The organism is Ruegeria sp. CDSC054, assembly GCF_059610645.1.
Window position 1 is genome coordinate 56,572 of the sequence record NZ_JBXWOA010000005.1, and the last position, 229,416, is coordinate 285,987.

Genomic DNA, 229,416 nt, shown 5'->3' on the forward strand with positions numbered 1-229,416 from the left:
AATGGTTGCGCACCTTATTGAAGGCTGAAATCAGGCCGGGTGCGCCGATGGCATAGCCAACACGCGCGCCCGCCATGCCGTACACCTTGGAAAAAGTTCGCATCCGGATCACCCGCGGATCGTCTGCTGCCACTGGGGCGGCGGTGCCTTCAGGCGCACATTCCACATAGGCCTCGTCCAATACAAGCAAGCACCCGTCAGGCAGATCGTCCAGCGCCGCCACGATATCCGCTCCGGAATGCCAGCTACCCATCGGGTTGTCAGGATTAGCCAGATACACCAGCTTGGCATCCACTTCACCCGCCTTGGCAAACAGCGCCGCCGGGTCCTCGTGGTCGTCGCGATATGGCACCTTGTGGAGTGTCCCCCCGAAACCAGCCACATGGTAGTTGAAGGTCGGGTATGCCCCATCTGAGGTGACAACCGCGTCTCCGGATCCGACCAGTAGCCGCACCAGGTAACACAACAGTCCGTCAATGCCTTCGCCAACCACGATGTTTTCCGACCCGACCCCATGGTGATCCGCCAATGCGGCACGCAGATCGTGGTTTTCCGGATCGCCATACATCCAGATCCCCGTTTCTGTCATTGCCGCTATGGCGCGCGGAGAGGGCCCAAACACGCTTTCATTTGCGCCCAGCCGCGCCACAAATGGCGCGCCACGCTGGCGTTCCTGCGTTTCGGGGCCAACAAACGGCACAGTTGCAGGCAGGGATTGGGCAAGCGGGGTATAGCGTGGCTCTGTCATGGGGGCAGATAAACGTAAGGTCATACGACAGGCAAGCTTGCGTTGCAGGATGCTGCTCCGCATTGTTCGCGTAACGATTAAAGGGAGGAGCGCGCATGCGCATTGTTTTGGGCTTGTTGATTGTCGGCCTCGCCTATCTGGTTTTCTGGCCGGTCCCGGTTCAACCGGTGGCATGGACCCCACCCGAAGCACCGGGTTTCACTGGTGACTTTGCGGAGAACAATGCGTTGGACCAGCTGGAGCTGATCTCGTTGCCTGACGGTGAGAAAGGCCCCGAAGACATTGCCATCATGCCCGACGGGTCCGTCTACACGACCAGCCTGTCCGGGGCTCTATACCAGATAGACGGCGAGGTCCCGGTGAAAGTTGACGACCTCGGTGGTCGGCCCTTGGGCCTGACGGTCGGTCCGGATGGGGTGCTTTACATCGCCGACAGCTTCCGCGGCATCATGCGATGGACCGGCCCCGGAACGCTGCAGCCAGTCGTGTCCGAGATAGACGGCGCGCCAGTGATCTATGCCAATCAATTGGACGTGGCGCAGGACGGGGCGATCTATTTCTCAAACTCGTCTGATCGGTTCGATCCAGAAACGATGGGTGGAACCAAACCGACCTCGGTTCTGACCATCTGGGAGCAATCGGACACAGGTTACGTTGCCCGCCACGCGCCCGATGGCACGACCGAGAAACTGGCCGAAGGCTTTGTCTATACGAACGGCGTCGCATTGTCGCCGAGTGAGGATTTTCTGCTGATCGCCGAAACCGGGCGCGCCAGAGTGCACAAGCTTTGGCTGACAGGCCCGAAGGTCGGGCAGCAAGAGGTCCTGATGGACAATCTCCCAGGCTATCCCGACAACATCGAGGCACAGGGCGATGGTACGTATTGGATGGCATTTGCCAGCCCGCGCGTGCCGAGCGAGGCACTGATGCCATACCCGTTCTTGCGCAAGGTGATCTGGCGACTGGGGCCGACGGTGCGGCCTGCGCCGATCCATCGCGGGATGATGGTGCAGTTTGACGGCGACGGGAACATCCTGCAGACCTTGCAAGACCCCGGGGGTCGGCTGGGCATCACCACGGGTGGCAAGTTGGCCGGGGGACATTTCTACGTCATGACATTGGATTCGCCCTGGTTCGGGCGCATGCCTGCGTCAAATCTGCCCTAACGTTGAGGTGGAACTGCCTGATCCATCGGGGCATTGTACCCCTAACCGGAATTGAGAGGCCTGAGATGTCACGAGTATCCGTCGAATACAAAAATCACATCGCGCACGTAACTCTGACGCGCGGCGACAAGATGAATGCGCTGGATGATGCGATGATAAAGGCCATCATTTCTGCGGGGCAGGAGGTCGCTGCCTCGGATGCCCGTGCGGTGGTGCTATCGGGTGAAGGCAAAAGCTTTTGCGCGGGTCTGGACATGGCCAGCTTTGCGAGCATGGCGCAAACGGACCCGACCGAATGGTTGATGACCCGCAGCCACAAGGACGCCAATGAAGTGCAGGAAGTTGCCTTGGTTTGGCAACGCGTGCCCGTTCCCGTCATTTGTGCCATTCAGGGTGTTGCTTATGGCGGCGGTTTGCAACTTGCGCTGGGCGCTGACATCCGGATAGCACATCCCGAGGCTAAATTCGCCGTGATGGAGATGAAGTGGGGTCTGATCCCCGACATGGGCGGGATGGTTCTGCTGCCCAAGCTGGTCCGGTCGGATGTTTTACGCCTGTTGACCTATTCGGCCCGCCCCATCGGTGCCGCGCAGGCGGCGGACTGGGGGCTGGTTACCAAACTGTCGGATGACCCACTGACCGAGGCATTGGCCTTGGCCGAAGACATCGCTGGTCAAAGCCCTTCGGCCATCCGCGCGGCCAAGCGCCTGATAGAGGTTGCGGAAGCCAAGCCTCGCACAGAGGTGCTGCTGGAGGAGTCATCAGAGCAGGCGGAGCTGATCGGCAAACCGGATCAGATGGAGGTCATTGCGGCGAATTTGCAAGGTCGCAAGCCAGAGTTCAAATGATCTCGGCGCCTGTCACACGATTGATCCTGTACACCAAGGATATCGACAAGATGGTGCATTTCTATGAGACGCATTTTGGTTATGCTGCCCGCCAACTCGAAGGGGACCGGATTGTAGAGCTTGTGCCGGACGAAAACGGCTTGCGCTTGTTGTTGCATCCGGCCAGCAAGGCCGCCCGGCAGGGGCAAGCAGCGGTCAAAATTGTTTTTGATGTCGTGGACGTTGCTGGGTTTTGCAGACAAGCCGCGCAGCACGGGCTGAAATTTGGTTCGATCCACACGGCGGACGGCTACAGTTTCGCGAATGCCAAGGATCCGTCGGGAAACTCGATTTCCGTGTCAAGCAAGGCATTTACGCCCGGCAATTAACGCATAAAAGCCCGTCGTGCATCGCGGGCCATATTGTATCTCATCTCAAGCTCGGCGATCTTAGCCATAGTCACCTTACGCTCGTCAGCGTCGGACTGCGACGCATAGGTTTTGCGCGCGGCATCCAACTCTTTCTTGATGCTGAACTCTTCGGGAAGAACGCCTGCTTGCGCCATGATCCGATGACCGGCGGCGACGGCCGGATCGGTCTGTGCCTCGGACGAACGGTCAGGCAGCGGCTGGCCTTCGCCCTCCAGCCCCTCTAACTGACCTTCGGCTCGCGCCTTTTTGATCTGGCGTTCGACCAGTTTTCCGAGCGATCCAAACATAGGTTCATACTACTCGACCAGCACAGCGGGGGAAAGCTGTCATCTGGATCGGTTGGTAACCAGATAGGCGATACCACCTGCGGCCAAACCCCAGACTGCAGCGCCCAGGCCGAAGACGGTGATTCCTGATGCGGTTATGGCGAATGTCAGAATCGCCGCTTCGCGTTCGGCGGGAACTTCTAATGCAGCAAAGGTCGCATTTGCCATCACACCAATCAGGGCAATGCCGGTCAGAGTGCCCATGAGCAATGGGTCGGCGTGGGCCGCGAACCCGGTGATCGCCACGGCAAAGACGCCAAAGACGCAGTAAAATAGGCCTGCCATAACCGCTGACCAGTAACGCTGGTTCGGGTCCGGGTAGCTGTCTTCGTTTGAACACATCGCAGCGGTAATCGCGGCAAGGCACGTGGCCGGAGCGCCAAAGGGGGCAGACAGAATACTGGCTCCTCCGACGGCTGAGAACAACTTGCCAGCAATTGGCGCATACCCAAAGCTGCGCATGACGGCGATGCCGGGTATGTTTTGCGTAGCCATGGTGACGATGAACAGCGGGATGCTGATCCCGATCGCCGATGCGACCGAGAATGTTGGAATGGTCCAGACAGGGGCGGCGACCAGATGTTCGGGCTGGACCGAACCGTCACCGGCGTTCAATACAACGACGATTGCCGCGGTAACCACTGCGGCAGGAACTGCGATCAACCGATTGATCCGCCCGGCGATAAACCACGTCAGAATGACCGGCAGCGCTTGCCAGGGCAGCTCAACTGCCGCCTTGAAGGGAATGATGCACAAGGGCAGCAAAACCCCGCCCAGCATGGCCTGCGCAAGTGTTGTCGGGATAGCGGCCGCAAGCCGTCCAAGCGGACGCCACATTCCGGCAACAACAGTCAGGGCTCCGGCGCAAAGAAATGCACCAACTGCGTCAGAAAACCCGACCAATGGGGTCGCTGAGACCGCCAGTAGAGCCGCGCCGGGTGTTGACCATGCCACGCTGATCGGCTGCCGGTACCAAAGGCTGACCACAATCGCCGTCACCCCCATTGCAACCGCGGCCATCATCAAACCCGAGGCTGCCTCAGCCTCCGAGGCACCCATTGCAATAAGGCCCTGCAGCACAATCGGGAAAGAGCTGAAAAACCCTACGACCGCCACCACAAGCCCGGTCGAAATTGTCTGCACAGGAGGGAAAGGGCGCGCCATGAAGTCCTCGGAGCTGTCTGCAGAACTTGCTAACAATTGGAAGCGGATGAAAACAAGTTGAAATGCGTCACCGCATAACAAAAACCCGCCGAGCAAACGGCGGGTTTGGGGAATTCGAGAACCTACAAAAAGAGGAAAATCAGGCGATCTCGGCCAGACGGGCCAGCGCCTCGTCCAGTTTCGCCTCTTCCTCTTCGCGGGCGGCAAGGTTGGCTTTGGCTTCCGCGACAACCTCTTCCGGCGCCGACGCCACGAATTTCGGGTTGTTCAGACGCCCGCGCAGACCGCCCAGTTCCTTGGCCAGTTTGCCCTTGGCTTTCTCCAGCCGTTCCTTTTCCGCGCCAATGTCGATGATATCCGCCAATGGTAGGCCGAAAGATGCGCCGGGGGCGGCAATCGAGATCGTACCTTTAGGCAGCTCATCCGCTTTGGTCAGGCTGTCGATCCGCGCCAGACGTTTAATCAGCGCCTCGTTGCGGTCCCACGCGGCTTGGCCATTGGCGTTGATCTCGGTCACTAGCATCGGCACATAGAGGCCGGCTGGAACCCGCATCTGTGCACGGGCCGAGCGGGTGTTTTCGATCACCGAGATCACCCAGTTCATCTCACGATCCGCTTCAGCGTCGATCAAATCGCCGGCTGTGTAAGTCGGCCAGTCAGCATGGACAACCATTTTAGCGCGGTCGCCGGTCAGGCCCCAAAGCTCTTCGGTGATGAACGGCATGATCGGGTGCAGCAGGACAATGCACTGATCCAGAACCCAGCGCATGGTGGCGCGGGTCTCGGCCTGTGCCTCGGCATCGTCGCCTTGCAGCAGGGGTTTGGATAACTCCACATACCAATCGCAGACCTTGCCCCAGACAAAGGCGTAAAGCCCGTTGGCGGCATCATTGAAACGATAGCTTTCCAATGCAGCGTCGGCTTCTTCGCGCACGCGGGCGGTTTCGCCGATGATCCAGCGGTTTACGGCGGCTTTAGGCTGCAGGTGGGTGACGTCCAGTTGCGGGACCGCGTCAGTGAAGACCTCGTTCATCTCGGCAAAACGGACGGCGTTCCACAGTTTGGTGCCGAAGTTTCGGTAGCCGGTGATGCGTTCACGGGACAGCTTCAGCACACCGCCAATTGCCGCCATCGAAGCGTTGGTAAAGCGCAGCGCGTCGGCGCCGAATTCGTCGACGATTTCCAGCGGGTCGATGACGTTGCCGGTGGTCTTGGACATCTTCTTGCCCTTCTCGTCACGGACGAGCTGGTGCAGGTAGACAGTGTGGAACGGGATCTCGTTCATCACGGCCAGTTGCATCATCATCATCCGGGCGACCCAGAAGAACAGGATGTCCGCGCCAGTGATCAGAACGTCCGTAGGGAAGTAGCGTTCCAGCTCATCTGTCTGCTCGGGCCAGCCCAGCGTGCCGATTGGCCAGAGGCCGGAGGAGAACCATGTGTCGAGGACGTCGGGGTCGCGCCAGACCGGATAGATCAGTTTGGTTGGGTCTTGTTCGACGGCATACTGAGCGAGACTTTCAGCAAACCGATGGATCGCCTCGTGTTTGTCTGAAACTTCAACAACAGTTGCGTGGCTCAGCGGGCTGGGAATGTCGGCATTGTCATTGAGGAATTTTTCGGTGACCGCCTCAAAAGTAGGCGCACATTCCATGACGCTGCCACGGTGTAACATGCCACCTTCATTGAGCAACCGGCCCAGTTCGACCAGATCCAGGTCACCATCATTTTCGTCATCGATGAATTTCTCTGCAGACAAATCCAGACCATACCAAACCGGTATCTGGTGCCCCCACCACAACTGGCGCGAGATGCACCAGGGCTCGATGTTTTCCAGCCAGTGGTAATAGGTCTTCTCACCCGACTCGGGAATGATCTTGACCGTGCCGTCTTTGACCGCATCCAGCGCGGGGCCGACGATCTTTTCGGCATCCACGAACCACTGATCGGTGAACATTGGCTCGATCACAACTTTCGAGCGGTCGCCGAAGGGCTGCATGATCGGTTTGCTCTCGACCAGCGGCACCAGTGCGGCAGGATCTTCATCCTCGCCCAGCTTGGTGCCCAGAACCGGGTCATCTGCACGGGTCATCACAGCCAGACCGTCGGCGTTGATCTCTTCGACCACTTTCGCGCGCGCCTCGAACCGGTCGAGACCTCGCAGATGGTCGGGAACGAGGTTAATCGCGTCGATCTCGTTCTCGGTGAACGCGCGACCACGTGCGTATTCCTGCGCCTTGCCCGCCTCTTCGGCGTAAGGCGCACCATCTGCCCGCATCGCGCCTTTGGTGTCCATCAGGCGGTACATCGGAATGCCGCCGCGCTTGGCGACCATGTTGTCGTTGAAGTCATGTGCACCAGTGATCTTCACCGCACCCGAGCCGAAATCAGGATCGGGGTAGTCATCGGTGATGATCGGGACCTGACGGCGATGCTCTTTCGGACCAACCGGGATTTCGCAAAGTTTCCCAACGATTGGCGCATACCGTTCATCCGACGGATGAACCGCAACCGCGCCGTCACCCAGCATGGTTTCGGGGCGGGTCGTGGCAATCGAAATGTAATCGCGTTCTTCTTCGAAAACGACGTTCCCGTCCTCATCCTTTTCGATATAGGTGTAGGTTTCACCACCTGCCAGCGGGTATTTGAAGTTCCACATGTGGCCGGCGACTTCGATATTCTCGACTTCCAGATCCGAGATCGCGGTCTCGAAATGCGGGTCCCAATTGACCAACCGCTTGCCGCGATAGATCAGGCCCTTTTCATACATGTCGACGAAGACCTTAATGACCGCGTCGTGGAAGTTGGCCGAGTTTTCATGCCCGGTGCGCGGATCGCGTGGTGCGCCCGCCATGGTGAAGGCGTTGCGCGACCAGTCACAGGAGGAGCCAAGACGTTTCAGCTGCTCGATGATCGTGCCGCCGTATTCGCCCTTCCATTCCCAAACCTTGTCCAGAAACGCCTCGCGACCCAGCTCGTTTCGGCTGGGCTGTTGGGTGGCGGCCAGCATCTTTTCGACCTGCATCTGGGTGGCGATACCGGCATGGTCCTGACCGGGCTGCCAAAGCGTGTCGAAGCCGCGCATCCGGTGCCAGCGGGTCAGGATATCCTGCAAGGTGTTGTTGAACGCGTGGCCCACATGCAATGCGCCCGTCACGTTGGGAGGCGGGATCATGATGGTAAAGCTTTCGTCGCGCGATCTGTTCGCGCCTGCCTTGAAGGCCCCGGCCTGTTCCCAGGCCTCATAAATGCGGGCCTCAGCCTCGGCCGCGTTGAATGTCTTTTCCATCGCCATAGGATGCGTCCTGCGTCAACAAATTCGGGTCAGCGCCTGCAATAGCGAATGCGTAAGGGAAGGGGAAGGGTTGTATGCTATTCGGCTTGGGCAAAGCGCGCGCGAAAATAGTCCTGAACACACTGGTAGGCCGGTTCATGGAAATCCAAAGTCAGCAATGAGTGGTCGTTGCCGTCAAGTTCCACCGTCTCAAGATGATCACCGAAAGCATCCTTCAGGACGCCCATATGCCTTTCTGAGGCAAGTTTGTCATCGGCGTAGCGCATGACGAGGCCGGGGCCGTTCCGTACCATGCCCGCGCGGGCGTCGGCACAGACATACACGTCGTGGGTGGCTTCGCCGCCGCTGGTCAGCGGGGCAGTGAATGGAAAAACGCTGTCATGTGCCCATGTCATGGCCTGTAGGTTAACCGAAAAAAGACTGGCAAGACACGAGGAAGCTGCCTGTTCGACTGGACATCGCCTTGGGCTGGGCTACGGTCGCCAACGCAGGAGGATCATCGCATGGAAAAGTTCGGCAAAAGCCAGCCCGTCAAACGGACAGAAGATCAGCGGTTTCTGACCGGGCACGGACGATACATGGACGATGATGTGCCCGAAGGCGCTCTGTTCGCTGCCTTTTTTCGCAGCCCGGTTGCCCATGGTCGGATCACGGCGCTGGATCTGGATGCCGCGCGTGAGGCGGAAGGGGTGCGCCTTGTCATGACGCTGGATGATCTCTCGACGGCGGGGATCGACACTGTGATGAACGCAGCAACTGTGCAGAACCGCGATGGCTCTCAGACCCTTGCGCCCGACAGGCATATACTGGCCCAAGACCGCGTCCGGTTTGTTGGCGAACCTGTGGCTGTCGTGATCGCAGACACGCTGTTGCAGGCGAGAGATGCGGTTGAGATGATCTGGATGGACACGGATGATCTGCCTGCAAAACTGGATGTCGAAGCCGGTGGCGAACCACTGCATGATCAGGTCGCCGACAATCGTGCTTTTGATTGGGGGTTGGGCGATGAAGCAGCGACCGATGCCGCCTTTCAGGCTGCCGCGCATACCGTTTCGCTGGATGTGGCCGACAACCGCGTGATCATCACCTCAATCGAGCCGCGGGGATGTCAGGCCAATTGGGTCGATGGACGTTTGCACTTTGCCTATGGTGGGCAAGGCGTCTGGGCGATGCGGGGGCAGTTGGCGCAAAAGCTAAAACTGGAACCCGAGGCGATCCGTGTTACCACCCCCGATGTGGGCGGCGGGTTCGGCATGAAAGTCATGCCATATCCTGAGTATTTTTGCGTCTCAGTTGCTGCGATGAAACTCGGGCAGCCTGTTCATTGGATGTCTGACCGATCCGAGGCGATGCTGTCGGATCATCACGGTCGCGACCTGACCTCATTGGCTGAGCTTGCCTTTGACGAGGACCTGAAAATCACGGCCTACCGTGTGCACAGCAAGGTAAACCTGGGTGCGTATAGCAGTCATTTCGGGCAAGCGATCCAGACCAGTCTTTTCAGCAAGGTGTTGATGGGGGTTTACGACGTTCAAACGACGTATCTGCGGGTTGAGGGCTTCTATACCAACACCACGCAAGTCGACGCCTATCGGGGGGCAGGGCGCCCCGAGGCGATCTATGTTCTGGAACGTGTCATGGATCGCGCCGCGCGCCAACTGGGCGTCGATCCTTGGGAGTTGCGCCGCAGGAATTTCATCCTGCCGGAAAACTTCCCCTACAAAACCGCGACCGGCGAAATCTATGACGTAGGTGATTTCGATATGGTCCTGTCCCGTGCTTATGCCCAGACCCATGGATTCGCGACGCGAAAAACTGCAGATGCGGAACGTGGCCTGATCCGGGGGCGGGGCTTGTGTTACTATATCGAAAGCATTTTGGGTGACCCTTCGGAAAACGCGAAAGTCGAGTTCTGCGAGGATGGCACGGTGAACCTTTATGTCGGCACCCAATCGAACGGGCAGGGGCATGAGACGGTCTATGCGCAATTCCTGTCAGACCAGACCGGAGTTCCGATGGATCAGATCAATGTGGTCCAGGGTGACAGCGATCAGTTGCCACATGGTGGCGGGACTGGCGGGTCACGTTCAGTCACGGTGCAAAGTACGGCCACGCTGGCGACAATTGACGTCATGATCGCCGCATTCACGCCGTATCTGGCGGATAAGATGGGGGTGGAGGAAAGTGATGTGCGTTTCGACCATGAAACCTTCCGCGCACCGGGATCAAACCTGACGCCGACGCTCACCGAGGCTGCGGAGATGGCCCGCGCGGATGGGCGCGCCGACCTGCTGAGTCACGAGGCCCGCGCCAATCTGGATGCGCGGAGTTATCCCAATGGCGCGCATGTTGCCGAAGTCGTGATCGATTCTTACACCGGTGAAACCTGGGTGGATCGTTATACTATCGTTGATGATTTCGGTAACCTTATCAACCCGATGCTGGCCGAGGGGCAAGTGCATGGCGGGGTGGTGCAGGGCATTGGTCAGGCGCTGACGGAACACGTTGTGCATGATGCGCAGGGGCAACTGCTCACGGCTTCGTTGATGGATTACGCCTTGCCCCGCGCGGCCGAGATACCCATGATTAAGTTTACCTCGGCGCCGGTTCCGTCAACTTCCAACCCGATGGGGATGAAAGGATGCGGAGAGGCCGGCACCGTCGGCGCGCTGGCCGCGGTGGCAAACGCGGTTCAGGATGCGCTCTGGGATTACGGGGTGCGGCAGGCCGATATGCCTTTCACACCTCATAAAGTATGGGAATTGCTGAACGATGGTTCTGACGCGGCTGAGTAAAAAGGTTCTGGGATGGCTCGGGCGGCCTCTGCGTTCCGAGCACTCCGCCGAGGCGCTTCACCGCGAACCCGTCAGCCATGTGATTATCCTGGACGGCACAATGTCGACGCTTGAGCCGGGCTACGAAACCCATGCGGGCCAGACCCTGCGACTGTGCCGCGAAATGGGCAGCAAAGTGTCCGTCTTCTACGAATCCGGTGTGCAATGGGAAAGCTGGAAATCCTCGCTGGACGTGATGATGGGTCGCGGGATCAACCGCCAGATCCGCCGCGCATATGGCTATCTCGCCTCACGCTACAAACCCGGCGACCGTATCTATTTCATCGGCTATTCGCGCGGCGCTTACGGTGTGCGCAGCCTTGCTGGCGTGATCGATATGATCGGTCTGCTCAAGGCTGAACATGCGACCGTTCGCAACATCAAGCAGGCCTACCGCCACTATGAATGCAACGCCAGCGGGTCGGCTGCGGCCGAGTTCCGGAGGCAATTCTGTCACGAAGATGTGGCGATTGAGATGGTTGGCGCCTGGGATACGGTCAAAGCGCTGGGCATGCGTCTGCCGCTACTGTGGCGCTGGGCCGAAGAGCGTCACGCCTTTCACACCCACCAGCTTGGACCGGCGACGCGCCACGGGTACCACGCAATGGCACTGGACGAGACTCGCGAAGTGTTTGAGCCGGTCTTGTGGAAATGTACGCCCGAATTCAAAGGCCATGTCGAACAAGTTTGGTTCCGTGGCACTCACGGTGATGTGGGTGGCCAGTTGAACGGCTTTGAAGAGGCCCGTCCCCTCAGCAACATTTCTCTGGTCTGGATGCTGGATAAGGCAGAACTGCATGGTCTTCCGCTACCTGAGGGTTGGCGTGATCGGTTCCCGACGGATACCTCCGCCCGTTCTGTCGGAACCTGGCGTGGCTGGGGCAAGATTTTCCTACTGCGCAAGCACCGCAAGGTGGGCCGCGACCGGTCAGAGAAGCTCCATGTCTCAGTCTCGCCGGATGAATTGCCACGCTGGGTGCCAATGCCGGATTTGCCGTCGCATCCGGCGCAGTAGAACTTACTTTGCGACGCAGGCGTTTCTGACCGGTTCGATCAGTGCATCCGGGCGTTCTACAAGATCGAAACGCCAATGTCTTGGAGACCAATTGTAAACCCTTTGGTCGTCCGGATGATCTACGATCATCAAACCGTGAAAGTACCATTCAGACGTCGATTTGTACCCGGTTTTTGTTGTGTAGAATGAGAATCCACGTAGCTCGTGCAGGGTTTCGATCGGAGAATTCTCTGAATGCTCGGGATGCAAGAGGGTGAACCGTCCGCGATCAACCGTGCTTGAAACAAGAGCATCGGAATCGTCAGCAGGGACCAGAGCGCGATCAGACTCGAGATCGATATCCCGATTTTCGCAGTCCGTGATGGATTTGGCTTCCCATCACGACCCGACCAAATGAGAAAGCTCGATGCAATCGCGATCGTTAAGCTGATCCCATGCAATAGCTGAGTGTCCGAAAATAAGGCGAGCACGCCGGATGCCAGTGTCAGCAGTAGTCCAATCACAACTGACGAGATCGCCAGAAATACTGCTAGAAGACGCGGGATTGGACACATTCCCAGCAAGCCAAGTCCACCAATGCATATGGGTGCGGCTGGGATGAGCCAAACGAGCAGAAACAAGCATTGAATGAACAATAAGAGGGCTTTTCTGTCCGTGTTTGGTTCGAACAATTGCGGATCTAACGGCTGCATGTAGGCAATAAAGATCAGCACAGCATAGGCGAAGAATAGGACTTTGTATCTCAATCTTGGTGGAATGGCAGAATCTCTCTGGTCAAAAAATGACTGACCACCCGCCTTTCGATGGGTGGTCAGTTAAGAAAACAAGTCGCCCGTGTCACACCAAGAGACCAGCGCGCACGCCTAAGAGTTTACCGCCGCCGGTCGCGACGCGAGCTCATTGGCTGGAAGGCTACGCCAACATGCGCTTCGCAATAAGGTTTACCCGCTTCAACCGGCAGGCCGCAGAACCAGAAATCCTCGGTCGCGGGGTCGCCAACGGGCCATTTGCAGGTCTTCTCGGTCAGTTCCATCAGCGTCAGCTTCTTGGCCTTCTTCTCGATCTCGTTGACCTTGGCCAGCGCCTCGGGGCTGATTTCGTTGGCCGAAGGCTGCGGCGGCAGTGGCTGACCCGCCGGTATGATCTGGCGGCGCGCTGGAACGGCCGGTTTTGTCTCGGCTGCAGGTGCCGGCGTTGGGCGCGCCGGTTCGGTCTTAGGCGCGGGCCTTGGCTTGGCCTCGGCCTTGGGCGCGGGTGCCGGTTTGTCTTTAAGTTCGGATTTAGCCGGCGAGGCACCGGTTGCGCGGTTCGACAGGCCCAGACGGTGCACCTTGCCGATCACCGCATTGCGGGTTACGCCGCCCAGTTCCTTGGCGATCTGGCTGGCCGACTGGCCCTCGCCCCACATTTTTTTCAGCAGTTCTACACGCTCGTCAGTCCAGGACATCATTTGCCTTTCAAAAGCGGAAAGCGGCCCCGGATTCGGGCCGCCTTGGGAATTCGTCTCAGCCCCCTATTTTAATCACTGCGGGCCGAGTTACAAGCGGTTCTCGAATCAGGATGAGGGCAGGTGATGCAGATTTCCGCAGATCAGAGCGAACGGCGTTTCGGAACAGTTAACTGGATGGGGCTTTACACGTTGGCCCAGCGTGAAACTCTGCGGTTTCTGGCGGTCTGGACACAAACCCTGTTGGCGCCGCTTGTGACGGCCGGGCTGTTCCTGTTGATCTTCAATATCGCCATCGGTCCGGGGCGTCCGGATGTGATGGGGGTGCCGTTCCTGACCTTTCTGGCGCCGGGCATCATGATGATGACCGTGATCCAGAATGCGTTCGCCAACACCTCATCCTCGATGGTGATCGCCAAAGTGCAGGGAAACATCGTCGATACGTTGATGCCGCCTTTGTCCCCGCTTGAGATACTGCTGGGCTATCTGGCAGGTGGGGTCGCGCGTGGTGTTCTGATCGCATGTGTGGTTGCGGTCGCACTTGCGCTGGTTTTGGGAATTTACCCGCAGAATCTGTTGTTTGCCCTGATCTTCGTAGTGCTGGGCGGCGCTTTCATGGGGGCCTTGGGGCTGTTCGCCGGGATTTTTGCCAACAAGTTTGATCAGATGGCGGCCATCACGAACTTCATCGTGACACCATTGGCTTTCCTGTCGGGTACGTTTTATTCGGTCCAGGCGCTGCCTCCGGTTTTGAACCGCCTAAGTCACGTGAATCCGGTTTTCTATCTTATTGACGGCCTGCGGTACGGGATGATCGGTGTGTCCGACAGCTCACCTTGGTTGGGTATGGCAGTATGCACCGGTGCCACTCTGCTGGTCGGTGCGCTGACTTGGCAGATGCTGCGAACGGGGTATCGCCTTAAGGCTTAACTTGTCTCGGCCAGTGAACCGGGTCGAAAAGTCAATCTGGGCTTTCCCAATCGGGGGTGCAAGTTTGCGGCCACGGCCCAGGCCCCGAACAAGGCCAAGCCTCCGACTGCGAATACCCCGGCGACCGGTGAGATCAGAAGGACCAGTGATGCAACTCCGGGTGTCAGAATGCCGGAAACGTCGCGGTAACTGGAGTAGATCGCCGACATCTCGGTGCGTTCGGAGGGTTTCACTGCCATGAGGAAAGGCAAACCGGCGCAAATGTCCAGAACGATCAGCCAGATGGACCCAAGAACCAACGCCGCAACCGCCGCGACCGGCCAACCTGCGATTGCCCCGGCGGTGACAAAGCAGGTTCCGCAGGCAGCAAAGCCAACGCGGACCGCCGTGCGAATCGAACGCCCCTGCACCCAGCGCAGAATAAGCGGAGCCGCTAACAGCATCGCATTGGTTGTGGACAGAAGGATACCGCCCAGTTGCTCACCCAGCCCGTTTTGAATGGCAAAGATGGGTAGGTACACCACGTAGATCCACCAGCCGCAGGATCGGATCATGGCGAAAAGATATCCCGCGACCAGACGGGGTTGCGCAAAGAAGCGCGGCAGAAAAGCCAGCGGGTTTTTCGCGGCGCCCCGCGCCTTGGTGATCAACTTTCCATTACCCAACCGCATGCGCCAGAACTGGATCAGCATGACCGCGCCTGCCACCGCACTGATGACAAAGGGGGCAGGGGCCCAGACCTCTAGCAGTAAGACGCCGGCCATCGGTCCGCCTGCCCAGCCCAGCGCGCTATAAAACATGCGGCTGGTCTCGCATTTGCCCAACTCGATTTTGCTGATGTAATCCAGAACGTAGGCGTTGAAACAAATGAATGTTACAACTGTCGCGACTGTGTTCAGGGCCAAGGCGCCAACCACCGCCACGGGGCTGCCCTCAATTGCAAGTAGGGCGCTGCCGATGAACATGAGGCAACCCACTGTATATGCCCATCTGCGCGGTATGAAGCGGATCAGGAACGGCACCATCAGCCCCGCAATCAACGAGATAACGCCGACCAGAAAATACAGGAACGATACCGAAGACGCATCACCCAGCGCGCGATACATGGCCAGTGGAAAGACCGATATCAGAATGCCGCGGACAATCGCCTCGAACCCGGCAAGGATACCAAAGTCGCGGACTGACGGTGCTGGGGCATGGCGCACCCATTCGGGGATACGGCGTTCGTGCATGGGTAAACTCTCAAATCAACTGAGACCACATTGCGCCGGATAAATCCGCATTCTTCGGGGTTTGCGACATGCAGGTCGCCCCCGGGCCATGTCAGGAAAACTTTTTAGAGCTTCAGGCCTGCCGCGCCCGCGCTTCACGCCAGACAAGAATAAGTCCGCCAGTCAGAATTATGGCCGAGCCGATCATGCTGATCCCGTCCGGAATCACGCCGAATATCGCGAAATCGTAGAAAGCGGCAAAAATCAGCGTCGCATAGCTGATCGGGGCAACAAATGAGGCATCCGCACGGGCCATACCGTTCACAAAACACGCCTGCGCGCAGGCCATCAATGCGCCAATACCCGCCAGCGCCGCCCATTGTTCTAAAGTAGGCATCTGAAAAACAAAGCTCACCGCGACAGAGGCAATCGTCAGGCCCATTGCGTTGTTGATCAGCAGGATCTGGATCGGGATTTCTCGACCCGAAAGTTTCTTGATGAATATCAGCTCCATCCCGATGACTGCGGCTGCGGTCAGTGCCAACAGGGCAGCTGGCTGAAAGCTATCGGGTGTCGGGCGCAACAGTATCAGTGCCCCAGCCAGCGCCACAGCTGCCGCCAGCCAGCGCCAAGGGCCGACGCCTTCTTTCAGCAGCGGGATTGCCAACACCATTGCAAAGACCGGGTTCAGAAAGGAAATCGCCGTCGCATCCGCGATCGGGATGAATGCGACCGAGGCGAACATCAGCGTAATGCCGACCCAGCCGAAACTTGTACGCCCAATATGCAGGCCCCAATGCGGACGCTGCAGGCGCGGCCGCATCACGCCGACGGCGGTGACGATCACGATAAAGGCAAACAGAAACCGCCCATGGCTGATCTGCATTGGGTGCAGCGCGGGACCCAACTTGTCCGTCCCCAAGGCTTTGGCCAGCAGGGTGGTCCCGGCCAGCAATGCACTGGCGGCAGTGATCAGCACGGCCGCTAGAGGCGGATTGTGGGCTTTGGCGACAAACATATGTCAGCGGTGCGTCAGCGCATGTCAAATGGCAAGCGGCAAATGCGTCGCGCCAAGTATTTTCGCTGGTTGCCAATTTCAGGGTTTTCAGATGCTTCGGGCAGCGCTATACGGCGGCTTATGATCAAAAACGCACATATCCTGCGACTCCGACGCCGACGCTTCGCCGCGTAACCGGCCTCTTTGATCTATTTGCGCTGTTCAAATCGGCGCAATTTCCACCAAATCAGTTGACGAACACAGCCCGAGTGTATCACTCACAAGGCTCAAACTACCTGAAAAGGATGATCCCATGATCCCGTCCGTTCTGCCGACCTATAACCGCGCGCCCCTGACTTTCGTGAAGGGTGAAGGCGCCTGGCTGACCGAGGCAGATGGCCGACGTTTTCTGGACCTTGGCGCTGGGATCGCCGTGAATGCGCTGGGCCATGCCCATCCCGCACTGATCAATGCCCTGACCGAGCAGGCGCACGCGCTGTGGCATGTTTCAAACCTCTACCACATCCCGCAGCAGCAGGCGCTGGCCGACAAACTGGTCGAGCACACCTTTGCTGATACAGTTTTCTTCACAAATTCGGGCACTGAGTCTTGCGAACTGGCCGTGAAAATGGCCCGCAAGTACTTCTATGACAAGGATCAGCCTGAACGGGTCGAGATCATCACCTTTGATGGCTCGTTCCACGGCCGGTCGTCGGCTGGTATTGCCGCTGCCGGGTCTGAGAAGATGACCAAGGGCTTCGGCCCACTGCTGCCGGGCTTTGTTCATGTCACGTTTGGCGACCTCGATGGCGTCACCAATGCGATCACCGATAAAACCGCCGCGATCATGATCGAACCCGTGCAGGGCGAGGGCGGCATCCGTCCCGTCCCAGACGCGGAACTCAAAGCCTTGCGCCAGATTTGCGATGACAACGGCCTGCTTTTGATCCTCGATGAGGTGCAATGTGGAGTAGGTCGTACCGGCAAGCTGTTCGCCCATGAATGGGCTGGAATTACACCGGACATCATGATGGTCGCCAAAGGCATCGGCGGCGGCTTCCCTCTGGGTGCTGTTCTGGCCACGGAAGACGCCGCCAGCGGTATGACGGCAGGCACGCATGGCTCTACCTATGGCGGCAACCCGCTGGGCTGTGCCGTGGGCTGCGCCGTTATTGATCAGGTGGCAACGCCTGCATTCCTAGAGGGCGTCAACCGCAAGGCCGGGATGCTGCGCCAGAAGCTCGAAGGGCTAATCGCCGAGCACCCGGAGGTTTTCGAAGAAGTGCGCGGAACAGGACTGATGCTAGGCCTGAAGTGCAAAGCGCCCAATATCGACATGGTCAACGCCGGCTATGATAATGAGGTCATTACCGTCCCCGCAGCCGATAACGTGATCCGCCTGCTTCCGCCGCTGACATTGACAGAGGATGACATCGCCCAAGCCGTGATCCGCCTCGACAAAGCCGCTGCGCAGGTCGAAGAGTCAATGACCTCGGCCTAAGACACACCCGAATGAAAAGTGAACTGAAATGAACCATTTCCTCGATATCCATAAAACCGACGCGGGCGATCTGCGGACCATGATTGATCAGGCGGGCGCTATGAAACAGGCGCGCCTGGGCCGCCCAAAGGCAGCACTTGATGACGAACAGCCTCTGAAAGACCGCATGGTCGCGCTGATCTTCGAAAAACCATCCACCAGAACGCGGGTGTCATTTGACGTGGGCGTGCGCCAGATGGGCGGGCAGACCATGGTGCTGTCGGGCAAAGACATGCAGTTGGGCCACGGCGAAACCATCGCTGACACCGCCCGCGTCCTGTCGCGCTATGTCGACATGATCATGATCCGGACCTTCGATGAGACCATTCTGACCGAGATGTCTGAATACTCGGACGTGCCAGTCATTAACGGCCTGACTGACCGCACCCATCCCTGCCAGATCATGGCGGATGTGCTGACGTTTGAGGAACACCGCGGTCCGATTGCGGGCAAGAAAGTAGTCTGGACCGGCGACGGCAACAATGTTTGCGCCTCGTTCCTACATGCTGCGGGTCAGTTCGGGTTTGATTTCACCTTCACCGGCCCGGCCCAGCTTGATCCGGAAGAAGAGTTCATGGGGCTTGCCCGTCAAAAGGGCTCGAAAATCGTGGTCGAACGAGACCCGTATAAAGCGGTTGAGGGTGCCGATCTGGTGGTCGCTGATACCTGGGTTTCAATGCACGATTCCCAGTCCGCCAAGGAACGTCGCCACAACATGCTGCGCCCTTATCAGGTCAACGCCGAGCTGATGTCACATGCAAAACCGGACGCGCTGTTCATGCACTGCTTGCCTGCCCACCGCGAAGAAGAAGCGACATCCGAAGTGATGGACGGCCCCAACTCGGTCATCTTCGATGAGGCCGAAAACCGCCTGCACGCGCAAAAGGCCGTGATGCGCTGGTGTCTGGGCGTCTGAACGGAGCCCACCATGCCTCATGTCACACTGGAGTTTTCGAAAGGCATAGAGCAGGTCCATGATGTTCAGGCAATTTGCGATCAGCTATTTGCCTTGCTGGCTGAACATCGTGAACTCGACGCTGAAACGATAAAAATCCGCGCCATTCCGGTAGAATACTACCGTATCGGCACTGATCCCCAGAGCTTTGTCCACGCCACGCTTCTGCTGATGCAGGGTCGTGACGAGGCGACGCGCTCTGAGCTTACCGTAGCCATATTAGAGGTTCTGTCGGCGGCCTTGCCCGAGGTTGGCAGCATCACAGTGCAAGACGTTCAGATGAACCGCGCTTCCTACGCGAAACGGTTGGCCGGGCCATAGCCAGTGTCCGGTTGTCATCGATCCTGTGTTTTCAGGTGGGTCGCCTGATATCCCAAATCCGCAATTTGGCGAGCGTCGCGACGCTCGCCAACACGACCAGACCGCACAATACCCACTTGGTCATGACCTCCATGGTACCTTCAATCATCAGGGCATGTACGACGCTGCCAATAATGGTGATGATCGCAAGGCTCGCATGCCCCAACCTCCAGACGCGAAACCTTAAGCCAAGGCGCTTGCGAAAAAGACCCAGAAACGCGGCTCCGAACGCGACCCACATCGCAATCACACCCCAAGCCGAAAACGGTGTCGGTGAAACAAATAACAGAGCGTCAATAACGTCGGGCGGGCTGGTGACCCACAAACCACCGACATGGATCAGAATGGCTGTAACTAATGCCAGCCCACACCACCTATGCCAATGGCGGCTGGCAACCGGGGTCAGCCCTGGCAACAAACGGCCCGCAAGTAGCGGCTGCATCAACAGCAGGCACATTGAAATAACACCGGCAAATCCGGCCGTGATGTAGATCGGTTCACGCCATGCCAGCTGAGGGCTCGCCGCAGCCGCGATAATCGGCACGGTCATGGCAAGGATCACAAAAGTCCAGATTACTAGGCTTCGACGCACTGTCGTTAGGCAGGCTGCAGAACGAAATGAGCGGCCAAGGTTTTGTCCTTGGAGCTGCCCATAATTGGGCGTAGGAAAACCGTTTCGAATTCACCACTGTCATAAGCTAGATGGCCGTGTGGCTGGCCAAAGGCGGGTACGATCTGCGGCATCTCCAGTCGGAACTCGCCATTGGCATCGGTCAGAGTTGCGCCGTGGCTCTGCGGATCGCGTTCATGGCCTTCTGTCGTATGCGCCCAGATCTGGATGCGCTGACCGGGCAGGGGGGCACCGTCCCCGGCGCGTCGCACTGTTCCGGTCATCCAGAACCCGCCGCCGCCAATCCGGTCAACGATGGGCGCGCCGGGACGGTAATTGTTGGACCCTCCGCGCATGGATGCGGTGGGGGCCACGCCACTTGCGCGCGCGGGCACCAAAAAGCCTGTCGCACCCGTTGCCAGAACAGCCCCAGACGCCAAAACCAAAGAACGACGAGAGAACGTAAGACCAGGCATGCAAACCTCTCTTTTCAAGTGTTTCACCACGCCTCGACAATGCCGGGCATCCTTTCAGCCGAAAGATAGCACGATTGTTTCAGTTTCCGAGGGGTCGCGCGGCGGGGGTGACAAATTGTGAATTCCTTTGACCGTGCCCCCGCGCAGGTGCCATCCTGAAATCCGTCAGTTCGGGGAGTCCTGCACTATGATTGTCGAAGACGGTGTCTCAGACGAAGAAATCAAGGCGTTCAAGCGCGACGGTGCGGTTGTGCTGCGCTCCAGGTTCTCAGAGGATTGGCTGGCACTTTTGCGAGACGGTATCAACGCGGATTTGGCCCGCCCAACCGATAATTTCACCCGCCATACCAAGGACCCTCGCGCACCTGCCTATTTCGAGGACTACTGGGCTTGGAATAAAATCCCGCAATTCACGCAATTCGTTCACAACTCACCTTGTGCCCCGCTTGCCGCACAGTTGCTGGGTGCACCATCGATCAATCTTGTCATGGACAACTGGTTCCTGCGCGAGGCTGGATCAACTTCGCGTCCACCGTTTCATCAGGACCTGTCCTATTTCGACTTCGAAGGCACGATGTGCGTCCTGTGGTTGCCGCTTGAGCCGGTTACCAAAGAAAACGGTATCGCCTTCGTCAAAGGCTCGCATCTGTGGGACAAACTGTTCATGCGGGTCAGGTTCGCCGACGGGCATCCCAGCTACGAACCCACCGAGGTTGCAGGGTTGACCTATCACCCGCCGCCTGACGTCAATGCCGATCCGGGTGCATTCGATCTTTTACAATGGGATATGAATCTGGGCGACTGCATCTTCTTCGACATGCGCACCTTGCACGGTGGGCTGTCATCAGTCACCCCAACGGAAACGGTACGCCGGTTTACGCTGCGGATGACCGCTCCGGATGGCAGGATCCGGTATCGGGGGGATTGGGCCAAAGATGAACGGGCGCAGTTCGAAGCCGAAGGATATCGCGAAGGTGATCGAATTGATGGGGCGTTTTTCCCGCAGCTTTGGCCGCGCCGTGCTTGATGTATGGTCCGGGTCCGCACCCGTTCTGTGCGTTTCTGCAAATTGAAAGGCGAGTATGCCAAGCATAACCTACATCAGTGAACCAAATGAACTGATCGCGGGAGAGCAGGCATGAGTTGGAATCCTACCCAAAACCCCGAGAATTCGCCTCTGGAGACACTGATCATCCCTCGTGCCCGCGATCTGGGCGGTTTCGAAGTGCGGCGCGCGTTGCCCTCGCTCAAACGGCAACTGGTCGGCCCGTTCATCTTTTTGAAGTCTATTCGAAATGACCCTACTGATTACACATGCTGAGGTTGCTTGGTGTGTGCATGAGTTGGTTCGGGTTGTTCCCTCGTTCATGTCCTTTCCAGTGTCCTCGGTCAACGACGGAAACAAAGGGTAACACCGCAGGTACACTTGACCATGATAGGCCTCATCTCCAATAGAACACACGGAGATATCGGGCCGATCACCCAGGGTAAACCTGCCGGTACAAACGGAGAGACAAGGACATGGATGCCAGCAGCGCCACCGAGGGTAAACCCCTAGCTTTCAGCTACAGAAGGTTCTCCTCGGCTCAACAAAAGGACGGTAACAGCATCAAGCGCCAGACCGATGCGGCTCAAGCGTGGTGCGATGCGAACGGCTACGAACTGTCATCGAGCAACTTCGAGGACCTCGGGGTGTCTGCCTTCAAGGGGGCCAACGCTGAGGTAGGGGCCTTACGGGGCTTTCTTGAAGCCGTAGAAGAGGGTTCCGTACCTCAAGGCTCAACCCTCCTCGTGGAGTCGTTGGACCGCCTGTCACGTCAACACTGGCAGAGGGGACTTGCCCTGCTTCAAGACATCGTTGAGAGCGGAGTTAACCTCGTGACGCTGTTCGATGGGAAGATGTTCAAGGCGAATGAGCTTATCGACTTTGCAGACGGCATCATGCTGCTGGTTGGGTTCCAGAGGGCGAATGAGGAGAGCGAGGTCAAGTCTAAGCGCCTGACCGCAGCATGGGGAGCCAACACCGATGAAACACTCGCAGGTAACCGTGTGCGCTCCTCTCAGACACCTGCATGGATCGAGGTAGTTGGTGACCCCAAGTCATCCAGAGAGTTCGAGGTCATCAGAGACAAGGCTGATCTGGTCCGCGATGTGTTTGAGAGGTTTGCCAACGGTGAACGCCCTGTCGGTATTGCCCGTGATCTGGCGGCTCAGGGTGTCCCTGCGTTGGTCCGGGGGCAGTGGCGGGGTCAGACTGTCAGCCAGTTGGTGCGCTCAGAGGCCGCGTATGGGACGCTTGAGGTAGGCCGCAAGATCAAGCCCGAGGAAAAGGACGGGTCACTACCGATTGCCAATGGGTTCTACCGTAAGGGTGACCGTGTGATCATCGACAGGGTGAACGATTACTTTCCAAGGATCGTGGACGAGGACACCGAGCGCCGTGTGAGGTTCCGCCTTGAGCAACGTGAGGCTGCTGGTGGTGCTGAGGTCAAGACGACATCACCAGTTGAGCCGATGCGTCGGCAAACAAAGGCTGCACTGACGGGTGTACTCAAGGTTCCCGGTACAGACCGGAATGCCAAGCGGAAGGCCTATGCTCGAACTGCAGCCTACATTGATCCGGTCTTGAACACGTACATCGGAGCAGTGTCACACATCGACGAGGCGTTGATTGACTACTGGCCTGAGATCAGGAAGGCCAACGCGGTTGAAACCACACCGGAGACAGAGGGCCTCGAGGCGGCACTGTTGGATGCCCAAGGTACACTCGAGTTCCTCCAATCGAAACCCGCAGTAACCCCGCGTCTACTGATGGCCGCTCAAGCTGAGGTCGAGGAACTCGAGGCTGAACTGAAACGGATAACCCAAAGTGCTGGTCTTGGTATGGTCGATCTTCCCCGCGATGTGAGTGACCTCGAGCCGCACGAGTTGAACGCACTAGTGCGTCGGGTTGTTGCCCGTGTTGATGTCCATAAGGGCGAGGAGATGCGCCTCTCAAAGACACCCCGAAAGCGGGCGAAAGGCATCCGAGTGCCACACCCTGTCTATGACCTCAGCGTCACCATGCGAAATGGAATAAAACTGACCATCGGGAAGGGATTGAGCGGTCTCAAACCAAGGAGGCCATCAGACGAAGTGATCCACTAGGCGGCTGGAAGAACTATCTTTTGAGTGGGTCGGATAGGCCCATCATATCGCCCCGAATACCCACTATATCGCAAGGATTACTTTATCGTAACTATATGAAAATAAACAATTAATCAGTTGACTTCGATGAGTCGCTCGGCCTATCCCGTTGTTACCGACATGCAGTGGAAGGATAACGATATGAAGCTCAATCACTTCGCGAACACCCAAGAAGCCCTCAAGTTCGCCCTCGATGAGAAGATCGCCGACTTGCGAGAAGAACGAGCGGCGGCAATGGTCGATGATGCAACTACAGACGCAGAGTATTACGCTTTGGAGGACAAGTTTGACGACCTGCGAGCCGTTGGTCGCTCGATGGGTCTTCGGGTTTAGGCGGGTTGAGAGCATCCTCCCTCCCCCCTGAATGAACCCAAAACATCTCGGCTGGTGTCCATCTGGCCGAGGCCCCGCAATGCAGAACCAACTGACCAACTTCGACTTCAATACCAACACCATCCGCGTCGTGGAGATCGACGGGAACCCGTGGTTCGTCGCCAAGGACGTCCTCGAAGTCCTCACCATCGGTAGTGTGACGAAGGCCACGTCCAACCTTACCGAAAGTGAAGTTAGAAATTTCAAACTCACTCAAGGTCGCTCCCGGCCCAACAAGCTGATCTCCGAGAGCGGCCTCTACAAGCTCATCATGCGTTCCAACAAACCCGAGGCCCGTGCGTTCCAAGATTGGGTCACTCAGGTTGTCCTACCGGCTATTCGCAAGGACGGTGGGTACATCGCTGGTGAGGAGAAGTTCGGGAAGCGGATCGCCTCATCCAACTTGGATAACACGGCGAGTTCATCCCGTGGGTCGAGCAGAACTGTGCGTTCAGCCGTGACATGGCGAACAAGTACATGAAGGTGGCCGACGCCAAATGTCGAACGCGTTCTGCATTTGATGCCTGCTCATCCATCCGTGAAGTCCTCGCCATCGGGAAAACCCCGAAGACCCCCAAGATCACCCCTCCGACACACCCCGAGTTAACCATGATGCGCAAGCTCAAGGTTCTCGTCGATCACCCAACGACCGATGAGGGAACTCGAGGCACCAGTAAGCCATATAAACAAGGGGTTTTGAATTACTGCACCCTTATGAGACAGAGAAGAACGAAAAGTTATTACCTATAGTGTACACATCAGGTATCACCTCAAGTTAACTCCCGGTATCTCCTCAGTGTGATTGATCGATGATGATCACCACCTTCAATAACACCCAACGTCTACCTCGAGTTCACATCAGGTGATCGCCTGATGAACATGGTCGAGGAACGCACCCCGGTATCTCCTCTGTGATGATGATCAATGATGGTCATTCACCGGTCGATGACACGCTAGGTACACCTCGTTGTAAATCAATGGGTTGGAATCACTGCACCCTTATGAGTGACAGATACCAACAGTTATACCTATAGTTACACGATCAGGTTCCTCTCAAGGCTTCACGGTTCCCCGTCAGTGTACCTCAGGTGCAGTGACCATCAATGATTAACCAACTACTGTGACCATCATTCCTAATCCCTATACCGTTTCGATCTTGGTCCTTGGTCGAACCGGTTCAGGTCTCACGCGCATCCCTGTCTTACCTGACGGGTCGATGTAGTGAGACCTTTTACCGTTTCACTCCGCCCGTGTTGTCTTTGTGAGCTTGACACATGGGCGGGTTGATGAGGACGCCCTCGGCTGTTGTGGTGACTGGCTTCGGGGGCGTCCTCAGTAATCCCAGCGTAAGCGTCCAAGGAGGCCATCATGACCGTCTGTGCCTCAGCTACATGCGACAACCCATTGCCTGCCTATGAGTACACTGAAAGGTTGCCCACAAGGTGGGGCTTGTGTACCCGCTGTCGGACGGTCGTCCAGAACCGAGGGGTGCCACTAGGTGGTTACATCCCCGGTGGTGCTATCAACGCAGTTGCCCGGTCGGTGAAGAAGAAGACCAAACCGACACCACAAGAGATCGCTGAGGCCGTTCGGTTAGCCCGAGGTACACGCCATCGCGTCGGTGATTGGGATCATCGCCCAGCATATCGAATGGCGGTGTTGAGACATGGCAGGGCGAGGGAAAGGTTGCCGCATCTCCTTATCGGTAGACGACATGAGCCAAACGCATCAGCCATCGTCAGAGCATTCACCCACTACGTCTTGGCTCGAGAGTTCCTCGGCACTGGTCATCGCTACAGCGTCTACCTCGTTGGTGGGACTTACATGGGTCGCCAAGGCCTGTGTGTTCCTCCTGGTCGTAAGGCCGAGGTGTTGACCGGCGATGTCCGATACTCGAAGTACCGCCTTAGTTACGCCGACTTCGCCATTGTCGGCACACACACGCTGAAGGCCGCTGAGAGGCTCGGTCTTCGTCGATCTGACCGAGACCTAACCGCACTGATTGTGACCTCCTATGGTCGCCTCCTCGCCTCTGGTGATGCGTTCCCGCCGGTCTCCGTTCCCATTCGATCTATGAAGACGGACATGCTCGGGGATAGCTTGTTCGATCACATCCTCCCGAGGTCCCCAGCGATCCCCGCGAGATACCACAAGGTAATTCGTCGCTCATCCGGACTGGTCAAAGGTGAGTGGCCCGAAGGCATCGAGCCGGTGTCCGATCTCACACCCCGACCGACACCCCCGGCCAAACCCAACGCAGCAATGCAAGCACCACCGATGCCGTCCACGGATTGGCTGTTTGACACGTAAGGACCGTCACCATGCCCAGATTGAAACCCAAGAAGTCATCCCCGCAGATGTACCTCAAGACCTGCAACGCATGTGGTGAAGAACATGAAACCCACAAGCCCAAAGCCTCGAGGTGCGAGACCTGCATCGATGAGAACCGCAGGATTACCTACAAGACCTGCATCTCGTGCGACGCAAAGTTTCCCGCCCCGTTCGGCGATGAGTACAGCTGCCCATCCTGTGCCGAGGCTCATGGGATCGGCCAAGCAGAACTCACCCCCGAACAACGCGAGATCATCAAGGCAGAAGAGACACTCGCTCGATGGAAGAACAAGGTCGAGGCACTCGAGGCAACGCTCGATGAACGCGGCAACGCAAAACCCAAAGGGACCCGCAAGATGACCAATAAGGTTAAGGAAAGCGCCATTGGCGTGGCATGGCTCAACCTTTGTGCATTTGATGGGCAGGTCTCAGCACTGTCACAGATACATAAAAGCGACTTGGACGACGATACGAAACTCCGTCTTATTCTTACGTATTCCCGCATTCGACTTCGCGGATACTCGGTCGAGGCAATCTCAAGGCTCTGCCCGGTACACCTGATGAGCCTTGATGAAGGCAAGGCAATCGACGGCCTGCCTTTTGTAGAAACCCAAAACCCACCAACGCCACAACAAATGGCCGAGATCGAACTCGGTCTCCACTAACCAACCCCAACTAAAGGACATAAGAAAACATGGTTGAAAGAGTAACCCTAGGTGGCGGCGATGCCACCTCACAATCGATGCCATCTTCCAAATCATACGCCTCAAGTGCAGACTACGTGAGCGGGGGCGTCACCGTCCGCGACACCAAGAACACGCAGCGCGATGTTCACTCGCAGGGCGATCTAAAAGACAGCGACGTGATCAACGTACAGGGCATGTCGATGAAGGTAGCCCAGGCTAAAGAACTTGGATTGCTCAACACCGTCTTTGATGAAGGGCTGTCGATTGGTGCGGCACAAAGGGCAGCGCAGGAACACGGATCGGCCACAGAGGAGACGCCCGAGGAACCCAAAGGCAGCGACACGGGGCATGCTGAGTTCGACAAAGTGATCGACGGCCTCAACACCTCGCTTGATGACAGCATCATGACGATGGAAGAAGCCCAGACTTACGAAACAGCGTTCGGTCAGATTGCGATGGCTGGAATTGGCATCGATCAAGCTGCTGAAACGATGCGCGGTCTGGCTGATGGGTCGATATCGGAGATCGATGTTGATGGTGACACCCGTGCAATGCTTGCGAATGTCCAAAGCGTAGTCACCGAGGCAGCAACGCAGAGCGCAATGCAGGAACTTGGACAAGATGGCTTCGATTTCCTGAAACAGGCATCAGACACCCACCCAGGCGTTGACCGTGTAGTTCGTCAGTTCGCCGTGGACCGGGCAGCGGGTCGCGCCGATGGCATCACGTGGACTGAGTTCGCTCAGCATATCCGCGAGCAGCTTGGTCACTGACGTTGGTCACCCATGAATGACGACTTAGCCGACATGGTTTGGGACACAGACATTGATCTGGTCCTGAACCGTATCCAACCCCGCACCTGCGCCGACCCGGATTACTTCTATGCAACCGTCGATCTGATCGAGGAAGGTCGTTCACCCACCGGGACCGGGCAGTTGACGTTCAGTGAACTCGAAGCTTGGGCAGAACGAGTGAAGAAAGGAACCAAGGCCGATGCTAAAGATCAAGAGAGCCGACACCTACCTGCGGACAACTATGTTCGCTACGTTGCCCCGCGAGAAGACCACGGGCCTATTCGTCAGGTACACCCATCATCCAGCCGATCCACGCATCGACGCGGCAATCATCGATGTCGAACACGCCAAGATTGGCCGCTTCGGCATTGGCTGGCACTACTTGGTGCTGGTCGATGGGACGGTCGAACTCTGTAGACACCCCCTGACGCGTGGCGCAGTCGGTCGCGACAATTTCACCCGAAGCCATATCCAGATCGGCGTAGTGGGGGGCCGAGACCGGGAGACCGGCAAGTTCTCTGAGACTCTCACGACTGCCCAGCGTGACGCACTCGAGGCTCTCTATCAGAAACTCGCGGATACACTCGGTGTCCCCCTCGAGATCAATGAGGACCTCGAGACATATGCCCACAAACAACACGAACAAGATGAAGCCGCCGAAGCTGAACTCGAAGAACGCCTCGACCGCAACGAGGCGCTTTCAATAAGCCCTCATTAAATCCCGCGTTTCCCGGCGAAACGTACAATCACCCATTCCCACGGAAAATCAGAAAATTGTGGTTGAGAAAACCTGTTCCCTCAAGGGGTTACAGGAGGCGTTCTCATGTCCTCAGCTTTCGCACCATCCCTGCAATCAAGGAGCCTAGCAAATGTCCTTAGAGACACTCCCTGCATCCGCCAAGAAGGCGACCCAATACTTCATCGACAATAGCAAGCTCCGCAAAGGTAAACGCCGAGATGCGTTGATCGACCAGATCGCACAAGCCAAGCGACCCATGGTTCATGCCCAGAAACTCCTAGACACCTTCGGTAAACCCAAGCCCGCATCGCTTACCACCAAAGAGTTCGAGCGGTTGTTCGTTGAACACGTTGCAAAGTCAGGCTTACCCGATCCAACCATCTTGCCGATGATCAAGAAGGCAAAGCTCCGCGCTTACCGCCAAGACCTTACGCTCGATCAGGCCAAGCACATCCTCAAGATCGCTGGTCGTGTTTTCAATGGCCGCTGCCAAGATGAGATCGACCAGAGCCGCGATGCCGCGCGTCTCGCTCTGGGATTAGACCCCTACGTCAAACCCGAGATCACCGCGAAGAAACCAGAGGTCAGCCCTAGCATGCCCGAAGACAAGGTTGCTGACGCTATTGGCTACGTCGAGACCACAGCGTCGGACACGGCTGGACGGTTCTACGCCAAGGCTATCGCTGAGAATGCTCGAGGTGAACTCACGGCCCACCGGGCAGACCAGATCGCCAGACTTATCAATGTTCGATGAACCGTCATCACTACCAACAACAACGACACAAGGACCCAGAAACCATGACATCCAAAACCAACCCCACACCGGGACCGCTTACCGATGACACCGAAAGCTGGAAGCGCACTCTGTCTATCCTCGCGGGTATCCGTCAGGTGCGCCAAGAGTTGCGTGAAGAAGCTGACCAGATCACAGCCGCAAATCCTAACAAAATGATTGCTCCCGGTCGCGGTGAACGGGCCGACATCGTTTCTGTTCTGGATGAGGGCTACGCAGCAATGGTCAATGACATTCGCAGGATTGCCCGCAGTTGCGGTCTGACAATGCCGGATGAGCTTCGGTGATGGTGATCACATCGACGGGACACACTGCAAGTGACTTCGTGTGGCTCGGAGATAGGCTCTGGGCTGCATGATATGCCGCCAAGCAAGCTAAGGCCGCATCCGGTGTGACTCATGTCTTCCAACAATCATCAGGTGCTGTCTAAACCGACGGACCCGTTGCATGGACTTACGACTTATCACAAGCCCGCATGTTCCTTCCTGAGGCCGCGCCCATCCTTGGTGGTTCGGTGGTGCCCTTGGAACGGGCGCGTGAAGCAATAGCCCAAATCTACGAAACAAACATGAGGGAACTGGAAGATGCCCTCGGGCAAGATAGGCACGGCAGCTATGGCTGATTATGAACTCATCCCTCATGCGGCGAGCGATAAATTGGTCGCCAATCCTACAGCGGTCGCAGCGTTTAACTCGGTGTTCGGCGTAGGTCGCGCTGAGAGATTCTAGCGCCTCACGCTATGAGTTCCAAGGCGAAGAATTGCCGGTTATTCGGCAAGGGCGATTATGCCAGTCACATCTTCTAGTGCACCGCGTTCGGAAAGGTTGCCATCACATCCCATGACCCTACCTTGGAACGCTAATACCCAAGTGGAAGGGAGTTCTGATAGAATAAGTTGATCGTCTATTGCTGCACCAAGCTCTTCTGCTTCGTTCAGCCACGACTTTGCCGTTACTTCATCTTTATCCACGATGTCACCAATTAGGTAAAGATAGGCAAGCCAAAGTGCTGCTTCCGCTGACCCCAACTTGACTGAGTCTTCAAGTACCCTGAGACCGTCCCCCGGGTTGCGGCGTTCAAAAATGTCTCCGGTATTCAGACGGCCATAGTTGTACTTACCAGAGAGTGACCCAAGAGTGGCTGATACTTCGTACCAACGATTGGCTTCAGCTAAGTCAATGCTCTCTAGAAGCTCACCTTTTTCATATCGCTTGCCAAGCACGTTGGCAGTGCAGGCAGAATGCAGTGCTTTAGATTTAAGCCTTTCCAAACCTTCGTCCCGTATCTGATAAAGGCGGTCACGTGTAAGATCGTGTCCATTCTCAGTTTCCAGTATTTCGAATAAGTGCTTCAACGGGGGAACGAGGCCCTCTCTCGCAGCGGCTTCAAGGTAGGGGATAGCAGCCGCAACATCTTTTTCAGTACCGTTTCCCTTGAGCAAACAATAGCCTGCGTTGCAAGACGCGACAGGTAGACCGTGGTCAGCCGAAATCTTAAAATGCTCGTACGCGAGTTCTTGGTTGCGTCGAATTCCTGGTAGTTCTAGCTCGTAGAGCCATGCCAAATGTAGGTGTGCAAAAGCATGATTTGGCATTTGCTCAATCGCATTGAGAAGAACAGTAAGCCTCTCTTGATTTGCGTTTTTGTCGTTCACTCCTGCGCGGGACTTGATGGCATTGCTTAGTGTTACTGCACCAATCACGCCGCCTGCTTCATACTCTTCGCGAGCAAGAGCCTCTGCTTTACCAATGTCTTTTGGCACCCCGAGCCCCTCCAAATTGAGCCAGGCTAAAAGCGCTTTGCAGCCCATTGAAAAACTGGAAGAACTGTCAATGCACTTTTGTGCATGCTCAGCGGCCAACGCAAAGTCAACGGTGGTACTTGAATGCATCCCTGAATAGATTTCTGCCAAGAAAACGTGTGCATTGTTTGAGGTCGGCAACGAACGTTCGAAGTAAGTTGCAGCAAGTTTAGGATCGCGCTCGATGTCAAACGTTTGTTTGGAGTTGGTAAGGTAACCATTAAGCCAAACATGACCGAGCCAGAAATTCGCTTCCGAAATTTCCTGATCAGCAAACTTACCAAGTTTCGTAAGTATGACTTCTGATGGCTCATCAGTTAGACCCAAATCGAACTTAATGGTTTCAGCATAAACGGAGCTTAAAGCATCTCCCATCGACCCCGCCACTTCGAAAATACCCACAGAAGCACTGAGGCCACCTTCACCTATCAAACCTTCAGCGACCATTTCTCCGATCTTTCGCTGACTTGTGGATGAGCCAGCTGCTGAGGCGCGTTCATACCACTGTCGGGCACTCGAAGGTGAGGGGTCGGTGCCTATTCCATTCCGAAAGGCGTCCCCAATCGCTTCCATTGCGAACACATGCTCTGCTTCTGCCGCTACCAGCATGTTATCAAAGAAACGATCACGACTGACCTTGACAGCGCCGCCATTAAAATATTGCACAGCTACTTCATAGCTGGCGTGAGAAAAACCGCGTGACGCAGCTTCTCTTAACTTAATAAAGCTCTCGAGGCGCAGTTCCTGATCACGATCCACAAAGTGTTCAATCATCGCCTGCAGAAAAAGCCTCTGCCCGTTTTCCGGCTCTCCAGTCGCGAGCTCATTTCTTACGCTCTTTGCAATCTCTCTTGCAGCGCCCAAATCGCGCTCTGTTCCAGAAAAGCCAGTTCCTTTGATAAACGCAACCATCCCAATTGCGATGGGGTGATCGTCTTCTGAAAGCTGCTGGAAAAGAGCAAGTGCCTCATTTCCACGGCCCTGCTCAAACAGGAGTTTATTGGCCTTTCGAAGCTTCTCCTCGTTTGCCCGAACTATGCATGGCCCATAATTTTCAAAGATGCCAGCCCATTTGCATACGGAGTCGAGTGTGCTCTTGTAGAATGTAGGGAAATAAGACACCGCATAACCGGCAAAAAAACTCACTACAATACTAACAGTAATTAGATCGGAGAGGTGACTCGCAAAGCGACGTAAAAAACCGTAACACTTGAGTAGAAAAGATCGCATTTGAAATCCTACGGTTAATTGTTTTTTGTCTTTTTCCACACTTTCCCTTTTTCCGCTGAGGTTATGTTCGTCCGGTCAATTATAGATAGCAAAGGCACTTAAAAAGTCAAAAGGCTCGTTCCTTACCGGAAGGCTGCTCAGGGCGAGAACTAAAAGCCACATAAGTCGTTGGGTCGAGAAGATTGGGCAGGGTGAACTCTTGAAGGCTCAGGTCAGGCGTAACCGTGAGTTGTTCCTGGTGAAGTCTGGCGGGGGAACTGTGCGGGTGAAGCGCAGGAGCTTCGAGGATTTGCTGAAAGAGTGACGGATGAAGAACTTGGAGGGAGCCGCAGTGGCTCCTTCATTTTTTACAGGCAATTAACCATTACATCTGGGACAGAGTTTAGCCGAAACCCTGACCCCAGCAACATGCAGCCGTGGCCCTTTATTGACTTGCAGGCGGTGAGTCGATGATAACTGTAGTGTTACGCTTGTGTTGTAGATCGAATGATTGAAATTTTTTTTAAAGCCTTGGACGCCGGCCTTAAACTTCTGGGTTTCAGAAGGGAAAGCAGACTCACAAATGCGATTGACCGCAAACTTGTACAGATGCTGTGCGACCCGCGATACAAGAGGCGATCCTTTAAGGAACTGAACCGCAAAATAGGTGGCTTCGATAGTGAGCCGGACGATTTACGTAAACACCTGACGGCACTCGGCGCTGAGCGCTCAGGCGAAATTGGACCAAACGAGCTTTGGTTTTTGCCAGAAGTACATCGACCGGCAAACTCGAAGGTCCCACGCTTAGCTATTGGCGCTTCAATCATTGTGTTCGTGATTTTAATCACCTTAGTTGGAGTTTATTTTTATGATTCGATTTTCTGCTATTTTGCCCTTGACGGCCTGTGCTAGCGCCGTTTGTTTAACTCTCATCGTGAGCGCAATATCAGTTTCTGCGCAAGACCACGATGAAGCCTGCGAGATTGAGGAGTTAATTCTGAGGGACCGCAAGAATGTAGAGCGAAGCAATTTGAACTTCGAATGCTTATTGAAGAAGATAGAGAGCCTCGACCCCTTTCCGCGAGGGACTGTCGCTTTTTTCAAGCTTGAAACGTGTCCATCTGGGTGGTCGTCCCTTAAAGAACTTCGTGGGCGCTATGTTGTTGGGCTTCCGGAACAGGGTGAATTGGCCGCTCGGGTCGGACAGCCGCTCACCAACCGCGAAAACCGTTCAGTGGGTCTTCACAACCATGTTTTGTCGGATGTTGAAGCGCATTCCCACACTCTCTCTGACGGAGGTAAACACGATCATCGCTACACTTCCACCAACAACGGGCCACTACTTGATAACGATCATAACTTCGTAGGTGGGGCGGGGCGATTTGGTAAGGTCGGTGCCAAAAATACGACAGCAGAAGAGGCACATAATCATAATCTTCACGAAGCAGGGGCTCATGGTCACCAACTAGCTTCTGCTGGCGAAGTCTCTGGAACCCCAGCTCCTTTTCTCCAACTGCTGGCCTGCGAAAAAGAGTAGTTTTATTAGTGGGATCAGCCCCAAGCCTGCTTCCATTGAGGCTATCGGTTATCTAGAAGGCAACGGGATGAACTCCTGATCATCACCGAGCGGCAAGTGGAACCTTGGGTTGCTATCCCAAGCCTCGGCCCGCCAAGCCTCTTTGGCTTCCTCGATGCGCTCTTTGGAAGACGCCACGAAGTTCCACCAGATATGCCGGGGTCCCTCGAGCGTTTCGCCGCCCAGCATCATTACTCGTGCGCCTCTATCACCAGCTTTCATCGACACCCGGTCTCCAGGGCGGAACACCATCATTTGACCCGCTTCGAAGGTATCCCCGGAGACCGTTACCGACCCATTAACGACGTACACTCCGCGATCCTCGTGGTCATCTGGCAGTGGAATGCTGGCACCGGCTTGAAGCACAGCATCGGTGTAGAATATCTCTGCGGGCGTCTTGACTGGCGCACGTTCCCCGTAGGCGTTGCCAAGGATCAGACGCACCTCCTTGCCTTCACCTTCCATGACGGGCAGAGCATCAGCAGGGGCATGTTCGAAGGTAGGGTCTAGGTCCTCGTGGTCCTTTGGCAGAGCTACCCAAGTCTGGATACCAAAGAACGGCATAGGGTCCACTTGGGTTTCATCGTCGGTTCTCTCTGAGTGCGTGATGCCCCGACCAGCAACCATCCAATTCACCGCACCCGGCTCAATCCATGAGTCTGTCCCGAGGCTGTCCCGGTGGTGCATCCGACCGCGATACAGGTAGCTGATCGTTGCCAAGCCGATATGAGGGTGAGGGCGTACGTCCATGCCCTTGGTTGGCAAGAACTCTGCGGGTCCCATTTGATCGAAAAAGATAAAACTTCCGACCATCTGGCGCTTCGGCGCGGGTAGGGCGCGGCGTACCTCGAAGCCGCCCAGATCGCGGGCGCGAGGGATTATGACGGTCTCAATGGTGTCCACGGCGTCACCCGTGGGGCAGTGAGGGTCTAGCGCAGGGTTCCAAGACATTGGGCGTACTCCTTTGGCTCTGCTGATAACATGTAGCATTGGAGCATGAAGGGAACCCCCAAGGTGCGCTCAGGGTTTGCGCGGGTTTGCACAATGAGTTTGGACCTAGTTATCACTGATGAACGAGATGTTTGCGCACCAGGATCACTCACAGCAACGATTGAGCAATGCGGTCCAACGCTCCAACAGTTGTTGGTCAGTATGGCGGTCAGGGTTTGCTAGTAGTTTTTCTTTTACCCCGAGCGATAGTCTTACTTTCCAGTCTTTGGTGAGGTCAAAGCCTTCGTCTTTGGCCCAATTTTTGATCTGCGGTACTATCGGTTTCGCGGGGTCATGAACATCTTCAAAATCTTGGTTAGCGCGGCGCTCCATACGGTCGAGAACTTGAACGACCAAGCTGTGCGGCATGAGGTCCTCGATCTCGGTCTCAGTCATATCCTCGAAGAACTCGTCAGTGATCAAAACTCGTTCTGGTTTCGCCGCATATAATTCCGCTTTCAGACTCTTTGCTGCTTGTTGTCCAGCGGTGTCGCCATCAAGTAACACTAAAGGCAGCGCGTCGTCTCGTCCCAGAAGTATCGCCGCTATCAGTTTAGCAGTTTTGGCCCCGCCAGACGGTGGGAATACTAGCTCAGCCCTTGGGGAAATTAACCCCTTGCCGATCAAAATGGTTTTGATAGCCGAAAGGTAGTGCTGGTCAGAAGGGCCTTCCACAATTACCGGTCTACATCCAAGTAGTAAGCTCTCCGCAACTGTCAGGTTCAACGCTGAGTGAACGGCGTAGGTGGCCCCCGCTTCTCTTGAACCGTCTTTGCCCCGAGCTTGTCCAAGGTCGCTGGACGCTACTGTTCCGCCGTTCTCAGCGATGAAGACCTTGCGTACCCTGTCCAACCTATCTGCATCAATCAGGAAAGGTGAGTGCGTCGTGAACACGAGTTGGTTGGTTTGAGACAAGCTATCAAAGAAACTGGACAAGTCGCGCTGAGCAAGGGGGTGTAGTGAGTGTCCTGGTTCGTCGAGTAGTACAATTGCATTCTCATGGGTGTCTTCGCTTTCATAGGTGAAGACCAAAAAGAAACTGAGGAACCATTGCAGACCCGCACTACGGTTCTCAAGTTCAACCTCCTCAGGTCGGCGAGCGTCAGCTACGAAAATGCGGAAATAGTTGCCATCAGCAACGAGGCGAAACCTGTAGTCACCTTGTTTCCACCACTCGCGGAAACTCTTTGTCAGTTTGGTCGACGCTGATTGCAAGAGAGCTTGGCGCTCTCTGAGCTTCTCGTCGTCGTTCGCGACATCTTCCTCAGATTTAGGGTCTACAGAGACTCGGCGACCACTTTGATCAATCCGTTCCCGAACACCGGTTGCACGTGCTAACTCCAAGACTTCCTCAGGGCTGAGGCTGACCAGATCAAAAAGCACTTTCAAGGTTCGCGCCTTTGCAGCCTCTTTTTGACCAAGATCGGTGCGCTTTAAGTTTTCGACCACATGCGGCAGATAGATTTGAGCGTCTAGGTTTCCGTAGTTCGAATAGTAAACAAAAGCCGGAAGGCGTTCTTCGAATATTTCACTCAAGCTAGGTCCGGGGTCCGGCGTTACCTCCTCGTCTTCTTCATCCTCATCCTCAATCGTGACAGGTTCCGGGAAAGGCGAGGCGTAGGCAAAGCGGACATCAAAATCTCTGTCTGATGGAAAAGCCCAAGCGTAGCGACCGGCGAAGTCTCGAACGACTTCAAGAGTCTCGGTGATATCACTGTCTGCGCCGTGTTTGTTGGCAATCTCACGTTCAGCCTCATCCAACTCAAATATGCACGTGATGAAATCGTAAGCGCCGGGGTCCTGCCGCATCTCAGCGTAGGACGAGCGGGGCATGTCGTCCAGTAGATTGATCTCCCCACCGCCAGTTGGGTTCAGCTTCCAAAGGGGAAGCAAGAGATTGGTCTTTCCCGCCTCATTTTCGCCGATCAGAGACGTAACATCTGAGACATCAATCCATCCGCTATCATCTACCGACCGGAATTTGGTTACTCGAAATTTCTTAAGTTTCATTGCTACTCGCCGTACTCATTGGGCAAAATGCGCCTGATTTTCTTTATTCAATTCCAATCACTAGCGGATGTCAGTTTGCTTAGCAATCAAGGCGATACTTCGTCGATTGGACGTGGGGTTTCTTCCGGATTGAATTTGTGAGAAAAATCTGAGCGAGTTACATCTACGCGATCCTTCCGGCGTCCCCCCCGTACCCCCCGAGATACCCCCCGGTTGATCATACGGTACGCCCGACGGGTAGACTGGATGTTCCGGTACAGCTTCGAAATCCACCGATTTCCTGCAATTTGATAGGCCCTAATAGTTATTTCGAATAAAACTATTCGATCAGGTGGGCCCCGCCGAGTTCATCACCGACGGTGGCATCGACGTGCGGCCGCACCCTCATATCGGTTTGGGTACAGTGACCTACCTGTATCAGGGCGAGTTTGAGCATCGCGACAGCCTTGGCACCCATCAGATGATCTATCCAGGTGAAGTGAACTGGATGGTGGCTGGCCGCGGCGTGACCCATTCGGAACGTACCAGTGAAGAAACGCGGGCTAAGCGGCACAGCCTGTTCGGTGTTCAGACCTGGATTGCACTGCCTGAGGTGTACGAGGACATGGCCCCGGATTTTGAGCACCACAAGCAGGGCGCGCTGCCGCATATCAAGGACAATGGCGTCAGTGCCCGGCTAATCCTTGGTTCGGCTTATGGCGAAACCAGCCCGGTGACGATGCTGTCGGAAACCTTCTATCTGGACGTGCAACTTGAACCCGGCGCCGCCTTTCCATTGCCCGACGACCACGAAGATCGCGGGGTTTATGTCATTCAGGGATCGGTTGAGATTGCGGGCGACACGTTCGAGGAAGGTCGCATGATGGTGTTCCGCCCGGGCGATCGCCTTTCGGTCAAGGCGGGTCCGTTTGGCGCGCGGTTGATGCTGCTGGGCGGAGCCACATTGAATGAGGATCGCTATATCTGGTGGAATTTCGTGTCCTCTTCGAAGGAAAAAATCGAAAACGCCACCCGCGAATGGAAAGCCGCCGATTGGGCCAACGGTGCCTTCCACCTGCCCCCCGGCGATGATCAGGAGTTCATTCCGATTTCAGACGAGTTGGAGCGCACCAGCCCAAGACGGGCGCGTTAACCAGACGTCAGGGGGCCTTGTCCGAACTTGCGATACCGGCAATCCTCGCCTCAACGGGAGGGTCGCCATGAAGATCATAATCGCAGGCGCGGGCAGCATTGGATGTTATTGCGGAGCCTTTTTGGCTGATGCCGGTCACTCGGTCACGCTGTTGGGTCGCCCACGCATTCTGGACCCAATCCGTGAGGAGGGCCTGACCGTCACTGATTTTTCCGGCCTGCACCTTCATGTGGCGGCCGAGACGCTGACGATGTCCGAAACCCCCGATTGCCTGAAAGACGCAGAGTTGGTGATCGTGGCCGTCAAGGCCGCGGCCATGGCGGATATGGCAGAACAGATCGCGCGGTTCGCCCCGGTCTCTGCGCCGGTGTTGTCCTGGCAGAACGGGATGGAAAACGCCCGGGTGCTGCGGGCGGCGCTTCCGGATCATGACGTTCGCGCGGGAATGGTGCCCTTCAACGTCGTGCCGCCCCAGCCCGCGAGCTTTCACCGCGCGACTTCCGGCGATATCGTGATCCAGTCCGGCCCCGGCAATCTGGGGAAAGTGCTCAGCTCGCCCAACCTGCCGGTGATCGAAAGCGACGACATCGAATCTGTGCAATGGGGTAAGCTGATCATCAACCTGAACAACGCACTGAACGCGTTGTCGGGGCTGACGTTGAAGGATCAATTGCTGGATCGCAGGTGGCGTCGCCTGATGGCCGACCAGATGGCCGAGGCTTTGAGGGTAATTCAGGCCGCAGGCCACCCTGTCGCATCAACCACGCCTTTGCCCGCTTGGATGACGCCGCATATCCTACGCCTTCCTACGCCATTGTTCACTCGGATCGCCGCGCGCATGCTGACCATCGACCCAAGCGCGCGCACGTCGATGGCCTATGATCTCATGGCGGGGCGCGTGACGGAAATCGACAGTCTGCAAGGTGAGATTGTCCGACTGGGCAAGCAACATAGGCGGCCTGCGCCGATTTGCGCTAGGGTACAGGCTCTGATCGAACAGAAGCCGGATGTAAGTCTATCACCGGATCAGATCTTCCCGTGACCTGACCACATTCAGGTGAACGCAGTCAAAATCCAGAAGATAACGGCTGACATTGTAGCCGCCGCTGGGACGGTAATCACCCAGGCGGCAATAATGGTCATGAAATGCGACCGCCGCACCAGCTTGCGCCGCCGCTGCTCTTCACGGGCCAGCCGCAACTCGGGCGGACGGCTATCATTACTTTTCTTCCGCCGGCGATCTTGATTCCATTCACGATAGAACCCAACGCCGAACACCGCACCCACCGCGATGTGGGTCGAACTGACCGGCAAACCCAGCCAGCTTGCGACAATCACTGTGATCGCTGCCGAGAGGGCGACGCAGAATGCCCGCATCGGGTTCAGCTTGGTGATCTGGCTGCCCACCATTCGGATCAGCTTGGGGCCAAACAGGAACAGACCGAACGAAATCCCAAAGGCCCCGATCACCATCACCCATGTCGGGATCGTGACCTTCGAGGCAAAATCGCCAAATTCAGCGGCGTGCACAATCGCGGCCAACGGGCCGACCGCGTTGGCCACGTCGTTGGCACCATGTGCAAAGCTCAGAAACCCGGCCGAGATGACCAGAGGCAACCCAAACAGAACTTTCAGAGATTTGGTGCGGTTTTCCAGCCCTTCGGATTTACGTCGAACCCAAGGCACAGTCACGGCCCAAGCCAGAATGCCCGAGGTCAGACCGATCAGTAGCGCGATTTCCAGATCGATCTTCACGATCCGCTTCAGGCCTTTGACAGAGAGATAGGTGGCAAATGCACCGGCCATCACGGCCACCAGAATAGGAACCCAGCGACGGGCCGCCGCGATCTTGTCGTCCTGATACTGGATTTTCGCCTTGATCAGCGCCAGAAATCCGGCAGCAATCGCGCCGCCCAGAACCGGAGAGATCACCCAACTGGCGGCAATCGCGCTCATCGTGCCCCAGCTGACCGCGCTAAGGCCTGCTGCAGCGATACCAGCCCCCATCACCCCGCCCACGACCGAATGCGTTGTGGAAACGGGTGCGCCGACCCATGTTGCCAGGTTGACCCACATCGCCGATGATATCAGCGCCGCCATCATCGCCCAGATAAAGACCGAGCTATTTTGGACTGAGGCAGGGTCGATGATGCCCTTGGAGATGGTCGAGACCACGTCTCCGCCCGCCAGCAGGGCCCCCGCGCTTTCCGCGACTGCGGCGATGGCAATTGCCCCACCCATGGTCAGGGCGTTAGCACCGACCGCAGGGCCCATGTTGTTGGCAACGTCGTTGGCGCCGATGTTGATTGCCATATAGGCACCAAAACCGGCAGCCGCGATGACGATCAGCCCGCCGTCTGCCCGACCGAATAGTATCGCAGCAATCAATCCGGCAATGACTATGAAGGCCAGCGCGATGCCCGGCGCAAGCAGCGGCCGCGCCACGTGCACGTTCGCATGCTCAAGGCGGGAAATTCGGTGCAGATCGCTGTCCAGGGCTTGCCAGCGGTTTTTATTGTTCGTGTTCGACATCGGTTTTCTGTGGGTGATACGGTTTAACCGGCGCGGTTAACGGTTACCCGGTCTTGTGGCAACCGGCCTCACAGAAGTTTGTTGCGAAAGCGTTACATTTGCCGCAGCATTTCGCGCAGTTCCGGCTCTTGCACCAGCTCTGCGGCCTCTTTCGGCGAGAACCAGCGCCGTTCACGCTCGCTGACCTCGGGGAATTCCTCGGCCAGATCTTTGACATCTATGCGATACACATTGGTGCGCACGGGTTGGGCCGTTCCGTCATCCAGGATCTTGTCATAGGTGAAATGGCCCACCGCCTTGCGGCCCAGGTGTTTCACTTTCACACCGGCTTCTTCCCAAGCTTCTTCTTTGGCAGTCTCGGCCCCGTCCATGCCGTCAATTGGCCATCCCTTTGGGATGACCCATCGGCCTGTGCCACGGCTGGTGATCAACAGAACTTTTTTGTCGTCGCCGGTTCCGCGCACGCACAAGGCTGCAAACTGTACCCTGTGTGGGCGTTGAAAGAAGGGTTTGCCAACTTCTTCCCAGATATTGTTCAGCCAAGATGCCATCGATTAAGTGCCAGTACTTTTCTTAGGTTCAAGGAAAAGTGACATAACAACTATAAACCGGGGCTTCAATGCATCTATTGAACGAACGCATTTTCTGAAGCAAACGAACGTCAGGTCCGCCGCTTGGCCCGCAAGGTTGGATCGGCCTGCGTCGGATCCTCGGGCCAGGGGTGTTTGGGATATTGCGCGCGCATGTCCTTGCGCACATCCGCGTAAGATCCGGCCCAAAATCCTGGCAGATCGCGCGTGATCTGGATTGGTCGCCGCGCAGGGGACAGCAGAGTGATCTTGAGCGCCTCGCCCCCGATAGCCGGATGCCGGGTGACACCGAACAGTTCCTGCAGGCGGACTGATATCTCGGGCACCGCGCCGCCATAATCAATTGGCACCTTGCGGCCCAGTGGTGTTTCAAACGATCCCGGCGCGCGACGGTCCAATTCCTGCGTTTGGGCCCAGTCCAGCCGGGCACGCAGGGCAGGCAGCAGGTCAAACTTTTTCCAGTCGTCTGCACTGCGCTGACCTGACAGCATGGGTAGCAGCCAGTCGTCCAGAGCGGCCATCAACCCGTCCATTGAAAAGTCCGGCAGGTCGATCCCTTCGGCGCGCACCAATTCCACCCGCGCGGCCAATCGCGCAGAGGCGCCTTCCAGTCGTAACCCCAGATCACGCACACCATCCAGCATGGCGCGGGCGATGGCCTCATCCGGCGCGTCCTTCCAAATACGGTCATCCAGAGTGATCGCGCCAAGGCGTTCCTGCGTGCGCGCAATGACCCGGCGTTCCCGTTTCGACCACGCGCAGTTGTCGACCCATTCGATCTGATCCGCGAACAGATCCCGGATTTCACGCTCTGAGATTTGTGCGGCCATGCGCACCTTGGCCTCGCGCGGGTTTCCGTCCGTATCTGTCACCACAAGATAAGGCGCGGCCGCCAATGTGTCACCGCTGTCCAGCACGACGCCCTTGCCGCCGGACAGAACGTAACGCGGCACATCGCCTTTGCGGCGTTGCCCAATGCGATCGGGATAGGCCAAGGCGGCCATCGCGGCTGGGCTTAGGTCTGTCTTGCTGCTTCGTGTTTTCAGCCGCTTGCTCTCGGCTTTGATCCGTTCCAACGCGCCCATGTTGATCTGCCACACCCGGTTGCGTTGAAAGGCGCGGGCATCGCGCAACGCATCAAGCCGCAGCAGCAGATCTACCGGAGCGCCCTTTAGCGGATCACGTTCCGCCATCAGCGCAGCCAACGAAGCGGCGTTGGTCCCGGCCGTCACCAGCATGTGCCCCAGCCGAGGATGCAGGGGTAGCGCAGCCAGGGCCCGTCCGTGGTCGGTGATCCGCCCTTTGACATCCAACGCACCCAGCATGTTCAGCAATGTACGGGCCTCGGCCATCGTTCCTTCGGGTGGTGGTGTCAAAAAGGCGAGGTCATCCGGTTCGGCCCCCCAAAGCGCCAGTTCCAGCGCAAGGCCCGTCAGGTCGGCGGCTTCGATTTCGGCAGGGGGGTAGGCGGCCAGCGCACCTTCTTCACCTTTGGACCAAATCCGGTAACACACGCCCTCGGCCACGCGCCCTGCACGACCTGCGCGTTGGGTTGCTTCGGCCCGCGTCACCCGTTCCGTGACCAGCCGCGACATGCCAGAACCCGGATCGAACCGCGCCCGGCGCGCCTGACCCATATCCACAACCACGCGGATGTCGGGAATGGTCAGCGAGGTCTCGGCGATTGAAGTGGCAAGCACGACCTTGCGCTCTTTCGCGGCTGGCGAGATCGCTGCGCGCTGGGCGGCAAAGGGCATTGCTCCGAACAGTGGTTTAACTGCGCAATTGCCGGGCAACCGTTTGGATAGCGCGGCCTCGGCTCTGCGGATTTCGCCCTCGCCGGGCAGAAACACGAGCATGCCGCCTTCGGTTTCACGCTCGGCCTTGGCGACCAGATCTATCAGTGCATCCAGTCGTCGTGCTTGCGCACCCAGTGGCTGGTCCAGCCACTGGGTTTCAACCGGATAACTGCGCCCTTCGGACGTCACAAGCGGTGCGTCCATCAATTGGCCGACCGGTTCGGCGTCGAGTGTGGCAGACATCGCCAGCAGGATCAGGTCGTCGCGTAGTGCGCCCGTAACCTCAAGGCACAGGGCAAGCCCGAGGTCCGCGTTCAAAGATCGTTCGTGAAACTCGTCAAAAATCACCGCGCCTACGCCTGGCAGATCCGGTTCAGATTGTAGCATTCGGGTCAGAATGCCTTCGGTCACCACTTCGATGCGGGTTGTTTTTGAGGTTTTCGCATCGCCCCGCACGCGGTAACCGACGGTTTCACCCGCACGTTGCCCCAAAGTTTCCGCCATCCGCTCTGCCGCGGCACGCGCGGCAAGCCTGCGGGGTTCGAGCATGATGATCTTGCCATTGCACAACCCGGCCTCGAGCATCGCCAGAGGTACCCGCGTTGTCTTGCCCGCGCCCGGAGGGGCTTGCAAAACGGCCCGGCCATTGGCCTTTAGGGCGTTAAGCAATTCGGGGATGGCGTCATCGATGGGCAGGCGTGTTGTCATTGGCGCTTTATCAGCCAACCACGGCGCAACGTCCAGTTCCGCTGTTTCCCAATGACGATGATCGCGCCGCTGCGGCCTAGAGCCAGCGGCGGTCCGGTCAAAGAGGATCAACAGCAACACATAGGTGCGAAATGCAGGTATCGGGCAGGTTTCCTGCGCGGTCCGGTCTGGACAAACCACCCGTCGGGGCGGCAAGTAGTCGTGCCGCAAAAGATCGGGGTCGGAATGGATATGGACAGCCTAGGTGATAAGATTTTGAACGGAGACCGGCGTGCGCTGGCCCGGGCAATCACTCTGGTCGAAAGTGGTCGCGCCGATCATCGGGCACAGGCGTCTGAATTGCTGGCGCATTTGGCCAAAGCCGGGCGGCAATCCCTGCGCGTTGGGTTGTCCGGTACTCCGGGGGTGGGCAAATCCACCTTTATCGAAAGCTTTGGCATGATGCTGATCGAGCAGGGCCTGCGCGTTGCGGTCTTGGCTGTCGACCCCAGCTCGACCCGTTCAGGTGGTTCTATTCTGGGCGACAAAACCCGGATGGAGCGGCTGAGTCGTGAGAAGAACGCCTTTATCCGTCCGTCTCCCAGCCAATCCCATTTGGGCGGCGTGGCCCGCCGCACCCGCGAGGCGATTGCCCTGTGCGAGGCGGCAGGGTTCGACGTGGTGCTGATTGAAACTGTAGGAGTCGGGCAGTCCGAGACCGTCGTTTCCGAAATGTCGGATCTGTTCCTTCTGTTGCTTGCGCCTGCGGGCGGGGATGAGTTGCAGGGGGTTAAACGCGGAATCATGGAAATGGCCGACATGATCCTTGTGAACAAGGCGGATGGAGATCTGAAAGCCACGGCCACCCGCACCTGTGCTGACTACGCGGGGGCTTTGCGCCTGCTGCGAAAACGCCCGCAGGACCCCGAGGGTTTTCCCAAGGCGATGACTGTTTCCGCGGTCGAGGAACATGGGCTTGACCAAGCCTGGGACGAAATGACCACTCTGTCAGGCTGGCGGCGTGAAAACGGCCATTGGGATGGCAACCGCGCGGCGCAGGCGCGGTTCTGGTTCGATCAAGAAGTGCGATACGCGCTGCTATCTCGGTTGGATACGCCGACCGCCCGCGCAGAAATGGATCGCCTTGGATCCGATGTTGGCGCAGGCAATCTTAGCCCGACGGCGGCTGCGGAACGAATGCTTAGTGTCCTAGCAACACACTAGACGCCTTTTAGCGTCAGAGGTGGAGGGTGCGCCAAAATCATGTATTATGGGCAAAGATACAATTTCTGATTGTGCTGCTTCGAGGGGAAGTCGATAGTCTCGATGGTGCGCAAGTCAACAAATGAACGCGTCGGAGATAGCCGTGCATGCCCAATATTCGTGGGACAAATGGTGACGACGATATCGAAGTCACCGGCGACGAAGGTACGCTGAACGGTACGCCCCAGGGCACGCCCATTGATGATATTCGCGCCCGTGGCGGTGACGATGAGATTACGATTGTAAGCAGTACTATTTCCGGGAGTGTACGCGGCAACGCCGGAAACGATGAAATCACCGTGTTCAACGCCCAGATCGATGGGCAGATCAATGCGGGTCGCGATGCGGATACCGTCACGGTTTTTGACGTAGGCGTCGGCAATATCCGTTTGGGGCAGGGCAATGACACCCTGAACTTTATCCGAACCCAAGTCACCGGGGATGTTCAGGGCGGCGGCGGGCAGGACGCGCTGAACCTTCCGGTGGGCACAGTTGTAACCGACGCAAATTTCGGAACGTTCACCGTTGTTGTCGGGCAATCCTATTCGCTTTCCAGCGGCAGCTTCGAATTGCCCTCAGGGATCGTGGTCAACTATAGCGGGTTTGAATCCGGCACAGGGTTTTTGTGCTTTACCCGCGATACAGTAATTCAGGCACAACGTGGTCCGGTTCTTATTCAGGATCTCCGACAGGGGGATATGATCCCAACGCAGGGCAACGGGATGCAACCGATCCGCTGGATCGGGCGCCGTAAATTTGACTCGGTGGCATTGGCGGGCGACGCGAAACGTCGCCCCGTCCGAATATTGGCAGGCGCGATGGGCAATGGGTTGCCCAAACGGGATCTGTTGGTGTCACGGCAGCACAGAATGCTGGTGCAGTCGCAAATCGCAGAACGGATGTTTGGCGAGCCCGAAGTTCTGATTCCGGCGATAAAACTGACCGCGCTGCCAGGGATATTCGTTGATGCTACGGTGGACAGTGTCGAATATTACCACCTGCTTTTTGACCGGCACGAGGTTATCTTTGCCGAAAACGCCCCAAGCGAAAGCCTGTTTACCGGGCCTGAGGCGCTTAAGACCCTTAGCCCGGAAGCGCGGCGTGAGATATTCGATATCTTTCCGGAATTGGCGGATGTGAACCACAATCCCAACCCGGCCCGGTACATCCCCAAAGGCCCCCAACAAGCGCGCCTCGTGGCTCGGCACCTGAAGAATGAAAAGCCACCGCTGCAGGGCTATGACGTATAGGGGAACGCCACTCGGATGTTTTAATCCCCAAAAAGCAGTCATGTTGAACCCCGCACTGAATGCATGACTGAATGAAATAACCCGGTCAGGCAGGCGATTCTGGTCAAAAAAGGGCAGTTGAAGATTGCAGCAATGTCGGATTTTTGATGGAAATCGACTGCGTGCCACGCTTTTCAATCCAGGTCAGGCTCGCTTGTATGTCACCTTTCGCCACCGGGTGTCTGATCCGGGACAGTTTTCGGAACCGCGACCGGCGGCAACTTTAATACAGGCGGGATATGCGCATTTGCATGTGCAGGCTCGGCTGAATGATTGGTATATAAACTCTGAAACACCCGAACTTGAGGCCTGCCTGTCGCGGCTGACCCAGGGAATGGAACATGTCGCGGCGATGGGCTTTTCAATGGGTGGTTACGCCGGTCTTCGCTTGGCGCGAGCGCTAAACTTGAAATCTCTTCTTGCTGTTTCACCGCAGTTCTCAATTTCTGAAGAACACGTGCCATTTGACCCGCGTTTCAAAAAATGGGCGACAGACTTCGATCCTGATCTTGGGGCGCTGCCGAGTCGCTTTTATCCTGTACGCGGCCTCATTCTGGTTGATCCGTTCAACCGCGCCGATTTTCTGAATGCCCGCATGACCCAGGAGGCCTTTCCCGCAATGAAAATCGTAAGGCTTTGCTTCACTGGTCATCCTGCGACCAAAGTTATAAGGCAAACCGGTGGATATGGCAGGCTACAGAATATGTTGCTTCGTCAGCGGTTGTCACCGGAAAGAATGGTCCGTGTGCATCGTACTGCGCGACTAAAAAGCCGCCGGTACTGGGCGCGTCTGGCGGCCGCAGCGGCAAAAACAGGTCGCCCAGAGTTGGAAAATCGCGCCCTGAAACGGCCGGGAGAATTAAATGAAAACTTGGTGCTGTGAATCATTGGCATATGGCTTGACCCCGTCTGTGATTCCCACTACACGCATCCAACCAGTTTTCGGGCGCGACTTCGGGTTGTGCCCCTTGTGATTTGGCCGAGGGTGTAATGCCTGGCCTCCAGAAACAAAGGAAGAAACCATGTCGCGCCGTTGCGAACTGACCGGAAAAGGCCCGATGACTGGCAACAATGTCAGCCATGCCAAAAACAGAACTCGTCGTCGTTTTCTGCCCAACCTGAACGACGTTACGCTGCAGTCGGAAACGCTGGGCCGTGGCGTCAAGCTGCGCATCTCGGCGGCTGCCCTGCGTTCGGTGGACCACCGTGGTGGTCTGGACGCGTTCCTGGCGAAAGCCAAGGACGATGAGCTGTCCAACAACGCATTGAAAGTGAAAAAGGAAATCGCCAAGGCGCAAGCTTCGGCCTAAGACCTTTTTCCTGCGAGAATTCAGGCCCTGTACCTTTTGGTGCAGGGTTTTTTCGTTTTGTGCAGAGTGCTGTTCTCAATTTGGAATTAAATTTCCGCGTTGGGTGAAATTGTTCACATACCGTTTGCTCTACCCGTATTATGTTTAGGCATATTCATCTGGCGGAGTTCAACCTCATGTCGTTCAAATCATTACCTTCTTTCTCCCTACTGGCCGACTTTTTCGGCAAAACGTTTGGGGCATGTCTGCGGATGCAGCGTCGGGTGAATCGGCTGCATACGAGCCTGACAAAAGGGTCCGTCAAGCGCCCGGAACCGGATCGCTGACATTGTCCTCCCGGCCCTGGGCTTTAAGCGTGTCTGATTGCGCTTGAAGCCCGTTTTGTCTCTGGCCTATATCGGGGACAGGATGAAACCCGTTCTGAACAAAGTTCTGCCGTTTGTGCTGTCGCTGCTGGTCGTTTTGACCGGGCAGGGCGTTGCTGCATCGCGCGGTGTGGACCGGGCGGTGGGGCATATGGTGCTGTGTACCGGATCTGGTCCGGTCGTGGTCTATATGGATGCCGAAGGGCAGCCGACAAAGGCCCCGCACTTCTGTCCGGATTATGCGTTGAACCTGTTGGGCGCGGTGAGCATTGACGAACCGTCCTTGCCGGTTGCGCCGGACACCGATCGACCCATGCCATCGCGTATCGCGGAGAATCTGATCGCTCTGCCTATACCGTCACAGCCAGCCCGGGCACCTCCTGCAAGTGTTTGATTCATTATCAATTCTTATCAAACACCAAACTACAGGAGAGGCGCTATGTCACTCACATCCAGACTGCTGACCACCCTTGCCGCCGCAACTATTGCTACGGCTGCTTTTGCGCAGGACACGATCACCGTCGATGACGCTTATGCCCGATCATCGGGTAAAACAGCCAAAGCTGGCGCAGCCTTCATGATGATCCAGAACACCGGCGCGACCGATGATCGTTTGATCGGCGTGGAATCCGACGCTGCGGCTCGGGTCGAGTTGCACACCCATATTGTCGACGAAAACGGCGTTGCCAAGATGACCCATGTCGAAGAAGGCTTTGTCATACCCGCCGGTGAAATGCACATGCTGAAGCGTGGTGGCGATCACGTGATGTTCATGGGCCTGACAGCCCCGTTTGAACAGGATGCAATGGTTCCCGTTACGTTGATCTTCGAGACAGCAGGCGAGGTCGAGATCAAGATTCCGGTGGATTTGGTGCGTAAGGACACCGGCGGTCACGGTTCGCATTCGAACTAGGGCTACGCCTGAACTCGGGCCGCGCTGCGGCCGTCATCCATGCGTCAGGCCGGGAAATTCCCGGCCTTTTGTCGTTGTAGAAAAGGTTCAGCGGTTGACCACCCGCATCGCTACGCGGTCATGGGCGCGTTTGAAGCGCATGGCCAGCCAGAGCATTACTGCGGCAAAGGCCAGCGCCGAGAAAGCAATCGCCCAGCCGAGCGCCACCATGCCGCTGCCCGGCCAGAACATCAAAACAAGGCCGATCAACAGCGCGACAATGCCGGAGTTGCGCATGGTGGATGCGTCCGGATGTGCATCGGGCAATTGCCGCCACACCATCAGCGAGCCTATCCCGACAATCAAAGCCCAGGCTCCCAGCAGGAAGAACGCGAGGCGCGCGACGCCTTCCGGCCAGATCAGCAGGATCAGTCCGATCAGAAGCGCCCCGATGCCGAAACCGCCAATCAGGCCACGTCGACCAAACCCCAGCAGCGTCAGGCCACCATCGAGGACCAGCAGCAGGCCCACCAGACGGATCAGCAAAGAGATGCTGCCCGTCGGCCAGAATAACGCTGCGATCCCGAGCGCACCGGCCAGGATTCCGCGCAGCAAGAATGTCCACCACAGGTCCGTTAGCTGATCACCGAGGGCGCCACGTGTGTCGAGGCTGTCATCATCAAGGATTTCACCTTGTTGGTTTTTTGGGTCTGTCATGGGGACCTCTCGGGTTGTTAGGGCACTAGTATAGCAAGGAAATTCGCCTCTTGTCTGCGGGTTTCGCCCTATTGCGATTTTAGGATCTGATCGACCCAGCGCGGAATGGTTTCTGTTGCGGGGCCAAGTATGACTTCGTCGAAACTGGATGCGCCGGTCGACGGCTCGAGGTTCAGTTCGACAGTTCTTGCACCGGACATCATGGCCTCGTGCACGAAAGCCGCGGCGGGATAGACCTGACCCGAAGTGCCAATGGCGGCAAAGATGCTTGTGCCTGCCAGATGATCATAGATGGCGTCCATGTGATAAGGCATCTCACCAAACCACACCACATCCGGACGCGCAGTGGGGGCTACGCAGGCAGGGCAGGGCTCGCCCACGGCCATCTCGGGCGGCGCCGTCCAGCGGTGGCCGCAGGCCGCGCAAAGCGCGCCCGCCAGCGTTCCATGCATGTGGATCACGTTTTGCGCGCCACCGGCCTCGTGCAGGCTGTCGACGTTTTGTGTGACGATCACAACCTCGCCGGGCCAGTCCTGCTGTAGTCGGGCAAGTGCATCGTGGGCCGCGTTAGGTTGCGCCTCGGCGGCCTGTACGCGGCGGGCATTGTAAAACCCGTGCACCAGCGCGGGATCACGCGCGAACCCTTCGGGCGTGGCAACGTCTTCGATCCGGTGTTGGGCCCACAAACCGCCCTCGTCGCGGAACGTGCCCAACCCGCTTTCGGCGGAAATCCCGGCCCCTGTCAGAATGACGATCTTTTCCATCTTGGCCCTTCGCGTTACACCGTGGTTCATGACCCACCGTATCTTGTTCGTCTGTCTGGGCAATATCTGCCGTTCTCCCGCCGCCGAGGGCGCCTTTCGCGCCCGTGCGCCGCATCACGCTACCGATAGTGCCGGGACTTCTGGCTGGCACATTGGTGACCCACCTTATGGGCCGATGCAAATGGCAGCTCTGTCGCGTGGCATAAAACTGGATGATTTGCGGGCGCGCCAATTTGTGCCCGCGGATTTCGACAGGTTCGATTTGATTATCGGGATGGATGCCGACAACCTCGCGGATATTGAGGCATTGAGGCCAGCTGGGAACGAAACCCCAGTGCGTCTGCTGACGGATTTTGCGCCTCATATCGGCACAGACCACGTCCCGGACCCATACTATACCCGTGACTTCGATGGAGCATTGGATCTAATCGAGGCAGCGGTCGAAGGTCTCGACACGCATCTACGCGGCTAGTTCATCAACTTTAGGCGGTTGTTCAGCCATGGCAATTGCGCAAGGGCCGGGTCAACAATCTGGCTGCCCATTAGGCGGCGCATCATGCCTGCGACTTCTTGCGGAACCTGACCTGACCAGTCGGTGCGGGTGAACAAGGAAATCGTCCGCGACACATCTCCGATCGGGGCAGGGTGCGCCTCAAGCCCGTCATGGAATCGCGCCGCCCGCATGTAGCCCAGCGGCGTCGTGATCGCCCAGCCGAGGCCGCGCGCGACCATTGCCATCAACGCCAGATGAGAACCGATTTCGAACCGTTCTTCAAATTCCAGCTGCTGGCGCGCCAGATGGGCCTCAATCTGGCGGCTGATCAACTGCTCGCGGGCATAGCGTAGGAAGGGCAGATCCTGCATGGCGTTTTCGGCCCCTTTGGGCGTCACCAGAATGAAGGGATCGCGCACCAGCGGGTACTCGACCACGCCTTCCAGCACCTCGCCGCTATGGGCTGACACCACAAGCTGAAGGCGCTGCGCCTCAAGTTCTTCGAACAGGTCAAGACTGGGCAGTGTGATCAGTTTGAACTTTGACCGCGTCAGACTTTCGGCCAACAGAGTGGCCAGTCGCGGGGTCAGGTCATTGTCGAAATCGTCAATCAGGCCGACAGACAGGGTTGCAAGGTGCCCCAGGTCCATCACAGTCAGCTCGCTTTGGGCCATCTGCAGTTCGGCCAGAACAGCCTGCGCGCGGGCCAGAAAGCTGCGCCCAGCCTGGGTCAGGCGCATCGGGCGCCGTGCGTGATCCACCAAATCGGTGCCCACTGCCTTTTCCAGATTGCGTAACTGCTGGGACACTGACGGCTGGCTAAGCCCTGTGATCTCGGCGGCTTGCGCTACCGATCCGGTCCGCGCCAACGCCTCGAACACTTCGAGGCCGCGCAGGGTCAGCCCTTTCATAACCATCAGATATCCCTTTCGCTGCGCCTTTCTGGGGCGCAGTTCGGGTCAGGTCAAGGATTGATCAGCCTAGTTGCAGATCGCCTGCGCCATCTGACCAAAGTTCCGATACCGGTCCCACAGCGCATCGTCGCGCGCCGTCTGTGACATCTTGAGCTCTTGGGCCTGATGCGGGTCGCGGAACCACTTGGCAACGGTCTTCTGATCACTGCGGGTCAACGCCTGATTGGCCACCCGCTGAATGCAACTACACCGATCCCGCGTCGCCGCCGACCGGTCAGACGCCAGACACGCCCGTTTGATCTGCGCCGCCTCTGCGACCGGAGCCACCGCCGTCAGCGACGTGGCACAGAATGCGATTAAGAGGAACTTTTTCATGCTCATGCCTCATGTTTGCCTGCCCGGAGGGGTCTTATGCCCCTCTCGGTCTTCGCAGGAGTATGAATCAAACGGGGAAAGGGATCAATCAAACGTTGAGAAAAAGTGATTGCACGGTTTGCGAATGTCGCGTTGTCTAACCCGACTTTGCTTAGAAACCCCTCATGAGACCACTATGCTTAAGAAATACGGACGCACATTTCACTTGCCGCAATCTCCTGGCGCCACGAGTGATGACAAAATCATGTCTAGCGTTGCCGTGTTAGAGATGGCTGACGAAGTGGTGTTCACTGAAAAGATGGACGGTGAGAATACCACGATCCACAGCCTAGGCTGTCACCCCCGCAGCCTCGACGCGAGATATCATCCGTCGCGAGATTGGATGAAGGCATTTGCAGCCGGTATAGCGCCTCTACTTGCCGAGGATGAACGAATTGTGGGCGAGTATTTGTTCGCGCGTCATTCCATCACTTATTCAGAGCTGCCGACATATTTTCTGGGATTTGCTTGGATCAAGGCTGAGGAAGTTCAACCTTGGGACGCGACGCTTTCGCGCTTTGTCGAACTTGGGGTCACAGCGGTTCCTGAACTTTATCGCGGGCGGTTTTCGGCACAGATCGCAAAGGATGTAATTGCGGGTCTCGATCTCGAAAAACAAGAGGGGTTTGTCGTTCGCACCACTGGGGCCTTCAAGGAAGAAGACATGCCCATACACCTTGCTAAATACGTACGTGAGGGCCATGTGCAAAGCGAGACGCATTGGATGAATGCAGCGCTGGTCAAAAACGGTTTGGTCTGACTGGGCCGAGAGCTTGGGAACAAAGGGTTTCGCAGCATGTTGACCCACCTTGACCACAGCCCAATTCCGACGCATATCCCCAACCCATGACAGACCTCGCTCATATCCGCAATTTCTCCATCGTCGCGCATATCGACCATGGCAAATCCACCCTTGCTGACCGGCTCATCCAAGAGACCGGAACGGTCAAGGATCGCGACATGAAGGAACAGCTGCTCGACAGCATGGATATCGAGCGCGAGCGCGGCATCACAATCAAGGCCAACACGGTCCGCATCGACTATACCGCCGACAATGGCGAGCAATACGTGCTAAACCTGATCGACACACCCGGCCACGTGGACTTTGCCTATGAGGTCTCGCGCTCCATGCGCGCGGTCGAAGGCTCACTGCTGGTTGTGGACTCGACCCAAGGTGTCGAGGCGCAGACTCTGGCGAACGTCTATCAGGCCATTGATGCGGATCATGAGATCGTGCCGGTACTAAACAAGATCGACCTGCCGGCGTCCGACTGTGACCGCGTGGCCGAACAGATCGAGGATGTGATCGGCATCGACGCGTCTGAGGCCATTCAGGTCAGCGCCAAAACCGGGCAGGGCATCCACGAAACGCTGGAATCTATCGTCACCCACTTGCCTGCGCCGCAGGGCAATCTCGACGCGCCGCTCAAAGCGATGCTGGTCGACAGTTGGTACGACGCCTATCTCGGCGTCATCGTTCTGGTCCGCATTATGGACGGCACGCTGAAAAAGGGCATGCGGGTCAAGTTCATGTCGAACAACACCCTGCACCATGTGGACCGCGTTGGCGTGTTCCGCCCTGAGATGGAGATGGTCGACAGCCTCGGCCCCGGTGAGATCGGCTTTCTCACCGCATCAATCAAACAGGTCCGCGACACTCGCGTTGGCGACACCATCACCAATGACCGCAACGGGACCGAAGAGGCTCTGACAGGCTTCAAACCCGCGCAGCCGGTGGTCTTCTGTGGCCTCTTCCCCGTGGACAGTTCCGAATTCGAGGACCTGCGTGATGCGATCGACAAGCTGGCCCTCAACGACGCCAGCTTCAGCTTTGAAATGGAAACCTCGGCAGCACTTGGCTTTGGCTTCCGCTGTGGCTTCCTCGGCCTGCTGCACCTTGAGGTCATCCGAGACCGCATCGAACGCGAATATGATATCGAGCTCATCACCACCGCGCCGTCGGTGATCTATCACGTCTACATGAAAGACGGCGAGATGATCGAGCTGCACAACCCCGCCGACATGCCCGATCCCTCCAAGGTCGATCATATCGAGGAGCCGCGCATCAAGGCGACCATCCTTGTGCCGGACGAATTCCTCGGTGACGTGCTGAAACTCTGTCAGGACCGTCGCGGCATTCAGCTGGACCTGACCTATGCGGGCAGCCGCGCGATGGTCGTCTATGATCTGCCGCTGAACGAGGTTGTCTTCGACTTTTACGACCGCCTGAAATCGGTGACCAAGGGCTATGCCTCGTTCGACTATCAGATGACCGGCTATACCGAGGATAATCTGGTCAAGATGTCGGTGCTGGTGAATGACGAACCGGTCGATGCGCTGTCGACCATGGTTCACCGCGACCGGGCCGAGATGCGGGGCCGGGCGATGTGCGAAAAGCTCAAGGACCTGATCCCGCGCCACATGTTCAAAATCCCGATTCAGGCCGCCATCGGAGGCAAGGTCATCGCCCGCGAGACCCTCTCGGCGCTGCGCAAGGACGTGACTGCGAAGTGTTACGGAGGCGACGCCACGCGGAAACGCAAACTGCTGGACAAGCAGAAGGCGGGTAAGAAGAAGATGCGCCAGTTCGGGAAGGTCGATATCCCGCAGGAGGCGTTTATTTCGGCGTTGAAGATGGATGGGTGACGCGATGCCTGAATTTCGTTGCCCTATTTGGGGAACAAAAGCGGAGCCTCGCATAAGCCACGGCGACTATAGTGAACTTGTGTCTTTCCGAGCCGGGGGCCATTACAAGATAACTGGCACCGCTCTTGCGATGATACGAAGCTGGGGTAACGATAAGGATCAAGAAAGAGCCGCGTTGTCTCAGGCAATCTTGGAAGCAAACATCAATGGTGGTGTTTTTCCTATCACTTCTGATGATCTTCAGGAGGGTTCTAGCGTCCTTAAGGCACGGACTCACCGAGAGAACCTGAATCTATTTTTAAAAGCAGCAGCACATCGGGCTCCGATCTTAGGCGAGTCTATATTCACTCACGGCATTAACCACTACGATCCAAATTGGGACTACATTGTTGCTTTAGCTTGGCAGGAAATTCGGCCCGATGAGAGGTTTGAACCCTTTGTTTTGGAATACCTTGATTATGCCGCAAGGCGTGGCTTAGCTCGCATCGAAAAAGATGAATGCTACCTGACCCTCGAAGGCTATGAATTCATCGAAGGCTTGGGAATAAGTAGTAATTCCGGGGACTCAATTTTCGTTGCGATGTGGTTCGGAAGCGCTGAGGTAAATTCATTCTATGAGAATGCGGTGAAACCCGCGATCGAAGGTGCTGGCTATAATTGTGTCAGGATTGATCAAACTCATCATAATGAGCGGATCGATGAGATGATTCTGGCTGAAATACGCAAGTCAAAAGCCGTACTAGTTGATGTGACTTGTGGTCTTGCTAAGCCGTTAGACTGGTCGAACTCAGATACGGTCGGAGCACCAAGAGGCGGCGTCTATTTTGAAGCTGGTTTCGCTGTGGGATTGGAGCGTCCAATAATCTGGTGTGTGCAACAAGAAGTTGCTGACACAGAAAACGTCGTTCATTTCGATGTCAGGCAATACAACCAAATTCGATGGAAGAAAGATCACGAAAGCAACAGAGAATTGATCAAAGCAAGAATAGAAGCCACACTTGGACGCGGGAACGCATTTCCACATTCTAGCTAAGGACTAGTTGTTTAAGCTGTACTTGGTCCTCAAACCACATATCAATCCTCCTGCCCGGCGGCACCGCCGGGTCGCGCCGACCCGCCCCTGTTAAACCGAAGGTTTGCCTCCGGCAAAACGGGCTGCGCGCTTGCGCCACCCCTCGGGTCAGTCGCGGCCCTTAGGACTTAGATATCTGTGACTAGCCGCTGACAAATCACCTCATTAGGTTGTCGCTATGACAATGAACTATCGAACTATCTTGGAGCGTTGGCCCGTCGCGACGATTGGCCTGACATTTCTTTCCTACTTTGTTTTGCAAAGCATTGCGGACCACACTTTCCGCGCCTTTGATCAGCAGGAATTTAACCCCGGTTGGGTACTGTTTCTCATTGTTGGTGGCTGGGGATTCTACAGCATGTTTCACATAGTCTTTTATCTAATTCGAACGTTTAAGTAGCATCGTATCAGTGGTTTATCAGTCGTCCATCTAACACCTGTGACCAACCTCACAGCTTCAACTTCGCCCACCTGCTAATGTTGACGCGACGGCAACCTCGGCAGGAGGCCCACATGTCCACATCGCTCATCCCTCTCATCGCCCTCGGGTCGGCGGGTCTCTATTCCGTTGCCATGATCTCGATGAAGTTCTGGTGGAAACTCCCCGGAGTGGGTCTTGGCCTGCTGATCGTCGCGACCTTGCTGGCCGGGGCCACGCTGGAACTTGCCGCGCTGCGCGAAGAACGGCTGGGCATCATCTATACCGGCATTCTGGGGGCCGAGGTTGTTCTGATCGCCATCGCCTCATTCTTTCTGTTCGGCGAAAACTTTTCATATCGCGAGGCGGCAGGCATCGGTCTGGTGATCCTTGGCACCGCGCTGGCCTGGGCATAAGGCAAACATTACCGGATTGTGAAGTTTCCCTCAGGTAAGTTGCAACCCGCGCATTCCCTTCCAATCTGTTCAACAGGCCAGCAACGGCCCTGAACTTTGGAGGAGAGCCCATGACCAGATATATGACTGCCGGAGCAGCCGCTCTGGCCACGAGCCTTACCCTTGCCACGGCCTCGATGGCCGAGACCACACCTGATCTGCGCGGTGCCTGGACAGGCACCTATACCAAGGTTTCGCCGTCTCGGGTGACCACCGGCGATGCGCCGCGCTTTCATCAGGGAGAGTGGCTGCTGGATATCCAGCAGCAGCAGGACAACTTGTTCTGGGGGCCCAGCATGTGGCGACCAGATGCTGGAACAGATTGGCGCGTGTTTGACGCCACCGGCACCATCAGTCTGGATGGGTCAGGCACCATCGGCATCGTCGAAAGCTCGGCCGATCCGCAGGTGGGTGTGAACGCGCTGGTGGATGCGCGTTATCAGGACGGCAAGATTTACGCGGATTTCCGTAGCCTGCGTCGCGGGACAACGTACAGCGTTGTACTCGAACGTCAGGTGAACTGAAGCGTCTCCGGCCCGATCGGCTTTAGGGGGTACAGGGAGCACTGAGGTGCCGCGCGTATTAGGTAAACTCGGTTGGGTCGGAACGTTTCTCAAATACGGATACAGCGTCTCCTCAGGGGGGACGGGTCGGGCGGCATCTTGGTTGCAAGCGACAGGGTCCTGAACACACGGTGCCGGATTGCGGCGTTCCCCGGCATATGTGGTTTAGGGTCTCGCGAACCTTCAGCGCGGCTTAGCTTGTGGTCTGAGAGCCGTCCGGCCCCAGTTTCTCTGAACATCTCTGGCCAGGCAATGGTAAGCGCGGATCCGTCTGATTCGATGCTCTGCGGCTGTGAATACCCGCAATCGGCAACGAAATGGCCTTTGCGGGTGCAGAAAGTCAGGAAAATCGAGTCATTTCGTCGAATTCAGCGTTTTCCATTGCCAAGACCGCACGGCGTTTCGATTTCCGGAGTTATCCACAATTTTCTCCCGGCGGATATCAACACTTTATCCCCGTCTAATTCTCATGCTGCAGTGCTATTTTCTTGTCGGAACATGACCCGGATGTAACAGTTCTATTACCGCAACGGTTCTTAGGAACCAGGGTGGGACGCAAAGACCAAAGGGGGTCGAGGCAATAAGGGCAAGTCTTAGGATTAGCTTTTATATGCAGAGGCTTACCGGTGGATGGTCAGTTGAATTGGGTGTCAGACCCGGGTCAGATGATCAGACTCTCAGAAGGTCGATGCGTGCTGCAAAGCATCTTAGGATGCCGAGCAGCGGCCGTGGCCTGTAACAGGGTCTGGGCAACTGGATCGTGGCGTCCCTCGGATGCATCGACCCGGCAAGGCGTCAGGAGTATCCGCAAGGGTACATGCATGGACCGCGTCTGCGCACCTGACGCCTTTTCTTTTTCTCTGGTTTTTCCAGGCTGCCACTCTGCCCCTGCAAAACGGGAACGGGGTTCTTGTGGATGCACAAGAACCCCGAAGTGTCAGATATGCAATGCCGCGTCTATGCACCTGTGCCAAGGAGTGTAACTTGGTTGGCTGCAATCTTCAACCATATCTTGTATGTAGAAGTTGTGCTTTCACAATATCCTGAACCGCGTCAGATATTTTGCTGAACGTCAGTTGCCGCGCCTTGAATGGCATCACCTGCTTTTTCGATATCTTTGCCAGCACCTTTGGCAGTCTCGCACGCGGCGAGAGAAAACAGTGCCAACCCTACCAGAATTGCTCGGATCATCAGTACCTCCATTTGATGTTCTAAGCATGGCCTAGCAGTTTTTATTTGCTGGAACCAGTATTTTACCGCGCTGACACGGGGCATAGAAACACGAAGCTGCAGACCAAATAGACCGCATGGATTGCGAAGGCAGGGTGTGGCCGCACCAACGTTAGAATGTTCGGGTCGGAAAGACTGGAACAACGCGTCTGGTGCGGTGGAAAGATAAACGAAATCAGTCCTTTTGGTCGCCGCAGAACAACTCGTACACCACTTCAAGCATACGGCGCGGTCTGTCGTCAGCAAGTCGGTAGTAAATAGCCTTGCCTTCGCGTCGCGGAATCACAAGGCCTTCCAGACGAAGGCGGGACAGCTGCTGCGAGACAGCCGCCTGCCGCGCGGAAAGTAGGTCCTCAAGCTCGGTCACGGATTTTTCGCCAGAGACCAGATGGCACAAGATCATCAATCGGCCTTCGTGACTGATCGCCTTGAGGAAATTCGATGCGCGGGTCGCATTTCCCGCCATCCGATCGAAATCGTCAGACGTCATATTCTGTGAAATCTGAGGCAATGCCATTGGTGTTTTCCTTTTGAGCCCTGGTGTCGGGGAACTTTTGTGAGTGTTTCGCTAAAGCGGTTCGCATTGCTACACGTTCTGCGCATGAATTTCCATATGCATGGATCAAAATGACGTGATGCGAAAAGGGGAACTTACAAACAAGCGCGTCAAACCAGGCCTTGACCGCTGTTGTTTCTGTGCGTTCGACATCAGACTATCCCCCTATTGTGGGCGGTTGGAGCGCGATCTGTTGTGCCCCCCTTGCAGCCCCCCCGTGGCGACACTAAGACTCGGGTAACGTTTCTTCGGGTAATGTCCCGATCCATAGCAAAACAGGCAGGTTCTCATGTTCGATCCCGTTGACACCTATATGAATACGCTCGTTCCCATGGTCGTCGAGCAGACCAGCCGGGGTGAACGCGCGTATGATATTTTCTCGCGCCTTCTGAAAGAGCGGATCATTTTCATCAACGGTCCGATCCACGACGGGATGAGCCACCTGATCGTCGCGCAATTGCTGCATCTTGAGGCGGAAAATCCGAACAAAGAAATCTCGATCTATATCAACTCGCCCGGTGGCGTCGTCACCAGCGGTTTGTCGATTTACGATACAATGCAGTATATCAAGCCGAAATGTTCCACATTGGTGATCGGTCAGGCGGCCTCGATGGGGTCGGTTTTGTTGGCCGGGGGCGAGAAGGGAATGCGTTTCTCGCTGCCCAACAGCCGGATCATGGTGCACCAGCCCAGCGGCGGCTATCAGGGTCAGGCCAGCGACATCATGATTCACGCGGCCGAGACGCAAAAACTGAAGGATCGCCTTTATGACATATACGTGCGTCATACCGGCCAGACCAAAAAGGCGGTTGAAAAAGCGCTGGATCGTGACAATTTCATGAGCCCGGAAGAGGCGAAGGACTGGGGTCACATCGACGAAATCGTCGAAAATCGCGCCAAAATGGATGGTGACGAGGCCTAAGAATATCTCCCCACGTCTTGGGCGTGGGGACCATTTTTGAGATTGTAGCCGCCCCGGTGGTGGCCTAAGCTGCACCAACATGTGGCATGCGCGGTTCCACACAGACCGCAGGGACGAAGCCCGAAAGGTAGAACATGGCGACGAATTCAGGCGGTGACGGCAAAAACACGCTCTACTGCAGCTTCTGCGGCAAGAGCCAGCATGAGGTGCGCAAGCTGATTGCCGGCCCGACCGTTTTCATCTGCGATGAATGCGTCGAGCTGTGTATGGACATCATCCGCGAAGAGACGAAGGCCAGCGGCCTGAAATCCAGCGATGGCGTTCCAACACCCAAAGACATTTGTGAAGTGCTGGACGATTACGTAATCGGTCAGGCCACCGCCAAACGGGTTCTGTCGGTTGCGGTGCACAACCACTACAAACGTCTGAACCATGCCCAAAAGGCAGGCAGCGATATTGAGCTGGCCAAGTCCAACATTCTGCTGATCGGTCCGACCGGCTGCGGTAAGACGCTGCTGGCGCAGACGCTGGCGCGTATTCTGGATGTGCCGTTCACCATGGCAGACGCAACCACACTGACCGAAGCCGGGTATGTGGGTGAGGATGTTGAAAACATCATCCTCAAGCTGCTGCAGTCCAGCGAATACAATGTCGAACGCGCGCAGCGCGGCATCGTCTATATCGACGAGGTCGACAAGATCACCCGCAAATCCGAAAACCCGTCCATTACGCGTGACGTGTCGGGCGAGGGTGTACAGCAGGCGCTGCTGAAGCTGATGGAAGGCACCGTGGCCAGTGTACCGCCGCAGGGCGGGCGCAAGCATCCGCAGCAGGAATTCTTGCAAGTGGATACCACGAACATCCTTTTCATCTGCGGTGGTGCTTTTGCAGGTCTGGATAAGATCATCGCGCAACGCGGCAAAGGCTCGGCCATGGGCTTTGGTGCCGACGTGCGGGACAATGATGAACGTGGCGTGGGTGAGATTTTCAAGGATCTCGAGCCCGAGGATCTGCTGCGGTTCGGCCTGATTCCGGAATTCGTTGGTCGTCTGCCGGTTCTGGCAACGCTGGAGGATCTGGACGAAGATGCACTGGTCACAATCCTGACCAAACCCAAGAACGCTCTGGTCAAGCAGTACCAGCGCCTGTTCGAATTAGAAGACGCCGAGCTGGCATTTACTGATGATGCGCTGAAGTCGATCGCCAAGAAGGCCATCGAACGCAAAACCGGCGCGCGCGGGCTGCGCTCGATCCTCGAGGATATCCTTCTGGACACCATGTTCGAACTTCCGGGCATGAAGAACGTAACCGAAGTGGTGGTGAACGAAGAAGCGGTGTCGTCTGACAAGCAACCACTGATCATCTATGCGGATGCCGCGGAATCAGCTTCGGCAGGGTAAGGCACAACAAGAATTACCAAGACGGCGCGGGATTGACCGCGCCGTTTTCTTTTGGAGGGAAGCATGAAAATCAGGCGCATTTCATCTGGCGGAGAATTCGAGGCCAAAATCGGCTATTGTCGTGCTGTGGTTGCAAATGGTTTCGTCTTTGTCGCCGGGACTTGCGCCCAAGGTGACAACGTGCCGGAGGACATTGTAGGGCAGTGCAAGTCGTCCTTGGAGGCGATTGGAAAAGCGCTGGCCGAGGCTGGAGTCGGTTTTGCGGACGTAGTTCGGGTCAATTACTATTTGCCGGACATGAATGAGTTCGAACTTTGCTGGCCGTTGTTGGTAGAATCTTTTGGTGACAACCCACCGGCAGCGACGGTGATCGAATGCAATCTCATAACACCCGAGGACCGCATCGAAATCGAAGTGACCGCGGCTCTGCCGCAATAGAGGGTGCGGTTTTTGTGACACTGGACCTTAGCCCGCCTTTGGTCCATATCTGCGGGTACAGAAATGCCGGAGGCAGCTGATGGGAATCCTAAACAGTCTTTTGCGGGCCGTGACCTGGTGGAACGGATCCACATTGAACACGCAGATTTACACATCGCGTAAGGGTATCAAGGTCGGTGAAGACGACGAAGGCAACGTGTTCTATCACAATGCAGACGACAGCAGACGCTGGGTTATTTTCAATGGTGAGGCCGAGGCAAGCCGAGTTGACCCCGATTGGCATGGCTGGCTGCACCGCACCTGGGATGAGCCGCCGACGGACAAACCGCTGAAACACAAATCCTGGGAAAAACCGCATCAGGAAAACCTGACAGGCTCTGCTTTGGCTTATGCGCCGGCAGGTTCTTTGCGCCGCCCGGACCCGGTCGAGCGTAAGGACTACGAAGCCTGGAGCCCGGAATAACACGAGGCGAGCAATGTCGAGTTATAACGCAACCGAAGTTCTGGTCGGTGGGGCCGTTTTGGCCTGTGCCGTCGCCTTTGGCGTATATGCCAGTCAGTCCACCGGTCTGTCGCAAAGCAGTGGCGGCTATGAACTAGGCGCCTCTTTTCGTTCCTTAGAAGGGGTAGGCGTCGGCACCGACGTACGCCTTGCGGGTGTCAAGATCGGCACTGTAACCGGTGTGGACCTTAATCCCGAAACCTATCGCGCCGATACCACCTTCTCGATCTCTGACGGGATTCTGGTGCCGGACGACAGCGCGATTGTCATCTCATCCGAAGGGCTGCTGGGCGGCAACTTTGTCGAGGTCATGCCGGGTGGTTCGCCGTTCTACCTTGAAGCGGGCGATCAAGTCGAAGATACGCAAGGTGCCGTCAGTCTGATTTCCCTGCTGGTCAAGTTTGTGGCCGGGGACGGAAGCGAATGAAGCGATTTGCCCTGATTGCAGCGTTGCTGGCCGCGACGGGGGCCACGGCCCAGCAAAAAGCCCAATCCGGTCCTGGCGCAATGCTGCGTGGTCTGGACAAGGTCAGCGGTCAGACCGTCGATGTTGAAATGCGGAATGGTCAGACACTGCCGGTTTTTGGGTTGGATGTGGCCTTGGGCGATTGCCGCTATCCAGCGGACAACCCGACCGGTGATGCGTTTGCCTACCTGACGATCTGGGAAAAAGGCAGGACAGATCAACTGTTTGACGGCTGGATGATTGCCACGTCTCCCGCGCTGAACGCGCTGGACCATGCGCGTTATGACGTCTGGGTGATGCGCTGTATCACTGCGTCGGGTGACTGAGGCACTGCTGCCTCGAAATCCGCACTGGCATTGATCGCCTCTTCAAGCGCGTTCCGATATTGCGTGCGCGGAATTTCGATCGCCCCCAGAGACGCCAGATGAGCGGTCAGAAATTGCGTATCAAACAGCCGAAATCCGGTTTGGCGCAAGCGGTCCACAAGATAGGCCAGCGCTATTTTCGAGGCATCCTTTCGACGGGAAAACATGCTTTCGCCGAAAAACGCCGCACCCAGCGTAACGCCATAAACGCCGCCGACCAGTGCGTCCTCATCCCAGACCTCCAGCGAATGGGCCCGGCCCGCGAGGTGGAGTTGCTGATAAAGGTGGCGCAATTCTGCATTGATCCAGGTGTCTGCCCGATCAGCGCAGCCATCGACCACTCCGGCAAAATCGCGGTTGATGCTGATGGAAAAGCCGGACTTTCGAATGCGGCGTGCGAGGCTGCGCGAGATATGAAAGCCATCTAACGGAAAAACGCCACGAAATTTGGGATCGACCCAAAACAGTTCCGGGTCATCGCGGTGTTCGGCCATCGGGAAAATTCCAATGGAATAGCCGTGTAGCAAAAGTTCAGGGGTCAGGCTCATGCGCGATACCCGGGGACCAGAGCGCAAGTGCCCTCTGGTCCCTTGGTTTTATTGGGCCATATTCGCCGCAAGCCAGTGTTCCAGCCAATGAATGTTGTAATCACCGTTGTGGATTTCCGGCTCTTGCAGCAATGCATGGAACAGCGGCACGGTTGTATCGATACCGTCCACGATCAGTTCGCCCAATGCGCGATCTAGTCGTGCCAGCGCCTCGGCCCGGTCGCGGCCATGTACGATCAGCTTGGCAATCAGCGAGTCGTAATAGGGTGGAATCGAATACCCATCATACAGCGCCGAATCCATCCGCACACCCAGACCGCCGGGGGCATGAAAGGCCGATATTCTGCCCGGGCAGGGTGAGAAGTTCGGCAGCTTTTCTGCATTGATCCGGACCTCGATGGCGTGGCCGTTGATCACAAGATCATCCTGACCAAACGACATCGCTTCTCCAGCTGCGACGAGAATTTGTTCGCGCACCAGATCGACGCCAAAGATGCCTTCGGTCACCGGGTGTTCCACCTGCAGGCGGGTGTTCATCTCGATGAAGTAGAACTCGCCGTTCTCATACAAGAACTCGATGGTTCCGGCGCCGATATAGTTGATCTTGGCCACGGCGTCCGCGCAGATTTTACCGATCTTGGCGCGCTCTTCCGGGGTGATGCTGGGGCCGGGTGCCTCTTCAAACACCTTCTGGTGGCGGCGCTGTAGTGAGCAGTCGCGTTCGCCCAGATGTACAGCCTTGCCCTTGCCGTCGCCAAAGACCTGGATCTCAATATGGCGGGGAGTGGTCAGGTATTTCTCGATATAGACCTCGTCATTGCCAAAGGCGGCTTTGCCCTCGGCGCGCGCGGTCATAAATGCGCTTTCCATCTCATCCGCGCTCATCGCGACTTTCATGCCGCGACCGCCGCCGCCAGCGGTGGCTTTGATGATGACGGGATAACCAAATTCCTCGCCGATTTTCTTGGCCGCCTCCAGATCGGGCACGCCGCCGTCGGAACCTGGAACGCAAGGCACACCCAGTGCTTTCATCGTGTCCTTGGCGGTGATCTTGTCGCCCATGACACGGATGTGCTCGGCGGTGGGGCCGATAAAGGTGATGCCGTGATCTTCGACGATCTGCACGAATTCGGCATTCTCGGACAGGAAGCCATAGCCGGGGTGGATCGCTTGTGCCCCAGTGATTTCACAAGCCGAGATGATCGCGGGCACCGACAAGTAGCTTTGCGGGCTGGGCGGAGGGCCGATGCAGACCGATTCGTCCGCCATGCGCACATGCATCGCGTCGCTATCGGCGGTGGAATGGACGGCGACCGTCTTAATCCCCATCTCGCGGGCAGCGCGGATGACCCGCAGGGCGATCTCGCCTCGGTTGGCAATCAGGATCTTGTCGAACATGGGACCGCCTTACTCAACGATGACCAGAGGGGTGCCGAATTCCACCGCATCACCGTCACCGACCAGAATGCGTTTGATGGTTCCGGATTTGGGCGCGTGAATGTGGTTCATGGTTTTCATCGCTTCGACAATCAGCAGAGTGTCGCCTTCGGACACCGATGCGCCGACGCTGATGAAGGACGGTGCGCCCGGTTCGGGCTGCATATAAACGGTTCCTACCATGGGCGAGGTGACAGCGCCCGGGTGGCTGGCCGGATCTTCCTGTGCCGCCGGAGCTTCGACAGGTGCAGCGGCCGCTGCTACGGGTGCTGGTGCCGCTGCCGGTACGGCCATCTGAACAGGGGCGGGCGCGACCTGCGACATGCGGCTGACGCGGACATTCAAACTGTCGTCGTCACCATATTCGCGCATGACTTCCAGTTCGGTCAGGTCATTTTCGCGCAGCAGTTCGGCCAGTGCCTTGATGAATGCCACATCCGCTTCGTGTTTGGTATCTGTCATGAGTGTCCTCGACGGTTCCCCTTTGGCCCGTCTGTTCTCGCGGGCTTTGGTCTGATTACGCAGCGTTATAAGCTATGCGCACGGTCATGAAAAGCGCAGTCTCGGCATGTCAGATGGGGGTTTTGCCCAATATTTCGAGGGGGAAACGGATTAAAGGGGCATGCCTGAGAGTTTTGCCACAAGTTCCGGTAGTTTGCGTGCGCCGAACTTCTCTAGCAAACGGGCCCGGTAAGCCTCGATCGTGCGATAACTCAGCCCCAGCTCGACGCCGATTTCCTTGGCGGACAGACCGCGGCAGGACATGATCGCAACTTCGCGTTCGCGGGTTGTCAATTCGACCAGCGGGCGGTCTTCTGAGATGTCGGAAAAGCTCCAGATGCCATGGCGAAACGGGTCGTCCGGCGTCAGGGATCGTCCGCGTGCACGGCACCAGAACAAGTCCCCGTCGCGTCGGCGCATGACCCGTTCGTCTGTGTAATATCCTGTGTCCTGCATCGCTTTAAGGCCTCGCTGTCCGATCCTCTCCCAATCCGCGACCGACGGGTAGAGGTGCAGCAGAGGCATATTGCGATACTCTGCCTCCTCGCCGCCAAAGGTGCGGGCGAATTGCAGATTGCAGCGTCGGATGATGCGGTTTTCCAACTCGACCAATCCGATGGGGGCATATTCGAAAGCTGGATCGCTCATCCGGCTATCGTGCAAGGAATTCGGGAAAATTAGAAGAGGGTGGATGCAGATTTGGCACCGATTGCCGGGGTGGAAGGTAAGGGCCATCCGTAATCACAGCTGTGAATGCTGTAAACGGACTATGAAAATTGGCCTTTAAGCTGTAGAAATTTAATGGGAGTTTTGAAAAGGCTGGAGCAAACTGGGTGATGGAACATGCGCGACACGCTGACAGGTAGCCGCATTCGCGAGCGACGCCAAATCTCAGGTTTGCGGCAGGCCGAGCTTGCGCGGCAGGTTGGGATCTCGGCGTCTTACTTGAATCTGATCGAACACAATCGCCGTCGGATCGGGGGCAAGCTGCTGGTGGATATCGCCAATGCGCTGTCTGTTGAGCCTTCGCTGCTCACCCAAGGGATTGAGGCTACGCTGATTTCGGCGCTGCGCGAGGCTGGTGCAGATGCGGTTGGACAGCAGGCCGAAGTGGATGCGCTGGAAGAGTTCGCAGGCCGGTTTCCCGGATGGGCCGGAGTTCTGGCGCAGATGCATCGCCGGGTCGTCTCGCTTGAGCGCACGGTCGAAACCCTGTCCGATCGGCTGACACATGACCCACATCTTGCCGCGTCGATGCACGAGGTGCTGTCCACGGCCGCCGCGATCCGATCAACGGCCGCGATTCTGGCCGACACGCAGGAAATCGAGCCCGAGTGGCGTGATCGGTTCCACCGTAACCTGCACCAGGACGCCGAACGGCTGGCCGACAGTTCCAAGTCTCTGGTGGCGTATCTGGATGATTCTGACGCGGCCGACGACCGTCGTGGTGTGCCCTCGGAGGATGCTGAAGCGTTTTTTCAGGCCAACAGCCACCATTTCCCGCAAATCGAAGCAGGTGGAAGCGGTGCGGACATTGACCTGAGCGCGATTGAATCGGCAGCAGCGCGAACTGTGACCAAGGGATATCTGGATACCTACGCCGCAGATGTCAGAGCCATGCCCCTGGACGACGTGCAGCAGGCTCTGACCGAGGCTGAACCGGACCCGCTGGCTCTGGCCGCACGGTTTTCAGTAGATATCCCGACAGTCCTGCGGCGGCTGGCGACATTGCCCGAAGGATATCTGGGGCGGCCCACCGGGCTGGTGGTCTGTGACGCGTCGGGCAGTATCCTGTTCAGCAAATCCGTGCCTGGCTTCGCCATGCCCCGCTTTGGCGAAGCCTGCCCGTTCTGGCCCATCTTTCAGGCTCTGAACAGACCATTGGTTCCGATCCGCAAACGCGTTGTGCAATTGGGGCGAACGGCGGCCGAGTTCGACTGCTATGCCTACGCGTGGCCGCAGGCGGTTTCAGGATATGACGATGCGCCCGCCTATCATTCAGTCATGCTTGTCCGAGCGGTGGAAGAGGGGGCTCCGAGCGCGCAATCCGTGACCCGGGTCGGCCCAAGCTGCCGGGTTTGCCCGAATGACGCCTGTGCATCGCGCCGCGAGCCGTCGATTTTAAGCGAAGGTTTTTGACAGTTTCCTGACAGAGGGCTTAAGCTGATGCCGACAGGTTCACAGACGGAATCTGTCACGGGGAGGGATGAAACATATGAGCCGTAAGGTTCTGTTAATTGAGGATGAGCCTAACATCGCTGAGGCCATTCGATTTTTGCTGACCCGCGAGGGATGGCATGTTGAAACGCACGCAGAAGGGGCGGATGCGATAGAAGTCATCCAGGGCGCAAATCCTGATCTGGTCATACTGGACGTTATGCTGCCCGGCAAAAGCGGGATGGAGATTTTGCGCAACCTGCGCCAGCTTGAGGGCATGCAGCATTTGCCCGTTTTGATGCTGACCGCGCGCGGGCAATCGCGCGACCGGGAAATGGCCGAAAATGCCGGGGTCAGCCGCTTTATGACCAAGCCGTTTTCCAACGCCGAAGTGCTGACAGCGGTGCGAGACCTGCACGCGCAGGCAACACGGTCATGAACTCGGGCGAAGATCGTACGCCCAAAGGGGTCCGGCCTTCGCTATTTCTCGAGCGTCAGAGCTATCGCCGCCGCAGGTTGATGGATGCCGCGCGCTTACTGCCTATTCTGGGGGCCGCTCTTGTTGCCATTCCCCTGCTGTGGCCAAGCCAAGGCTCATCTGAAGACGGTGTGCCGCTGTCTTCAGCAATTCTGTATATCTTCACGTGCTGGGCATTGCTGCTCCTAATCAGTCTGATCTTTGGATTTGCAGCCAGACGAATGATTGTAAGTGACGATGCCGAGGCAGAGTCGGATTGATGGCCACACTAAACGTTCTGATCCTGGTTTGCCTCGGCTATGTCGTGCTGTTGTTCGGGGTGGCTTTTGTCGCTGACCGGATGGCGGCCGCCGGCCGAGGGGCGTGGTTGCGGTCTCCGCTGATCTATACATTGTCACTGTCGATCTATTGCACGGCGTGGACCTTTTATGGCGCGGTCGGAAACGCTGCGCGGTCCGGGTTAGAGTTCGTCACGATTTACCTTGGGCCGACGCTGGTGATGCTCAGCTGGTGGTGGGGGTTGCGCAAGCTCGTGCGGGTAGGCCGCACCCAGCGGGTAACCTCCATCGCGGACCTGATTTCGTCGCGATACGGAAAATCCAACACGCTGGCCATTTGCGTGACCATTCTGGCCGTTTTGGGTGGAACGCCTTACATCGCGTTGCAGCTGCAATCCATTACCCTATCTTTTTCCATCTTTGCCGAGGCCGATCCCTCGGGCCTCTACCGAGAAGGTTCCAGTGTGTTTTGGGTAGCTGCGGGCCTGGCGGTGTTTGCAATCCTGTTTGGTACTCGAAACCTGGATGCGAATGAGCGTCACCACGGCGTGGTCACCGCCATTGCGTTGGAATCGGTCGTCAAACTGTTTGCCTTGCTTGCGGTTGGTGTCTTCGTGGTTTGGGGCGTTGCGGGTGGGATTGGCCCGATGATGGATCGCATCGATGCCTCGGAAATCGGGCAATGGAACGTGGATGCCGGACGTTGGACGACCTTCATTTTCCTCTCGGCCGCCGCATTCATCTGTTTACCGCGGATGTTTCAGGTGATGGTGGTAGAGAACGCGGATGAGGGGCACCTCAGAACCGCTGCCTGGGCTTTCCCGTTATATCTGCTGTTGATGAGCCTGTTTGTGGTGCCCATCGCCGTCGTGGGGCTGGATTTGATGCCCGAAGGCTCGAACCCTGACCTGTTTGTGCTGACGGTGCCCTTGTCGCAGGGGAACGACTGGCTGGCGATGCTGTCGTTTATCGGCGGGTTTTCCTCGGCCACGTCCATGGTCATCGTGACGGCAATGGCGCTGTCGACCATGGTGTCGAACCATCTGGTCATGCCGATCTGGCTAAGCACGCAAGGGGGCGCGGGTTCAGTCTCGGGGGACGTGCGCAACGTGGTGCTGATGGCGCGGCGCGTGTCCATCGCGGTCATCATGGCGCTAGGTTACTATTATTACCGCTTGTCGGGCGGTGGGGCGGCGCTGGCGTCGATCGGGCTGGTGGCCTTTGCGGGCATTTCCCAGATCCTGCCAGCGCTGGTTGGTGGGTTGTTCTGGCGCGGGGCCACGCGCACCGGAGCGCTCGTTGGGCTGACGGTTGGATTCGTGCTGTGGATCTACACCTTGTTACTGCCGGGGATGGGGGGCGCGATAATGCCCGACTCGGTACTGCAAAACGGCCCCTTCGGGTGGGGCTGGTTGCGGCCGAGGGCCCTGTTCGGGATCGAAGGAATGGACCCCATGGTCCACTCGGTCATGTGGTCATTGGCGTTGAACACGGCTGCGTTCTGCGCTGCGTCCTTGCTGAGTTTCCCAAGCCCGTTGGAGCGTCTGCAGGGCGCGCAGTTCGTCAATGTTTTTGACCACTCGGTCTCACCTGCTGGCTGGACCGGGTCGGTGGCGCAAAGCGAAGACCTGATGATCATGACACAGCGCATTCTGGGCTCTGGCCCGGCGCAGGAGTTCTTTCAGCACGAGGCCGAAGCACAGGGTGGACGGACAAGCCTGCCGGAGCCCACGCCGGGATTTTTGGAAAGACTGGAACGTGAACTCAGCGGCTCGGTCGGCGCGGCCACGGCCCATGCGATGATCGGGCAAATTGTCGGTGGATCGTCCGTTTCGGTTGAGGACTTGCTTGCGGTGGCTGACGAGTCGGCGGAACTGTTGGAGTATTCCAGCCAGCTTGAGGCCAAATCCGCCGAGCTCAGCCGTACCGCGCGCCAATTGCGGGAGGCGAATACCAAGCTGACACAGATCTCGGAACAAAAAGACGGGTTCCTCAGTCAGGTCAGCCATGAACTTCGGACGCCGATGACCTCAATCCGAGCCTTTTCCGAGATCATGCGCGATACGGACGGTCTGAGCGCCGAAGAGCAAACGCGCTATGCCGCGATTATCCATGATGAGGCGCTACGGCTGACTCGCCTGCTGGACGATTTGCTGGACCTGAGCGTTCTGGAAAGTGGTCGTGTGAGCCTGAATATGGGTGGGGATACCCTTGGTTCGATCCTGGATCGGGCGGTCTCAAGCGCATTGGCGGGGTCACATCCAAAACTCAGGATTCGCCGCTCGCGACCGTCCGAGCGTATTCCGCTGAACACTGATCTTGATCGGTTGGGGCAGGTCTTTATCAATCTGATTTCGAACGCGCAGAAATATTGCGACGCGGATGAACCCGTTCTGACCATTTCGGCCCATGATGTCGGGGGGCAGCTCGTCATTGATTTCACCGATAACGGCAGTGGCATCCCACCCGAAGCGCAATCGATGGTGTTCGAAAAGTTTGCCCGAGTCGGTGGGGACAAGGCGGGTGGCGCTGGTCTGGGGCTGGCGATCTGCCGCGAGATCATGCAGCGTCTGGGCGGCGAGATCAGTTATCTTCCCGGGCAGGGCGGCGCGGCCTTTCGCGTCCGCCTTCCGTTGGCGCACCGGCAAGCTGCGCAATAATGCGAACATAAAGACATTGGTAACCCGCCTCGGGTTAGACCGGATACCAGGTTTAGAAACTCAAATCGGTATCGGGCATGACGCAGTCTGTCAGCACAGCTTTGGCGCGCAAACTTTCGGCAGGACAAGAGGAACAAGGTGAAAAGCCGCGTTCCGTTCTTCGTGCCCTTCGACTGGCCTTTGCGCGAACGGCAGGGGATCAGTTCCAGCTGCCGTTATCGGTGATCGGTGCAAGGCAGTCTCTCAAAGCTCAGGACACGCTGGCTGAGGTGGTTGATGCGAACTGGATGCTGTTACGCCTTGGCAACGCGGATGGGATGTCCGCTGCGATCTGCGTGGATATGGGGGTCGTGTCAGCGGTCGTGCAGGTTCAGACAATTGGTGAAGTTGTGCCGAGCCCGCCAACAGCACGGGAGTACACAGATACGGATGCAGCAATGGTGGCCCCGCTGGTCGAAGACGCTTTGACCAGGGCCGTCGCGCTGGTCGATACAGCCGCCGATCAATCCAGTCTTGCCGGTTATGAATTCCGGGCACGGCTGGCAGATCTGTGTTCTTTGTCGCTGGCTATGGTCGAAGACGCATATCGCGTGTTTGAACTGACGGTAGAACTTGGCGGTGGGCTGCGACAGGGGCAGATCACAGTCGTGTTGCCCGATACACCGGCAGAGCAGAGGGCCGATGATGAAATCCAAGTTGCTGCCGGCCCGAAGCTTGAGCAAGCGTCGGGGGTTGTCCGGGCCGAATTGAATACGGTGATCGGCAGGATGTCAGTTCCATTGGCAACCCTGTCCAGGCTGTCAGTTGGGGACGTTCTACCGTTGACCGGATCACGGCTGGATCGTGCGGAAATCCTGACAATTGGTCGAACGCGGGCTGCAATTGGGCGTTTGGGACAATGCGGAGGGATGCGCGCAGTACGGTTGAACGAATGTGCTTCGGCTGCAGCGTTGGAGCAAGCTGAAATGCCTGAGTTTCTGGAAGCGCGAAGCAACGCGCCTGTGCCGGACGCTCTGAAAGATCCGATGCCACCCAACCCGTCACATGAAGTCGTGCCAATAGATTCAGTGGTATTGAACGAATTGGAGGGCGATCTGGGCTTTGGCAGCCCGGATCAGATGGCGGCTGAAATTTCGCAACTGGCAGGTCTGACGGGATTGGACGACGTTCCCGACCCAACCTAACCTGAGTGCCAAAGGTCCTTAGCCGTCAGAACCGCGCATATGCTCCAGCGCGGGGCGCAGGTTGTCCAGCATATAACCCGCCTTGGTTGTGGCCTCGAGGATCTCATCCGCGCTCATGTGGTCGCACTGGCCCAAAGCCCAAACCACCGAACAGCGGGTGCCCGACGCGCAATAGGCTAAAACGGGGCCAGAGCAGCTTTCGGCCAATTCTCGTTGCAGGGCGACATTGCCAGGCGTCATGGTCTGGTGGGTCAGTTCCAGAACCTCATATTCCATCCCGGCCGCCCGGACAGCCTGTCCGATTGCATTCGACTGCATGGTTGGTGGAACTTCCGTATTGGGACGGTTGCAGATGACCTTAACGAAACCTGCTGCGGCGATGGCTGGGACGTCCTCGACCGTGATTTGGGGCGAGACGGCATAGCGGGGGGTTATTGGTCGAATCTCCATGGCAATTGCTTAGGCCGCGTTTGCGGATCTGTCCAGTTGTGCACCAAGCCCGGGCGCCGCAAACATTCCCGTGATCATCGCAGCCAGAAACACGAGGCCGCCAAGGCCGCCATAGGTGATGGACGCGATAGCGGGTCCGGGACACAGCCCGGACAAGCCCCAGCCCATGCCAAACATCACGGAACCGATAATCAAGCGGCGGTCCAGCTCGGGCGGGCTCATCTTAGGAAACTGACCACCGGTCAGCGGTCTGCGGTGGGCAGTCATTCTCCAGGCGATGAGCATCGGCAGGATCGCGCCGCCCATCACAAATGCCAGAGTGGGATCCCAGTTTCCAAACACATCCAGCCACCCCTGAACCTTGGTGGTATCGGTCATGCCCGAAATCAAAAGGCCGGCACCAAACAGAGATCCGGCCAGCATCGATATGAGAACCCGCATCAAATCAGCCCCCATACATGGCGCATCAGGGCAATTGTTGCCCCACCTGCGCCGATATAGATCAACGTCGCGATGATGCCCCTGACAGAGAATCGAGAGATACCGCATACCCCGTGCCCCGAGGTGCATCCATTGGCAATGCGCGTTCCTGCGCCAACCAAAAGGCCGGCGATGACGATCACTGTGAAATTGTCGGTCAGATGGGTCATGGGCGTAGAAGAGAGCAGGGGGCTCAAAATAAGCGGCGTCGCGATGACGCCTGCGATGAAGCTTAGGCGTTCTAACGTGCGGTCACTGCCATCAACCAGCCCGCCAAGAATCCCACTGGCGCCCATGATGCGCCCATTGCCCAGAAGGTAGACTGCAGCGCCCAGCCCGATCAGCAAGCCACCGGCAAGCCCCCAAATCCATTCAATGTACATTCGCTATCCTCAGTTCGCCCGATGGGTCTGCGTCACAACTTGTTGATCGGCACCTTCAGGAACACGTCGCCCTGTTCATCCGCAGGCGGCATCTGCCCGGCCCGCATGTTAACCTGCAAAGACGGCAGGATCAGGCGAGGCATGGGCAGGGTTGCGTCGCGGGCATCGCGCATCTCGACAAATTCCTCGATTGATTTGCCTTGGCCGATATGGACGTTCAGGGCTTTTTGCTCTCCGACTGTTGTCTCCCAGGCAAATTCATCACGCCCCGGAGCTTTGTAGTCATGGCCGACAAAGATTCGTGTCTCATCCGGTAGTGCCAGGATCTTCTGGATCGACTCGAACAGCATTTCCGAAGACCCGCCGGGAAAATCGCACCGCGCGGTGCCGAAATCCGGCATGAACAGCGTGTCACCGACAAAAGCCGCGTCTCCGATCACATATGTCATGCAGGCGGGCGTATGGCCGGGCGTGTGGAAAACATCGCCACGCATCTGCCCAACATGGAAGCTGTCGCCATCGCGGAACAAAGCATCAAACTGACTGCCGTCGCGCTGAAACTCGGTCCCTTCGTTGAAGATTTTCCCGAAAGTTTCCTGGATCGTCACGATCTGTTCACCGATGCCGATTTTTCCGCCCAGTTCCTGCTGCAAATAGGGTGCCGCTGAAAGGTGGTCGGCATGCACATGGCTTTCCAGAATCCACTCGACCCTTAGCTCATTGTCGCGAACATAAGCGACGATCTGATCCGCCGAGTCGGTCTTTGTTCGGCCTGAGGCGTGATCGAAGTCCAGAACGCTGTCGATGATTGCGCAGGCCGTCCCCTCGGGTTCTTGTACGAGGTACGAGACCGTATTGGTGTCAGGGTCGAAAAACGCTTTCACAATTGGTGTCATTTGGCTCTCCGTCAGCGCGCAACTCATCATATATGTTTTTCAGAATATGATGCAACCGGCAATCTTTGATTTGATGCGTGTCAAGGCAAGTTAATCCAATTCCGATTGGAATTTAATCATTCTGCCTTAGGTTGCCGATACCGGGTGGGCGACAGGCAGTTTTCCGCGCGTTTGTTCGCCAGGATAACCAGGTCTTAAAATCGTTACCTATATCGGCGACAGTGAAGGAAATTGGGAGGAATAAAATGTCTGCAAAAAGTTTGTATTCCGAAGCCGAACACCTGGAGCAAAAGCTGCAGAATGCCTGTTTTGAGACCCGGCTTGCGCTTCAGCCCAGTGTAACCAAAGTGATTGATCGGATGCGTCAGGAAGGCATGCACGTGCCATCGCGCCTGCGACACTTGGATGCGGCTTTGTGCGAAGATGTCATCGAGGCGCAGTTCGACAATATGCCGGTCTGAGGCGAAGTGTCAGCTGAACGAGATTCCCAAGATCACCAGCATCAGGCCAATCACCGAAAGAAAAAGCGACGCCAGATTCCACGGCAGGACGCTTTGAACGGCGGCGCGCAATTCATCGTCCGACAGGCCGGATTTGCGCGCTTTCATCACACGCAGGATACACCAAACCAGACCCAGCAGGCCTGCAAGTGACAGGGCGGCACCGCCCCAGGTGATGATTTCGAACATGGTTCCCCACATTTTCCGCAAATCCTGGTTGCGCTTAGCGGATCGACTGACCGCGCACAAGCCCATCGAGGATTGGATGCTTGCAGCTCACGCGGCGGCAATGTATCCGGCTAACTGCCGTTGCTAATGCATCAGATCGCAGCCTTTTGGAGAGATAAATATGGAAGACGTGACCGAAGATCAGGCCGCCGCCAACTACCGTGTGACAGCGGGCGAGCTGCGTCAGTTCGTGGAGCGGATTGAACGCCTGGATGCCGAAAAAAAGGATCTGGCGGAACAACAGAAAGAGGTCATGGCCGAAGCCAAAGCCCGCGGTTACGACACAAAAGTGATGCGCAAGGTCATCGCGCTGCGCAAACGCGACAAGGACGATATCGCCGAAGAAGAGGCGGTACTCGAAATGTATAAGGAAGCGTTGGGCATGTGAGCCGCGCCCGGGGTCAGGGTTTCAGAACCTTCACCCCGGCCATCGTTTCCAACCTGGCCAGATCCTGCTCGTAAAGTTCGGAAAATGCGTCGATGATCTCATCGCTCCAGCCGGGCAGGTCCAGCTCTTCTTCCATTTTGTCCGGTTGAGCATGGTTCGCCAGAATGTCTGCAAGAACGTCTCGGGTCTCAGCCTGTGAAAGCGTCGAAACCTGGTCCAGAATCGCCTGCGCTTGTGATTGACCTTCTTCGGTCAGCAAAGAGATCAGCAGGTCATATTCATCCTTGATCGCAACGTCCGCAGCAAGCCCGCCGACGCTGCGCACAACGTCCCCCCACAGAAGCGGAATGTCCTCATTGCACCACAGGGTAATCTGCACCCCGGGGGCAAAGTCGTGAACATCTTCGATCATCTCAACCCAGCTGAGGTGACTAAGATCATTGTTGCGGATCACGTCCTCACGCGCCTGTTCCGGTAAAGACATCAGGTATTTCGGGATAAAACTGCCGGGGTTCCTGAGCGCCAGAAACAATTCTAACTGACAATCGCTAAAGGCCTCTTCCAGAACAGACACTCGTTTGCCCGCGAAGGGATAGAATTGCCCGTCCGCGAGCACCGAATCTTTCTCACCAATGAAACCCTCACTGGAAAAAATGGCTCGCGCTACCTCTGGTTGGATCGGCAGATTGCTCCGGATGCGTTCAATCTCATCTGGCAACGGCGGTCGTGTATTTAGTGCTTGGAATGCCGGTTTGAATACTTGCCGGTAACGACGAGGGCCAAAATAAGAAACACTATTTTGGGCCAGAGCGGCTCCATTGGTTTGCAACGATCTGAGGAGCCGCCCTTCATCGGTAAAAGCTGCGCCTGCGTGGATAGCAACCTGCATGATTGGTTCTTGTCCTTGCATTCCTGAACCTGCCTGTCGAGTTACAGGCTGTGCTGGGGACAGTCAAATATTGCCCCCCCCCACCTAAAGGTGATCGGTCGCGTCACAAGGAAAATTCAAAATCCCTAAGTTTGGATGAAAATTGAGGCTTGCAGTCCGTCAAAAGAGAAAGTAATCGACACCCAGCGCCCCTATAGCTCAGCTGGTAGAGCAACTGATTTGTAATCAGTAGGTCCGCGGTTCGAGTCCGTGTGGGGGCACCATTTTAAGCGAAAATTTCCATAATATTTGGTTTTCAGTTGATTTGGCCGTTCGGTGAGAAAAACTGCCACACATTTTGCCACACATAAGATAACGACAACGAATTCTTCGACGCCGGTGTGACCTTGGTCCGCATGCCCCATTTTGTTGACTGCCAAAGAGAGTCACTTTTCTTATCAAACCCGCATGGCGTTTTGCCGGACGATCTCACTTCCCCTTCGGACATGCAGGGGAATAGCCGTGAGCGACCAAGTGGAGCGTTTGGAGAATGCAAAGAAAACAATGGTGAACATCGTTTTCAAAAGAAAAGATGGCCGAAAATTTGTTCCAATCGTGCTGCGCTTGGAACAGGAAATCGCAGCATGTCAAAGTGACGATCAGGAATTTGAAAGAATTTTGACCTTGGCAGCTGCTTCGGTGAAGTGAGGCTTAATGTTTGGCTTAAGTGGCTGTGTCGCTCGTACGCGAGACATCCAGCACAAACACGTCTAATGCCATCGCCGTTTCTTTGGTTCGCGGGGACAAAATTTCTATTTTGTCCGTTGTGCGCCTTAACTTTTTTACGGAGATAGAGAATTTTCATGACGGTCAAAAATATTGACGAAACTTTGGAAACACTTTTGGCTTGGTTGTCTGTGCATTGTCGCCGGCGGCGGTTAGTGGATTTGAAACTGGGGCAGCTGACAAGTGGTCAGCGCTGCGCTGCTATGAGCGCGACGTTGGACTTTTTGGAACGAACTATAGAGCGGGATCATGAAGCGAATGCCGCCCCAAACCCAGAAGAGGAACAGGGCGAGGTGAAAGCGCGAGAGCGCTGTCTTGGGCGCTGACCTCCCACTTGGCTTATAGTCAACAGGAGGTCGTGCCTCTTATACAATAGCTTAGAAACCAGTTGCATTTTTTGGGTCTTCGTTTCGATTGTTGCCTCCTGCCGGGAAGGCAACGACATCTCCACCTTGTTGTTGGGTGCCGTGCATTGAGATCCGGTGAGATCTAAGAACTGCCGCCAATCTCTTGCGGTTACGCCATTCTTCTTGTTTGTCGCTGGCGGACTTCAACGCAAGATGCTTGTCGAACAACTGGTCAGCGATGGGCTGTGCGTCTGGAAACAGAGGCATTGTGTGCGCCTTTTGGATCTTCTCTATCAAGCTCTTTATCTCCTTTATCCGTACTGAGGTTAGGTTTTGACGTGCCTTCGCGCTGAGGCTTCGGCTGATGTCGCGCACCGACGGGTTGGTATTGCCTTTGGCCGCCAACCTTTCCGTTTGCCGCATTACAGTCTGGATGTGATTGGAGCTGCCGTTGTCATATTCACGGATCATAGCGAGCGCACTCTCAAGGTGAAATTCGGCATATTTTGTCGCGATCTCCGCCGTTTCAACGCCAATCGAACGAGACGAGAGACCCAGTAAGAAGTGGATAACAACAAGGTAGCTGAACACTGAGAAACCAATTCGCCGGATAAATGATCCGGGAAGTGCACCACCGCCCCAAGCTGGGCGAAGGCCCAGCCACCATTTTTGTATAAAAGGGAGCGTTTCAGGTGACAGTCTGTATGCTTCCTTGGCGCCTGTCTGGCTGCAAAGCGCAGCCCACATTGATCCCAACTTTTCTTCGTTCCGTGCACTGCTTTTTGTGCCGAAAAACAAAAAATGATCGAACATATCTGTGTCTTGTCGTGGCTCGGCAATGACGTAGTTGAACCGTTGGCACAAACCATCAATCATGCTAGAAAGATCGATGTCGGTCTTCCATGCCTCACGAACCGAAAGCCCGTAGAACGTAAAATGTGGGTCCTCCACCACAAGCTTGTCGGCTTCACTCTTCAACCTGTTTGATATCGATTTTTGCGAGTAAGCGTCGAGAATCCAAGGCTTCATGCGCGCAAACTGTGAACTTGTAAGAACTTTGTTTAGGTATTTCCCAGCCTCATCTTGAAGCCAAAAAGAACCGTTGTTTTCCCTCAAGTCCAGAATCCACTGTGCATCAGACCCACTATCAGGAAGGGTAGTGATTGCTTGATCTTCCCCGGCACCGTCCAAAATTTTTGACACACGATCAGTCGCGAGCGTCTTTGAACTGCCAGAGGGCGCGAGTGCAATTGTCCACAATATTGGGCGATGCGAGCCGAGATGGGGGATTTCAAGGACCGCACCGCTTTGAACAAGCCACGAGGATGCCGACATATTCAGCTGAAAAAGCGGAAGCGCATAACTTGAATCGGTGTCTTTGAAGTGATGTGTCATTCGTTGGATGAATGATCCGCGTGGGATCAGAGGCGTAATGTCAAGTGCTTCCGGACGCTCTTTCGTCATCAGCATTGCTGTGAGGTCGGAAATTTCGGAGGCTGACAGTCGCCGGTTAGAGTTGCCTTCCTTGATGCGTAGGTCAGCATACAAGTTTTCCTGTTTACCCTTTGGTGACTTGGATCGGTTCCCTGCTCTTGGTGCCATCTGCACGCCCTTTTTGTTGTTTCGTGCCGATGAGATGGTGACAAAGAAAAATCTGAGAAATGCGGTTTGATTGTTTTGTTCTGCTGGATTTACGTGCCTGCGCCGACAGCCGACAATTTCACCAACCGGTTGAACAATATGGAAAAAAATGATCCTGGGCTGCCGACAACGCGCCGACAGCCCAGAGAGATAGGCATTGCAATCCCAAAAGGTCGCCCGGGAAAAGTTCCTCACAACAGGGCTCTTGTTCATTCTACGCGAAAGCCTTTTTCGGCCAGTAGGTGGTCGATTTGCCCGCGCAACTCTTTGATTGAGCGGGGTTGCCAAGTTGTCGTGGGGAACGAGATCATTTCCTGATACAGCGCGCGGAGGCGCAAGTCTGGCATTGATCCGTAGACCGGTCTCCCTCTTACAGCGGCCACAGAATGTCCCATCAAGTAGGCTCTTTCTTCATTGGACATTTTTGCGTGCAGCATTCGTTCTTCGAAAGTGTGCCGTGCGCAGCCCACGGTGTATTTCCCGTCGCTCCCTTCGGGGAGAGCCGGGAAAAGAGCTCGTTCACGAAAATACTTGTTCGTTGTTCCAGAGAAGCTTTTTTTGCCACGATATTTACTAAAGCCAGTCCGGTGCCGTTTCATGGCATCCAGTGCCGCACCGAGAAGAACTACAGAGCGTGTAGACGCTGAGTTCTTGAGTAGTATTGAAACGGCCATCTCGCACGATCGCAAGCTCGACATGAGGTATTTCGTGATCGAGTTTGATCGCTGTCGGTGGAAGATCGTAGATTTCCGTCTGTCGACATCCACATTCGGCGGCAATCGAAAGAATGTCGCGGGCCTCCTCATTTAAATTCTCCAGCCCAGCCTGTTCGATCAACCTATGCTGAACCCAAGGCATCGGAAATGAAAGCTTCTTGGCAGCCACTTCTTCTATCCCGATCTTAGAAATCTTGAGGCCTTCAAATGGGTTCTTGCGCTGGCTGTGTGGAACATCGAACCGCGTGAAGTATGCTTGAATCAGCTGCTTGATAAAGCGGAGCTTTTTGTCTGCGTAGTCGGTGGTTACTTGCCCTGTGTCTCGCCGGTTGAGCCAATGCCGATGATATTTCATGGCGTCCTGTTCCGAGATGTCCAGAATGGCCTTGTCGTTTACAACAGTGCAGAAACATTTTGCGGCATGCCGGTATTTGTTATTCCATTCGTCAAGTTGCCGATCGTTTTTTGCAGAGATTTGCAATTGATTCACCTCGGCGACAATTGGCGGCATCTCTGAAACTTTGACAGGCGGAAATTCGAGTTGTCCGAGAACTGCGGGGATTTTTGCAGAGTTCATTTCAGTGTTTTCGAGCGCTTCGATCCGATCGAGCAACTGCTCCACCGGTGCAGCGAGAATTTGTTGCTGAGGTTGATACGGCAGGCCCATGCTGCGCATTAGATCGATTGCTGCATCAAACGCTTCGATGGACGTTTCGCCCCGGGCTTCTGCAAGCATCAGATCCCAATCAGCAGTGAGCGCTCGTTTTGCAAGCGCCAGACGTTCTCTGGCTTCAGATAGATCTCGTGTCTTCAGAGATCGTTTGATTTCTTTGCGGGGCTCAACTGAGGCATAGCGCTTTGGCACTCTCCAGCGGAGATAGTAGACTTTTCCTCGACGCTCGATGCCCTCGACGCATTTGTCCTCAACAGCTATCATTTTTTTGCCCCACACTCTGCCACACACAGTGGCCCCTTTCGATTTTCGGCGGTCAGGAAGGAAAACCGCGATTTACTCAGGGAAACTGTGAATCTTTTGGAAAAATCAAAATCGACGTTTGATTCCGATCAGACCGTGTGGGGCACCACTAAATCTCCAATATCTAAGATGCAGTAAGTTAGCGGAATGACTGCACGAACAGATCGATTCTGTCTCTGTCAGATTGAGGCGCTATCTGCGCGCATGCTCTAGCTGCTATTTGGTGGCTGATTGGGCGATATCAAAATTCTGTTTCGAATGGTGCGCGACTCACTTTTCCGCTGCAGTTGGCAGCGATCCAACGGCCCCCGATATCTAGGTTAATCCGATAGTGATGCCAAAGATGTATAGGCTGGAGGGCTCGGTAATCTTTTGCATGAACTCAACCCAGTCCTCACTGTACATTCGTTCGAATTGAACGGGGTAGGCCCAAACCAGATTGTGGAACGTGAAAGTTGTCAACAAGACCCCAACTGTGCTGGCACTTGCGAACTCTTTTTGCTTGTCCCTGAGAAACATCGAAATGACCATACCCGCCAGGCTGGCCATCGCGATGCCGATAAAGTCCTGTGTGTTCACTTTGCCTGCTTCCGGCACGCCCACCATTTGAAACTGTATGAAACGGGTCAGAAAAACCACCATGGAGCCAAGCGTAAATGCGCCCAAGAATGCCCCTGGATAGGCGAGGCGTTTCCAAATGTTATCGGTTTTGGGTTTGGGATTTTTCCGGGCTGTTTCTTCCGTGCGTTTGTTGATTTGGGCGATACGATCCTCAAAGGACTTTTGCTCGGTGCTCACGACTTAACTCAATTGCTTTTCTGCTCTGCAGCATAGTTTAACTCCAAGAGGAGGTTAAGCAAGCGTCATGCAACCCAAGAGAAAGTGATTGAAGTGCCGCGGCGATGGAAGGGCAGGGGAAATGCGGGGAATACCGCGACGTTTTGATGCCAAATTTTCCCAGGCGAAACGCATTGAATTCGTGATCTGATGGCCTTACTGAGTTCCTGAGGTCCAACAGAGGCCTGGCACGCTGAGCGGGCGTGATGGAATGGTAGACATATCAGACTTAAAATCTGAAGGGCGTATGCCCGTGTGGGTTCGAGTCCCACCGCCCGCACCAGCGCATTGCTAAGCCGGAAACCCAAGATCGTTGATCAGTTTCCACATTTCCCGGTTCGCCACTGAAAGTTGGTCGACGACCTTTTCGATTTCTTTCATCGCACCTTCGTCAACCGTATCCTGGCGGCCCAGTTTGATGTCCGTCTTCCGGTCCGCAATGCGCATCAGGATTGTCTTCGGATTGCCGCTGTCTGGGTCGAAGGAATAGATGCAATGGTTGTATCTGTTCCGAATTCCCGAAAGCTTGCTGAGACGTTTCGTGTGCTCAAGGATTGGGTCACGGATGTCTGGCGGGCGGCCCTCCATCTTGGCCAGCCGCTCGACCAGATCAATTCTGGCGCGGGTTGTGTTCAGCGTCAGAAAGATGATGACTGAGGTATCCTTGTTGGTGCGGGTCAACCCGGCGATTAGGTGAATCAACAGGCTTTCCGTGTTGGTCCACATGTAGTTCAACTTGCCGACCAGCAGGATCAGGCGGTCAAACCGGGCTTCGAAATCGTCAGTCAACCGGCAGTTCTCGCGCTTCGTCCGGCGCAATCTCGAAATAGAATTGTGCGGCTGCAGTCCGGTTGCTTACACCGATCTTACCCGCCACGTTGTGCATATGAAGTTTGACCGTGTGTTCAGTGATGCCCAGGTTCGATGCGATGATCTTGTTGCTTTGACCTTTCGACACCAGTTTCAGCACCTGCTTTTCCCGGCGTGTCAGCTTGGAGAATGTCGGGTGGAGGTCGCTGGGCTTTGAAGTCGCTGCTGGCGCACCATTCGACGGCGTGGGTGAATGTGGCACGCAATCCGCAAGAAAACACGGCAGGTACAGTTCTTCATGCAACAGCAGGCGCAAAATAGATCGCCATACATCCGGCGCGACGTTCATCGGAAGGTATCCGATGTCGCCGAATTTGCTGCGATCCCACTTTTCGAACGCAAGCCGGGCAGCTTCTTCCTTGCGATAAGCAAAGGCCAAGCTGCCCGATCCCGCGATTTCCATATAGGTCTGCGGTCGGTTCAACAGGTCGTCCAGCATCATCTGGTCGACGACGACCACTTTTCCGGCCCCAACGTCCGAGCCGCTTGGCGCAGACAGCGCGTCAATTGTTTCGATCCGGCGCGTGATCACGCCAAACTCGGATTGGACACCATGGATCGTTTGATTTGAATAGAAGAGTTCTTTGCCGACGAAATTGATCGAGAATTCTTCGGGATTGTAATCGTTTTGACCAGCATCTTCCTGAATCGGAATGCCCATTGCCACGCCCCCTTTTAATTAACCCACGCCGCGAAAAATAACGGCGAAATTGTAACCAGTACTGGTAGAACAGAATTAAAGTAACTTACGCTATTGGGGCACGACTATAGCTGAAAGTACAAGTTTTATCAATGATGTGCGCCGTTCCGAAAATTCAGTTCTAATGCTTTCGTTTAGGTCGGCAGTACTTCCTCACGCGTAAGTGGTGGAAAACAATGGGTTTCCCAAATTGTGAGATTTGACCCGCGCGATTGGCCATTGCTGCGACTGCTATTCGATCACACGAGCATTACAGTAATGAAATCAAGGCCCTGGGCGTTCTAGTCCTTTAAGGTAGCTATTCACGACGCGCTCTGCCTGTAACCATGATCCCGCTTCTATTCTGAAGCCTTAATTCCTGATGTGTCCGCGAATCGCGCATTTCCGCGAGCTACTTCCGCCGACACGGCGTCGGCTAAGCCGAGAAAGGAGGGTAGGTAAAATTCACTGAACGAAACCGCACACGCGTGTTTTGCGTATGAGTGCGGCCCTTATTATTCAACTGCGCCAGTAACCGTTTTAGAGATGAGTGACGGTCAGCGCGCTTCATAAGTGGAGAACTATTATGAGTAGACGCAACCAACCGTACAACGACATTACTGCAATCGGTGAAGTTGAGGTCGAAGAGGCCCATGTTGATATCGATGCCGATATTACAGTCGAAGAAGCTCAGATTGACGCAAATCTAAATGAGCAAGAGCAAACCAACGACAACAGCGTCGACAACGAACAGAACCAGCAACAACAGCAAAAGAACAAGGTCGAAAACGAACAGGGTCAGGATCAGGATCAGGGTCAAGACCAGGATCAAACACAGTCGCAATCAAATGAAAACGGTGGTGACGACAGCAACGACAACTCGAACAGCAATGCTGTGAACATTGACTTTGGTGGTGGCGAGTGGATCCCGCGTGATGACGATCAAGTCGACCTGGATCTGGGCGACAACGCCAGCATGGGTGACGTAATAATTGCTGGTCGCGATCTTGACTATGATCCCGGCGACGACATGAACCTCAACATTTCGTTGGATGGCGAAGGAAACGATATGTCTTTTGTCAGCAATCAGTTGGCAAGCCTTGAAGACAATGACGACCTCGACAACGCTGAGGTCGGAAACTACGGCGACTTCCAGCAGAATGGCGATGCCAATGGCGGTGAAGCCAACGCTAAGGAAGGTATCGGTTCCGCAGCAAATGGCGCGAGTTCCGGCATGGGCGGCGACAGCCGCGGTGGCGACGGCTATGGTGGCAAAACCATCGGTAGCGATGCGTACGGCGAAGGCGGTCAGACCGGCAACGCAGATGCAGACGCAGATGGCGGTTATGGTGGCCATACTGGCGATGCCGACAATGAAAACACCGGTAAAGCGCGTTCGAATTCAGAAGCGGATGGTGAAAGCGGCGGTGGCGATGGTGGCGAAGCGGGTAGCGACTCGAACGCTGACAACTCGACCGACGCTGACAACGATGCAGACAATGCAGGCGGTGACGGTGGTTATGTAGACTCTTACGCAGAGGGAGTTGGGACTGCTGATGCCGACAGCGACTCGAATGCACAAGCCGATGGTGGTGACAACGAGTCCGCGTCCAAAGCCAAAGGCTACGGCGAAACCGACAACGATGGTGACGCCTCCGGAGCAGATGGTGGCGATGGTGACGCAGATGCAGACGGCTCTGCTGACAACGCCAGCGACAACAACACCGACGCCAGTGACAATGATGCGGGTGATAATACTGCTGACGGTACAGGCAGTGGTGAATCCGACAACGATACCTCGGCGGCCGGCGGTGACGGAGAAGGCGGCTTCTCGCGTCTCGTAGAAGAAGCCATTGCGCGCCTCCAACAGGAAATCTCGGAAAGCGGAAGAGGCGACGCAGATGCCGACACCGGTAATTCCCAAGCGGATTCTGGTAGCGGTTCGTCGACAGCCGGTGATGGCAACGGTGGTGATGGCAATGCTGGAGACGCCGCTGCAGATGTCGATGGCCAGGGTGTAGGCGATCAATCCGCTTCTGGCCCGGATGTCGACCAGACCTCGGGCGACGTTGCTGGTGCTGCCGATAACGCTACTGATGCGGATGCAGATGGTGGCGACGGTGGAACCAATACAGCTAGCGGTGCCGGCGATGGAACTGGCACCGGTAGCTCAGCAGCTGACGGTGATGGTGGTGCAGGTGGAACAGGCTCTTCGGCGGCTGATGCTGACGCTGATGGCGCCGGTACAGCACAATCTGACGCGGTTGGCGGCGGTGGTGGTGCAGGTGCACTCGACTCCGTGTTCGAAGCCGATGGTTCGGCAGACAGCTTGGCTGAAGCAATCGCCGGGTACGGCGGCGCGTCGGCATCCGATAATGACTCGGATTCGTCCGCTATGAACGAAGCCACGGGTACTGCTACTAGCGGTGCTGGCGGTGCTGGCGGTGCCGGAACGGCAACGGGCGGCTCAAGCGGCCAGGCCACTGTCGACGTTATGTCCGGGGATTCCATGGGTGGTGACAGCATGGGCGGTAGCTCGGCCGGCGCATACTCGGGCGACGGCGGAGCTGGCGGAAACGCAGGAACCTGGGGCTCTAACAACGGTGGCGACGGTATCATCAACGGCGAGTCGTATGCATCTGCAGCCGCAGTTGTCGATACTTCGGCCTTCAACCAGTCGATCGTCATGGGTGCCAATGTTCTTGGCAACTCGGTCGACACCACGATGGTTGGCGGTGCGATGAATTCGAGCTTCGCAAGCGACGACACCGACGTGTAAGTCGCAGTCAGGGCCCGAATTATCGGGCCCCGACCTTCTGACGAAACCGCCGAGGCCGCGACAAGTGGCCTCGGCACAACAAACCCAAAGCGGAAATTTTAGGCCGGGGCGGGGAAAAGGAAACCGATATGTCTCTCGACAGTATTACAGAAACGATAGCGCATTTTATTGGAACCTTTGAGCTTACGATTGAACAGGCCCGGCTGAGAGATCAGTACGAAGAATTCACGGCGCTTCGGCGCAAAGTCGAACTGGATGAACTTGACGATCCGATATCCATACGGATCGCTACTGAATTAGATCTCCCACCAGGAGAATATGATCCACTCCCTTATAAACTTCTGCCTCCTCCTGCCGATCTTCCTTTGCCGCCCGTGCCTGATGGGCCGCTTGCGTTGTCAGAGATATATGTCGGTCCCAGCTTCGGACCCGATCCCTATATTCCGGATGTTCAGTTGGGGACGGCGCAGACAGCAGTATTGATTCTGGATCCACAAGTCCCACCACTCATCATCGGCTCGGCCGTGACCTACACGTTCCAGGCGATTGTCCTGAACGACAACGATGTCATCGGTCACGGCGATTTTCGCGATATCGAAATCCAGATTGCGCAAGGCGAGCAGATGCTGGATGTCGCGTTGTCGATGCACGCCATTGCAACGCCATCTCTGAACATTGAAGACTATAAGTCGCTGGAATACCTCGAAAGCCTGGCTGAGCAGATGCAGTCGCCAATGATATCCCAAATCGAAGGCGTGACCATTTACCAGTTCCACGGCGAGGACGCGATGGGCGTTACTGTGAATGGCGAAGTGGTCGAAGAAATTCCGGATTGGAACGATCTTCTGCCCGCGCATCATCAGACAGAAGACGAGGAAGAAGAAGACGATACGCCAGACATGACCCCGGACGAATGGGACCGCTCGGATGATGATGAGTTCGGCGAGGGCCATACGGTTATCGCGGGCGGAAACCTTGCGATTAACGAGGTTAACATCACTGTGGCTTGGGTTGACGCGCCGGTCATCGCGGTGGGCGGCAAGTCCGTTAACCTGACAGTGATCAGTCAGGTGGCGGTGGTGTCCGACATCGATCAGGGTGAACCCGGTGTTCAAAGTGACACCAATGTGGTTCAGGCGTCATTTATCGGGACCGAAGCCAGCGAAGAGTGGTGGCAGGACGACAATGTGGCAGAGCCGGGTGCGGATCCGATTGTCTCGGTCACGTGGATACAAGGCGATTTGTGGGTCACGAACTTCATCAAGCAGGTGATCGATGCCACAGATATCGACAAGATCAACACAGAAATCACAGCTTCGACCAGCCTGTTCACACTGGGTGACAACGTTTTGAGCAACGTCACCAATATCGTTCAGTTGGGTAACTTCTATGATCTAATAATGATCGGCGGAAACATGGTTTCGGTCGATATGCTGCACCAGACCATCGCGCTTTTGGATGATGACATCTACGGCGCTGGCAGCAAGCCAGCTGAGGGTGATGACAATCTGGTCATGAACCAGGCCTCTCTGACGACCACCGGGGAGGACACGGTGGAAGAATTGGACATGGCCCATGCCGAGGCTATGCCGTTGCAGCAGATTGATCGCGAGGCCTTTGAAGACGCTTTGACATCCAATCCGGACTACGCCGGCATGGAGTTGCTTCGCGTACTGAAGATCGACGGCGATCTTTTGCAGGTCAATTCGGTCGAACAGGTCACATTGTTGCAGGATCAGGACGATATTTCGCTTGAAGCAGCAGCTGCTGTTGATGCCGCTGTCAACGGAGCCGGAAACGCCCTGTTGAATGCAGCCAACATCACCAAGACTGGTGTCGACTCAACCATTATGGCAGCGGGCGGCGAATATTCGGACCTGCTGTTGCATCAGGCAGCACTGATTGACATCCCCGAAGTGCCAGACGCTTCGGAGTTGGCCAATGAAGTCATTGCCATAATAATGGAAGAGACGGCTGGGATTGGCGAAAACGCTATCGCACAGGCACAATCGAACCTTACGCCTTCTGAAAATGCTAGCACTGATGATGCGATGCAAACGATGCTGGCGTGAAATTTCTACCTGATTTGGTCAATTCGTGTTAGCGTAGTGACTGTATTTGTTACGAGTGTTCCGAAAGTTTTAAAATGTCGATTGTTTTTTCGTCGCGTCGTTCTTCTGATGCCAGCCCGCTTGATATTGAGGGCGTTGGCACGCCCACGCAGCCGCATGGCAGTGATGAATCCCTACCAAAAGCAGCTAAGACGCCAAGTTTGCGTTTGAACAAAGAAATGCGTGTACCAGATCCAGAGGACAGTCCCAAGATGACTGCGAAAAAGGACGATGCGGTTGCCGCAAAAGCTGTGAAGCCCAAAAAGCAGGCGACCAAAACCAGGTCGGAACCACCAACTCGTGCCGCGGCTTCCCCCCGGCGCGAACAGTCGCAGCCCGCTCAAGATCAGAATGCCCAGGGCCGCGACGCTGGGGTGGCCGAAGAAGCCCAAAGCCCCGATCCTAACACCGCCACAGAAACGACTGCGCGGGTGACCCCCCAAACGCGCTCGAAGGGCGGTGAACACTTAGGTGCCACTATCGAGGCCAAGGCGAACGAGCCGATGCAACTCCGACAAACGGGCGGAGGTGACGGCAACGGGCCACCCCAGACATTCCACAAACGCACGCCGCCAGAGGATTTCCAAAATACTCTGCGCACCTCTCTAAAGGCGATCTGGCGCAATCTGGCATTTGTCCTGGTTCTGACCTGCGCAACCAACATCCTGATCCTAGCGATCCCGATCTACCTGTTTCAAATCAGTGACCGGGTGCTGACCAGCCGGTCTTTGGATACACTGATCATGTTGACCGCCATTGTTGCGGGGGCTGTGATCTTTCAGGCGGCATTTGACGCGGTGCGCCGTTTTATTCTGATGCGTACAGCGGTCGAGGTTGCCGCGCGATTGGGCGCGCCCGTTCTAAGTGCGGCAGCACATGCGTCGCTGCACGGCAACGGCCGGGAATACCAGACGCTGGGCGATCTTCAGCAAGTGCGCGGTTTTTTGGTGTCGGGGACGTTGATTTCATTCCTTGACGTTCCTTTCGCACCGCTGTTCATCCTGATGATTTTTCTGGTGCATCCGCAGCTGGGATCAATCGTTATCGTAACCGCGATGCTGCTGATGATTATCGCAGTGATTAACCAGAAAATGACTGCCAAGCCATTTGCCGAGGCGAACAGATCTCAATCAATGGCGAACCTGCACCTCGACTCGATGGCGCGTAACAGCCAGATCATCAACGCTCTGGCGATGATCCCCGAGGCGGTACGCATCTGGGGTCGCGACACGGCACAATCTCTGACATGGCAAGTACGGGCGCAGGACAGGAATGTGATCTTCGCGGCCATCTCGCGTGCGATACGCCTGCTGACACAAATTGCCATTCTGGGCTGGGGCGCTTATCTGGCGCTGCAGGGCGAGATCACTGGCGGTATGGTCATCGCCGCTTCGATTATCGCCGGGCGCGCATTTGCACCTATCGAAGGGTCGATTGAAGGCTGGAATGCATTCCTGCTGACGCGCGCCGCTTTTGGGCGCATCAAGAACCTTTTGTCCAATTCGGCCCTGCAATTTGAAAAGTTGCGCCTGCCGCGTCCCGAGGGGCGCATGGATGTGGAGCGCCTTCTTTATGTTCCGGGCGGCACCAAACGTGTTGTCCTGAACGGCATCAGTTTTTCGCTTAATCCCGGCGAAACACTTGCCGTTATCGGCAATTCTGGGGCGGGAAAAACCACGTTGGGCAAAACGCTGGTTGGGTCGATCCTGCCGACCTCCGGCAGTGTTCGTCTGGATCTGATGGATATCCGCAACTGGGACCCACGTCAGTTTGGTGAGAGCATCGGTTATTTGCCGCAGGATGTTCAGCTGTTCCCCGGTACGATCAAAGACAATATCGGCCGGATGCGTGCCGACGCGACAGATGAGCAAATCCACGACGCCGCTGTTCTGGCTGATGTGCACAACATGATTGCCACGTTGCCACAAGGGTATGAAACTGTGGTTGCGGCAGATGGCTCACCGCTGTCGGGCGGGCAAAAGCAGCGTATCGCACTGGCCCGCGCTTTCTTTGGCAATCCGCGCATGGTGGTTCTGGACGAGCCGAACTCGAACCTAGACGTTGCCGGTGATCAGGCGCTGTCGCGGGCGATTGAACAGGCCAAGGAAAGCAAGATTACCGTCGTGGTGATCACCCAGAAACCGACGCTGTTGAGCGTTGTCGACAAAATTATGCTGCTGACAGATGGTCGTGTGGCGCTGTTTGGTCACCGTGAACAGGTGCTGCAACAGTTGAACGCCTCGCGTGGGAACAAACCAGGTATTCAGTCGCAGCAGGGGGGGCCAAAATGAACGAAGTTGTACCCGTAAACAATGACCCCAAGGATCCAGCAGTTTGGTATGCCGAGGTGCCGCGGTCGATCCACCGCTTTGTTACCATCGGTGTGATTTTGCTGGTTGTCTGCTTTGGCGGGTTTGGCATCTGGTCCTTTAGTGCGCCATTGGCCGCGGCGGTCATTGCGCAGGGCAGCTTTGTTGCCACAGGTCGCAATAAGATTGTTCAGCACCTCGAAGGTGGGATCATCGAAGATATCAAAGTCATCGAGGGTCAAGCCGTTATCAAAGGACAAGTTCTTATGACCCTCGACCAGACTTCGGCCGAGTCAAATGAACGCGAACTGTTCATCCGCAAAATTCGTCTGCAAGCTATGTCCCAGCGCTTGTCCGCTGAAAACAATGAGCGCGATCGGCTTGAGTTCTCGCCGGAACTGATTGAAGCGTCGAGCGATGTCGAGGTGATGGCGATCCTTGACGGGCAAAGGATCAGCTTTGATGTATCCAGAAAGACGCTGCTAAACGACATCGCTTTGCTGGAACGCAACATGGAAGCGTTGAAAATTCGCTCAAGCGGGTTCGAGGCGCAGTTGGAAAGTATGGTTCGACGTTCGGAAATTTTGCAGGAAGAGTTCGAAACCAAACAAGCACTGTTCAAAAAAGGGTTGGTGCGTAAGGGCGACATCAACACGATCCGCCGCGTGCAGGCTGAGGCCGAGGGCCAACTGGCGCGGTTGACGGCTGAAACGGCTGAAATCAACCAGATGCTTCTGAAATACGAAGAACAGATTTCCCGCACGCGATCGGCCTATCGCGAGGCTGCGTTGGATGAATTGAGCGTGATTGCGGCTGATCTGGAAAGTGTGCGCGAAAAATCCCGGCAGGCCCGAAGCGTTCTGGACCGTGCGGTTGTGCGCGCTCCGGTTACGGGAACCGTAGTGCGATTGCACTATCATACGGCTGGCGGTGTTATCGAAACTGGTGAGCCTATCGCGGAAATCCTGCCTTCGGATGCCCCCCTGATTATCGAGGCGCAGATCCCCCGAACGGAAATCGACAGCGTCGTGATGGGGCAGCAAGCAACGGTTCGACTGGTCGGGCTTAACCAGCGTACCACTCCTGTGCTGAGCGGCGAGGTCTACTATGTCTCGGCGGACGCGCTGGTGGAAGATTCTGGAGGAATTCCGCAAGAGGTTTATCTGGCGCGCATTTCGCTGGAACCCGAAGAGATGGACCGCGTGCGTGGATTTGTTCCCACACCCGGAATGCCCGCTGAGATCATGATCCAGACCGAGGAACGCACCTTTGCGGCCTATATTGCAAAGCCTGTGACAGACAGTATGTCGCGCGCCTTCCGCGAGCACTGATCGCTCTATAGACCTGCTCTTTCCCGGTTTACCGTGTTAGCCTCTGGTGAGATTCACCAGAGGGGACGCCTTATGCCATTAACCGTAGGCCAGATGATGGAGGCAGCAAACGCTGCCGTCGAACGGATCGACACAAACACAGCAAAGGAATTGATGGGGCAGGGTGCGTTATTGCTGGACGTACGCGACGCGGTCGAACTGCATCAAACCGGCCGTGCGCAAGGCGCGCATCATATCCCACGCGGTATGCTTGAATTCCGCGCTGACGACGCGCTGAAATCCCATGACCCCGAGCTGCGCAAGGACCGCGCAATCGTGCTGTATTGCGCGGCAGGTGGTCGTGCGGCACTGGCGGGCAAGCTGTTGAAAGATATGGGGTATGAAAAGGTCTACAACATCGGTGGGTTGCCGGACTGGGTCAGTGGCGGCGGCGAAGTGGCCTGATTTCTGACCTCTGTCCGTTGAAATCTGACGCAGATCAAGGCGTATAGCAGACCAGTTGTCTAAAGCGATAATCGGGCTTCTGACTAAAGGACAACTGACCATGCTACGCCTTGCCTCTATCCTGTATACTTTGATCGCAACCGCTCTGGCGGGGTCAGGCGTTATTGCCGTCCTGTCCGCAGGATTGGTGTCTACGGTTGCAATCGTTTCTGCAGCCGCAGCTGGCTGTGTGGCGGCCTTTCCAGTGTCCTGGTTGGTGGCGAAGAAACTGTACCAGAATACAGCCTGATCAGGCGTTAAGGTAGGTCCTGACAGCGGCTTCAAACTCACGAGGTTTCTCGGCGTGCAGCCAATGGCCAGCGCCGGGGATTTTCGCAAATCGTGCGGCGGGAAAATGCGCGCGGATGGTGCTGCGATGTTCGGGCAGGACGTAATCGGAATCGCCACCGGACAAAAACAGGGCGGGGCCGTTCCAGGATGCATCAATTTCCGGAAAGCCCATGATTTTGGGCATCTCGGCCGCCAGCGTGTCAAGGTTTAGAAGCCAACGCTTCCCTTTGACGTCCAAAGATTGCGTGAAAAAGCTCTGCAAAGCTTTTTCGACGCCCTGCGCTGCCAACTGTCCCTCGGCGTCCGAGCGTCTTTCAATCGTTGAAAAATCCACGGCTCGCATGGCTTCGATGAATTGGATTTGGCTGTGCGAATAAGTAACGGGCGCAATGTCCGCCACAACCAGCTTGTGCACCAATTCTCCGTGGCTCTGCGCCAACATCATCGCAGCCTTACCACCCATCGAATGCCCGACAACATCCGCTTTGCCGCCAAGGTGCAGGATCACCTCGGCCAGATCTTCGGCCAAATCGGGATAACCGTGCTGGTCGTTCCATTCACTGTAGGCGTGGTTTCGCATATCGACTGCAACAACCTGCCTTTCGTCACATAGTCGGCGCGCAATAACCCCCCAGTTTCGGGCTGATCCATACAGCCCATGCGCAATCAGCAGAGGAGGGTTCGAGGTCGGTTCACCGTGAATGATCGTGTTCAGCATTCTGGTTTGATACCTGCGTGCGTTTGAAACGACCAGCCCCCATTGTCGCCCCTGCGGGCTGAGGTTAGATTGCGCAGGCAGGAGGCAACGTCATGTCGCAAACCACAGATATCCAAAGCCAGATCGCGCAGACAGTGCAATTGCTGCGTGAAAAGCTGGGTGTAAAGGACCAGACGCTGACGGCTTCGGTCCGCAAGGCCAAGCGCCGATTGCCGCGCCGCGTATACAAGCAGGCAATGTTGCTGGCGGGTGCCGAGCAAATGGCCTCGCACCCCAAGTTACAGTTGGTTTTGGACGCTCCGAAACTGGCCAAGGCATCGGAAGAAGTTCAGACCCATCTGAGCGGTATTAACCTGGCCGATCGCCGCTGGGGCTGGTTCCTGAATTTTCTGGGGGCGGTTGCTTTGGGGTTTCTGGCGCTGGCGGCTTTGGCAGTTATTGTCCTGCGCTGGCGCGGCTACATCTGACTGCATTTCCAACAAAAAAACGGCGCCCTTTGGACGCCGTTCTGATCTGTGATCCCTGTGTGGTTTACAGGTTTGGATAGATCGGGAATTTTGCGCAAAGCTCTGCAACTTCGGCTTTGACTTTGGCTTCAACTGCGCCATTGCCGTCTTCGCCATTGGCAGCCAGGCCATCGACCACTTCGATGATCCAATCTGCGATCTGGCGGAACTCGATTTCGCCAAAGCCGCGGGTGGTGCCGGCGGGGGAGCCCAGACGGATGCCCGACGTAATGGTCGGTTTTTCCGGGTCAAACGGCACGCCGTTCTTGTTGCAGGTGATATGCGCCCGGCCCAGAGCCTTGTCGACAATGTTGCCGGTCACGCCTTTGGGTCGCAGATCGACCAGCACCACATGGGTGTCGGTGCCGTGGGTCACTGTGTCCAGACCGCCCTTGATCAGCTGGTCCGACAGGGCCTGTGCGTTCACGATGACCTGCTTGATGTAATCCTTGAACGCAGGTTGCAACGCCTCTCCAAAGGCCACGGCCTTGGCCGCGATCACGTGCATCAGCGGGCCGCCCTGAATGCCGGGGAAGATGGCCGAATTCACTTTCTTAGCGATATCTTCATCATTGGTCAGGATCATGCCGCCACGCGGGCCGCGCAGGGTTTTGTGCGTGGTGGTGGTCGCCACATGCGCATGCGGGAAGGGGCTGGGGTGCTCACCCGCTGCCACCAGACCGGCGAAGTGCGCCATGTCCACGTGCAGATAAGCGCCGACCATGTCGGCGATCTCGCGCATGCGGGCAAAGTCGATCTGTCGCGGAATCGCGGAACCACCGGCGATGATCAGCTTGGGCTGGTGTTCTTTTGCCAGCGCCTCGACCTGATCATAGTCCAGCATGTTGTCTTCTTTGCGGACACCATACTGCACCGCATTGAACCACTTGCCCGATTGGTTGGGGCGCGCGCCGTGTGTCAGGTGACCGCCTGCGTCCAGGCTCATGCCCAGAATGGTGTCGCCGGGTTGGATCAATGCCTGGAACACGCCCTGATTGGCCTGAGAGCCCGAGTTCGGCTGAACGTTGGCAAAGCCGCAGCCAAACAGCTCTTTGGCGCGGTCGATGGCCAGGTTCTCGGCGATGTCCACGTACTGGCAGCCGCCATAATACCGCCGTCCGGGATAGCCTTCGGCGTATTTGTTGGTCATCACCGAGCCTTGTGCTTCCATCACGGCGGCAGAGACGATGTTTTCGGATGCGATCAACTCGATCTCGTCGCGCTGACGACCCAGCTCGGATGTGATCGAGCCGAACAGCTCGGGATCACGGTCAGACAGGGACTGGGTGAAAAATCCGGTATCACGGAGATTGGCGTTCATAGGGGCTCCACATGGCTGGGTAAGAATCTTGCGGATTTCCTATCGGAAACGGTACATGCGCAAAAGCTTTAAAGCGACGAATTGGCCCGCTGCGGCGTCAAGTCTGGCTTATCGGGGAAAGGTATGGTTGTTTCGGAACCAAATGTGCAAGACCGGAAACCGCAACAAATGATCCAGAGAATCGCTTTCCTCGCCAGCGACGTCAAAGTGGCCCAAACAGCCCGCGACGTGCTGGTGAAACGTTATGGAAACGCGGCACCGCGGGATGCCGATGTGGTCGTTGCACTGGGCGGTGACGGGTTCATGCTCCATACGCTGCACAGCATGCAGCACCTGGATACACCGGTTTATGGCATGAATCGCGGCACAATCGGCTTTCTGATGAACGAATTCCACGAAGGGGACCTTATGGCCCGTCTGGGGGAAGCCGAGGAAGAAGTCATCAACCCACTGGCCATGCGCGCGATGGATCAGTCAGGTAAGATGCACGAGGCGCTGGCGATCAACGAGGTGTCGCTGCTGCGCGCCGGACCACAGGCTGCGCGCCTCAGGATAAGCGTCGATGGCCGTGTTCGTATGGATGAGCTGGTCTGCGATGGTGCGCTGCTGTCCACGCCTGCCGGATCGACCGCCTACAACTACTCGGCTCACGGCCCGATTCTACCAATTGGATCAGATGTTCTTGCTCTGACGGCTATTGCTGCATTCAGGCCACGCCGGTGGCGCGGCGCGCTGTTGCCCAAGATCGCCAAGGTGCGTTTTGATGTGCTGGATGCGGACAAGCGCCCGGTCATGGCGGATGCAGATTCGGTGTCTTTCGCTGATATCGACTGGGTCGAGATCCGCTCCGAACCTGCAATCCAGCACCGCATTTTATTCGACCCAGGGCATGGGTTAGAAGAGCGCCTGATATCCGAGCAATTCACCTAAATTTTGGGACTTACGAATTTTTTAGAAGTTGTGTGAAGCAGTTCACATGAGCTTCATTAACTTTCCGCTAATCTGATCTTGCCCGGAGAACACGTCTAGGTGGGAGTGAGTGGCCACCAAACGACGTTTTCGAACGATTGCGCAGTTTACGCGCTGGCGAGGGTAGGTGGTGCTACGCTCGTTAATGATATCTGGGCTTATTTTAGTAAGCGGACCCCGGGCACAATAACCCGGGGTCTATTTTCTTAAGGGGCCTGTTTATGCGCCCGTCTTCTCCCACAGTGGCAGACACATTTGACCGACTCGGTCCTCAATTGCGGCGGCGGCGTCCACGGCCAGATCTTCACGCCAGCGGCGGGCAGCGATCTGGACGTTGATCGGCTGTGGGCCGTTGGGCAAATCCGCCAGCCGGGCCGGAACGCACGCGGCGGGCAAGCCCAGAAAGTTCATCGCATAGGAATACACGGCGCAGCCAAGCACCTCGTGCACCCCTTCGGCACCTTCGGTGTCCCGGTCGGGTTTAAAAAACGGTTGCGGCAGGAAGGGTGACAGGACCAATGCGTAGTCTTCCATAAACAACGACCATTCCCGGGCGAAGTGACTACGCTTGGCCAGCATCCGGATCAGGTCAGTGTCCACAATGGGTGGGAATTCCTGAAAATAGACATCAAAGATCTCGCGGATGGTTTCAGATCCTGCCGCCTTGATGTCGCTTTGCATCAGGGTCAGGACTTCGCCCATCAAGGCGCGATAGCCTGACCGTCCGCATTCAAAGACATCCGGCGGATCGATCTCTTCCACCAGATAGCCTGAGTCGGTCAGCGCATCGCGGGCCGTATCCAGCGCCTTTTCGACCTCGGGGTGCAACGCATAGCCAAACGTGTTCTTGGTGAAGGCCACTTTGATCGGGCTGTCCATGGCTTCCCCGCGCCATGGCATCGAAACGTGAAATGGATCGCGCGGGTCGGGGCCGATCAGGCTGGGCATAGACAGATGCAGGTCCTCTGCCGAGCGGGTGATCAGCCCTTGCACCGACATGGATTGGGCCAGAATTCCGCGTTCGGCCTGTTGGCTGGGGTTCCACGCAGGGACACGCCCCAATCCGGGTTTGACTGTGACCGCTCCATTGGCCGCCGCAGGAAACCGCAGGCTGCCGCCGATGTCGTTGCCATGGGCAAGCGCACCGATCCCCGCCATCACCGCGGCACCAGCCCCGCCCGAGGACCCACCGGGCGAGATATGGCGACCCCACGGATTATGCGTCCGGCCATGTAGCGGGTTGTCGGTATCGGCGCGAAAGGAAAACTCGGGCGTGTTGGTTCGGCCAATCACAATGGCCCCTGCATTCTGCAGGTTGCGCACAATGGGTGCGTCGTCGGGGGCGATCACATCCTTCAGCGCAACAACACCGTTCGAGGTCGCGTGGCCCGTTTGATCGACATTGATCTTGATGGTGACAGGAACCCCATGCAGCGGACCGGCAGGTGCGCCGCCAGCCACAGCCGCATCCAGTTCACGTGCACGCTCCAGCGCTTCGGCACTCAGGTCTTCCACCACCGCATTCAGGTCTGGATTGGCCTGATGCATCCGGTCAATGGCATCCTGGGTGACTTCTCGTGCGCTCAACTCGCCATTACGGGTCAAGGCGGTCAGGTCGGTGGCGTTCAGACGCCAGATGTCGGTTTGTGTCATAGGCCCTCGCTGTCTTGGGATGACAGTAGGGGGCCTGTTTCAGGTTGCAAGCGAAAGACAGGTGACGGGCGACGGATCGTCGCCCACTGATTTGTTATTGAGCGTAGCCAATAGATTTCAAAGCGTCAGTGATTTCGTCCAGAATGGCCGGATCATCGATGGTTGCCGGCATCTTGTAGTCCTTGCTGTCGGCAATCGACACCATCGTTCCACGCAGGATCTTGCCCGAGCGGGTCTTGGGAAGGCGGTCCACCACTACGGCCAGTTTGAACGCGGCAACCGGCCCGATTTTTTCGCGGACAAGCTTGACCACATCCTGCACGATCTCGCCATGGTCACGGTCGCAGCCTGCGTTCAGGCACAGGAAGCCAACGGGCATCTGTCCCTTCAACTGGTCCGTGACACCGATGACCGCACATTCAGCTACATCGGGATGAGCGGCCAGAACCTCTTCCATTCCGCCAGTCGACAGCCGGTGGCCCGCGACGTTGATCACGTCATCCGTGCGCGCCATGATGTAGAGGTAACCATCCTCGTCCACCATTCCCGCATCGCCGGTCTCATAGTAACCGGGGAAGTGGTTCAGGTACGAGCTTTTGAACCGTTCTTCGGCGTTCCACAGCGTCGGGAGAGTGCCGGGGGGCAGGGGAAGCTTGACCGCAATCGCACCCAGCTCACCAGGTTTCATCGGATGACCGCCTTCGTCCAAAATCTGCACATCATAGCCAGGCATCGGTTTGGCGGGTGAACCCAGCTTGACCGGCAGTTCCTCGATCCCCAGTGGGTTGCCGGCGATGGTCCAGCCGGTTTCGGTCTGCCACCAGTGATCGATCACCGGCACTTTCAACGCGTCCTGCGCCCATTCGATCGTATCTGGATCAGCCCGCTCGCCCGCCAGATACAACGCGCGCAGGCAGGAGAGGTCATACTTCGCCAACATCTCGCCCTTGGGGTCTTCGCGTTTGACGGCGCGGATGGCGGTTGGGGCGGTGAAAAAGCTTTTGACCTTATGCTCGGAAATCACCCGCCAGAACGTGCCTGCATCGGGGGTTCCGACGGGCTTGCCTTCAAACACAATCGTCGTGTTGCCGTGAATCAACGGAGCATAACAAATGTAGGAGTGTCCTACGACCCAGCCCACATCCGACGCTGCCCAGAACACATCGCCCGGATCGACATCGTAGATATTTTTCATCGTCCAGTTCAGCGCCACCAAATGGCCTGCGGTCGGACGCACAACGCCCTTGGGCGCGCCGGTCGTGCCCGAGGTGTACAGGATGTATGCCGGATCATTGCCATCGACCGGAACGCATTCGGCCGGTTCGACTCCGTACTGGAAGCCGTGCCAGTTGTAGTCGCGCCCTTCAATTAATTGCGCCACTTCCTGCTCGCGCTGGAAGACCACACAGAATTCGGGCTTGTGGTTAGCCATGTCGATGGCCCCGTCCAGCAGGGGTTTGTAATGCACGACGCGACCCGGTTCCATCCCGCAGGATGCGGCGATGATCGCCTTGGGTTTGGCGTCGTCGATCCGGACAGCCAGCTCATTGCTGGCAAAGCCGCCGAATACCACCGAGTGCACGGCCCCCAGACGTGCGCAGGCGAGCATGGCCTCCAGCGCTTCGGGGATCATCGGCATATAGATGATGACACGGTCGCCCTTTTCGACGCCCTTGGCGCGCAATGCCCCGGCCAGATTGGCCACGCGGTTGCGCAGTTCGACATATGAAATCTCGCGCTCGGTGTGGGTGATCGGGCTGTCATAGATGATTGCGGCCTGTTCGCCGCGACCATTTTCGACATGCCGGTCGACCGCGTTCCAGCAGGTGTTCACTTTGGCATCGCTGAACCACTCATACAAAGGGGCGTTGTCGTCAAACAGGGCTTTGGTCGGCGGTTGAACCCAGTCAATTGCCTTTGCAGCGTTCATCCAAAAAGCCTCTGGGTCCGATTTCCAGCCTTCGTAAATGTCCTGATATGCCACGGTGAACTCCTCCTAATTCTCCTTGAGAAATGTGTTATGTGGCCAGGGGGCACCGCACAAGCGAGCGCTGTGACGGAGCGTCACTTTATCGCAAAAAATTTGCAAGAATCCGTAAATTGGCCTGCAAATTTTTGCAAATCACCGCCTTTTTGCTGACTTTTAACGATCAATTTTGCGCTTTTGCAAAGTTGAATATTTTGTCGTGCAAATTATTGCCTGCTGTGAATCAAACAGGGCGCCGATACTGGCGCCCTGAATACTGTGCTCAGGTTAATTAACCGTAATGCGCTACGGGTGTACCCGCGATCGCCGCCATATTCAGCAATCCGCGTGCTGTGATCGATGGCGTCACGATATGTGCCTTGTTGCCCATGCCCATCAGGATCGGGCCGACCTCCAAGCCATCGGCCTTCATTTTCAGGATATTGCGCACTCCGCTCGCCGCATCCGCATGGGCAAAGATCAGAACGTTTGCTGTTCCTTTCAGGCGTGAGTTCGGGAAGATCCGCGAACGCAGCTCAGGGTCGAGGGCCAGATCCAGGTTCATTTCACCTTCATATGTGAAATCGCGCGGCTCGGCGTCGAGGATATCCAGTGCCGCCCGCAACCTTTTGCCCGATCCTTCAGCCTGATTGCCAAACTGCGACTGAGAACAGAAGGCGATTTTAGGCTCGATCCCGAAACGCCGAACATGACGCGCGGCGCCAATGGTCGACTCGGCCAGCTCTTCTGGGGTTGGCAGCTGCCGAACATGGGTATCAGCAATGAACAGCGGTCCGTCCTCGAGGATCATTAGCGACAGTGCGCCATGCGGGTGAAGATCGCCATCGCCCAGAACCTGTTCGACGTAGTTCAGGTGCCAACGATACTCGCCAAAGGTACCGCAGATCATGCTGTCTGCCTCACCACGTTGCACCATGATAGCCGCAATGGCCGTGTTGTTCGTGCGCATGATCGCCTTGGCCAGATCCGGCGTGACACCGCGGCGCTGCATGATCTCGTGATACGAGTTCCAGTAGTCATAATATCGCGGGTCGTCTTGCGGGTTCACAATCTGGAAGTCTTTGCCGGGACGGACCGTTAGCCCCAACCGTTCGCACCGGGCGTTGATCACCTCGGGGCGGCCGATCAGGATCGGGGTTTCGGTTGTTTCTTCGAGAATGGCTTGGGCTGCGCGCAGAACGCGCTCGTCCTCACCCTCGGCAAACACGATCCGGCGCGAGGCCACAGCCGCAGCCTCAAAGACAGGGCGCATTAGCAGGGCAGACTTGAATACGGACTGATTCAACCGCTCTTTGTATGCCTCGATGTCCGTGATCGGGCGCTTGGCCACGCCGCTTTCCATCGCGGCTTTGGCAACAGCCGAAGACACGACGCCAACAAGACGTGGGTCAAAGGGTTTGGGGATCAGATAATCAGGGCCAAAAGTCAGTTGTTCACCTTTATAGGCCGCTGCCGCCTCGGCGCTGGTCGTCGCCCGGGCCATCTCAGCGATCCCGTCCACGCAGGCGATCTGCATTTCATCGTTGATTTCGGTCGCCCCCACATCCAGCGCGCCCCGGAAGATGAAGGGGAAACACAGAACGTTGTTGACCTGATTGGGGAAGTCGCTGCGGCCCGTGGCAATAATCGCGTCCGGCGCGACTTCGCGTGCTGCTTGCGGCAAAATTTCCGGGCTCGGATTGGCCAGCGCGAAGATGATCGGGCGCTTGGCCATTTTCTCGACCATCTCGGGCTTCAGGACGTTCGGCCCGCTAAGGCCAAGGAACAAGTCTGCATCGCCAATCACATCGTCCAGTGTACGTAGGTCCGACTTTTGCGCGAATTGATCCTTGTGCGGGTTCATGTCCTCTTCACGGCCTTCATAAACAAGCCCGTGAATGTCGCACAGCCAGATATTCTCGCGCTTGACGCCCAGCTTGACCAGCATCATCAGGCAGGCAATTCCCGCTGCGCCGCCACCGGTTGAGACCACTTTGACGTCTTCGAAATTCTTGCCCGCAACGAACAGCGCATTCTTGGCCGCGGCACCCACGACAATGGCGGTGCCGTGCTGGTCGTCATGAAAGACAGGGATGTTCATTCGTTCCCGGCACAGCTTTTCGACGATGAAACAGTCCGGCGCTTTGATGTCTTCAAGGTTGATCGCGCCAAAGGTCGGCTCCAATGCACAAACGATATCCGCCAGTTTCTCGGGGTCGGGTTGATCGACCTCGATGTCGAAACAATCGATCCCGGCGAATTTCTTGAACAAGACGGCCTTGCCTTCCATCACCGGTTTGGATGCAAGCGCGCCAATGTTTCCCAGCCCCAGAACCGCTGTCCCGTTTGAGACGACCGCAACCAGATTCCCGCGTGCGGTATACAGCTCGGCGTTTGCAGGATCCGCTTTGATTTCCAGGCTGGCTTCGGCCACACCGGGTGAATAGGCGCGTGCCAGATCGCGGCCGTTTGCCATTGGTTTGGTCGCTTTGATTTCAAGCTTACCGGGCTTTGGGTGGGCGTGATATTCAAGCGCGGCCTGCCGCAGGCTGGGTGTGTCCGACATCGGCGACTCAACTCCTCAGAAAATTTGATTTAGTGTTAAACTATTTCCCCGGCTTTGGCTACGCTACGTCATTTTGCAACAGTTTTGCTAAAGTTCACCGACGTCCCGTTGAAAAGCGTCGTATTGCTTTTACATTCGGGCAACTTTGGAGCCAACCTAGACCTGTCGAGCACTGAAAGCCATAAATGAGCTATAAAGATGAATTTCAGGCCGGGACCGCCTTCCCGGCGGACCAGGTTGTTGTTGGTCCGGATCGCGCCGTTTACATATCGGTTTTGCTGATCGCCATCCTTGTCCTTGCCGCCGTCGGTATCTGGCCGGTTCTAGCCCTTGCTCTGAACGAAGAGGGCGGATTGTTCGAAACGATCTCGGCCGCTGCGCTGTTTGTCGCGGGCCTGGCTGCGCTCTGGCGCTATCCCGGCATAACTCGTCTTTACATCGCACTGGTCTGTCTGTTGCTGGCGGAAAGAGAGCTTGAGGCGGAAATCTATCCAGTTGACAGCCTGCCATATTGGGTCCTGAACGGTTTGGATAATTTGCTTGATATGACGCTGATCCGGGTGGTTCTGGCCGTCATCGTGATCGGAGGTGCCCTATGGCATGGAGCCCCGGCGGCTTGGCAGGCGGTAAAGCGACGGGCGCCTTTTTTCGTGATTTTCGTGCTGGCGGGATTGCTGGCGGTAACCGCTCAGCTGCTCGAGGAAGTTTCCGGAATTTACCAGGCAGATCTGTCCACACTTATGACAGTACGGCTCTTTGTTTTGGAAGAAACGCTTGAGATGTTCTTTTCGATTGGCATTTTGGCTTCTGTTCTGATCGGATGGCCAAAATCCGATGCCGAAGAGACGCTGAATGACCTCAACCAGAAACAACTGCCAGACACGCGCTGAAATCCGTCTGCCGACAGGCGAGCTGCGCGACGACATCCCGTTCTACACAAAAGTGCTCGGTATGAAGATGGATATGATCTATCCCGCCGACGATCCGCGTGTTGCCGTGTTTTCCGGCCACGGGTTGCGCCTTCGGGTCGAGAAGGACGCGCCCGAGGCCGCTGGTACGATCCGTATCCTGACAGACGATCCTGACGGTTTTGCTGATGGGCAGCGTACTTTGGTCGCGCCCAACGGCACGCGGGTTGAGATTGATGAAATGAACCCTCCGATGGTGATGCCCGAAACGGTGCATTCCTTCGTGGTGCGCAGGCTCAAGGATCAGGCCCCATGGATCATCGGGCGGGCAGGGATGCATTACCGCGATCTTGTGCCGGATCGGCTAGGTGGATCGATCATCGCCAGCCATATCCGTATACCCGATGGGGGCCCGGTGCCGGATATGGTGCATTTCCACAAGGTCGGGTTTCAACTGATTTTCTGCATCCATGGTTGGGTCGACGTCGTCTACGAGGATCAGGGCGACAAAATGCGCCTGACAGCTGGGGATTGCTTTATCCAACCCCCAGAAATCCGCCACCGGGTTCTTGAAGCCTCGAATAATGTTCAGGTGATCGAAATCGGTGTTCCCGCCGAACATGTCACCGAAATCGACCACGAGATGGACCTGCCTACGCCGAATTTCCGCCCGGACCGCGAATGGCAAGGGCAGCGTTTTGTTTATAACAAAGCCGAGAAATCAGCGTGGGGACCATTTCGCCTGCCAGGATACATCTGTCGCGACACGACGATTGCCGAGAATACCAAAGGTGTTGCAGGCGTGCAGGTCGTACGAAAAGGGCAGGGTGAACCGATCTGGGCAACGCATGACACGGATATCCATTTTACCTTCGTCATGACGGGCGAGGTAACTCTGAAAGGTGAAGGGCGCGATCCGTTCCGTTTGGAACAAGGGGATGCGTTCGTGATCCCGCCTGGCATGCGGACAAAACTGTCCGATCCTTCCGATGATGTCGAATTGCTTGAGGTTACGCTTCCGGGGATCTTCAATACCAAGCTGGGCTAAGAGGATTTTAGCCCAGGAATCTTGCGCGCGGGGGTTCAACTCCCTGCGCTCTTTCCTTTAGGGTATGATTTTCTGACCAGTTGATCAAAAACGGGGAATCGCCATGACTTTGAAAGATGCAGCACTGTCTGTTCGGGAAAAAGCCTATGCGCCTTATTCCAACTTCAAGGTTGGGGCGGCGATCCGGTCCGCATCCGGCGAGGTCCACGCGGGTTGCAACGTGGAAAACGTGGCCTATCCCGAAGGCACATGTGCCGAGGCCGGGGCAATCGCTGCGATGGTCGCTGCGGGCGAACAGGAATTGTCCGAGGTCTATGTTGTTGCCTCAAGTCCGCAACCGGTTCCGCCTTGTGGCGGTTGCCGGCAAAAGCTGGCCGAATTTGGCAAGCGGGACGTCAAGGTGACGCTGGCGACCGTGGATGGCGCCGAGTTTGTAACCACGATTGGACAATTGCTGCCGGGCGCTTTCGACGCCTCGCACATGGAGGACGTCTGATCCAATGGACGCCCGTTCGATCATTGCAAAACTGCGCCGGAACGAGGTGCCGACCGGAGATGAGCTGAACTGGTTCGCGCAAGGGTTGGCCGATGGTGGTGTCAGCGACGCCCAAGCGGGCGCTTTTGCCATGGCCGTCTGCATGGGTGGATTGGGCACCAAAGGGCGCGCCGATCTGACGATCGCTATGCGCGACAGCGGTGATGTGCTCAGCTGGGATTTCGATGGCCCGGTAATTGACAAACACTCGACCGGTGGGGTGGGAGACAGTGTAAGCCTTGTGCTCGCCCCTGCACTGGCCGAGTTGGGGGCTTATGTCCCCATGATCTCGGGCCGAGGTCTGGGGCATACTGGCGGTACCCTGGACAAGCTTGAGGCCATTCCCGGCGTCAGCACCCAGATCGGTCAGGAGCGGCTGACACAAATTCTGCGGGAAACGGGCGCGGCCATTGTCGGGGCTACGGGGCAGATCGCCCCGGCAGACAAGCGCCTTTATGCGATCCGTGATGTGACGGCGACCGTTGAAAGCCTGGACCTGATCACAGCCTCGATCTTGTCCAAGAAACTGGCCGCCAGCCCCGAGGCTTTGGTACTGGACGTCAAAGTCGGCAGCGGGGCGTTCATGAAAACGCTGGACGACGCGCGCAACTTGGCGCGCGCCCTGTCGGAAACTGCGAATGCGGCAGGTTGCCGGACCTCGGCTGTGATCACCGATATGCACCAACCTTTGGCTCCTGCGCTGGGCAATGCACTAGAGGTGGCTGAGGTGATGAAAGTCATGACGAAAGACCATTACGCGCCCCTTGCTGAAATTTCGGCCGAGTTGGGTGGAGTTCTGCTGGTGGATGCGGGGATGTTTGCAACCGCCGAGGAAGGGCGCGACAAGATCACAGATGTCATCCGCGATGGTCGCGCGGCTGAACGCTTTGGGCGCATGATGGCGGCTGTGGGCGCGCCTTTGCAGTTCGTCGACAACTGGTCCCGCTACCTTCCAGAGGCCAGCGTGATCCTTGAGGTCACAGCACCGACCAATGGACACGTTACTGCGATTGACGGCGAAGCGCTGGGCTTGACCGTTGTTGCACTGGGCGGCGGACGACAGGTCGAAGATGACGTGATCGACCCGGCGGTTGGGTTGTCCGGCATCGTTCGTCTGGGCGACAAAGTCGAGAAGGGTGCACCACTGGCCGTGGTTCATGCCGCGCGCGAAGACGCTGCGCGACAGGCCGCAGATGCCGTTTTGAAGGCGATTACAATTAGTGACGACGCCCCGATGGAACCTATACTCATCCACGAAAGGATCACGCCGTGACCCGCGCGTTCTTGGTGGTGATGGACTCGGTCGGTATCGGGGGTGCGCCGGATGCCGATCGGTTCTTCAATGGCGAGATACCGGATACTGGCGCAAATACGCTGGCGCATATTGCACAGGCCTGTGCCGAGGGGCGCGCCGAAAAGGGGCGCTCAGGTCCGCTGCACCTGCCAAGCTTAGATGCGCTTGGGCTTGGGGCTGCAACGCGGTTGGCATCGGGGGCCGCAACACCGGGATTGGATGCCGAGCCGGCTGGGCTCTGGGGCAGCGCACGCGAGTATTCGCCGGGCAAGGATACGCCTTCGGGCCATTGGGAGCTGGCCGGATTGCCGGTGCCGTGGGATTGGCACTATTTCCCGGACACGGCGCCTGCTTTCCCTGCCGAATTGCGTCGCGCTGCGGCTGAGGCGGCCAGTACAGACGATATACTGGGCGACTGCCACGCCTCGGGCACGACCATCATTGCCGAATTGGGGGCCGAGCATATGCGGACCGGCTGGCCGATCTGCTATACTTCGGCCGACAGCGTTTTCCAGATCGCCGCGCATGAGGAAAGCTTTGGCCTGGACCGTCTCCTGAATATGTGCAAGGCGCTTGCTCCGCGTTTGCATGAGATGAAAGTAGGCCGCGTCATTGCGCGACCCTTTGTAGGCTCAGTCAAAGAGGGCTTCACCCGTACCACTAACCGCAAGGACTTCGCCATACTTCCCCCCGCGCCGGTCCTGACCAATTGGGTGCAGGATGCGGGGCGTCGCGTCTACGCGGTAGGCAAGATCGGCGACATCTTCTCGATGCAAGGAATCGACACGTTGCGTAAAGGCTCGGATGCTGAGTTGATGGGTCACCTGTCTGATCTGGTCGATATGGCCGAAGAGGGTAGCCTGACCTTTGCCAATTTCGTTGAGTTCGACAGCCTCTATGGCCATCGCCGCGATATCAGCGGCTATGCCAGCGCCTTGGAATGGTTCGACCGTGAAATTGGAAAGATGCTGAATAAGCTGCGCCCTGGTGATATGATGTTGCTGACCGCTGATCACGGCAATGATCCCAGTTGGATCGGCACCGACCACACGCGCGAACAGGTGCCCGTTTTGATCGCGGAGCAAGGCACGGGCCAAATCGGGGCCGTCGATTTTGCCGATGTCGCCGCAAGTATCGCACACCATCTGAACATTCCGGCACAAGGACCGGGGAAGAGTTTTCTATGACCGTCGCAGACCTACCCAAAATCGAGTTGCACCTGCACCATGAAGGTGCAGCGCCGCCTGATTTCATCCGCCAGCTAGCGCATGAAAAGCGTATAGACCTGAGCGGAATTTTCAAACCGGACGGAAGTTATGACTTCCGCGACTTCGCCCACTTTCTCAGTGTCTACGAGGCCGCCTGCGAAGTACTTAAATCGCCCGAGGATTTCCGTCGCCTGACTTTGGCCATTCTAGAGGAAAGCGCTGCGAATGGGGTGGTCTACTCGGAAACCTTCCTCAGTCCAGATTTCTGCGGCGGCGGGGATGTGCACGCCTGGCGTGACTATCTGAACGCCATTCAGGACGCGGCGGACGAAGCCGAGCGCAAGTTCGATATCACTTTGCGCGGCGTTGTCACGTGCGTCCGGCATTTCGGACCCGAACAGGCGAAACAAAGCGCCTATTGCGCAGCAGAAACCGCCGGTGACTGGATCACTGGGTTTGGAATGGGCGGCAATGAGGGCGTCGGGACGCAGGGCGACTACAAATGGGCCTTTGACTGCGCCCGCGAAGCTGGGCTGCGCCTGACCACCCATGCCGGAGAATTCGGCGGCCCCGAAAGCGTACGCGATGCTGTTCGAGACCTCGGTGTCAAACGGGTTGGCCACGGCGTGCGGGCCATTGAGGACGACGATCTGATCCGGGAACTTGTTGACCGCGAAGTCACGCTTGAAGTCTGCCCCGGTTCCAACGTGGTTCTGGGCCTGTTCCCAGATTTTGCGGCACATCCGATTGCCCGGTTGCGCGATCAGGGTGTAAACGTCACAGTTTCCACCGACGATCCGCCGTTTTTCCATACCACCATGCGGCGCGAATATGAGATGCTGCATCAGGCCTTTGGCTGGGACGCCGAGGATTTTGCGGCCCTGAACGACATAGCCCTGAACGCGGCCTTCTGCGATGATGACACCCGCGAACGGGTGAAGAAAAGACTGGAGAGAACATGAGCGAACACCTGACCGTCGTTGACCACCCGCTGGTGCAGCACAAACTGACGCTCATGCGGGACAAGGGCACCTCGACCGCCGTGTTCCGCCAGCTGTTGCGCGAGATCACCCTGCTGTTGGCCTATGAGGTCACGCGCGAACTCAAGCTGACCACCCGCCACATTGAAACACCAATGGAGGAAATGGACGCCCCCATTCTGGCGGGTAAAAAACTGGCTCTGGTGTCGATCCTGCGTGCCGGAAACGGAATGTTGGACGGGGTGCTGGAACTGGTCCCCTCGGCCCGTGTCGGGTTTGTCGGGCTGTACCGCGACGAAGAAACCCTGAAGCCTGTGCAATACTACTTCAAAGCGCCTGAAGGTCTGAAGGATCGGCTGGTCATCGCGGTTGATCCGATGCTGGCAACCGGCAACAGCTCGGCTGCGGCGATTGATTTGCTGAAAGAAGCCGGGGCGACCGATATCCGTTTCCTCTGCCTGCTGGCCGCGCCCGAAGGCGTCGCCCGCATGAAAGAGGCGCATCCTGACGTGAACATCGTCACGGCGTCGCTGGATCGCGAGTTGAACTCGAAAGGGTATATCATGCCTGGGTTGGGCGATGCTGGCGACCGGATGTTCGGCACCAAGTAACCGGCTTACTCGCCACAGATATTCTGCAGCCGGACCCAATCGCGGTCCGGCAGCACTTGTGATAGAGGGCGCCCGGCCATCGGGTCCGCCTCGATCAGGCCCAGAGTGTCTTCCCCCGTGACATCCACAGCATAGGCATATGGCGTTGAAGGCAGCGCCGCCTGGGCGAATACCTCTAGCAAAGCTTGATCGGACAAAGTTGGGCGCGGTTCTGACAAGACCTGTTCGGTATAAGCGTCAACGATTTCCGGCGTCAGCTCTCCGGTTGTCAGCAGGCGGAACGCCGTGGTTGGGCCAGTTCGATCCAGCACCTCGTCCAATGGGTCTTGTGCGGTGGCTCGCGCGCGTTCGGCGATGATGTAACCGGCAGCGATGGATGGGTCCTCGTGATCTTCGACCAATGAGCGGTTCAGCAGAATGATCCCACCAGGCAGGCCGAGGCTTGTTTGTACCCCCGCGGGCAGAATAACGACCTCTCGCACGCCGGTTCGGGCTGCCAGTTGGTCCAACGCAGCCTGCGCATCCTCTGAGGTGCACGAGACACCAGAAACCCGTTCAATCCGGTGCAGGATCGCATCCCCGATATCGTATCGCTTAATCTCGGGGACAACAGAAACGACGTGGTTTTGCAGCGCGGCTGGAACCCAAAGCAGCAATAATGCGGCAACTGCAGCAATCACACCCGCAACACTAAGCCAACGCAACCGTCCGGGATGCGGGCGCGACCGATCAATTGCCTTTTGCAAACGGTCGATCGCCGCGATCATCGTGGTCTCTGTTTCTTCCAGCTCCAGCGTTTCGTCGGGGTCGCCGTCCGGGTTGAAGATGGCTGGATAGCTTCCGGGATTCTGCCGCTCCAAAGCTGCCAGCGACCAGTGCGTCAGTGCCCGGTCGTTGAAATCAGAAATCGTCAGCGTTGCTTCGCCAATCGACACCACAACCTCGCGCCGCTGCACGTCGGGCGAGGGGCGCCACAGACCGGTGGCTTCGATCCGTTGGTACTGTTTCAGAGCCGTCATCAAGGTGAGGTTTGCTCGTTATTATTTTGCCCCAGCTTAACATGGTAAATTCAAAGGGCGCAAACCAGTTGCGCCATCTGCGATAAATGTGCTGGATACAACGACACGTGCAGGGTTGTCCTGTCGTGCCCCACCATTTTACCGAGGCGAAAGATGCAGGCGGACACTCAGACCTCACCGATACTGGCATCGGTGCTGATGATCAGCGCCATGGCGATCATCGGGGTGATCGACAATGTGGTGATCCTGTTGGCGGAAACGGTTGGCCTGTGGCAATTCCACCTGAGCCGCGCGTTGCTAATGTTGCCGCTGATCTTCGGTCTATCGCTATTGGGGCTGGGCAGAATGCGCCCGAAACGATTTGGCCCGGTGATTCTGCGCAGCATACTGATCACCCTGGCCATGTTGTTCTATTTCGCATCGCTTGCGGTCATGCCGATTGCGCAGGCGCTGGCCGGGTTGTTCACATCGCCGATTTTTGTCCTTTTGATCTCGGCCCTGGCAATGAAGCAGCGGATTGGCCCTTGGCGTATTGTTGCGGTTCTACTGGGGTTTGCGGGAATTCTGTGCGTGCTGCAGCTTGACCCCTACGATTTCGATACTCGCAGCCTGTTGCCGGTCGCCGGGGGTCTGTTCTACGCGCTGAGTGCCGTTATCACGCGCAGCCATTGTTCCGGTGAAAGCACCGTGGCGCTGCTGGCTGCGATGATCATCACGCTGGGATCGGCCGGGGCGATTGGCCTTCTGGTACTTGAGCTGTTTCCGGTGGCCGCGCCGGATGGTCCCGACGGCTTCGCCGCGCGGGGTTGGGTCTGGCAGATGCAACCTGCATTGCCGTGGATCGCAATACAGGCGGTTGGTTCCACGATTGCCGTCTTCATGTTGATCAAGGCCTATCAGGTGGGCGAGCCGTCCTATGTCGCGGTCTTTGAGTACTCGGTCATGATTTTTGGTCCGCTCTTTGCCTTTGCGGCTTTCGGGCAGGCGATCGGGCCGATGCAGATTGGCGGGATTGGCTTGATTGCAATCGCAGGTACCCTGTTGGGATGGCGAGCAGGGCGCGAGGCTGCCCGGCCAGAACCGGTTTAGCCTTATCCTGAGGCCAGCCATTTGTTTTGGGTGGGCAATCGGGGATCATTCAGACCGGATACCGATGGGTGTAACACGACCTGCCCGATTTCAGCCGACGGGCTCAGACAGATTCGGCGGCACGGATGACCGCTGGTGTAAATTATAGTTTCCAAAAATCTGCCAATTTTTACCAATTGCGCAGTGTTGTTTAAAGAATTGTTGTTTTTCACGGCTTTAAGAGCGCAAATTGGGCGGCAATGTGTCTGAATTAAGTCGCCCATGGTTAAGTCGTGCTAGTCGTTATGAGTAGTTGTTTTTGTGTCAGAAATGGGTGCGACACGTGTTAAATGTACAGAGTGTTTTGAGTTATGAGGCCGTTCCGAACCGGGAAGTGCAGGACAATCCTGCGATTTCGCTGAACGCGCGTCGGGGTGGTTTTGTCCACGGAACTAAGATTGCGACGGATCGCGGTTGGCAGCCTGTTGAAGGACTGCAAGCAGGCGATCTGATCCGCACGATGGACAACGGGTTCAGGGCAGTCTCGCGGGTTGCGACGGATTGCATAGCAATCGCTGCCAGCGAGTCCAGGTCGGAAAACTTACCTGTCCGTGTGCCATCGAACACTTTGTATAACGGCGATCCGGTCTGGTTGATGCCAGAGCAGGGCGTGGCGTTGGACAACACCAAGCTGAGCCAGGGTCCGATCACGCTGCCGATCAGCATGCCTGTGGTGCCTGCGCGGGTTCTCAGTGGAACGTTTCGACTTTCGTCCAGCGCGCCCTCATTGCTGTTTGAGGTTTGTTCGTTGTTCTTTGAGCAAGACGAAGTGATCTATATCGAGGGTGGTTTGCGCGCCTTTTGTCCTGCGGGCCGCTTTGGGTCGAACAGCCGGCCCGCGAACGCCTCATACAAGGTGGTCGATGCTGATCGGACCGAAGACCTGATCGACATGGTCGCGCATAGCAGGGACATTGCTGTTCTTGCGAATTCACTGGGCGCATTACCGGCTCCGATCATGCAGAACCCGATTTTTCCAGCGCGGCCTGTCATGGGTGCGCGACGTCCTGGTCGGCCGGGGCGGCCTGCACCGATATTCTAATTATTTTAAGCTATTGATTAATGAATGACGCTGGCGCGGTAACCCGCACCAGCGTCTATTTTTTTAGGCAGCTTTTGCTTCGGGGTCAAAGCGGCCATAGAAGCTTTGGCCTTTCTCAGCCATCTCACGCAGCAGCGGCGGGCAGGCGAAGCGTTCGCCATACTGCGCAGCCAACTGGTCGCAACGCTCGGCGGCGTAGGGCGTGCCGATGATGTCCAGCCAGCTGAGCGGACCACCCGACCATGGTGCAAAGCCCCAACCAAGGATCGCGCCCACGTCGCCCTCGCGGATGTCCTCCAGAACGCCTTCTTCCAGCGCGCGGACCGCTTCCAGAACCTGTGCGAACATCAGACGTTCCTGAACTTCGATCAGATCAGGCTGGTCCTCGGCATGCGGGTATTTCTCCTGCAGACCCTTCCAGTACTCGGTGCGCTTGCCCTTTTCGTCATAGTCGAAGAAACCTGCGTTTGCCTTGCGTCCCAGACGACCCTCTTCCTCCATCCAGAAGATCAGATCATCGCCGGGGTTATCCGGATAGGCATTACCCATCGCGGCTTTGGTCGCACGAGCAATTTTGGCCCCCAGATCAATCGAGGTCTCATCGTTCAGCTGGATCGGCCCAACGGGGAAGCCCAACTGACGCGCGGCGTTGTCGATCAATACTGGGCTGACGCCCTCGGTGATCATGCGCAGACCTTCGTTGATATAGGGAATGATGCAACGGTTGGCGTAAAAGAAGCGCGCATCGTTGACCACGATCGGCGTCTTGCGGATCTGGCGGACATAGTCCAGCGCCTTGGCCACCGCGCGATCACCGGTTTCCTTGCCCTTGATAATCTCGACCAAGAACATTTTCTCGACCGGCGAAAAGAAGTGGATGCCGATGAACTGATCCGGGCGCACGGATGCTTTGGCCAGATCGGTGATCGGCAGGGTCGACGTGTTCGAGGCAAAGATGCAATCCTCGGGGATGATCGCCTCGACCTTCTTGGTCATCTCGGCCTTGACGCCCACGTCTTCGAAGACGGCTTCGATGATCAGATCGCATCCTTTGAGGTTGTCCAGATCCGGGGTCGCGGTGATGCGGGCCAGCATGGCCTCTTTCTTCTCAGCCGTGACTTTGCCGCGCTTCATGCCCTTGTCGAGATAGCTCTCGGTATAGGCTTTGCCTTTGTCCGCAGCTTCCTGGTCGCGGTCCACGAGAACCACTTCCATCCCGGCCTGGGCCGACACCAGCGCGATACCGGCACCCATCATGCCTGCGCCCAGTACGCCGATCTTCTTGACCGACTGATCGGGAACACCGGCAGGACGCACGGCACCTTTTTCCAACGCTTCCTTGTTCAGGAACAGCGACCGGATCATCGCACCCGAAGAGGGGTTCATCAGGACAGAGGTGAACCAACGCGCCTCGATCTTCAGGGCGGTGTCGAAATCGACCAGCGCACCTTCGTAAACCGCGCTCAGCAGAGCCTTGGCCGCAGGGAAGGCGCCTTGGGTCTTGCCGTTTACCATCGCCGATGCACCAACGAAGTTCATGAAACCAGCAGGGTGGTAAGGCGCGCCGCCGGGCATCTTATAGCCCTTCGCATCCCACGGTTTGATGATGTCTGCGTCCTTGGCGTTCAGCACCCATTCCTTGGCTGCGGCCTTCGGGTCGGCTGCGACCTCGTCAATATAACCCGCGCCCTTGGCTTTCTTGACGTCCAGCATTTTGCCTTCCAGCAGCAGCGGAGCCGCCGCAATCGCGCCAACCTTGCGGACCATCCGGGTGGTGCCACCCGCGCCGGGGAAGATGCCGACCATGATCTCGGGCAGGCCATATTTGGCCTTGGGGTTTTCGGCCGCAAAGATGCGATGCGTGGACAGCGGCAGTTCCATGCCAATGCCTGCGGCAGTGCCAGGCAGAACGGTGGCAATCGGCTTGCCGCCCTTCTTGGTCTTGGGGTCCATGCCCGCCATCTCGATCTTGCGCAGCAGTGCGTGCATCTGCATTGTGCCCTCGAACAAGCCTTTTGCCGGGTTGTCGCCCGCCTGTTCCTTCATCACTGCCAACAGGTTCAGGTCCATGCCACCAGCGAAGGACCCTTCCTTACCCGAGGTGATGATGATGCCTTTGACGTCGTCGTCAGCCAGCGCCTGATCGACCAGATCGCTCAGCTGTGCCAGCCCGTCAAAGGACATCACGTTCATGGTTTTCCCGGGCACATCCCAGGTGATTGTGGCGACGCCGTCTGCGTCTTTGCTCAGAGTGAAATCAGTCATTGTCATCTCCAATCTGGTCAGCCGTCAACGGGCTGCCATCCTTGCGGGTGAAGGAGAATCCGTTCTCATCATCCTTCACCATCATGTCTATGTCGCTGTAATAGCCGGTCTCGGTCGGGGTCCGTGTGCCCACCACCAGAAAGGTTGCGGGCGCATCGGTTTTGTTCACAAGGTGGTGGCCGTTGGCCTCACCTGCGGGCCAAGCGGCGCAGTCGCCGGGCTGCATCTCATGCTCACCATCGTCATCGATCAGCACGCAGGTGCCGCTGAGCATGATGGCAAATTCGTCCTGCTCCATATGGTAATGGCGCAGTGAAGACATGCCCTGCGGTTCCAACCGCACGACGTTGACCCCGTATTGGGACAGCCCGCCTGAATCGCCCACACGCTGAACGAAACGACCTGCGGTCGCTTCAGCCAGCTTGCCGGGATAGGCCGAGCCGCCCTTGAACGGAATCTGAGAGAGATCCAGCTTGGGCATCAGACCCGCTCGATAATGGTTGCTGCACCCATGCCGGATGCAATGCAGAGCGTCGCCAGACCGGTTTCCTTGTCCTGACGCTCCAACTCATCCAGCAACGTGCCGATGATCATCGCGCCCGTTGCGCCCAGCGGGTGACCCATCGCAATCGAGCCGCCGTTCACGTTGACCAACGCCGGGTCGACGTCGAACGCCTGCTGGAAGCGCAGCACGACCGAGGCGAAGGCTTCGTTGACTTCGAACAGGTCCAGATCGCCGATCTTCATGCCATTGTCGGCCAGGATCTTCTCGGTCACAGGAACCGGACCGGTCAACATGATGGTCGGGTCAGTTCCGATCTTGGCGGTTGCCTTGATGCGGGCGCGGGGCTTGAGGCCGTATTTCTCGCCGAATTCCTTGTTGCCGATCAGAACAGCCGCCGCACCATCCACAATGCCCGAGCTGTTGCCCGCGTGGTGGATGTGGTTGATCTTTTCCAGATGCGGGTATTTCAGCATGGCCACCTTGTCGAAGCCGGGCATCTGTTCGCCCATCATCTGGAAGGCCGGGTTCAGGCCACCAAGGCTTTGCATGTCAGTGCCGGGGCGCATGTATTCGTCGCGGTCCAGAATGGTCAGGCCGTTCTGATCCTTGATGGTGATAACCGATTTATCAAAACGGTTGTCTGCCCATGCTTCCGCGGCTCGGCGCTGCGATTCCATCGCCAACGCGTCGGCGTCGTCACGGCTAAAGCCATATTCGGTCGCGATAATGTCGGCCGAGATACCCTGCGGCACGAAGTAGGTCTCCATCGCCAGCGAAGGGTCAACCGCGATCGCTGCACCGTCGCTGCCCATTGCCACACGGCCCATCATTTCGACGCCACCTGCGATGTAAGCCTCACCTGCGCCGCCTTTGACCTGGTTCGCCGCGAGGTTCACAGCTTCCATGCCGGAAGCGCAGAAACGGTTGATCGCCAGACCGGGGATCGACTGATCCAGATCAGAGGCCAGAACCGCCGAGCGTGCCAGACAGCCGCCTTGTTCCATCACTTGCGTGACGTTGCCCCAGATCACGTCTTCTACGGCGTGGCCTTCGAGGTTGTTACGCTCTTTCATCGCGTTCAGGGTCAGGGCGGACAGGCGCACCGAGGTTACCTCGTGCAGGCTGCCATCCTTGCGGCCCTTGCCGCGCGGGGTGCGCAGGGCGTCATAAATATAAGCTTCGGTCATGGGTCTTCTCCTCAAGCTCGATCCGACGGGTTGCCGGGCATCAGGTCATAGGGGTGTTTCCAGCCAGGCTGCTCGGACAAGCGAGACAGCCAGGCGTCGATATGGGGCCAGTCGACGCGGTCAAAGCCGAATGGTTCGGGATAATACAGATAGCTGCAGCAGCTGAGATCGGCATTCGTGACATCGTCGCCAACAATCCAGTCGCGGCCGTTCAGATGATCGTTCAACACTTGGTAAGCGGCCTTCAGGCGCCCTTGATTGAAAGCGATCACATCGGGATTGCGGTGCTGTTCCGGGAGGAAATTGATCAGGAAGCGGGTCAGGCCGGCCATCGAGCTGAGTTTGTGATTATCCCACAGCACCCAGCGCAGAACATCGTAATTCTCTTCCCGGTTCTTGCCGCCGAACTTACCTGACTTCTCAGTCACATAGGTCTGAATGGCGCCAGACTGGCTTGTGCGGAAATCACCGTCGATCAGGACAGGTGCTTCGCCCATTTCATTCACTTCGGCGCGAAACTCGGGCGTGCGAGTTACACCTTTGAAAAAGTCGACAAAGACCGGTTCCCACTCCAGCCCGGACATTTCTAGCGCCAGCGCAGCCTTATAACTGTTTCCGCTTTCTCCGAAGCAATGAAGCATGATTGTCATGTGATCGCCCCTCCCAAGGCGCATGGTGCGAAGTCGAATTTCGCGTATTTCGAGAAAGACGAACCATAAGGCTAAGCGCCATTGGGGTTTGGCTTTCTGAAAACACGCCCACCTGAGTGAAGGTGGCTGTAACGTTTAACGCTTGCGGTCATCCAACTCGGAATTGAAAATACGCAGGCGGTGGGTCAGGTTGTCCTCGTTGATCACGCTGTTGAAATTCTCGAACAGAAACGACAGCGCCTCTCCTTCGTCCAATCCAGCATCACGCGCGAACGCCTTGAGCTTGCGATACCCGTCTTCGGTCATTGCTACGGGAAAGCGGCGGGTTAGTCGAAAACGCTTTGGCATATGGTTCCTCCGGTAAGCAGGGTCCGGGCACTGTCACCCGGACCCAGACTGAGATCAGAAGCTCGCCGCGTCCAGAGCCATGACCGTGTCCGCGCCCGTCTGGATGCGTGCCAGATGCATGCCTGTAGCAGGCAGGCGGCGGGCCATGTAGAAACGGCCGGTGTTGATCTTGGTCTCGTAGAACTCTTTGTCCGACGCACCACCGTCCAGCGCTTCTTGCGCGGCTTTGGCCATCTGCGCCCACATCAGGCCCAGGCAGACATGGCCGAACATGTGCATGAAATCATAAGAACCGGACAGAGCGTTGTTCGGGTTCTTCATGCCTTCCTGCATGAAGTACATGCCAGCGGCCTGCAGGTCTTTGGACGCAGCCTTCAGCGGTTCGATGAAGGCCTTGTCATAGGCTTCGTCTTTACCAGCGTTGTCTTTGCAGAAGGTCTTGACCATGTCGAAGAACGCCATGACGTGCTTGCCGCCGTCTTGCGCCAGCTTACGACCGACAAGGTCCAACGCCTGAACGCCGTTGGCGCCTTCGTAGATCATCGCAATGCGTGCGTCGCGGGTGTATTGCGACATGCCCCATTCTTCGATGTAGCCATGGCCGCCATAGACCTGCTGTGCCTGAACGGTCATGTCATAGCCCTGATCGGTCAGGAAGCCTTTGATAACCGGTGTCAGCAGCGAGATCAGCCCGTCCGCATCTTTGTCGTTTGACCGGTGTGCTTTGTCGATCATGGTCGCGCCCCACAGGATGAACGCACGCGCACCTTCGGTGAAGCTTTTCTGATCCATCAGGTTGCGGCGGATGTCCGGGTGCACGATCAGCGGATCAGCTGGCCCGTCCGGGTTCTTAACACCGGTCACGTCACGGCCCTGCAGGCGGTCTTTGGCGTATTCGACGGCATTCTGGTACGCGGCCTCTGCCTGAGACAGACCTTGCATGCCTACACCCAGACGCGCTTCGTTCATCATGGTGAACATGGCACGCATGCCTTTGTGCTCTTCGCCCAGCAGCCAGCCTGTGGCTTCGTCATAGTTCATGACGCAGGTCGAGTTGCCGTGGATACCCATCTTCTCTTCGATCTTGCCGACCGAGACACCGTTACGCTCGCCCGGCGTACCATCTTCATTGACGATGAACTTGGGCACGATGAACAGGGAGACGCCCTTGATGCCTTCGGGGCCGCCGGGGATCTTGGCCAACACCAGGTGGATGATGTTGTCAGCCATGTCGTGATCGCCGGACGAGATAAATATCTTTTGGCCCGAAATCTTATAGCTGCCATCGCTCTGCGGTTCTGCTTTGGTGCGCATCAGGCCCAGATCGGTGCCGCAATGCGGTTCCGTCAGGTTCATGGTGCCGGTCCACTCGCAGCTGACCATATTGGGCAGGTATTTGTCTTTCTGTTCGTCGGTTCCGTGCGCCAGGATCGCTGACGCCGCGCCGTGCGTCAGGCCCTGATACATCACGAATGCCTGGTTCGCAGCCGAGAACATCTCGCCAACGGCGGTGCCCAGGACGTATGGCATGTTCTGACCGCCATACTCTTCCGGCATGTCGAGGCCAGTCCAGCCACCTTCTTTCATCTGCTCAAAAGCGTCTTTGAACCCGGTGGGCGTGTATACGATACCGTTTTCCAATCGGCATCCTTCGGTGTCCCCAACCACGTTCAGCGGGTGCAGAACATTGGTGGCCACTTTGCCTGCTTCTTCCAGAACGGCGCCTGTGAATTCGGCTTCAAGCTCGTTGTACCCCGGAACGTCGGAGTCCGAGATTTTCAGTACATCGTGCAGAATGAACTGCGTATCTTTGGTTGGCGCGTTGTAGACGGGCATGTGAAGCTCCCTTTAATTCATATGTCCGGGTGGTAGGCAGGCGAGGGGGTTACTCGGCAGCCTTTTTGTCTTGTTTGACCGAGGCGATGACTTTCTCGCCCCAGCGCAACTGTTCTTTCAGATCGTCGATCGCCTGGGTCAGTTCCTCACGGCGCGCTTCCATATCTTCCAGGCGCTCGCACGCAATTTCATAGGTGCGTGATATCTGAGTCATCTGTTGGTCGCCGACATGGTAAAGGTCCAGAAGCTGGCGTATTTCTTCAAGGCTGAACCCAAAGCGCTTGCCGCGCAGGATGAGTTTCAGGCGGGCACGATCACTTTTGGTGAACAGCCGTTTCTGACCTTCACGGATCGGAAACAAAAGCTCTTTGGCCTCGTAAAACCGCAACGTGCGGGGCGTGACATCATATGTCTCGCACATTTCTCGGATGGTCATCAGATCTTCGGTCATGGTTTCAGCACTCTCGTCACTGGCGTCAATGAAAGTCAGTTGCGCAGTCGATGCGCACGTTACAACACGTAGATGACGTTCACGTAATGTGAACGCTGCGTCACAAAATAAGTTTACGTAACTTCCACACGCGTCAAGTCGCGGATTTCCGACTTTTTCGAATTTAACGTAACGGAATTTGGGGGTTCAAAAACCAAAAGAGCGACCCGGCACGCCCTAAGGCATGGACGAACTTAGCGAGAGTCGTTTCTTTTTCTGGAGCGCCATGGCGCGTCGACGGAATCACTCGAGCGATTTGGCCGTCTGGTCGCGCATCTCGGTCAGGGCATCAATCGCCTCGTCCAGTTGCTGCCGTTGCTGGTTCAGTTCGACGATCTGCTTGTCCGCGACGTCGACAAAAGCGCGCATCTGGACCTCGTTGCCCTCATTTTCATAGATCAGCAGCCACTGGCGGATATCTTCCAGCGAAAATCCATACTTGCGGCCACGCAGGATCAAAGTCATGCGCGCGCATTCTCGCGGACCATAAAAACGCGATCTGCCTTCCCGGTCAGGTTGCAGCAATTCAATGTATTCATAGTAGCGCAGGGTACGTGGAGTCACATCGTACTCGGCGCACATCTCTTTGAATGACAAACGGTTGTCGGACATTCCTGATCTCCTCTGGCGCAGCCTATGTTCTGTCAGCCGCAAGCGCAACCGGCGGGCTTGCTCTTTTGGCGGACACGGGCTCATAAAGGGATGAACCAAGAGAACGGATTCAAGTACATGGTCGACAAAGCCGCAATTGCGCGCCAATTCATCGAGGCGATCCCGCATGCAAAAGCGTTGGGTCTGAAGCTGACCTCAATCGGAAATGGTGAAGCGGGTATTACAATGCCGTACAGCAAAGAGCTTGTTGGCGATCCGCGCACCGGGGTGATTCATGGCGGCGCTGTTTTTGCCGCATTGGACACCTGTTGTGGTGCCGCCGTCATGAGCCATCCGTCGGCTCCCGGCGGTACGGCGACGATTGACCTGAGGATCGACTACATGCGGGCGGCAACACCGGGACAGACGATAACGACCCAGGCGACATGCTACCACATCACACGGAACGTCGCCTTTGTGCGCGCGACGGCGATGGACGAAGACGAAGGTCTTCCGGTGGCCACAGCGGCAGGGTCATTCACGGTGGAGGGTTTGTAATGGCGCGTACTCGCCCCGAACCCGTCCAGGTCGTAAAACAACGCCGGGATGCGGCGCTGAACGCTATAGTCGAAGGTGTGCCCTACATCCGGTTCCTCGACATCGGCTTTGATCGCCGCGGTGATGAACTGACTGGCGTGTTGAACTTCGACCAGAAACTGATCGGCAACCCGTTACTGCCCGCATTGCATGGCGGCGTCACGGCGGCGTTTCTAGAAGTCACGGCTGTCATCACGCTGAGTTGGGAGTTCTTGCTGCCCAAGATCGAAAGCGGGGAACTGAATGCCAGTGATATCGCCAACTGTGAAACGGTACGTTTCCCAAAGACCGTCGATTTCACCGTCGACTATCTGCGGTCAGGCCTGCCGCGTGATGCCTATGCGCGCGCATTCATCAGCCGGGCCGGGCGTCGCTATGCCTCTGTCAGGGTCGAGGCCTGGCAAGACAATCACGCGAAGCTCTTTGCACAGGCTTCCGGGCATTTCCTGATGCCACAGCCCACTACTGACGGAAAATAGAACGCTATGCAGGACGCTTCGGCACCCATTACGCATAAGCGGGTGCTCCGGATTGCAGCGCCGATCGTATTGTCCAATGCGACGGTGCCTATACTGGGGGCGGTGGACACTGGTGTTGTGGGGCAGTTGGGGCAGGCGGCCCCGATAGGCGCTGTCGGCATGGGTGCCGTTATTCTGGCCACCATCTACTGGGTGTTCGGGTTCCTACGTATGGGGACAACCGGTCTTGCTGCCCAGGCACGTGGTGCAGGGGACACGGCGGAAACCGGAGCCTTGCTGATGCGCGGGCTGTTGCTGGGCGGCGCGGCGGGTCTGTTCTTTATACTGACGCAGGTCTGGTTGTTCTGGGGGGCGTTCGCCCTGTCTCCAGCCAGTCCAGAGGTTGAATCTCTGACCCGCGCCTATCTGGAGATCCGTATCTGGGGGGCTCCGGCTACGATCGCGCTTTTTGCCGTGACAGGTTGGCTGATCGCGGTAGAGCGCACCAAGGGTGTGTTCGTTTTGCAGATCTGGATGAACGGGCTGAACATCGTTCTGGATCTTTGGTTTGTTCTTGGCCTTGGCTGGGGCGTCGAAGGTGTCGCGATCGCGACGCTGATCGCCGAATGGACCGGGCTGGCGCTGGGTTTCTGGTTGTGCCGCGACGCGTTTGCAGGAAATCAATGGCGCGACTGGCCCAGGATCTTTGACCCTGCGCGTCTGCGCCGAATGATGCAGGTGAACGGCGACATCATGGTGCGTTCGGTGCTTTTGACCGGTGCGTTTACCACTTTTTTGTTTGTTGGTTCCGATCTGGGGGACGTCAATCTGGCAGCAAATCAGGTGCTGCTGCAATTCCTTGAGATCACCGCCTTTGCCTTGGATGGTTTCGCCTTTTCCGCAGAGGCTCTGGTGGGCAGCGCGGTCGGGGCGAGAGACCGCGCTCAGGTCCGGCGCGCGTCGATCATGGCCTCGCAATGGGGTGTCGGAGGTGCGTTTGCCCTGGGGCTTGTGTTCTTTTTAACCGGACCATCCCTGATTGATCTGATGTCAACCTCACCGGAAGTACGGATTGCCGCGCGGGAGTTTCTGCTCTGGGCGGCCCTTGCGCCGGTGATCGGCGTAGCCAGCTGGATGTTCGACGGTATCTATATCGGGGCGACCTGGACCCGCGCCATGCGGCAGGCGATGATCCAGTCCGTCGCGATCTATGTAGTGGCCCTGTTCCTGCTGGTGCCGACGTTCGGCAACCATGGGCTTTGGGCCGCGCTGATGGTCCTGAACATCGTGCGCGGGGTCACGTTGGGATGGCGTTACCCTAAGCTGGAAGCGCAGATCGCCTAAAGCAGCGACAGCAGGTTTTCGGGCGGACGACCGATCGCGGCCTTATTGCTGGCCACGGCCAGAGGACGTTCGATCAGGATGGGGTTTTCCACCATCGCTTGAATCAAGTCATCGTCTGGTGTCGTTTTCGTCAGCCCCAGTTCTTTGAAGCGCTTTTCGCCCGTCCGTATCATCTCGATGGCCGGAACTCCCAATTGGGACAGCACTGCGCGCAACTCTTCGACTGACGGCGCATCCTCCAGATACTTCCGAATTTCGACCGTCGCACCGTTTTCTTCCAGCAATGCAAGTCCGGCGCGGGATTTCGAACAGCGCGGGTTGTGCCAATATTTGATCACAGCCAGTCCTCTCTTTTGCTGCCAACGGCCTGATCGACCGACGTGAAACCGTCCTGCTTCAGCAGGTCATCCAGACCTTGGGCAATCTCTGCTGCCAGCGAAATGCCGCCGTAGACCATAGCAGTATAGAACTGTACGGCTGATGCCCCGGCGCAAATCTTGGCGTATGCCTGCTTTGCTGACCCGATCCCGCCAACGCCGATCAGCGGGATTTTCCCGTCGGTCAGTTGGCTGAGCTGCGCCAGCACGTGGGTTGATTTCTGGAACACAGGTGCGCCGGACAGCCCGCCCGCTTGGCCCTTATGGGCACTTCGCAGGCCATCCCGTGACAGGGTGGTGTTGGTTGCAATCACTGCATCGACGCCGGTTTCGCGGGCCACTTTGGCGATGTCCTGCAATTCGGTCTCGGTCAGGTCGGGGGCAATCTTCAGAAAGATCGGCAGCGGACGGGGCAGAGCGTTGCGGGTTTCAATCACGCCGCTTAACAGGGCAGAAAGTGCCGCCTTGCCCTGCAGATCCCGCAGCTTTTCCGTATTCGGGGATGAGACATTGACCGTTGCAAAATCCAAATGCGCGGCGCAATGAGCCAGAACTTTTGCGAAATCACCTGCGCGGTCATCACTGTCCTTGTTGGCACCCAGGTTCAGGCCGATCACCGCGTCCTTTGGACGGTCAGCCAAACGGCGGGCCATGACCTCCATGCCTTCGTTATTGAAACCGAACCGGTTGATGGCGGCCATGTCTTCGGTCAGGCGGAACAGGCGGGGTTTTGGATTACCGGGCTGTGGGCGCGGCGTCACGGCGCCAACCTCAATAAACCCGAAACCGGCGCGGGACAGCGGCCTAAGTACCTCGCCGTTCTTATCAAACCCAGCGGCCAGTCCCACGGGGTTTGGCAAATCCAATCCCGCAACTTGAGTGCGCAGCCGAGGCGACGTCACTGGACCCGGCGCAGGAGCTAAACCGGCTTTTAGCGCCTTGATCGACAGGCTGTGTGCAGTCTCTGGATCCAAGCGGTGCAGGGCTGCCAGGCCCAGTTTTTCCGTCAGTTTCATCCGAATGCCTCTCCGACTTGGGCAGGGGCGCATCTTATTAGCCGAGAGGTCATGACCGCGGCTTGCCGGTGCACCACGGCTTTTTGATATGCAGGGTCCGTCACCATTTCCAAGAACGCGTTCGCAGACGGATAACGGGCGATGAACACAGCGTCCCAGTCTTCGTCCTGCGGGCCGATCAGCGTTGTTTCAAACTCGCCGCGCCATAGGATCGAGGCACCAAGGCGGGCAATGATCGGTGCTGTTTCCGAGCCGTAGTTGCGATAGGCCTGCGCGCCGGTCAGGCCGGCATCGGCAAGTTTGTGCCCTGCGGGATACGCAGCATCGGTACGAAACTTAACCAGGTTCAGCATTTCGATCGGGTGGTTCCGATCGAGGTCCTTGAAGGCCTCAAATTGGGCACGCTCCGGATCGACAAAATCGGTCATTTCATTTCCTTCGGAAATTGGTGAACCGTTCCATCAAAGGGGAGGGGGTGCGACCAAACGATATCGGTCATACGAATCTGCCGGTAGAGATGCGGGAACAACGCGTCACCGCGTGAGACTTCCCATTTCAGGTCGTCGCCCATCGCATCAACGTCACAAGCCAGCAGGGTCAAACCTTCGACACCGGCGAAATGTTTGGCGGCTGTTTCTGCGGCCTGTTCGGCGGTTGAGAAATGGACATATCCGTCAGTGACATCAATTGGCGCGCCATCCGATGCACCTTGCGCCTGTAACGTGGCCCATTCGTCGGCCCTAAAAATTTTGTAAATCAGCATGCGGTCGTGATGCACCGGGCCACGGGTAGAATCAAGCCGGATTTCCCCCTTTGACTCTCGGCGTCGCGCGTCGCAACATCTCCGCAATTAACAATAGGGAGTTAAACTATGCTCACCCGTCTTTTGACATCTGCCGCCGCGCTCAGCCTGACCGCAGGCATGGCATTTGCCGAGTACAAGCTGACGATTCTGCACACCAACGATTTCCACTCGCGTTTTGAGCCGATCAACAAATACGACAGCGGTTGCGGTGATGAAGACAACGCCGAAGGCAAGTGTTTCGGTGGTTCCGCACGCCTGGTCACTGCGGTCGAGGAGGCACGTGGCCGTGCCGAAAACTCGATTCTGGTTGATGGCGGAGACCAGTTTCAGGGATCGCTGTTCTATACTTATTACAAGGGCAAGGTCGCGGCCGAGTTTATGAACAAGCTGGGCTATAACGCGATGACAGTGGGTAACCACGAATTCGACGACGGCCCCGAGGTTCTGCGCGGCTTTATCGACTCGGTCGATTTCCCTGTTCTGATGTCCAATGCGGATATTGCGGACGAAGAGTTGCTGACCGACAAAATCAAGAAATCGACCGTGATCGAAGTTGGCGGCGAAAAGATCGGCCTGATCGGCCTGACACCAATCGACACTGACGAGCTTGCCTCGCCCGGTCCGAATATCTCGTTCTCGGACCCGGTGCCTGCGGTTCAGGCCGAGGTGGACAAGCTGACCGGTGAAGGGGTTAACAAGATCATCGTTCTCAGCCACTCGGGCTACGGTGTGGATCAGCGCGTTGCGCAGGAAACCACCGGAGTTGACGTGATCGTAGGTGGTCACTCGAACACATATCTGTCGAATACGTCGGACAAGGCCGCTGGCCCGTATCCGACTGTGGTCAACGGCGTTCAGATTGTTCAGGCCTACGCCTATGGCAAATTCCTGGGTGAGCTGAATGTGACCTTTGACGATGACGGCAACGTGGTCTCGGCTGCTGGTGAGCCGCTGATCATGGACAACACCGTCACCGAGGATCAGGCCGCGCTGGATCGTATTGCCGAGCTGGCCGTGCCATTGGATGAAATCCGCAACAAAGTGGTTGCAAACTCTGCCGATGCCATCGAAGGCGACCGCGCTGTTTGTCGTGTTCAGGAATGCCAGATGGGCAACCTTGTGGCCGACGCAATGTTGGCACGCGTCGCGGATCAGGGCGTTAAGATTGCGATTGCCAACTCGGGCGGTCTGCGGGCTTCGATCGATCCGGGCGACGTGACCATGGGCGAAGTGCTGACCGTTCTGCCGTTCCAGAACACGCTGTCGACCTTTGAGATCAGCGGCCAGGGCGTCATCGATGCGCTGGAAAACGGCGTCAGCCAGGTGGAAGAGGTCAAAGGCCGCTTTCCGCAGGTTGCTGGCCTGACCTTCACCTGGGACCCGGCCGTTGCGCCGAACGAAGGACGTATCGCTGAGGTCATGGTTGCCGACGGAGACGGGTTTGTTCCCATCGATCCGGCCGCGACTTATCTGGTGGTCACCAACAACTACGTCCGCAATGGCGGTGACGGCTACAAGATGTTCTCGGGCGACGACAAGAACGCCTATGACTTTGGCCCCGATTTGGCAGATGTAACGGCGGAATACCTGGCCGAAAACGCGCCTTACACGCCCTATCTGGATGGGCGGATCAAGCAGAAGTAAATCTGTTTCGATATTCAACCCAAAAGGCCGCGTTTGACGCGGCCTTTTCAGTCTTATGGTCAGAAACGGCTTGATGGTGTTCCGCTCGGTATCGGTGCGGGCGACATTAACCTACAATTTCTGAAAAAGGGACAAAGCCTATGTGCGGACGGTTTGCCGTAACACTTCCCAACGATGCAATGGCGCAGCTTTTTTCGGCGCGCCCGGCTAACACTTTGCCTGCGGTGCCAAATTTCAACGTCTGCCCGACCAATCAGGTGCATGTGGTGCGCGCCGGGGAAACTGGGCGCACGCTTGATCCGCTGCGCTGGGGGTTTTTGCCCCATTGGTACAAGGCGGAAAACGCAGGACCTCTGTTGATCAACGCGCGGGCGGAAACGCTTGCCGAAAAGCCCGCCTTTCGCGCTGCATGCCGGGAACGCCGCTGCCTGATCGCTGCGACGGGGTTCTATGAATGGACCAAGACAGAACAAGGCGACCGGTTGCCGTGGTACATTTTCCGTCAGGACAACGCACCGATTGCCTTTGCCGGTGTTTGGCAGGATTGGGGGCCTGAAGATGCGCGACAGGGCACCTGCGCCATCGTCACGACACTGGCCAACCGTCACCTCAGCGCAATCCATCACCGCATGCCTCTGATCTTGGAACCTGATGACTGGCCCCTTTGGCTGGGCGAGGCGGGCAAAGGGGCCGCGCGTCTGATGCGACCGGGGGCCGAAGATGTCCTCAGCTATCACCGCGTCGACCCGACCGTGAATTCGAACCGCGCCAGCGGGCCGGAATTGATTGAACCGATCGAAACTTAGCGCTGCCTTTTCATTCGCAGCCTTGCGGGATAGACCTCTGACATGGTTCTAAAATTCGACAGTTTGCCCGATCTTTACGCGCATGAATTCGACACGGTAATCGACGTGCGCAGCCCGGCGGAATTTGACGAAGACCACCTTCCCGGCGCCATCAGCCTGCCTGTTCTCGACAACGAGGAACGCGCCCGTGTCGGCACGATCTATGTTCAGGAAAGCCCATTTTTGGCGCGCAAACTGGGGGCCGCGCTGGTGTTTCGGAATGCGGCCAATCACATCGAGAACAGCCTGTCTCATCACGAAGGCGGGTGGCGGCCGCTGGTTTATTGCTGGCGTGGCGGGCAAAGATCAGGGTCATTCACCTGGATGCTGCAACAGATTGGCTGGCGAGCCGAAGTGGTCGAGGGTGGCTATCGCAGCTATCGCCGCTTGGTGAAGCGGTATCTTTATGATGACCCGCTGCCGCATCGTTTGATCGCGTTGGACGGCTATACTGGCACGGCCAAGACCGAATTGTTGGCGCATCTTGCCGTACGTGGCGTTCAGGTTCTGGATCTGGAAGGGTTGGCTAACCATCGCGGATCCTTGCTGGGTGAAATGCTCGGCGGCCAACCCAGCCAAAAGGGGTTCGAGTCTGCCCTGTCGTCTGCGCTGTGCCGTCTGGACATGTCGCGCCCCGTGGTAGTTGAAGCGGAGTCGTCCAAAATCGGGTCTCTGATCCTGCCGCCGACGCTTTGGGCGGCTTTGCGCCAAGCCCCGCGAATCCAGATCACAGCGTCCGTTCCGGCGCGTTCGGACTACTTGGTATCCGCCTATGATGACGTTCTGTCGGACTCTGACCGCCTCCGTGACCGCCTTTCCCCGCTGCGGTTTCACCGCGGGCATGACGTGGTGGACGGTTGGCTGGACATGATTGACGCTGGTGACAAACGCGCACTGACTCAGGCGTTGATCGAACAGCATTATGATCCTGCATATAGTAAGTCCAGCCGTGTGCGCAGGTCAGACGTTATCGCAAATATCCATGCGTCAGCGCTGGATGATGCTGGCTTGTCTGCAACAGCAGCGCAGATCGAAGCCATTCTGGGTCAGCTTTGAACGCGAAGCCCCGGCGCATCGGTCATGTGCCCAATGATTACGGCAGGATATCCCGCTTCGCGCAAAGTTTCGCAGATCATCTGTTCTTGATCTGCTGGTACCGCGGCCAGTAAGCCTCCGGCCGTCTGAGGATCATACAGCAGGTCAGCTTTGCCGCCCGTCGGTAGTTCGGGCGTAATCGCACGATTGTCTTTGAACAAGGTTGACCGGATGCCCTGCGCGGCCAGTTCTTGCGCGCCGTCCATAACCGGAACTGCCTCTAGATCCAGGGTGGCACCGCAACCCGCGGCCTCGGTCATGCCCAGCAGGTGCCCGGCCAGACCAAATCCCGTTACATCGGTCATCGCATGTGCATCTACCAGTACTTCCGAAGCCCTGCCTTGTGGTTGCACCATATGTGCAAGAGCGGCCGCAACCCATTCACCCTTTGCCGCGCCCGCCATCTCTGCGGCCATCAGAACGCCGCTGCCCAATGGTTTGGTCAGGATCAAAGAATCACCAGGTGCCGCGCCGGACAGTGTGATCGGGTCGGCGTCGCACAGGCCAGTCAGGGTGAACCCGATCGTCATCTCGTCACCCATCGAGCTGTGCCCGCCGACAATCTCGGCCCCAGCGTTACGGATGACGTCGCTGGCCGTTGCCATGATCTCGGCCATGGTGCGATGCTGAAGGGTTGGCGACATGCGGGGCAGGATGATCGTTGCCGTGGCGGCTTGTGGGCGGGCTCCCATAGCCCAGATATCCCCGAGCGCGTGAACCGCTGCAATGCGCGTCATCAATGCGGGATCGTCCACGAAGCTGCGCAAATGGTCCGAGGTCATGACCTGCCGAGCACCCCCGGTCTGCAACAGGGCGGCATCATCGCCGGGCAGTGGAGTCACGTCCGCACGAACAGGGGAAGGCAGATCGGCAAGCGCAGTATGCAGCGCACCGCGTCCGACCTTGGCACCACAGCCCCCGCACATGGGTTTGTCGCCCAAGGCTTCGGTTAAACCAGCCGCGTGATGGCGGGGCAACGCCGGAGGCTTCATCTGCGGCAAATTGCGAAACTTGTCCATAAAACTTTGATCGATGTGGTTTTTCCATTTCCACATCAACGGCCCGCTGAACGAGGTCCCCAGCCGTTCTCCCAATGCAGACTTGCCGCCTAGTGATATGAGCTTGAGGTAATCCTTTTGCGGCTCATACCGCCGCATGGCACCTGACCCCAAGGCGGCCCTTAGGTTTTGGAACAAAACGGGGGCCTCGCGGACTGCATAGACACCTGCTTTGGGGCGGGGATTTTCGCTCAGATGTACGCAGTCGCCCGCTGCAAAAATCGCAGTATCGCTGGACTGCAGGTGCCCGTCGACGCGGATGAAGCCGTCCTGAAGATCCAGCCCTGTATTCGTGATCCAGTCATAGGGTTTTGCACCGGCCGCACCAGTTACAAAGCTGGCCGCGAGTTGACGGCCATCCTGCAGTGCGACGTGATCCTTGGCGATGTGCGAAACAGATGCCTGTTCGACCACTTCGATACCCAGATCAGCCATTGCCTTGCGAATGGTCTGCGCGGATTTGGGATGAGTCGCCGTCAGGGCATGTGCGCTGTCAATCAGGGTCAGGTGCGCGGTGCGCCCCTTGGTGCGCAAGGCAAAGGCCATAGCCATGATAAGCTCGGCACCGGCCACCCCGCCGCCGATGACAGCGACCGAGGCTTCACCCGATCTTTCCAGATATTCTACCCATCTGGCAGCAAACGGGCCCAACGGTTTGGCCGGAACCGCATGCTGGGCAAAACCGGGCACGTCGGGCATGTCCGATGTAATACCCACATTGACTGAAGCCACGTCAAACGCCACCGGGGGACGGTCTGGCACATGAACCTCGCGCCGTTCTGGGTCGATGCCGGAAACCGCGCCCAGAATGATCCGCGCGCCGGCAAAGCGGGCTAGTCTGACCAGATCTATGTTCAGGTCTTGACGTGCGTAGTGCCCGGCGACAAAGCCCGGCAGCATCCCCGAATATGGCGCCGTGGGACCGGGGTTGATCACCGTCACCCGTGCGCCAGCCAAGGGGTTCATGCCCCACTTGCGCAGCAACAATGCATGGGTGTGACCGCCGCCGATTAGAACCAGATCGCGGGTTAGGGGCAGCGCTGGTTGGTGCATCAAACTCAGGACTTGCTGTGATCAGGGACGTCTTCGACCTGCTCAACAGCGTGCGTAGCCCAAAGTTCATCCTCGCCCGCATCTGGCAGATCGCTGGGCTTTTCATGGCGGTGAATGTGCCATTTGGCAATGAACAGGGCCGTGATCGGCGCGGTCAGGAACAAAAACAGTGTGATCAGAAGTTCGTGTAGCGACAGGTGCTGTTCGATCAGAACCGAGTGGCAGATCGATGCCAGCAGCACGCCACCCACACCCAGGGTCGTCGCCTTGGTGGGTGCGTGCAGGCGGGACATCGGGTCTTTCAGCTTGATCATGCCGTAGGACCCGACAAAACCGAAGATGCCTGAGACAACTAGGAAGAAGGCGATCAGAAGTTCTATGATGAAACTCATACCACCCTCACTCAATGATATTGCCACGCAGCATGAAGCGCGCGTAGGCAACCGTTGAGACAAAGCCCAGCATGGCAATGATCATGGCAGATTCGAAGAACACTTCTGTTCCCAGAGTCAGACCATATAGGATCAAAAGAGCGATCGTGTTGATGACCATCGTATCCAGCGCAAGAACGCGGGTGCCGACGCCGTCTGCGGTGATGATCCGCCAAAGGCACATCATAATGGCCGCGCCGAAGCAGGCGAATGCAAAGGCGATTGCAATGTCGATCATTCGAAAATCTCCTTCAGGCGACGCTCATAGCGGCTTTTGATCTGATCTCGCACGGCGTCAGGGTCGGGTGCATCCAGACAATGCACGAGCAGGTTATGCCCCTGCGCAGACAGATCGCTGCTGACGGTGCCGGGTGTCATGGTGATTGTACCTGCCAGCACCGTGATCGCCTCCGGGGTGCGCAATTCCAGCGGGACACAGATCCAGGCCGGCTGACGATCTGCGTCGCGTTTGAACAGGATAATCCGGGCGACAGTGACGTTGGCGACCACGATGTCCCACAGTACGACCAGGATGTATTCAGCAACCATAGGCCAGTTGCGCAGCTTTGGGCGATCAGGCCAGTATGGTTGGGTGATAAAGGGGATAATAATCCCCAGGATCAGGCCAAAGACCAGCGAATTCAGGGTCATGTTGTTGGCCAGCAGGACCCAAACGATGGTCAGCAGGAATGTCAGGTGCGGGTGCGGAAAAATCCGGTGCAGAAGTCTGATCATGCGTCGCCTCCCAATACGGCTGCGATGTAGTTTTCGGGTGTGAACAATTGTTCCGCCGTCTTGTTGGTATACTCCAGCGCAGGCCCGGCAAACACCGTCAGTAGAACAAGGCCTATTGCCATTGCGAACACGGCCGTGAAGGTCAGGGCGGGGTTCGGCTCGGGCGCAGGTACGGGCTGGGCTTCTTCTTCGTTCTCCGGATTCATTTCGGTGTTGTGCTGGGCATCATGGCTTTTCCAGAAGATCAATGAGCCTGCCCGGGCAAGACCCACGATTGTGACGAAGGAACCGATTAGGATTACGGCCCAGATAGCGTTTGCATCCGGGGCGTCGCGCGCGGCATCCAGAACCAGCAGTTTGCCGATAAAGCCCGACAGCGGTGGCATACCCGCCAGCGCAATGGCCCCCACGAAGAACAGGGCCGAGATCAGACCCGTTTGCGGCATCGGAGCTGTTGGGGCAATCACGCCGCCCCGACGCTCCATCACCAGATCGGCGACCAGGAACATAAGCGCGGTCGCCAGGGTTGAGTGATAGACATAGTACAACGCTGCTGCCGTCGCCGTCTCAGTGAACAGCGAGATCGCGATCAGCAAAGTTCCCATCGATGTGATGGCACAGAACGCCACCATACGCGCGATATGCTGTGTGCCCAGAATGCCGATGGCACCAACGGCCAGCGTCACCAAAGCGGCGGGTTGCAACCAAGCACCAACAAGCCCCTGCGTAGCCTCAACCTCCGGGCCGAAGCCCAGTGTGTACATCCGCAGAATCGAGTAGGCGCCAACCTTGGTCATGATCGCAAACAGGGCGGCCACTGGCATGGGCGCGCTGGCATAGCTCGCGGGTAGCCAGAAATGCAGCGGCAAGACGGCGGCCTTGATACAGAACACCAGCAGCAGCAAAACTGCACCAACCCGCAGCAGGGCGGTGTCATCCGCTGGCAATTCGGCCACCCGCACGGCCAAGTCGGCCATGTTCAACGTTCCGGTGACAGCATAAAGCGTGCCTAAAGCAAACAGGAACAGGGTCGACCCAAGCAGGTTATAGGCCACATATTGCACCCCGGCTTTCAGCCGAACTGCTCCGCCCCCATGCGTCATCAGGCCATAGGACGCGATCAGCAGAACTTCGAAGAAAACGAACAGGTTAAAGGCATCGCCGGTCAGAAATGCGCCGCAGACGCCCATCAACTGAAAGTGGAATAGGGCATGGAAGTGTTTGCCCCTATCGTCCCAACCGGACGCGATCGCATAAAGAACGATCGGCAAAGCCAATAGTGCCGTCAGCAGCACCATCATGGCCGAAAGCCGGTCCAACACCAGAACGATGCCAAAGGGCGCGGGCCAGTTGCCCAGCTCATAGACCTGAATATCGCCGCCTGCCGCCTGTGCGGTGACGGTCAGAGCAATCCCCAACAGGGCCACCACACCAGCGACCGAAAAGATGCGTTGCAGGTCCAAGTGAAAGCGCAGGACCATGATAATGAACGGGGCCAGAATCGCGGGCAGGACGATTGGCGCAACGATCCAATGGTTCATGCGTCTTCTCCCGGCGCGTCAACGCTGTCATGGGCGTTCATGTCGATATGGTCATCCTTCGAGGACAAATAGGCGCTGAGCGCGATCATCACGATTACGGCGGTCATCCCGAACGAGATCACGATGGCCGTCAGCACCAAAGCCTGCGGCAGAGGATCGGTATAGGGTACCTCTTTGTATTTGTTCAAAACGGCAGGCGCGTCCAAAGCCAACCGGCCCGTTGCGAACAGGAACACGTTCACGGCGTAAGTCAGCAGAGACAGACCCAGAATGACAGGGAAGGTCCGGCGGCGCAGGATCAGGAATATCCCGGCAGCAGTCATGACGCCAACGGCAGAGGCTACGAGCGCTTCCATCAGACCTGCTCCTTGTTTTCTTCTTCTTGCGGCGGATTATCGCGCAATGGGTTGATATCCATTGGGAATTCCTGCGCCATACCCGGTTGCCACGCAAATCGGGACAGGCTGTCCAGCGCCAGCATCACCGCCCCCAGAACAGCCAGGAAAACGCCGGTGTCAAACAGGATGGCGGTGGCCCATTCGAATTCCTCCAGCGGTGGCCAGTGGATATAGCCAAAATCGCTGGTCAGGAACGGACGCTCGTTAAACCAAGCACCCAGCCCGGTGGCGGCAGCGATAAGCACACCCCAACCGATAGACCCGTGGTAGTAGAACCTCTGACGTTCGATGGCCCAGGTATAGCCGCTGGCCATGTATTGCATCAGGAAGGCAATGGCGACGACAAGACCCGCGATAAAGCCGCCCCCCGGCTGATTGTGGCCCCGGAAAAAGATGTAAGCCCCGACCATCAGCGCGATTGGCATCATCATCCGGGTGACGACCACCATCATCAACGGGTGCGAGTCTCCGGACTGCGGCCAATGCGGTTTCCGGTTCAGCAAGTAGCTGCGGACATTCGTGCCCAGCACCGACTCGGTCAGGGCAAAAATGATCAGCGCAGCGATGCCCAGAACGATGATTTCGCCGAAGGTATCAAAACCCCGGAAGTCCACGAGGATGACGTTGACAACATTGGTACCGCCACCACCTTTGTATGAATTCGCCAGATGGAATTCGGAAATTGTCGGAAAGGCAAAATCCCGCAGCAGCAGCGCATAGATCAGCGCGCCCGAACCAATGCCCGCCACGACTGAGATCGCTGCATCGCGCCACCGCCGTGCAGCGCTGCTGTCCCAAGGCGTATCCGTGGGTAGGAAGTTCAGTGACAGCAGCAGCAGGATCATCGTGACCACTTCAACCGAGATTTGTGTCAGTGCCAGATCCGGTGCAGACAAGTAGTTGAACGCCATCGAAACGATCAGGCCGACAACACCAATCAGAACCAGCGACAACAGGCGATTGCGGTGGAACCACATGATCGCGAGCGTCGCGCCGACAAGGCAGATCCAGCCGATCAGCGGAATGATCTGTATGGGCAAAGCCTCACGCGTTTCGGGGCCGATCGAACCGCTCGTATAAGCGTAGTAACCAAGACCAACCGTGAAGGCGATCATGATGATCGCATAGCGGCTGAGGACACCGTTGTGCAACGTATCAGTGATCACCTGGCTGATCTTTGTCAGCATCGCAATCACCGCGTCAAAGATCGCCTTGGCTTCGGGACGCGGCAGGGAGTTCCAGACTTTTTCTTCATGCTTGTGCAAGCTCAGCAGGAACAGGCCGCCCAGCGTCGCGACCACGGACATGTAAAGGGCAGGCGTGAAGCCGTGCCACAGTTTCAGTGAATAGTAGGGCAGTTTCTCGCCGCCGATGACCGCGCTGGATACCACCGCGACCAATGGCCCGACGATAGCCTTGGAATAGAGCCCGATCAGGACCACCAGAACCACGAGGAATGCTGGGGCCAGCCACAAACCAACTGGCGGGTCATGAGGATGCGCCGGATAGTCGTGCCGCTCGGGGCCCATGAACACATGGCTGACAAAACGGAAAGAATAGGCCGCCGAAAACAGCGCCGCCAGCAAAGCCAGCCCCGGTACAAGGTAGTGCGAGTTCAGCCAGGTTGTGTGGACGGTCTCCTCAAGCATCATTTCCTTTGACAGGAACCCGTTGAGAGGCGGAATCCCGGCCATAGACAGCGCAGCGATTGTGCCAATCGTAAAGGTGATAGGCATAAGATGGCGCAGTCCGCCCAGCCGCTTTATGTCACGGGTGCCGGTTTCGTGATCCACAATCCCGGCGGTCATGAACAAGGCCGCCTTGAAGGTCGCGTGGTTGATGATGTGGAACACTGCGGCGACCGCGGCGAATTTGGTGCCAAAGCCCAAAAGCACGGTGACCAGCCCCAGATGCGACACGGTTGAAAACGCCAGGAGGGCCTTCAGATCATCCTTGAACAACGCGATCACCGCGCCGATCAGCATGGTGATAAGTCCAGTTGTGGCAACAATGTAGAACCAAGCGTCAGTGCCAGCCAAAACAGGCCACATCCGGGCCATCAGGAACAACCCGGCCTTCACCATCGTTGCCGAGTGCAGATAGGCCGAAACAGGCGTCGGGGCCGCCATCGCGTGGGGTAGCCAGAAATGAAACGGGAATTGTGCTGACTTGGTGAAGCAGCCCAGCAGGATCAGGACCAGCGCGGGCAGGTAATAGGGCGAAGATTGAATCAGCTCTTTGTTCTGCAGGATTACACTCAGGTCATAGGAGCCGACGATGTTGCCCAGGATCAGCATCCCTGCGATCATCGCCAACCCGCCAGAGCCGGTCACCGCAAGCGCCATCCGCGCGCCCTGACGACCTTCGGGCAGGTGTTTCCAATATCCGATCAACAGGAAAGAGCTAAGCGACGTGAGTTCCCAAAAGATGAGCAAAAGCAGTATGTTGTCGGATAGAACGATCCCAACCATCGCACCCTGAAACAGCAGCAGATAGGTGTAGAACTGCCCCATCGGGTCCTCGCGCGACAGGTAAAATCGTGCGTAGAGGATGATAAGCAACCCGATACCTAGTATCAGCAAGGCAAACAAAAATCCCAAGCCATCCAGCATGAAATTTGCGTTCAATCCAAGGGCTGGTATCCACTCGAACCGGGCGGTCACAACATCGCCTCGCATCACAGACGGGATGTGGATCAATAGACCCATCAGCGCCAGAAATGTGGTCAACCCAGCAGCAGAAGCAGCTGCATTTCGTCCTGCCCTGATCAGAAGAGCTGGAAAAACAGCGCCGAGAAAAGGAAGGGCCGCGATGAGGAATAGGGACAAGTGCGATACTCCGTTCTGGGCGGTCAAGTAGTACTGATTTTGTAAGGATAATTTTCTTACTGTCCAGCTAATACAACTCATTTGCCGCGCGCCAACACAGCGAGGCTGCGGCTTTTGCCTGCAAAAATGACGTGAACTTGAACTGCCAGAATAAATTCGGCGCGGATTCCAATTCTGCGCTGTGATAGAAACCTGGTGTCAGGTCAGGAGGGTGCGACGTGGCCCGAAACATAAACCGATCCCGCAGGTGGATATTGATCGGAGGCTGTGCCGCAGCGGCGGGGGGATTTGCGATACGCGAATACCGGCTTATTCCGCCTGACTATGCGGGACGGCAACTTAGCGTGCAGGATGCACATACGCAGGCCGTGGCCGGAGACGTATTGTTGCTGGACATTCGCACCCCGAAAGAGTGGCAGTCCACGGGGATCGGAGAGGGCGCCCAATCTTTGGACATGCGCCGTGATGATTTCATTCCCGCTCTGACGCAGCTCGTCAAAGGTGACAAGGGCGCGGCAATTGCGTTGATCTGTGCGCGGGGCGTGCGTTCGGCGCGGTTGAGCAACCGGCTGACCGAGGCAGGATTTACGAATATTATTGATGTGCCCGAAGGCATGTTGGGGTCGGCCGCTGGGCCGGGATGGGTACGCGCCGGATTGCCGGTTCGCGACTACGACAGGAGTGCAGTATGATCCGGGAATTAACACTGGCAACGGGTTTGGCGCTGGTCGGGCAGTCGGGGCTGGCCGCCTGTGCCGATCTGGAGGGTATGTGCGAAACCGCCTCAGGCGGGTACCATATCGAATTGCCCGAGGATGAGAACCCGCCACTGGTGGTGTTTCTGCACGGCTATGGTGGCACCGCCACCGGTACTTTGAAAAACCGTGGCATGGTGGAACCGCTGCTAGCGCGCGGCTACGCTGTAATGGCGCCAGAAGGGTCGGAGCGCAACGGGCGACAAAGCTGGAACTTCTTTCCGGGTTGGGAAGGACGCGATGAAACCGTCTTTTTGACCGAGGCGGTTGAGGATGCCGCGGATCGGTTTGGCGTGGATACGGACCGGGTCGTTCTGGGCGGGTTCTCGGCAGGGGCGTTCATGGTCTACTACCTTGCCTGCGCCGCGCCCGATACGTTCTCGGCCTATGTGCCCGTTTCAGGTGGTTTCTGGCGCCCTGATCCTGAATCTTGCGATGGCCCGGTTCGGATGTTCCACACCCATGGCTGGACGGACAATGTGGTGCCGCTGGAAGGGCGCTTGCTGGGCGGTGGCCGGTTTCATCAGGGCGATATCTTTGCCGGGCTCGAGATTTGGCGCATCGCAAATGGCTGCGTTGATACGAAGCCCAGCGGGTTCTCGACCACTGGTTCTTTCATGCGCCGATACTGGAGCGGGTGTGACGAGGGCAGCGCGCTGGAATTCGCGCTGTTCCCCGGTGGTCATTCGGTGCCCAAAGGCTGGGCTGACATGATGATTGACTGGTACGAAGGCCTGCCGGGTGGCTGATCACTCGGCAGGGGTCATCACGCCTTTACCCTCGATCACATTCTTCAGTTCATCCCTGTAACGACGGGCCGAGCGTGTGATTGCGGGCTCGTTAAAGTCCTCTTTCATGCCAACCATACGGCGCGCTGCACCGGCTGACACGCCGCTGAGTGCGGACAAGGGGATTGCGAAGGCAAGGCTGATCGCGATCGGAGCCAACCAGATTGATACAAGACCGGACAGGATGCCCACGCTAAGGGCCGCGCCGCTGATCGTTTCGACCGTGTGGCAAAAGATCAGCGTGCGCAGACCATAGCTGCCGCCATCCCGCGCCTGAGGGGACCAGCCCTTTTGGATACCAAAGGTGGTACGAATGACGGCGATCATCTGTTGCACCATCAGAATGGGGGCGTAGAGGATCGACAGAACAACCTCGGCCAGGAATGAGGTCAGGAATTTGCGCCCGCCACCGAATTCGGCATAGCGCACACCGCTGAGCGGCAGGGCCAGAACACCCAGCACCTTTGGCGCAAGCAGCATCGCGTACATGACCAGAATGATCAGCACATGGCGGGTTTCCGTCATCTCGGGCCATTGCGGGAACAGTGGATTGTCTGGGCTGAAATAGTGCAGGACCGAGGCATCCTCACCCTGACCGATCAGCGCCCACATCACCAGCAGCGCAAACCAAAGCGGCGACATCAGATATCCGACTGCGCCGTGGAACATGTGGAACCGTGAAACCGACTGAAATCCGGCTGAGCCCAACAGCTTTAGGTGCTGCAAATTGCCCTGACACCAGCGCCGGTCGCGCAGGGCGTGATCAATCAGTGTCGGCGGTGTTTCTTCATAAGACCCGCGAATGCGGGGCAGGAATCGCACGCCCCAACCGGCCCGACGCAACAGACCGGCCTCGACGAAGTCATGGCTCATGATCAGTTTTTCCTGACCATTCAGCGCCCGCAGTTTCGGCAAACCCGCGCAATTGGCGAATGCTTGGGTGCGGATAATGGCGTTATGGCCCCAATAATTGCCTTCCTGACCGCACCAGCGCGCAAGTCCTTCGGCAAAAGCAATTCCATAGACGCCATTGGCGAACTGCTGCATTCGCGCAAAGACCGATTGTGCCCCGATCAGCTGAGGATAGCTCTGGATCAAACCGGCGCCCGGGTCCCGCGCCAGTGCATCCGTCAAGCGAGAAATGGCACGGCCAGTCATCAAACTGTCGGCGTCCAGTACCAACATCGCGTCCCAATCCGCACCCCAGCGGCTGACCCAATCGGCGATGTTGCCAACTTTGCGGTCCGTGTTTTGTTCGCGGCGGCGGTAGTACAGCTCCAGCCCGGGGGCAAGGGTGGTACGCAGCGCTTCGACACTGGCTTGTTCTTGTGCGGCGATCTCCGGGTCGCGCGTGTCCGAGAGGATGAACATAGCATAGTGATGCTGCCCACCGCGCGCCTGCAAGTCTTCAAGCATGGTCCGGGCATTGCCCAGCACGTTCCAAGGCACCTCGTTATAGACCGGCGTCAACAGGGCGACGCGCAGCGGTTGGGCGCGACCCTGACGTACGGGGCGCGCCTGCCGGGACAGGGAAACCATGCCCAGCAACACAGTGCAGACCGTGAAGGAGATCCAGAAGAAGTTGAAAGAGATCAGCGCCAGAAGGATAGCCTCGATCAGGTTGATGCCTTCAGCGTCGAACCAATCCGTCATGACCCAAAACAGGCCCACCGTTGCCGCCATTGCAGGCGAAAACGCCAGCGCACGCCAGAACCCGGCCGAAGGGCGTTTTGCGTCAGGAACCCGTGCATCCCGGAAACCCGCGCTAAAGTCCTGCGCGGGCATGGCCAGAGGCGTCTCGGGCGGCATGATATGAAGATCTCTGGTCATGAGGTCCAACGGTAAAGCCAGACCTCAGAGGCTGGCTGTTTGTCTTTCAGCAACTGCGCGCGCAATTCAACATGGTCGCGGTCGCCGGGCTCGAACGAAAACGCAAGCCGCAACCCCCCTGTTTCTGGGTTGCGCTGCAGCACGCCTTCGGACGTTTCGGCGTGTGGCGAGTCCACGAAAATGGTCATCGCCTCCGGGTCGTCGAACAGCTCGCTTTCTTCAAAATCGATGACGGCCAGACGCCCTTCACCAAACGTGTTGTCGCCCATGGCCGTGTTGATCACGCGCGCCATCGGTGTGCGCTGGGGCTCATCCCCCCAGATCAGGCGATAGGACAGATCGACCTGGCTGCCAGCCGTATAGGGTTCGGCAGGGCGCCAGTAGGCGACGATGTTATCGTAGATTTCCTGATCCGCCGGAATTTCAACCAGCGTGACGGCACCTTTGCCCCAATCCGCACCGGGTTCGACCCACAGGCTGGGGCGTTTGTGATAATTCGCCTCAAGATCCGCGTAATCCGAGAACTCACGCTTCCGCTGCATAAGGCCAAAGCCGCGCGGGTTCGTGTCGACAAACGACGAAATCTGCAAACGGGTCGGGTTCGCCAATGGCCGCCACAGGACCTCTCCGGCACCGTTGCGGATCAGTAAACCGTCGCTGTCGTGTACTGCAGGCCGGAAGTCGTCGAAACGACTGTGGTTGGTTTGGTCAAACAGGAACATAGACGTGCCGGGAGCGATGCCTACATGGCTCAGGTCCTCGCGTGGAAATAGCGTGGCTTCGATATCCATCACGCAGTTTTCGCCTGCGGTGACATTGAACCGATATGCACCGGTGACACTTGGGCTGTCCATCAGTGCGTGAACAACCATGTCGCGTTGGCCGGGTTTCGGGCGCTCCAGCCAGAAGCGGATGAATTCAGGGAATTCCTCTCCATCCGGGTCGCCGGTTTTGAGTGCCAGACCACGGGCAGAAAGGCCGTAAACCTCATGCAGGCCGATGGCGCGGAAATAGCTGGCGCCTTGCCAGACGCAGAACTCATCGGTTTTGCCGGGACGGTGCATTTCGGTGCGCAGACGCAGGCCGGAAAAGCCCAGCGTGTCGTCGATTGGCAGTTCCGGGACGTCCTCGGATTTGTCGAACATCTCCAGATCAAACGCGACCGGAGTGGCCATTCCATTTTCAACGGTTTCAACTTTAACAGTGCGCGGGAAGTACAGGCCTGGTGTGAAGAAATCGACGTTGAAAGGCGTTTCCGTTTCATACCAAAGCGCGCGGTCCAGCCGAAACCGGATCGAGCGGTATTGCTGATATGTCAGATCCTGCCATTCCTGCGGCACCATCTCGCGTTCCGCATAAGGTCGGCTGGCCAGATCGCGGGCCATCTCAATGACGACATTGCGGTCAAATGGGACCTCGCCGCCGGTGGCGAAGGTCGCGGGCGCAAATGCAAGCGCCGACGTTGAGATCAGAAATGCACGACGTGTAAAATTCATTTCTTAGACTTCCAAGGTTGTGACTTAAACCAAGCGGCCATGTATGCCACGCCGATGATCATCGCAAAGCCAATCATGTTGGCGACAAAAACACTGGCGACATCTCGCCCACTAAGGTCCAGCCCAACGCCGATAAGTCGTGCTGCAGCCATCGAAAATACGAACACTGCCAATGATTGCTGACCAACTTTGGTGATGACGGTCAGCAGGAATTGCCAGACTTTGGCCGCGGTACCTTGACCGGTTGCAATCAGGCGATGCCCATGTTCCCCGGCGACAACCCAGCCCAGATACGCGAGTGACAGGAAATGCAGATAGCGGAACAGGCCAAAATCGGTTTTGTCGCGGAACTCTTTCGTCACGGGCCAGACCTTGCGGATTTCGTCAGCCAGATCGGGGGCAGCTGCGTTGATCCATGTGAATACCTTCCACGAACCAAAGGGCATCGAGAAGATCAGGAACAGTGCTGCCGCCCAGATCAAGGTTTTCGATACCGGGGGGGCAGGTATCCAGCCGCGCATGAAGGCAAAACCAGTAAAGAACAGCAGTTGCCAGCCAAAGGGGTTGAAGAACCACTGCCGCTCAGACCACGGTTCGGCTGGGAGGTCCAGAATGTCGGTCTGTGCGACCAGCCAGATCGCGACGGATGTCGCAGCGACGGCCCAGAAACCGAACCGGTAGAGGCCCATAAACATGGGCATCATTGCCAGAACCACCAGATACATCGGCAGGATGTCGAAATAGTTCGGAACATAGGTCAGCGTGAACAAACCCACGATCTGAGGCGCCGGATCGTTGAAGAAGTGCTGCAGGTTCAAAGACGAAACGTAGGTCTTTTCAAACAGCCCCGATTGATCCAGCGCGGCCATTGACATGGCGACAAAGAAGAACAGACAGATATGTGCCCAGTAGACCTGCCAAATGCGGAACGAGACGCGGGCGGTGCCCATCCACCACCCCTTGCGCAGGAATGCTCCGCCAAAGGCAATCGCCGAAGCCATGCCCGAACAGAACACGAAAATCTCGGTCGCGTCCGAGAATCCAAACCGCGCGGGAATCCACTTGGCCCATGGATCGTTTGGGATATGGGCGATCAGGATGATGAACATCGCGATACCGCGATAGAAATCCAGGCGCGGGTCGCGCGTGCGGGCAGGGGCCGCCGCAGAGGCAGCCACTGGCGCAAAATCAGAAGCGGGCGAAACTGTCGCCATACGTATTCTGTCCTTCTTGGTCTTAGTTTTTGTTATTCAGCCGGGACGCTTTGTGCGTCTCCGTTGTCGCGTGCCGCATCGATCAATGTGCGGCGCGCAAGAGCGTAATTGTCTTCGCCCCCGGCTCTTTTGGCGCGACGGTCATCCAGGATGCGCTCGACAGCATCCAGGCGGCCGGCGCGCAGGCCGGAATCAATTGTGATGCGCTCGAATACATCACGTTGGGCGTGGCTTCCACCTGCCAGTTGCATACCTGCTCGGGCGTTTGATAAAAAGTCGAAAGCGTCGCCGTAAAGGCCTTCGCCAAAGGCCTCAAGCCCCTTGGCGGCTGCAATGCCCGGATCGGACATGCGGATCGGGGTGTCCCCCTGATTGCGCTGCGCATCTTTTTGAATACGCTGCAACATTTTGCTGGTCGCCTCTGGGCGATTGTCGCCGGTCAGGGCCAGAAGATAGTGAAGATCGGCAAAAATCAGGCAACCGTCTTCGGTCCGTGCCGCACTGAGATCCGCCAGTTCTTCCCAGCGGTTGCCCACATTGACGCCCTCAAGCTCAAGTCGTGATAGCAGGGACGTGGCGTTCGAGATATCGCGGTAGTCGTCGGTTTTGTCCTGACGGATGTAGTTGTCATACAGCTCCATCACCTGATCGACCTGACCCAGATCCAGATGCATCAGCGCCTTGTGCCACCAGACGTGATAGCGAAAGTTGTTGCAGTGGGTCCAAGCCTCTTCGCGACCCGCGAGCCAATCAAGGCCCAGCTGCGCGTTGCCTGTCATCTCATGCACGTGTGCAACGGCGTGCAGACCCCAGGCATCGTCCGAGACCATCCACAGAGCCTGCCGTCCGGCGATTTCGGCCTTTTCGTAGGCACCGGTCTCTTCCAATGCAAAGGAATGACAACCCAGCAGGTAACCGCGGCCGGCATGATCGGGTTCATAAGCGGGAAGAACGCGCTCGATCGACCGGCGCATCCCTTCCGAGTCGCCAAGTACGAATCTTGTCGCGTGGCTGAGTTTCATGGCCAGCGAGTCTTGTGGGTGATCCCGCAGAATCTCTTCGAACTTTTGGATGGCTTGCGTGGGCAGGTCGGCCAGATACAGACCCAGCGCTTCGACATAGAGCCGTTCACGGGCCGAGACCGGCTGACGTTCCATGGCGCTGTTGGCGGCTGCCATTGCTTCGACGGCGACCGGCATCATCTCGCGGCGGCCCAGCAGGACCATGAACAAGCCTTTGATCGCGTGACCCAGGGCAAAATCGGGCTCAAGCTCAAGAACCTTGCCAAGATGCTGTGGCGTAACGGCGGCATGGGCCATGAACCCAAGCAGAACACCATCCCACGCCTCGGCACTTGCCGGGTGGCTGAGGGTGTTCATCTGTCCGAAAACGTCTTGCTTCATGTTCATGTTCCGATCCAATCGAGAATATCTACAGCACTTGATGTATCAGAGACTGTGGGCGGGTCGTATCAGTATCGGCCCTGCTCTCGAATTGGTGAAATGCCGTGTGGACAAAAATTGAAAAAAACCGCCGATTCAAGGGCATGTTTCAGCAACATGCCGCCGAAACGGGCACAGTGTTTCAATCGTCAAAGGGGTTTTTAGCGCGTAAAACGGCCTGCGTATCGGCCCCAAAGACGGGCGGGGCAGCCCGATATGTTACAGGTGTGCGCGACAGTTTCAGCGGATTCCCGATCAGTTGAACGTCGCCCGGTTCGGCCTGCATCGCGATCTGCATCTGGCGGGCTTCGACCTGATCGGTCGCAAAAACCTGATCCAAAGTCTGTGCCGGGCCAACCGGAACCTTGCGGGCCTCGAGCTGAGCAATCATGGTCTCAGACGCGTGGGTCTTGACCGCCGGACGCAGCACTGCGTTTAGCGCGTCACGATTTTCCAGCCGGGCTGGGTTGGTGGCGAAACGGGGGTCATCAGCCAGATTGGCGTGATCGATGAATTCACAGAAGCGTCGGAACTGACTGTCATTGCCAACGGCCAGAATGACGTGGCCATCGGCGGTTTCATAGACGTCATAGGGCACGATATTTGGGTGTCCGTTGCCGCGCCTTTGGGGCACGTTTCCCGAGGTCAGGTAGTTCACCCCTTCGTTGATCAGCCACGCAATCTGCGCATCCACCAGCGCCAGATCAATCTGCTGGCCTTCGCCGGTCTGATCGCGGTGGCGCAGGGCGGCCAGAATGCCGACACTTGCGTACATTCCGCACATAACATCGGCGATGCCCACGCCCACCTTCATCGGCGCGCCATCGGGTTCGCCTGTCAGCGACATGATCCCACCGTACCCCTGCGCCATCAGGTCATAGCCCGGCTTGGACGCATTTGGCCCGGTCTGGCCGTAACCCGATATCGAGCAATAGACTAGGCTGGGAAAGTCTTGCGACAACGTGGCGTAGTCCAGACCGTATTTCGCCAATCCGCCGGGTTTGAAGTTCTCGATCAGAATGTCCGCATGCGAGGCCAACCGTTTGATTTCAGATTGCCCCTCGGTCGTGGTGATGTCGATAGCCACGGATTTCTTGTTGCGGTTGGCCGACATGAAATAAGCGCTTAGATCGGACCGGTTGCCTTGCGCGTCTTCGACGTAAGGAGGGCCCCATTGGCGGGTGTCATCACCGCCGGTCGCGGGGTTTTCGATCTTGATTACGCTGGCCCCCAGATCGCCCAGCAACTGCGTGCAGGTCGGTCCGGCCAAAATGCGACTGAGGTCCAGGACTTTGACGCCCTTCAGCGGTCCTTCAGATCCGGCCATCATAGCCTCCACGATCAATTTCGGCGGCAATCACGGTGAAAGAGTTGGCCTTCAACGCCTCATTCAGGGCAGTGCGCAGTTCCTCGCGGTTTCGAACGGTGTGACCGTTGCCGCCAAACGCCCGGCCCATGGCGGCAAAGTCATGGCGGTCGAAATCGACACCTCTGTTGCCCATCTGGCGCTGACGTTGTTTCAGCTCGATCAACGCGAGGCTTGCATCGACAAAGACCAGAAAGATCGGGTTTCCGCCCATTTCGGCGGCGGTCGACAGCTCTCCGGCGACCATCAGGAACCCGGCGTCGCCCGAAAAACTGATAACCGGGCGGTTTGGTTCGGCCAGTTTCAGACCAATCGCCATTGGCACGGCGCAGCCCATGGTACACAGCGCCGAGGACTGGATCAGTCCGCGTTCCTCGGAACAATCCCACATCTGACTCAGCAAGATACGATGCGCGCCGCTGTCGGCCGTAGCCAGTGTTTCGGCAGGCAGGGTTGCACGGGTTTCGGCGATGACGGCGGCGGGACCCCATTCCTCGTCGGTCGGGAACGCCTGAGCCAGCGCGGCTTTGACCTGTGCGGGTTCACCGCCCGGCCACGTATCGCGGGCAGGGTTGCCCTTTGCCATGGCCTCCAACGTAGCACCCGTATCGGCGACCATATTCAGGCTGGCCTGATGCATATAGTGGTCATTGATCACAGCCGAGATGTCGATAACGCGCTTTTCTTCGGGGTCCCAGACCTCGCGCCAGCCGGGGCGCATCTCAATTGGGTCGTAGCCAAGGCACAAGACTAGATCGGCTTGTTCGACCAGCGGCAAAAGGTGTTTGTCGGCCAGCGGTGACAATCCGGCCCCGCCAAGGCACAGGGGGTGATCTTCAGCCACAACTCCCTTGGCTTTGTAAGTCGTGACAAAGGGGATGCCAAAATGTTCCAGAAACGCCTGCACGATATTGCGCGACCCGTCATACAGCACGTCCAGCCCCACAATCGCAATGGGACGTTCCGCGTCAGCCACCCAACGGCGCGCTTTTTCAAGGCAATTGCCCTCTGGCGCGACGGCTGCAGCCCTGACAAGTCGCCGCTTCTTGACGCCGGACACACGCATATCCGCAACCGAGATCGGAACGTCGATATGCACCGGCCCGGGGCGCGACTGGTTGGCCAGCGATACGGCCTTGTCTGCCACGATATCCGCGCCCTGTGCCGTCAGTTTAAAGGTTCCTTTGGTGATCGAGCGATAGACCTGTGCGTGATCCATAACCTGATGGGTATAAGTCAGCGCTTCATTCGCATCGACGCAACCGGTCAGCACGATCATCGGCACCCGGTCTTGCAAGGCGTTGGCGACCACGTTGATCCCGTTCATCGCGCCGGGGCCAAGCGTCGCCACCAGAATGGCAGGTGCACCGTCGCGGTGATGCACGGCTTCGGCCATGAAACCGGCGGCGTTTTCGTGCTTGGTCAGGTGAAAGGTGATCCCCGCCTGTTCCAGCGCATCCACCAACGTCAGAACCTCGCCACCGGGCATACCAAAGGCATGGCGGCATCCGGCCTCGTAAAGTCTTTGGGCCAAAAGGTCCGCGGCGCGGGGCGAAAGGTCCTGCATTAGTTATGCTCCGAAATAATACGTCATTGCAGATTGCGGAGGACGCGTCCGGACGCAAGCAGGTTCACGGCAGTGTGACTAATTGACTGCGGATTCCGCCACTGCCTGAAACTTTTCATCCAGTTCTGCCGCAATTTCTTGCAGTGGCTCACCGCCTTGCTGGGCATAGGGGGCAAAGACGTGGCTTGGGGTTTTGTAGGACAAAGTCGCCGTGCCGTCCGCATTTTCGGTCACGTAGAACCGGATGGGCGCTTCGATCATTGCGTTGACCGAGGTTTCCAGAACCCGAACTGCATAGTCGTTGTTAAAGGCACCGATCACTAAGTTTCCGGGAATGATGATGCCACGAGCCGCTGCCGCCTTGGTGGGCCCGGCCTGCGTTACAACAATCAGACCGTTATCTTTGACCGCGGCCTTCGTATCCGCGACCAACGCTTGATAGCTTTTGGCGGTCGAATGAACGGCCCAGCCTGGTAGAGCTTCTTGCGCCAGCGCGGGAAAGGCCAGCAAACACAGTACGGTCGAAATAGCCTTCATTGCGCTGTCCTCTTGGGTACGGGTGCGAAGTTGATGCCAGAAACTCGTATTTCGCGCAGTCACAATCCCGTGGGTAGCAGCCGCAGTGGATGCTTTCGGATCAGTCCAGGCGCCTTTTCAGCAGATAAATGTCCATGATCCAGCCATGATCTGCCCGCGCTTTTGCCCGTGTTTCGATAATCTGCGACGCCAAATCAGCCAAAGGACCGTGGATCAGGATTTCTTCCTTCATCCCCACATAAGCGCCCCACCAGATTTCGTAGTCGGCCATCTCAAGGTTTTGAAACGAACACTCGCCGTCCAGCATAACAGCCACTTTTGAGGCGTTTAGCGGCCAGCCTTCATCCCGAATGCGCCGACCTGTGGTCACGACATACGGCGCGCCCAGATCGTTGATCGGTATCGCATGCGCCGCGGTCAGTGCCTGCAACGCAGTGATGCCGGGGATCACACGTGTTTCCGGTTGGGGCTTCAGTCGTGAGGCGATGCGCAGCGAACTGTCATAAAGCGACGGATCGCCCCAGATCAAAAGAGCAACCCGTTTAGCATCACGATGCGCCGCGATCGCCTCTTGCCACCGCAGAGCGATGGCGTCGTGCCATTCATCAACACCGCGCAGATAGCCATCATCGGCGCGTCGTTTGGGAATATCAAAATATGCGATCTGTGGCGCGGTGTCGGTCACCTGCGCGATAATCTCTTCCCGCAAACCGGCCAGATCGGCTTTGTTCTCGCCCTTGCGCGGGATCAGGATCAGGTCTGCGGCCCGAATGGCACTAGCGCCTTGAAACGTCAGGTGGTCCGGATTGCCGGTGCCAATACCGATCAGAGTTAAGTCAAACATTGTCGGTCGCTGCCAGAGGGCCATAGAGTATCAGGGCAGGGGCCGTGCCGATCTCAGCGCCCAACTTGTCCGCCAACTCACCAACCGTGGATCGGTGTAGCACCTGATCCGGGGTTGAGACGGATTCAGCCATCAGCGCCGGTGTTTCCAGCGGCAAGCCATGTTCATTCAGTGCTTTGACCAGCAAAGGAAATGTGCGCTTTCCCATGAATACAACGGTGGTGGCATCTGGGTCGGCAAGGGCGGTCAGATTCAGATCATCGGGCAGCTTGCCACTGACATCGTGGCCGGTGACGAATTGTACGCGGCGCGCCGTGAGCCGCCGCGTCAGGGGAATGCCGGCCGCTGCTGCTGCGGCAACCGCCGAGGGGATGCCGGGGATAATCTCATATTCGATCCCGGCCTCGCGCAGCGCCACCAGTTCTTCTTCCAGACGTCCAAACAGACCGCCATCGCCGGATTTCAGTCGCACCACGCGCGCGCCAGTTTTTGCGTAATCCACCAACAGGCGGCTGACGTGGTCCTGTTTTGGTGATGGTCGCCCGGCGCGTTTGCCAACCCCGACAAGATCTGCGTCCTGATGCGCATGGCCGAGAATCGGGCCACTGCTGAGGTCGTCAAACAGCACCGCATCCGCCTTTTGCATCCGGTCAACGGCCTTAAGCGTCAGCAGTTCCGGATCCCCGGGACCGGAGCCAATGAACGAAACGAAACCGCTCATGCCTGCGCCTCTGCGATCAGATGAAAGAATGTTCCGGTCACGTTGCCACGAACCGACCCGGTTTGCGGCCCCTCAACCCCTTCGGCATCGAACACCCGGGCCAAAGGCGCGTCGGGTTGTTCCAGGATCGAGGAATAGTGGAACTCATGGCCTCGCAATGTCGCATCGGCAGCAAAACCCGGCATAGAGGCCAACAACTGCGCCTTGCGATACCCAAGATTGAACTTGCGCTTCTCATAGGACGTCACAAGCCCAAGTAGTCCCGCCATCTGGTGCCGGACCCCTTCCTTGTCGACCAGCGCGTCGCCCAAGGCCATATACCCGCCGCACTCACCATGAACGGGCTTCGTCTCGGCATGTTTGCGTAGACCGTTCAGGAATGTGTCGGCAGCGGCCAGAGTGCCCGCATGCAGTTCAGGATAACCGCCAGGCAGCCAGACCAGATCGGCATCCGAAGCGGGCGCTTCGTCGGCCAGCGGTGAAAACGGTAGGACTTCCGCCCCGGCTGCATGCCAACCTTCCAGCAAATGCGGATAGGTGAACGAAAATGCTGCATCCCGTGCCAGCGCGATCCGCTGCGCCGGGGGGCGCGGCAGCGCGGCTGACGATGGCCCATTCGGGCCTGAGGAAGCCGCAGCCTTGATCGCTTCGAGGTCCACGTGTTCGCGAAGGAACGCGGCATACCCGGCAATCGCGCTTTCCAGATCTGGGTGCTCGACCGCTTGGATCAGGCCAAGATGCCGCTCGGGCAGGGTCAGGTCTCCGCGCCGGGGCAACACGCCCAGAACCGGCAATCCTGCTCGCTCCATCCCCAATCGGGTCAGGCGTTCATGGCGTGGGCTGGCGCAGCGGTTCAGGATCACGCCGGCGAAGGGCAGGTCGGGATTGTACATCCGAAACCCCAATGCGGTTGCCGCTGCCGATTGCGCCTGACCGCCCACATCCAGCACCAAAACCACGGGCCAGCCCATACGCTGCGCGGTTTCGGCGCTGGACCCGTGACCAAGCTCTCCGGGCTTGGCAACGCCGTCGAACAGGCCCATCGAACCTTCGGCCACAACGATATCCGCGCCCTCGGCCTGGGCAGAAATCGCGTTCAGCAGCGGATCGGCCATCGCCCAGCTGTCCAGATTGAATGAGGCGCGTCCGGCTGCGGCACGGTGAAAGGCTGGATCGATATAGTCCGGTCCGCTCTTGAAAGGTTGCACCGTCAGGCCATCCTCGGCAAGCGCACGCAGAAGACCCAGCATAACGGTGGTTTTGCCCGTCCCGGAAGACGGCGCAGAAATCAGTAATCCCGGAGGGTTGGTCATCCCGTCATTCATTCTCGGGGCTCCAGCTTGACCACGGGCTGTCCGCGCTTTGCGGGCGATACCGGCGGTCGTAGTCTTTTGAATAGAGACAGCTTTCGTCAAACCCTTCGCCCGCAAGGGCAGGACCGACCATGATTAGAGCGGTCCGGGAAATACTTTCGTCCAGCGCGTCTTTCAGGGTCGCCAATGTGGCGCGAATGATCCGTTCATCTGGCCAGCTGGCGCGATACACCACTGCAACGGGGCAGTCTACTCCATAGGCCGGGGTAAGGTCCGCGATCACGTTGTCCAGATTTCCGATCGACAGGTGAATGGCCAGCGTCGCGCCGGTCCGGGCAAAGTTTTTAAGCGTTTCGCCTTCAGGCATTGAGGACGCGCGCCCGGGCGTCCGGGTCAGGACCACTGACTGCGCCAAACCGGGCAAGGTCAGTTCCGTTCCCAGCGAAGCAGCCGCTGCGGCGAAGGACGGTACACCGGGGGTCACGCTGACCGGAATACCCATCTCTTTCAATCGCCGGATCTGTTCACCCATTGCCGACCAAACCGACAGGTCGCCGGAATGCAGACGTGCAATGTCATGGCCAGCCTTATGCGCCGCCTCAATCTCGGCCATGATCTGATCCAGATCCATTGGCGCGGTGTTGATGATCTTTGCGCCCTCGGGGCAGTGGGCCAGAATTTCCTCGGGCACCAGCGATCCCGCGTATAGGCACACCGGGCACGACGCGATGATATCACGCCCCCGCAGGGTCAGAAGGTCGGCAGCGCCGGGTCCGGCACCGATGAAATGAACGGTCATGTTTGTCCTCCGATGGCGACGGCGCAGGTTGCAAGCCGGTCGTCCGAAATCTGTCTGGGTGAGGTCAGCCGCGCGCCTGTTCCGGCGGCGGCAAGGGCGGATGCTTCGGCTACGCTGCCGGTGCCATAGGTGGCACGGCTGCGGTTCGAGCAGGTGAGAGTGCGCTGTCCCGCCAGATCGGCAGCAGCTATGAAATGCAGGGGCAGGGCGGTCTCTGCGGCAAACTCCGACAGCGCGGCGTGACCTTCCTTGTCGGCAACAGTGGCCAGCGCGTCGACGTTTTGCCCAACGCTGGCCCGCTCAAATGCGGCGCGCAGGCTGTCCACGGTCGCAGTCGATGAAAACCCTAACCCTGCGACGATCATAAGATCACGCTCCACTGCACCACCGGATATGCGGATTTCCAGCCGCGCCGAGGTCCCAGTGCCGAAGCCTGCGCCAGTTCGATGCGCAAAAGCTCCCCGCCCAGTTTTTCGTGCCATTGCGCCAGTAAGGCTTCGCTTTCCAGCGTCACAGCATTGGCGACCAACCTAGTCCGGGCGGGCAGGGCGGCGTGCAGCCAATTCAGCAATTCGGTACTCAGGCCGCCGCCGATGAATACCACATCCGGAAACCCAAGGCCGTCCAGTGCGGTTGGCGCTGTGCCATGCACAACTTGCAGCCGGTCTTGGCCCAGCGCGTCGGCATTTCGGCGAATGCGATCCGCGCGATCCTCGCGGGGTTCGATCGTGGTTGCGGTCAGGGTCGGGTCGCACATCAGCCACTCGATGCTGATCGAGCCGGTGCCGCCGCCGATATCCCACAGATGCTCGCCGCGCTTGGGGGCCAGCGCCGACAGAGTCAGCGCCCGCACGGGGCGTTTGGTGATCTGGCCATCATTTTCGAAGATATCATCCGGCTTACCCGAGGCCTTGGGCAGCGCCTGTCCTTCACCCGCAACTTCAAGCCCAACGCAGACTGGATGGTCGAATCCACCCAGCAGGGCTTCGGTCAGCGATACACTGCGCGACCGTTCGCGCGGGCCGCCAAGGGCCTCCATCACGTGCAGCTGCGTATCGGCAAACCCTGTTTCGTTCAGATATGTCGCAAGCTCGGCCACCGCAGCGCCGTTGCGCAGCAGCAGGATGGCGCGCAATCCAGGCGAAAGATGCGGGCGCAGACGGGTCAGCGGGGCGGCGTGCAGACCAAATGTCTGCGTGCTTTCCAACGGCCAGCCCAGACGCGCGGCGGCGAGCGAGAACGTGGACTGACCCGGATGGGCTGTCCATTCTCCGGCGTCGAAATTGCGCGCGATTACCGAGCCCGCGCCGAACCAGAACGGATCGCCCGAGGCCAGAACAACCGTTGGGCGTCCGCGAAACCCGGTCAGGATCGGCAGGCCGTCGGAAAAAGGCACGGGCCAATCTACGCGCTGTGCGCCTGTGTCGGGGATCAGTGACAAATGGCGCGGCGGGCCCATGATGATTTCGGCACGCTCCAGTACTTGACGACTTGCGGGTGACAGGCCATCCAGTCCATCTTCGCCCAAGCCCAAAACGCTTAGCCACGGAGCTTCATGCATGACCAACCTCCTGATCCTTGGTGGCACGACCGAGGCAAATGCACTGGCCAAAACCTTGGCCGATCAGGGCATCCCGGCAACCTATTCCTATGCCGGTCGGGTAGACAATCCAAGGCCGCAGCCCCTGCCAGTGCGTGTTGGAGGGTTCGGCGGCGTCGAAGGCCTGACCCGTTACCTGACGGACCACGCGATCACTCATGTAGTCGATGCCACCCATCCCTTTGCCGCGCAAATGAGCACAAACGCCATTTCTGCGTGTCGCGAGGCCGGGGTGCCCCTGGTCGCTTTGACGCGCCCGGCATGGCGCGCGCAGGACGAAGATCGTTGGCAGCACGTTTCTGATATAGGCGCGGCGGTTACCGCCTTGAGCGGTCCAAAACGGCGCGTTTTTCTGGCCGTTGGCCGCCTGCATCTTGAAGATTTCGCGGCTCAGCCCCAACATCACTTCTTGCTGAGGCTGGTGGATGAACCGGATGCACTGCCGCTGCCCGATTGCGAGGCGATCGTGTCGCGCGGACCTTTCACTGAAGCAGGGGACCGGGCGCTGATGCTGCAGCATGGAATTGAACTGGTTGTGTCCAAGAACTCTGGCGGCAACGGTGCACGCGCAAAGCTGGATGCCGCGCGCGCGATGGGCGTACCGGTGCTGATGATCGACAGACCGACCCTTCCGCAAAGGACCGAATTGTCGAACGTGACGCAGGTTCTGGACTGGTTGGCTCATTCCGGAGTGAACCTCGGGGTATAGACGATCGGCGCGCTGTCACGGTTGATGACGCGCGTCAGGGATGACCCGACAATGACGACGGTTTGCATGTCAGCCATGTCAGGTGTCGCCTCGGCCAGTGTTGAAATCCGGATCGCCTCATCCGCGCGGGATACGGCGCGCGCGAACAGGATCAGGCGCTCGGGCTCGCATTCTTCGCGCAGGATTTCCAGTGTTTTTACAAAGCCTTCCGGGCGCGACTTTGATCGCGGGTTATAAAACGCCATCGCGAAATCCGCCCGCGCCGCAAGTCGAAGACGTTTTTCAACCAGCGACCAGGGTTTCAGATTATCGCTGAGGTTGATGGCGCAAAAATCATGACCCAGAGGCGCCCCGGCCCGCGCGGATGCGGCTAGCATCGCGGTTATGCCGGGAAGGACGTCTATGGGAATGTTACGCCACTCGGCGGGACCATTCTCTAGGGCTTCGAACACAGCTGCCGCCATTGCGAACACACCGGGATCGCCCGAGGATACCACGACCACCCGTTTCCCCTCAGCCGCCATCTGCAATGCGTGTTGGGATCGGTCGATCTCGACCCGATTGTCGCTGGCGTGCAGCGTCAGGCCGGGGCGTTCCGCCACGCGCGCGACATAGGGGATGTACCCGACTACGTCTGTGGCATCCGTCAACGCAGTTGAAACCTCGGGGGTTACGAGATCTTCGTTACCAGGCCCCAGGCCCGCAATCTTGACCCAACCACTCATGGCCGCCGTCCTTGACCATGCACGATGATGATCGAGAAATAGGGCGTCACCTTTTCGCATGCCTCGGACAGTTTCGTCACCACCTGGTTCGGCATCTGTGCAAACTCGACGATCCAGGCACGGTCATACAGACCAGCTGTTTTTAGCGCGCGCTTCACCTTGTCGATATTGCGTCCGATTTTCATGACAACCAAAGCGTCAGTCTGTGCCATGCGAATTGCCAGATCTTCTTCGGGCAGGGTGCCGACCAGCACCGTCAGCACATCATCGCCCCAGGTGATTGGATCACCCGTTGCCGTCCACGCACCGGACATGCCAGTGATGGCTGGCACGACCTCTACATCAGCCTGATCGCGCAAGCGGCTGTAAAGATGCATGAAAGACCCATAGAAAAACGGATCACCCTCGCATAGAACCACCACATCCTCGCCCTGATCCGACAGAGCTTTGAGATGCGCGGCGCAGTCCTTGTAAAAGGCCGAGAGCAGTTCGTTATAGCGCGGATCAGCCAGCGGAATTTCCGTAGTGACAGGGTATTCCATGGGAAACTCAACTGCGCTGTCCGGGATCATCCCATTGACGATCTTGCGTGCCTGACCGCTGCGACCAGGCTTGCGAAAGAACGCGACGTGACGTGCATTGCGGAGCAGGCGGTCGGCCCGCACGCTCATCAGGTCCGGATCACCGGGACCAAGGCCTACGCCGTATATCTTGCCGGCGTTCATTCGGTGCGGCTCGCAATGGCGTTGATTGCGGCGACGGTGATGGCGCTGCCGCCCAGACGGCCTTTGACGATGCAAGATGGTACAGGCTGGGCCTCCCACAATGCGTCCTTGGATTCGACGGCACCGACAAAGCCCACCGGGCAGCCGATGATGGCGGCCGGGCGCGGGCAGTCGGGGTCTTCCAGCATATTCAGCAGGTGAAATAGCGCGGTCGGCGCATTCCCGATAGCAACCAAAGCGCCGTCAAGATGCGGACGCCACAGCTCCAGCGCAGCGGCCGAGCGGGTATTGCTCATCTCAGCCGCCAGTGGGCGCACGCGTTCGTCATGCAGGGTGCAGATCACCTCATTATCGGCCGGCAGGCGGAAGCGGGTCACACCCTCGCTGACCATCCGCGCATCGCACAGTATAGGTGCGCCATTCACTAACGCGGTCCGTGCGGCTGGCACGAAGCCCGGCGAAAAATGTACGAATTCTTCCAGACCGACCATTCCGGCGGCATGGATCATGCGAACCGCAACCTGCTCTTCATCAGCGTCAAAGCGCGCCAGATCGGCCTCAGACCGGATCGTGGCAAAGCTTTGCTTATAGATCGCTGCGCCATCGGTTTCGTATTCATAGGGCATCAGGAGAGGTCCATAGTCATAAGTGTTTCAGGTGTCAGCCCGCGTTGGGACGGCTCATCCCCCGCGCGACCGTTTTTGACAAGATCAAATCGTCCGTCATTGCCGTACAGTGTGACATTTGCCGTCCCCATTCGGGCGCAGCCTTTGGCGCAACCGGATACGTGTAGGCTGCCTGCAACCCGAGCGGCCAATTCGCGCGCAACCCTACGGGTTTCCACTTGTGCTTGCGGGCAGAACGGTGCGCCGGGGCAGGCGTCGGTTGTCATCAGCGGGTCTGTGCCATCTATGACAAAGTCCGGTGCTTGTATCGCCGCCCCGCCTTCCAGCAGAATCAGCCGCCATGGGGTGACCCGCAAGGCAGACGCCCCGCTGTCTGCAATGAGGTCAGAGAGCTGCCGCGCCGGCAATTGTCCGAACACCGCGCCATACAACACACCCAGATCGCATACGCCGGGCTGCGGAGGTGTGCCGATGTCACCGGGCACGCTGCCTTGCCACTCCGCTGGCAAATCCTGCGTCGCGGCCACCCGCGCCATGCGGCGGGTTTCTGACGTGAAACGTTCGGAAAACCATCCGGCCAAGGCGATAAGCCGGTCAATTGCGTTGGTTTCTGTGACCCGGCAGCCAGTCTTGGCCCCGTCGGCGCGCAGGATGAGGCCATCAGTGCCTGCCTCGACCCGGATATCGGCCGAATCCGCCGCCAACAGGCGCTTGGGGCCAGTGTCGATGGCAAAGCCGAATTTGGCGGGCAGAGTCGGCAATTCCTCCAACCGGTCGATCAGTTCCTGTGTCAGATGTGCGGTTCGATCACCTGATCGGTATAGGGGCGACACCAGGATATTGCGGCGCATTTCAATACCGGGCTCAGCATCCAAAAGGTTCAGCGCGGCCAGTTCGGCCAGCAATGCCTGATGATCGTCTTCTTTTACCCCGCGCAGCTGTAAATTGGCGCGGTTGGTCAGGTCGATTGTGCCATTGCCAAATTGCTCGGCCAACTCACAAAGACCACGTGTTTGTTCGGCGCTCAAACGGGCCAGACGCGGGCGCACCCGAACCACCAGACCATCGCCCGACATCATCGGTCGATGCGCGCCGGGGCACCAACCCTGAACGACCGGGGCGCTCATCCCAGCCCCTCCAGATCGGCCCGGATCGAGTTGCGGCGGGTGTTCCAAAGACCCGCGTCCAACAACGCGCGGAACCTGTCCTGCATCGCCTGATACGCGCGCGGGTTGGCCTCTTGCAAAAACGCGTCGACCTCGGCGTCGCCCAAAGTCGCGTCGTGATAGAGGTCGAACAGATGCGGCGCGACCGTGCCTGACAGATGGGCGAAAGAGGCCATGTGATCCAGTGTCGCCGCAATTTCGGCAGCGCCCCGAAAGCCATGCCTTTGCATGCCTGCAATCCAGTTCGGGTTGGCGGCACGGGCATGAACCACACGGCTGACTTCTTCAGGCAGCGTTCGGGCGCGCGGGTTATCCGGGTTGGTGTTGTCCAGATGGTATAGCTGCGCAGCACCACCGGTGACTGTCTTGGCGGCGGCGAAACCAGCCTCATGCGTGGCATAGTCGTTGGCCAACAGAAGGTCGGTTTCGGTCAGATCCTGCAAGTGCACGAAACTGTCGGCATTCGCGACCCGTTGGGTAATGCCATCCTTGTCTTGCGCAATATGCTCGCCTTCCAAAGCGAATGAACTGGCCTCAAGCCATGCTTCTCCGGCCTGGACGCGGGCCTCATCTGTATAGATTTCGGATAGCTGCGTCATGTTCACGCCATAGCTGCCCGGAGCCGGGCCAAAGACGCGCGCCGTCGGAGCCTGTCCGGCGTAGGGGTTCCAGTCCGGTGCTTCGTCCCGGTCGCACAACGCGCGAATTGCCTGACCATAAAGCGCCGAAAGCGTGGGGAACACGTCCCGGAACAGGCCCGACACGCGCAACGTCACGTCCAAACGCGGGCGGCTGAGATCGGTGATGGGCAGCACCTCGATGCCCGACACGCGCTCGGATCCTTTGTCCCAGACGGGTTTCACGCCCAGCAGGTGCAACGCCATGGCGAACTCTTCGCCCGCAGTTCGCATGGTGGCCGAGCCCCATAGGTCTACGATCAGCCCTTTGGGATAGTCGCCTTCCTCTTGCAGGTGTCGCCGCACCAATTCTTCGGCCAGCTTCACGCCTTGGGTATAGGCCGCACGGGTCGGCACTGAGCGCGGATCGGTGGTATAGAGATTGCGACCGGTGGGCAGCACGTCTGACCGCCCGCGATAGGGGGATCCGGACGGGCCTGCCTCGATCCGTTTGCCAGCTAGCGCGTTAATCAGAGCATTGCGTTCGGCATTGGCAGAAGGTGCCGTGTCAAAATTGGCGGCGGCTTCGGGCACACGTCCAAAGATATGCAACCCGTCGCCGAACTGGCTTTCTTTGATGTCACAGACAAAACGGTCGATGCGAGTGATCGCCTCGGCCGTGCAGGTGGCCTGATCGAGACCCAGGTCACTTTCAAGCCCGATGGCTTGCGCCTCATCCCGGATATCTTCTTGCAGGCGGTCGCGACGTTTGGGGTCCAGACCATCTGCGTTCGAGAATTCGTCCAGCAGCGATTCCAGCCGAACCATCCGATCCGGGGTACCGCTTTCTCTCATCGGCGGTGGGACATGACCCAGCGTGACCGCCCCGATCCGGCGCTTGGCCTGCGCGGCCTCGCCAGGGTCGTTGACGATGAAGGGGTAAATGACAGGCAGGTCGCCGATCAGCGCTTCGGGCCAGCATTCGTTGGACAGCGCGACCGACTTGCCGGGCAGCCATTCCAGCGTGCCGTGCGCGCCGATATGGATCAGCGCATCCGCACTAAGACCTTTGCGCAGCCAAAGGTAGAAGGCCACGTAGCTGTGGCGCGGGGTACGCGACAGGTCATGATAATCGTCATCACGCAACTCGGGCGTGCCGCGTTCAGGTTGCAACGCGACCAACGCCTTGCCGCGGCGCAGGGCGGTGAAGTGGAACGCGCCATCTGCAAAGGCCGGATCATCCTCGGGCTTGCCCCAGACGATTTCGAGGTCTGCGCGCAGTTGTTCCGGCAATTCTGCTAGCGCAGTCAGATATTCGCCAAGCGACCACGTAATCCGCGCGTCCAACAACGTATCAGAAATCGGCTGGGCAGGAGCGGTGTCATACCCTTCGCCTTGCAGGTCGGCCAGCATCGCCTCGGCCGAGGCCAAAGCATCGAGGCCCACCGCATGGGCCATCTGCCAATCCTTGCCGGGATAGGTGGACAGCACCAAGGCGGGCACCTGATCCCATTTGGGCTTGTCGTTCAGGTTCAGCCAGCCGACGACACGGTCGATGATGGCCTCGATCCGTTCCGGTTCAGCCCGGTGGGCAAAACGTGAATACTCCAGATGCGGGTCACGCTTGCCCGGTTCCTTGAACGAGGCAATGCCTGCAGAAATTCGCCCGTCCACTTCAGGCAGGACAACGTGCATAGCCAAATCAGCGGGCGAAAGACCGCGTTCCGCCTCGGCCCAGGCTTTGCGGCGGGACGTTGCGAGAGCAACCTGAAACACCGGAACATCGGCAGCGTCCAGCGGCGATGTACCCGATGCGCCTTTGCCCGAGAAGGAAGTGGCGTTGATAATGGCCGACGGTTTAATGGCGGCGATGTTCCCGCGCAGCCAATCGGCGGCGGCAGGTGCTTTTAGCGAGGGGGCGAACATGCCTACTGCTTCGAACCCGCGTTCCCGCAATCGGCGGATCAGGGCTGCGACCGGGGCGGTGTCTGCAGATGTCAGATAAGCCCGGTAGAAGGTCACGAGGATACGCCTCGCGTCGCTCGAGAATGCTGTTTCGACCGGGATTACGCCACGATCCGGGCACCACGCACCGCACTTTGGCAAGGTCTTTGCGCCCATCACCGGCCCGGCATAAAGCCCAGCCGCCAGCGCCATTTGTGCCAAGGCCGCTTGCGCCGCGACTTCGCCGCCGGTGTCACACAGATGCGCAAGCCGCCGCAGGGTTGAGACGGGCAGGGTGGAGTAATCATCCAGCCGCGTATCCTCACGCCCATCGGCAGGTAGGACGGCCAGTGCGATCCCCTTGGATTGCGCCAGCGCCAGAACTTGCTGCAAGCCATAGGACCAGTAAGGCACGCCGCCGATCAAACGGATCAGAATGCCCTTGGCGCCCTCGAGCGTTTGCTCGACATAAGTGTCGACGGACAACGGGTGTTTCAGTGCTGTCAGGTTGGCCAGCCGCATTGTCGGCATTCGCCCTTCGGCCCCGCCACCGCGATGCCAGCCCGCCGCGAAAGCACCAAGGTCACTGTCCGAAAAGGACAGCACCACCAGATCCGCCGGACTTTGGCCCAGATCGGTCGGGGTCTCGGTTTCCTCGAGCCCGTGGCTTTCGCGGAAGACGACGTGCATGGCTTACTCGGCGGCCTCGGTCACGCCCACGAGGATATCGCGGATCGCGGCCTCTTTGATGTCGTCGTGTTCGGCGATGACCACCAGACGCGAACGGCGCTCTTCACCGGGTTCCCACGGGCGGTCATACTGGTGACGTACGCGGGCACCAACGGCCTGCACCAGCAGACGCATGGGTTTGCCCTGAACGGCGGCATAGCCTTTGACGCGCAGGATGTTCAGCTCATTGGCCAGACGTTCGATATTGGCGACCAGTTGGGCCGGGTCGGTCTGTTCAGGTAACTCGACGATGATGCTTTCGAAATCGTCGTGTTCGTGGTCGTGATGGCCATCGTGATGCGACGGACGGGCATCCATGTCATCCTCGGCGGCCGCTTCCAGCCCCAGCACGACGCGCACGTCTACGGCACCTTCGGCGACTTCGACCACTGGCAGCGGACGCGGAGCTTCGGCGGCGATGACTTCTTTGGCTTTCGCCACACCTTCGGCGCCCGCCAGATCGGGTTTTGTCAGCAGGATGATGTCGGCGCACGAGATCTGATCCTCGAACACCTCTGACAGGGGCGTTTCGTGGTCGATCGAGTCGTCAGCCAGGCGCTGGGCGTCCACGGCTTCGACATTCGGAGCGAAGCGCCCGGCGGCGACGGCCTCGGCATCGGCCAGAGCGATCACACCGTCAACGGTGATCTTAGAACGGATATCCGGCCAGTCGAACGCCTTCAGCAGCGGCTTCGGCAGCGCCAGACCAGAGGTTTCAATCAGAATGTGATCGGGGCGCGGCTCCAGCGCCATCAGTGCCTCGATGGTCGGAATGAAGTCATCGGCTACGGTGCAGCAGATGCAGCCATTGGCCAGTTCCATGATGTTTTCCGCCGGGCAATCCGGAATGGCGCAGGATTTCAGGATATCGCCATCGACGCCAACATCGCCAAATTCATTGACGACCACAGCCAGACGCTTGCCCTGCGGGTTCTGCATCAGGTGCTTGACCAGCGTGGTCTTGCCCGAGCCCAGAAAGCCGGTGATCACGGTGACGGGAAGTTTTTCAAGATTGCTCATTTCAGGGCTCCAATCGGGGGAATGCGGGCCGCACAGTTTTTGCGGAAATGTTCGGGGCGCTCACGCCATTTCACCAGACCGTCTTCAGCGGCCAGATATTTGGTGACGCCTTCGACGATGGTCTCGACATGGTCGGCCTCGTCGAGGTTTTCATAGACGAAGGTCCATCGGGACGGGCCACCACGCAAAACGATCGAACATCCCTGATCACAATTCGACAGGCATTCCACCGGCTTCAGGTCCACGCCGTCAGGCAAGCCCGCCTGTTCAAGCGCTGTGTGCAGCAAAGTGCCGGGTCGCTGAGCGTCATCTTCGATGGGCAACCCACGGCGGCATGTCGTGCAGACCAGCAATTCGACTGGTGCGGTCTCGGTCACGTCTCTCATCCCCCTAATCCTTTGTACGGGGGACGGGGTTTCATGCGGGCCACGTGTGCGACATGGACCCGACACCGGAACACCCCGCCCGGTTTCAACTTCGGGTGCTGGCAGGTCTCCCGGCTTGCGGATGTCAGAGCGTTTGCCCTGTCGGATGTCCCGCCTTCCCGGCCTATTGGGCCAGTGGCTTTGGGCACCCTCTCCGGTCACGGTCGCGGGGGCGGCTGTGCTTGGCGATGACATCGCTGGCACATTCCCTTTTCATCCATCCGAGGATGGACACCAACGCATGCGACATGCGGCACGGGCAGGGGGCTTGTCAAGCACGACTGAGGATTGAAAACCGGTTAAGTCAGAAAAGCGACCAGCCGAAGTCAGTCAGCGGCATCCGATGCGATCCGATCACGAAGCCAGGAGCAAAACAGCCCCGCAGCCGCGGATGATTGAGCGCTTCCGGGCTTGGCAATCAGGTAGTGCGGTTGTGCAAACGGAATCGCTGGACCGGCAATCGCAACAGGCGCGCCTTGGGCAATCGCGTTCTGTGCGAACCTTTGGGCAATATTAAGGAAGCGGGCAAAGGCGCGACAAAGACAAAGCACATCCCTCTACCACTGTCGCATTGTGCGTCGCGCCGTTTGTTCGCGGGAAAAGATTTGGCACGTGTGGCATTACTTTCAAACCGCTTCGACATTTAACCCCGGACATCAACGGCGACGGTTATGCTGTTCCAGAAGCCAGTAGGAACATGATACCCAAGTGTATACGCCCGGATTTGCGAAAGCAGCGCAGAAAGCTAAGTGTTTGAAAAGAAGTGGAGGCGAGTACCAATTTCGAACTTGCGTAAAGGAATTAAATTTCTTAATAAATAACAATTGTTTAGTGAGATTTTATCGGTACGTGGGCTTGCGAATGTTGCGGGATTGTTGGTTGAAATTGTTCATTGGCTTAACGCCATCAAGGATGATGCTCGATTTTTGGTTCAAGTGGATTTTGGTGCAATGATCACAGCAACGCTGATTGCTTTCAGGCGCGTCGCAGCCTGAATGCGCCGTCACTCGACCTTCCGCCCGTCAAGATATGAGCCGGTGTTCGGATACCTTAAACGCTGCTTCAATAGCTGCACGATTTCGTCGGCAACAATTGCCATTTTTCATTTGAAAGATTCTGATGCCGGTTTGCCAGAGTAGTCAGTTGTATACGTAATTCTTCATCCGGAATGGAGCTGTCTAGAGCCACCGACATAATGCTGGGGCTTACAACGCGTGCTAAAACAGTTGAGCGCCGTTAGACAATTGCTCCCGGATCGAACGTCGCGTTCTGGAGGTGTCTAAACCTGGTTCGTTCGTGAAGGTAAGTGTCGTGAGCGAACTTTTCCTCCGGTAGTCGTTTCTCTGCGATCTTCCGATGGAACCTTACAAGTCTAGCAACGTCTTTGACTACAGTGGTGGTCGTTTTCAGTGCATCCAGCTTTTTGTCCGAACGGATGTATTCTCGAGCGTCCGCTTTCCACTTGAAACCTGCGAAAAGCAAAGCGTTTGAATCGAGTAGCAGTCGCACCGTGCGACTTTCCCCCATCGAAATGGTTATGCCAGGCTCCACCAAATGATGATGTAGAATAAAGTTCCTTAGACCCATGGCAAAACTATGCGCGCCGGAGTTCTTCCCGATTACCCTTCCAATTCCCCGGGTGTAAGATTCACTGTTTTCCAGCTTGGTGTATTTTCGGATACGTCTGCAAACATCTACGTATGAAGCATAAAGCGCAGAGAATGTTAAAAGATTGGATGTTGCCTTAGATTGTTCTCGAGCATACGCAGAGTTATCTGAGCGCTTGAACTCAAGAACGGTGTCCATCCCTGCCGTAGCCGCATTCAAACCAAGGCTTGCTTCCAGCATTGCGGCATGCACCCTTTCTAAGTTCTCCAGTGCGGTATGAACTTTATGGTAAGGGGAAAAGCGCAATGCGTAATTCCACGATTCCTCTTGCAGCTTTGAAGTGTATGCGGCGAAACCCTCTGGATGATCCGTGCTGCTTTCTGCAATATATGTTGCGACCGTCAGCGCTCGGTTTAACTCGGCGAGCTGACCGTCTCCAAAGTCCCATCTCAGTAGGTCGACTTGAGAGAAACACTTCGCTAATTGAAACTCCTGTGTGGTAACACCCTTTGAGACGGATGCAAAAAGATCGTGTGGTTTAAAGCGATGCTTGGCAATGAAACTCGCAAAATCTTCTTTGGGCATTCGAAACCTAGCTAGTTTTGTTGATATCGCATCGAAGACTTTCCGACATGAACTATAAAATTGACTACTAGGGCGCCGCTCTCGGGCGTCTTCTGGTTCCAGCTTCAACCTATGCGGTTACTATCTAGGTATGATGAAGCTTGCAAATCTGTTCCGAAGACAACAACCCCAACCCAAAAACCCACTTTTGAGTTTTTTCGCACCGGCCAATAGAACACGGCGCGAATAAACCCACGTAACAATGCCATGGAAGGACCCGCGATTTTCTTCGGTGGACCAATGTATGAGTTCTTGGCTCGGTTTTGATGACTACGTGGGAGGGAAGGCGAACAAACACTGTCGGATTCTTCGCAATGAACGCAGCAGTGTTGTGCACTGTTTTCAAAGTGCGGGGAGCGGGGGAGGGGGATTCCTTAGAGCATTCTAGAAAAGTGTATTTCTGCGTTTTTTCACATTCTGCGCTATAGGGTATCCCCAAGTCTCCCCATAAATTTATAACTATATTTAAGATATTGATACTAATAATAAATGCCCTGTTGTCACCTCCTCAAAACGGTCCCCGAATGGCTCCCCATGCTTCCCCGGCGCTCCCCGAGATTTTCTTAGATTCGCCGTCAGGCCCCCTGCGGCCTGGCCGAATAACCAGTCTCGACTCCCCGGTAGGGAATGGCGGGGAACTGATATAGGGGCGCGGGGGAAACTGTGGCGGAGTTGAGGCATAGGTTAAACGCAGTTGGGCAATCGTACACCTGATCTGGCGTTGATACTCGATATAAGGATAACGCCAGCGCCCTCATCCGAGTCAGTGAAAGGCCGGCCGAACTCTGTCATTGGTTCGATGCTCTCCGAGGTGACGGCAGACCTAATCGTCCAGGAATGCTGTTACTGTTGTTTTCAACGCATCCCAATCAGTGAATTCTCTCAAGCCATCTCGTGGATCAATCTTCTAGCCTAGCATGACAACGTGTTGGACGATCTCTCTTTCAAAATACCCGTAATTATCAGGCCGTACGGCACCAGCGACCAAGGCGGTCGCGTCTGGTTCGAATTTCGTCCGCATCAGCATTTCGGTAAGATAGTCCCGCGCGTCCTCCTGACCTTTCTGAAAAGCAGCTTTTAGACTGACGGAAAGCAAAAGTGATTTTCGCGAGGATAATGCGTCATGGTGCCTTTCTAAAAACTCCTCGAACGGCTTGGGGTGCCGGCGTTCATGGACGGGAGCCGCAAGGATAACGTGGTCTACATCTTCCAAAGACACTGGACCTGCCAGTTGGTCGATATCGATCAGCCTAGTTTCGTATCCTGCCCCTAATGTGACTTTGTTGATAAAGCGCGAAATCTTGGCGGTCTGACCTTCAATAGTTCCGTAGGCAATAAGTACTGTCATAATGACGCTCCCGCAAACCGGTCTAAACAGCTAACTTACTATGCCGAAACTCTTCGCCACGGCCTTTGATTTCAATCAAAAATGCCGGTCTCTTTAAGCAATCTGGGTAAAGGCGCGACGTCGAAATGACTGGCTCATACTGTTCTGGAAAGCACAAAAGCTATGGCAAGCCAAAATCCAGTGCGTATGGTCATTGCACCGACGGTTCGCCATTCAAATGGCGTGCCACTAAGAGCCACTAATATTAGAACAGCAAACACCAATAGTGTAGATAAGCCAATCAACCAGGCAATGCGTTGTGCCCAGAATGTGGATTTGTAGATTGCGAATGCGCCAATCAAATAGACAAATCCAGCCAGAAAATTGAACCAAAGCACGAATGGTACCGCATCTCCCACTGCGGTTTTGGCAGCAGCACCCCCAAATAGAGCCGTTCCGCCGGAGAAAATGGTAAGAAGACCAAAGAGTGCTGCGGCTATTGCAACTGGGCGAACCCAAGGCGAAGAGGAAGGCATCGTTGTTTTCCTCTGGAATAAGATTGAATTTCGTGTCGTAAGCAATCCGCCGTCCTCGCCAAACGAACTGAAACGCACGTCCATAGTAGCAATTTTTCTCGCCATTACCCTTGATCTTTATCGTTGGGCTAAATTGATACCCATTGAAAAAGCAGCGTTTGCGGGAGGTTTTTCGCAATAGACATGCTCTGTTGCCCCTTTGGGTTGACCCGTTTGCAACTCCAACAATTATCAAAGTTGGTTCTGTTACCGTGAATCTTCTGGAAATGGACGGACGAATACGCTCGAATTTGCAGCGAAAAGTGTTGATTTGAGTCAATGCTAGTTGCTGCAAGTTCACCCATACTGACCCTCACAAAGGAGGGAGTGCGACATGTTCAAAATAATTGTGGTTGGCTTGGATGGATCAGAGGCGTCAGAAGCAGCTCTACGCGTTGCCTGTGATATCTCAAGCAAATATGGCTCTCAAATTCACCTTGTCCATACACCTCAGCCGCAAACCGTGGCTTTCGCAATGGGCGCGGTTGCTGGCTATCACGCCGTCACGACAATGCCTTCAGACGAAGAGGTTCAGCAGGCAGCAGACAAGATCATTTCCGCGGGTAAAGAGATTGCCAAAGAATACAATCAGACAGTTTCGCAAACACATACCCAACGCGGTGATCCGGTCGACGAGATCATCGCATGCGCCGAGCAATGCAAAGCTGACCTAATTGTGACGGGCCGCCGCGGACTGGGAAGCATTGGTAGCCTGATTCAAGGGAGCACCTCTCAAGGCATCAGTCGGAATGCCACTTGTGCGGTTTTGACCGTTGCCTAAATTTCAAACTTGGTCCCAATCGGCACAAAAACGATGACGATCAATAAGCTCAACATTGAAGCCTCGTGACAAAACTAAGGTTCGATGGCTACTCCGTGATGCTGAACTCCCGGCCGTGAAAACGGAGTCTGACATCCACTGCTTCATGACGGTGACACGAAAACGGATGCTGAAACCGAGGTCATGGGTGCCTGTGGTGATGACCGGCGACCAAACTGTGTTAGGCGAAACGACCCGAACTGTGGTGGAATAGATAAACTTCCCCTTTTTATTTGTGCTTTGGTTCAAGGTCAGAAGATAGGCTGTACAATCCCTGATACGTAGATCCGTGTTAACTTTGGAGCCCGACATGAACACCCCGTCCCTGTTCGACGCTCATAAACCCTCTGAAATTGCGACATTAGTTGAGACTGCTGGGGTCACAAAGGCAAAGTTGCCAATGGCACCCATGTTCGTTCTTGCGATGCTGGCTGGGGCATTCATAGGGTTTGGCGCAGCGGCCTATACGATGGCGGTTACTGGCGCAGACAGCGCTGCGGGGCCGATCCGCGTTCTGGGTGGCGCGGTGTTTTCCCTGGGCCTTATCCTGGTGATCGCAGGTGGTGCAGAATTGTTCACCGGAAATGTTTTGATGGTGATCGCAGCGGTCGACCGCAAGATACCGCTGCGACTGCTGTTTCGAAGCTGGGGCATCGTCTATGCCGGAAACTTCGCGGGCGCCCTCGGGCTTGCATTGGCCTTCTCTCTGACCGGCCTGCTCGAGGGGCCGATGGGCAATACCGCCGTGGTGATAGCCGATGCCAAAGCGGGGTTGGAACCGATGGAGGCCTTCGCCCGTGGCGCACTGTGCAACGGGTTGGTATGCCTTGCTGTTTGGCTGTCCTTTGCCGCCCGCAGCGTCGCCGGCAAGGTTCTGGCCGTTTTGTGGCCCGTCACTGCTTTTGTGTTGCTGGGGCTCGAGCATTCGATTGCGAACATGTTTTTCTTCCCGCAGGGTTGGGCAGCGGGGGCAACTGTTCCGGTTTTCTCAGCGGCGACCAATCTATTGTGGGTTACTCTGGGCAACATTGTCGGCGGGGCGGGAGGAGTCGCCTTGGCCTACTGGTTTGCTTATCTTGGCGCTAATAGACGGTAAGACCCACTTCTTCGATCACAGCGCCCGCCAGAGCAAAACGATCGGTTTCAGTTGGTTTTGAAGACGTTGTCTAATTGTGCAGCCCAGATCAAGCTTTTCCTGCACTTAATAGTCTAGATGCCGGGAGCATGGTTGTCTTCGTGTTCGATATCGGTTGTCGCATGATGGTGCACCACGAGGGGAAGCGGCACAGGCTTGCTTAAGTCCGCTGATTGGGATGCGAGCCGGTTGATCAGTCAGATATGAGTTGGATGCGGAGGTAACTCACCGACCACGAGGCAAGGAGATGGCACATTGGTTAATGACGGTGCCGGGAATTGGGCCGTTCTTTGCCACTGCACTAGTTGCCCTCTCGTTCCCAAACTGGATTCTTCGCCAACATCTAAATTCATTGATCCTCGTCAAGATTGGAAAAGGCAAGATGTGATACAGTTGATGCCTAAAATGAGGGCTATCATGGAAGAATTAGTCGAGATTGGAAGAACACTTGTTCAGGCAATGCGTGATCGCAGGGGCCTTGCAAATGTTGATGAAATGTATGCCGAGAACGCTCAATCCATAGAAGCGGTTGTGCCTCCGGTTCGACAGTTTCGCATCACCAAAGGCCGTGATGCTATCAAAGGGAAAAGAGAGGATTGGCTGGCAACTCATGAAATCATCAAATTCGACGTCGATGGCCCCTATGTTCATCCCCCAAACCGCTTCAGTGTGCGATATAAGGCTGACGTAAAGCAGAAGGAAACTGGACAACGTATCGCCTTGAGCGAGATTGCAGTTTATTCGGTAGCAGACAGAAAGATTGTACTGGAAGAGTTCTTCATGTTGCCGAAGTAGGAGCGGCAACCCGCAATACTGACGCAGTGTTGGTTTCATCCGCACGCTGGAAGCGTGACTTGTAAGTGCTTTGACTCCACGGATGGACAATTGGGCATTTGTCTCGACCGCGTGATGCTTGCCCATGCGCAACAATTCCGTCAGTTCGGCGCAACCGAAATCGAAAGTCACGCCGTGAAATCCGCTTTGAGCCATTGATGCGGGTTAACCATCAGACTGCTGCGCCGGTTTTCTACCCGAGTTTGGCCTGAACAACCCTCTAAAGGGCTCTGTTTGATTCAAAACAAAGCATTTTGCGGGGTTTGAGATAACGTCACCTCGTAGCTCTAACCGCGGTACGCCAGATCATGAAAAAGAATGTGCGCGCAATACTGATCATCGTAATGCTCCTTCTCGCAGGTGCGGCGTTGTACATATTCGTTTCAGAAGACAGCAGTGAATTGCCAGTTGGATTTGTACAGGGCAATGGACGGATAGAGGCCGAACAAGTGGAAATTGCCCCCACCTTCGCAGGGCGGGTTGCAAAGGTTTTGGCGGCAGAAGGCAACTTGGTTGTTGTGGGTGAACTGTTGGTCGAGATGGACACCGATGAACTGTCTGCAGCGCTTGATCGCGCCAAAGCCGAAGTAGCATTGGCGCGTCAAGCCAAGGCCGAAGCCGAGGCTGTTGTTGTCCAACGAGAAAGCCAACGGCGTCGCGCGGCGCAGGAACTGGAACGGGCAAGGGCACTGTTGGCCGGTCAAAACATTTCGATGACAGTCTTTGAAGATCGCGAAACCGCATTTCAGGTTGCCGACGCCGTTCTGGGTGCCGCCAAGGCCCGGGTTGCAACCTCGGACAGCCAGATCGCGGCTGCCGAAGCCGAAGTGCGCCGGATCGCTGCTCAGATCGAGGATGCTTCGCTTGTCGCCCCCATGCCAGGGCGCGTTCTTTACAGACTGGCTGAGCCCGGTGAAGTTGTCGGCGCGGGGGAGCCGATCCTTACGCTTCTCAGCTTAGAAAACGTCTATATGGATGTGTACCTGCCCGCACGCGAAGCGGGGTTGCTGCCCATCGGGGCTGAGGCGCGCATCGTACTTGATGCCTTGCCGGATTTTGCCATTCCTGCAACCGTCACTTTTGTATCCCCTGAAGCCCAGTTTACTCCGAAGCAGGTCGAGACACTAAGCGAGCGTGAACAGTTGGTCTTTCGCGTTCGGGTTCGCATCCCCCAAGATCTGATCACAGAACGGATCGAACATGTGAAAACCGGCCTTCGCGGTGTCGCTGTGATCAGGCTTTCTTCTGACAGCGTATGGCCGGAATATCTGGAAAGGCGGATCCCACCCGAATTGTTCGAATGAATTCCCAGGCGGGCACATCTGGTTTCTGCATCAGCGGTGTCACGCATAAGTATCGCCAGCGCATTGCACTGGATAACCTGTCGCTTGATCTGCCGATTGGTCAGCTTATTGGACTGATCGGGCCTGACGGGGTTGGCAAATCAACGCTTTTGGGTTTGATCACCGGCGCGAAGAAGCTTCAGTCTGGTACGATCAATGTTCTCGGAGGTTCGATCGACGACCGCGCCCATCGTCACCATATCTGCCCTGCGATCGCATTTATGCCGCAGGGGTTGGGCCGAAACCTCTATGCAGAATTGTCGGTGCAAGAGAACCTTGAGTTCTTTTCGCGTCTCTTCGGACAGGGGCAGCAGGAGCGTGACATCCGGATCGCAGCATTGCTGTCGGCAACCGGGCTTGCGCCTTTCTCTGATCGGCTGATGGGAAAACTCTCGGGCGGCATGAAGCAAAAGCTCGGGCTGTGTTGTGCACTGATCCATGATCCTAAGCTTTTGGTTCTGGATGAGCCGACCACCGGCATCGACCCACTGTCGCGGCGTCAGTTCTGGGCGCTGATCGACGCGGTCCGAGAGGCTACACCCGACCTCTCCATACTGGTTTCGACAGCTTATATGGAAGAAGCCGAACAATTCGACTTTATCGTCGCGATGGATGCCGGGCGCGTGCTTTTCCATGGTTCTCCGGCAGAATTGAAGGGGGAAGCCAGCGATCTTGAAACGTCCTACCGGCGGTTGCAGGCGCACGGAGATCCCCTGATCGCACCAAGGAAAGCGCCCACACATCACCGTGAGGCAGACCCAGTGATCACGGCACGCGGATTGACGCGGCGCTTTGGCGATTTCACGGCAGTCAATAACGTCGAATTCTCGATCAACCGTGGTGAGATTTTCGGCTTCCTCGGGTCGAACGGCTGCGGCAAGTCGACCACCATGAAAATGCTGACAGGTCTTCTGCCCGCAAGTGACGGTGAGGCGCTACTGTTCGGAAGACCGGTTGATGCACGCGACCTGAGGATGCGTCGCGAGATTGGCTATATGAGTCAGGCATTCTCGCTTTATGGCGAGTTGACCGTTCGGCAGAACCTTCAGCTTCACGCCCGCATCTTTGCGATCACGGACCGCGATAGGCGTATCGACGAACTGGCGGAACGCTTTGGCCTGATTGCACATATGGACACGCTGGCCACGGCGCTGCCACTTGGCATCAAGCAACGTCTTTCCCTGGCGGTCGCTGTGATCCACCGACCTCGCGTACTGATCCTGGATGAACCAACTTCGGGGGTGGACCCTGAGGCGCGCGACTCGTTTTGGGCGTTGCTGATTGAGCTTTCGAGAGATGAAGAAGTGACGATTTTCGTCTCGACCCATTTCATGGCCGAAGCAGAGCGCTGTGATCGGGTGTCGTTCATGCACGCGGGCCGTGTTCTGGCTGAGGGAACACCGGATGAGTTGATCACCGAGGCACAGGCAGACAGTCTGGAAGAAGCATTTGTCACGGTATTGAAGGCAGCTGACCCTCCGGCACCGGTGAAAGCTCCTGAGGCATCGGTTCATGCCCTTGATGACAGCGCTGGCGGGGGTATCAGGCGCACACTGGCATACGCGAAGCGTGAAACCATCGAGATTTTGCGCGACCGCGTGCGTTTGGCGTTTGCGTTCCTGGGCTCGGTGATCCTGATGCTGGTCTTTTGCTATGGGATTACGCTGGACATCGAAGAACTGGATTTCGCGGTACTGGATTTGTCACAGGGCCCAGAAAGCCGCGCCTACATTGCAGAGATTTCAGGATCGCGCTACTTCAACCCAACGCAGCCACTGACGAGTATCGGTGAGGGCCATGAACGGCTGGCCCGAGGAGATGCCTCGCTGGTTGTCGAACTCCCACCTGATTTCGGGCGCAAGATCCGCTCTGGCGAAGCAACGGACGTGCTTGCAATTGTGGACGGCGCAATTCCATTCAAGGGCGAGACCGTGGAAGGTTATGTGGCGGGGCTCCACAATACCTTTTTGGCGGCAATGGCCCGCCAAAAAGGTGTGCATCCGGTCGAGATCGCCCGTATCGAACCACGCTTCAGGTACAATCAGAGTTTCGAGAGTATTGCCGCAATGGCCCCGGCCATGCCTGCGATCCTTTTGATAATGTTACCGGCAGTTCTGATGGCGGTCAGCGTCGCGCGTGAGAAAGAGTTGGGAACCATCACCAATTTCTATGCGACGCCAACGACGCGTCTTGAGTTTCTGATTGGCAAACAAATCCCCTATATCGCAATCGCGTTCGCCAATTTCCTGCTCTTGGCCGGAATGACGGTCCTTGTTTTTGATGTACCGCTCAAAGGCAACCCGGTTCCCCTGGCGATTGGCGCGTTGCTGTATGTCTGGGCGACCACATCTTATGGGCTGCTCATTGCGACCATGACCTCGAGCCAGGTGGCCGCTACCTTCGCTACCGCCATCGCCTCGGTCGTACTGACCATTCAGTTCTCGGGCCTGCTGCAGCCGGTTTCAACGCTTGAAGGCGGTGCGCAGACAATCGGATCGCTCTGGCCGTCATCCTATTTCCTGCACCTGAATGTCGGTGCCTTCACCAAAGGGCTGGGCTGGAGTGCGCTTGCCCCCGATCTTCTCGCCCTGGCCTGTTTCGGGCCGGTGCTGACGTTGATCGCGGCCCTTTTGCTTCGAGCGCAGGAGAAGTGAATGCAACGGTTGTCCTGCATCTTCTGGCTTGGCTTGAAAGAAATGATGAGCCTTCGACGTGACTGGGTGATGATGGAGCTGCTGGTCTGGTCATTCACGCTGGCACCCGTGATGGAGGCGACGGGGGTTTCGAACTCGGTCAACAATGCCTCCATTGCATTTGCCGATGAGGATGGCTCGCCCCTTTCACGGTCTCTTGCTACGGCGTTCTTCCCTCCGGAGTTTCAACCTGTTGTCCAGATCGCACCGGGTACCGGAGCCGAAAAGATGGATGCCGGGCATTTCCTGTTTGTGGTCGCGGTGCCACCAGGGTTCGAGAAAGATGTTCGCGCCGGGCGCTCACCTGAAATCCAGATTCTGATTGATGCGACGGCGATGGAACAGGCCGGGATTGGTGCAAACTATATCATCAATATCCTCAGCGCCGAGATCCGTCGCTTTGCCATCGGTGCGGACCTGATAGAGACATTGCCTGTCGATATCATCATGCGCAGTGCGTTCAATCCCAACCGTGATACTGTTCGTTTTGCCGGCATCGTGGCGCTCATCGGCCAGATCATGTGGCTGACTACGATCCTCACCGGTGCTGCAATGATCCGCGAGCGTGAACATGGCACAATTGAACACCTGCTTGCGATGCCGCTCACCCCGTTTGACATTGCGATGGCCAAGATTTGGGCAAACGCTGCTGTGGTTCTGGTTGCCGCAGCCTTGTCCTTGACCTTTGTAATGCAGGGTGCCCTGGGGATCAGCATCGCCGGTTCAAAAGGGTTGTTTCTTTTTGGCACCGCCCTGTTTCTTTTCACGGCGACCGCACTTGGGGTATTTCTTGCAACGATTGCACGCTCAATGGCGCAATTTGCACTTTTGGTAATGCTGACAGTCCTTCCGATGCTGATGCTGTCAGGGGGAGAGACACCGATCGAGGGTCAGCCCGACTGGCTTCAGATCGGAACATCGGTCCTCCCGTCCCGCCATTACATGTCCGCCAGCCAATCCATTATCTTCAAGGGTGTGGGGATTGAGACGGTCTGGCCAGAGCTCTTATGGATGGCGTTACTCGGCGCAATCCTTCTGGCGTCAAGCCTGATGCTTTTCAGACGCTCGGTGGCGCAATAGAGATAGATCAGTTTGCCCCTAGGCCTGGACGTATGACTGGTAATACGCCTTGTTTCATTTCAGAATGCCGATACGGTCGGGATGTCTCTTGACGCGATACCGAGGACACTTGGTTGCGCAAGATCAAGGCAACTAGATGCATCTTTTGCCATAATGCAGCCTCCCCACAATCGCACCAAAGGAGGAGGATCAGAAAATGCTTGAAGACAAAAAACCACAACTGTTTGCTGGAACACATCCGCTCTCTGATAATTTTCGACGCGAAATGGAATCCATGATGTCGCGCTTTTTCGGGGGCGCAGCGCCATTCCTGCCGCTGGAAACAGCCGCGCAACGCACGGGATTCCCGTCGTTGGACATGACGGGTGCGATTTCGCCGGCGATTGACATCCACGAAACGGATACAGCGATCGTTCTCACGGCTGAATTGCCGGGTCTCGAAGAAGACGACGTCGAAGTCGAAATCAAAGGCCGCAGATTGACCCTGCGAGGCCAGAAGAAGGTCACACATGATGACACGGGCGATCTGCGCGTTAGCGAGAGAAGCTTTGGCAGTTTCACCCGGACAATGACGCTGCCTGATGCAGTCGATCTCGAGGAGATTTCCGCTGCGTTCGACAAAGGTGTCCTGCACGTCACGATGCCGAAAACCGAACCTCAGGATCCCAGCCGGAAGATTAAGGTCTCATCGAAATAGGCGCAATGGAGGCGCACGCGCAACCATCATGGTCCGGGCAGCATGCGCGGACCCTTGGTGTTCTTAAAACGAGCACATTATTGCCCACCATAGCGGTTTCACTGCTGGGCATGATAATGTGCCAATAGCGCTAGAGAACTGAGATGGACGATGCGGACGCCTGACAAAAGCGATGTGGAAAGTGAAACTGGCGATGTCCGTGCATTTCTGGAGAGCTTGACGGGGCCGTCCCGCGGAACCGTTACCTGGCTTGTCGGCAACGCTTTGGCTGCTTCGGTGGGTCCTGATCGTATCCTGAAGTTCAGGCGAAAAGAGGATTTGGCCCCGCATGACGAAGACGTGGCGACCATTCAGTGGTCGCAAGGCGGTTACGCGCTAAACGCGTTGCCTGGCCGGGATATTTGGGTCAATGGTCAAAAAACTGCTTCGGCAGTTCTTAGGCATGGCGACATGATTGAGTTCGGTGAAGAGGGGCCCATGTCGCGCTACAGGGTGTGTGACCACTCATTCCCTGCACATCACACGGTCGAAGACATAATAAGTGACGCTTATGTGTATGCGCGCTCCAGCCGACGACCCTTGGCCAGAAAAATGTCCGGTGCGCTGCGCGAAGGCGGGCGTCGGCTGACATCACAAACCACGGTTTTGTTCAGGGTTACCGTTATCGGTGTGCTTCTTCTGATCTTTGCCTTTGGCTATTTGCTTTTTCAGAACGACCGGAAGCTGGCGGACAGCCTTAAACAGGAATCTCTCAAGATCGAGGCGGTTGCTGTCATGCTTACGCAGACGCGAGAAGATGCACTGACGGCGGATGATCTGGTGGCGCTCAGAGAAGCGTTTGACAACCAGGTGATTTCCACCGAGCAGCGCCTTGGCACTTTGGAAGAACGCGCTGGTGCGTCAAGGCGAGTTATCACAGCCTCGACGCGATCTATTGCCTTTATCCAGGGTGCTTACGGATTGCGACAGACCGAAAGCGGCAAATTGCTGCGGCATGTGCTTGGCCCGGACGGGGAGAAACTAAAAACTCCATTCGGAAAACCATGGATTGAGCCAGATGCGGCAGGCGCGCCAGCAGAATTTCAGTTCACTGGAACCGGGTTTCTATTGCAGGACACCTCTCTTTTGGTGACCAACCGTCATGTCGCCTTGCCCTGGACGACCGGGGATCGGGCGCAGGCCCTGAAGGCAGCAGGGCTTGAAGCCGAGATACTTAGCCTGCTGGCTTATCTTCCAGAACAATCCAAGCCAATGGAAGCGGTATTGCTTAGGGCAAGCAAAACGGCCGATCTGGCGCTTCTGTCCGTTGATGCGAACCGTGTTCAAGGGCTTGGACTTTCACTGGCACCTCACCCGACGCGAGCAGGTGAAGAAGTTTTCTTGCTTGGATTTCCGACTGGCCTTAAGGCCTTGATTGTGCAGGCTGGGCCGGATTTTCTGAAAACGCTTGAGAGAGACGGCGCCGTCGATTTCTGGACTATTGCAAAACACCTTTCAGAGCAGAACAAGATCAGGCCTCTGGCCAGCCGGGGGATCGTCGCCCAGACCAGTGCCGGTGCAGTCGTCTATGATGCTGAAACCACAACCGGCGGAAGCGGCGGACCTGCCCTGAACCGAAATGGCGAGGTGGTTGCTATCAATGCCGCGATCTTACCCGAATTTGGCGGCTCGAATATTGGCGTTCCGGTGTCACACCTCAAGATACTTCTCGATGAAAGCGATTGATCCGCATATTCAATCGCGCGTCTGATAAGGCGAGTTTTGCACAAGAAAAACCACAGCCAGTGGGATGATGACAGAGATCAAGCCCACGGTAATCAGCAAGTTCCCTAAGTGGCTATAGTCAGCGACGGAGGCAACGGTACCCGTTCTGGGATCGGTAACCGCGCGGGTAACGGTAAAGATCTGATTCAGGTATTTTGTACCGAGACTGCTTGCTGACAATGCCATGTTGGTGAACGACGCCATGACCGCAAAAAAGGTAGCCTTCAGATGTGTTGGGGCGTTGCGCGCGATCCAAGCCAACATTGGGACCATCGCGATCTGACCCAGCGGTGACTCAACGGCTGTGTCAAGAATGGCGATAAACCTTGCATCCACGACCCCACCTGTGCGCGCGGCCGTCCATTCATGCACCCCGTAGTACAAGGCAAGGTTTGGCAGGGACAGCACTCCGGCGGCAATCGTGAGTAACACTACAACCTGCGCAATCGAACGACTTGCCATAAACGGCCTGAGGATAATCAGGCCAAGCAGAGCAAGTAGTGAGGTCAGAAGCGCTAGAATGGCCAGGAACTGTTCGTCAAACCCAAGCTCGTCGATCTCGAACCAGGTCAGGCCCGGTCCTGGCAAGGGAACTGCTCGAAAAACGAAAATGATAGTTGCTGTCCCGATCAGAACTTTGGCCTGTTTCGACTCCAGCTCTCTCAGCAAACGCGACATGAGGTAGAGAATGACCGTGAGCGACACCGCAAAAACGGTCTCTTGCGCGAAGGCAAAATTTGCGGTTCCCAACACTATGCTGAGAACAACAAACGCAAGTCCGCCCAGCAGTATCGGCCACCTGACTTCGGTGGTTTGATCTGGTCTGTGCGGAAGGTGTCCTCGACGAACGAGGCGACGCTGTATCAGAGCGTGAAGAACCACTCCACTGACAGACAACAGTGGGATAGCCAGGGCAATGAGATAGACCCGACCGTAGAGAACCAAACGATCGGCTTGCTCCAGATTTTCCGCCCCCGAAAAAATCCAGATGTTAACCGCGGCGACCCCTGCAAACCCGGATATGATCGCAATCCTGCCGAGGGTCTGCATGGTGGTGTGCCGGGCACGAACTTCGTCCTGAATAAACGCGCGTCCGTCTCGGTCCGATTGCGGCACTGCTTCGACTGTCATGGCGTCAGCAACGACATCCTGAATGGCATAACCTGAAGGAGCCAACATCAAGGCAACGACGTACCAATTCTCAAGTGGCATAATGCCGGCCATTTGGTCAGGCGCAGCCACAAGCCTGTACATGATGAGCAATGACGTCGTGATAAGGGATGCGCCAACGACAATCAGCAGGGATTTCCAGCGCCAGAACAGATCAACAAGATGACCCAGCGGCATTTTTAGAATCCACGGCAACCCGGCCCAGAATGCCAATCCCGCAACAGAGGCGGCGGATAGATTCAGATAGTCTTTAAGAAAAAACGCACCGACGACGGATGTTAGTCCCGAAACCCCGGCCGCAAAGTAAACCATCAATGGTGGCAAGTAAGACCATTGCAATTGTGCGACCAGATCAACGAAAGTCCGGTGCCACCAGCCTGAAATCCGCCTTCCAATTGTTGATCGGTCAGTGTTCATGCGTCAGTCGGACCCCGTTCTGATGACCCTGTGCTGTCGGTTTTCCTCTCAGAGAAATCCGGCACCAAAAAGCAGAGCGCTGGTCAGCACCCCAAGGATTGGCACAACAAGAGGTACGCGGAAATGTTCCCGAGTTGACCCTGGCCGGGACTTCAGCAATATCAGCGAGATGTTGACCAAAACAAACACTCCCAAAACGATCTGGGATGTGCGTTCCGCTAGTATGCCGATTGGCAGAGTTTGCGTCAGCAGAAGGATTATCGCAACTACCAACAGGGTTGCGACGACCGGTGTTTGGGTAACCTGCGGGACAGTCGCCAGTATTTTCGGAAGATGATCCCGGTCGGCAAGACCATAGATCACCCGCGACGCCATAATCATCTGGATCAAGACGCCATTGACTGTTGCAACAACCGCGACTGCGGCGAACCCTTGTTTGATTACTTCGGGTGCGTCGAAGAAAACCAGCGTGAGTGGGGCGGCCGAGGTCGACAAGGTATCGATAGGAACAACGAGCAGGACCGTGATCGAGGTCGCTAGATACAAACCCGTCGCCAGAACGAGCGTCAAAAGGATAGCCTTTGGAATTGTGTGGGTTGGGTCTTTTACCTCTTCCGCGACGTTTGCCATGTCCTCAAAGCCGACAAAGGCAAAAAAAGCCAGCAGAGATGCCGCCATAATACCGCGCCAGGTACTGAGCTCGAGCCCCGGAATCATCTCACTAATTTCATGGCCTTGCGGTTCCTGCACAGACATGCCCCAGCCAATCACAAAAAGAAGCCCCGCGATCTCGATGACCGTGATCACGGCTGCCACAAATACCGATTGTGTAATGCCCCAGAGTGCAATCAGCCCCATTACCGACACAACGCAGATCGTAAGCAATGCGGTGCCAAGCCCCGTCAGGGTGTGAAGGTATGAGGCCGCCCCAATCGCAACAGCGGAGGCTGAAATAATCCCAGACGCAGCAACGGCAAGACCGATTAGAACCGCCATCCAGCCCCTTTGAAATCCCGCTTCAACGTATGCCGCTTCACCCGCGCTTACGGGATAGCGTGTCGCGAGTTCGGCGTACGACAAAGCCGTCAGCGAAACGACGAGTGCTGCAACAAGAAACGAAACTGCAGCATAAGGGCCCGCGGCCTCGGCGGTTGCGCCGACGAGCACATAAATTCCCGCACCGACGGTAACACCGAGCCCATATAATGTAAGCAACGGGGTGGTGAGAGAACGTCGGAGTTTAGGGGACGGTGGATCAACTGTATGCATTCACCTCACTCCTTGATGGGCAATTGCCGGGTTACCGAAGCTGTGCCGCAAACAAGCACCCCGATGATAAACCAAGGGCTCATCACCGCTCATGCCGAGCTCCTTCTGAAACATTCATACTTTGATATGTAATTCTTTATTTGGCATTGATCTATATCATTAGGCGCTAAGACTGATCAGAGAGGCGGATCCGAATGCTGCGACCGTCGTTTCGTGATGGTTTTTCCCAGCTGGTACTCAAAGGTTGAATATGAGCGAGATCAATGAAGCATTCATTCGATATCGCGTATTTTCAACTCGAAATGCTGATCTCGGAGGAGGAACAGATGCTAGTTTGTCGCGGACTTCTTTTGTCAATATTTGCTGCAAGTGCTGCACTGGCGCAGGATATTGACCTTCAAAATGGGCACGATCTCTACAGAACTTATTGTTGGCAATGCCATGGTTTCGAGGCCACAGGAGATGGTCCAATGGCGGAGATGCTGGCGATAAGGACACCCGATCTGACGAGGCTCGCGGCCCAAAACGACGGTGTTTTTCCGATTGAGGCGGTGGCGCGTCAAATTGATGGTCGCGCACCATTGCTCGCGCATGGCGGAGAAATGCCCATTTTTGGAACAGCTTTGGACTCGGACCAAAAAGTTGCGCTGACCATGCCTGATGGCCAGCCGATGTTCGCAGGTGTGCCGTTGGCAAATGTGATTTACTATCTGGAGTCTATTCAAATCGAGTAGTTTGGTACAAATGCCGCCATTAGATTGTAGAGCACCACTGCCCACGTTTGTTGACGCCGGTTGATCTACATTAAGGTTATTTTCTACGGGAATTGGTAACATTCAGCATTGGGAAGATGAGGAGGAATCTCCGATGCCTGAAGAGAAGCCAAAATCAAGTTACTCCAACCCACTTGTCGATATTTTCAAGCAGATGCAGCCGTCTACTTCAGCCAATCCGTTTTTAGACGCTCAGCTTGAGCAATTCTGGGACACGCAGGAGAAGTCACTGAAAGAGGCAGAGGCCTTTGCTCAACATTGGTTTGAGAGGCGTCACGAGGCTGTTCGAACCGCGCTTGAAGCTGCGCGCTCGGCGTCTGCTGTAGACCCGACTGATCCGGCGAAAGCGCTGCAATCCATAGCAGAGTGGCAGAAGCACTCAGCCGAACGCCTTGTGGCTGACGCTCAGGAATGGTTCGAAACAGTTGCCCGATGTGCAGTATATGCAGCGGAAACCGAAGCCGAAGCTGTAGAAAAGACAATAGATGATGTCGCAAGTACAGCAAAGAAAGCGGGTAAGTCTTCGAAATCAGAACCGGTTTAGTGTGCCGCATCACTGCGGAGGCCGGAAAGATCGTAGCTGGAGCAATGGAAGGTAGCTAATATGTATAAAAACATTCTGGTACCAGTCGCGCTGGACAAAGATCATGATACACAGGCCTCATTTGAAGCTGCTCGTTTGCTGGCGAATGCAAATGCGGAATTCACAGTGCTCCATGTGCAGGAACCGATCCCTGCATATGTGGCATCCCAGATACCCGAGGAAGTTATGGCAAACACGCGAAAAGAGCTTCAGGAAGGCTTACATCGGAACGCTGCAGAGCTACCGGGCGCGAAACCGCGGCTTATCTCGGGGAGCGCTGGCCGAGCGATCGTTGATTTCGCAAATGAAAACAAAATCGATTGCATAGTGCTGGCCTCACACAAGCCGGGAATCGAGAACATATTTATTGGGTCGACTGCGAACCGGGTCGTTCACCACGCTAATTGTTCTGTCCATGTGGTCCGCTGAACCGGTTTCTGGTAAGCGCCGCACGTCGATTTAGCGTCGTGGATGAGTCGACTTTCCAGATCCCAGTTATTTTACGATCATCACACGCTGCATGAACATGTGGAAATGGAAGGCGTTGATAAGCTCAATGAGTGGGTCCGACTGAATGGATTGCGAAAGTTGAATTCAGGGGAATGGCAAAGCCATGAGCAAATACTTACTATTTCGGTATGTAGGTCCAAACGCCGATCTTTCCGCGTCTTCCTCTCAAATCTTGCACTCCGGCGGGAACCAATCTTTTGATTAAAGATTGCCCGACCTTGTCCATCGGATCTATTGCCTCGATCAACAAATCGCTAACCACCAAAGAGGCTTTTAGTTTCCGGGACAGCTGCTCAAGCCTGCTTGCGACGTTCACAGTATCACCGATGACGCTGTATTCAAGACGGCGCCGGTTTCCGATGTCACCTGAGATAACGGGACCGAAGTGGATGCCAATCCCAATGCGTACCGGAGGAAGCCTTTCGGCACTCCTGTCATGGTTCCAGATGCTCAATGCCTCAAACATGTCAAAGGCGCATTGAAGTGCCTTTCTGGCGTCGTTCTCACTGGCCTCTGGTGTCCCGAAGGTCGCCATCAGCCCGTCGCCCAGATATTTGTCCAGCGTGCCTCCGTTCTCGAAAACTGCCTTGCCCAACCTGTCATGATACCCGCGTAAGAAATCAACGACATCGCCAGGGGCGTCGTTCTCGCACATGGAGGTAAACCCGATGATGTCAACAAACATGACAGCGACGTCTTGTTCACGCGCATCGCCAAAGCTGTCCTCGGCACTACTGAGACGGTCCACAACGTTTGGCGAAAAGTAGCGTGCAAGATTGGAGCGTGACCGCTCTGTACGAATTCGACTTTCTACGAGCCAACGAGAGCGACGCACCAAGGCGGCGAGACCAGCAGTAACAAGCAAGCAAACGATGATCTCTTGAGCCCAAAATCCCAGAAAAATGAAATTCGGATCAGAGCGCGCCATCAAAAAGTCCTCCACAGTGCGCTCACTAAGATCGAGGTTGGTATAGGCGCCAGGTTGGCTCACAAACCAAACCAGCATTCCTGTGCGCGCTGTAACGATGCAAAAACCGCACCAGAGAACCAGGCTTGGGCGAAAGCTGAATGCTGCCTGCATCAGGAAGAGATAGAAATAGGTGAACTGGCTTCCATTCATCAGGATCGCAGGTGGTAAATTGTATTCAGCGAAAGGGTTTGGAGTGCTGGAGATGAAAGCCAGCAAAGCACAGTCGATGGCAACGAAGACATAGTTCATTACACTGGCATTCGCGCTATGCTTGGCTGAAAAGTACTGCAAGATTTCAAGCACCGCGAATACTGCAACCTGAGAAATATCGTAGAGAAAGCTGGCACCGCGGCTTTGTGTGTCTATCGCAACCCAGATCAAAACAATACAAAGTGCTGTGGTTCGAACCTTCGCGGCCAGCAAAAGACCCTGTTGCTCTGCCTCGGCAAATCTGTCTTCGTTGCGACGCGTCAGCCGTCCTTGCGCGCGCTCTACAGCTGTACGATCAGCCGTTACGGGTTTCTGAAGATGCGTCACACCGCTTCCCTCCGATATCGAACAGCATAGCGGTCGTCGTCACGGACTAGAAGCGGTGTACATCTGGTTGCGGTTTGAGAACAGGACATTCGCCGCAGTGCGATATCTGGGTAGTTTGGGCTGAGGCTGTGTGGAAACTCCGGCCCACCAACTCTCTCGTCGAGCTCGTTTTCAGCGCCTGTGTAAATTGCTCTCTCAGAAGCGCGGGAGAACGCACATAAAGGGTATTTTCGACATATTTCGCCAACCGGTCAGAGTTTTCACACAGCCTCGGCTCATCGCAGACCTCGGAGCAAGTGCGGCAAGCACCCCGCCTCACATAATACTACCACCGAGGACGGCCCAAAGCCGCCATTTGCGCCAGCCGCATCGAAGGTCTAGTTCGAGCCCTGAGCGGACATTGATACGTTGAAGCAACTAGCTGTCGCCGATAGAGTTTCATAGAGAGGTTTGCTGCTATGTACACCCTGATTGACACTGTGGTTGTGGGCGGAGGTCAAGCTGGTCTTTCCGTTAGCTGGCACTTAAAACAGGCTGGTCATGATCACGTTGTTTTGGACCGCGGGCAGATTGGCGATACATGGCGTAACCGTTGGGACTCGTTCTGCCTTGTCTCTCCTAACAAACTCTGCCGACTTCCAGGTTTCCATTACGATGGGGATGATCCCGATGGTTTCATGCTCCGCGATGAGATCGTCAAGTACATCGAAGACTATGCGAGCAGTTTTGGTCCGCCCTATCGAGGGGGCGTCGAGGTGGCTAGAATCGAGGCAAGTGCAGGACCGGGTCGGTTCAAACTAACCATATCAGATGGCGAAATCAGAGCGCAGAACTTGATCGTCACCGTCGGCACGCATCAACACCCGAATATACCAAGTTGGCATTACGATCTGCCCGAAAGGGTTACTGGCATACATACGTGTATCTATCGCAACTCAGCGAGCCTACCGGATGGTGCGGTATTCATTATTGGAAGTGGTCAGTCAGGGTGTCAGGTCGCTGAGGACCTGCACTTATCCGGGCGCGACGTACATCTCGCAGTGGGCAGTGCTGGCCGCATCCCACGTCGCTATAGGGGTCGCGACATTTTTGAATGGGACTTGGCGACTGGGTACATGAACATGGCGGTAAAGGACCATCCCAAAGGGACAGCTATCCGGTTCAAAGCCCATCCACATCTCTCAGGGCGAGAGGGTGGTCGTATTAATGATCTGCGCCAGATGGCGCTCGACGGGGTCAAACTACACAGCAAGGTTGAGGGTGTTCAAGACGGGTGTCTGATTTTGGCGGGCGGACTTGAAGAGACGCTCAAGGCAGTGGACGATGTGTGTCGCGCGGAAATGGAGAGCATCGACACGTTTGTTGCAGAGAATGGACTCGATGATCCCAAGGAAATTGTTGTCCCGATCAACTGGCAGCCCAAACCTGAACCACCGTTCTTCGACTTGGCTGCAGCAAATGTTTCAACCGTCATATACGCAACTGGGTTTCACCGCGATTTTGGATGGATCGACTTGCCAGTCTTCGATGAGACTGGCTATCCGCTATATGAGCGAGGTGCTACGGATATAGCAGGCCTGTACTTCTGCGGACTGCATTGGATGCATACACAAGGGTCTGGCCTGTTTTATGGCGTGGGCGAGGACGCGGAGTACGTAGTTGATCACTTGATTTCTACTTCGAACAAATAAGCTACGCGACAGCCTCGAGCCTAGCTTGGATCGAAGGTTTCCAACTGTAACAAGATCAGCTTTTGGACGTGTGTCTCGATACGGCTTGTGATTGCGCTTTAAGCCAATTGACGAACACCTTAGCCTCGGGACGCTGAAATTCTGCTTGAGTCTGGATGTAATAGACGCCGAAGAGTGGCTCAGAGAACAACTCAATCATTCGACCAGATGACAGATCGTCCTCGAAAAAAGCTCTGGCAGAATACGTGATACCGTCACCCCGGCGAACCGCAGTCATGATCAGGTTCCCCGGCATGTGATTTATGGTCAATGGCTCGGGAGGTACGACCCCATGATAGGTGAACCAGTCGGCCGCCTCGTTGGTGCCCAGTTCCTGCAACCAGGGAAGCTTCGTTAAAGAGGCCGGGTCACGCAGATCTTGGCCTTCCACCAGTGAAGGTGCTCCGATCACGACCATGTCGGAAACAAGGACGGTATCCTCTTCTTTTCTTGGCATGCGTCTATCGTGATACCGAATGGCGACGTCGATACCACCTGGCTTTATCTGAACCAGCTCCGAGGTTGGGTTCAGCATCAAAGTGATCTCTGGATGTTGTCGTTGAAACTCTGCCATTCTTGGCAATAGCCACTCTACTGCGAATGCGGGTGACATGGTCACTTGAACGGGACGGTGCGCTGCATGTTCCGCCAGTCGTTCGACACCCCTTCCGATAATTTCGAAGCCGATACCCAGTTCACGTGCAAGAATGATGCCTGGCTCTGTCAATTCAATGCTGCGCCCACGTCTGGCAACGAGAGCTACACCCAAATGCCTTTCCAACGATTTCACCTGCTGGCTGACAGCCGCTTGGGTTACGTTCAAGTGTTCAGCCGCGACGGTGTAACTCCCTGCTTCCGCAACCGCTGAGAAGGCGCGCAAAGCGTTCATCGGGGGAAGGTGCAACCAATCCATACTGTAGATTTTCTAATGTTTTGTTAGACTATTTGAGTCGCATGATATCGGTTTTCTTGACAATATTCATATCGAAATCTGTTTATAAGCTCCAAGAAAAGTAGGTATAGGCTTCATCACGGATGTCAGCCTAGCCGCATGCCGGGAGATCTTGATACGATGGAAAAAATTCAAGGTGGATGCTACTGTGGTGCGGTTCGATACCAGATCGCGACACCACCTGTCTGGTCGGGACATTGCCATTGTCGTTCATGCCAAATGGCCCTTGGCGGTGCCTTTGTAACTTGGGCTAAGGTAGCCGCCGAAGACTTCGCCGTTATCAGAGGCGAAATCCAACACATTGAGAAAACTCCGGGTATTCGCCGCGGATTTTGTCGGGACTGTGGAACGACGTTGACCTATGCCGCCCTAAATGAAGTTGAGGGCCAAGACTGGAGCGCTGACGCGTGGTTTTCTGCTGTGACGTTGGACGACCCATCGATTACTCAGCCAAAAGCCCATGTCTTCGCTTCGCATCAGCAGCCATGGATAAAACTCGACGACGGGCTGCCGACGTTTCTTGAGTTCTAACCAACTTTCCGAGCGCACGGAGGTGAAAGCGATGAACACTGCATACTCATATGCCTGCAAGGATTGCGAAGGCATGGAGGCCTGCCCAGGTAAAGTAGTTGCTGCGACCAAGGACGAAGTCTGGAAGCTCATGGAACTCCACGCGGTGGTCGCTCATGGAGAGGACCCCAGCTCGTGGGACGCCGACACTCGAGAATATCTGGAAACATTGATTAAGCCGGCTTGATAAGATCAGTGGGGCTTCGACGCCCAACGAGATATCGGCCTTGAACTTCGATTTGGATCGCTTGGTGACGAATGGCGACTTTGTTAAGAAGGACCGACATGGGCTGCCAACCAGCTAATCATGCAAGCTGTAGGGATAGGCAGCTCTGAGCCCTGATGAGACATGGTTAACCTTCTGGTTGATTGGTGAAAAGCAGCCTTTCTGCTAAAATGCAGCCGTGGAAAATGTGGGATGGGAGGAGAAATCATGTCTTGGAATGTTTCAGGGGAACTCGTCGAAACCTGCAATTGCAACATGCTTTGCCCATGCTGGTTTGGACAGGCCGACCTTATGCTCATGGACCAGGGGTATTGCGCAACATCCCTGTTGATACGCGTTCGCGAGGGCTCTCATGAAGGCGTGGAGCTTTCCGGTCAGAATGCGATTGTCTCGTTTCATTTCCCCGGGCCGACTCTATTCGACGCGAACGGCACCGGACGAGTTTATATTGACGAAAACGCCAGCGATGCACAGGCAGCGGCATTGGAGACCATCTTGCAGGGGGCGTCCGGCGGCGGCATGGAAGTACCAGCAAGCCTGTTGTCGACCTGGCTTCCGACCAAACGCGCCGGGATCAGCGTGACAGAGGCTGAAAGCGAACTAACGGCAAGCGTGGCCGGTGTAGGCGAGATGAAATCCCGCCGTCTGGTCAATGACCTCGGCAACAAGATGAAACTGCAGAACGCCGCGTTCAGCCTCGCCTTCGGTCATGAGGGGCATGAAGGTGATCTGGCTCCTAGTGACGGCACCACCTGGAACGACGCGGATATGCCCGTGACCTGGACAGGCCGGTCGGGTGTGGTCGGACAAGTCGTCTGGGCCGGCTGAGGCCGGGCTGGACCGTCAGGCCATCATAATGAATGCTGTAGGAGTCGCACGACGGGATCGGGTGCTGGTGTTGGCAGCCTTAGTAGCGCTCTCTGCGCTGGCGTGGGCCTATACAATCTACCTCGGGCGAGGTTCGACCTCGATGACGTTGGTCGGTGACGTGGCCATGCCGATGATGATGCAGTGGTCAGCCGCGGACTTTGTCTTCATGCTTATGATGTGGGCGGTGATGATGTTTGCGATGATGCTGCCTTCAGTCACACCCGCCGTAATGATCTACGAACGGGTGCGCGCGAAGCGGGAAGACGCAGGGCGCCCCTTCGTGCCAACGGGCAGCTTTGTGGCAGGGTATCTGTTGGTTTGGCTGGGGTTCTCGCTGGCGGCCACTGTATTGAATTGGTGGCTGCACGCGGGCGACGCGCTTTCCTCCATGATGGGGAGGGTTGCCCCGACCGTGGGCGGCGTGATGCTTATATTCGCCGGGTTGTTCCAATGGACGCCACTCAAGAACGCTTGCCTGGAGCATTGCCGCTCGCCCATGAGTTTTCTGACGGCTCATTGGCAAGAGGGAACCCTTGGTGCCGCGAAGATGGGGCTTCACCACGGGGTCTACTGTCTTGGCTGCTGCTGGATGCTGATGGTGCTGTTGTTTGTGTTGGGCGTCATGAACCTGCCGTGGGTTGCCGTTCTTACAATCGTAGTGGTGGCGGAAAAGACGTTGCCATTCGGGCGGATTCTGAGTCGAGGATTGGGCGTGGTTTTGATTGTCTGGGGCGGGTGGCTCGTCACGCTCGCCTGAGTAAACGTTGGTGCATTCACAGGCTGGATAAATGCCACCGTAGAGCGATCTTCAACACGTCACCGGGCAAGCAATTTCTGCGGGAGTTTAAGTTCCGCTCCGAACCCAAAGCGGAAATAGGGGAACTGGTATGCTAATCTGTTGCAAGACCATTCAGATTTGCTGGAGTTGGCCATGACTCACATCGAACACCTAAAAACAATATGCGAACTTGAAGGGCTTCAGGTCGTCGATGTTGGTGCGGGTGACGGCGTCTATTCGCGAGACTTGTACGCTGCAGGAGCCAAAGTCATCGCAATAGAAATCGATCCGGGCAAAGTTGCTAAGGCCAAAGAAAATCTACCAAAAAACATCGACGTCAGGCTTGGGGCTGCTGAAGACCTACCTCTCGAATCGGGTTCACTGGACCTAGCGTGTTTGTTCTTCTCTCTTCATCACATTCCAGTGGAGGTTCAGCACAACGCTTTCACTGAAATTCACCGCGTTCTCGGAAACAGTGGGCGGTTGCACATCGTGGAGCCCTATCCTTATGGAACAATGTTTGAGGTCATTCGATTGGTAGAAGATGAAACCCTCGTTCGATCTCATTCACACGAAACACTTAGCCACTTGGACGGAGTAGACGGATTTTGGCTGGAAAACAAAAGAGATTACGTCCTTACTCGTGAGTACCCGACTTTCGACGCGTTCCTAAAAAAGATTGTTTGGCCGGATCCAGATCGTTCTAGAGCTTATGCAAAGGTTTCTTCCGACATGGAAGATACATTCAATCGGTCAGTCGAGATCCTTGATGGACAGATCGTGTTACACCAGCCGTGCGCGGCATACCACTTTATCGTTTCAAATTAGCGGCTGTCGTACCGTGAGATCCAGCTCCGTATAGCAATTTCGCCCACAAAGCGATCCTTGGAGATTTTTCCATGAAATCATGGACGCGGCCTTGGATTCGGCAAAGCAATTGGCCAGTAACCTCCGGCAAGCAGCTGCAACTAGCCCAATGCAGACTAGAGTTCGTCCTATCTTAGTTTTTCAAGAAGTTTCAGTCAGGTTTGCGCGAGTGTCGTTGATATACCGCGACAACAAACTTCCGAATGGCTCACTTGGTCAAACGATCTTCCGAGTATACATTCGGGTCGATGATCGCGACTATGTCGCTGCCGCTATCCTCCAAGCCAAGTCTTTCGCACAACCGTGCTGATGCAACGTTGCCCGGAGCAATGCCTGTCTTGAACCCAGTTGCGCCAAGCTTTTCATGAGAGTGTATCATAGCTTTGGCTCCCAAGACTTTTGCTACACCTTCGCCCATGCGTTCAGGCTTGGTCGAAAGTTGCCCCCATTGAGCGCGACGATGCAGCCTACTGCTGGGCGGATGGCACAGAACTGAGCCCGCGGTTGCAACGGGAGCACCTGAGCTGTCAAAGACGACCATCGCAAATCCGGGGCGAGACAATCCGCGCATAACCGGCCCTATTGGCGGTAGAACACCGTGGCTCATTGCGACTTCTGCGAAAGCTTCAAGCCATTCTGGCGGAGAGTCTCGATCAATCACACGTACGGTCAAATCCTCGGGCAACGCCCGTGTGGCAATTATTTTCCGAGCAATGTCAACACAGTTCAGCCCGCCAAGATAACAAGCTATTGTGTCGGTTTTTAATCCCTGACTTTCAATGACTTCTCGCGTCTTTGCCACCTCCTGACGCGGTATGCTTTCTATCGCCGTGATGCCAAGTATTCGAGCCATTGCAACGGCATCATCCAAAGCCCCGCTGTACTCGTTGGCAATTTGAATACCGCGCCCATGGCTACAAAATCGAGGGTCATCACCCAATAGCTGGATAAGATGCTCACCCATGGTCGACATGCGTCGCTGTGCATCACTTCCAAATACTTCCATAGGTTATCCTTTGGGCTGCCGCAAAATGGTTCGACGATGATCGTTTGATATGAGTTGCGTCGTCAAGCGCACATCAGACGCGAGACCGCGACGAAAAGAGAGTTATTGGTCTAGGGTGAATGTCAACTATGTCCGCAGTGCGGTTACTCACGACAATTCGACGAACGACCGCTTCGAGCCCAAAGCGGACACATATTGAATTTCTTGGCCGTATCTACGGAAACCACAACCCATAGGTTGCATGATTACCAGCGCGATCGTCGCTTGGATGCTCCACTTGGCTTGAAAACTAGCCAACTAGAAATGCGGCGCGACGCCAAGGCAAAATTCTCAACATCAATCTGGATCAGTTTATGCAGTTCTGAATTCCATCAAGCAGGCAAGATATTGTGGTTAACCCTGAACAAGTTGGTGGGGTCATAACTACGCTTTATCTTAGACAGTTTCTCGCCATTCTCGCCATACGCTCCGGTCATGTGGTCTGCTTCGTCTTCCGGCATGAAATTGACGTAGGCACTACCGCTCGCATGCGGTTGCATCTGGTCGTATAGCTTGCGCGCCCATTCGATACATTGAGCATCCTTGCTGGGGTCCTCCCAACGCGTGTGAACATTCATGATGAAGTGAGCAGATCTTTGGGGATAAGCGGTTGAACCGGCCTCGACGCGCGCCATTGCTCCGCCCACATGGGCAATAAAAACTTCACACGCGGGGTCAGGAAGGCTGGAAATCGCTTCCAAAAGTCCTGAGATTGCATCCGAAGAAAGCGCATCGAAATCATGGCTCTTCCAGTAATTTCTGGCGCCTGGCGTCAACAAAGGATCAAAAGCGGCCTGCCAGTCTACGAATTTGTGGGGAGATATCACATCGGCGATTGGGTCACCTAGCGCGCGTAATGCTGCCATAGCTTTTTCACCTTCCTCCATCGGCCCGCTATAGCAGGCTGCAAAGACCAGCACCTCTCGCCCATGCCACTCAGCTGGCAGAAACGGTAGAGGAGGCGCTTTCCGCATCACGCTCCAAACGGTCAGCTCATCCGGGGAATTGTCTGCAATCGTAGCAAATTCAGCGAGGAGCTCTGGCGCATTTTCTATCGGATGAACTATGAGGCCGGACAGGACATCGGGTCCTAGCTCATGCAGTTGGAATTCAAATGAGGTTACGACACCGAAGTTTCCACCCCCACCGCGGATAGCCCAGAAAAGTTCAGGGTGACTTGTAGGGGATGCAGTTACAATAGCTCCGTCCGCAGTCACGACTTCCGCTGAGAGCAGGTTGTCGATCGTCATGCCAAATTTCCGCGTGGTCCATCCAAAGCCGCCGCCAAGAGTGAGGCCCGCGATGCCCGTGGTTGAGTTGATGCCAACGGGAACGGCAAGCCCATGGGCCTGAGTTTCGCGATCCACATCTCCAAGCAGTGCTCCCGGCGCAACCCGAGCGGTCTTGTTGACAGGGTCGACGTGAACAGATCGCATCTGGGACAGATCGAGCATCACAGTTTCATCTGCGACAGCGTGCCCAGCAATCTGATGCCCACCTGACCGAACTGACATAACGAGGTCGGTCTCTCGCACGAAATTCACTGCCTTCTGCACATCGCTTGCCCCCAGAGCGCGGATCACGAAACCTGGGTAACGTTCGAACATGCTGTTCCACGTTGTTCTTGCGTCTTCGTATTCCGGGGTGCCTTTCTGGTAGACCCCGCCGCGAAGTGATGCATCAAGAGCGTCCAAGGTGTCTTGATGCACAATAGCTGTACTTCCGTCGAGTGTTTTCAGGTCAAACATGCGTAAGCCTCCCAATAGTCAGGTCGGGCTTCTTGCAGGGCTGCCTCAGCTAATTGCTATTTCCGTCGCGTTGTCTCGCGAAGTCGTTTCATTGAGTTGGGAAAAAATGGCTGCTGGTCAGGCGAATATTGCCGGATCAATCCGATCCACGGGTGTTATGACATCGGCAGGAATATTCAGGCGCTCAGCCGCCTTCCTGAGGCTCTCCTCATCAGGGGCTTCGTACAAGCAGTATGTTTTGCGCTTATCTGCACTTAGAAATGAAAATATCCATTCAACGCCGACTTCGTCATTGATTTCTTTGATGTGAATTTTGTCATCATCGCTGACGTTTAGTTGTTCGGCAAAGTTTCGTTCAATTATGTACCTAGGCATAAAGTCCCCCAAATAATTCAAGTGCCTTAACTCGCTACTCCTTCGAGCTTTGACTTTAGGGAAACCATACCCAAATCTTGCGAAATTGCCAACGCTTCGCCTTCCAGTTGAAACGCCTGTTCCACATCCTTCGGGCGTCCCCTTCGCCTCAATGCTGATGCATAAGCTGTCTTGCTGTGAGCGATCCAGGGTGGGCATTTCATGCGAGTGTCAATTTCTATAGCCTTCTGGAACATCATCTCAGCAGCATCCCAGTCTTTCAAAACCGTGCCCAAACTGCCGAGGCGTCGCGCCGCCGCACCTGCGCACACCGTCGTTGCCCCTGCAGTAATCGTCAGTTCTTCGTACGGAGCCAGTAAATCATAGAGCGTCTTGGCATGTTCCTGATGTTCAATGGCGACACATATGTCAGTCAGATAAGATAAGGTCGTTGAATACATAGCGTCGAGTGGAAGATCGAAGCCATTGTCGGCCATTTCATTCAGTATACGTTCAGCGGGTTCCTTGTATCCGAGCTCGGCCGCGATAAGGCCAAATCCTGGTCTCCACGAAATGTCTTCGGGACTGTCCGTCATCAATTTCTTGATCACAGGCGCGACCTCGTGCAGCCGGTTTTGCTCGCGGCGGATAGTGAACATCTGAACCCCGTAGACGCCCTCAACATGCTCCCCATGGGTCTTTCGACCGATCTTCACGGCCTCGGTGGCGTGTTTTTCCGCTTGGCCAAAATCGCCGTCCATAATTGCAACCATGGCCTGTGCGTGTTTCTGAACCCAGTAGAGTTGCAAATGATTGTCCTTTTCCGAAATCTCGGTGAGCAAGCCCAGAGAATGGTCCATCAACTCACGGTCTGCCATCTCGGCACCTACAAACAAGCTGAGAGTCCGGTCTCGACCCTGATCGATACTGCCAAGATGCTCGGCCACACCATGCATAGCCTCCAGATTTTCGCGCCAATGGCGGGTTTCTCTTCCCTTGCGCGCAACAAAGGGTGCTCCAAAATGCATCATCATTACTGAGAACTGGGATTTATAGTCGCCCAATTTTGCGGCCAGTTCCATGGATTGCTGGCCGAAGCGGGCACCTTCGGAAAACTGACCTACAAACATATGGGCGCGCGCAAGTTGGCTCATCAATCTGCACCGACGGACTTCATCATCATCGGGCAAACCTTTCAGCGCATTATCACAGAGTTCGATCGCCTCGCTGTGCCTTTCGCTGGACATCATGCAAGAGTCAGCGAAGTGATTGGCCGCGTCAGCCGCTAGCTCCACGTTGCTCACAGCCCGGGCCGCGTTGGAAGCGTCCTTCAGAACTGCTATCCCTTCTGGCAATTGGCCCAGACTGTCATGGCTGCGGCCGACTAGAATCTTGCCTTTGATCAATTCTGTATTGGTGTCTGAGCCAAGTTTTTCGGCAGCTCTTAAAGTTTCCTTGGCGTTCGTCATCGCTTCTTGGCTCGCGGATCGCACCAACGCCATTTCTGTCGCAACCTGCCATTTTTCAAACGCGGCACTCCAGTCCTCAGCCTCAGATAGGTGGCGCGCGATAAGTTCAGGGCGGCGCTCAATCTCAGATGACCTTATCCGCATCAAAGCACGCGCCACGTCTGCGTGCTGTTGTCTCCGAGTTGAACTCAACATGGATTGATAGGCGGTATCGCGAATAAGTGCATGGCGGAAAACGAAGTGCCCGCGATTGTGCCCGCTTTCAAAGATCAGGCCTGTTCGCGAAAGCTCTTCGAGGCTTTTGTTGATATCAGATTCTTCAAAGCCTTTCGCGGCACATAGTATGCCCGGCTCAAACTCCCGGCCAATAACCGAACCAGTAAGGGCGACCTGTTTTGCCTCTGGCGAAACTGCGTCGAGCCGCGCCATCAACGCGCCTTTCAATGACGATGGTATGTGGCCTTGCCCCTGCTCGCCGGATTCGACAATGGCTCGGGTCACTTCTTCCACGAACAAAGGAACCCCATCGGTTTTTTCAACTATTGTAGAGATCAGAGCTTCGTCCGGTCTCTTGCCTGTAATATTTTCGACAAGGTTTGAGACATGCGCAGAATCGAAACGGCGCAAAACCAGAGACTGAACGTGTGTGTCCCCATCATCACGGGCCAATTCCCACCCGGGTCTGTGGGTTATCAAGATCATCAGAGGAAGATCGGTGCATATCGACTTAAACCGCTCCAACAATGCTTGTGTGGAAGGATCGATCCAATGAGCATCTTCTACGCACAGCATAACCGGACGTACGCTTGACCGCACCTGCACCGTGTGGATCAATGTTTGGATTGTTATGTCGCGCTGCTCCTGCGGTGACATCTCGAGCACCTTTTGGGCGAGGGCACTACGAGGTGCGACCAACGCTGCAAAGACAGGCAGAACTTGTTCCCAGTCCAACCCTGGTCGTCCTTCGAGCATTTTTCTGACATGCTCAAGGATCAGATTGTCATCAAAGTCCGGTTCAACACCCGCATCCTGGGATATTCGTTGGGCTACCGGATGAAAGGGGCTGCTGCTGAGATAGGGGGAACAGTTCAGCCTTATGACATCGGCTTCGTCGTTTTCGGTGATTACAGCAAGGAATTCCTCTGTAAGCCGCGACTTTCCTATTCCGGCTTCACCGGAGAGCAGAACAACGTCTCCGTGGCCATTCTGAGCACGTTGCCATGATTGCAGTAAAATTCCCTTTTCGTAGTCCCGGCCAACCATGACGCTGTCGACATCGTCTCGATGTGAGGCCTGAAACCGGCTTTCCGCGCTGCGTTCTGACATCACTTTCTGAAGACTACGTGGTTCAGCAAACCCCTTGAGCTCTGCCTGCCCAAGAGATTTAAACTCAAATATCCGATGTAAAGCTGCCTCGGTTTCCTCAACTGACAAAACGACTGAGTTTGGCTCTGCATGTTCTTGAATCCGTGCCGCAAGATTGACGACCGGACCAGTCATGGCCCCCTCCTCATATGTATTTTCGCCAATGGTATCGCCGACCACAACATCACCACTCGCAACTCCCAGTCTGACTGACAAAGGCTCTCCGTCAGGCGTTTTGAGTTCTTTGACTCGGTGAACAGACTCAAGACTAGCTTTTACCGCCCGAATTGCGTGATCTTCGAAAGCCCGCGGCCATCCGAAAAACACGAGCAGACCATCGCCCAAATACTTTGCAACGTAGCCACCATATCGGCTCACGGCTCCTGCAACGGCATCTTGATAGTTCTGTAGCAAGTCCCGCATGTCTTCGGGATCAAAGCGATTGGTGAGTTCAGTCGAACCGACAAGATCGGCAAACAAAACAGTTACGTGACGCCTCTCTGCAGTAGGCGGTTCGACATGCTTCTGTTTGCGCGGATCATCACTTTGTAAATTGACTGAGGTGGGCGCTTGTTCACGAGCTGCTTGTGACGGCGAGGTTGCGTGCTGTTGGCCGACTAGCTCGTGAATTGCAGCGAGGATGATTTTGCGGTGACCAAGGCTTACTCCGAGCTCTTTTAAGTCGTCGCCAGATAGTAGTGGCAGAACACGCGCATCAATATCGTTTTCCGCAAAAACATCTGCGTACTGACTCAGGTCGAGATCAATTAACCATTTGTCTATTTCAGCCGACATCTTTGGATCATGCTGAGATACGCGGCACTAATCAAGAAAAACGCTTTCAAAATGAACTGACTATTCAATGAATGGCGTCTGCTTTCATTTATCTTCGGGTCAGTCTACAATTCCGGCTCTTGCCACCGCGTTCTAGATTTACACGACTGGCTGATTGGCTGCACGCGTTTGATGTTTTGCCTTTGAAGGCGACTTTGTCCGCATTGTGCGAAATTGGCTGGCCTGAGATTTTGCGCTTGCAGCGAACGGCAGGTTCGACGGGCCGCGCCGCGGCATGACAAACTGTGGGTCAAAGGCGGGAATGGGCCGGGCGTGACGGGGACGGACGCCGTGATTTGGCAGATACGGCGCCGAATCCGATGACTGCTACGAGCCCAGAGCGGACCCGACCATTGGGCAGTCTAAGTCAACTGGTTTTGTAAAACGGTAAAGTAATGGCATGGCGGTGAACTGCGGCGAGTTATGATATAGTTGGCGCAGCTACGACTGACGGAGGATTTCTTGATGCTACGTTTCAGTATCGCCAATTTGTTCCTTTTCCCGGTTCTAACGGTGGCTCTGTTTTCGCAGGTTGCTCAGGCAGATGATATTTTGCAGGCGGCCTGTAATGGTGATGCCGAGGCGCTGGAGGCGTCGCTCGCTGCCGAAGGAAGCGTTGATCCAACCAGTTTGGAGCGGCCTTTGTTCTTCGCCGCTCAATCCGGCCATACCGACATTGTTGCAATCCTTCTCGAACATGGCGCAGATGCCAACGCAGCGCTCGACTTTGGTAGTCCGTTGCAAAAGGCAGCCCGTGGCAACCATGAAAAGATAGTTGAACTTTTACTGAAGGCGGGAGCAGGCCCAAGCGCACAGGCCGGCGATAAAGACTATACTCCGCTTCATAATGCTGCCGAGAGAGGCTCACTGGACGCCGCCAAAGTTCTTGTCGCTTATGGTGCAAATGTAAATGCACGAGAGTTTTGGGGTGTGCCGCCGATCCATCTGGTCACAATAAAAGATAAGGCAGAGATGATTTCGTTTCTCTCAGAAAGCGGTGCACAACCAATCGAACCGCCGCCCATATCCGAAACTGAATTGGCGATCGCCGACCTTGAGCTCGGGCGGATTTCAGCGATTGGTTGTACGCAATGCCATATTATCGAAGAAGGAACCGTGCCATCCGGAGCGCACAATCACGGTCCGTCGCTCATAGGTGTTGTCGGACGCACCAAAGCGGGTGTTGAAGGTTAAAAATACTCAAACGCAATGGCTTCCCTATCCGGTGATTGGAACATCTCAGAACTCAATCAATTCATCGCCGATCCCGTAGGGCGTGTTCCCGGAACAGAGATGGCATTGATGCCGGATCTATCGGACGCCGAAAGGGTCGCTTTGATTGCGTTCCTTAGCACGCTTCGAGCGCAGTGAGCCAATATCAATACGCTAGTACAGGCAATCGGGCTAAGGTCCGCTTTGTCCGAAACTCGGACATAAAACCTATTTTGCTGAATGCCCGGTCTCGGTGAAAGCAGACATCACACAATATCGACTCGGTTTTTCGACTTAAATGTCTGCTTCCTGCCGGAAACGGTCATTCCCGAAAACCATCGGAAGTTCCGCCTTGCGGACCAAGCCGCCCTCAGATGGTATCGCTTGCATGTCTGCGTTACATTGGAGCGGTCGTCGCCTAGAACAGCTTGCAATTCTATCGCGACGGAAACCCGAATAGTGGATGTCCATGTCCGACACAATCCTAGCTGCTGAACCAACTATCCGCCTTATTGCCTTCCTATCCGTCCTGGCGGCGATGGCACTTTGGGAAGTGGCCGCACCCCGGCGAAGTCGGGATATTCCGCGCGTTATCCGATGGACAAACAACCTTGCGCTCGTGGTGCTCGACACCGCCATCCTGCGGCTGACCTTTCCAATCCTCGCAGTTGGTTTCGCAGCCATGGCCGAGGATCGCGGATGGGGGCTCTTCAATAACATCGAGGCGCCGGTTTGGGTTGCCATCGTGGTCTCCATGCTGCTTCTAGATCTCGCAATTTATCTTCAGCATGTGATGTTCCACGCCGTACCGGGGCTTTGGCGTCTGCACCGGATGCATCACGCCGACCTTGATTTTGACGCGACTACTGGCTTGCGTTTCCATCCGGTAGAAATCCTCATCTCGATGGGGATCAAGCTAGCGGTCGTAGCAACCTTGGGGCCGCCCGCTGTCGCCGTGCTCCTTTTCGAGGTGACCCTGAACGCTACCGCGCTCTTCAATCACGCAAACATTGAATTGCCGCGTCCGGTGGATCGAATTCTCAGATGGATCGTCGTCACTCCAGACATGCACCGAGTCCACCATTCAGTCGATCCAAGCGAGATCAACTCGAACTTTGGCTTTAATCTACCGTGGTGGGACCGACTTCTAGGCACTTACGTTGCGCAACCCAAGAAGGGGCACAAAAGCATGGAAATCGGCATCAAGCAGTTTCGCACACGCCGAGACCTCTGGCTCGACCGAATGCTACTTCAGCCGCTGCGCGGCCCGGCGAGCGGAGGTGCCCTCGGTACCCCGAGCCAACAGAGGCGATCTTCATCTGTCTCGTCCGGGCAAACCAAGCTGGGCACTGACCAAATAGACCAATAGCGCTGAACCAAAGACTGCTTTGCCGCGCATGAGTGTTATGCCCAAGGCATTAAGCAGCTTGCTCATTCGGCACATGTTTGCATCGCGGTTCGGGAAGCTGGCCCATAGTCTTGGAAACTCCCCGGTCGACCGTGAGTTGTTTCCGATTTTCTTTCCAACGGGGAAGGCGGCGCATTGGGAATGCCAGCAACTGACGGAGATTGGGCAACCCTTGGATTTGAATGGCCGCCTAAAGAGCGATTTTGTCTAAAGCATCGCGACGACCTACGAGGCCGCCGCCATCTCCATAAACAGGACGATGATACTTGTGTCCAAGGATGTCGGCGCGTATCCGGTCGTCTACGCCTGCGTGTAAAAGCGCATCTTCAACGTAGTGTCTTAAACTATAAGCAGTGTGGCGCGGCGTTTCCTTCAAGCCATTGTTCCCCATGTATTTGTTGACTAACGCTGACCAACCCGAAGCTTTGCGGACGTATTTCTGGATGCCGCCACGCGCTACTAATCGTCGCGCGGCCTCTAGGGACGCGCCCAGTAGCGGAATTTCGCGCCGTGTATGTGCAACTTTCAACTCGCGCCCATTGGGGGCAATTCTGATAAAAGGTATGTTTTCTTGAATACAGAAGTCCTCAAGGGGTGCGTCCGTGACCTCGGAGGGCCTTAGGCCAGTGTTGATCATGACCAGCAGGATATCGGCTGCCTCTGAATTTAAACCGTCAAACGCTCCTTTCGCCAATAGTCGGTCCTGAAGCCATTCTCGGCTGAAAGATGGGCGTTGTATCTCCTTTGCGCCGTCCAGAGCCAACTTGGAAAACGGGTTTTCAAGATGGGTCGCGGTTAGCTCACACCAGGTTCCCCAAATCTCTGCCAAGTGCCCAAAGTCCTTGTTAGCAGTTTGTGCTGCCAGGCCATCAGTCTCGATGCGTTTCGACCACCAATTCCGAAACTTCAACGCATCTGAGCGTGTGATTTGATCAATCGGCGGTGAATGGGATGGGAACACGACCGAGACGAAGTTCCTGACTGCCCGCTCTTTGGACAATTTCCAACGGCGCTTTTGCGCGTCTGATTTACTCAAGTGACGGGTTTTAGTTAGGTCGATGTACTCATTGAGGACACTCTCGAGATCAGGGCGAGTGACCGGCACAGTCCCAAGAACGGCTCGGACTACTTCGGGTGTTTCAAGCTTTTTAGGTGTGCCAAGGGAATTTAGTCGACCAACGATTTCTTCAATTGGCGAACTAAGTAGGGTGTTCAGTGCGCGATATTGAAAACCTCGCACTCCAGCAAGTTTCTTTGCCGACTCGTAGTGCGCGCGGGCCGTGCCGCTATCACCAGCGGCCAGAGCTTCCCATTCCGCCATTCGTGCGACCTCAATTTGGGCAGCTTTAGCCAATGCCTCAGCTTTGCTGTCTGTATGAAGGGCTTGTCGCACCTGGGTGATCGGTTGTCCATCTTGGCCGCGAACAAGTCCTTTGAAACGCTTGGGAACGCGCTTCACCCAATAGTAACGCCCTCGGGCATTGACGATCCCCATTGCAATCCTCTCGCGCGCTCCGTTAAACGGTTCGATTTAGTCTCTGTTGCGGGATTTCTGACGACAGTCAATTGAATTTTTGAGTAACTAACTGGAAAAAATAAGTAAATTTTTCGAGCGAGCTTTGTTTCGGTCCGATTTTGGAGGCGAGTACCGGAATCGAACCGGTGTACACGGATTTGCAATCCGCTGCGTCACCACTCCGCCAACTCGCCTTTTCAAGTAAAATCAAATACTTGCCGTGGTGTGATCGGCGTTTTAGCAGCTTTCGACAGGAGCGTCCAGAGGGGGGAGCGCAAATTTCAGGGTCGGGTGCAAACTTAGTCTTCCGTTGCGACGTTGTATCTTGTGAAGATTGGAAAGTTTCCGTGTCTGGGCCGTTGCTGGTTTTTCAAGGATGTGGCAGAACTCAATCACCCAAGGGAACAAGATGAGCGATCCAATGACAGATTTCGCAGCCCGCCGCCGAACGATGGTCGATACCCAGATACGTCCTTCTGATGTTACGAAGTTTCCCATCATAGACGCGATGCTTACCGTCAAGCGCGAGAATTTCGTGCCGGATGCACAGCGCGAGGCCGCCTATGTCGAGGGATTGATCGAGCTGGGTGACGGGCGCTGCATGCTGGAGCCGCGGACCCTGGCTAAGATGCTGGACATATTGAACATTTCCAACGACGAGTCGGTTTTGGATATTGCTCCGGCCTTGGGGTATTCGACCGCTGTGGCTGCGCGCATGGCACAGCTGGTTGTCGCCGTAGAGGAAGACGAGAGCCTTGCGGCCGAATCCCAGTCCATTCTGATGGAGGCGGAGGCAGACAATGCGATTGTCCATGTCGGTCCGCTTGAGCTGGGTGCCCCTGAACATGGACCCTATGACGTGATCATGATCCAAGGCGGCGTTGAACAGGTTCCCGATGCTTTGATCGCACAGCTTAAGGATCATGGGCGAATTGCCTGCCTTTTTGTCCAGGGTGCGCTGGGGGTCGTCCGTATCGGCCATAAATCAGGGGGTCGTGTGACCTGGCGGGATGCGTTTAACGCCAATGCACCGATTTTGCAGACATTTTCCAAAAATCGTGTATTTTCGCTATAGTTTGATAGCTGATTTTTCTGCCGCCTTGATTAGTTTAACGCAAACGCGCAAACTATAGGCAGAGCAGGGTAAATTCGATTTGAGAGGATTTCGTTATGGGTTCTATGGCGGGAGGGAAGCTGGTCAAAGCGCTGGCGCTGACTGCAGGGGTCGCACTTAGCTTTGTGCCGGGACGGGCCGTTTGGGCCGACAATATAACTGACGCATTCATTGGCGCTTACAATACCAGCGGTTTGTTGGAACAAAACCGCGCCTTGTTGCGTGCAGCAGACGAAGACGTGGCAATCGCGTTGTCGGCGCTTCGACCGATCATCAACTGGACGGTTGCAATTAGCCACGACTACACGCGTCGCGAAATCAACAATGTGGTGACAAGACCCGACCCGAACAACTTCTTCACGGGGCTGACCCTCAGCCAGTTGCTCTACGATGGTGGGGCTGCTGTTCTGGGCAAGCAATCGGCGCAAGAAACGGTGCTGTCCACTAGGCAGACCCTTATTGATATCGAACAACAGGTTCTGTTCCGCGGAGCCAATGCTTATCTCGAAGTTCTTTTGCAGGAAGAAACCGTACAGATTCGCCTGAACAACGTCGACGTATCGGCCGAAGAACTGCGCGCATCGCAGGACCGGTTCGATGTAGGCGAGGTCACGCGTACGGACGTTGCGCTGTCACAAGCCCAGCTTGCAAGCTCGCAAGCTGATCTGGCTGTTGCGCGCGGTAACCTCGATACGGCACAGGCGGAATATGTGAATGCCGTTGGCAAATCGCCCGGACGCACGGCCGGTCAACCGAGCCTGCCAAACCTGCCAAACTCGGAACCGCAGGCCGTCAGCCTTGCGCAGCGTAATCACCCGGCCATTCTTTCGGCTCAGCACCAGGTGCGTGCCTTCGATCTGATCGTGGCGCAGCAGCGCGCCAACCTGGGTCCGAATGTCAGCCTGAATGCCGATGCCGGTATCACCGAGAGCTATGACAACGACGACAACACCAGAGACGGCACGGTTTCGTTGAATTTCAACCAGCCGATTTATGCTGGTGGCCGTTTGGCCGCAAGCGTGCGCCGCGCCATGGCCACACGGGATGCATCGCGTGCCAACCTGTTGAATGTGCAAAAAGATATCACTCAGGGTGTGACCGAAGCCTATGCCCGTTTCCAGGCAGCATCTGCAAGCCTGCGGGCATCAAGCGAACGGGTGCGCGCATCGAAGGTGGCGTTTGACGGTATTCGCGAAGAGGCCACTTTGGGTGCACGGACCACGCTGGATGTTTTGAACGCCCAGCAGGATCTGCTGGATGCGCAGCTGGCCGAAGTCGCGTCGCGGATCGAGCGTTCGCGCGCCGCCTACCAGCTGTTGCAGGCACAGGGTCTGCTGACTGCAGAACGTCTGGGGCTGGCGGTGCAGATCTATGATCCGACGCTGTATTATAACCTGGTCAAGAAAGCGCCGGCTCAGGTCAGCAGACAAAGCAAGGACCTGGATCGCGTTCTCAAAGCACTGCGCCGCGACTAAGAGCCAATACTATCTGTTGTGACGCCCGGCTTGTTTGGCTACACTCAATCCTGAGGATAGAGCGGTAGAGAACAATGACGGAAAAAGTCGTGAACGGCAGAGTAGAGGACGTGCTGTCCTCGATCAAACGGCTGGTCGGTGAAAGAGGTGAACAAACCTCAGAGCCGACGCCTTCAATCGCCCGCAAGCCCGGGCGATTGGTGCTTACCGATGCATTGCGAGTCGGCGGAACGTCCAGCATTCAAGACAGCCCGGAGATTGAAGCCGAAGCCAAAGCAGGCTACACGGCCGACGCGTCGGTCAAGCCGATGCTTTTGCGCGCGTGCGACATTGTAAATCGTGAAGATCCCGCCAACAAAGAACAAGCCGCGCCAGAGCCGCCCAAAAACCCGACCAATAGTCTAAGCGCAAAGATCGAAGCCCTAGAGGCGGCGATTGCACGCACTGAGGACCAGTGGGAGCCGGACGGCGACAGCGAAGACGAGTACTCCGGTACTCCGGCGAAAGCTCTTGAATTCAGCGCACGCAAAGAATTTTCGGTTACCGGGGGAAAGAAAGCCGAACCCACTCAGGCAAAGGCTAAAGAAGCTGTGGCAACGACCAAGGCAACTTTCATTCGCGACCCCGAGGTGATCACCGCACAACCTGCTCACCCTGTCGAAGCAGCAGCGGAAGATTCTGCGATAGCTGGCATAAGCGAAGACGCATTGCGCAAAATGATCGCCGAAGTTGTTCGTGAAGAATTGCAGGGTGTTTTGGGCGAACGCATCACCCGCAACGTCCGCAAGATGGTTCGGCGCGAAATCTACAAGGCCCTGGCCGAGCAGGACCTAGAGTAGCGCTCAGGCCCTTTGGGGCGTTTTTGCAAGCGCCAGCAGGCGGTCCAGATCCATATTCTGTTCAAGGTGATCCGCCAGCGCGTCCAGTGTCTCGTCAACCCCGTCTTCATAGGCCAAGTCCGAGGTCACGCCCAACTGCGACAGGTAAGACGCGCGGAATGCGTCCGAGCTGAAGATACCATGCAGGTAACTGCCACGGATACGACCAGAGGCGTTTGCGGCACCTTCTGGCCGCCCCTCGACCTCTAGCCAAGCGCGGGCGCAATCAGGGCCTTCGGTACGGCCCATGTGGATTTCGTAGCCTGAAACCGGTTCTCCTCCGTCTAGGGCGCGGGCCGATGTGAGTGTTACCTGTTTCTTCCCTGCCATCACGGTCTCAACATCCAGCAGGCCCAACCCTTCGACCGTCCCCGGTTGCCCGTCGACGCCATCTGGATCAGCGATCGTCTTGCCCAGCATTTGATAGCCGCCGCACAGGCCCAGAACATGGCCGCCTCGGCGGACATGCGCATATAGGTCGATGTCCCAGCCCTGCGCCCGGAAGTAAGCCAGATCACCGATGGTGGACTTGCTGCCGGGCAGCAGTACCAAATCGGCATCACCGGGCAGGGGGCGTCCTGCTGGCACGATCTCGACCGAGACACCGGGTTCGGCAGACAAAGGGTCGAGGTCGTCAAAATTGGCCATGCGTTCCAACTGCGGAACAACGACCTTGCAGGCCCCGCCAGAGTGGGACCGAATATCCATCATATCCTCGGCTGGCAGTTTCCACGCATCATGGAACCAGGGAACGACACCCAGACAAGGCCATCCGGTACGTGCAGCGATTTCATCGCGACCTTCGTCGAAAAGGGATACGTCGCCCTTGAACCGATTGACGGCAAAACCCCGGATCATCTCAAGATCGCCTGCATCCAATACCGCCTGGGTGCCCACGATCTGGGCAATGACCCCCCCGCGGTGAATATCACCTACCAGAATAACCGGTACGCCTGCAGCGCGCGCAAATCCCATATTGGCGATGTCACCCTTGCGCAGGTTGGTTTCGGCCGGGCTGCCCGCACCTTCGATCAGGACAAGATCCGCGTCACTGCACAAGCGGTCAAAGCTTTCAAGTGCCGCGCCCAGCAGTTTGGATTTATCCTTGCGGTAATCGCCCGCTTTCATCGTGCCCGCGCGTTGGCCTTGTACGATGATCTGAGCGCCAGTGTCGGTTTCCGGTTTCAGCAGAATCGGGTTCATGTCCGTATGCGTCGCACGCCGCGCCGCCAACGCTTGCAAAGCCTGTGCGCGCCCGATCTCTCCGCCATTTTCGGTGACGGCGGCATTGTTCGACATGTTCTGTGGTTTGAACGGTGCAACACGTAACCCGCGCCGGGTGAAGGCCCGCGCCAGACCGGCCACTAGAACCGATTTCCCAACATTGCTGCCGGTGCCCTGAATCATGATGGACCGAACCATGGCCTGTCTCCTATGTTGACGCGCAGATGACCTGATTTGCGGGCAAAGGAAAAGCCAAAGTTGAACACGCCAGCGCATCTTTTGATCGGAGCTGCCGCCTTTGCCCGCCCAGCCCAGGGACGTATCCTGTGGGCCGCTCTGTTGGGTTCGCTATTGCCGGACCTGTCGCTCTACGTGATGGCAGGTACATCCCTTTTCGTGCTTGGGATAGCCCCAAGCGTGGTCTTCGATCAGATTTACTTTTCTGACGGCTGGCAGACGGTGTTTGCGATCGACAATTCCTTTGTCCTTTGGGGGCTTGCCTTGCTTGTTGGAGTTTGGATGCGCTGGAAGGTCTGGACCGTTGGGGTGTCCGCCGGGTTGCTGCATCTTTCGATGGATTTTCTTCTGCATGCCGGGGACGGGCGGCCACAGTTCTGGCCAATCAGTAATTGGGTGTTTCACAGCCCCGTCAGCTATTGGGACAGCACACATCACGCCTTATGGGTGGCACCCTTTTCAACCGTGCTTTGTGTCGCGTGTTACGCCGTTTTGTGGCGTCGCGGCGTGTCCAACTGGGCGAAAACGTTCTTTGCCGTGCTGCTGATGGCCGAACTGTGGGTCGCGCGGCAATGGCTGTTGTTCTTTTGATTGATGGCATAAGAAAAGCGCGCTCCCAGTTAGGGAGCGCGCTTTTTCATGCGAAAGTCACCTTGGATCAGGCGGCTTCTGCTTGTTGGGCCGCGTTGCGACGTTCGCTTTCTTCACGCGACAGTGCAACCGAGGTGCGTACACCGCGTCCAACGAACTCCATCAGTCCGCCAACAACGCGCTCATTCGGGTCGATACCCGCGCACGACAGTACTTCGCGACCATCACGAGAACGCGCCCAACGGGCGATTTGTTCCGGGCCATTGCCATACTTCTTGTCGTCGGCAATAGCGTCATCCAGCGCAGCCAGTACGACGGCCGCGAAAAGTTTGCGTGCACGATTGCCTTGCTCGTTGTTAAAGGCAGTGCCGTCAACGAAATCTCTCATCTCGTCTTCCTTGTTGTTCTTGCTCTTGCATTTTCGGCGTGACGGTTCTTATGACCGATTAAGTGCGATTCGGATACACTTAAAATGCATAGTTGCGTTGCGTCATTTGCATAGCTTGCTGCAGGTGCAGCACTAGGTCTCGTCATCTTGTCAGGTGTGTTCCCGCCAGATATAGGAGCGGGAACTGACGCATCAACCGTTTGTGAAGGATTTAAGTCATGCCCAAGATAAATGGGAACGAAATTCGCCCCGGAAATGTGCTTGAGCATAACGGCGGGCTGTGGGCCGCAGTCAAAGTTGACCACGTAAAGCCCGGTAAAGGCGGCGCTTTTGCGCAGGTCGAACTGCGTAATCTGCGCAATGGCTCGAAGTTGAACGAGCGATTCCGCTCGGCGGACAAAGTGGAACGCGTGCGTCTTGAACAGAAAGATCAGCAATTCCTGTACGAATCTGACGGCATGCTGGTCTTCATGGATTCCGAGACGTATGAGCAGATCGAACTGCCCGCGGAACTGCTGGGTGAACGCCGCCCGTTTCTGCAGGACGGCATGACAATTGTAGTCGAATTTTATGAAAGCGAGGCTCTGAACGCCACGGTGCCTCAGAAAGTGACCTGCAAGATCGTAGAGACCGAGCCTGTGGTCAAAGGTCAGACCGCCGCGAATTCGTTCAAGCCAGCCATTCTGGACAACGGCGTCAAAGTCATGGTGCCGCCATTTGTCGGTCAGGATGAGATGATCGTGGTGAACACCGAAACCATGGAATACTCCGAACGCGCCTAACCACGCGTTTGCCAGAGTAAAGAAAAACCGCGTGGACTGGTGCCACGCGGTTTTTTTGTCAGCTGCCCCGTCTGATTTGGCGATACCGTTCGGGGTTGGGGCCAAACAGTTCAAGCATCAGTTCATACTTGATGCGATTGGCGCTGACCTGCCGGTAAAAGGCGATCAGGAATGCCGTGGGCCCCTGAATGCGGCTGAGGCCGCTTGTGGCGGCGACAACAGTGCCGACATCCGTTTTCCCGTTCAGAACCAAATAGCCACCCAGCATCAGCACGCCAACGGTTCCCGCTCCGTTTATGACGCTCAGTAGAAACTTGGCAGAAAGCTTCCAGATGAACATCCTGCGCCGTGTTTCGTAGATCTCGTCGAACTGCGCCTCAACCTCGCGCGCGATTTCGTTGATCCGCTCGACATTCAGCTTATCGTTGGCTCCGCGTAATATCCGGACACGTTCGGCGACAAACACGTTCACCTTGCGTTGGGATACCAGCACGATGATGATCTGTGGCACGATCATCGAAAAGGCGATCATGCCCAGCCCCGGTTGCGTTGACGAGATATAGCCGATCACACTGATCAACGTGCCGATCTGAACGACCGGGTCCGAGAAAGCGCCGCCCGCGAATTTCCCCAACTCTTCTGCCTCGGCTGAAATCGCCGTGGTCATCGTGCCCTTGCGAATCGTTTCGCCCGAGACATTGATATCTGAGGCGCGCAGCAGCAGCCTTTGGCGGATCATGCGGATCAGGTCTTCGCCCAACGTTCCTGCGCGATAGCTCAAAAGCCACTTTAGGGCGAGGCTGAGTAAGATGACCGACATCATTCCAGCACCCAGGTAGATCAGCTTGTCCGTAGTTACGTCGGCTGAGGTCAGGTGGTTGATGATGTCGCGCTGAAACTCCAGCGGAACTGCAGCCAGACCCGCGATCGCGATGGACAGAACGATGAGGATGGTCTGCCGTCCGGCGCTGGCGCGCCAGATTGCCCTGTATAGCTGGAACATACGTGCATCCGGATTGCTGAATTCAAACCAGTGTGACAGCGCACTTGGCTATGTTCAAACCACGCCAATTCAGTCAGCTGGTCAGCCGTGCCGGTTCGGCAACACGTTAAGTGTCCAACTGTATGGTGGCGTCACCAGCCTGCATGTCGTCACCCACGCGGTCCAATCGCAAATAGGCGATCCCGCGGCCATTGGATTGGGTGAACAATGTACCGGCCGGTTTTCCGCCAGAAGTAATTGCAGTTCCAACTGGTGCTGAACCACTGACGCTGACGCCACGCAAGCCTTTGCGCAGCTCGGTCTTGTGTTTCATCCTCGCGGTGACTTCTTGCCCGACATAGCAGCCTTTCTTGAAGTCCACGCCGTTTAGCGTCTCGAACCCGGCCTCAAGGATATAGCTGTCGGGGGTCAGTTCGATGCCGGTTTCCGGAATGCTGTGTCGCACGCGGATTGCATCCCAATCTGTATCGTCGTCGTTTTCCGCACCCGCAGTATAGGCCCGCCACCCCATGTCTGGATGGCGCGGGTCGGGTAGGGCACCTTCGGGGGCAGGGCCAGTACCGCGCTGCAGGTTCAGGCCACTGTCTTCGATGCTGACATCTGCACGCAGTTTGTACATGCCCAACCGTTTGGCAAATCCATCGGCAAGGATTTCGGCAACATCCAGTAAAACCGCGTCGCCCTCGCGCTTCAGGAAGAAGTCCGCCAAGTATTTGCCTTGTGGGGTCAGCAGAGCGGCGTAGACCAGCCCATTGTCTAATCCTGCGATGTCGTTGGTGATCAACCCTTGAAGAAAGCTGTCGGTGTCCGAGCCGCTCAGGCGCAATATACGGCGGTTGGGCATCTGGGTTTTCCTCGTCATTTCCTCGGACCTCGTGATATAGGGGTTTCCGCTGCCATGACCAGAGGGTTTCCGCCGTGCCTGCGCCGATTAGCATCGTTATCCCGACCCTGAATTCGGAAGGAACCCTTCCCGCGACCCTTGCGGCCTTGATGGAAGGCCTGCATGCGGGGCTGATCCGCGAATTGATCGTCTCGGACGGTGGGTCGACTGATCAGACTTTAAAGATTGCGGATGGGGCCGGCGCTGAGATCGTGACCGGGCCACCTTCGCGCGGGGGGCAATTGGCCAGAGGATGCGCAGCAACCAAAGGGGACTGGCTGCTTGTTTTGCATGCCGACACGGTTTTGCAAGCGGGGTGGAGCAAAGTTGTAGGCGACCACCTTGGCACCGGAACCCCGGCAGCGTTTCGTCTGGCGTTTCGGGCGTCAGGCTTTGCACCGACATGGGTGGCGGGTTGGGCCAATTTGCGCAGTCGTCTGTTTGGTCTGCCTTATGGCGATCAGGGCCTGTTGGTCCCGAGTGAGATGTATCGAAAGGCGGGGGGCTTTCCCGATCAACCCTTGATGGAGGACGTCGCTTTGGTCCGCAGCTTGCGCGGCATCACTTTGCTGCCCAGCCGGGCAGTTACGAGCGCGGATCGCTATGAGCGTGCGGGCTGGTTGCGTCGGGGAGGGCGGAACCTGTGGACTCTGACGCGGTATTTTCTGGGGGCAGATCCTGCGAAGCTGGCGCAGGACTATCGGCGCTGAGCGACGCGCGCAGCTCGACTACGGACTTGCCCAGCCGGAACGGCGCCGCGAAACTGACCAGACATAACGCGATGATCTGCAGCACAAGTATATGGGCATTGTCTTGCAGGTATTCCCATTCGTCCTTCAACTTGCCGACCTGTTCCACCAGATCATCATAGCTTTGCGCCAGGATCAGATAATCTCCGGCAATCGCGGGGACTTTGCGGCGCATGTTGTCGATCGCGGCCTGTGTCATGTCGTCCAGAGTGGTAAAGACAAGGAATTGATCGATGTTGAACGCATCAGCCTTGTCGGCCATTGCGCGCATTTCGTCCTGTTCGTCTTTTGCCTGACTGCCAAACAGAAAATGCAGCCCCTGCAATGGCGCGACCTCATTTGTGACTGCAATGAACAATGGCAGGTCGGCATTGCTGGCGGTTGAGGCCGACAGGAATTCAACCTTTTCGCACAGAATAGCAGTATCCGGGTCAAAGGCCGGATCGCAAAACCGCAGCCGGAACCGCGCGGCATCGCGGTCAAAGGCCAGCCCGGCGGCGTAAGCCACGTCTATCTGGCGGTCCAGTCGCGAGCTATCCGAAGTGTAAAGCCCGGCCAAAACCGCGACCAGCGCGCCAACGCCACCCAGCACGACCCAGACGAGGTCCGCGAGTTTCCAGGCACGATGCCCGGCGGGTTTACGGAAAAGAAAGGCGGTGCCAATCGATCCAATCAGAAAGAAAAGGATCAAGAGCGGCAGTTGGTTTTGGGTCACGAAACTCATGCCTTCAAAGTGACGGCCTGCCATGCGGCTGGCAACACTCCTCACGCTCAGTTGTTCCGTTTGGGTGGTAAAAAGCCGTTATGAGCCCGAGCTTTGACCGAATTTTCGGAACAGTTTGGTGCGGTCAAAAGCTTGTTCCAGCTCATCCGTGCGCTCTTTAACCGAATCCCACAGCCTTTCTTGTACTTCGGCGATGACGCATTCCATCAGAACCAGAATGGCCGCCATTGAATCCCACGCCGACGGCACGGCAATGCGTGCTGCAAAGGTGTGCTTTGCCAAACGGTGAATGGGTGAGCGCCATTGATCCGTGAATAGGACGATTTCGGCCTCGCGTTCATGACACAGCTGGCCAATCAGCAGGGATGCGTTTTCATATCGGCGAACATCCAGTGCGATCAGCACATCGTCTTTGCGAACGTCCAGCAAGTCATGTGTCCACGATGCTGCAACGGGCAGCAACCGCACGTCGGGGCGGATCATCTGCAGGTGCAGGTACAGGTATTGGGCCAGCGTGCCGGTAATGCGGCCACCGGTGATAAAGATGCGCCGGTTGGGGTCACATAACAAGTTGCAGAAACTGTCGAACTCGTCTGGATCGACCTCATCAATCGTGCGTTTCTGATTGGCGAGTGTCTGTTGGGAATACCGGTTCAGGATATGCTCTTCAGGCAGGTCGTTTTGCCACAAGTCACGTTTGGCGACCGGCCCCGAGATCATTTCTTTCACTTCGCCCCGCAGGGCGGCCTGAAACTGCGGATAACCTTGAAACCCGGTCTTTTGCAGCATCCGCGCGACTGTCGTGGTGGACACCGAGGCCGCGCTGGCCAGTTCGGTGATGCTGCCGAGACCGGCCATAGGGTAGTCGTCCAGCAATACACTGACCAGTTGACGCTCGGATGGGGTCATCTTGTCTTTGTGGGCCAGCAGCCTGTCCGTCACCCGCACGCGGCGTTCCTCCTGCATCTTTTCGATCTTAGTGTGAATAATTTTTCAGCAAGATCAAGAGTGGTGAAATTTATACAGGAAAAATATTGACAGGTTAAGGTCTCTTGTGGAAATTTTTCCACACGCATCTTAATTGGAATCGCAAGGCGGTATTTTGGACTTCGGAACAGTCGTTCACACGGACACAGTGGATGGTCCCCTTTCGGTAATGCTGGTCTGCGAACACGCGTCCAGCCGCATTCCCGCGTTCTTGGGGGATATGGGATTGCCTGTGGGCGCGCTGCAAAGCCACATCGCGTGGGATCCCGGGGCATTGGCTGTGGCCAAGCTGATGGCGGCACGCCTGTCGGCACCTCTGGTGTATGGCGGGGTGTCCCGGCTGGTCTATGACTGCAATCGCCCGCCTGAAGCCGCAGGGGCCATGCCGACGCGCAGCGAGGACTATCAAATCCCAGCGAATGTCGATCTGTCCGAGGAAGAGCGTGAAAGCAGGATTGAGAGCATCTACCGGCCCTTCAGCAAGGCACTGTCTGACCTGATCTCCCAAAATGGGCATACGCTTGAACTTATGGTGACGGTCCACAGCTTTACACCAGTCTACCATGGGCAGACGCGTGAGGTGGAACTGGGCATATTACACGGGGTGGATGACCGGTTCGCCCGGGCAATGATGACGACAGCACCCGCCGACCAACCCTATGAGACTCGCTTGAATGAGCCGTATTCGGCGGCGGACGGGGTTGCCCATACACTTGACGCGCAGGCGCTGCCGAAAGGGCTGTTGAACGTCATGATCGAGATCCGCAATGACCTGATACAAACGCCCGAGCAGCAGGAGGCCATGGCCGATTGCCTGGTTTTCTGGATCGCGCGGACCCTTGCAGATTTTCAGAAAGGGGGCGCAGCGTGATCAAAACGATGGCGTCATATGTGCGGGTCGTCGATGCGGTGAATTACCGGATCGGGCGGGTCATGATGTGGGGCCTGTTTGTGATGATGGGCATCCTGCTGTGGTCCTCGATTTCCAAAACCTTCTTTCTGCCATCGCTCTGGACGCTAGAAATGGCGCAGTTTGCGATGGTGACCTATTATATCATGGGTGGGCCGTACTCGATCCAGTTGGGATCGAACGTACGTATGGACCTGTTTTATCACAACTGGAGCCCACACCGGAAAGCGTGGTTCGATGCCTTCACGGTGCTGCTGCTGATCTTCTACCTGGGCGTATTGTTTTATGGCGGGCTTGGGTCAACGGCCTACAGCCTTGGCTACTGGGGCGATGAACCGGTTTCCTATTTCATTGGTCTTCTGACAGGCAGCGAGGAAATCGGGCGGCTTGAACGCTCATCAACGGCGTGGCGGCCGTATATCTGGCCAGTCAAAGCTATCATGGTGTTCGGCTTCTTCCTGATGCTGCTGCAGGCGATATCGGAATTCTTTAAAGACATAGCCCGGATCAACGGGCAGGAAATCGGGGTCTCACGGGCATGAGCCAGGAATATATCGCCATCTTCATGTTCGCCTTGATGATGCTGATGCTGTTTACAGGTCAGCGTGTCTTTGGCGCGATTGGCGCGGTGGCAACAATTGCCGCTTTGGCGCTGTGGGGAACAGGCGGGCAAGACATCACGTTTTCGGCCGCGATGAAGCTGATGAAATGGTATCCGCTACTGACATTGCCGATGTTCATTTTCATGGGCTATGTCCTCAGTGAAAGTCGGCTGGCCGATGACCTGTACAAGATGTTCCACGTCTGGATGGGCCCCATCAATGGTGGTCTGGCCATCGGCACCATCGGGTTGATGGTGCTGGTCTCGGCCATGAACGGCCTCAGCGTTGCGGGTATGGCCATTGGTGCGACCATTGCACTGCCGGAACTGCTTCGGCGCGGTTACGACAAGACGATGGTGACCGGGGTCATTCAGGCCGGGTCCAGTCTTGGTATTCTGGTTCCTCCCTCGGTCGTTCTGGTCCTCTATGCGATGATCGCGCGCCAGCCTGTAGGGCAACTTTGGCTGGCCGGTATCATCCCAGGCCTGCTGATGGCTGCCATGTTCATTCTGTACATCTGGATCCGCTGCCGCATTCAACCCGAGCTAGGACCGGCGATGGAAGACGCGCATGAAGTGCCGCGGGCCGAGAAGATCCGGCTTCTGGGGGCAGGGGCGCTGCCGCTGATCATCTTTGCGGCCATGATGGTGCCGTTTGTGAATGGCTGGACGTCGCTGGTCGAAAGCTCGGCCATCGGAGCGCTCACCGCTTTGGCTGTGTCCGTAATCAAACGGCGGATGACTTGGAAGATATTCGAGGACTGCACCAAGCGGACGTTGGCCATTTCCTGCATGTTCATGTGGATCATTCTGGCCGCGCTGGGCTTTGGGGCCGTATTTGACGGTCTCGGCGCCGTAAAAGCCATCGACAACCTATTCACAGACCAACTGGGCCTGTCGCCCTGGATGATCCTGATCCTGATGCAGCTAAGCTTTATCGTCATGGGCACGTTCCTGGATGACACGGCAATGCTGGTCATCGTGGCACCGCTTTATGTCCCGCTGGTCGGCGAGTTGGGCTTTGATCTGATCTGGTACGGGGTGCTTTATACGATCACGACGCAGATCGCCTATATGACGCCGCCCTTCGGCTATAACCTGTTCCTGATGCGCGCGATGGCCCCGCCCGAGATCACCCTGCGGGACATCTATGGTTCGATCTTTCCTTTTGTCGCGGTGATGGTGCTGGCGCTGACAATCATCATGATTTTCCCGGAAATCGCTCTGTGGTTGCCCGGGTATGTCTATGGAAACTAATAAGAATGCTCGGTGAACGGGCACAGAAACTTTAACGGAGAGGAATTGACATGACGACAAGACGTAAGTTTCTGAAAACCGCTGGGGTTGGCGTTGCTGCCGCACCACTGGCGACGCCTGCCTTGGCGCAGAACACGATCACATGGCGGATGCAGACCTATGCAGGTCCTGCGCTGGCTGAGCATGTGATTGATCCTGCGATCAAGATGTTCAACCAGATCGCCGGTGACCGGATGCAGATCGAGCTGTTCTATGCCGATCAGCTGGTCCCGACGGGCGAGTTGTTCCGTGCGATGCAGAAAGGCACCATCGACGCGGTTCAATCGGACGATGACTCGATGGCGTCGCCGACCGAAGTCACCGTGTTTGGCGGCTACTTCCCGTTCGCCTCACGCTATTCGCTGGACGTGCCTGTGCTGTTCAACCAGTGGGGCCTGAACGAGATCTGGGACGAGGAATACTCCAAGGTCGGCGTCAAGCACATCAGCGCCGGTGCATGGGATCCGTGCCACTTTGCGACCAAGGACCCGATCAACTCGCTGGCGGATATGAAGGGCAAACGCATCTTCACCTTCCCGACGGCGGGGCGCTTCCTGTCTCAGTTCGGCGTCGTGCCGGTAACCCTGCCGTGGGAAGACATCGAGGTTGCGGTTCAAACGGGCGAACTGGACGGTATCGCGTGGTCGGGCATCACCGAAGACTACACCGTCGGCTGGGCCGATGTGACCAACTATTTCCTGACCAACAACGTGTCGGGTGCCTGGGCGGGTCACTTCTTTGCCAATATGGACCGCTGGAACGAACTACCCGAAGATCTGCAGACCCTGTTCAAGGTTTGCTGTGATCAGTCACATTACTACCGTCAGTGGTGGTATTGGGGTGGTGAGGCCAACCTGCGCGTCAACGGCACCAAGATGCAATTGACCTCTATCCCGGACGAAGAATGGGTAACCGTTGAGGAAGCCGCCGTGAAGTTCTGGGACGAAGTCGCAGCCGAGTCCGAGACCAAAGCGAAAGTTGTCGACATCTTCAAGCGTTACAACGCCGAGATGCTAAAGGCTGGTCGGCCCTATCGTTACACCTAAGAAACCCTTCTTCCCGACGCGTGGGGCACCCCGTGCGTCGGGATTGGACATCAATAAGCGACATCATTTATGCTCTCGTCTGTTCCAAGAATAGAAAAACAAAACCGGAAGCACATTTGTGCGCACCGGTCAGACGAGGTGTGAACATATGGCTATCGCGAGCTTTTTGATTGAGATTTTTGCCGCAACCATGTTGCTGCTATTCGCCGTACGCTTGGTTCGTACCGGTATCGAACGGCGCTTTGGTGCGCTGTTCCAGTCGATCCTGACACGCCACTCCAACAGCTTTGTTGCAGGGGGGGCTGGCATGGTTCTGGCCACGATCCTGCAAAGCTCGGCCGCCGTTACGGTTTTGCTGACCGGTTTCGCTGCGGCGGGGATGGTGACGTTTGGAATGGCGCTGGCGGGTGTTCTGGGCGCGGATTTGGGCGCCGCTTTAGTCATTCAGGTTCTGTCCTATGATCTGGGCTGGCTTCAACCCGCATTGCTGGCGTTGGGCGGTTGGCTGTACCTGAAATCCGAACGGTCGAATGTACGGCTTATGGGCCGGATCGTTCTGGGCGTCGCCTTTATCCTGATCTCGCTTCAATTCCTGCGCGAAGCAGTTGAGCCGATCCGCGAAAGCGCGTTTTTGCCCGCAATCGCGGGGTATCTTGAGACCGATTATTTCAGCGCCTTCATTGTCGGCGCAGTGCTGGCCTTTGTCATGCACAGCTCGGTCGCGACGATCCTGATGTGCGTGGCCTTGGTTCAGATCGGTGCAATTCCCTTTGCCGCCGGGTTGTCGCTGGTGCTGGGAGCAAATCTGGGTTCGGCCTTTATTCCAATGTGGCTGACGCGCGATATGACCGTCTCAGCCCGGCGTATTCCTCTGGCCAACCTCTTATTGCGGGGAAGCGCGGCGCTGGTAATGCTGATCGTCGTGAATGTTGGCGGGTTGCAAGAGGCGCTATTGGTGACGAGCCCGGCGCAGTCTCTAATTTTTGCACATATCGGATTCAATTTGGCAGTATTCCTGCTGGCCACAGGCTTCGTGAACCAGTTGGAACAGCCGATGGCCGTTCTGATGGCGGAGCCCAAAGCCGAGGCCAATGCGCTGGATCAGTTTTCGGATGCGCTGACACCGCTGGGGGACCCCAGCGGCGAAAGGGCCAGCGTTGCGATGTCCTCGGTGCGTCACGAGCTGTTGCAGATGATCACGCAAGTCGAGCGTATGTTCCGACCCGTTTTGGATATCTACGAACAGGATGACAGTGACGCGATTTCAGCGCTTTGGCAGCAGGACGAGCGGGTGAATACGCAACTGACCGAGATCCGCCGTTTCGTCGCGCGCATGCCGCGGCAGAATATGAGCAAAGGGCAGGTCAAAGCCGCACGAGGGTTGGTCGAATATGCCATCCGTCTTGAAGCTGCGGGCGATGTCGTCTCCAACCGGATGACCCGGACGGCGCAGATCAAACACACCGAACGTTCGGAGTTCTCAGCGCAGGGCTGGAAAGAGCTGAAAGATTTGCACGCGGCCATTCTGGAAAGCTTCTCGCTGGCGCGTCACGTGCTGTTGGTGGACGACATGGATTGTGCCCGACGGCTGGTGTTGGACAAGGCCGAGGTCAAGCGGATGTCCCGCAATAGCCGCAAGGCGCACCTCAAACGGTTGGAGCGCGGTCAGACTGAGAGTTTCCAGTCCTCCGATCTGCACCTGGAAACGCTGCGGTCCATGCGGGACCTGCACGGGCATATCGCGGCCATAGCCTATCCGATCCTCTACAAAAGCGGTCAGGTTCTGGAAACGCGCCTGGTGATGGAAATGGAAAAAGAAGCCAACGATGACTGACGGCAGGTAATCGAAACCGAGGTCTCTGCAAGTGACAAAGGATACCAATGATGGGCAATGATGCGATTTTGGCTGATCTGAAAGCCAAATTCGAGGCGGGCGAGGTCGACACGGTGCTGGTCTGCATGGTGGACATGCAGGGCCGCCTGATGGGTAAGCGGTTTCACGCAGGCCATTTCGTGGCGGGCGCATGGGAAGAGACACATTGCTGCAACTACCTGCTGGCCACAGATCTGGAGATGGCGACACCCGACGGCTATGCCTCGACCAGTTGGGAGCGGGGTTACGGCGATTATGTCATGAAGCCGGACCTGAGCACGCTGCGCCCAGTGCCGTGGCTGGAAGGCACGGCACTGGTGATGTGCGATGTGCTGGATCACCACACCCATGAAGAGGTTCCACACGCGCCTCGGTCTATTTTGAAGAAGCAGGTCAACCGGCTGAAGGCCATGGGCTATGACGCGATGTGCGCCACCGAGCTGGAGTTTTTCCTGTTCGAAAAAAGCTTTGACCAGATCCGCAAGGAAGGCTTCCGCGATCTGGAGCCGATCTCGGGCTATAACGAAGATTATCACATCCTGCAGACCACCAAGGAAGAGCATGTGATGCGCCCAATCCGCAACCATTTGTGGAACGCGGGGATACCGGTTGAGAACTCGAAGGGTGAGGCCGAGACCGGGCAGGAAGAGCTGAACATCAAATACGCCCCGGCGATGGACACGGCCGAATACCACTCGATCGCCAAGAACGCGGTGAAAGAGATCGCCTGGCAACACGGTCACGCGGCGACGTTCCTGCCGAAATGGCATCACGACAAAGTCGGCAGCTCGTCCCACGTGCATCAGTCGCTTTGGGCGGATGGCAAGCCAGCGTTTTATGATGCGGATGACGCGTTGGGTATGTCGGCGCTGATGAAAAGCTATATGGCGGGTCTGCTCAGATATGCCGCTGACTATACCTATTTCATGGCTCCCTACATCAACAGCTACAAGCGGTTCATGAAAGGCACCTTTGCGCCGACAAGGATTATCTGGTCGGTGGACAACCGAACGGCTGGCTTCCGTCTGTGCGGCGATGGGACTAAGGCCGTGCGGGTTGAGTGTCGTATTCCGGGCTCAGATATGAACCCGTATCTGGCGATGGCTGGCATGTTGGCCGCCGGGATTGCCGGTATCGAAGAAGGCCTGGAACTGCAATCGCCCACCACCGGTGATGTCTATCAGGGAGACACCGGTATGATCCCCGGCAATCTGCGTGCAGCACGCGATGCGTTGCACGGGTCATCGATGCTACGCGCGGCTATGGGTGATGATGTGGTCGATCACTATGCCCGTGCAGCGGAAGTCGAGATTGAGGAATTCGAGCGCGTCGTGACTGATTGGGAAGTTGCCCGCGGGTTTGAGCGGGCTTGAGATCGGGTCAGGCTGGGGGCGCTGCCCCCACGCCCCCGGGATATTTTTAGCCAGACGAAACAGTGATCCTGTTTTTTTCGGAAATGGAGTTGTTATGGGGCAGATGTTGAAATGTGTCTCGCCGATTGATGGATCGGTTTTTGCTGAACGTGAGGTGTTGTCACGGGATGCGGCGTTTGAAGCGGCAGCGCGATCGCGGGCGGCACAGGCAGAATGGGCGGCGCGACCGTTGCAGGAACGTATTGATCTTGTCATGGCCGGTGTGGCTGCGGTTGGGGCGGTGAATGACGAGATTGTGCCCGAGTTGGCGCACATGATGGGGCGTCCGGTACGTTATGGCGGTGAGTTCGGCGGCTTTAACGAACGTGCGAGCCATATGGCTCAGATTGCCGAGGCGTCTCTGGCTGATATCGCAGTGGGCGAGGACGAAGCCTTCAAACGCTATATCAAGCGCATTCCGCATGGCGTGGTCTTTGTGGTGGCGCCCTGGAACTATCCCTACATGACCGCAATCAACACTGTGGCCCCGGCGCTGATCGCGGGGAACACTGTGATCCTGAAACATGCCACGCAGACGCTGCTGGTGGGCGAGCGCATGGCGCAAGCGTTTCATTCCGCGGGTGTGCCCGAAGATGTATTTCAGAATGTCTTCCTGAGCCATGACGTGACCAATGACCTGATTGCAGGCAATGCGTTCGACTTTGTGAACTTCACCGGTTCAGTAGGTGGTGGCCAAGCGATGGAGCGCGCGGCTGCAGGGACATTCACCGGTGTTGGCACCGAGTTGGGTGGCAAAGATCCGGGCTATGTCATGGACGATGCCGATCTGGATGCTGCCGTGGATACGTTGATTGACGGCGCGATGTTCAACTCGGGCCAATGCTGCTGCGGGATCGAGCGGATTTACGTCCACGATAGCCTGTATGATGCCTTCGTCGCCAAGGCGGTTGAGGTTGTGAAAGGCTATAAGCTGGGCAATCCTCTGGACAGCGATACAACGAATGGTCCGATGGCCAATGTGCGCTTTGCCAAAGAGGTGCGCGCGCAGATCGCCGAGGCTGTTGCGGCCGGGGCGGTGGCTCATATCGGCACGTTCCCCGAAGACGATGGCGGGGCCTATCTGACACCGCAGATCCTGACCAACGTCACCCATGACATGCGGGTGATGCGGGACGAGAGTTTCGGCCCTGTGGTCGGCATTATGAAAGTGTCTTCGGACGACGAAGCCATCGCCTTGATGAATGACAGTGAATTTGGTCTGACCGCCAGCCTGTGGACCCGCGATGTAGAACGGGCCGCACGCGTGGGCGATGCGATCGAAACCGGAACCGTGTTCATGAACCGTGCTGATTATCTGGATCCGGGCCTTTGTTGGACTGGCTGCAAGAATACCGGCCGCGGCGGCGGTTTGTCCGTCATTGGCTATCACAACCTGACACGTCCTAAATCCTACCACCTGAAAAAGGTCACGGGCTAAGGGCAACGGCCTGCCCGGTTCAGACCCCCTCGGCCGGGCAGGTCTCAAATCACAAAGGAAACCTGACATGTCACTTGTTGGAAACTGGTCCTATCCGACCGCTATCAAATTCGGCGCAGGCCGCATCAAGGAATTGCCCGAGGCATGTGCTGCCGCTGGTATGAAAAGGCCGTTGTTGGTCACCGACAAAGGGTTGGCCGATCTACCGATCACCGCGGCGACGCTGGATATCATGGAGGCCGCAGGGCTAGGGCGCGGGTTGTTCAGCGATGTGGATCCGAACCCGAACGAAAAAAATCTTGAGGCAGGTGTCGCGGCCTACAATGCGGGCGGCCATGATGGTGTGATCGCTTTTGGCGGCGGTTCCGGGTTGGATCTGGGCAAGATGGTTGCCTTTATGGCAGGGCAGACGCGCCCGGTTTGGGATTTCGAGGATATCGGCGATTGGTGGACTCGCGCCGATGCCGATGTCATCGCGCCGATTATCGCTGTGCCGACCACAGCCGGGACCGGGTCCGAGGTCGGGCGCGCCAGTGTCATCACGAATTCCGAAACCCACGCGAAAAAGATCATATTCCATCCCAAGGTTCTGCCGACCGTGGTGATCTGCGACCCAGAGTTGACGGTTGGCATGCCCAAGTTCATCACGGCGGGCACAGGTCTGGATGCATTTGCGCATTGTGTCGAGGCGTATTCCAGCCCGCATTATCATCCGATGAGCCACGGCATTGCGTTGGAAGGTATGCGGCTGGTCAAGGAGTACCTGCCACGCGCCTATGCAGACGGCACAGATATCGAGGCCCGCGCGCAGATGATGAGCGCGGCAGCCATGGGAGCGACCGCCTTTCAGAAAGGCCTAGGCGCGATCCACGCCATGAGCCACCCGATTGGCGCGGTTTTCGACACTCATCACGGCACCACCAATGCGGTTTGCATGCCCACAGTGCTGGAATTCAATGCGCCAGCTATCGCTGACCGGTTTCAGTCAGCGGCGGCCTATCTGGGAATTGATGGCGGCTTTGACGGCGTCCGCGGCTTTGTGCAGGAGTTCAACGACTCGCTGGGTATCCCAACCAGACTGTCCGAACTGGGTGTGACCGAAGCTGCAATCCCGGAACTCGTGCAAGGCGCGATCATCGATCCGTCTTGTGGGGGTAACCCAATCGAATTGACTGAGGACAATCTGACCGCTCTGTTCAAGGCTGCATTGTGATCGGTCTTGCTCTGTGCAAGTAACGAAACCGGCCCGTATCTTGGGCCGGTTCTCTCTGCGCGAAAGGTTCGGACGTGACTCTGTTTGTCATCGCCATCATTTTGACGGCTGCGTTGCTGCATGCGGTGTGGAACGCCATCGTCAAAACAGCCGCCGACCGAACGACCACTTTGGGCCTTGTCGCATTTGGGCATGTCATCCCTGCGACAGCGATGATCCTGCTGCTGCCTCTGCCCAGCGCTGAAAGCTTTCCATACATCCTGATCTCGACCGTCGTGCATTTTGGGTACTACTACATGCTCGGCAAAGCCTATCAGCATGGGGATCTGAGCGTCGTCTACCCGATCGCCCGTGGTATCGTGCCTGCGTTGGTCTCGCTCTGGGCGATGATACTGGTGGGCGAGGTTCTGCCGCTACAGGCATGGGGCGGGATTGCGCTGATCGCGCTTGGTATTCAGCTCAGCAGTTGGACGGCCTTGCGGTCCGGCGTCGGGCGCTGGGCGCTGTGGTTTGCACTGGGTACGGGGTTTTGCATCTCAATCTATTCGGTGGTGGACGGCATCGGCGTGCGGTTGTCGGGCAATACGCTTAGCTACTGGGCCTGGGGCGCGTTCCTGCACCTGTTCATTGCCGGGTTTGTTGGCATCAAAAAGCGGGATACGTTGGCACAGCTTCCGACCAAGGTCTGGATGATCGGAATCCTGGGCGGGCTGGTGTCGATGACGGCCTATGGTCTGGTGCTTTACGCCAAGAATTTCGCGCCACTGGGTGCGGTTTCAGCACTGCGCGAGACTTCGGTGATCTTCGCTGCGTTGATCGGGTTTATCTTCCTGCATGAGGGCAACTGGATGCGTCGCCTTGGTGCGGCCTTACTGATGGCCGTTGGCGTAGCCCTGATCGGTATGTCGGTCTGATCCCGGCGGCCTTGCCGCGCGCGCCTGTCGTCTCGCATAGTGGGGGCAAGTGACGAGAGGGCGTTTTGATGACCAAAGAGATTGTTCTGATCCACGGGGCCTTTGCCGGACCTTGGTGCATGGCGGACTACGCGGGTTTCTTCCGCGCGCGCGGCTGGACGGTGCACACCCCTGCACTGCGCTTTCATGGCGGGGACCCCAAGGCCGAACCTGACCCCGGGCTTACGGATACCAGTGTCGCGGATTATACCAATGATATTGCCGAGTTCGTACAGGGCTTGGACAGCAAGCCTGTCATCCTCGGCCATGCCATCGCGGGCGTGGTGGCGCAGCAGGTGGCCGAGCGTGGGTTGGCCAGTGCCATTGTCTTGATCAACCCGAACGCGCCGTGGGGCACCTTGCCCGAAACCGACGATGAGCGCGCCATCCCGCGCGCGCTGATGGAGGGCGGGGCGTTCTGGAAACAGCCCATGCATGTCGAGTTCGACCTGATGGCCCCTTTTGCGCTGAACAAGATGCCCGAGGCGCAGCAGCGTGAAGTGTTCGACCAGCTGGGTGCAGAAAGCGGGCGGGTGATGTTCGAGATGTTCTTTTGGATGTTCGACGATCACCACGCGATGAAGGTCGATATCGACAAGGTCGATTGCCCGGTGCTGATCGTCTCGGGAACCGAGGACCGCGCCGTCAACCCCGACACCTGCCGTGCTCTGGCCAATCTGTACGGGGATCGCGCGACGTTTATGCCAGTGGAAAACCACGCGCATTTCCTGTTCATGGAACCCGGCTGGGAACACCCCGCCGGCCAGATCGCGGACTGGCTGGAGGGGAAGGTGGGCTAGAAGGCCCGACCTTTCAATTCAGCGATTGATCTGAATACCGCTCTCTGGTTTCCACTTCATGACGCCGTCGCCGCCTTTGATACAACGCAGAAGGTGTTCTTCGCGCGCACTGGACGTTTCGGTCACGGTGTTGTTGCCAGAGATCACAACATAGGCGTCCACCGAATAAGCGAGGCCGTTGTAATAGCAGAACCGTAACTCTGCCCCGACCGGAATAGGTGATGCGCCGATCAGCGACTGCTGCGCGCCTGCCTGACTGGCCAGCAAAGCACAGGCCAGCCCGAGGGTTAGTGATTTCATGTCGTCCTCCCGTTCGAAAATTTGTTCGTTCAAATTGGGTCTTGGACGCTCGGATCCTCAGAATTTGTTCTTGGATGACAATTGCGCGCAAGTGTGAACGGGATCAACGGGTTAGGCAAGGGGGGTGATTAGGGTGCATATGTGGGGGCGCCTCGCGTTATCCATCCAATACTTGATGCGAGGCATCAACAATGCGTCCGACCTGCGCTCAAGGGCGGGCGCGTTCCGAACCGACCTAAGGGCCGGGCACGAGGGTTGTATGGGGCTAGAATGGGCAAAATGGCCTAACTTGTTAGAGCATGGTCAAAAAAACGTCTTAGACGGCTTAACGGCAGAAAATGAAACTGATCCTTGGAAGCCTCGGTAACGATACCCGCCATGAAAACCTTTAAATGTAAGTCAGACAAATGCACACCAAAAACAGGGCTTCCGCTCATTCCCTTAGGTTCGTACTCAAGTGAGTTTATTGGTTTGAAGCTGAGCCTATCACCGATACATGGCAGAGTCTCTGTGCCAATGACCTCATTTGGACCGATAGAAAACTGGAAGCTGCCGTAGTCAATCTCGTTGCGGCAACCAGGGTAGCCAATTGCGAATACTGCAATGGCCGACCTAGTACTCGCAAATGACAGATCGTATTCTGCATCGTACCAACCATTCCGAGATAGGTTACCCTTCAATACCGGATCGGTGAATTCGCAAAGCACACAGTCGATGCAGTCGGCGCTTTCATTTGATTGAATAGGAAACACGGCTTTTTGCGCCGTTACCATTGTATTTGTCACGTAATTGAAAAGACTAATTTGCTCCAAGTCGAACTGACCTTTCTTGACTTGATGCAAAGACAATAGGGCGAAATATCTATCGCCAATTTTCACTTTGGCCATGCTGCCGCCAAGGCCCATGTTGTATTCGCCACAATCATCTGCAGCAAATACAGCTGGTTCCGAGTAGGATTTCAAATGCTCGCTTAGGCTGTTTGCAGGAATAAAAAGTCCATTGATGTCAGCGCTTGTAGCAATCCTTGAACCGAGGATTGTCTTCAGCGAACTCAAACATCCAACTCCTCCACAAACCGCGCGTTTTCCTGAATGTATTGGAACCGCAGTTCGGGTTTTTTGCCCATCAGGCGCTCGACCAGATCGCCGGTTTCGCCGGGTTCATCCTCGTCGATGGTGACCCGGATCAATTTCCGGGACGCGGGGTCCATCGTGGTCTCTTTCAGGTCCTTGGCGTCCATCTCACCCAGACCTTTGAAGCGGGAAACGTCGATCTTGCCCTTGCCGCCCAGACCTTTCTCAAGCCACTCATCCCGCTCGGCCTCGTCCAGACAGTAGACGCGTTTAGCGCCTTGGGTCAGGCGATACAGGGGCGGACAGGCCAGATACAGGTGGCCCGTGTCGATCATCGGCCGCATCTGGGTAAAGAAGAACGTCATCAGCAGCGCCGCGATATGCGCGCCGTCCACATCCGCGTCGGTCATGATGATGATCTTGTCATAGCGCAGGTCATCGACGTTGAACTTGGTGCCAAGACCGACACCCAGCGCTTGCGTCAGGTCGTTGATCTCGGCATTGGTGCCCAGTTTCGAACTGGCCGCGCCCAGCACGTTCAGGATCTTGCCGCGCAAGGGCAGCAGGGCCTGCGTTTTGCGGTTTCGGCCCATTTTTGCAGAACCGCCCGCAGAATCTCCTTCGACGATGAATAATTCTGTTCCGTCGCGTGTTGAACTAGAACAGTCCACCAACTTGCCGGGAAGACGAAGTTTTTTAGTGGCGGACTTACGTTGTGTTTCTTTCTCGGCGCGTCGGCGCAGACGTTCTTCGGACCTCAGAATGAGGAAATCGAGAATAGCTCCGGCGGATTTCGTGTCCGCGGCCAGCCAGTTATCGAAATGGTCGCGGACCGAATTCTCTACCAACCGTTGCGCCTCGACCGTCGCAAGGCGGTCTTTGGTCTGGCCCACGAATTCCGGCTCGCTGATAAAGCAGGACACCAGCGCGCAGCCACCAGTGATCAGGTCGTCGCGGGTAATCTGCGCGGCCTTCTTGTTGTTGATCAGTTCGCCATAAGCCTTGATCCCTTTCAGGACTGCAGCCCAGAACCCGGCGACATGAGTGCCGCCTTCGGGGGTGGGGACAGTGTTACAGTAGGACTGGATGAACCCGTCACGCGAGGGCGTCCAGTTGATCGCCCATTCGACCTTGCCTGCTGCACCGAATTTTTCCCGAAAGTCCACAGTGCCGGCAAAAGGCTGCTCGGCATAGGTGGACGAGCCGTTCATCGTTTCCCTCAGGTAGTCCGATAGACCGCCGGGAAAGTGGAAGCTGGCCTCGGTCAGCGTTTCGCCATCGTCGATATGGGATTTCCAGCGAATTTCGACGCCCGAGAACAGGTAGGCTTTGGAGCGGATGGATTTGAACAACCGTGCGGGTTTGAACTTGTGATGGCCGAAGATTTCTTCGTCCGCGTGGAATGTCACGGTGGTGCCACGTCGATTGGGGGCCGCGCCGACTTTTTCGACGGCGCCCAGAGGGACCCCGCGCGAGAACCGCTGTTCGAACAGAGTCTTGTCACGCGCCACCTGAACGACCATCGAATCCGACAGCGCGTTGACAACCGACGCACCCACACCGTGCAGACCGCCCGAGGTCTGATAGGCCTTGCCCGAGAACTTACCACCCGCGTGCAGGGTGCACAGAATGACCTCTAGCGCCGACTTGTCGGGGAATTTCGGATGCGGATCGATCGGAATGCCGCGCCCGTTGTCGCGCACCGTCAGAGCGTAATCGGCGTGCAGCTCGACCTCAATCCGGTTGGCGTGACCCGCAACCGCTTCGTCCATCGAGTTGTCGAGGATTTCGGCCACCATATGGTGCAGCGCACGCTCATCCGTGCCGCCGATATACATACCGGGGCGTTTGCGAACCGGTTCCAGCCCTTCAAGCACCTCGATCGAGGAGGCGTCATAGGTATTGGTCGCTTCTGGCGTCAACAGATCGTCGGGCATGGGTGCTGCTCTTGTTTTTGGGTTTGGTCCCATTATGGCAGGGGATGTGGTCCGGGGGAAGGGGCGCGCGAAGTGTTGTGTGCGGTTTGTCGGCTATGATGCGCCCCGATTGGGAGCTGAGGTTGAAACGCTACATGTTTGACTAGGCTGGAACCACGGTCACAACGCCAGCCAGAGAGCCCCATTCCGATAGCCACCCTGCACAAGCTCTTTGGCCTGCAGCACATCCGGATAATCGTCAACCCAGTCGCGAAAACGGTCATTTGTGACAATGGTAGCACTTAGGTCGCGGGCGACCTGTAGAACAAGCGGGTCGGCTGGCGTTCCCTTGGGTGCGACCATAACACGGTCAACGCGCAACCCAAGCAGAGAGGCAAGGGCTTTGTCATTCATGTAGCGATCCGAGATTTTGTAGCCGACATTTGCATCGAACACGACGCCGGGCGTCAGGCCGGAGGCGGTCAAAGCATCGACAACTTCTCGCACGGTGGCAATATCCGGAATGCCCTCTCGCCAGTGCAAAATATTTGATCCATCAACCACGGCCCAGTTCTCCGGCGCTTTCGATCTGCGCAACCATTTTCCAAGCAGCAATATCGCGCTTGCAACGGTGCAAAGCCCTGCGACCATTGCCCAATCAGAAAGAGCAGGGTGGAACAGTGCCGCAAACAGGCCGCAGATTGACAGGACAAACAAGAACAGAGGAAGGCGCATCGCTGAAAATTCAAAATAGTGAAACGGGGGGTCGGCAGTTCTTTATCAGGTGGCGGTGGAGAATGCCCAGAGTGATCTCATTGCAGTCGGGTGAAATGTTCCAGGTAGACGCGTCGGCCAAGGCCTCGCATTGTTTCTACATTCTGTTTAGGTTTGGCTGCAAAAGCAAATAGATACGGGAGGCAAAGAGATGAGCTGGATCAGAACCATCCCTTTTGATGAAGCAACAGGAAAACTTAGGAAACTGTACGATCGCGTTACTGGCCCCGGCAACAATGTCGACAACATCATGATGGTGCATTCCTTGCGGCCACATTCGATGGAAGGTCACATGGCCATGTACAAGAACGTGCTGCACCATTCGGCCAACACGATCCCGAAGTGGTTTCTTGAGGTGCTGGGCGTGTGGGTAAGCGCGCTGAACAAATGCAGCTATTGTGTCGAGCACCATTACAGCGGTTTGCAGCGTTTGTTGGGTGATCCGGAGCGTAGCCAGGCAATTCGCGTGGCGATTGAGGCTGGCACACCAGAGGAGGCCCCGTTGGATGCGGCTCAGATTGAGGCCATGTGTTACGCGCGCAAACTGACCGAGGCCCCGGCGGAGTTGAAACAGCAAGACGTGGAAGCCCTGCGTAAGGCCGGCTGGGACGACGGTGAAATCCTCGAAATCAATCAGGTCTGCGCGTATTTCTCTTATGCGAACCGGACCGTTTTGGGGCTGGGGTGTTCAACGGATGGCGACATATTGGGCCTGTCGCCCAACAACTCGGATGACCCGGCGGATTGGGGGCACCGGTAAACGGATTTAGCGCGCGATCCAGCCCATGATTGCGTGCGCTACCGCTTCGGGCTGTTGATGGTGCAGCCAGTGATCAGCGTTCGGAATGTCGATGCGCGTCAGGTCCGGCGCGTAGTCTTCCAGCCCCTCAGTCGACTCTGGCAGCAACGCCTTGTCTTCACGCCCCCACAGCAACAGGTGGGGGCAGCGAACCATCAACCGGTCCTTCGGCAGCTCTGGCAGATCCGTGCGCCGTGCGCCGGGTTTCGCAACCACCAGCGGTGACGCGCGGTACCAGTTCAACATGGCCTCCAGCCGCCCGGGCCGCGCCCATTCTGTACGATAGGCCTGCATTTGCTGGTCCGTCAGCCAGTCTGTTCCCATCCCGAAACGAAAAAACTGTTCAAGCTTGGCAAAATTGTCCGCCGACAAACGCTCCTCTGCGTCTGGTGCGCGCAGTGCATTGATGTATTGCGAAGCCTCGGATTGCGCCCCTCCTGCGGCCATGGCCCGTTGGAAGGGCACTGGGTGCACGCCGTTGGCGATGATCAATCGGTCCACCAGATCCGGGCGGAACATGGCCAAACCATAGGCCACAGACGCTCCCCAATCGTGGCCAAGAACACAAACCGGACGGGCGAGCCCCTCGATCAGCGTCACCATGTCCGAGACCAGTCGCGACAGGGCATAATGGCCGACGCCCTCTGGCGCCCAGCTTTTCCCGTAACCGCGTTGATCGGGGGCGATGCAATAGAAGTGGGAAGACAGATGCGGGGCCAGGTCCTGCCACGCGCCGCTATATTCGGGAAACCCGTGAAGCATCAACAAGGGCGGAAGGTCGGGGTCCCCCCAGCTGCGCAGAAGGAACCTCTGGCCGTTAAGATCAATGAACTTGTTTTCCATAGCCGAAGCCCTGTGTTGTACCTGAAGCACACGCCCAGAAAGATGTAAAAGTTTGACACCAATCAAAGCGTGTTTTTCACCCGACTGCTAGGCGTTTTCCCGGACAGTGAGACAAGGAGAACCTGAATGGAAGTAGTGACGCAGATCGAGAATGTGCAAGACCCTGCCAACCTGTCGGCGATAGCCAAAACCTCACCGGCTGAGCCTAGCCCCGAGAGAATTCGTCAGGCCTTTGAAAGCGGCAAATATCCTTATGACCGCAAGATGGCGCGCAAAGCGTATGAGGCGGAAAAGGCGAAGCTGCAGGCAGAATTGCTGAAGGTGCAGCTGTGGGCGCAGGAAACCGGGCAGCGATTTGTCCTGCTGTTCGAGGGCAGGGACGCCGCAGGCAAAGGTGGAACGATCAAACGCTTTATGGAGCACCTGAACCCACGCCAAGCGCGTGTCGTTGCGCTGAATAAACCCACCTGGGAAGAGAAAGGGCAGTGGTACTATCAGCGTTATGTTCAGGAATTGCCCACTGTGGGTGAAATGGTTTTCTACGACCGATCCTGGTACAACCGCGCCGGGGTTGAACGGGTGATGGGTTTCTGTTCGCCCAACGAATATCTCGAGTTCATGCGTCAAACGCCCGAGCTGGAGCGGATGCTGGTGCGCTCGGGCATCCAACTTTACAAATACTGGTTCTCGGTCACGCAAACCGAACAGCAACGCCGGTTCAAAAGCCGCGAAACCGATCCTCTGAAACAGTGGAAACTGTCACCGATCGACAAAGCGAGCCTTGATAAATGGGACGATTATACCGAGGCCAAAGAGGCGATGTTCTTCTATACCGATACCGCCGACGCCCCGTGGACCATCGTGAAATCGAACGACAAAAAGCGCGCGCGCCTGAACTGCATGCGCCACTTTCTGTCCACGCTGGAGTATCCGGACAAGAACCATGAAATCGTCGACAGCCCTGATCCTTTGATCGTCGGGCAGGCACATCACGTGATCCAGCATTCGGAACATATTCTGGGCAATTCACTGCATCCTGAAACGGTGTGACAATAGTCCTCTTAGGTAACATTTGAACCTGCGGGTGTAGTCTCAAGGTGAAATTTCGTCGTTCGCCTCTTGTCCCGGCCTCGGGCCGGGCATAAGGCTGTTCGGATGAGTAAGGTGATGACATATGGTGGCCACTTCCGGGCCATTTCTGTACTGGGCCTGCCGCTGATCGGCGGGCACCTGGCCCAATTTGCTATTGGGTTGACGGATACGGTCATGCTGGGTTGGTACGGTGTCGAGGCGCTGGCCGCCGTGACCTTGGCCAGCAGCTATTTCTTTGTGTTGTTCCTGTTTGGGGCCGGATTCGGTTTGGCCGTCATGCCGATGGTGGCGACAGCAGCGGCTGAAGAAGACGAAACAAGTATTCGCCGTACAACGCGCATGGGGTTGTGGTTGTCGCTTATCTATGCGGCCGTCATGATGCCAATGCTCTGGTGGTCGTACCCTATTTTCCTTGCGTTGAAGCAGGACCCGCAAGTCGCTGAAACCGCGTCCCAGTACCTCAGGGTTGCTGGGTGGGGCCTAATTCCGGCGCTTTTGGTGATGGTGCTGAAATCCTATCTGGCCGCGTTGGAGCGGACCCAGATCGTTTTGTGGATCACCGTGGCCGCGGCAGTGGTCAATGCGATCACCAACTATGCCCTGATCTTCGGCAATTGGGGTGCCCCTGAACTGGGCGTGATGGGTGCCGCCATCGCGTCGGTTGTCACTCAGATCGTATCGTTGGTTTGCGTGGTGATATACGCCATGCGCGTTTTGCCCGAACATAGCCTGTTCCAACGGTTCTGGCGCCCGGATTGGGAGATGTTTCTGAGCGTTCTCCGCCTTGGCGTCCCGATTGGCCTGACAACCCTGTCCGAGGTCAGCCTGTTCGCAATGTCAGCGATCATGATGGGCTGGCTGGGTCAGGTTCCGCTGGCGGCACATGGCATTGCACTTAATTTGGCATCCGCGACGTTCATGGTGCATCTGGGGTTGTCAAACGCTGCGACGATCCGGGCAGGGAATGCGTTGGGCCGGAAAGATAGGCCACATCTGGAACGCGGCGCGATTGCGGTGACGGGGATGTCTTTGGTGATCTCGGTCGTGACTGTTATCCTGTTCCTTGCCTATGCCGAGCCTTTGATTTCCCTGTTCATGGAACCGGATGACCCGCAGCGTCCGGAAATTATGATGATCGGTACAGGTCTGCTGGCCATGGCGGCTTTGTTCCAATTGGTGGACGGCGCACAGGTCATTGCGTTGGGGCTGCTGCGCGGCTTGCAGGACGCAAAGGTCC

216 protein-coding genes, 3 tRNA genes, 3 pseudogenes and 1 riboswitch (2 of these 223 cut by a window edge) are annotated in these 229,416 nt (G+C 56.7%); of the genes and pseudogenes, 116 read left to right on the top strand and 106 right to left on the bottom strand.

Annotated elements, in window-relative coordinates:
- Positions 1–748: the 5' portion of a pyridoxal phosphate-dependent aminotransferase gene (locus tag AC2FGC_RS11920; protein WP_496782406.1), read on the bottom strand. Its footprint begins 353 nt before the window's first position; the window shows 748 of its 1,101 coding nt (coding positions 1–748); it begins with the start codon at positions 746–748; its stop codon lies off the left edge, out of view.
- A 95-nt stretch (positions 749–843) separates the two neighbouring features.
- Between AC2FGC_RS11920 and AC2FGC_RS11925 the strand changes: the two genes are divergently transcribed.
- The 3 genes from AC2FGC_RS11925 to AC2FGC_RS11935 all read left to right on the top strand — a co-directional run bounded on the left by AC2FGC_RS11925 (position 844) and on the right by AC2FGC_RS11935 (position 3,130).
- Positions 844–1,914, top strand: coding sequence for an SMP-30/gluconolactonase/LRE family protein (locus AC2FGC_RS11925; protein WP_496768177.1), 1,071 nt, complete (start codon positions 844–846; stop codon positions 1,912–1,914).
- 65 nt (positions 1,915–1,979) lie between these two features.
- Entirely contained in the window at positions 1,980–2,762 is a 783-nt protein-coding gene (locus AC2FGC_RS11930; protein ID WP_496726022.1) for a crotonase/enoyl-CoA hydratase family protein, read from the top strand.
- A complete protein-coding gene (locus AC2FGC_RS11935) occupies positions 2,759–3,130 on the top strand; it encodes a VOC family protein (RefSeq protein ID WP_496726023.1) in 372 nt (123 codons plus the stop codon). Before AC2FGC_RS11930 ends, AC2FGC_RS11935 begins: the two co-directional genes overlap by 4 nt.
- Here AC2FGC_RS11935 and AC2FGC_RS11940 read toward each other — a convergent pair.
- The 4 genes from AC2FGC_RS11940 to AC2FGC_RS11955 form a co-directional block, all read right to left on the bottom strand.
- Positions 3,127–3,459: a DnaJ family domain-containing protein gene (locus AC2FGC_RS11940; RefSeq protein ID WP_496726024.1), complete on the bottom strand. Its 333-nt coding sequence runs from the start codon at positions 3,457–3,459 to the stop codon at positions 3,127–3,129. The two genes, AC2FGC_RS11935 and AC2FGC_RS11940, sit on opposite strands and share 4 nt — an antisense overlap.
- Positions 3,460–3,498: 39 nt before the next feature.
- A complete protein-coding gene (locus AC2FGC_RS11945) occupies positions 3,499–4,662 on the bottom strand; it encodes a benzoate/H(+) symporter BenE family transporter (protein WP_496726025.1) in 1,164 nt (387 codons plus the stop codon).
- 139 nt (positions 4,663–4,801) lie between these two features.
- The gene (locus AC2FGC_RS11950; protein ID WP_496782408.1) at positions 4,802–7,957 is read right to left on the bottom strand and encodes a valine--tRNA ligase; all 3,156 of its coding nucleotides are present in this window, start codon (positions 7,955–7,957) and stop codon (positions 4,802–4,804) included.
- 77 nt (positions 7,958–8,034) lie between these two features.
- Positions 8,035–8,352 carry a hypothetical protein gene (locus AC2FGC_RS11955; RefSeq protein WP_282169138.1) on the bottom strand — a complete coding sequence of 106 codons (318 nt, stop codon included), beginning with the start codon at positions 8,350–8,352 and terminating at the stop codon, positions 8,035–8,037.
- A 108-nt stretch (positions 8,353–8,460) separates the two neighbouring features.
- Between AC2FGC_RS11955 and AC2FGC_RS11960 the strand changes: the two genes are divergently transcribed.
- Positions 8,461–10,752 carry a xanthine dehydrogenase family protein molybdopterin-binding subunit gene (locus AC2FGC_RS11960; protein ID WP_496782411.1) on the top strand — a complete coding sequence of 764 codons (2,292 nt, stop codon included), beginning with the start codon at positions 8,461–8,463 and terminating at the stop codon, positions 10,750–10,752.
- On the top strand, positions 10,730–11,806 hold the full coding sequence (locus tag AC2FGC_RS11965; RefSeq protein ID WP_496782412.1) for a T6SS phospholipase effector Tle1-like catalytic domain-containing protein: 1,077 nt from the start codon (positions 10,730–10,732) through the stop codon (positions 11,804–11,806). The genes AC2FGC_RS11960 and AC2FGC_RS11965 overlap by 23 nt, the downstream gene beginning before the upstream one ends.
- 871 nt (positions 11,807–12,677) lie before the next feature.
- Here the strand turns inward: AC2FGC_RS11965 and AC2FGC_RS11970 are convergent.
- Entirely contained in the window at positions 12,678–13,253 is a 576-nt protein-coding gene (locus tag AC2FGC_RS11970; RefSeq protein WP_496782562.1) for a GcrA family cell cycle regulator, read from the bottom strand.
- A 126-nt stretch (positions 13,254–13,379) separates the two neighbouring features.
- Between AC2FGC_RS11970 and AC2FGC_RS11975 the strand changes: the two genes are divergently transcribed.
- Complete coding sequence (locus AC2FGC_RS11975; RefSeq protein ID WP_496782414.1) at positions 13,380–14,183, top strand: ABC transporter permease; 804 nt, start codon at positions 13,380–13,382, stop codon at positions 14,181–14,183.
- Here the strand turns inward: AC2FGC_RS11975 and AC2FGC_RS11980 are convergent.
- A complete protein-coding gene (locus AC2FGC_RS11980; RefSeq protein WP_496782416.1) occupies positions 14,180–15,415 on the bottom strand; it encodes an MFS transporter in 1,236 nt (411 codons plus the stop codon). The genes AC2FGC_RS11975 and AC2FGC_RS11980 overlap by 4 nt on opposite strands.
- A gap of 112 nt (positions 15,416–15,527) precedes the next feature.
- Positions 15,528–16,412: a DMT family transporter gene (locus AC2FGC_RS11985; protein ID WP_496782418.1), complete on the bottom strand. Its 885-nt coding sequence runs from the start codon at positions 16,410–16,412 to the stop codon at positions 15,528–15,530.
- 292 nt (positions 16,413–16,704) lie between these two features.
- Between AC2FGC_RS11985 and AC2FGC_RS11990 the strand changes: the two genes are divergently transcribed.
- From AC2FGC_RS11990 to AC2FGC_RS12000, 3 genes are read left to right on the top strand one after another with little or no spacing between them, the layout of a single operon-like run.
- Positions 16,705–17,892: an aspartate aminotransferase family protein gene (locus tag AC2FGC_RS11990; protein ID WP_496726034.1), complete on the top strand. Its 1,188-nt coding sequence runs from the start codon at positions 16,705–16,707 to the stop codon at positions 17,890–17,892.
- A gap of 28 nt (positions 17,893–17,920) precedes the next feature.
- Entirely contained in the window at positions 17,921–18,847 is a 927-nt protein-coding gene (gene argF, locus AC2FGC_RS11995; protein ID WP_058272227.1) for an ornithine carbamoyltransferase, read from the top strand.
- A gap of 12 nt (positions 18,848–18,859) precedes the next feature.
- Positions 18,860–19,207, top strand: coding sequence for a 5-carboxymethyl-2-hydroxymuconate Delta-isomerase (locus tag AC2FGC_RS12000; RefSeq protein WP_496726035.1), 348 nt, complete (start codon positions 18,860–18,862; stop codon positions 19,205–19,207).
- Positions 19,208–19,238: 31 nt separating this feature from the next.
- Here the strand turns inward: AC2FGC_RS12000 and AC2FGC_RS12005 are convergent, their stop codons facing one another.
- Both AC2FGC_RS12005 and AC2FGC_RS12010 read right to left on the bottom strand, forming a co-directional pair.
- A complete protein-coding gene (locus tag AC2FGC_RS12005; RefSeq protein WP_496726036.1) occupies positions 19,239–19,796 on the bottom strand; it encodes a ferric reductase-like transmembrane domain-containing protein in 558 nt (185 codons plus the stop codon).
- A 47-nt stretch (positions 19,797–19,843) separates the two neighbouring features.
- Positions 19,844–20,332: a peptidase associated/transthyretin-like domain-containing protein gene (locus AC2FGC_RS12010; protein WP_058272225.1), complete on the bottom strand. Its 489-nt coding sequence runs from the start codon at positions 20,330–20,332 to the stop codon at positions 19,844–19,846.
- Positions 20,333–20,519: 187 nt separating this feature from the next.
- Between AC2FGC_RS12010 and AC2FGC_RS12015 the strand changes: the two genes are divergently transcribed.
- From AC2FGC_RS12015 to AC2FGC_RS12065, 11 genes and pseudogenes are all read left to right on the top strand, one after another.
- Positions 20,520–21,359 (top strand): phytanoyl-CoA dioxygenase family protein, encoded by an 840-nt coding sequence (locus AC2FGC_RS12015; RefSeq protein WP_496726038.1) that lies wholly within the window; start codon positions 20,520–20,522, stop codon positions 21,357–21,359.
- Positions 21,360–21,470: 111 nt separating this feature from the next.
- Positions 21,471–21,611 (top strand): annotated as a pseudogene (locus tag AC2FGC_RS12020) (pirin family protein); the annotation flags it as partial.
- Positions 21,612–21,853: 242 nt separating this feature from the next.
- Positions 21,854–23,479 (top strand): recombinase family protein, encoded by a 1,626-nt coding sequence (locus AC2FGC_RS12025; protein WP_496782421.1) that lies wholly within the window; start codon positions 21,854–21,856, stop codon positions 23,477–23,479.
- 180 nt (positions 23,480–23,659) lie between these two features.
- On the top strand, positions 23,660–23,851 hold the full coding sequence (locus tag AC2FGC_RS12030; RefSeq protein ID WP_496782423.1) for a hypothetical protein: 192 nt from the start codon (positions 23,660–23,662) through the stop codon (positions 23,849–23,851).
- 79 nt (positions 23,852–23,930) lie between these two features.
- On the top strand, positions 23,931–24,371 hold the full coding sequence (locus AC2FGC_RS12035) for a BRO-N domain-containing protein (protein WP_496782425.1): 441 nt from the start codon (positions 23,931–23,933) through the stop codon (positions 24,369–24,371).
- Positions 24,372–25,576: 1,205 nt separating this feature from the next.
- Entirely contained in the window at positions 25,577–26,200 is a 624-nt protein-coding gene (locus AC2FGC_RS12040; RefSeq protein ID WP_496782428.1) for a hypothetical protein, read from the top strand.
- Between the two features lie 11 nt (positions 26,201–26,211).
- Positions 26,212–26,886 carry a hypothetical protein gene (locus AC2FGC_RS12045; protein WP_496782430.1) on the top strand — a complete coding sequence of 225 codons (675 nt, stop codon included), beginning with the start codon at positions 26,212–26,214 and terminating at the stop codon, positions 26,884–26,886.
- A 29-nt stretch (positions 26,887–26,915) separates the two neighbouring features.
- Entirely contained in the window at positions 26,916–27,680 is a 765-nt protein-coding gene (locus tag AC2FGC_RS12050; protein ID WP_496782432.1) for a hypothetical protein, read from the top strand.
- Positions 27,681–27,900: 220 nt separating this feature from the next.
- Positions 27,901–28,419: a peptidoglycan recognition protein family protein gene (locus AC2FGC_RS12055; protein WP_496782434.1), complete on the top strand. Its 519-nt coding sequence runs from the start codon at positions 27,901–27,903 to the stop codon at positions 28,417–28,419.
- A 151-nt stretch (positions 28,420–28,570) separates the two neighbouring features.
- On the top strand, positions 28,571–29,194 hold the full coding sequence (locus AC2FGC_RS12060) for a hypothetical protein (protein WP_496782436.1): 624 nt from the start codon (positions 28,571–28,573) through the stop codon (positions 29,192–29,194).
- Between the two features lie 44 nt (positions 29,195–29,238).
- On the top strand, positions 29,239–29,520 hold the full coding sequence (locus tag AC2FGC_RS12065) for a hypothetical protein (protein ID WP_496782437.1): 282 nt from the start codon (positions 29,239–29,241) through the stop codon (positions 29,518–29,520).
- 479 nt (positions 29,521–29,999) lie between these two features.
- Here AC2FGC_RS12065 and AC2FGC_RS12070 read toward each other — a convergent pair whose 3' ends face one another.
- Positions 30,000–32,303 (bottom strand): tetratricopeptide repeat protein, encoded by a 2,304-nt coding sequence (locus AC2FGC_RS12070; RefSeq protein WP_496782440.1) that lies wholly within the window; start codon positions 32,301–32,303, stop codon positions 30,000–30,002.
- A 447-nt stretch (positions 32,304–32,750) separates the two neighbouring features.
- Here AC2FGC_RS12070 and AC2FGC_RS12075 point away from each other — a divergent pair, with 447 nt between their 5' ends.
- Both AC2FGC_RS12075 and AC2FGC_RS12080 read left to right on the top strand, forming a co-directional pair.
- A complete protein-coding gene (locus AC2FGC_RS12075; protein ID WP_496782442.1) occupies positions 32,751–33,155 on the top strand; it encodes a hypothetical protein in 405 nt (134 codons plus the stop codon).
- A complete protein-coding gene (locus AC2FGC_RS12080) occupies positions 33,112–33,780 on the top strand; it encodes a hypothetical protein (RefSeq protein WP_496782444.1) in 669 nt (222 codons plus the stop codon). The genes AC2FGC_RS12075 and AC2FGC_RS12080 overlap by 44 nt, the downstream gene beginning before the upstream one ends.
- 48 nt (positions 33,781–33,828) lie before the next feature.
- On the opposite strand, the gene AC2FGC_RS12085 is transcribed toward AC2FGC_RS12080, so the two are convergent.
- Both AC2FGC_RS12085 and AC2FGC_RS12090 read right to left on the bottom strand, forming a co-directional pair.
- Positions 33,829–34,770 carry a pirin family protein gene (locus tag AC2FGC_RS12085; RefSeq protein ID WP_496782446.1) on the bottom strand — a complete coding sequence of 314 codons (942 nt, stop codon included), beginning with the start codon at positions 34,768–34,770 and terminating at the stop codon, positions 33,829–33,831.
- Positions 34,771–34,914: 144 nt separating this feature from the next.
- On the bottom strand, positions 34,915–36,819 hold the full coding sequence (locus tag AC2FGC_RS12090) for an AAA family ATPase (RefSeq protein WP_496782447.1): 1,905 nt from the start codon (positions 36,817–36,819) through the stop codon (positions 34,915–34,917).
- 322 nt (positions 36,820–37,141) lie between these two features.
- Here AC2FGC_RS12090 and AC2FGC_RS12095 point away from each other — a divergent pair.
- Positions 37,142–37,951 (top strand): annotated as a pseudogene (locus AC2FGC_RS12095) (pirin family protein); the annotation flags it as partial.
- Positions 37,952–38,018: 67 nt separating this feature from the next.
- On the top strand, positions 38,019–38,993 hold the full coding sequence (locus AC2FGC_RS12100) for a 2-dehydropantoate 2-reductase (RefSeq protein WP_496726040.1): 975 nt from the start codon (positions 38,019–38,021) through the stop codon (positions 38,991–38,993).
- 11 nt (positions 38,994–39,004) lie between these two features.
- On the opposite strand, the gene AC2FGC_RS12105 is transcribed toward AC2FGC_RS12100, so the two are convergent.
- From AC2FGC_RS12105 to hrpB, 3 genes are all read right to left on the bottom strand, one after another.
- Positions 39,005–40,483, bottom strand: a complete 1,479-nt coding sequence (locus tag AC2FGC_RS12105; protein WP_496726041.1) for an inorganic phosphate transporter — start codon at positions 40,481–40,483, stop codon at positions 39,005–39,007.
- Positions 40,484–40,575: 92 nt separating this feature from the next.
- Positions 40,576–41,034 (bottom strand): NUDIX hydrolase, encoded by a 459-nt coding sequence (locus tag AC2FGC_RS12110; protein ID WP_108861772.1) that lies wholly within the window; start codon positions 41,032–41,034, stop codon positions 40,576–40,578.
- 110 nt (positions 41,035–41,144) lie between these two features.
- On the bottom strand, positions 41,145–43,580 hold the full coding sequence (gene hrpB, locus AC2FGC_RS12115) for an ATP-dependent helicase HrpB (RefSeq protein WP_496726042.1): 2,436 nt from the start codon (positions 43,578–43,580) through the stop codon (positions 41,145–41,147).
- A gap of 225 nt (positions 43,581–43,805) precedes the next feature.
- Between hrpB and meaB the strand changes: the two genes are divergently transcribed.
- The 6 genes from meaB to AC2FGC_RS12145 all read left to right on the top strand — a co-directional run bounded on the left by meaB (position 43,806) and on the right by AC2FGC_RS12145 (position 48,699).
- The gene (gene meaB, locus AC2FGC_RS12120; RefSeq protein WP_282153571.1) at positions 43,806–44,783 is read left to right on the top strand and encodes a methylmalonyl Co-A mutase-associated GTPase MeaB; all 978 of its coding nucleotides are present in this window, start codon (positions 43,806–43,808) and stop codon (positions 44,781–44,783) included.
- A gap of 146 nt (positions 44,784–44,929) precedes the next feature.
- A complete protein-coding gene (locus AC2FGC_RS12125) occupies positions 44,930–46,072 on the top strand; it encodes a Hint domain-containing protein (protein WP_496782449.1) in 1,143 nt (380 codons plus the stop codon).
- A gap of 193 nt (positions 46,073–46,265) precedes the next feature.
- The gene (locus AC2FGC_RS12130; RefSeq protein WP_496782451.1) at positions 46,266–46,994 is read left to right on the top strand and encodes an alpha/beta hydrolase; all 729 of its coding nucleotides are present in this window, start codon (positions 46,266–46,268) and stop codon (positions 46,992–46,994) included.
- Between the two features lie 139 nt (positions 46,995–47,133).
- Positions 47,134–47,421, top strand: coding sequence for a 50S ribosomal protein L28 (gene rpmB, locus AC2FGC_RS12135; protein WP_058272217.1), 288 nt, complete (start codon positions 47,134–47,136; stop codon positions 47,419–47,421).
- 363 nt (positions 47,422–47,784) lie between these two features.
- The gene (locus tag AC2FGC_RS12140) at positions 47,785–48,180 is read left to right on the top strand and encodes a hypothetical protein (RefSeq protein WP_496782453.1); all 396 of its coding nucleotides are present in this window, start codon (positions 47,785–47,787) and stop codon (positions 48,178–48,180) included.
- 45 nt (positions 48,181–48,225) lie between these two features.
- Positions 48,226–48,699, top strand: coding sequence for a copper chaperone PCu(A)C (locus tag AC2FGC_RS12145; RefSeq protein ID WP_496726046.1), 474 nt, complete (start codon positions 48,226–48,228; stop codon positions 48,697–48,699).
- 87 nt (positions 48,700–48,786) lie between these two features.
- On the opposite strand, the gene AC2FGC_RS12150 is transcribed toward AC2FGC_RS12145, so the two are convergent.
- Both AC2FGC_RS12150 and AC2FGC_RS12155 read right to left on the bottom strand, forming a co-directional pair.
- A complete protein-coding gene (locus AC2FGC_RS12150) occupies positions 48,787–49,395 on the bottom strand; it encodes an HdeD family acid-resistance protein (RefSeq protein WP_496726047.1) in 609 nt (202 codons plus the stop codon).
- A 68-nt stretch (positions 49,396–49,463) separates the two neighbouring features.
- Complete coding sequence (locus tag AC2FGC_RS12155; RefSeq protein WP_496726048.1) at positions 49,464–50,159, bottom strand: NAD-dependent deacylase; 696 nt, start codon at positions 50,157–50,159, stop codon at positions 49,464–49,466.
- Between the two features lie 28 nt (positions 50,160–50,187).
- Here AC2FGC_RS12155 and AC2FGC_RS12160 point away from each other — a divergent pair, with 28 nt between their 5' ends.
- Complete coding sequence (locus AC2FGC_RS12160) at positions 50,188–50,631, top strand: low molecular weight protein-tyrosine-phosphatase (protein ID WP_496726154.1); 444 nt, start codon at positions 50,188–50,190, stop codon at positions 50,629–50,631.
- Here AC2FGC_RS12160 and AC2FGC_RS12165 read toward each other — a convergent pair.
- Both AC2FGC_RS12165 and AC2FGC_RS12170 read right to left on the bottom strand, forming a co-directional pair.
- Positions 50,628–51,569 (bottom strand): LysR family transcriptional regulator, encoded by a 942-nt coding sequence (locus AC2FGC_RS12165; RefSeq protein ID WP_282119981.1) that lies wholly within the window; start codon positions 51,567–51,569, stop codon positions 50,628–50,630. The two genes, AC2FGC_RS12160 and AC2FGC_RS12165, sit on opposite strands and share 4 nt — an antisense overlap.
- Positions 51,570–51,632: 63 nt before the next feature.
- Entirely contained in the window at positions 51,633–51,941 is a 309-nt protein-coding gene (locus AC2FGC_RS12170; RefSeq protein ID WP_496726049.1) for a hypothetical protein, read from the bottom strand.
- Between the two features lie 244 nt (positions 51,942–52,185).
- On the opposite strand from AC2FGC_RS12170, the gene AC2FGC_RS12175 reads away from it, so the two are divergent.
- The 5 genes from AC2FGC_RS12175 (at position 52,186) to AC2FGC_RS12195 (ending at position 57,095) form a co-directional block, all read left to right on the top strand.
- The gene (locus tag AC2FGC_RS12175; RefSeq protein WP_496726050.1) at positions 52,186–52,740 is read left to right on the top strand and encodes an RNA ligase family protein; all 555 of its coding nucleotides are present in this window, start codon (positions 52,186–52,188) and stop codon (positions 52,738–52,740) included.
- A gap of 86 nt (positions 52,741–52,826) precedes the next feature.
- Positions 52,827–54,626, top strand: a complete 1,800-nt coding sequence (gene lepA / locus AC2FGC_RS12180) for a translation elongation factor 4 (RefSeq protein WP_496782455.1) — start codon at positions 52,827–52,829, stop codon at positions 54,624–54,626.
- Positions 54,619–55,659 (top strand): hypothetical protein, encoded by a 1,041-nt coding sequence (locus AC2FGC_RS12185; protein WP_496782457.1) that lies wholly within the window; start codon positions 54,619–54,621, stop codon positions 55,657–55,659. Before lepA ends, AC2FGC_RS12185 begins: the two co-directional genes overlap by 8 nt.
- 552 nt (positions 55,660–56,211) lie before the next feature.
- The gene (locus AC2FGC_RS12190) at positions 56,212–56,532 is read left to right on the top strand and encodes a hypothetical protein (RefSeq protein WP_496782458.1); all 321 of its coding nucleotides are present in this window, start codon (positions 56,212–56,214) and stop codon (positions 56,530–56,532) included.
- A gap of 110 nt (positions 56,533–56,642) precedes the next feature.
- Positions 56,643–57,095 carry a hypothetical protein gene (locus AC2FGC_RS12195; protein ID WP_261307800.1) on the top strand — a complete coding sequence of 151 codons (453 nt, stop codon included), beginning with the start codon at positions 56,643–56,645 and terminating at the stop codon, positions 57,093–57,095.
- 1,092 nt (positions 57,096–58,187) lie between these two features.
- Here the strand turns inward: AC2FGC_RS12195 and AC2FGC_RS12200 are convergent.
- Positions 58,188–58,325 (bottom strand): entericidin A/B family lipoprotein, encoded by a 138-nt coding sequence (locus tag AC2FGC_RS12200; protein ID WP_199913560.1) that lies wholly within the window; start codon positions 58,323–58,325, stop codon positions 58,188–58,190.
- Between the two features lie 214 nt (positions 58,326–58,539).
- Positions 58,540–58,881, bottom strand: coding sequence for an ArsR/SmtB family transcription factor (locus AC2FGC_RS12205; protein ID WP_108861784.1), 342 nt, complete (start codon positions 58,879–58,881; stop codon positions 58,540–58,542).
- Positions 58,882–59,209: 328 nt separating this feature from the next.
- Between AC2FGC_RS12205 and AC2FGC_RS12210 the strand changes: the two genes are divergently transcribed.
- From AC2FGC_RS12210 to AC2FGC_RS12235, 6 genes are all read left to right on the top strand, one after another.
- On the top strand, positions 59,210–59,842 hold the full coding sequence (locus AC2FGC_RS12210; RefSeq protein ID WP_108861785.1) for an ATP-dependent Clp protease proteolytic subunit: 633 nt from the start codon (positions 59,210–59,212) through the stop codon (positions 59,840–59,842).
- Between the two features lie 134 nt (positions 59,843–59,976).
- Entirely contained in the window at positions 59,977–61,242 is a 1,266-nt protein-coding gene (gene clpX, locus AC2FGC_RS12215; protein ID WP_058272201.1) for an ATP-dependent Clp protease ATP-binding subunit ClpX, read from the top strand.
- 63 nt (positions 61,243–61,305) lie between these two features.
- A complete protein-coding gene (locus AC2FGC_RS12220) occupies positions 61,306–61,680 on the top strand; it encodes a RidA family protein (protein WP_496726056.1) in 375 nt (124 codons plus the stop codon).
- Between the two features lie 79 nt (positions 61,681–61,759).
- On the top strand, positions 61,760–62,143 hold the full coding sequence (locus AC2FGC_RS12225; RefSeq protein ID WP_058272199.1) for an NADH:ubiquinone oxidoreductase subunit NDUFA12: 384 nt from the start codon (positions 61,760–61,762) through the stop codon (positions 62,141–62,143).
- Between the two features lie 13 nt (positions 62,144–62,156).
- Positions 62,157–62,609: an outer membrane lipid asymmetry maintenance protein MlaD gene (mlaD, locus tag AC2FGC_RS12230; RefSeq protein WP_496726057.1), complete on the top strand. Its 453-nt coding sequence runs from the start codon at positions 62,157–62,159 to the stop codon at positions 62,607–62,609.
- Positions 62,606–62,974, top strand: coding sequence for a DUF2155 domain-containing protein (locus AC2FGC_RS12235; RefSeq protein WP_058277011.1), 369 nt, complete (start codon positions 62,606–62,608; stop codon positions 62,972–62,974). Before mlaD ends, AC2FGC_RS12235 begins: the two co-directional genes overlap by 4 nt.
- Here AC2FGC_RS12235 and aat read toward each other — a convergent pair.
- From aat to AC2FGC_RS12255, 4 genes are all read right to left on the bottom strand, one after another.
- Positions 62,929–63,561 (bottom strand): leucyl/phenylalanyl-tRNA--protein transferase, encoded by a 633-nt coding sequence (aat, locus tag AC2FGC_RS12240; protein WP_496726058.1) that lies wholly within the window; start codon positions 63,559–63,561, stop codon positions 62,929–62,931. The genes AC2FGC_RS12235 and aat overlap by 46 nt on opposite strands.
- Positions 63,562–63,609: 48 nt before the next feature.
- Positions 63,610–64,959: an acetyl-CoA carboxylase biotin carboxylase subunit gene (gene accC / locus AC2FGC_RS12245; RefSeq protein WP_496780235.1), complete on the bottom strand. Its 1,350-nt coding sequence runs from the start codon at positions 64,957–64,959 to the stop codon at positions 63,610–63,612.
- A gap of 9 nt (positions 64,960–64,968) precedes the next feature.
- A complete protein-coding gene (accB, locus tag AC2FGC_RS12250; protein ID WP_058272194.1) occupies positions 64,969–65,460 on the bottom strand; it encodes an acetyl-CoA carboxylase biotin carboxyl carrier protein in 492 nt (163 codons plus the stop codon).
- 150 nt (positions 65,461–65,610) lie between these two features.
- Complete coding sequence (locus AC2FGC_RS12255) at positions 65,611–66,147, bottom strand: LuxR C-terminal-related transcriptional regulator (protein ID WP_058272193.1); 537 nt, start codon at positions 66,145–66,147, stop codon at positions 65,611–65,613.
- A gap of 195 nt (positions 66,148–66,342) precedes the next feature.
- Here AC2FGC_RS12255 and AC2FGC_RS12260 point away from each other — a divergent pair, with 195 nt between their 5' ends.
- The 5 genes from AC2FGC_RS12260 to AC2FGC_RS12280 all read left to right on the top strand — a co-directional run bounded on the left by AC2FGC_RS12260 (position 66,343) and on the right by AC2FGC_RS12280 (position 72,256).
- A complete protein-coding gene (locus tag AC2FGC_RS12260; protein WP_496726061.1) occupies positions 66,343–67,638 on the top strand; it encodes a helix-turn-helix domain-containing protein in 1,296 nt (431 codons plus the stop codon).
- Positions 67,639–67,714: 76 nt separating this feature from the next.
- Positions 67,715–68,095 (top strand): response regulator transcription factor, encoded by a 381-nt coding sequence (locus tag AC2FGC_RS12265; protein WP_496726062.1) that lies wholly within the window; start codon positions 67,715–67,717, stop codon positions 68,093–68,095.
- Positions 68,092–68,394 carry a hypothetical protein gene (locus AC2FGC_RS12270; RefSeq protein ID WP_496726063.1) on the top strand — a complete coding sequence of 101 codons (303 nt, stop codon included), beginning with the start codon at positions 68,092–68,094 and terminating at the stop codon, positions 68,392–68,394. The genes AC2FGC_RS12265 and AC2FGC_RS12270 overlap by 4 nt, the downstream gene beginning before the upstream one ends.
- Positions 68,394–71,072 carry an ATP-binding protein gene (locus AC2FGC_RS12275; protein ID WP_496782462.1) on the top strand — a complete coding sequence of 893 codons (2,679 nt, stop codon included), beginning with the start codon at positions 68,394–68,396 and terminating at the stop codon, positions 71,070–71,072. Before AC2FGC_RS12270 ends, AC2FGC_RS12275 begins: the two co-directional genes overlap by 1 nt.
- A gap of 77 nt (positions 71,073–71,149) precedes the next feature.
- Positions 71,150–72,256, top strand: coding sequence for a flagellar motor switch protein FliM (locus AC2FGC_RS12280; protein ID WP_496782463.1), 1,107 nt, complete (start codon positions 71,150–71,152; stop codon positions 72,254–72,256).
- A gap of 18 nt (positions 72,257–72,274) precedes the next feature.
- On the opposite strand, the gene AC2FGC_RS12285 is transcribed toward AC2FGC_RS12280, so the two are convergent.
- Genes AC2FGC_RS12285 through AC2FGC_RS12300 form a run of 4 tightly spaced genes read right to left on the bottom strand, consistent with a single transcriptional unit; the run spans position 72,275 to position 74,465 of the window.
- Positions 72,275–72,706 (bottom strand): protein tyrosine phosphatase family protein, encoded by a 432-nt coding sequence (locus AC2FGC_RS12285; protein ID WP_496782465.1) that lies wholly within the window; start codon positions 72,704–72,706, stop codon positions 72,275–72,277.
- A 9-nt stretch (positions 72,707–72,715) separates the two neighbouring features.
- Entirely contained in the window at positions 72,716–73,147 is a 432-nt protein-coding gene (locus AC2FGC_RS12290; protein ID WP_496707102.1) for a DUF6691 family protein, read from the bottom strand.
- Positions 73,147–73,569, bottom strand: a complete 423-nt coding sequence (locus AC2FGC_RS12295) for a YeeE/YedE family protein (RefSeq protein WP_496768240.1) — start codon at positions 73,567–73,569, stop codon at positions 73,147–73,149. Before AC2FGC_RS12295 ends, AC2FGC_RS12290 begins: the two co-directional genes overlap by 1 nt.
- Positions 73,570–73,601: 32 nt before the next feature.
- On the bottom strand, positions 73,602–74,465 hold the full coding sequence (locus tag AC2FGC_RS12300; RefSeq protein ID WP_496780228.1) for an MBL fold metallo-hydrolase: 864 nt from the start codon (positions 74,463–74,465) through the stop codon (positions 73,602–73,604).
- Between the two features lie 245 nt (positions 74,466–74,710).
- On the opposite strand from AC2FGC_RS12300, the gene AC2FGC_RS12305 reads away from it, so the two are divergent.
- Positions 74,711–74,926, top strand: a complete 216-nt coding sequence (locus tag AC2FGC_RS12305; RefSeq protein ID WP_496726068.1) for a hypothetical protein — start codon at positions 74,711–74,713, stop codon at positions 74,924–74,926.
- Positions 74,927–74,935: 9 nt separating this feature from the next.
- On the opposite strand, the gene AC2FGC_RS12310 is transcribed toward AC2FGC_RS12305, so the two are convergent.
- Positions 74,936–75,154 (bottom strand): hypothetical protein, encoded by a 219-nt coding sequence (locus tag AC2FGC_RS12310; RefSeq protein WP_058272186.1) that lies wholly within the window; start codon positions 75,152–75,154, stop codon positions 74,936–74,938.
- 160 nt (positions 75,155–75,314) lie between these two features.
- On the opposite strand from AC2FGC_RS12310, the gene AC2FGC_RS12315 reads away from it, so the two are divergent.
- Positions 75,315–75,581 carry a DUF2312 domain-containing protein gene (locus AC2FGC_RS12315; protein WP_058272185.1) on the top strand — a complete coding sequence of 89 codons (267 nt, stop codon included), beginning with the start codon at positions 75,315–75,317 and terminating at the stop codon, positions 75,579–75,581.
- 13 nt (positions 75,582–75,594) lie between these two features.
- On the opposite strand, the gene AC2FGC_RS12320 is transcribed toward AC2FGC_RS12315, so the two are convergent.
- Positions 75,595–76,155, bottom strand: a complete 561-nt coding sequence (locus tag AC2FGC_RS12320) for a hypothetical protein (RefSeq protein ID WP_496726069.1) — start codon at positions 76,153–76,155, stop codon at positions 75,595–75,597.
- Between the two features lie 502 nt (positions 76,156–76,657).
- On the opposite strand from AC2FGC_RS12320, the gene AC2FGC_RS12325 reads away from it, so the two are divergent.
- Both AC2FGC_RS12325 and AC2FGC_RS12330 read left to right on the top strand, forming a co-directional pair.
- A tRNA-Thr gene (locus tag AC2FGC_RS12325) sits at positions 76,658–76,733 on the top strand.
- A 238-nt stretch (positions 76,734–76,971) separates the two neighbouring features.
- Positions 76,972–77,157, top strand: a complete 186-nt coding sequence (locus AC2FGC_RS12330) for a hypothetical protein (RefSeq protein WP_496782467.1) — start codon at positions 76,972–76,974, stop codon at positions 77,155–77,157.
- Positions 77,158–77,612: 455 nt separating this feature from the next.
- Here the strand turns inward: AC2FGC_RS12330 and AC2FGC_RS12335 are convergent, their stop codons facing one another.
- From AC2FGC_RS12335 to AC2FGC_RS12345, 3 genes are all read right to left on the bottom strand, one after another.
- On the bottom strand, positions 77,613–79,418 hold the full coding sequence (locus tag AC2FGC_RS12335) for a hypothetical protein (protein WP_496782469.1): 1,806 nt from the start codon (positions 79,416–79,418) through the stop codon (positions 77,613–77,615).
- Between the two features lie 378 nt (positions 79,419–79,796).
- Positions 79,797–80,876, bottom strand: a complete 1,080-nt coding sequence (locus AC2FGC_RS12340; RefSeq protein WP_496726072.1) for a DUF6538 domain-containing protein — start codon at positions 80,874–80,876, stop codon at positions 79,797–79,799.
- A gap of 354 nt (positions 80,877–81,230) precedes the next feature.
- Positions 81,231–81,713, bottom strand: a complete 483-nt coding sequence (locus AC2FGC_RS12345; RefSeq protein WP_496726073.1) for a hypothetical protein — start codon at positions 81,711–81,713, stop codon at positions 81,231–81,233.
- Between the two features lie 236 nt (positions 81,714–81,949).
- Between AC2FGC_RS12345 and AC2FGC_RS12350 the strand changes: the two genes are divergently transcribed.
- A tRNA-Leu gene (locus AC2FGC_RS12350) sits at positions 81,950–82,035 on the top strand.
- A gap of 8 nt (positions 82,036–82,043) precedes the next feature.
- Here AC2FGC_RS12350 and AC2FGC_RS12355 read toward each other — a convergent pair.
- Positions 82,044–82,541 (bottom strand): hypothetical protein, encoded by a 498-nt coding sequence (locus AC2FGC_RS12355; protein WP_108862396.1) that lies wholly within the window; start codon positions 82,539–82,541, stop codon positions 82,044–82,046.
- Complete coding sequence (locus tag AC2FGC_RS12360; RefSeq protein WP_496782470.1) at positions 82,534–83,283, bottom strand: helix-turn-helix transcriptional regulator; 750 nt, start codon at positions 83,281–83,283, stop codon at positions 82,534–82,536. The genes AC2FGC_RS12355 and AC2FGC_RS12360 overlap by 8 nt, the downstream gene beginning before the upstream one ends.
- Before the next feature lie 604 nt (positions 83,284–83,887).
- Between AC2FGC_RS12360 and AC2FGC_RS12365 the strand changes: the two genes are divergently transcribed.
- From AC2FGC_RS12365 to AC2FGC_RS12390, 6 genes are all read left to right on the top strand, one after another.
- Positions 83,888–86,080 carry a hypothetical protein gene (locus AC2FGC_RS12365; protein WP_496726075.1) on the top strand — a complete coding sequence of 731 codons (2,193 nt, stop codon included), beginning with the start codon at positions 83,888–83,890 and terminating at the stop codon, positions 86,078–86,080.
- Between the two features lie 128 nt (positions 86,081–86,208).
- Positions 86,209–88,152, top strand: a complete 1,944-nt coding sequence (locus tag AC2FGC_RS12370) for a type I secretion protein (RefSeq protein WP_496782472.1) — start codon at positions 86,209–86,211, stop codon at positions 88,150–88,152.
- 251 nt (positions 88,153–88,403) lie between these two features.
- Complete coding sequence (locus AC2FGC_RS12375; RefSeq protein WP_496782474.1) at positions 88,404–90,482, top strand: type I secretion system permease/ATPase; 2,079 nt, start codon at positions 88,404–88,406, stop codon at positions 90,480–90,482.
- Positions 90,479–91,831 carry an HlyD family type I secretion periplasmic adaptor subunit gene (locus AC2FGC_RS12380; RefSeq protein WP_496726078.1) on the top strand — a complete coding sequence of 451 codons (1,353 nt, stop codon included), beginning with the start codon at positions 90,479–90,481 and terminating at the stop codon, positions 91,829–91,831. Before AC2FGC_RS12375 ends, AC2FGC_RS12380 begins: the two co-directional genes overlap by 4 nt.
- 72 nt (positions 91,832–91,903) lie before the next feature.
- The gene (locus tag AC2FGC_RS12385) at positions 91,904–92,275 is read left to right on the top strand and encodes a rhodanese-like domain-containing protein (RefSeq protein ID WP_496726079.1); all 372 of its coding nucleotides are present in this window, start codon (positions 91,904–91,906) and stop codon (positions 92,273–92,275) included.
- Positions 92,276–92,375: 100 nt separating this feature from the next.
- Positions 92,376–92,564 carry a hypothetical protein gene (locus tag AC2FGC_RS12390; protein WP_496726080.1) on the top strand — a complete coding sequence of 63 codons (189 nt, stop codon included), beginning with the start codon at positions 92,376–92,378 and terminating at the stop codon, positions 92,562–92,564.
- Here the strand turns inward: AC2FGC_RS12390 and AC2FGC_RS12395 are convergent, their stop codons facing one another.
- Positions 92,565–93,323, bottom strand: a complete 759-nt coding sequence (locus AC2FGC_RS12395) for an alpha/beta fold hydrolase (RefSeq protein WP_496782476.1) — start codon at positions 93,321–93,323, stop codon at positions 92,565–92,567.
- Positions 93,324–93,415: 92 nt separating this feature from the next.
- On the opposite strand from AC2FGC_RS12395, the gene AC2FGC_RS12400 reads away from it, so the two are divergent.
- Positions 93,416–93,790 carry a hypothetical protein gene (locus AC2FGC_RS12400; protein WP_496782477.1) on the top strand — a complete coding sequence of 125 codons (375 nt, stop codon included), beginning with the start codon at positions 93,416–93,418 and terminating at the stop codon, positions 93,788–93,790.
- A 64-nt stretch (positions 93,791–93,854) separates the two neighbouring features.
- Here AC2FGC_RS12400 and glyA read toward each other — a convergent pair whose 3' ends face one another.
- Positions 93,855–95,150, bottom strand: coding sequence for a serine hydroxymethyltransferase (gene glyA / locus AC2FGC_RS12405; protein ID WP_496782479.1), 1,296 nt, complete (start codon positions 95,148–95,150; stop codon positions 93,855–93,857).
- Positions 95,151–95,318: 168 nt separating this feature from the next.
- Here glyA and AC2FGC_RS12410 point away from each other — a divergent pair, with 168 nt between their 5' ends.
- A complete protein-coding gene (locus AC2FGC_RS12410; protein WP_496768265.1) occupies positions 95,319–96,080 on the top strand; it encodes an NAD kinase in 762 nt (253 codons plus the stop codon).
- 258 nt (positions 96,081–96,338) lie between these two features.
- Here the strand turns inward: AC2FGC_RS12410 and AC2FGC_RS12415 are convergent, their stop codons facing one another.
- The 3 genes from AC2FGC_RS12415 to AC2FGC_RS12425 form a co-directional block, all read right to left on the bottom strand.
- Complete coding sequence (locus AC2FGC_RS12415) at positions 96,339–97,772, bottom strand: amidase family protein (RefSeq protein ID WP_496726083.1); 1,434 nt, start codon at positions 97,770–97,772, stop codon at positions 96,339–96,341.
- A 94-nt stretch (positions 97,773–97,866) separates the two neighbouring features.
- On the bottom strand, positions 97,867–99,756 hold the full coding sequence (prpE, locus tag AC2FGC_RS12420; protein ID WP_496782481.1) for a propionate-CoA ligase PrpE: 1,890 nt from the start codon (positions 99,754–99,756) through the stop codon (positions 97,867–97,869).
- 274 nt (positions 99,757–100,030) lie between these two features.
- Positions 100,031–102,304 carry an NADP-dependent malic enzyme gene (locus AC2FGC_RS12425; protein ID WP_496782483.1) on the bottom strand — a complete coding sequence of 758 codons (2,274 nt, stop codon included), beginning with the start codon at positions 102,302–102,304 and terminating at the stop codon, positions 100,031–100,033.
- A gap of 185 nt (positions 102,305–102,489) precedes the next feature.
- Between AC2FGC_RS12425 and AC2FGC_RS12430 the strand changes: the two genes are divergently transcribed.
- From AC2FGC_RS12430 to upp, 7 genes are all read left to right on the top strand, one after another.
- Positions 102,490–103,194, top strand: coding sequence for a hypothetical protein (locus AC2FGC_RS12430; RefSeq protein WP_496768271.1), 705 nt, complete (start codon positions 102,490–102,492; stop codon positions 103,192–103,194).
- Positions 103,157–104,260, top strand: a complete 1,104-nt coding sequence (locus tag AC2FGC_RS12435; protein ID WP_496768273.1) for a cupin domain-containing protein — start codon at positions 103,157–103,159, stop codon at positions 104,258–104,260. Before AC2FGC_RS12430 ends, AC2FGC_RS12435 begins: the two co-directional genes overlap by 38 nt.
- Before the next feature lie 103 nt (positions 104,261–104,363).
- Positions 104,364–104,756 carry a cytidine deaminase gene (locus AC2FGC_RS12440; protein ID WP_108860194.1) on the top strand — a complete coding sequence of 131 codons (393 nt, stop codon included), beginning with the start codon at positions 104,364–104,366 and terminating at the stop codon, positions 104,754–104,756.
- Between the two features lie 4 nt (positions 104,757–104,760).
- On the top strand, positions 104,761–106,068 hold the full coding sequence (locus tag AC2FGC_RS12445) for a thymidine phosphorylase (RefSeq protein ID WP_496782485.1): 1,308 nt from the start codon (positions 104,761–104,763) through the stop codon (positions 106,066–106,068).
- Positions 106,065–107,276: a phosphopentomutase gene (locus AC2FGC_RS12450; protein WP_496782487.1), complete on the top strand. Its 1,212-nt coding sequence runs from the start codon at positions 106,065–106,067 to the stop codon at positions 107,274–107,276. Before AC2FGC_RS12445 ends, AC2FGC_RS12450 begins: the two co-directional genes overlap by 4 nt.
- A complete protein-coding gene (locus AC2FGC_RS12455; protein ID WP_496782489.1) occupies positions 107,273–108,259 on the top strand; it encodes an adenosine deaminase in 987 nt (328 codons plus the stop codon). The genes AC2FGC_RS12450 and AC2FGC_RS12455 overlap by 4 nt, the downstream gene beginning before the upstream one ends.
- Positions 108,256–108,888 (top strand): uracil phosphoribosyltransferase, encoded by a 633-nt coding sequence (gene upp / locus AC2FGC_RS12460; RefSeq protein WP_058274218.1) that lies wholly within the window; start codon positions 108,256–108,258, stop codon positions 108,886–108,888. Before AC2FGC_RS12455 ends, upp begins: the two co-directional genes overlap by 4 nt.
- A gap of 5 nt (positions 108,889–108,893) precedes the next feature.
- Here the strand turns inward: upp and AC2FGC_RS12465 are convergent, their stop codons facing one another.
- On the bottom strand, positions 108,894–109,907 hold the full coding sequence (locus AC2FGC_RS12465) for a hypothetical protein (protein WP_496726091.1): 1,014 nt from the start codon (positions 109,905–109,907) through the stop codon (positions 108,894–108,896).
- A 153-nt stretch (positions 109,908–110,060) separates the two neighbouring features.
- On the opposite strand from AC2FGC_RS12465, the gene AC2FGC_RS12470 reads away from it, so the two are divergent.
- Both AC2FGC_RS12470 and AC2FGC_RS12475 read left to right on the top strand, forming a co-directional pair.
- Entirely contained in the window at positions 110,061–110,996 is a 936-nt protein-coding gene (locus AC2FGC_RS12470; protein WP_496726092.1) for a DMT family transporter, read from the top strand.
- 322 nt (positions 110,997–111,318) lie between these two features.
- Complete coding sequence (locus AC2FGC_RS12475; protein WP_496726093.1) at positions 111,319–112,077, top strand: Hint domain-containing protein; 759 nt, start codon at positions 111,319–111,321, stop codon at positions 112,075–112,077.
- A 63-nt stretch (positions 112,078–112,140) separates the two neighbouring features.
- Here AC2FGC_RS12475 and AC2FGC_RS12480 read toward each other — a convergent pair whose 3' ends face one another.
- The 8 genes from AC2FGC_RS12480 to AC2FGC_RS12515 all read right to left on the bottom strand — a co-directional run bounded on the left by AC2FGC_RS12480 (position 112,141) and on the right by AC2FGC_RS12515 (position 119,970).
- Positions 112,141–114,342 carry a 3-hydroxyacyl-CoA dehydrogenase NAD-binding domain-containing protein gene (locus AC2FGC_RS12480; RefSeq protein WP_496782491.1) on the bottom strand — a complete coding sequence of 734 codons (2,202 nt, stop codon included), beginning with the start codon at positions 114,340–114,342 and terminating at the stop codon, positions 112,141–112,143.
- Positions 114,335–114,823 carry a cupin domain-containing protein gene (locus AC2FGC_RS12485; RefSeq protein WP_496726095.1) on the bottom strand — a complete coding sequence of 163 codons (489 nt, stop codon included), beginning with the start codon at positions 114,821–114,823 and terminating at the stop codon, positions 114,335–114,337. The genes AC2FGC_RS12480 and AC2FGC_RS12485 overlap by 8 nt, the downstream gene beginning before the upstream one ends.
- A complete protein-coding gene (locus AC2FGC_RS12490) occupies positions 114,823–116,034 on the bottom strand; it encodes an acetyl-CoA C-acetyltransferase (protein WP_496726096.1) in 1,212 nt (403 codons plus the stop codon). Before AC2FGC_RS12490 ends, AC2FGC_RS12485 begins: the two co-directional genes overlap by 1 nt.
- 11 nt (positions 116,035–116,045) lie before the next feature.
- Positions 116,046–116,684, bottom strand: a complete 639-nt coding sequence (locus AC2FGC_RS12495; protein ID WP_496726097.1) for a glutathione S-transferase family protein — start codon at positions 116,682–116,684, stop codon at positions 116,046–116,048.
- Positions 116,685–116,819: 135 nt separating this feature from the next.
- Positions 116,820–117,032: a hypothetical protein gene (locus tag AC2FGC_RS12500; RefSeq protein WP_058274212.1), complete on the bottom strand. Its 213-nt coding sequence runs from the start codon at positions 117,030–117,032 to the stop codon at positions 116,820–116,822.
- Between the two features lie 54 nt (positions 117,033–117,086).
- Positions 117,087–118,868 (bottom strand): acyl-CoA dehydrogenase C-terminal domain-containing protein, encoded by a 1,782-nt coding sequence (locus tag AC2FGC_RS12505; protein WP_496726098.1) that lies wholly within the window; start codon positions 118,866–118,868, stop codon positions 117,087–117,089.
- 49 nt (positions 118,869–118,917) lie between these two features.
- On the bottom strand, positions 118,918–119,319 hold the full coding sequence (locus AC2FGC_RS12510) for a MerR family transcriptional regulator (protein ID WP_058274210.1): 402 nt from the start codon (positions 119,317–119,319) through the stop codon (positions 118,918–118,920).
- A gap of 282 nt (positions 119,320–119,601) precedes the next feature.
- On the bottom strand, positions 119,602–119,970 hold the full coding sequence (locus AC2FGC_RS12515) for a MerR family transcriptional regulator (RefSeq protein WP_496726099.1): 369 nt from the start codon (positions 119,968–119,970) through the stop codon (positions 119,602–119,604).
- 117 nt (positions 119,971–120,087) lie between these two features.
- On the opposite strand from AC2FGC_RS12515, the gene AC2FGC_RS12520 reads away from it, so the two are divergent.
- The 3 genes from AC2FGC_RS12520 to AC2FGC_RS12530 are packed head-to-tail and all read left to right on the top strand — an operon-like array spanning position 120,088 to position 122,348.
- A complete protein-coding gene (locus AC2FGC_RS12520; protein WP_058274208.1) occupies positions 120,088–120,507 on the top strand; it encodes a PaaI family thioesterase in 420 nt (139 codons plus the stop codon).
- Positions 120,507–121,025, top strand: coding sequence for a PaaI family thioesterase (locus AC2FGC_RS12525; RefSeq protein ID WP_496726100.1), 519 nt, complete (start codon positions 120,507–120,509; stop codon positions 121,023–121,025). Before AC2FGC_RS12520 ends, AC2FGC_RS12525 begins: the two co-directional genes overlap by 1 nt.
- A 6-nt stretch (positions 121,026–121,031) precedes the next feature.
- Entirely contained in the window at positions 121,032–122,348 is a 1,317-nt protein-coding gene (locus AC2FGC_RS12530; protein ID WP_496726101.1) for an MATE family efflux transporter, read from the top strand.
- Here the strand turns inward: AC2FGC_RS12530 and arsC are convergent.
- From arsC to AC2FGC_RS12550, 4 genes are read right to left on the bottom strand one after another with little or no spacing between them, the layout of a single operon-like run.
- Positions 122,345–122,686, bottom strand: coding sequence for an arsenate reductase (glutaredoxin) (arsC, locus tag AC2FGC_RS12535; protein ID WP_496726102.1), 342 nt, complete (start codon positions 122,684–122,686; stop codon positions 122,345–122,347). The two genes, AC2FGC_RS12530 and arsC, sit on opposite strands and share 4 nt — an antisense overlap.
- Positions 122,683–123,741 (bottom strand): quinone-dependent dihydroorotate dehydrogenase, encoded by a 1,059-nt coding sequence (locus AC2FGC_RS12540; RefSeq protein WP_496782493.1) that lies wholly within the window; start codon positions 123,739–123,741, stop codon positions 122,683–122,685. The genes arsC and AC2FGC_RS12540 overlap by 4 nt, the downstream gene beginning before the upstream one ends.
- Positions 123,738–124,169 (bottom strand): DUF1330 domain-containing protein, encoded by a 432-nt coding sequence (locus AC2FGC_RS12545; protein WP_496726104.1) that lies wholly within the window; start codon positions 124,167–124,169, stop codon positions 123,738–123,740. The genes AC2FGC_RS12540 and AC2FGC_RS12545 overlap by 4 nt, the downstream gene beginning before the upstream one ends.
- Positions 124,166–124,504, bottom strand: a complete 339-nt coding sequence (locus AC2FGC_RS12550) for a DUF952 domain-containing protein (RefSeq protein WP_496726105.1) — start codon at positions 124,502–124,504, stop codon at positions 124,166–124,168. The genes AC2FGC_RS12545 and AC2FGC_RS12550 overlap by 4 nt, the downstream gene beginning before the upstream one ends.
- 108 nt (positions 124,505–124,612) lie before the next feature.
- Here AC2FGC_RS12550 and AC2FGC_RS12555 point away from each other — a divergent pair, with 108 nt between their 5' ends.
- The 3 genes from AC2FGC_RS12555 (at position 124,613) to mnmH (ending at position 128,091) form a co-directional block, all read left to right on the top strand.
- Positions 124,613–126,190, top strand: a complete 1,578-nt coding sequence (locus AC2FGC_RS12555) for a bifunctional metallophosphatase/5'-nucleotidase (RefSeq protein WP_496782495.1) — start codon at positions 124,613–124,615, stop codon at positions 126,188–126,190.
- A gap of 140 nt (positions 126,191–126,330) precedes the next feature.
- Positions 126,331–126,996, top strand: coding sequence for an SOS response-associated peptidase (locus tag AC2FGC_RS12560; protein WP_496726107.1), 666 nt, complete (start codon positions 126,331–126,333; stop codon positions 126,994–126,996).
- 42 nt (positions 126,997–127,038) lie between these two features.
- Positions 127,039–128,091, top strand: coding sequence for a tRNA 2-selenouridine(34) synthase MnmH (gene mnmH / locus AC2FGC_RS12565; protein WP_496777455.1), 1,053 nt, complete (start codon positions 127,039–127,041; stop codon positions 128,089–128,091).
- Here the strand turns inward: mnmH and selD are convergent.
- Genes selD through AC2FGC_RS12600 form a run of 7 tightly spaced genes read right to left on the bottom strand, consistent with a single transcriptional unit; the run spans position 128,082 to position 136,174 of the window.
- Positions 128,082–130,241 carry a selenide, water dikinase SelD gene (gene selD, locus AC2FGC_RS12570; protein WP_496782497.1) on the bottom strand — a complete coding sequence of 720 codons (2,160 nt, stop codon included), beginning with the start codon at positions 130,239–130,241 and terminating at the stop codon, positions 128,082–128,084. The two genes, mnmH and selD, sit on opposite strands and share 10 nt — an antisense overlap.
- 5 nt (positions 130,242–130,246) lie before the next feature.
- On the bottom strand, positions 130,247–130,633 hold the full coding sequence (locus AC2FGC_RS12575) for a Na+/H+ antiporter subunit G (RefSeq protein ID WP_282119930.1): 387 nt from the start codon (positions 130,631–130,633) through the stop codon (positions 130,247–130,249).
- Positions 130,634–130,640: 7 nt separating this feature from the next.
- On the bottom strand, positions 130,641–130,910 hold the full coding sequence (locus AC2FGC_RS12580; RefSeq protein ID WP_058274196.1) for a K+/H+ antiporter subunit F: 270 nt from the start codon (positions 130,908–130,910) through the stop codon (positions 130,641–130,643).
- Positions 130,907–131,407, bottom strand: coding sequence for a Na+/H+ antiporter subunit E (locus AC2FGC_RS12585; RefSeq protein WP_496726110.1), 501 nt, complete (start codon positions 131,405–131,407; stop codon positions 130,907–130,909). The genes AC2FGC_RS12580 and AC2FGC_RS12585 overlap by 4 nt, the downstream gene beginning before the upstream one ends.
- Positions 131,404–132,948, bottom strand: a complete 1,545-nt coding sequence (locus AC2FGC_RS12590; protein ID WP_496782499.1) for a monovalent cation/H+ antiporter subunit D — start codon at positions 132,946–132,948, stop codon at positions 131,404–131,406. Before AC2FGC_RS12590 ends, AC2FGC_RS12585 begins: the two co-directional genes overlap by 4 nt.
- Positions 132,945–133,304 carry a Na+/H+ antiporter subunit C gene (locus tag AC2FGC_RS12595; protein WP_108860216.1) on the bottom strand — a complete coding sequence of 120 codons (360 nt, stop codon included), beginning with the start codon at positions 133,302–133,304 and terminating at the stop codon, positions 132,945–132,947. The genes AC2FGC_RS12590 and AC2FGC_RS12595 overlap by 4 nt, the downstream gene beginning before the upstream one ends.
- The gene (locus tag AC2FGC_RS12600; protein ID WP_496782501.1) at positions 133,304–136,174 is read right to left on the bottom strand and encodes a monovalent cation/H+ antiporter subunit A; all 2,871 of its coding nucleotides are present in this window, start codon (positions 136,172–136,174) and stop codon (positions 133,304–133,306) included. The genes AC2FGC_RS12595 and AC2FGC_RS12600 overlap by 1 nt, the downstream gene beginning before the upstream one ends.
- Positions 136,175–136,392: 218 nt before the next feature.
- Here AC2FGC_RS12600 and AC2FGC_RS12605 point away from each other — a divergent pair, with 218 nt between their 5' ends.
- Together AC2FGC_RS12605 and AC2FGC_RS12610 are read left to right on the top strand one after the other, a co-directional pair.
- On the top strand, positions 136,393–136,866 hold the full coding sequence (locus AC2FGC_RS12605; RefSeq protein ID WP_496726113.1) for a rhodanese-like domain-containing protein: 474 nt from the start codon (positions 136,393–136,395) through the stop codon (positions 136,864–136,866).
- On the top strand, positions 136,863–137,678 hold the full coding sequence (locus tag AC2FGC_RS12610; RefSeq protein ID WP_496726114.1) for a CE1 family esterase: 816 nt from the start codon (positions 136,863–136,865) through the stop codon (positions 137,676–137,678). The genes AC2FGC_RS12605 and AC2FGC_RS12610 overlap by 4 nt, the downstream gene beginning before the upstream one ends.
- Here the strand turns inward: AC2FGC_RS12610 and mdoH are convergent, their stop codons facing one another.
- The 13 genes from mdoH to cbiE form a co-directional block, all read right to left on the bottom strand.
- Positions 137,679–139,547 (bottom strand): glucans biosynthesis glucosyltransferase MdoH, encoded by a 1,869-nt coding sequence (gene mdoH, locus AC2FGC_RS12615; RefSeq protein ID WP_496726115.1) that lies wholly within the window; start codon positions 139,545–139,547, stop codon positions 137,679–137,681.
- Positions 139,544–141,043, bottom strand: coding sequence for an OpgD/OpgG family glucan biosynthesis protein (locus AC2FGC_RS12620; protein ID WP_496782503.1), 1,500 nt, complete (start codon positions 141,041–141,043; stop codon positions 139,544–139,546). Before AC2FGC_RS12620 ends, mdoH begins: the two co-directional genes overlap by 4 nt.
- Positions 141,040–142,257 carry an OpgC family protein gene (locus AC2FGC_RS12625; protein ID WP_496726117.1) on the bottom strand — a complete coding sequence of 406 codons (1,218 nt, stop codon included), beginning with the start codon at positions 142,255–142,257 and terminating at the stop codon, positions 141,040–141,042. The genes AC2FGC_RS12620 and AC2FGC_RS12625 overlap by 4 nt, the downstream gene beginning before the upstream one ends.
- A gap of 32 nt (positions 142,258–142,289) precedes the next feature.
- Positions 142,290–143,660: a tetratricopeptide repeat protein gene (locus AC2FGC_RS12630; protein WP_496726118.1), complete on the bottom strand. Its 1,371-nt coding sequence runs from the start codon at positions 143,658–143,660 to the stop codon at positions 142,290–142,292.
- Between the two features lie 181 nt (positions 143,661–143,841).
- The gene (locus AC2FGC_RS12635; RefSeq protein ID WP_496726119.1) at positions 143,842–145,026 is read right to left on the bottom strand and encodes a CaiB/BaiF CoA transferase family protein; all 1,185 of its coding nucleotides are present in this window, start codon (positions 145,024–145,026) and stop codon (positions 143,842–143,844) included.
- Positions 145,013–146,632: a thiamine pyrophosphate-binding protein gene (locus tag AC2FGC_RS12640; protein WP_496726120.1), complete on the bottom strand. Its 1,620-nt coding sequence runs from the start codon at positions 146,630–146,632 to the stop codon at positions 145,013–145,015. The genes AC2FGC_RS12635 and AC2FGC_RS12640 overlap by 14 nt, the downstream gene beginning before the upstream one ends.
- 78 nt (positions 146,633–146,710) lie before the next feature.
- Positions 146,711–147,169: a DUF302 domain-containing protein gene (locus AC2FGC_RS12645; protein WP_496726121.1), complete on the bottom strand. Its 459-nt coding sequence runs from the start codon at positions 147,167–147,169 to the stop codon at positions 146,711–146,713.
- Between the two features lie 100 nt (positions 147,170–147,269).
- Positions 147,270–148,013, bottom strand: a complete 744-nt coding sequence (gene cobF / locus AC2FGC_RS12650; RefSeq protein WP_496782505.1) for a precorrin-6A synthase (deacetylating) — start codon at positions 148,011–148,013, stop codon at positions 147,270–147,272.
- Entirely contained in the window at positions 148,006–148,734 is a 729-nt protein-coding gene (cobA, locus tag AC2FGC_RS12655; protein ID WP_496726123.1) for a uroporphyrinogen-III C-methyltransferase, read from the bottom strand. Before cobA ends, cobF begins: the two co-directional genes overlap by 8 nt.
- On the bottom strand, positions 148,731–150,059 hold the full coding sequence (locus tag AC2FGC_RS12660) for a cobyrinic acid a,c-diamide synthase CobB (RefSeq protein ID WP_496726124.1): 1,329 nt from the start codon (positions 150,057–150,059) through the stop codon (positions 148,731–148,733). Before AC2FGC_RS12660 ends, cobA begins: the two co-directional genes overlap by 4 nt.
- Positions 150,052–150,846, bottom strand: a complete 795-nt coding sequence (gene cobM / locus AC2FGC_RS12665) for a precorrin-4 C(11)-methyltransferase (protein WP_496782507.1) — start codon at positions 150,844–150,846, stop codon at positions 150,052–150,054. Before cobM ends, AC2FGC_RS12660 begins: the two co-directional genes overlap by 8 nt.
- Complete coding sequence (locus tag AC2FGC_RS12670) at positions 150,843–151,211, bottom strand: cobalamin biosynthesis protein (RefSeq protein ID WP_496726155.1); 369 nt, start codon at positions 151,209–151,211, stop codon at positions 150,843–150,845. The genes cobM and AC2FGC_RS12670 overlap by 4 nt, the downstream gene beginning before the upstream one ends.
- Positions 151,208–152,407 carry a precorrin-6y C5,15-methyltransferase (decarboxylating) subunit CbiE gene (gene cbiE / locus AC2FGC_RS12675; RefSeq protein ID WP_496782509.1) on the bottom strand — a complete coding sequence of 400 codons (1,200 nt, stop codon included), beginning with the start codon at positions 152,405–152,407 and terminating at the stop codon, positions 151,208–151,210. The genes AC2FGC_RS12670 and cbiE overlap by 4 nt, the downstream gene beginning before the upstream one ends.
- Here cbiE and AC2FGC_RS12680 point away from each other — a divergent pair.
- The gene (locus AC2FGC_RS12680; RefSeq protein ID WP_496782511.1) at positions 152,406–153,155 is read left to right on the top strand and encodes a cobalt-precorrin-6A reductase; all 750 of its coding nucleotides are present in this window, start codon (positions 152,406–152,408) and stop codon (positions 153,153–153,155) included. The genes cbiE and AC2FGC_RS12680 overlap by 2 nt on opposite strands.
- Here AC2FGC_RS12680 and cobJ read toward each other — a convergent pair.
- The 10 genes from cobJ to AC2FGC_RS12730 all read right to left on the bottom strand — a co-directional run bounded on the left by cobJ (position 153,128) and on the right by AC2FGC_RS12730 (position 165,332).
- Positions 153,128–153,880 (bottom strand): precorrin-3B C(17)-methyltransferase, encoded by a 753-nt coding sequence (gene cobJ / locus AC2FGC_RS12685; protein WP_496782513.1) that lies wholly within the window; start codon positions 153,878–153,880, stop codon positions 153,128–153,130. The two genes, AC2FGC_RS12680 and cobJ, sit on opposite strands and share 28 nt — an antisense overlap.
- Positions 153,877–154,605, bottom strand: coding sequence for a precorrin-2 C(20)-methyltransferase (locus AC2FGC_RS12690; RefSeq protein ID WP_496782515.1), 729 nt, complete (start codon positions 154,603–154,605; stop codon positions 153,877–153,879). Before AC2FGC_RS12690 ends, cobJ begins: the two co-directional genes overlap by 4 nt.
- Positions 154,602–155,231, bottom strand: a complete 630-nt coding sequence (locus AC2FGC_RS12695; protein WP_496782517.1) for a precorrin-8X methylmutase — start codon at positions 155,229–155,231, stop codon at positions 154,602–154,604. Before AC2FGC_RS12695 ends, AC2FGC_RS12690 begins: the two co-directional genes overlap by 4 nt.
- Positions 155,231–156,358, bottom strand: a complete 1,128-nt coding sequence (locus AC2FGC_RS12700; RefSeq protein ID WP_496777491.1) for a ferredoxin-like domain-containing protein — start codon at positions 156,356–156,358, stop codon at positions 155,231–155,233. Before AC2FGC_RS12700 ends, AC2FGC_RS12695 begins: the two co-directional genes overlap by 1 nt.
- Positions 156,355–159,648, bottom strand: coding sequence for a cobaltochelatase subunit CobN (gene cobN / locus AC2FGC_RS12705; protein WP_496782519.1), 3,294 nt, complete (start codon positions 159,646–159,648; stop codon positions 156,355–156,357). Before cobN ends, AC2FGC_RS12700 begins: the two co-directional genes overlap by 4 nt.
- Positions 159,649–159,651: 3 nt before the next feature.
- Complete coding sequence (gene cobW, locus AC2FGC_RS12710) at positions 159,652–160,707, bottom strand: cobalamin biosynthesis protein CobW (protein ID WP_496726133.1); 1,056 nt, start codon at positions 160,705–160,707, stop codon at positions 159,652–159,654.
- Positions 160,704–161,093 (bottom strand): DUF1636 family protein, encoded by a 390-nt coding sequence (locus AC2FGC_RS12715; RefSeq protein WP_496726134.1) that lies wholly within the window; start codon positions 161,091–161,093, stop codon positions 160,704–160,706. The genes cobW and AC2FGC_RS12715 overlap by 4 nt, the downstream gene beginning before the upstream one ends.
- An 83-nt stretch (positions 161,094–161,176) precedes the next feature.
- A riboswitch (cobalamin riboswitch) is annotated at positions 161,177–161,386 on the bottom strand.
- A 982-nt stretch (positions 161,387–162,368) separates the two neighbouring features.
- Entirely contained in the window at positions 162,369–163,325 is a 957-nt protein-coding gene (locus AC2FGC_RS12720) for a hypothetical protein (RefSeq protein ID WP_496726136.1), read from the bottom strand.
- A gap of 946 nt (positions 163,326–164,271) precedes the next feature.
- On the bottom strand, positions 164,272–164,712 hold the full coding sequence (locus tag AC2FGC_RS12725; protein WP_496782521.1) for a flavodoxin domain-containing protein: 441 nt from the start codon (positions 164,710–164,712) through the stop codon (positions 164,272–164,274).
- A gap of 134 nt (positions 164,713–164,846) precedes the next feature.
- Positions 164,847–165,332, bottom strand: a complete 486-nt coding sequence (locus tag AC2FGC_RS12730; protein WP_496782523.1) for a hypothetical protein — start codon at positions 165,330–165,332, stop codon at positions 164,847–164,849.
- Between the two features lie 268 nt (positions 165,333–165,600).
- On the opposite strand from AC2FGC_RS12730, the gene AC2FGC_RS12735 reads away from it, so the two are divergent.
- The 8 genes from AC2FGC_RS12735 (at position 165,601) to AC2FGC_RS12770 (ending at position 175,593) form a co-directional block, all read left to right on the top strand.
- Positions 165,601–166,047: a universal stress protein gene (locus AC2FGC_RS12735; protein WP_058283451.1), complete on the top strand. Its 447-nt coding sequence runs from the start codon at positions 165,601–165,603 to the stop codon at positions 166,045–166,047.
- Positions 166,048–166,396: 349 nt separating this feature from the next.
- Positions 166,397–167,182 (top strand): formate/nitrite transporter family protein, encoded by a 786-nt coding sequence (locus AC2FGC_RS12740; RefSeq protein WP_496726140.1) that lies wholly within the window; start codon positions 166,397–166,399, stop codon positions 167,180–167,182.
- Between the two features lie 456 nt (positions 167,183–167,638).
- The gene (locus AC2FGC_RS12745) at positions 167,639–168,016 is read left to right on the top strand and encodes a SnoaL-like domain-containing protein (RefSeq protein ID WP_496726141.1); all 378 of its coding nucleotides are present in this window, start codon (positions 167,639–167,641) and stop codon (positions 168,014–168,016) included.
- A 347-nt stretch (positions 168,017–168,363) separates the two neighbouring features.
- Positions 168,364–169,359, top strand: a complete 996-nt coding sequence (locus tag AC2FGC_RS12750; protein ID WP_496726142.1) for an HlyD family secretion protein — start codon at positions 168,364–168,366, stop codon at positions 169,357–169,359.
- The gene (gene rbbA, locus AC2FGC_RS12755) at positions 169,356–172,052 is read left to right on the top strand and encodes a ribosome-associated ATPase/putative transporter RbbA (protein ID WP_496726143.1); all 2,697 of its coding nucleotides are present in this window, start codon (positions 169,356–169,358) and stop codon (positions 172,050–172,052) included. The genes AC2FGC_RS12750 and rbbA overlap by 4 nt, the downstream gene beginning before the upstream one ends.
- Entirely contained in the window at positions 172,053–173,171 is a 1,119-nt protein-coding gene (locus AC2FGC_RS12760; protein ID WP_496782525.1) for an ABC transporter permease, read from the top strand.
- A gap of 196 nt (positions 173,172–173,367) precedes the next feature.
- Complete coding sequence (locus tag AC2FGC_RS12765; protein ID WP_496782527.1) at positions 173,368–173,868, top strand: Hsp20/alpha crystallin family protein; 501 nt, start codon at positions 173,368–173,370, stop codon at positions 173,866–173,868.
- A 150-nt stretch (positions 173,869–174,018) separates the two neighbouring features.
- Positions 174,019–175,593, top strand: a complete 1,575-nt coding sequence (locus tag AC2FGC_RS12770) for a trypsin-like peptidase domain-containing protein (RefSeq protein WP_496768381.1) — start codon at positions 174,019–174,021, stop codon at positions 175,591–175,593.
- Between the two features lie 9 nt (positions 175,594–175,602).
- On the opposite strand, the gene AC2FGC_RS12775 is transcribed toward AC2FGC_RS12770, so the two are convergent.
- Both AC2FGC_RS12775 and AC2FGC_RS12780 read right to left on the bottom strand, forming a co-directional pair.
- Positions 175,603–177,219 (bottom strand): MFS transporter, encoded by a 1,617-nt coding sequence (locus tag AC2FGC_RS12775; RefSeq protein ID WP_496782529.1) that lies wholly within the window; start codon positions 177,217–177,219, stop codon positions 175,603–175,605.
- Between the two features lie 48 nt (positions 177,220–177,267).
- Entirely contained in the window at positions 177,268–178,488 is a 1,221-nt protein-coding gene (locus AC2FGC_RS12780; protein ID WP_480647919.1) for an APC family permease, read from the bottom strand.
- A 263-nt stretch (positions 178,489–178,751) separates the two neighbouring features.
- On the opposite strand from AC2FGC_RS12780, the gene AC2FGC_RS12785 reads away from it, so the two are divergent.
- The 3 genes from AC2FGC_RS12785 (at position 178,752) to AC2FGC_RS12795 (ending at position 180,273) form a co-directional block, all read left to right on the top strand.
- The gene (locus AC2FGC_RS12785; RefSeq protein WP_496768385.1) at positions 178,752–179,222 is read left to right on the top strand and encodes a c-type cytochrome; all 471 of its coding nucleotides are present in this window, start codon (positions 178,752–178,754) and stop codon (positions 179,220–179,222) included.
- Positions 179,223–179,355: 133 nt separating this feature from the next.
- Positions 179,356–179,805, top strand: coding sequence for a phasin family protein (locus tag AC2FGC_RS12790; protein WP_496768399.1), 450 nt, complete (start codon positions 179,356–179,358; stop codon positions 179,803–179,805).
- 60 nt (positions 179,806–179,865) lie between these two features.
- A complete protein-coding gene (locus AC2FGC_RS12795; RefSeq protein ID WP_496768403.1) occupies positions 179,866–180,273 on the top strand; it encodes a universal stress protein in 408 nt (135 codons plus the stop codon).
- 199 nt (positions 180,274–180,472) lie between these two features.
- Here the strand turns inward: AC2FGC_RS12795 and AC2FGC_RS12800 are convergent, their stop codons facing one another.
- Entirely contained in the window at positions 180,473–181,747 is a 1,275-nt protein-coding gene (locus AC2FGC_RS12800) for an adenylate/guanylate cyclase domain-containing protein (RefSeq protein WP_496782531.1), read from the bottom strand.
- 572 nt (positions 181,748–182,319) lie between these two features.
- Here AC2FGC_RS12800 and AC2FGC_RS12805 point away from each other — a divergent pair.
- Complete coding sequence (locus AC2FGC_RS12805; RefSeq protein ID WP_496782533.1) at positions 182,320–183,552, top strand: flavin-containing monooxygenase; 1,233 nt, start codon at positions 182,320–182,322, stop codon at positions 183,550–183,552.
- A gap of 55 nt (positions 183,553–183,607) precedes the next feature.
- Here AC2FGC_RS12805 and AC2FGC_RS12810 read toward each other — a convergent pair whose 3' ends face one another.
- Entirely contained in the window at positions 183,608–184,504 is an 897-nt protein-coding gene (locus tag AC2FGC_RS12810; RefSeq protein ID WP_496782535.1) for a LysR family transcriptional regulator, read from the bottom strand.
- Positions 184,505–184,663: 159 nt separating this feature from the next.
- On the opposite strand from AC2FGC_RS12810, the gene AC2FGC_RS12815 reads away from it, so the two are divergent.
- The 5 genes from AC2FGC_RS12815 (at position 184,664) to AC2FGC_RS12835 (ending at position 187,815) form a co-directional block, all read left to right on the top strand.
- Positions 184,664–185,074 carry a GFA family protein gene (locus AC2FGC_RS12815; RefSeq protein ID WP_496727563.1) on the top strand — a complete coding sequence of 137 codons (411 nt, stop codon included), beginning with the start codon at positions 184,664–184,666 and terminating at the stop codon, positions 185,072–185,074.
- Between the two features lie 31 nt (positions 185,075–185,105).
- Positions 185,106–185,300 (top strand): DUF1059 domain-containing protein, encoded by a 195-nt coding sequence (locus tag AC2FGC_RS12820; protein WP_282170805.1) that lies wholly within the window; start codon positions 185,106–185,108, stop codon positions 185,298–185,300.
- 246 nt (positions 185,301–185,546) lie between these two features.
- Positions 185,547–186,167: a DUF1326 domain-containing protein gene (locus AC2FGC_RS12825; RefSeq protein ID WP_496782537.1), complete on the top strand. Its 621-nt coding sequence runs from the start codon at positions 185,547–185,549 to the stop codon at positions 186,165–186,167.
- Positions 186,168–186,195: 28 nt separating this feature from the next.
- Complete coding sequence (locus AC2FGC_RS12830; RefSeq protein ID WP_496723843.1) at positions 186,196–186,966, top strand: DUF2182 domain-containing protein; 771 nt, start codon at positions 186,196–186,198, stop codon at positions 186,964–186,966.
- A gap of 174 nt (positions 186,967–187,140) precedes the next feature.
- Positions 187,141–187,815, top strand: coding sequence for a class I SAM-dependent methyltransferase (locus AC2FGC_RS12835; RefSeq protein ID WP_496723841.1), 675 nt, complete (start codon positions 187,141–187,143; stop codon positions 187,813–187,815).
- A 247-nt stretch (positions 187,816–188,062) separates the two neighbouring features.
- Here AC2FGC_RS12835 and AC2FGC_RS12840 read toward each other — a convergent pair whose 3' ends face one another.
- The 4 genes from AC2FGC_RS12840 to AC2FGC_RS12855 form a co-directional block, all read right to left on the bottom strand.
- Positions 188,063–188,860 carry a GNAT family N-acetyltransferase gene (locus AC2FGC_RS12840; protein WP_496723839.1) on the bottom strand — a complete coding sequence of 266 codons (798 nt, stop codon included), beginning with the start codon at positions 188,858–188,860 and terminating at the stop codon, positions 188,063–188,065.
- 371 nt (positions 188,861–189,231) lie between these two features.
- Positions 189,232–190,647 (bottom strand): FAD-binding oxidoreductase, encoded by a 1,416-nt coding sequence (locus AC2FGC_RS12845; RefSeq protein WP_496782538.1) that lies wholly within the window; start codon positions 190,645–190,647, stop codon positions 189,232–189,234.
- 117 nt (positions 190,648–190,764) lie between these two features.
- Positions 190,765–191,043 (bottom strand): DUF4242 domain-containing protein, encoded by a 279-nt coding sequence (locus AC2FGC_RS12850; RefSeq protein WP_480921943.1) that lies wholly within the window; start codon positions 191,041–191,043, stop codon positions 190,765–190,767.
- A 5-nt stretch (positions 191,044–191,048) separates the two neighbouring features.
- On the bottom strand, positions 191,049–194,630 hold the full coding sequence (locus AC2FGC_RS12855; protein ID WP_496723835.1) for an ATP-binding protein: 3,582 nt from the start codon (positions 194,628–194,630) through the stop codon (positions 191,049–191,051).
- Positions 194,631–195,134: 504 nt separating this feature from the next.
- Between AC2FGC_RS12855 and AC2FGC_RS12860 the strand changes: the two genes are divergently transcribed.
- Together AC2FGC_RS12860 and AC2FGC_RS12865 are read left to right on the top strand one after the other, a co-directional pair.
- Positions 195,135–195,863, top strand: coding sequence for an ankyrin repeat domain-containing protein (locus tag AC2FGC_RS12860; protein WP_496723881.1), 729 nt, complete (start codon positions 195,135–195,137; stop codon positions 195,861–195,863).
- Positions 195,864–196,350: 487 nt separating this feature from the next.
- Positions 196,351–197,250 carry a sterol desaturase family protein gene (locus AC2FGC_RS12865; protein WP_496782541.1) on the top strand — a complete coding sequence of 300 codons (900 nt, stop codon included), beginning with the start codon at positions 196,351–196,353 and terminating at the stop codon, positions 197,248–197,250.
- A gap of 229 nt (positions 197,251–197,479) precedes the next feature.
- Here AC2FGC_RS12865 and AC2FGC_RS12870 read toward each other — a convergent pair whose 3' ends face one another.
- On the bottom strand, positions 197,480–198,784 hold the full coding sequence (locus tag AC2FGC_RS12870) for a tyrosine-type recombinase/integrase (protein ID WP_496766861.1): 1,305 nt from the start codon (positions 198,782–198,784) through the stop codon (positions 197,480–197,482).
- A gap of 141 nt (positions 198,785–198,925) precedes the next feature.
- A tRNA-Cys gene (locus tag AC2FGC_RS12875) sits at positions 198,926–198,999 on the bottom strand.
- Positions 199,000–199,226: 227 nt separating this feature from the next.
- Here AC2FGC_RS12875 and AC2FGC_RS12880 point away from each other — a divergent pair.
- The 3 genes from AC2FGC_RS12880 to AC2FGC_RS12890 all read left to right on the top strand — a co-directional run bounded on the left by AC2FGC_RS12880 (position 199,227) and on the right by AC2FGC_RS12890 (position 202,233).
- The gene (locus AC2FGC_RS12880; protein WP_496723689.1) at positions 199,227–199,880 is read left to right on the top strand and encodes a protein-L-isoaspartate O-methyltransferase family protein; all 654 of its coding nucleotides are present in this window, start codon (positions 199,227–199,229) and stop codon (positions 199,878–199,880) included.
- A gap of 95 nt (positions 199,881–199,975) precedes the next feature.
- Entirely contained in the window at positions 199,976–201,394 is a 1,419-nt protein-coding gene (locus AC2FGC_RS12885) for a TolC family outer membrane protein (protein ID WP_496723687.1), read from the top strand.
- A gap of 74 nt (positions 201,395–201,468) precedes the next feature.
- A complete protein-coding gene (locus tag AC2FGC_RS12890; protein ID WP_496782543.1) occupies positions 201,469–202,233 on the top strand; it encodes a hypothetical protein in 765 nt (254 codons plus the stop codon).
- A 3-nt stretch (positions 202,234–202,236) separates the two neighbouring features.
- Here AC2FGC_RS12890 and AC2FGC_RS12895 read toward each other — a convergent pair whose 3' ends face one another.
- Positions 202,237–203,694 (bottom strand): cobyric acid synthase, encoded by a 1,458-nt coding sequence (locus AC2FGC_RS12895; RefSeq protein ID WP_496723683.1) that lies wholly within the window; start codon positions 203,692–203,694, stop codon positions 202,237–202,239.
- 60 nt (positions 203,695–203,754) lie between these two features.
- On the opposite strand from AC2FGC_RS12895, the gene AC2FGC_RS12900 reads away from it, so the two are divergent.
- Complete coding sequence (locus AC2FGC_RS12900; RefSeq protein ID WP_496723681.1) at positions 203,755–204,324, top strand: cobalamin biosynthesis protein CobQ; 570 nt, start codon at positions 203,755–203,757, stop codon at positions 204,322–204,324.
- Positions 204,325–204,391: 67 nt separating this feature from the next.
- Here AC2FGC_RS12900 and AC2FGC_RS12905 read toward each other — a convergent pair whose 3' ends face one another.
- Positions 204,392–204,712, bottom strand: coding sequence for a DUF6280 family protein (locus AC2FGC_RS12905; protein ID WP_008757056.1), 321 nt, complete (start codon positions 204,710–204,712; stop codon positions 204,392–204,394).
- Between the two features lie 218 nt (positions 204,713–204,930).
- Here AC2FGC_RS12905 and efp point away from each other — a divergent pair, with 218 nt between their 5' ends.
- Positions 204,931–205,494, top strand: coding sequence for an elongation factor P (efp, locus tag AC2FGC_RS12910; RefSeq protein ID WP_496723679.1), 564 nt, complete (start codon positions 204,931–204,933; stop codon positions 205,492–205,494).
- Positions 205,495–205,552: 58 nt separating this feature from the next.
- Here the strand turns inward: efp and AC2FGC_RS12915 are convergent, their stop codons facing one another.
- Positions 205,553–206,497, bottom strand: a complete 945-nt coding sequence (locus AC2FGC_RS12915) for an ABC transporter transmembrane domain-containing protein (RefSeq protein ID WP_496782545.1) — start codon at positions 206,495–206,497, stop codon at positions 205,553–205,555.
- Positions 206,498–206,603: 106 nt separating this feature from the next.
- Positions 206,604–207,341, bottom strand: coding sequence for a CAF17-like 4Fe-4S cluster assembly/insertion protein YgfZ (gene ygfZ, locus AC2FGC_RS12920; protein WP_496782547.1), 738 nt, complete (start codon positions 207,339–207,341; stop codon positions 206,604–206,606).
- A 74-nt stretch (positions 207,342–207,415) separates the two neighbouring features.
- On the opposite strand from ygfZ, the gene AC2FGC_RS12925 reads away from it, so the two are divergent.
- Positions 207,416–208,090, top strand: a complete 675-nt coding sequence (locus tag AC2FGC_RS12925; protein ID WP_496723673.1) for a TIGR04283 family arsenosugar biosynthesis glycosyltransferase — start codon at positions 207,416–207,418, stop codon at positions 208,088–208,090.
- 7 nt (positions 208,091–208,097) lie between these two features.
- Here AC2FGC_RS12925 and AC2FGC_RS12930 read toward each other — a convergent pair.
- Both AC2FGC_RS12930 and AC2FGC_RS12935 read right to left on the bottom strand, forming a co-directional pair.
- Positions 208,098–208,853: pseudogene (locus tag AC2FGC_RS12930) on the bottom strand (hypothetical protein); the annotation flags it as partial.
- A gap of 78 nt (positions 208,854–208,931) precedes the next feature.
- Entirely contained in the window at positions 208,932–209,819 is an 888-nt protein-coding gene (locus tag AC2FGC_RS12935; RefSeq protein WP_058275859.1) for a MurR/RpiR family transcriptional regulator, read from the bottom strand.
- A gap of 136 nt (positions 209,820–209,955) precedes the next feature.
- On the opposite strand from AC2FGC_RS12935, the gene AC2FGC_RS12940 reads away from it, so the two are divergent.
- The 10 genes from AC2FGC_RS12940 (at position 209,956) to AC2FGC_RS12985 (ending at position 221,382) form a co-directional block, all read left to right on the top strand.
- On the top strand, positions 209,956–210,711 hold the full coding sequence (locus tag AC2FGC_RS12940; RefSeq protein WP_496782549.1) for an N-formylglutamate amidohydrolase: 756 nt from the start codon (positions 209,956–209,958) through the stop codon (positions 210,709–210,711).
- Between the two features lie 8 nt (positions 210,712–210,719).
- Positions 210,720–211,292: a TRAP transporter small permease subunit gene (locus AC2FGC_RS12945; protein ID WP_496723875.1), complete on the top strand. Its 573-nt coding sequence runs from the start codon at positions 210,720–210,722 to the stop codon at positions 211,290–211,292.
- Positions 211,289–212,608: a TRAP transporter large permease gene (locus AC2FGC_RS12950; RefSeq protein WP_496723668.1), complete on the top strand. Its 1,320-nt coding sequence runs from the start codon at positions 211,289–211,291 to the stop codon at positions 212,606–212,608. Before AC2FGC_RS12945 ends, AC2FGC_RS12950 begins: the two co-directional genes overlap by 4 nt.
- A 50-nt stretch (positions 212,609–212,658) precedes the next feature.
- The gene (locus tag AC2FGC_RS12955; RefSeq protein WP_058274157.1) at positions 212,659–213,693 is read left to right on the top strand and encodes a TRAP transporter substrate-binding protein; all 1,035 of its coding nucleotides are present in this window, start codon (positions 212,659–212,661) and stop codon (positions 213,691–213,693) included.
- Positions 213,694–213,841: 148 nt separating this feature from the next.
- Positions 213,842–215,527: a Na/Pi cotransporter family protein gene (locus AC2FGC_RS12960; RefSeq protein WP_496723666.1), complete on the top strand. Its 1,686-nt coding sequence runs from the start codon at positions 213,842–213,844 to the stop codon at positions 215,525–215,527.
- Between the two features lie 50 nt (positions 215,528–215,577).
- Positions 215,578–216,939 carry a glutamine synthetase family protein gene (locus tag AC2FGC_RS12965; protein ID WP_496723664.1) on the top strand — a complete coding sequence of 454 codons (1,362 nt, stop codon included), beginning with the start codon at positions 215,578–215,580 and terminating at the stop codon, positions 216,937–216,939.
- Positions 216,940–217,033: 94 nt separating this feature from the next.
- Positions 217,034–218,416, top strand: a complete 1,383-nt coding sequence (locus AC2FGC_RS12970) for an aldehyde dehydrogenase family protein (protein ID WP_496782551.1) — start codon at positions 217,034–217,036, stop codon at positions 218,414–218,416.
- A gap of 67 nt (positions 218,417–218,483) precedes the next feature.
- Positions 218,484–219,629: an iron-containing alcohol dehydrogenase gene (locus AC2FGC_RS12975; protein ID WP_496723660.1), complete on the top strand. Its 1,146-nt coding sequence runs from the start codon at positions 218,484–218,486 to the stop codon at positions 219,627–219,629.
- A gap of 74 nt (positions 219,630–219,703) precedes the next feature.
- Positions 219,704–220,543 (top strand): EamA family transporter, encoded by an 840-nt coding sequence (locus AC2FGC_RS12980; RefSeq protein WP_496723658.1) that lies wholly within the window; start codon positions 219,704–219,706, stop codon positions 220,541–220,543.
- A gap of 68 nt (positions 220,544–220,611) precedes the next feature.
- Positions 220,612–221,382 carry an alpha/beta hydrolase gene (locus tag AC2FGC_RS12985; protein WP_496723656.1) on the top strand — a complete coding sequence of 257 codons (771 nt, stop codon included), beginning with the start codon at positions 220,612–220,614 and terminating at the stop codon, positions 221,380–221,382.
- A gap of 18 nt (positions 221,383–221,400) precedes the next feature.
- Here AC2FGC_RS12985 and AC2FGC_RS12990 read toward each other — a convergent pair whose 3' ends face one another.
- The 4 genes from AC2FGC_RS12990 to AC2FGC_RS13005 all read right to left on the bottom strand — a co-directional run bounded on the left by AC2FGC_RS12990 (position 221,401) and on the right by AC2FGC_RS13005 (position 225,406).
- Positions 221,401–221,682 carry a hypothetical protein gene (locus tag AC2FGC_RS12990; RefSeq protein WP_496723654.1) on the bottom strand — a complete coding sequence of 94 codons (282 nt, stop codon included), beginning with the start codon at positions 221,680–221,682 and terminating at the stop codon, positions 221,401–221,403.
- A gap of 284 nt (positions 221,683–221,966) precedes the next feature.
- Complete coding sequence (locus tag AC2FGC_RS12995) at positions 221,967–222,737, bottom strand: hypothetical protein (protein ID WP_496723652.1); 771 nt, start codon at positions 222,735–222,737, stop codon at positions 221,967–221,969.
- The gene (gene parE / locus AC2FGC_RS13000) at positions 222,734–224,692 is read right to left on the bottom strand and encodes a DNA topoisomerase IV subunit B (RefSeq protein WP_496782553.1); all 1,959 of its coding nucleotides are present in this window, start codon (positions 224,690–224,692) and stop codon (positions 222,734–222,736) included. Before parE ends, AC2FGC_RS12995 begins: the two co-directional genes overlap by 4 nt.
- Positions 224,693–224,851: 159 nt before the next feature.
- Positions 224,852–225,406 carry an NYN domain-containing protein gene (locus AC2FGC_RS13005; RefSeq protein ID WP_496782555.1) on the bottom strand — a complete coding sequence of 185 codons (555 nt, stop codon included), beginning with the start codon at positions 225,404–225,406 and terminating at the stop codon, positions 224,852–224,854.
- Positions 225,407–225,596: 190 nt separating this feature from the next.
- Between AC2FGC_RS13005 and AC2FGC_RS13010 the strand changes: the two genes are divergently transcribed.
- The gene (locus AC2FGC_RS13010; protein WP_496782556.1) at positions 225,597–226,205 is read left to right on the top strand and encodes a carboxymuconolactone decarboxylase family protein; all 609 of its coding nucleotides are present in this window, start codon (positions 225,597–225,599) and stop codon (positions 226,203–226,205) included.
- A 6-nt stretch (positions 226,206–226,211) separates the two neighbouring features.
- Here the strand turns inward: AC2FGC_RS13010 and AC2FGC_RS13015 are convergent, their stop codons facing one another.
- Positions 226,212–227,087, bottom strand: coding sequence for an alpha/beta fold hydrolase (locus AC2FGC_RS13015; protein ID WP_496782557.1), 876 nt, complete (start codon positions 227,085–227,087; stop codon positions 226,212–226,214).
- 126 nt (positions 227,088–227,213) lie between these two features.
- Here AC2FGC_RS13015 and ppk2 point away from each other — a divergent pair, with 126 nt between their 5' ends.
- Together ppk2 and AC2FGC_RS13025 are read left to right on the top strand one after the other, a co-directional pair.
- Positions 227,214–228,137 (top strand): polyphosphate kinase 2, encoded by a 924-nt coding sequence (gene ppk2, locus AC2FGC_RS13020; protein ID WP_496782558.1) that lies wholly within the window; start codon positions 227,214–227,216, stop codon positions 228,135–228,137.
- A 105-nt stretch (positions 228,138–228,242) separates the two neighbouring features.
- Positions 228,243–229,416 carry the 5' portion of an MATE family efflux transporter gene (locus AC2FGC_RS13025; protein WP_496723640.1) on the top strand. The gene runs 191 nt beyond the window's last position, so only the first 1,174 of its 1,365 coding nucleotides appear in the window; its start codon is at positions 228,243–228,245; the stop codon falls past the right edge of the window.

Coding starts and splice junctions, on each gene's coding strand:
- AC2FGC_RS12550 (WP_496726105.1), bottom strand. CDS start 124,504: ATGCTGATTTACAAAATTTTTAGGGCCGACGAATGGGCCACGTTACAG.
- AC2FGC_RS12865 (WP_496782541.1), top strand. CDS start 196,351: ATGTCCGACACAATCCTAGCTGCTGAACCAACTATCCGCCTTATTGCC.
- AC2FGC_RS12015 (WP_496726038.1), top strand. CDS start 20,520: ATGATTGTCGAAGACGGTGTCTCAGACGAAGAAATCAAGGCGTTCAAG.
- AC2FGC_RS11935 (WP_496726023.1), top strand. CDS start 2,759: ATGATCTCGGCGCCTGTCACACGATTGATCCTGTACACCAAGGATATC.
- AC2FGC_RS12680 (WP_496782511.1), top strand. CDS start 152,406: ATGACCAACCTCCTGATCCTTGGTGGCACGACCGAGGCAAATGCACTG.
- AC2FGC_RS12780 (WP_480647919.1), bottom strand. CDS start 178,488: ATGCATACAGTTGATCCACCGTCCCCTAAACTCCGACGTTCTCTCACC.
- AC2FGC_RS12145 (WP_496726046.1), top strand. CDS start 48,226: ATGTCACTCACATCCAGACTGCTGACCACCCTTGCCGCCGCAACTATT.
- AC2FGC_RS12300 (WP_496780228.1), bottom strand. CDS start 74,465: ATGACACCAATTGTGAAAGCGTTTTTCGACCCTGACACCAATACGGTC.
- AC2FGC_RS12235 (WP_058277011.1), top strand. CDS start 62,606: ATGAAGCGATTTGCCCTGATTGCAGCGTTGCTGGCCGCGACGGGGGCC.
- AC2FGC_RS12470 (WP_496726092.1), top strand. CDS start 110,061: ATGCAGGCGGACACTCAGACCTCACCGATACTGGCATCGGTGCTGATG.
- AC2FGC_RS12065 (WP_496782437.1), top strand. CDS start 29,239: ATGACATCCAAAACCAACCCCACACCGGGACCGCTTACCGATGACACC.
- AC2FGC_RS13015 (WP_496782557.1), bottom strand. CDS start 227,087: ATGGAAAACAAGTTCATTGATCTTAACGGCCAGAGGTTCCTTCTGCGC.
- AC2FGC_RS13005 (WP_496782555.1), bottom strand. CDS start 225,406: ATGCGCCTTCCTCTGTTCTTGTTTGTCCTGTCAATCTGCGGCCTGTTT.
- AC2FGC_RS12720 (WP_496726136.1), bottom strand. CDS start 163,325: ATGCCCAAAGAAGATTTTGCGAGTTTCATTGCCAAGCATCGCTTTAAA.
- AC2FGC_RS12590 (WP_496782499.1), bottom strand. CDS start 132,948: ATGAACCATTGGATCGTTGCGCCAATCGTCCTGCCCGCGATTCTGGCC.
- AC2FGC_RS12490 (WP_496726096.1), bottom strand. CDS start 116,034: ATGACCGAAGCTTATATTTATGACGCCCTGCGCACCCCGCGCGGCAAG.
- accC (WP_496780235.1), bottom strand. CDS start 64,959: ATGTTCGACAAGATCCTGATTGCCAACCGAGGCGAGATCGCCCTGCGG.
- AC2FGC_RS12640 (WP_496726120.1), bottom strand. CDS start 146,632: ATGCAGGACCTTTCGCCCCGCGCCGCGGACCTTTTGGCCCAAAGACTT.
- AC2FGC_RS12175 (WP_496726050.1), top strand. CDS start 52,186: ATGTCTAGCGTTGCCGTGTTAGAGATGGCTGACGAAGTGGTGTTCACT.
- cobN (WP_496782519.1), bottom strand. CDS start 159,648: ATGCACGTCGTCTTCCGCGAAAGCCACGGGCTCGAGGAAACCGAGACC.
- AC2FGC_RS12670 (WP_496726155.1), bottom strand. CDS start 151,211: ATGATCGTCGCAGGGTTAGGGTTTTCATCGACTGCGACCGTGGACAGC.
- AC2FGC_RS12790 (WP_496768399.1), top strand. CDS start 179,356: ATGCCTGAAGAGAAGCCAAAATCAAGTTACTCCAACCCACTTGTCGAT.
- AC2FGC_RS12500 (WP_058274212.1), bottom strand. CDS start 117,032: ATGCCAAAGCGTTTTCGACTAACCCGCCGCTTTCCCGTAGCAATGACC.
- AC2FGC_RS12110 (WP_108861772.1), bottom strand. CDS start 41,034: ATGGCATCTTGGCTGAACAATATCTGGGAAGAAGTTGGCAAACCCTTC.
- AC2FGC_RS13010 (WP_496782556.1), top strand. CDS start 225,597: ATGAGCTGGATCAGAACCATCCCTTTTGATGAAGCAACAGGAAAACTT.
- AC2FGC_RS12390 (WP_496726080.1), top strand. CDS start 92,376: ATGCTACGCCTTGCCTCTATCCTGTATACTTTGATCGCAACCGCTCTG.
- AC2FGC_RS11925 (WP_496768177.1), top strand. CDS start 844: ATGCGCATTGTTTTGGGCTTGTTGATTGTCGGCCTCGCCTATCTGGTT.
- AC2FGC_RS12945 (WP_496723875.1), top strand. CDS start 210,720: ATGGCGTCATATGTGCGGGTCGTCGATGCGGTGAATTACCGGATCGGG.
- AC2FGC_RS11990 (WP_496726034.1), top strand. CDS start 16,705: ATGATCCCGTCCGTTCTGCCGACCTATAACCGCGCGCCCCTGACTTTC.
- cobW (WP_496726133.1), bottom strand. CDS start 160,707: ATGAGCAATCTTGAAAAACTTCCCGTCACCGTGATCACCGGCTTTCTG.
- AC2FGC_RS12000 (WP_496726035.1), top strand. CDS start 18,860: ATGCCTCATGTCACACTGGAGTTTTCGAAAGGCATAGAGCAGGTCCAT.
- AC2FGC_RS12805 (WP_496782533.1), top strand. CDS start 182,320: ATGTACACCCTGATTGACACTGTGGTTGTGGGCGGAGGTCAAGCTGGT.
- AC2FGC_RS11980 (WP_496782416.1), bottom strand. CDS start 15,415: ATGCACGAACGCCGTATCCCCGAATGGGTGCGCCATGCCCCAGCACCG.
- AC2FGC_RS12695 (WP_496782517.1), bottom strand. CDS start 155,231: ATGCCCTATGAATACGAAACCGATGGCGCAGCGATCTATAAGCAAAGC.
- AC2FGC_RS12005 (WP_496726036.1), bottom strand. CDS start 19,796: ATGACCGTGCCGATTATCGCGGCTGCGGCGAGCCCTCAGCTGGCATGG.
- AC2FGC_RS12225 (WP_058272199.1), top strand. CDS start 61,760: ATGGGAATCCTAAACAGTCTTTTGCGGGCCGTGACCTGGTGGAACGGA.
- AC2FGC_RS11955 (WP_282169138.1), bottom strand. CDS start 8,352: ATGACATGGGCACATGACAGCGTTTTTCCATTCACTGCCCCGCTGACC.
- AC2FGC_RS12415 (WP_496726083.1), bottom strand. CDS start 97,772: ATGACACAAACCGACATCTGGCGTCTGAACGCCACCGACCTGACCGCC.
- AC2FGC_RS12060 (WP_496782436.1), top strand. CDS start 28,571: ATGTCCTTAGAGACACTCCCTGCATCCGCCAAGAAGGCGACCCAATAC.
- AC2FGC_RS12195 (WP_261307800.1), top strand. CDS start 56,643: ATGACCAGATATATGACTGCCGGAGCAGCCGCTCTGGCCACGAGCCTT.
- AC2FGC_RS12010 (WP_058272225.1), bottom strand. CDS start 20,332: ATGCCTGGTCTTACGTTCTCTCGTCGTTCTTTGGTTTTGGCGTCTGGG.
- AC2FGC_RS12820 (WP_282170805.1), top strand. CDS start 185,106: ATGAACACTGCATACTCATATGCCTGCAAGGATTGCGAAGGCATGGAG.
- AC2FGC_RS12375 (WP_496782474.1), top strand. CDS start 88,404: ATGACTGCGAAAAAGGACGATGCGGTTGCCGCAAAAGCTGTGAAGCCC.
- mlaD (WP_496726057.1), top strand. CDS start 62,157: ATGTCGAGTTATAACGCAACCGAAGTTCTGGTCGGTGGGGCCGTTTTG.
- AC2FGC_RS12970 (WP_496782551.1), top strand. CDS start 217,034: ATGGGGCAGATGTTGAAATGTGTCTCGCCGATTGATGGATCGGTTTTT.
- upp (WP_058274218.1), top strand. CDS start 108,256: ATGAGCGAACACCTGACCGTCGTTGACCACCCGCTGGTGCAGCACAAA.
- AC2FGC_RS12485 (WP_496726095.1), bottom strand. CDS start 114,823: ATGCCCAAGCTGGATCTCTCTCAGATTCCGTTCAAGGGCGGCTCGGCC.
- AC2FGC_RS12270 (WP_496726063.1), top strand. CDS start 68,092: ATGAACTCGGGCGAAGATCGTACGCCCAAAGGGGTCCGGCCTTCGCTA.
- AC2FGC_RS12035 (WP_496782425.1), top strand. CDS start 23,931: ATGCAGAACCAACTGACCAACTTCGACTTCAATACCAACACCATCCGC.
- AC2FGC_RS12495 (WP_496726097.1), bottom strand. CDS start 116,684: ATGACAATCATGCTTCATTGCTTCGGAGAAAGCGGAAACAGTTATAAG.
- AC2FGC_RS12540 (WP_496782493.1), bottom strand. CDS start 123,741: ATGAAACTGACGGAAAAACTGGGCCTGGCAGCCCTGCACCGCTTGGAT.
- AC2FGC_RS12170 (WP_496726049.1), bottom strand. CDS start 51,941: ATGAAAAAGTTCCTCTTAATCGCATTCTGTGCCACGTCGCTGACGGCG.
- AC2FGC_RS12895 (WP_496723683.1), bottom strand. CDS start 203,694: ATGGTTCGGTCCATCATGATTCAGGGCACCGGCAGCAATGTTGGGAAA.
- rpmB (WP_058272217.1), top strand. CDS start 47,134: ATGTCGCGCCGTTGCGAACTGACCGGAAAAGGCCCGATGACTGGCAAC.
- AC2FGC_RS12750 (WP_496726142.1), top strand. CDS start 168,364: ATGAAAAAGAATGTGCGCGCAATACTGATCATCGTAATGCTCCTTCTC.
- AC2FGC_RS12150 (WP_496726047.1), bottom strand. CDS start 49,395: ATGACAGACCCAAAAAACCAACAAGGTGAAATCCTTGATGATGACAGC.
- accB (WP_058272194.1), bottom strand. CDS start 65,460: ATGACAGATACCAAACACGAAGCGGATGTGGCATTCATCAAGGCACTG.
- AC2FGC_RS12435 (WP_496768273.1), top strand. CDS start 103,157: ATGACCTCAACCAGAAACAACTGCCAGACACGCGCTGAAATCCGTCTG.
- AC2FGC_RS11940 (WP_496726024.1), bottom strand. CDS start 3,459: ATGTTTGGATCGCTCGGAAAACTGGTCGAACGCCAGATCAAAAAGGCG.
- AC2FGC_RS12715 (WP_496726134.1), bottom strand. CDS start 161,093: ATGAGAGACGTGACCGAGACCGCACCAGTCGAATTGCTGGTCTGCACG.
- clpX (WP_058272201.1), top strand. CDS start 59,977: ATGGCGACGAATTCAGGCGGTGACGGCAAAAACACGCTCTACTGCAGC.
- AC2FGC_RS11985 (WP_496782418.1), bottom strand. CDS start 16,412: ATGTTTGTCGCCAAAGCCCACAATCCGCCTCTAGCGGCCGTGCTGATC.
- AC2FGC_RS12730 (WP_496782523.1), bottom strand. CDS start 165,332: ATGGCGAGAAAAATTGCTACTATGGACGTGCGTTTCAGTTCGTTTGGC.
- AC2FGC_RS12595 (WP_108860216.1), bottom strand. CDS start 133,304: ATGGAAGCGCTCGTAGCCTCTGCCGTTGGCGTCATGACTGCTGCCGGG.
- AC2FGC_RS12385 (WP_496726079.1), top strand. CDS start 91,904: ATGCCATTAACCGTAGGCCAGATGATGGAGGCAGCAAACGCTGCCGTC.
- AC2FGC_RS12985 (WP_496723656.1), top strand. CDS start 220,612: ATGACCAAAGAGATTGTTCTGATCCACGGGGCCTTTGCCGGACCTTGG.
- selD (WP_496782497.1), bottom strand. CDS start 130,241: ATGCACCAACCAGCGCTGCCCCTAACCCGCGATCTGGTTCTAATCGGC.
- AC2FGC_RS12765 (WP_496782527.1), top strand. CDS start 173,368: ATGCTTGAAGACAAAAAACCACAACTGTTTGCTGGAACACATCCGCTC.
- AC2FGC_RS12310 (WP_058272186.1), bottom strand. CDS start 75,154: ATGTTCGAAATCATCACCTGGGGCGGTGCCGCCCTGTCACTTGCAGGC.
- AC2FGC_RS12370 (WP_496782472.1), top strand. CDS start 86,209: ATGTCTCTCGACAGTATTACAGAAACGATAGCGCATTTTATTGGAACC.
- AC2FGC_RS12760 (WP_496782525.1), top strand. CDS start 172,053: ATGCAACGGTTGTCCTGCATCTTCTGGCTTGGCTTGAAAGAAATGATG.
- AC2FGC_RS12825 (WP_496782537.1), top strand. CDS start 185,547: ATGTCTTGGAATGTTTCAGGGGAACTCGTCGAAACCTGCAATTGCAAC.
- AC2FGC_RS12425 (WP_496782483.1), bottom strand. CDS start 102,304: ATGTCGGACACACCCAGCCTGCGGCAGGCCGCGCTTGAATATCACGCC.
- AC2FGC_RS12745 (WP_496726141.1), top strand. CDS start 167,639: ATGGAAGAATTAGTCGAGATTGGAAGAACACTTGTTCAGGCAATGCGT.
- AC2FGC_RS12290 (WP_496707102.1), bottom strand. CDS start 73,147: ATGCGGGTTCTCATATCGATGCTGGCCGGATCTCTGTTTGGTGCCGGC.
- meaB (WP_282153571.1), top strand. CDS start 43,806: ATGGATATGGACAGCCTAGGTGATAAGATTTTGAACGGAGACCGGCGT.
- AC2FGC_RS12610 (WP_496726114.1), top strand. CDS start 136,863: ATGATCCGGGAATTAACACTGGCAACGGGTTTGGCGCTGGTCGGGCAG.
- AC2FGC_RS12810 (WP_496782535.1), bottom strand. CDS start 184,504: ATGGATTGGTTGCACCTTCCCCCGATGAACGCTTTGCGCGCCTTCTCA.
- AC2FGC_RS12645 (WP_496726121.1), bottom strand. CDS start 147,169: ATGAAGGCTATTTCGACCGTACTGTGTTTGCTGGCCTTTCCCGCGCTG.
- AC2FGC_RS12305 (WP_496726068.1), top strand. CDS start 74,711: ATGTCTGCAAAAAGTTTGTATTCCGAAGCCGAACACCTGGAGCAAAAG.
- mnmH (WP_496777455.1), top strand. CDS start 127,039: ATGGTTCTAAAATTCGACAGTTTGCCCGATCTTTACGCGCATGAATTC.
- AC2FGC_RS12295 (WP_496768240.1), bottom strand. CDS start 73,569: ATGTACATTGAATGGATTTGGGGGCTTGCCGGTGGCTTGCTGATCGGG.
- AC2FGC_RS12255 (WP_058272193.1), bottom strand. CDS start 66,147: ATGAGCGATCCAGCTTTCGAATATGCCCCCATCGGATTGGTCGAGTTG.
- mdoH (WP_496726115.1), bottom strand. CDS start 139,547: ATGACCAGAGATCTTCATATCATGCCGCCCGAGACGCCTCTGGCCATG.
- ppk2 (WP_496782558.1), top strand. CDS start 227,214: ATGGAAGTAGTGACGCAGATCGAGAATGTGCAAGACCCTGCCAACCTG.
- AC2FGC_RS11950 (WP_496782408.1), bottom strand. CDS start 7,957: ATGGCGATGGAAAAGACATTCAACGCGGCCGAGGCTGAGGCCCGCATT.
- AC2FGC_RS12285 (WP_496782465.1), bottom strand. CDS start 72,706: ATGGAGATTCGACCAATAACCCCCCGCTATGCCGTCTCGCCCCAAATC.
- AC2FGC_RS12885 (WP_496723687.1), top strand. CDS start 199,976: ATGGGTTCTATGGCGGGAGGGAAGCTGGTCAAAGCGCTGGCGCTGACT.
- AC2FGC_RS12555 (WP_496782495.1), top strand. CDS start 124,613: ATGCTCACCCGTCTTTTGACATCTGCCGCCGCGCTCAGCCTGACCGCA.
- AC2FGC_RS12990 (WP_496723654.1), bottom strand. CDS start 221,682: ATGAAATCACTAACCCTCGGGCTGGCCTGTGCTTTGCTGGCCAGTCAG.
- AC2FGC_RS12870 (WP_496766861.1), bottom strand. CDS start 198,784: ATGGGGATCGTCAATGCCCGAGGGCGTTACTATTGGGTGAAGCGCGTT.
- AC2FGC_RS12935 (WP_058275859.1), bottom strand. CDS start 209,819: ATGCAGGAGGAACGCCGCGTGCGGGTGACGGACAGGCTGCTGGCCCAC.
- AC2FGC_RS12045 (WP_496782430.1), top strand. CDS start 26,212: ATGCCCAGATTGAAACCCAAGAAGTCATCCCCGCAGATGTACCTCAAG.
- ygfZ (WP_496782547.1), bottom strand. CDS start 207,341: ATGCCCAACCGCCGTATATTGCGCCTGAGCGGCTCGGACACCGACAGC.
- AC2FGC_RS12545 (WP_496726104.1), bottom strand. CDS start 124,169: ATGACCGATTTTGTCGATCCGGAGCGTGCCCAATTTGAGGCCTTCAAG.
- AC2FGC_RS12855 (WP_496723835.1), bottom strand. CDS start 194,630: ATGTCGGCTGAAATAGACAAATGGTTAATTGATCTCGACCTGAGTCAG.
- AC2FGC_RS12190 (WP_496782458.1), top strand. CDS start 56,212: ATGTCCACATCGCTCATCCCTCTCATCGCCCTCGGGTCGGCGGGTCTC.
- AC2FGC_RS12275 (WP_496782462.1), top strand. CDS start 68,394: ATGGCCACACTAAACGTTCTGATCCTGGTTTGCCTCGGCTATGTCGTG.
- AC2FGC_RS12075 (WP_496782442.1), top strand. CDS start 32,751: ATGATTGAAATTTTTTTTAAAGCCTTGGACGCCGGCCTTAAACTTCTG.
- AC2FGC_RS12105 (WP_496726041.1), bottom strand. CDS start 40,483: ATGTCGAACACGAACAATAAAAACCGCTGGCAAGCCCTGGACAGCGAT.
- AC2FGC_RS12165 (WP_282119981.1), bottom strand. CDS start 51,569: ATGGTTATGAAAGGGCTGACCCTGCGCGGCCTCGAAGTGTTCGAGGCG.
- AC2FGC_RS12700 (WP_496777491.1), bottom strand. CDS start 156,358: ATGAGCGCCCCGGTCGTTCAGGGTTGGTGCCCCGGCGCGCATCGACCG.
- AC2FGC_RS12515 (WP_496726099.1), bottom strand. CDS start 119,970: ATGTCCGACAACCGTTTGTCATTCAAAGAGATGTGCGCCGAGTACGAT.
- AC2FGC_RS12455 (WP_496782489.1), top strand. CDS start 107,273: ATGACCGTCGCAGACCTACCCAAAATCGAGTTGCACCTGCACCATGAA.
- cobA (WP_496726123.1), bottom strand. CDS start 148,734: ATGAGCGGTTTCGTTTCGTTCATTGGCTCCGGTCCCGGGGATCCGGAA.
- AC2FGC_RS12795 (WP_496768403.1), top strand. CDS start 179,866: ATGTATAAAAACATTCTGGTACCAGTCGCGCTGGACAAAGATCATGAT.
- AC2FGC_RS12395 (WP_496782476.1), bottom strand. CDS start 93,323: ATGCTGAACACGATCATTCACGGTGAACCGACCTCGAACCCTCCTCTG.
- AC2FGC_RS12205 (WP_108861784.1), bottom strand. CDS start 58,881: ATGGCATTGCCTCAGATTTCACAGAATATGACGTCTGACGATTTCGAT.
- AC2FGC_RS12735 (WP_058283451.1), top strand. CDS start 165,601: ATGTTCAAAATAATTGTGGTTGGCTTGGATGGATCAGAGGCGTCAGAA.
- AC2FGC_RS12530 (WP_496726101.1), top strand. CDS start 121,032: ATGCAGGACGCTTCGGCACCCATTACGCATAAGCGGGTGCTCCGGATT.
- AC2FGC_RS12625 (WP_496726117.1), bottom strand. CDS start 142,257: ATGGCGACAGTTTCGCCCGCTTCTGATTTTGCGCCAGTGGCTGCCTCT.
- AC2FGC_RS12740 (WP_496726140.1), top strand. CDS start 166,397: ATGAACACCCCGTCCCTGTTCGACGCTCATAAACCCTCTGAAATTGCG.
- cobJ (WP_496782513.1), bottom strand. CDS start 153,880: ATGAGTGGTTGGGTCAAGATTGCGGGCCTGGGGCCTGGTAACGAAGAT.
- AC2FGC_RS12975 (WP_496723660.1), top strand. CDS start 218,484: ATGTCACTTGTTGGAAACTGGTCCTATCCGACCGCTATCAAATTCGGC.
- AC2FGC_RS12280 (WP_496782463.1), top strand. CDS start 71,150: ATGACGCAGTCTGTCAGCACAGCTTTGGCGCGCAAACTTTCGGCAGGA.
- AC2FGC_RS12155 (WP_496726048.1), bottom strand. CDS start 50,159: ATGGAAAAGATCGTCATTCTGACAGGGGCCGGGATTTCCGCCGAAAGC.
- AC2FGC_RS12430 (WP_496768271.1), top strand. CDS start 102,490: ATGAGCTATAAAGATGAATTTCAGGCCGGGACCGCCTTCCCGGCGGAC.
- AC2FGC_RS11930 (WP_496726022.1), top strand. CDS start 1,980: ATGTCACGAGTATCCGTCGAATACAAAAATCACATCGCGCACGTAACT.
- AC2FGC_RS12265 (WP_496726062.1), top strand. CDS start 67,715: ATGAGCCGTAAGGTTCTGTTAATTGAGGATGAGCCTAACATCGCTGAG.
- AC2FGC_RS12380 (WP_496726078.1), top strand. CDS start 90,479: ATGAACGAAGTTGTACCCGTAAACAATGACCCCAAGGATCCAGCAGTT.
- AC2FGC_RS11975 (WP_496782414.1), top strand. CDS start 13,380: ATGCAGATTTCCGCAGATCAGAGCGAACGGCGTTTCGGAACAGTTAAC.
- argF (WP_058272227.1), top strand. CDS start 17,921: ATGAACCATTTCCTCGATATCCATAAAACCGACGCGGGCGATCTGCGG.
- cobM (WP_496782507.1), bottom strand. CDS start 150,846: ATGACCGTTCATTTCATCGGTGCCGGACCCGGCGCTGCCGACCTTCTG.
- AC2FGC_RS12520 (WP_058274208.1), top strand. CDS start 120,088: ATGGTCGACAAAGCCGCAATTGCGCGCCAATTCATCGAGGCGATCCCG.
- parE (WP_496782553.1), bottom strand. CDS start 224,692: ATGCCCGACGATCTGTTGACGCCAGAAGCGACCAATACCTATGACGCC.
- AC2FGC_RS12725 (WP_496782521.1), bottom strand. CDS start 164,712: ATGACAGTACTTATTGCCTACGGAACTATTGAAGGTCAGACCGCCAAG.
- AC2FGC_RS12400 (WP_496782477.1), top strand. CDS start 93,416: ATGTCGCAAACCACAGATATCCAAAGCCAGATCGCGCAGACAGTGCAA.
- hrpB (WP_496726042.1), bottom strand. CDS start 43,580: ATGACAACACGCCTGCCCATCGATGACGCCATCCCCGAATTGCTTAAC.
- AC2FGC_RS12905 (WP_008757056.1), bottom strand. CDS start 204,712: ATGAGAGATTTCGTTGACGGCACTGCCTTTAACAACGAGCAAGGCAAT.
- AC2FGC_RS12840 (WP_496723839.1), bottom strand. CDS start 188,860: ATGGAAGTATTTGGAAGTGATGCACAGCGACGCATGTCGACCATGGGT.
- AC2FGC_RS12965 (WP_496723664.1), top strand. CDS start 215,578: ATGGGCAATGATGCGATTTTGGCTGATCTGAAAGCCAAATTCGAGGCG.
- AC2FGC_RS12085 (WP_496782446.1), bottom strand. CDS start 34,770: ATGTCTTGGAACCCTGCGCTAGACCCTCACTGCCCCACGGGTGACGCC.
- efp (WP_496723679.1), top strand. CDS start 204,931: ATGCCCAAGATAAATGGGAACGAAATTCGCCCCGGAAATGTGCTTGAG.
- AC2FGC_RS12090 (WP_496782447.1), bottom strand. CDS start 36,819: ATGAAACTTAAGAAATTTCGAGTAACCAAATTCCGGTCGGTAGATGAT.
- AC2FGC_RS12260 (WP_496726061.1), top strand. CDS start 66,343: ATGCGCGACACGCTGACAGGTAGCCGCATTCGCGAGCGACGCCAAATC.
- AC2FGC_RS12635 (WP_496726119.1), bottom strand. CDS start 145,026: ATGGCCGGATCTGAAGGACCGCTGAAGGGCGTCAAAGTCCTGGACCTC.
- AC2FGC_RS12845 (WP_496782538.1), bottom strand. CDS start 190,647: ATGTTTGACCTGAAAACACTCGACGGAAGTACAGCTATTGTGCATCAA.
- AC2FGC_RS12340 (WP_496726072.1), bottom strand. CDS start 80,876: ATGATAGCTGTTGAGGACAAATGCGTCGAGGGCATCGAGCGTCGAGGA.
- lepA (WP_496782455.1), top strand. CDS start 52,827: ATGACAGACCTCGCTCATATCCGCAATTTCTCCATCGTCGCGCATATC.
- rbbA (WP_496726143.1), top strand. CDS start 169,356: ATGAATTCCCAGGCGGGCACATCTGGTTTCTGCATCAGCGGTGTCACG.
- AC2FGC_RS12185 (WP_496782457.1), top strand. CDS start 54,619: ATGGGTGACGCGATGCCTGAATTTCGTTGCCCTATTTGGGGAACAAAA.
- AC2FGC_RS12955 (WP_058274157.1), top strand. CDS start 212,659: ATGACGACAAGACGTAAGTTTCTGAAAACCGCTGGGGTTGGCGTTGCT.
- cbiE (WP_496782509.1), bottom strand. CDS start 152,407: ATGCATGAAGCTCCGTGGCTAAGCGTTTTGGGCTTGGGCGAAGATGGA.
- AC2FGC_RS12510 (WP_058274210.1), bottom strand. CDS start 119,319: ATGACCGAAGATCTGATGACCATCCGAGAAATGTGCGAGACATATGAT.
- AC2FGC_RS12690 (WP_496782515.1), bottom strand. CDS start 154,605: ATGAACGCCGGCAAGATATACGGCGTAGGCCTTGGTCCCGGTGATCCG.
- AC2FGC_RS12915 (WP_496782545.1), bottom strand. CDS start 206,497: ATGTTCCAGCTATACAGGGCAATCTGGCGCGCCAGCGCCGGACGGCAG.
- AC2FGC_RS12030 (WP_496782423.1), top strand. CDS start 23,660: ATGAAGCTCAATCACTTCGCGAACACCCAAGAAGCCCTCAAGTTCGCC.
- AC2FGC_RS12100 (WP_496726040.1), top strand. CDS start 38,019: ATGAAGATCATAATCGCAGGCGCGGGCAGCATTGGATGTTATTGCGGA.
- AC2FGC_RS12880 (WP_496723689.1), top strand. CDS start 199,227: ATGACAGATTTCGCAGCCCGCCGCCGAACGATGGTCGATACCCAGATA.
- AC2FGC_RS12560 (WP_496726107.1), top strand. CDS start 126,331: ATGTGCGGACGGTTTGCCGTAACACTTCCCAACGATGCAATGGCGCAG.
- AC2FGC_RS12505 (WP_496726098.1), bottom strand. CDS start 118,868: ATGCCCGTCTACAACGCGCCAACCAAAGATACGCAGTTCATTCTGCAC.
- AC2FGC_RS12860 (WP_496723881.1), top strand. CDS start 195,135: ATGCTACGTTTCAGTATCGCCAATTTGTTCCTTTTCCCGGTTCTAACG.
- AC2FGC_RS12445 (WP_496782485.1), top strand. CDS start 104,761: ATGGACGCCCGTTCGATCATTGCAAAACTGCGCCGGAACGAGGTGCCG.
- AC2FGC_RS12360 (WP_496782470.1), bottom strand. CDS start 83,283: ATGGGCATTCCGATTCAGGAAGATGCTGGTCAAAACGATTACAATCCC.
- AC2FGC_RS12580 (WP_058274196.1), bottom strand. CDS start 130,910: ATGATCGACATTGCAATCGCCTTTGCATTCGCCTGCTTCGGCGCGGCC.
- AC2FGC_RS12080 (WP_496782444.1), top strand. CDS start 33,112: ATGATTCGATTTTCTGCTATTTTGCCCTTGACGGCCTGTGCTAGCGCC.
- AC2FGC_RS12050 (WP_496782432.1), top strand. CDS start 26,916: ATGGTTGAAAGAGTAACCCTAGGTGGCGGCGATGCCACCTCACAATCG.
- AC2FGC_RS12440 (WP_108860194.1), top strand. CDS start 104,364: ATGACTTTGAAAGATGCAGCACTGTCTGTTCGGGAAAAAGCCTATGCG.
- AC2FGC_RS11970 (WP_496782562.1), bottom strand. CDS start 13,253: ATGTCCTGGACTGACGAGCGTGTAGAACTGCTGAAAAAAATGTGGGGC.
- AC2FGC_RS12775 (WP_496782529.1), bottom strand. CDS start 177,219: ATGAACACTGACCGATCAACAATTGGAAGGCGGATTTCAGGCTGGTGG.
- AC2FGC_RS12830 (WP_496723843.1), top strand. CDS start 186,196: ATGAATGCTGTAGGAGTCGCACGACGGGATCGGGTGCTGGTGTTGGCA.
- AC2FGC_RS12835 (WP_496723841.1), top strand. CDS start 187,141: ATGACTCACATCGAACACCTAAAAACAATATGCGAACTTGAAGGGCTT.
- AC2FGC_RS12525 (WP_496726100.1), top strand. CDS start 120,507: ATGGCGCGTACTCGCCCCGAACCCGTCCAGGTCGTAAAACAACGCCGG.
- AC2FGC_RS12815 (WP_496727563.1), top strand. CDS start 184,664: ATGGAAAAAATTCAAGGTGGATGCTACTGTGGTGCGGTTCGATACCAG.
- AC2FGC_RS12630 (WP_496726118.1), bottom strand. CDS start 143,660: ATGAAGCAAGACGTTTTCGGACAGATGAACACCCTCAGCCACCCGGCA.
- AC2FGC_RS12620 (WP_496782503.1), bottom strand. CDS start 141,043: ATGAATTTTACACGTCGTGCATTTCTGATCTCAACGTCGGCGCTTGCA.
- AC2FGC_RS12125 (WP_496782449.1), top strand. CDS start 44,930: ATGCCCAATATTCGTGGGACAAATGGTGACGACGATATCGAAGTCACC.
- AC2FGC_RS11965 (WP_496782412.1), top strand. CDS start 10,730: ATGGTTCTGACGCGGCTGAGTAAAAAGGTTCTGGGATGGCTCGGGCGG.
- AC2FGC_RS12950 (WP_496723668.1), top strand. CDS start 211,289: ATGAGCCAGGAATATATCGCCATCTTCATGTTCGCCTTGATGATGCTG.
- AC2FGC_RS12210 (WP_108861785.1), top strand. CDS start 59,210: ATGTTCGATCCCGTTGACACCTATATGAATACGCTCGTTCCCATGGTC.
- AC2FGC_RS12200 (WP_199913560.1), bottom strand. CDS start 58,325: ATGATCCGAGCAATTCTGGTAGGGTTGGCACTGTTTTCTCTCGCCGCG.
- AC2FGC_RS12785 (WP_496768385.1), top strand. CDS start 178,752: ATGAAGCATTCATTCGATATCGCGTATTTTCAACTCGAAATGCTGATC.
- AC2FGC_RS12465 (WP_496726091.1), bottom strand. CDS start 109,907: ATGACGGCTCTGAAACAGTACCAACGGATCGAAGCCACCGGTCTGTGG.
- AC2FGC_RS12365 (WP_496726075.1), top strand. CDS start 83,888: ATGAGTAGACGCAACCAACCGTACAACGACATTACTGCAATCGGTGAA.
- AC2FGC_RS12220 (WP_496726056.1), top strand. CDS start 61,306: ATGAAAATCAGGCGCATTTCATCTGGCGGAGAATTCGAGGCCAAAATC.
- AC2FGC_RS12960 (WP_496723666.1), top strand. CDS start 213,842: ATGGCTATCGCGAGCTTTTTGATTGAGATTTTTGCCGCAACCATGTTG.
- AC2FGC_RS12410 (WP_496768265.1), top strand. CDS start 95,319: ATGATCCAGAGAATCGCTTTCCTCGCCAGCGACGTCAAAGTGGCCCAA.
- AC2FGC_RS12660 (WP_496726124.1), bottom strand. CDS start 150,059: ATGAATGACGGGATGACCAACCCTCCGGGATTACTGATTTCTGCGCCG.
- AC2FGC_RS12480 (WP_496782491.1), bottom strand. CDS start 114,342: ATGACTGATTTCACTCTGAGCAAAGACGCAGACGGCGTCGCCACAATC.
- AC2FGC_RS12770 (WP_496768381.1), top strand. CDS start 174,019: ATGCGGACGCCTGACAAAAGCGATGTGGAAAGTGAAACTGGCGATGTC.
- AC2FGC_RS12025 (WP_496782421.1), top strand. CDS start 21,854: ATGGATGCCAGCAGCGCCACCGAGGGTAAACCCCTAGCTTTCAGCTAC.
- AC2FGC_RS12585 (WP_496726110.1), bottom strand. CDS start 131,407: ATGATCAGACTTCTGCACCGGATTTTTCCGCACCCGCACCTGACATTC.
- AC2FGC_RS12055 (WP_496782434.1), top strand. CDS start 27,901: ATGCTAAAGATCAAGAGAGCCGACACCTACCTGCGGACAACTATGTTC.
- cobF (WP_496782505.1), bottom strand. CDS start 148,013: ATGTTTGACTTAACTCTGATCGGTATTGGCACCGGCAATCCGGACCAC.
- AC2FGC_RS12160 (WP_496726154.1), top strand. CDS start 50,188: ATGACCCACCGTATCTTGTTCGTCTGTCTGGGCAATATCTGCCGTTCT.
- AC2FGC_RS12575 (WP_282119930.1), bottom strand. CDS start 130,633: ATGAGTTTCATCATAGAACTTCTGATCGCCTTCTTCCTAGTTGTCTCA.
- aat (WP_496726058.1), bottom strand. CDS start 63,561: ATGAGCCTGACCCCTGAACTTTTGCTACACGGCTATTCCATTGGAATT.
- AC2FGC_RS12315 (WP_058272185.1), top strand. CDS start 75,315: ATGGAAGACGTGACCGAAGATCAGGCCGCCGCCAACTACCGTGTGACA.
- AC2FGC_RS12890 (WP_496782543.1), top strand. CDS start 201,469: ATGACGGAAAAAGTCGTGAACGGCAGAGTAGAGGACGTGCTGTCCTCG.
- glyA (WP_496782479.1), bottom strand. CDS start 95,150: ATGAACGCCAATCTCCGTGATACCGGATTTTTCACCCAGTCCCTGTCT.
- AC2FGC_RS11960 (WP_496782411.1), top strand. CDS start 8,461: ATGGAAAAGTTCGGCAAAAGCCAGCCCGTCAAACGGACAGAAGATCAG.
- AC2FGC_RS11945 (WP_496726025.1), bottom strand. CDS start 4,662: ATGGCGCGCCCTTTCCCTCCTGTGCAGACAATTTCGACCGGGCTTGTG.